At 30.3% G+C, this 230,686-nt stretch carries 218 protein-coding genes, 8 tRNA genes, 3 rRNA genes, 1 other RNA gene, 4 pseudogenes and 1 riboswitch (2 of these 235 cut by a window edge); of the genes and pseudogenes, 66 read left to right on the top strand and 168 right to left on the bottom strand.

Features of this window, described 5'->3' with window-relative positions; all coding sequences use genetic code 11:
• The 4 genes in view from CSPT_RS03175 to CSPT_RS03160 are tightly spaced (at most 32 nt apart) and all read left to right on the top strand, a layout consistent with a single transcriptional unit that may run on beyond the window.
• Positions 1 to 329 carry the end of an amino acid ABC transporter ATP-binding protein gene (locus tag CSPT_RS03175; protein WP_089182272.1) on the top strand. The gene continues 400 nt to the left of window position 1, outside the view, so only the last 329 of its 729 coding nucleotides appear in the window; its start codon lies beyond the left edge, outside the window; its stop codon occupies positions 327 to 329.
• A gap of 13 nt (positions 330 to 342) precedes the next feature.
• A complete protein-coding gene (locus CSPT_RS03170) occupies positions 343 to 1,071 on the top strand; it encodes a basic amino acid ABC transporter substrate-binding protein (protein WP_089182271.1) in 729 nt (242 codons plus the stop codon).
• A 32-nt stretch (positions 1,072 to 1,103) separates the two neighbouring features.
• Positions 1,104 to 1,718 carry a thiamine phosphate synthase gene (thiE, locus tag CSPT_RS03165; protein WP_089182270.1) on the top strand — a complete coding sequence of 205 codons (615 nt, stop codon included), beginning with the start codon at positions 1,104 to 1,106 and terminating at the stop codon, positions 1,716 to 1,718.
• Entirely contained in the window at positions 1,709 to 2,485 is a 777-nt protein-coding gene (locus CSPT_RS03160; protein ID WP_089182269.1) for an undecaprenyl-diphosphate phosphatase, read from the top strand. The genes thiE and CSPT_RS03160 overlap by 10 nt, the downstream gene beginning before the upstream one ends.
• On the opposite strand, the gene CSPT_RS03155 is transcribed toward CSPT_RS03160, so the two are convergent.
• From CSPT_RS03155 to CSPT_RS03100, 12 genes are all read right to left on the bottom strand, one after another.
• Positions 2,480 to 2,719, bottom strand: a complete 240-nt coding sequence (locus tag CSPT_RS03155; protein ID WP_143297550.1) for a hypothetical protein — start codon at positions 2,717 to 2,719, stop codon at positions 2,480 to 2,482. The two genes, CSPT_RS03160 and CSPT_RS03155, sit on opposite strands and share 6 nt — an antisense overlap.
• Complete coding sequence (locus tag CSPT_RS03150) at positions 2,694 to 2,960, bottom strand: hypothetical protein (protein WP_089182267.1); 267 nt, start codon at positions 2,958 to 2,960, stop codon at positions 2,694 to 2,696. The genes CSPT_RS03155 and CSPT_RS03150 overlap by 26 nt, the downstream gene beginning before the upstream one ends.
• A gap of 9 nt (positions 2,961 to 2,969) precedes the next feature.
• On the bottom strand, positions 2,970 to 6,032 hold the full coding sequence (locus CSPT_RS03145; RefSeq protein ID WP_089182266.1) for a cytochrome c biogenesis protein: 3,063 nt from the start codon (positions 6,030 to 6,032) through the stop codon (positions 2,970 to 2,972).
• A gap of 195 nt (positions 6,033 to 6,227) precedes the next feature.
• Positions 6,228 to 6,626: a hypothetical protein gene (locus CSPT_RS03140; protein WP_149051350.1), complete on the bottom strand. Its 399-nt coding sequence runs from the start codon at positions 6,624 to 6,626 to the stop codon at positions 6,228 to 6,230.
• A 13-nt stretch (positions 6,627 to 6,639) separates the two neighbouring features.
• Positions 6,640 to 7,302, bottom strand: a complete 663-nt coding sequence (locus CSPT_RS03135; RefSeq protein ID WP_089182264.1) for a hypothetical protein — start codon at positions 7,300 to 7,302, stop codon at positions 6,640 to 6,642.
• 51 nt (positions 7,303 to 7,353) lie between these two features.
• Complete coding sequence (locus CSPT_RS03130; protein ID WP_089183300.1) at positions 7,354 to 8,574, bottom strand: glucose-6-phosphate isomerase; 1,221 nt, start codon at positions 8,572 to 8,574, stop codon at positions 7,354 to 7,356.
• Entirely contained in the window at positions 8,561 to 9,391 is an 831-nt protein-coding gene (gene galU, locus CSPT_RS03125) for a UTP--glucose-1-phosphate uridylyltransferase GalU (protein WP_089182263.1), read from the bottom strand. The genes CSPT_RS03130 and galU overlap by 14 nt, the downstream gene beginning before the upstream one ends.
• A gap of 126 nt (positions 9,392 to 9,517) precedes the next feature.
• Positions 9,518 to 10,162: a ferritin family protein gene (locus CSPT_RS03120; protein ID WP_089182262.1), complete on the bottom strand. Its 645-nt coding sequence runs from the start codon at positions 10,160 to 10,162 to the stop codon at positions 9,518 to 9,520.
• A gap of 61 nt (positions 10,163 to 10,223) precedes the next feature.
• Positions 10,224 to 10,421 (bottom strand): hypothetical protein, encoded by a 198-nt coding sequence (locus CSPT_RS03115; RefSeq protein ID WP_089182261.1) that lies wholly within the window; start codon positions 10,419 to 10,421, stop codon positions 10,224 to 10,226.
• A gap of 89 nt (positions 10,422 to 10,510) precedes the next feature.
• A complete protein-coding gene (locus CSPT_RS03110; protein ID WP_089182260.1) occupies positions 10,511 to 11,233 on the bottom strand; it encodes an EI24 domain-containing protein in 723 nt (240 codons plus the stop codon).
• Positions 11,233 to 11,925 carry a dUTPase gene (gene dut, locus CSPT_RS03105; protein WP_089182259.1) on the bottom strand — a complete coding sequence of 231 codons (693 nt, stop codon included), beginning with the start codon at positions 11,923 to 11,925 and terminating at the stop codon, positions 11,233 to 11,235. The genes CSPT_RS03110 and dut overlap by 1 nt, the downstream gene beginning before the upstream one ends.
• Positions 11,926 to 11,987: 62 nt before the next feature.
• A complete protein-coding gene (locus CSPT_RS03100; protein WP_089182258.1) occupies positions 11,988 to 12,503 on the bottom strand; it encodes an ATP/GTP-binding protein in 516 nt (171 codons plus the stop codon).
• A 99-nt stretch (positions 12,504 to 12,602) separates the two neighbouring features.
• Between CSPT_RS03100 and CSPT_RS03095 the strand changes: the two genes are divergently transcribed.
• Complete coding sequence (locus tag CSPT_RS03095) at positions 12,603 to 13,007, top strand: pyridoxamine 5'-phosphate oxidase family protein (RefSeq protein ID WP_089182257.1); 405 nt, start codon at positions 12,603 to 12,605, stop codon at positions 13,005 to 13,007.
• A gap of 42 nt (positions 13,008 to 13,049) precedes the next feature.
• Here the strand turns inward: CSPT_RS03095 and CSPT_RS03090 are convergent, their stop codons facing one another.
• Positions 13,050 to 13,244 carry a hypothetical protein gene (locus CSPT_RS03090; RefSeq protein ID WP_089182256.1) on the bottom strand — a complete coding sequence of 65 codons (195 nt, stop codon included), beginning with the start codon at positions 13,242 to 13,244 and terminating at the stop codon, positions 13,050 to 13,052.
• Between the two features lie 134 nt (positions 13,245 to 13,378).
• Here CSPT_RS03090 and CSPT_RS03085 point away from each other — a divergent pair, with 134 nt between their 5' ends.
• From CSPT_RS03085 to CSPT_RS03050, 8 genes are read left to right on the top strand one after another with little or no spacing between them, the layout of a single operon-like run.
• Positions 13,379 to 13,837 carry a hypothetical protein gene (locus CSPT_RS03085; RefSeq protein ID WP_089182255.1) on the top strand — a complete coding sequence of 153 codons (459 nt, stop codon included), beginning with the start codon at positions 13,379 to 13,381 and terminating at the stop codon, positions 13,835 to 13,837.
• A gap of 11 nt (positions 13,838 to 13,848) precedes the next feature.
• The gene (locus tag CSPT_RS03080) at positions 13,849 to 14,580 is read left to right on the top strand and encodes a DUF2971 domain-containing protein (protein WP_089182254.1); all 732 of its coding nucleotides are present in this window, start codon (positions 13,849 to 13,851) and stop codon (positions 14,578 to 14,580) included.
• Positions 14,577 to 14,855: a hypothetical protein gene (locus CSPT_RS03075; protein WP_089182253.1), complete on the top strand. Its 279-nt coding sequence runs from the start codon at positions 14,577 to 14,579 to the stop codon at positions 14,853 to 14,855. The genes CSPT_RS03080 and CSPT_RS03075 overlap by 4 nt, the downstream gene beginning before the upstream one ends.
• 2 nt (positions 14,856 to 14,857) lie before the next feature.
• Entirely contained in the window at positions 14,858 to 15,247 is a 390-nt protein-coding gene (locus CSPT_RS03070; protein ID WP_089182252.1) for a hypothetical protein, read from the top strand.
• 19 nt (positions 15,248 to 15,266) lie between these two features.
• Positions 15,267 to 15,500 carry a hypothetical protein gene (locus CSPT_RS03065; protein ID WP_089182251.1) on the top strand — a complete coding sequence of 78 codons (234 nt, stop codon included), beginning with the start codon at positions 15,267 to 15,269 and terminating at the stop codon, positions 15,498 to 15,500.
• 25 nt (positions 15,501 to 15,525) lie between these two features.
• Positions 15,526 to 15,951, top strand: coding sequence for a hypothetical protein (locus CSPT_RS03060; RefSeq protein ID WP_089182250.1), 426 nt, complete (start codon positions 15,526 to 15,528; stop codon positions 15,949 to 15,951).
• A 30-nt stretch (positions 15,952 to 15,981) separates the two neighbouring features.
• Entirely contained in the window at positions 15,982 to 16,317 is a 336-nt protein-coding gene (locus tag CSPT_RS03055) for a hypothetical protein (RefSeq protein WP_089182249.1), read from the top strand.
• 8 nt (positions 16,318 to 16,325) lie between these two features.
• The gene (locus tag CSPT_RS03050; protein ID WP_089182248.1) at positions 16,326 to 16,883 is read left to right on the top strand and encodes a hypothetical protein; all 558 of its coding nucleotides are present in this window, start codon (positions 16,326 to 16,328) and stop codon (positions 16,881 to 16,883) included.
• Positions 16,884 to 17,107: 224 nt separating this feature from the next.
• On the opposite strand, the gene CSPT_RS03045 is transcribed toward CSPT_RS03050, so the two are convergent.
• The 11 genes from CSPT_RS03045 to mqnE all read right to left on the bottom strand — a co-directional run bounded on the left by CSPT_RS03045 (position 17,108) and on the right by mqnE (position 30,520).
• Positions 17,108 to 17,392 (bottom strand): ComEA family DNA-binding protein, encoded by a 285-nt coding sequence (locus CSPT_RS03045; protein ID WP_089182247.1) that lies wholly within the window; start codon positions 17,390 to 17,392, stop codon positions 17,108 to 17,110.
• A gap of 1,141 nt (positions 17,393 to 18,533) precedes the next feature.
• Positions 18,534 to 18,651 (bottom strand): 5S ribosomal RNA (rrf, locus tag CSPT_RS03040).
• Positions 18,652 to 19,238: 587 nt separating this feature from the next.
• Positions 19,239 to 22,130: ribosomal RNA gene (locus CSPT_RS03035) — 23S ribosomal RNA — on the bottom strand.
• Between the two features lie 764 nt (positions 22,131 to 22,894).
• Positions 22,895 to 22,971, bottom strand: a tRNA-Ile gene (locus CSPT_RS03030).
• Positions 22,972 to 23,011: 40 nt separating this feature from the next.
• Positions 23,012 to 23,087: transfer RNA gene (locus CSPT_RS03025), tRNA-Ala, on the bottom strand.
• A 414-nt stretch (positions 23,088 to 23,501) separates the two neighbouring features.
• A 16S ribosomal RNA gene (locus CSPT_RS03020) occupies positions 23,502 to 25,245 on the bottom strand.
• The 16S, 23S and 5S rRNA genes sit together here with 2 tRNA genes alongside, the layout of an rRNA operon.
• Before the next feature lie 471 nt (positions 25,246 to 25,716).
• A complete protein-coding gene (locus CSPT_RS03015; RefSeq protein ID WP_089182246.1) occupies positions 25,717 to 26,409 on the bottom strand; it encodes a prepilin-type N-terminal cleavage/methylation domain-containing protein in 693 nt (230 codons plus the stop codon).
• A gap of 38 nt (positions 26,410 to 26,447) precedes the next feature.
• On the bottom strand, positions 26,448 to 27,614 hold the full coding sequence (locus CSPT_RS03010; RefSeq protein ID WP_161492209.1) for an ArnT family glycosyltransferase: 1,167 nt from the start codon (positions 27,612 to 27,614) through the stop codon (positions 26,448 to 26,450).
• A 76-nt stretch (positions 27,615 to 27,690) separates the two neighbouring features.
• Positions 27,691 to 28,131, bottom strand: a complete 441-nt coding sequence (locus CSPT_RS03005) for a phosphoribosyltransferase (protein WP_089182244.1) — start codon at positions 28,129 to 28,131, stop codon at positions 27,691 to 27,693.
• A 10-nt stretch (positions 28,132 to 28,141) separates the two neighbouring features.
• On the bottom strand, positions 28,142 to 29,428 hold the full coding sequence (locus tag CSPT_RS03000; RefSeq protein ID WP_089182243.1) for an NCS2 family permease: 1,287 nt from the start codon (positions 29,426 to 29,428) through the stop codon (positions 28,142 to 28,144).
• Between the two features lie 15 nt (positions 29,429 to 29,443).
• Positions 29,444 to 30,520 (bottom strand): aminofutalosine synthase MqnE, encoded by a 1,077-nt coding sequence (gene mqnE / locus CSPT_RS02995; RefSeq protein WP_089182242.1) that lies wholly within the window; start codon positions 30,518 to 30,520, stop codon positions 29,444 to 29,446.
• A gap of 130 nt (positions 30,521 to 30,650) precedes the next feature.
• Here mqnE and glmS point away from each other — a divergent pair, with 130 nt between their 5' ends.
• The 3 genes and pseudogenes from glmS to CSPT_RS09455 all read left to right on the top strand — a co-directional run.
• Positions 30,651 to 32,465 carry a glutamine--fructose-6-phosphate transaminase (isomerizing) gene (gene glmS / locus CSPT_RS02990; protein WP_089182241.1) on the top strand — a complete coding sequence of 605 codons (1,815 nt, stop codon included), beginning with the start codon at positions 30,651 to 30,653 and terminating at the stop codon, positions 32,463 to 32,465.
• 154 nt (positions 32,466 to 32,619) lie between these two features.
• Entirely contained in the window at positions 32,620 to 33,174 is a 555-nt protein-coding gene (locus CSPT_RS02985; RefSeq protein ID WP_089182240.1) for a PDC sensor domain-containing protein, read from the top strand.
• Positions 33,175 to 34,114: 940 nt separating this feature from the next.
• Positions 34,115 to 34,603 (top strand): annotated as a pseudogene (locus CSPT_RS09455) (methyl-accepting chemotaxis protein); the annotation flags it as partial.
• Positions 34,604 to 34,692: 89 nt separating this feature from the next.
• On the opposite strand, the gene cysK reads toward CSPT_RS09455, so the two are convergent.
• The 6 genes from cysK to CSPT_RS02950 all read right to left on the bottom strand — a co-directional run bounded on the left by cysK (position 34,693) and on the right by CSPT_RS02950 (position 39,938).
• Positions 34,693 to 35,601: a cysteine synthase A gene (cysK, locus tag CSPT_RS02975; protein ID WP_089182238.1), complete on the bottom strand. Its 909-nt coding sequence runs from the start codon at positions 35,599 to 35,601 to the stop codon at positions 34,693 to 34,695.
• Positions 35,602 to 35,612: 11 nt separating this feature from the next.
• Entirely contained in the window at positions 35,613 to 36,026 is a 414-nt protein-coding gene (locus tag CSPT_RS02970) for an RrF2 family transcriptional regulator (protein ID WP_089182237.1), read from the bottom strand.
• The gene (locus tag CSPT_RS02965; protein WP_089182236.1) at positions 36,026 to 37,297 is read right to left on the bottom strand and encodes an O-acetylhomoserine aminocarboxypropyltransferase/cysteine synthase family protein; all 1,272 of its coding nucleotides are present in this window, start codon (positions 37,295 to 37,297) and stop codon (positions 36,026 to 36,028) included. Before CSPT_RS02965 ends, CSPT_RS02970 begins: the two co-directional genes overlap by 1 nt.
• A gap of 163 nt (positions 37,298 to 37,460) precedes the next feature.
• A complete protein-coding gene (recR, locus tag CSPT_RS02960) occupies positions 37,461 to 38,033 on the bottom strand; it encodes a recombination mediator RecR (protein ID WP_089182235.1) in 573 nt (190 codons plus the stop codon).
• On the bottom strand, positions 38,017 to 39,270 hold the full coding sequence (locus tag CSPT_RS02955; RefSeq protein ID WP_089182234.1) for an ArsS family sensor histidine kinase: 1,254 nt from the start codon (positions 39,268 to 39,270) through the stop codon (positions 38,017 to 38,019). The genes recR and CSPT_RS02955 overlap by 17 nt, the downstream gene beginning before the upstream one ends.
• Positions 39,267 to 39,938, bottom strand: a complete 672-nt coding sequence (locus CSPT_RS02950) for a response regulator transcription factor (RefSeq protein ID WP_089182233.1) — start codon at positions 39,936 to 39,938, stop codon at positions 39,267 to 39,269. Before CSPT_RS02950 ends, CSPT_RS02955 begins: the two co-directional genes overlap by 4 nt.
• A gap of 133 nt (positions 39,939 to 40,071) precedes the next feature.
• On the opposite strand from CSPT_RS02950, the gene dnaJ reads away from it, so the two are divergent.
• From dnaJ to CSPT_RS02935, 3 genes are read left to right on the top strand one after another with little or no spacing between them, the layout of a single operon-like run.
• Positions 40,072 to 41,187 (top strand): molecular chaperone DnaJ, encoded by a 1,116-nt coding sequence (dnaJ, locus tag CSPT_RS02945; RefSeq protein WP_089182232.1) that lies wholly within the window; start codon positions 40,072 to 40,074, stop codon positions 41,185 to 41,187.
• A gap of 12 nt (positions 41,188 to 41,199) precedes the next feature.
• Positions 41,200 to 41,805, top strand: coding sequence for a DedA family protein (locus tag CSPT_RS02940; protein ID WP_089182231.1), 606 nt, complete (start codon positions 41,200 to 41,202; stop codon positions 41,803 to 41,805).
• Complete coding sequence (locus tag CSPT_RS02935; protein WP_089182230.1) at positions 41,792 to 43,819, top strand: ATP-dependent helicase; 2,028 nt, start codon at positions 41,792 to 41,794, stop codon at positions 43,817 to 43,819. The genes CSPT_RS02940 and CSPT_RS02935 overlap by 14 nt, the downstream gene beginning before the upstream one ends.
• A 10-nt stretch (positions 43,820 to 43,829) precedes the next feature.
• On the opposite strand, the gene CSPT_RS02930 is transcribed toward CSPT_RS02935, so the two are convergent.
• The 5 genes from CSPT_RS02930 to htpG form a co-directional block, all read right to left on the bottom strand.
• Complete coding sequence (locus tag CSPT_RS02930) at positions 43,830 to 45,071, bottom strand: ArsS family sensor histidine kinase (RefSeq protein ID WP_089182229.1); 1,242 nt, start codon at positions 45,069 to 45,071, stop codon at positions 43,830 to 43,832.
• Positions 45,068 to 45,748: a response regulator transcription factor gene (locus CSPT_RS02925; RefSeq protein ID WP_089182228.1), complete on the bottom strand. Its 681-nt coding sequence runs from the start codon at positions 45,746 to 45,748 to the stop codon at positions 45,068 to 45,070. Before CSPT_RS02925 ends, CSPT_RS02930 begins: the two co-directional genes overlap by 4 nt.
• A gap of 79 nt (positions 45,749 to 45,827) precedes the next feature.
• Positions 45,828 to 46,874 (bottom strand): type II asparaginase, encoded by a 1,047-nt coding sequence (locus tag CSPT_RS02920; protein WP_089182227.1) that lies wholly within the window; start codon positions 46,872 to 46,874, stop codon positions 45,828 to 45,830.
• Between the two features lie 106 nt (positions 46,875 to 46,980).
• A complete protein-coding gene (locus CSPT_RS02915) occupies positions 46,981 to 47,700 on the bottom strand; it encodes a thioredoxin domain-containing protein (RefSeq protein ID WP_089182226.1) in 720 nt (239 codons plus the stop codon).
• Positions 47,701 to 47,753: 53 nt separating this feature from the next.
• On the bottom strand, positions 47,754 to 49,595 hold the full coding sequence (htpG, locus tag CSPT_RS02910) for a molecular chaperone HtpG (RefSeq protein WP_089182225.1): 1,842 nt from the start codon (positions 49,593 to 49,595) through the stop codon (positions 47,754 to 47,756).
• A gap of 193 nt (positions 49,596 to 49,788) precedes the next feature.
• On the opposite strand from htpG, the gene rseP reads away from it, so the two are divergent.
• From rseP to CSPT_RS02895, 3 genes are read left to right on the top strand one after another with little or no spacing between them, the layout of a single operon-like run.
• Positions 49,789 to 50,901, top strand: a complete 1,113-nt coding sequence (gene rseP / locus CSPT_RS02905; protein ID WP_089182224.1) for an RIP metalloprotease RseP — start codon at positions 49,789 to 49,791, stop codon at positions 50,899 to 50,901.
• Entirely contained in the window at positions 50,901 to 51,557 is a 657-nt protein-coding gene (locus CSPT_RS02900) for a YggS family pyridoxal phosphate-dependent enzyme (protein ID WP_089182223.1), read from the top strand. The genes rseP and CSPT_RS02900 overlap by 1 nt, the downstream gene beginning before the upstream one ends.
• On the top strand, positions 51,554 to 52,327 hold the full coding sequence (locus CSPT_RS02895; RefSeq protein ID WP_089182222.1) for a 3'(2'),5'-bisphosphate nucleotidase CysQ family protein: 774 nt from the start codon (positions 51,554 to 51,556) through the stop codon (positions 52,325 to 52,327). The genes CSPT_RS02900 and CSPT_RS02895 overlap by 4 nt, the downstream gene beginning before the upstream one ends.
• Here the strand turns inward: CSPT_RS02895 and CSPT_RS02890 are convergent.
• From CSPT_RS02890 to CSPT_RS02825, 14 genes and pseudogenes are all read right to left on the bottom strand, one after another.
• On the bottom strand, positions 52,320 to 54,068 hold the full coding sequence (locus CSPT_RS02890; protein WP_089182221.1) for a sodium:solute symporter family transporter: 1,749 nt from the start codon (positions 54,066 to 54,068) through the stop codon (positions 52,320 to 52,322). The two genes, CSPT_RS02895 and CSPT_RS02890, sit on opposite strands and share 8 nt — an antisense overlap.
• 27 nt (positions 54,069 to 54,095) lie before the next feature.
• Positions 54,096 to 57,548, bottom strand: a complete 3,453-nt coding sequence (locus CSPT_RS02885) for a bifunctional proline dehydrogenase/L-glutamate gamma-semialdehyde dehydrogenase (RefSeq protein ID WP_089182220.1) — start codon at positions 57,546 to 57,548, stop codon at positions 54,096 to 54,098.
• A gap of 95 nt (positions 57,549 to 57,643) precedes the next feature.
• Positions 57,644 to 59,446 (bottom strand): dynamin family protein, encoded by a 1,803-nt coding sequence (locus CSPT_RS02880; protein ID WP_089182219.1) that lies wholly within the window; start codon positions 59,444 to 59,446, stop codon positions 57,644 to 57,646.
• Positions 59,440 to 61,530: a dynamin family protein gene (locus CSPT_RS02875; protein ID WP_089182218.1), complete on the bottom strand. Its 2,091-nt coding sequence runs from the start codon at positions 61,528 to 61,530 to the stop codon at positions 59,440 to 59,442. The genes CSPT_RS02880 and CSPT_RS02875 overlap by 7 nt, the downstream gene beginning before the upstream one ends.
• A gap of 89 nt (positions 61,531 to 61,619) precedes the next feature.
• Complete coding sequence (locus tag CSPT_RS02870) at positions 61,620 to 62,339, bottom strand: fumarate reductase iron-sulfur subunit (RefSeq protein WP_089182217.1); 720 nt, start codon at positions 62,337 to 62,339, stop codon at positions 61,620 to 61,622.
• A complete protein-coding gene (locus CSPT_RS02865) occupies positions 62,332 to 64,320 on the bottom strand; it encodes a fumarate reductase flavoprotein subunit (RefSeq protein ID WP_089182216.1) in 1,989 nt (662 codons plus the stop codon). Before CSPT_RS02865 ends, CSPT_RS02870 begins: the two co-directional genes overlap by 8 nt.
• A gap of 24 nt (positions 64,321 to 64,344) precedes the next feature.
• Positions 64,345 to 65,052: pseudogene (locus tag CSPT_RS02860) on the bottom strand (fumarate reductase cytochrome b subunit); the annotation flags it as partial.
• 173 nt (positions 65,053 to 65,225) lie between these two features.
• Positions 65,226 to 66,419, bottom strand: a complete 1,194-nt coding sequence (locus CSPT_RS02855; RefSeq protein ID WP_089182214.1) for an MFS transporter — start codon at positions 66,417 to 66,419, stop codon at positions 65,226 to 65,228.
• A gap of 9 nt (positions 66,420 to 66,428) precedes the next feature.
• On the bottom strand, positions 66,429 to 67,250 hold the full coding sequence (gene lgt, locus CSPT_RS02850; protein ID WP_089182213.1) for a prolipoprotein diacylglyceryl transferase: 822 nt from the start codon (positions 67,248 to 67,250) through the stop codon (positions 66,429 to 66,431).
• Position 67,251: 1 nt separating this feature from the next.
• Complete coding sequence (locus CSPT_RS02845) at positions 67,252 to 67,794, bottom strand: hypothetical protein (RefSeq protein ID WP_089182212.1); 543 nt, start codon at positions 67,792 to 67,794, stop codon at positions 67,252 to 67,254.
• A gap of 63 nt (positions 67,795 to 67,857) precedes the next feature.
• Positions 67,858 to 69,030: a Y-family DNA polymerase gene (locus CSPT_RS02840; protein ID WP_089182211.1), complete on the bottom strand. Its 1,173-nt coding sequence runs from the start codon at positions 69,028 to 69,030 to the stop codon at positions 67,858 to 67,860.
• A gap of 8 nt (positions 69,031 to 69,038) precedes the next feature.
• Positions 69,039 to 71,204, bottom strand: coding sequence for a heavy metal translocating P-type ATPase (locus CSPT_RS02835; protein ID WP_089182210.1), 2,166 nt, complete (start codon positions 71,202 to 71,204; stop codon positions 69,039 to 69,041).
• A 1-nt stretch (position 71,205) separates the two neighbouring features.
• Positions 71,206 to 71,400 carry a cation transporter gene (locus CSPT_RS02830; protein WP_089182209.1) on the bottom strand — a complete coding sequence of 65 codons (195 nt, stop codon included), beginning with the start codon at positions 71,398 to 71,400 and terminating at the stop codon, positions 71,206 to 71,208.
• Positions 71,397 to 71,951 carry a GNAT family N-acetyltransferase gene (locus tag CSPT_RS02825; protein WP_089182208.1) on the bottom strand — a complete coding sequence of 185 codons (555 nt, stop codon included), beginning with the start codon at positions 71,949 to 71,951 and terminating at the stop codon, positions 71,397 to 71,399. The genes CSPT_RS02830 and CSPT_RS02825 overlap by 4 nt, the downstream gene beginning before the upstream one ends.
• A gap of 154 nt (positions 71,952 to 72,105) precedes the next feature.
• Between CSPT_RS02825 and aroQ the strand changes: the two genes are divergently transcribed.
• From aroQ to CSPT_RS02765, 12 genes are read left to right on the top strand one after another with little or no spacing between them, the layout of a single operon-like run.
• The gene (aroQ, locus tag CSPT_RS02820) at positions 72,106 to 72,585 is read left to right on the top strand and encodes a type II 3-dehydroquinate dehydratase (protein WP_089182207.1); all 480 of its coding nucleotides are present in this window, start codon (positions 72,106 to 72,108) and stop codon (positions 72,583 to 72,585) included.
• Positions 72,575 to 73,597 carry an aminopeptidase P family protein gene (locus tag CSPT_RS02815; protein WP_089182206.1) on the top strand — a complete coding sequence of 341 codons (1,023 nt, stop codon included), beginning with the start codon at positions 72,575 to 72,577 and terminating at the stop codon, positions 73,595 to 73,597. Before aroQ ends, CSPT_RS02815 begins: the two co-directional genes overlap by 11 nt.
• Positions 73,578 to 74,078 (top strand): 2-amino-4-hydroxy-6-hydroxymethyldihydropteridine diphosphokinase, encoded by a 501-nt coding sequence (gene folK / locus CSPT_RS02810; RefSeq protein WP_089182205.1) that lies wholly within the window; start codon positions 73,578 to 73,580, stop codon positions 74,076 to 74,078. Before CSPT_RS02815 ends, folK begins: the two co-directional genes overlap by 20 nt.
• Positions 74,079 to 74,089: 11 nt before the next feature.
• Positions 74,090 to 75,406 carry a flagellar biosynthesis GTPase FlhF gene (flhF, locus tag CSPT_RS02805; RefSeq protein ID WP_089182204.1) on the top strand — a complete coding sequence of 439 codons (1,317 nt, stop codon included), beginning with the start codon at positions 74,090 to 74,092 and terminating at the stop codon, positions 75,404 to 75,406.
• Positions 75,387 to 76,253, top strand: a complete 867-nt coding sequence (locus CSPT_RS02800) for a P-loop NTPase (protein ID WP_089182203.1) — start codon at positions 75,387 to 75,389, stop codon at positions 76,251 to 76,253. Before flhF ends, CSPT_RS02800 begins: the two co-directional genes overlap by 20 nt.
• A gap of 16 nt (positions 76,254 to 76,269) precedes the next feature.
• The gene (locus CSPT_RS02795; RefSeq protein ID WP_089182202.1) at positions 76,270 to 76,629 is read left to right on the top strand and encodes a hypothetical protein; all 360 of its coding nucleotides are present in this window, start codon (positions 76,270 to 76,272) and stop codon (positions 76,627 to 76,629) included.
• Positions 76,598 to 77,305: an RNA polymerase sigma factor FliA gene (locus CSPT_RS02790; RefSeq protein WP_089182201.1), complete on the top strand. Its 708-nt coding sequence runs from the start codon at positions 76,598 to 76,600 to the stop codon at positions 77,303 to 77,305. Before CSPT_RS02795 ends, CSPT_RS02790 begins: the two co-directional genes overlap by 32 nt.
• A complete protein-coding gene (gene fliM / locus CSPT_RS02785) occupies positions 77,306 to 78,415 on the top strand; it encodes a flagellar motor switch protein FliM (protein ID WP_089182200.1) in 1,110 nt (369 codons plus the stop codon).
• Positions 78,412 to 79,254, top strand: coding sequence for a flagellar motor switch protein FliY (fliY, locus tag CSPT_RS02780; RefSeq protein WP_089182199.1), 843 nt, complete (start codon positions 78,412 to 78,414; stop codon positions 79,252 to 79,254). The genes fliM and fliY overlap by 4 nt, the downstream gene beginning before the upstream one ends.
• Positions 79,251 to 79,850, top strand: coding sequence for an LOG family protein (locus CSPT_RS02775; RefSeq protein WP_089182198.1), 600 nt, complete (start codon positions 79,251 to 79,253; stop codon positions 79,848 to 79,850). The genes fliY and CSPT_RS02775 overlap by 4 nt, the downstream gene beginning before the upstream one ends.
• 48 nt (positions 79,851 to 79,898) lie before the next feature.
• Positions 79,899 to 80,915, top strand: a complete 1,017-nt coding sequence (gene mnmA / locus CSPT_RS02770) for a tRNA 2-thiouridine(34) synthase MnmA (protein ID WP_089182197.1) — start codon at positions 79,899 to 79,901, stop codon at positions 80,913 to 80,915.
• A gap of 52 nt (positions 80,916 to 80,967) precedes the next feature.
• On the top strand, positions 80,968 to 81,273 hold the full coding sequence (locus tag CSPT_RS02765) for a monooxygenase (protein ID WP_089182196.1): 306 nt from the start codon (positions 80,968 to 80,970) through the stop codon (positions 81,271 to 81,273).
• A gap of 36 nt (positions 81,274 to 81,309) precedes the next feature.
• Here CSPT_RS02765 and CSPT_RS02760 read toward each other — a convergent pair whose 3' ends face one another.
• Entirely contained in the window at positions 81,310 to 82,578 is a 1,269-nt protein-coding gene (locus CSPT_RS02760) for a malic enzyme-like NAD(P)-binding protein (RefSeq protein WP_089182195.1), read from the bottom strand.
• 163 nt (positions 82,579 to 82,741) lie between these two features.
• Between CSPT_RS02760 and rnpB the strand changes: the two genes are divergently transcribed.
• An RNA gene (gene rnpB, locus CSPT_RS02755) (RNase P RNA component class A) lies at positions 82,742 to 83,070 on the top strand.
• Here rnpB and CSPT_RS02750 read toward each other — a convergent pair.
• The 20 genes from CSPT_RS02750 to folD form a co-directional block, all read right to left on the bottom strand.
• Positions 83,058 to 83,750: a methyltransferase domain-containing protein gene (locus tag CSPT_RS02750; protein ID WP_089182194.1), complete on the bottom strand. Its 693-nt coding sequence runs from the start codon at positions 83,748 to 83,750 to the stop codon at positions 83,058 to 83,060. The genes rnpB and CSPT_RS02750 overlap by 13 nt on opposite strands.
• A complete protein-coding gene (locus tag CSPT_RS02745; RefSeq protein WP_089182193.1) occupies positions 83,740 to 84,393 on the bottom strand; it encodes a pimeloyl-ACP methyl esterase BioG family protein in 654 nt (217 codons plus the stop codon). Before CSPT_RS02745 ends, CSPT_RS02750 begins: the two co-directional genes overlap by 11 nt.
• Complete coding sequence (locus tag CSPT_RS02740) at positions 84,383 to 85,480, bottom strand: aminotransferase class I/II-fold pyridoxal phosphate-dependent enzyme (RefSeq protein ID WP_089182192.1); 1,098 nt, start codon at positions 85,478 to 85,480, stop codon at positions 84,383 to 84,385. Before CSPT_RS02740 ends, CSPT_RS02745 begins: the two co-directional genes overlap by 11 nt.
• A gap of 56 nt (positions 85,481 to 85,536) precedes the next feature.
• Positions 85,537 to 86,028, bottom strand: a complete 492-nt coding sequence (locus CSPT_RS02735) for a peptidylprolyl isomerase (protein WP_089182191.1) — start codon at positions 86,026 to 86,028, stop codon at positions 85,537 to 85,539.
• 3 nt (positions 86,029 to 86,031) lie between these two features.
• Positions 86,032 to 86,751, bottom strand: coding sequence for a YebC/PmpR family DNA-binding transcriptional regulator (locus tag CSPT_RS02730; protein WP_089182190.1), 720 nt, complete (start codon positions 86,749 to 86,751; stop codon positions 86,032 to 86,034).
• Positions 86,752 to 86,813: 62 nt separating this feature from the next.
• The gene (gene hypA, locus CSPT_RS02725) at positions 86,814 to 87,155 is read right to left on the bottom strand and encodes a hydrogenase maturation nickel metallochaperone HypA (RefSeq protein WP_089182189.1); all 342 of its coding nucleotides are present in this window, start codon (positions 87,153 to 87,155) and stop codon (positions 86,814 to 86,816) included.
• Positions 87,155 to 88,147, bottom strand: coding sequence for a hydrogenase expression/formation protein HypE (gene hypE / locus CSPT_RS02720; RefSeq protein ID WP_089182188.1), 993 nt, complete (start codon positions 88,145 to 88,147; stop codon positions 87,155 to 87,157). The genes hypA and hypE overlap by 1 nt, the downstream gene beginning before the upstream one ends.
• A 1-nt stretch (position 88,148) precedes the next feature.
• Positions 88,149 to 89,237 (bottom strand): hydrogenase formation protein HypD, encoded by a 1,089-nt coding sequence (gene hypD / locus CSPT_RS02715; RefSeq protein ID WP_089182187.1) that lies wholly within the window; start codon positions 89,235 to 89,237, stop codon positions 88,149 to 88,151.
• Between the two features lie 9 nt (positions 89,238 to 89,246).
• On the bottom strand, positions 89,247 to 89,528 hold the full coding sequence (locus CSPT_RS02710) for a HypC/HybG/HupF family hydrogenase formation chaperone (protein ID WP_089182186.1): 282 nt from the start codon (positions 89,526 to 89,528) through the stop codon (positions 89,247 to 89,249).
• Complete coding sequence (gene hypB, locus CSPT_RS02705; protein WP_089182185.1) at positions 89,528 to 90,322, bottom strand: hydrogenase nickel incorporation protein HypB; 795 nt, start codon at positions 90,320 to 90,322, stop codon at positions 89,528 to 89,530. The genes CSPT_RS02710 and hypB overlap by 1 nt, the downstream gene beginning before the upstream one ends.
• Positions 90,323 to 90,393: 71 nt before the next feature.
• Positions 90,394 to 91,626: a GGDEF domain-containing protein gene (locus tag CSPT_RS02700; protein WP_089182184.1), complete on the bottom strand. Its 1,233-nt coding sequence runs from the start codon at positions 91,624 to 91,626 to the stop codon at positions 90,394 to 90,396.
• 54 nt (positions 91,627 to 91,680) lie between these two features.
• Positions 91,681 to 92,286 carry a class I SAM-dependent methyltransferase gene (locus CSPT_RS02695; RefSeq protein WP_089182183.1) on the bottom strand — a complete coding sequence of 202 codons (606 nt, stop codon included), beginning with the start codon at positions 92,284 to 92,286 and terminating at the stop codon, positions 91,681 to 91,683.
• A gap of 2 nt (positions 92,287 to 92,288) precedes the next feature.
• A complete protein-coding gene (locus CSPT_RS02690) occupies positions 92,289 to 93,392 on the bottom strand; it encodes a restriction endonuclease subunit S (RefSeq protein ID WP_201261378.1) in 1,104 nt (367 codons plus the stop codon).
• Between the two features lie 59 nt (positions 93,393 to 93,451).
• Positions 93,452 to 95,491, bottom strand: coding sequence for an HsdM family class I SAM-dependent methyltransferase (locus CSPT_RS02685; RefSeq protein ID WP_089182181.1), 2,040 nt, complete (start codon positions 95,489 to 95,491; stop codon positions 93,452 to 93,454).
• Positions 95,492 to 95,504: 13 nt separating this feature from the next.
• Positions 95,505 to 97,307 carry an ATP-dependent DNA helicase RecG gene (gene recG / locus CSPT_RS02680; RefSeq protein WP_089182180.1) on the bottom strand — a complete coding sequence of 601 codons (1,803 nt, stop codon included), beginning with the start codon at positions 97,305 to 97,307 and terminating at the stop codon, positions 95,505 to 95,507.
• Complete coding sequence (locus CSPT_RS09235; protein ID WP_235610080.1) at positions 97,297 to 98,031, bottom strand: M16 family metallopeptidase; 735 nt, start codon at positions 98,029 to 98,031, stop codon at positions 97,297 to 97,299. Before CSPT_RS09235 ends, recG begins: the two co-directional genes overlap by 11 nt.
• A 14-nt stretch (positions 98,032 to 98,045) precedes the next feature.
• Positions 98,046 to 98,522, bottom strand: coding sequence for an insulinase family protein (locus tag CSPT_RS09230; protein ID WP_235610079.1), 477 nt, complete (start codon positions 98,520 to 98,522; stop codon positions 98,046 to 98,048).
• Between the two features lie 13 nt (positions 98,523 to 98,535).
• The gene (locus CSPT_RS02670) at positions 98,536 to 99,576 is read right to left on the bottom strand and encodes a dehypoxanthine futalosine cyclase (RefSeq protein WP_089183299.1); all 1,041 of its coding nucleotides are present in this window, start codon (positions 99,574 to 99,576) and stop codon (positions 98,536 to 98,538) included.
• Between the two features lie 45 nt (positions 99,577 to 99,621).
• Positions 99,622 to 100,467, bottom strand: a complete 846-nt coding sequence (gene lepB / locus CSPT_RS02665; protein WP_089182179.1) for a signal peptidase I — start codon at positions 100,465 to 100,467, stop codon at positions 99,622 to 99,624.
• A 1-nt stretch (position 100,468) separates the two neighbouring features.
• A complete protein-coding gene (gene folD / locus CSPT_RS02660) occupies positions 100,469 to 101,323 on the bottom strand; it encodes a bifunctional methylenetetrahydrofolate dehydrogenase/methenyltetrahydrofolate cyclohydrolase FolD (protein ID WP_089182178.1) in 855 nt (284 codons plus the stop codon).
• 81 nt (positions 101,324 to 101,404) lie between these two features.
• Between folD and CSPT_RS02655 the strand changes: the two genes are divergently transcribed.
• From CSPT_RS02655 to CSPT_RS02620, 8 genes are all read left to right on the top strand, one after another.
• Positions 101,405 to 101,788, top strand: coding sequence for a hypothetical protein (locus CSPT_RS02655; RefSeq protein WP_033916433.1), 384 nt, complete (start codon positions 101,405 to 101,407; stop codon positions 101,786 to 101,788).
• Complete coding sequence (gene hemL, locus CSPT_RS02650; RefSeq protein WP_089182177.1) at positions 101,778 to 103,055, top strand: glutamate-1-semialdehyde 2,1-aminomutase; 1,278 nt, start codon at positions 101,778 to 101,780, stop codon at positions 103,053 to 103,055. Before CSPT_RS02655 ends, hemL begins: the two co-directional genes overlap by 11 nt.
• 2 nt (positions 103,056 to 103,057) lie before the next feature.
• On the top strand, positions 103,058 to 103,336 hold the full coding sequence (locus CSPT_RS02645) for an AtpZ/AtpI family protein (protein ID WP_089182176.1): 279 nt from the start codon (positions 103,058 to 103,060) through the stop codon (positions 103,334 to 103,336).
• Positions 103,329 to 103,766, top strand: coding sequence for a hypothetical protein (locus tag CSPT_RS02640; RefSeq protein WP_089182175.1), 438 nt, complete (start codon positions 103,329 to 103,331; stop codon positions 103,764 to 103,766). Before CSPT_RS02645 ends, CSPT_RS02640 begins: the two co-directional genes overlap by 8 nt.
• Positions 103,767 to 103,784: 18 nt before the next feature.
• The gene (locus CSPT_RS02635; protein ID WP_089182174.1) at positions 103,785 to 105,791 is read left to right on the top strand and encodes a hypothetical protein; all 2,007 of its coding nucleotides are present in this window, start codon (positions 103,785 to 103,787) and stop codon (positions 105,789 to 105,791) included.
• Positions 105,792 to 106,055 (top strand): FlhB-like flagellar biosynthesis protein, encoded by a 264-nt coding sequence (locus CSPT_RS02630; protein WP_089182173.1) that lies wholly within the window; start codon positions 105,792 to 105,794, stop codon positions 106,053 to 106,055.
• A gap of 93 nt (positions 106,056 to 106,148) precedes the next feature.
• Positions 106,149 to 106,730, top strand: a complete 582-nt coding sequence (locus tag CSPT_RS02625) for a CheB methylesterase domain-containing protein (protein ID WP_089182172.1) — start codon at positions 106,149 to 106,151, stop codon at positions 106,728 to 106,730.
• Positions 106,723 to 107,520, top strand: coding sequence for a CheR family methyltransferase (locus CSPT_RS02620; protein ID WP_089182171.1), 798 nt, complete (start codon positions 106,723 to 106,725; stop codon positions 107,518 to 107,520). The genes CSPT_RS02625 and CSPT_RS02620 overlap by 8 nt, the downstream gene beginning before the upstream one ends.
• 77 nt (positions 107,521 to 107,597) lie before the next feature.
• Here CSPT_RS02620 and CSPT_RS02615 read toward each other — a convergent pair whose 3' ends face one another.
• The 14 genes from CSPT_RS02615 to CSPT_RS02550 all read right to left on the bottom strand — a co-directional run bounded on the left by CSPT_RS02615 (position 107,598) and on the right by CSPT_RS02550 (position 118,663).
• Positions 107,598 to 108,737 (bottom strand): PilZ domain-containing protein, encoded by a 1,140-nt coding sequence (locus CSPT_RS02615; protein ID WP_089182170.1) that lies wholly within the window; start codon positions 108,735 to 108,737, stop codon positions 107,598 to 107,600.
• 77 nt (positions 108,738 to 108,814) lie between these two features.
• Positions 108,815 to 108,891 (bottom strand) — tRNA-Ile (locus CSPT_RS02610).
• A gap of 77 nt (positions 108,892 to 108,968) precedes the next feature.
• On the bottom strand, positions 108,969 to 109,295 hold the full coding sequence (locus CSPT_RS02605) for a chaperone NapD (RefSeq protein WP_089182169.1): 327 nt from the start codon (positions 109,293 to 109,295) through the stop codon (positions 108,969 to 108,971).
• Positions 109,292 to 110,221: a WD40 repeat domain-containing protein gene (locus CSPT_RS02600; protein WP_089182168.1), complete on the bottom strand. Its 930-nt coding sequence runs from the start codon at positions 110,219 to 110,221 to the stop codon at positions 109,292 to 109,294. Before CSPT_RS02600 ends, CSPT_RS02605 begins: the two co-directional genes overlap by 4 nt.
• Positions 110,221 to 110,667: a 4Fe-4S dicluster domain-containing protein gene (locus tag CSPT_RS02595; protein ID WP_089182167.1), complete on the bottom strand. Its 447-nt coding sequence runs from the start codon at positions 110,665 to 110,667 to the stop codon at positions 110,221 to 110,223. Before CSPT_RS02595 ends, CSPT_RS02600 begins: the two co-directional genes overlap by 1 nt.
• Positions 110,668 to 110,670: 3 nt before the next feature.
• A complete protein-coding gene (locus tag CSPT_RS02590) occupies positions 110,671 to 111,183 on the bottom strand; it encodes a nitrate reductase cytochrome c-type subunit (protein ID WP_089187924.1) in 513 nt (170 codons plus the stop codon).
• Positions 111,184 to 111,972: a quinol dehydrogenase ferredoxin subunit NapH gene (gene napH, locus CSPT_RS02585; protein WP_089188762.1), complete on the bottom strand. Its 789-nt coding sequence runs from the start codon at positions 111,970 to 111,972 to the stop codon at positions 111,184 to 111,186. It lies immediately after the preceding gene.
• A complete protein-coding gene (gene napG, locus CSPT_RS02580; protein WP_089182166.1) occupies positions 111,972 to 112,724 on the bottom strand; it encodes a ferredoxin-type protein NapG in 753 nt (250 codons plus the stop codon). Before napG ends, napH begins: the two co-directional genes overlap by 1 nt.
• A 2-nt stretch (positions 112,725 to 112,726) precedes the next feature.
• Complete coding sequence (gene napA / locus CSPT_RS02575; protein WP_089182165.1) at positions 112,727 to 115,513, bottom strand: nitrate reductase catalytic subunit NapA; 2,787 nt, start codon at positions 115,511 to 115,513, stop codon at positions 112,727 to 112,729.
• A gap of 154 nt (positions 115,514 to 115,667) precedes the next feature.
• The gene (gene rplT, locus CSPT_RS02570; RefSeq protein WP_089182164.1) at positions 115,668 to 116,021 is read right to left on the bottom strand and encodes a 50S ribosomal protein L20; all 354 of its coding nucleotides are present in this window, start codon (positions 116,019 to 116,021) and stop codon (positions 115,668 to 115,670) included.
• Between the two features lie 83 nt (positions 116,022 to 116,104).
• Positions 116,105 to 116,299 (bottom strand): 50S ribosomal protein L35, encoded by a 195-nt coding sequence (gene rpmI, locus CSPT_RS02565; RefSeq protein WP_089182163.1) that lies wholly within the window; start codon positions 116,297 to 116,299, stop codon positions 116,105 to 116,107.
• Between the two features lie 66 nt (positions 116,300 to 116,365).
• Positions 116,366 to 117,535 (bottom strand): sensor histidine kinase, encoded by a 1,170-nt coding sequence (locus tag CSPT_RS02560; protein ID WP_089182162.1) that lies wholly within the window; start codon positions 117,533 to 117,535, stop codon positions 116,366 to 116,368.
• Positions 117,525 to 118,190, bottom strand: a complete 666-nt coding sequence (locus tag CSPT_RS02555) for a response regulator transcription factor (protein WP_089182161.1) — start codon at positions 118,188 to 118,190, stop codon at positions 117,525 to 117,527. Before CSPT_RS02555 ends, CSPT_RS02560 begins: the two co-directional genes overlap by 11 nt.
• Positions 118,190 to 118,663: a DUF1104 domain-containing protein gene (locus CSPT_RS02550; protein ID WP_089182160.1), complete on the bottom strand. Its 474-nt coding sequence runs from the start codon at positions 118,661 to 118,663 to the stop codon at positions 118,190 to 118,192. Before CSPT_RS02550 ends, CSPT_RS02555 begins: the two co-directional genes overlap by 1 nt.
• Before the next feature lie 246 nt (positions 118,664 to 118,909).
• Here CSPT_RS02550 and ispG point away from each other — a divergent pair, with 246 nt between their 5' ends.
• From ispG to CSPT_RS02535, 3 genes are read left to right on the top strand one after another with little or no spacing between them, the layout of a single operon-like run.
• Entirely contained in the window at positions 118,910 to 119,974 is a 1,065-nt protein-coding gene (ispG, locus tag CSPT_RS02545; RefSeq protein ID WP_089182159.1) for a flavodoxin-dependent (E)-4-hydroxy-3-methylbut-2-enyl-diphosphate synthase, read from the top strand.
• A 4-nt stretch (positions 119,975 to 119,978) separates the two neighbouring features.
• Positions 119,979 to 121,367: a replicative DNA helicase gene (locus tag CSPT_RS02540; RefSeq protein WP_374188430.1), complete on the top strand. Its 1,389-nt coding sequence runs from the start codon at positions 119,979 to 119,981 to the stop codon at positions 121,365 to 121,367.
• Between the two features lie 2 nt (positions 121,368 to 121,369).
• Entirely contained in the window at positions 121,370 to 122,626 is a 1,257-nt protein-coding gene (locus tag CSPT_RS02535; RefSeq protein WP_089182157.1) for a ComEC/Rec2 family competence protein, read from the top strand.
• Here CSPT_RS02535 and CSPT_RS02530 read toward each other — a convergent pair.
• On the bottom strand, positions 122,549 to 123,418 hold the full coding sequence (locus CSPT_RS02530; protein ID WP_374188417.1) for a YihY/virulence factor BrkB family protein: 870 nt from the start codon (positions 123,416 to 123,418) through the stop codon (positions 122,549 to 122,551). The genes CSPT_RS02535 and CSPT_RS02530 overlap by 78 nt on opposite strands.
• 95 nt (positions 123,419 to 123,513) lie before the next feature.
• Between CSPT_RS02530 and CSPT_RS02525 the strand changes: the two genes are divergently transcribed.
• Positions 123,514 to 123,933 (top strand): TOBE domain-containing protein, encoded by a 420-nt coding sequence (locus CSPT_RS02525; RefSeq protein ID WP_089182156.1) that lies wholly within the window; start codon positions 123,514 to 123,516, stop codon positions 123,931 to 123,933.
• A 28-nt stretch (positions 123,934 to 123,961) separates the two neighbouring features.
• Here the strand turns inward: CSPT_RS02525 and CSPT_RS02520 are convergent, their stop codons facing one another.
• Positions 123,962 to 125,422: an aldehyde dehydrogenase family protein gene (locus CSPT_RS02520; protein ID WP_089182155.1), complete on the bottom strand. Its 1,461-nt coding sequence runs from the start codon at positions 125,420 to 125,422 to the stop codon at positions 123,962 to 123,964.
• Between the two features lie 251 nt (positions 125,423 to 125,673).
• Positions 125,674 to 128,445, bottom strand: a complete 2,772-nt coding sequence (locus CSPT_RS02515) for a valine--tRNA ligase (RefSeq protein ID WP_089182154.1) — start codon at positions 128,443 to 128,445, stop codon at positions 125,674 to 125,676.
• A 247-nt stretch (positions 128,446 to 128,692) separates the two neighbouring features.
• Between CSPT_RS02515 and CSPT_RS02510 the strand changes: the two genes are divergently transcribed.
• Positions 128,693 to 128,968: a phasin family protein gene (locus CSPT_RS02510; protein WP_089182153.1), complete on the top strand. Its 276-nt coding sequence runs from the start codon at positions 128,693 to 128,695 to the stop codon at positions 128,966 to 128,968.
• A complete protein-coding gene (locus tag CSPT_RS02505; protein ID WP_089182152.1) occupies positions 128,952 to 130,484 on the top strand; it encodes an ABC1 kinase family protein in 1,533 nt (510 codons plus the stop codon). The genes CSPT_RS02510 and CSPT_RS02505 overlap by 17 nt, the downstream gene beginning before the upstream one ends.
• Here CSPT_RS02505 and rsfS read toward each other — a convergent pair.
• Both rsfS and nadD read right to left on the bottom strand, forming a co-directional pair.
• On the bottom strand, positions 130,481 to 130,816 hold the full coding sequence (gene rsfS, locus CSPT_RS02500; RefSeq protein WP_089182151.1) for a ribosome silencing factor: 336 nt from the start codon (positions 130,814 to 130,816) through the stop codon (positions 130,481 to 130,483). The genes CSPT_RS02505 and rsfS overlap by 4 nt on opposite strands.
• Positions 130,813 to 131,352 carry a nicotinate (nicotinamide) nucleotide adenylyltransferase gene (nadD, locus tag CSPT_RS02495; protein ID WP_089182150.1) on the bottom strand — a complete coding sequence of 180 codons (540 nt, stop codon included), beginning with the start codon at positions 131,350 to 131,352 and terminating at the stop codon, positions 130,813 to 130,815. The genes rsfS and nadD overlap by 4 nt, the downstream gene beginning before the upstream one ends.
• A 61-nt stretch (positions 131,353 to 131,413) precedes the next feature.
• Here nadD and gap point away from each other — a divergent pair, with 61 nt between their 5' ends.
• From gap to ccoS, 5 genes are all read left to right on the top strand, one after another.
• Positions 131,414 to 132,424: a type I glyceraldehyde-3-phosphate dehydrogenase gene (gene gap, locus CSPT_RS02490; RefSeq protein ID WP_089182149.1), complete on the top strand. Its 1,011-nt coding sequence runs from the start codon at positions 131,414 to 131,416 to the stop codon at positions 132,422 to 132,424.
• Positions 132,424 to 133,632, top strand: coding sequence for a phosphoglycerate kinase (locus CSPT_RS02485; protein WP_089182148.1), 1,209 nt, complete (start codon positions 132,424 to 132,426; stop codon positions 133,630 to 133,632). Before gap ends, CSPT_RS02485 begins: the two co-directional genes overlap by 1 nt.
• Positions 133,629 to 134,312, top strand: coding sequence for a triose-phosphate isomerase (locus tag CSPT_RS02480; RefSeq protein ID WP_089182147.1), 684 nt, complete (start codon positions 133,629 to 133,631; stop codon positions 134,310 to 134,312). Before CSPT_RS02485 ends, CSPT_RS02480 begins: the two co-directional genes overlap by 4 nt.
• A gap of 81 nt (positions 134,313 to 134,393) precedes the next feature.
• Complete coding sequence (locus CSPT_RS02475) at positions 134,394 to 136,787, top strand: heavy metal translocating P-type ATPase (protein ID WP_089182146.1); 2,394 nt, start codon at positions 134,394 to 134,396, stop codon at positions 136,785 to 136,787.
• Positions 136,784 to 137,017 (top strand): cbb3-type cytochrome oxidase assembly protein CcoS, encoded by a 234-nt coding sequence (ccoS, locus tag CSPT_RS02470; RefSeq protein WP_089182145.1) that lies wholly within the window; start codon positions 136,784 to 136,786, stop codon positions 137,015 to 137,017. The genes CSPT_RS02475 and ccoS overlap by 4 nt, the downstream gene beginning before the upstream one ends.
• Before the next feature lies 1 nt (position 137,018).
• Here the strand turns inward: ccoS and CSPT_RS02465 are convergent, their stop codons facing one another.
• The 15 genes from CSPT_RS02465 to CSPT_RS02400 form a co-directional block, all read right to left on the bottom strand.
• Entirely contained in the window at positions 137,019 to 137,336 is a 318-nt protein-coding gene (locus CSPT_RS02465) for a c-type cytochrome (protein ID WP_089182144.1), read from the bottom strand.
• 134 nt (positions 137,337 to 137,470) lie between these two features.
• Complete coding sequence (locus tag CSPT_RS02460) at positions 137,471 to 137,788, bottom strand: c-type cytochrome (protein ID WP_089182143.1); 318 nt, start codon at positions 137,786 to 137,788, stop codon at positions 137,471 to 137,473.
• A 97-nt stretch (positions 137,789 to 137,885) separates the two neighbouring features.
• Complete coding sequence (locus CSPT_RS02455; protein WP_181892285.1) at positions 137,886 to 138,938, bottom strand: YeiH family protein; 1,053 nt, start codon at positions 138,936 to 138,938, stop codon at positions 137,886 to 137,888.
• Between the two features lie 285 nt (positions 138,939 to 139,223).
• A complete protein-coding gene (locus CSPT_RS02450; RefSeq protein ID WP_089182142.1) occupies positions 139,224 to 140,105 on the bottom strand; it encodes a hypothetical protein in 882 nt (293 codons plus the stop codon).
• An 8-nt stretch (positions 140,106 to 140,113) separates the two neighbouring features.
• On the bottom strand, positions 140,114 to 140,830 hold the full coding sequence (locus CSPT_RS02445) for a disulfide bond formation protein B (protein WP_089182141.1): 717 nt from the start codon (positions 140,828 to 140,830) through the stop codon (positions 140,114 to 140,116).
• A gap of 9 nt (positions 140,831 to 140,839) precedes the next feature.
• Complete coding sequence (locus CSPT_RS09040; RefSeq protein WP_161492071.1) at positions 140,840 to 141,007, bottom strand: hypothetical protein; 168 nt, start codon at positions 141,005 to 141,007, stop codon at positions 140,840 to 140,842.
• Positions 141,008 to 141,078: 71 nt separating this feature from the next.
• The gene (gene argS / locus CSPT_RS02440; protein WP_089182140.1) at positions 141,079 to 142,674 is read right to left on the bottom strand and encodes an arginine--tRNA ligase; all 1,596 of its coding nucleotides are present in this window, start codon (positions 142,672 to 142,674) and stop codon (positions 141,079 to 141,081) included.
• 18 nt (positions 142,675 to 142,692) lie between these two features.
• Entirely contained in the window at positions 142,693 to 142,887 is a 195-nt protein-coding gene (gene tatA, locus CSPT_RS02435) for a twin-arginine translocase TatA/TatE family subunit (RefSeq protein WP_089182139.1), read from the bottom strand.
• 23 nt (positions 142,888 to 142,910) lie between these two features.
• The gene (gene gmk / locus CSPT_RS02430; protein ID WP_089182138.1) at positions 142,911 to 143,522 is read right to left on the bottom strand and encodes a guanylate kinase; all 612 of its coding nucleotides are present in this window, start codon (positions 143,520 to 143,522) and stop codon (positions 142,911 to 142,913) included.
• 2 nt (positions 143,523 to 143,524) lie between these two features.
• Positions 143,525 to 144,937 (bottom strand): hypothetical protein, encoded by a 1,413-nt coding sequence (locus CSPT_RS02425; protein WP_089182137.1) that lies wholly within the window; start codon positions 144,935 to 144,937, stop codon positions 143,525 to 143,527.
• A gap of 58 nt (positions 144,938 to 144,995) precedes the next feature.
• Positions 144,996 to 145,769 (bottom strand): flagellar biosynthetic protein FliR, encoded by a 774-nt coding sequence (gene fliR / locus CSPT_RS02420; RefSeq protein WP_089182136.1) that lies wholly within the window; start codon positions 145,767 to 145,769, stop codon positions 144,996 to 144,998.
• Positions 145,760 to 146,404: an ABC transporter ATP-binding protein gene (locus CSPT_RS02415; protein WP_089182135.1), complete on the bottom strand. Its 645-nt coding sequence runs from the start codon at positions 146,402 to 146,404 to the stop codon at positions 145,760 to 145,762. Before CSPT_RS02415 ends, fliR begins: the two co-directional genes overlap by 10 nt.
• 2 nt (positions 146,405 to 146,406) lie before the next feature.
• Complete coding sequence (tsf, locus tag CSPT_RS02410) at positions 146,407 to 147,465, bottom strand: translation elongation factor Ts (RefSeq protein WP_089182134.1); 1,059 nt, start codon at positions 147,463 to 147,465, stop codon at positions 146,407 to 146,409.
• The gene (rpsB, locus tag CSPT_RS02405; protein ID WP_089182133.1) at positions 147,465 to 148,256 is read right to left on the bottom strand and encodes a 30S ribosomal protein S2; all 792 of its coding nucleotides are present in this window, start codon (positions 148,254 to 148,256) and stop codon (positions 147,465 to 147,467) included. Before rpsB ends, tsf begins: the two co-directional genes overlap by 1 nt.
• A gap of 187 nt (positions 148,257 to 148,443) precedes the next feature.
• Positions 148,444 to 151,284 carry an FAD-binding and (Fe-S)-binding domain-containing protein gene (locus CSPT_RS02400; protein ID WP_089182132.1) on the bottom strand — a complete coding sequence of 947 codons (2,841 nt, stop codon included), beginning with the start codon at positions 151,282 to 151,284 and terminating at the stop codon, positions 148,444 to 148,446.
• A 151-nt stretch (positions 151,285 to 151,435) separates the two neighbouring features.
• Here CSPT_RS02400 and CSPT_RS02395 point away from each other — a divergent pair, with 151 nt between their 5' ends.
• On the top strand, positions 151,436 to 151,816 hold the full coding sequence (locus CSPT_RS02395) for an HIT family protein (RefSeq protein WP_089182131.1): 381 nt from the start codon (positions 151,436 to 151,438) through the stop codon (positions 151,814 to 151,816).
• Positions 151,800 to 152,654, top strand: coding sequence for a cache domain-containing protein (locus tag CSPT_RS02390; RefSeq protein ID WP_089182130.1), 855 nt, complete (start codon positions 151,800 to 151,802; stop codon positions 152,652 to 152,654). The genes CSPT_RS02395 and CSPT_RS02390 overlap by 17 nt, the downstream gene beginning before the upstream one ends.
• Before the next feature lies 1 nt (position 152,655).
• Here CSPT_RS02390 and CSPT_RS02385 read toward each other — a convergent pair whose 3' ends face one another.
• The 7 genes and pseudogenes from CSPT_RS02385 to CSPT_RS02355 form a co-directional block, all read right to left on the bottom strand.
• The gene (locus tag CSPT_RS02385) at positions 152,656 to 153,786 is read right to left on the bottom strand and encodes a sensor histidine kinase (RefSeq protein ID WP_235610078.1); all 1,131 of its coding nucleotides are present in this window, start codon (positions 153,784 to 153,786) and stop codon (positions 152,656 to 152,658) included.
• Positions 153,779 to 154,437: pseudogene (locus tag CSPT_RS02380) on the bottom strand (response regulator transcription factor). The gene CSPT_RS02385 and the pseudogene CSPT_RS02380 overlap by 8 nt, the downstream one beginning before the upstream one ends.
• 1 nt (position 154,438) lies before the next feature.
• Complete coding sequence (gene nrfD / locus CSPT_RS02375; protein ID WP_089182129.1) at positions 154,439 to 155,410, bottom strand: NrfD/PsrC family molybdoenzyme membrane anchor subunit; 972 nt, start codon at positions 155,408 to 155,410, stop codon at positions 154,439 to 154,441.
• Entirely contained in the window at positions 155,403 to 155,969 is a 567-nt protein-coding gene (locus tag CSPT_RS02370; RefSeq protein ID WP_089182128.1) for a 4Fe-4S dicluster domain-containing protein, read from the bottom strand. The genes nrfD (CSPT_RS02375) and CSPT_RS02370 overlap by 8 nt, the downstream gene beginning before the upstream one ends.
• Before the next feature lie 10 nt (positions 155,970 to 155,979).
• Entirely contained in the window at positions 155,980 to 158,259 is a 2,280-nt protein-coding gene (gene phsA / locus CSPT_RS02365) for a thiosulfate reductase PhsA (protein ID WP_089182127.1), read from the bottom strand.
• Positions 158,260 to 158,327: 68 nt separating this feature from the next.
• Positions 158,328 to 159,008: a response regulator transcription factor gene (locus CSPT_RS02360; RefSeq protein WP_235610077.1), complete on the bottom strand. Its 681-nt coding sequence runs from the start codon at positions 159,006 to 159,008 to the stop codon at positions 158,328 to 158,330.
• A gap of 1 nt (position 159,009) precedes the next feature.
• The gene (locus tag CSPT_RS02355; protein WP_089182126.1) at positions 159,010 to 160,686 is read right to left on the bottom strand and encodes a sensor histidine kinase; all 1,677 of its coding nucleotides are present in this window, start codon (positions 160,684 to 160,686) and stop codon (positions 159,010 to 159,012) included.
• Between the two features lie 130 nt (positions 160,687 to 160,816).
• Between CSPT_RS02355 and CSPT_RS02350 the strand changes: the two genes are divergently transcribed.
• The 3 genes from CSPT_RS02350 to CSPT_RS02340 all read left to right on the top strand — a co-directional run bounded on the left by CSPT_RS02350 (position 160,817) and on the right by CSPT_RS02340 (position 163,655).
• The gene (locus CSPT_RS02350) at positions 160,817 to 162,670 is read left to right on the top strand and encodes an aryl-sulfate sulfotransferase (RefSeq protein ID WP_089182125.1); all 1,854 of its coding nucleotides are present in this window, start codon (positions 160,817 to 160,819) and stop codon (positions 162,668 to 162,670) included.
• A 136-nt stretch (positions 162,671 to 162,806) separates the two neighbouring features.
• The gene (locus CSPT_RS02345) at positions 162,807 to 163,388 is read left to right on the top strand and encodes a DUF2179 domain-containing protein (protein ID WP_089182124.1); all 582 of its coding nucleotides are present in this window, start codon (positions 162,807 to 162,809) and stop codon (positions 163,386 to 163,388) included.
• A gap of 21 nt (positions 163,389 to 163,409) precedes the next feature.
• Complete coding sequence (locus CSPT_RS02340; protein ID WP_089182123.1) at positions 163,410 to 163,655, top strand: hypothetical protein; 246 nt, start codon at positions 163,410 to 163,412, stop codon at positions 163,653 to 163,655.
• Positions 163,656 to 163,671: 16 nt separating this feature from the next.
• On the opposite strand, the gene thiD is transcribed toward CSPT_RS02340, so the two are convergent.
• The 3 genes from thiD to CSPT_RS02325 form a co-directional block, all read right to left on the bottom strand.
• On the bottom strand, positions 163,672 to 164,460 hold the full coding sequence (gene thiD / locus CSPT_RS02335) for a bifunctional hydroxymethylpyrimidine kinase/phosphomethylpyrimidine kinase (RefSeq protein WP_089182122.1): 789 nt from the start codon (positions 164,458 to 164,460) through the stop codon (positions 163,672 to 163,674).
• Between the two features lie 521 nt (positions 164,461 to 164,981).
• Positions 164,982 to 165,227 (bottom strand): RNA-binding regulator, encoded by a 246-nt coding sequence (gene rbp, locus CSPT_RS02330; protein ID WP_033916490.1) that lies wholly within the window; start codon positions 165,225 to 165,227, stop codon positions 164,982 to 164,984.
• A 130-nt stretch (positions 165,228 to 165,357) separates the two neighbouring features.
• Complete coding sequence (locus tag CSPT_RS02325; RefSeq protein WP_089182121.1) at positions 165,358 to 165,900, bottom strand: DJ-1 family glyoxalase III; 543 nt, start codon at positions 165,898 to 165,900, stop codon at positions 165,358 to 165,360.
• A gap of 98 nt (positions 165,901 to 165,998) precedes the next feature.
• Here CSPT_RS02325 and CSPT_RS02320 point away from each other — a divergent pair, with 98 nt between their 5' ends.
• Positions 165,999 to 166,229 carry a SelT/SelW/SelH family (seleno)protein gene (locus CSPT_RS02320; protein WP_257789313.1) on the top strand — a complete coding sequence of 77 codons (231 nt, stop codon included), beginning with the start codon at positions 165,999 to 166,001 and terminating at the stop codon, positions 166,227 to 166,229.
• 51 nt (positions 166,230 to 166,280) lie between these two features.
• On the opposite strand, the gene efp is transcribed toward CSPT_RS02320, so the two are convergent.
• From efp to CSPT_RS02195, 25 genes are all read right to left on the bottom strand, one after another.
• A complete protein-coding gene (efp, locus tag CSPT_RS02315) occupies positions 166,281 to 166,847 on the bottom strand; it encodes an elongation factor P (RefSeq protein WP_089182119.1) in 567 nt (188 codons plus the stop codon).
• Positions 166,848 to 166,920: 73 nt separating this feature from the next.
• A complete protein-coding gene (gene rpoC / locus CSPT_RS02310; RefSeq protein WP_089182118.1) occupies positions 166,921 to 171,441 on the bottom strand; it encodes a DNA-directed RNA polymerase subunit beta' in 4,521 nt (1,506 codons plus the stop codon).
• Entirely contained in the window at positions 171,434 to 175,573 is a 4,140-nt protein-coding gene (gene rpoB, locus CSPT_RS02305) for a DNA-directed RNA polymerase subunit beta (protein ID WP_089182117.1), read from the bottom strand. The genes rpoC and rpoB overlap by 8 nt, the downstream gene beginning before the upstream one ends.
• A gap of 90 nt (positions 175,574 to 175,663) precedes the next feature.
• The gene (gene rplL, locus CSPT_RS02300) at positions 175,664 to 176,038 is read right to left on the bottom strand and encodes a 50S ribosomal protein L7/L12 (RefSeq protein ID WP_089182116.1); all 375 of its coding nucleotides are present in this window, start codon (positions 176,036 to 176,038) and stop codon (positions 175,664 to 175,666) included.
• 16 nt (positions 176,039 to 176,054) lie between these two features.
• A complete protein-coding gene (rplJ, locus tag CSPT_RS02295; RefSeq protein ID WP_089182115.1) occupies positions 176,055 to 176,540 on the bottom strand; it encodes a 50S ribosomal protein L10 in 486 nt (161 codons plus the stop codon).
• A 102-nt stretch (positions 176,541 to 176,642) separates the two neighbouring features.
• On the bottom strand, positions 176,643 to 177,344 hold the full coding sequence (gene rplA, locus CSPT_RS02290; protein ID WP_089182114.1) for a 50S ribosomal protein L1: 702 nt from the start codon (positions 177,342 to 177,344) through the stop codon (positions 176,643 to 176,645).
• Between the two features lie 62 nt (positions 177,345 to 177,406).
• Positions 177,407 to 177,832: a 50S ribosomal protein L11 gene (rplK, locus tag CSPT_RS02285; protein ID WP_089182113.1), complete on the bottom strand. Its 426-nt coding sequence runs from the start codon at positions 177,830 to 177,832 to the stop codon at positions 177,407 to 177,409.
• Positions 177,833 to 177,844: 12 nt separating this feature from the next.
• Positions 177,845 to 178,378: a transcription termination/antitermination protein NusG gene (gene nusG / locus CSPT_RS02280; RefSeq protein ID WP_181892297.1), complete on the bottom strand. Its 534-nt coding sequence runs from the start codon at positions 178,376 to 178,378 to the stop codon at positions 177,845 to 177,847.
• A 15-nt stretch (positions 178,379 to 178,393) separates the two neighbouring features.
• Positions 178,394 to 178,573: a preprotein translocase subunit SecE gene (gene secE, locus CSPT_RS02275; protein ID WP_033916500.1), complete on the bottom strand. Its 180-nt coding sequence runs from the start codon at positions 178,571 to 178,573 to the stop codon at positions 178,394 to 178,396.
• Positions 178,574 to 178,589: 16 nt separating this feature from the next.
• Positions 178,590 to 178,665, bottom strand: a tRNA-Trp gene (locus CSPT_RS02270).
• Between the two features lie 16 nt (positions 178,666 to 178,681).
• Complete coding sequence (rpmG, locus tag CSPT_RS02265; protein WP_033916501.1) at positions 178,682 to 178,849, bottom strand: 50S ribosomal protein L33; 168 nt, start codon at positions 178,847 to 178,849, stop codon at positions 178,682 to 178,684.
• A gap of 51 nt (positions 178,850 to 178,900) precedes the next feature.
• Positions 178,901 to 180,100 carry an elongation factor Tu gene (tuf, locus tag CSPT_RS02260; protein WP_033916502.1) on the bottom strand — a complete coding sequence of 400 codons (1,200 nt, stop codon included), beginning with the start codon at positions 180,098 to 180,100 and terminating at the stop codon, positions 178,901 to 178,903.
• A gap of 65 nt (positions 180,101 to 180,165) precedes the next feature.
• A tRNA-Thr gene (locus CSPT_RS02255) sits at positions 180,166 to 180,240 on the bottom strand.
• A gap of 119 nt (positions 180,241 to 180,359) precedes the next feature.
• A tRNA-Gly gene (locus tag CSPT_RS02250) sits at positions 180,360 to 180,436 on the bottom strand.
• 9 nt (positions 180,437 to 180,445) lie between these two features.
• Positions 180,446 to 180,530 (bottom strand) — tRNA-Tyr (locus tag CSPT_RS02245).
• Between the two features lie 45 nt (positions 180,531 to 180,575).
• Positions 180,576 to 180,651, bottom strand: a tRNA-Thr gene (locus tag CSPT_RS02240).
• A gap of 91 nt (positions 180,652 to 180,742) precedes the next feature.
• Positions 180,743 to 181,444, bottom strand: coding sequence for a carboxy-S-adenosyl-L-methionine synthase CmoA (gene cmoA, locus CSPT_RS02235; RefSeq protein ID WP_089182111.1), 702 nt, complete (start codon positions 181,442 to 181,444; stop codon positions 180,743 to 180,745).
• Between the two features lie 18 nt (positions 181,445 to 181,462).
• On the bottom strand, positions 181,463 to 182,296 hold the full coding sequence (locus tag CSPT_RS02230; RefSeq protein WP_089182110.1) for a bifunctional riboflavin kinase/FAD synthetase: 834 nt from the start codon (positions 182,294 to 182,296) through the stop codon (positions 181,463 to 181,465).
• Entirely contained in the window at positions 182,277 to 182,978 is a 702-nt protein-coding gene (gene tlyA, locus CSPT_RS02225; protein WP_089182109.1) for a 23S rRNA (cytidine-2'-O)-methyltransferase TlyA, read from the bottom strand. Before tlyA ends, CSPT_RS02230 begins: the two co-directional genes overlap by 20 nt.
• Positions 182,968 to 184,911, bottom strand: a complete 1,944-nt coding sequence (gene ligA / locus CSPT_RS02220; protein WP_089182108.1) for an NAD-dependent DNA ligase LigA — start codon at positions 184,909 to 184,911, stop codon at positions 182,968 to 182,970. Before ligA ends, tlyA begins: the two co-directional genes overlap by 11 nt.
• A 5-nt stretch (positions 184,912 to 184,916) precedes the next feature.
• Positions 184,917 to 186,053 (bottom strand): dihydropteroate synthase, encoded by a 1,137-nt coding sequence (gene folP / locus CSPT_RS02215; protein ID WP_089182107.1) that lies wholly within the window; start codon positions 186,051 to 186,053, stop codon positions 184,917 to 184,919.
• A gap of 10 nt (positions 186,054 to 186,063) precedes the next feature.
• Positions 186,064 to 186,675, bottom strand: coding sequence for a DNA polymerase III subunit delta' (locus tag CSPT_RS02210; RefSeq protein WP_089182106.1), 612 nt, complete (start codon positions 186,673 to 186,675; stop codon positions 186,064 to 186,066).
• Positions 186,676 to 187,224, bottom strand: coding sequence for a HobA family DNA replication regulator (locus tag CSPT_RS02205; protein ID WP_089182105.1), 549 nt, complete (start codon positions 187,222 to 187,224; stop codon positions 186,676 to 186,678). It lies immediately after the preceding gene.
• 3 nt (positions 187,225 to 187,227) lie between these two features.
• A complete protein-coding gene (locus tag CSPT_RS02200) occupies positions 187,228 to 188,427 on the bottom strand; it encodes an aspartate kinase (RefSeq protein WP_089182104.1) in 1,200 nt (399 codons plus the stop codon).
• A complete protein-coding gene (locus CSPT_RS02195; protein ID WP_089182103.1) occupies positions 188,427 to 188,894 on the bottom strand; it encodes an RNA pyrophosphohydrolase in 468 nt (155 codons plus the stop codon). The genes CSPT_RS02200 and CSPT_RS02195 overlap by 1 nt, the downstream gene beginning before the upstream one ends.
• Before the next feature lie 98 nt (positions 188,895 to 188,992).
• Between CSPT_RS02195 and hemW the strand changes: the two genes are divergently transcribed.
• Complete coding sequence (hemW, locus tag CSPT_RS02190; protein ID WP_089182102.1) at positions 188,993 to 190,042, top strand: radical SAM family heme chaperone HemW; 1,050 nt, start codon at positions 188,993 to 188,995, stop codon at positions 190,040 to 190,042.
• An 8-nt stretch (positions 190,043 to 190,050) separates the two neighbouring features.
• On the opposite strand, the gene rpsR is transcribed toward hemW, so the two are convergent.
• The 11 genes from rpsR to thiS all read right to left on the bottom strand — a co-directional run bounded on the left by rpsR (position 190,051) and on the right by thiS (position 198,544).
• Positions 190,051 to 190,311: a 30S ribosomal protein S18 gene (gene rpsR / locus CSPT_RS02185; protein ID WP_089182101.1), complete on the bottom strand. Its 261-nt coding sequence runs from the start codon at positions 190,309 to 190,311 to the stop codon at positions 190,051 to 190,053.
• 14 nt (positions 190,312 to 190,325) lie between these two features.
• Positions 190,326 to 190,904 carry a single-stranded DNA-binding protein gene (locus CSPT_RS02180; RefSeq protein WP_089182100.1) on the bottom strand — a complete coding sequence of 193 codons (579 nt, stop codon included), beginning with the start codon at positions 190,902 to 190,904 and terminating at the stop codon, positions 190,326 to 190,328.
• A gap of 9 nt (positions 190,905 to 190,913) precedes the next feature.
• Complete coding sequence (rpsF, locus tag CSPT_RS02175; RefSeq protein WP_089182099.1) at positions 190,914 to 191,342, bottom strand: 30S ribosomal protein S6; 429 nt, start codon at positions 191,340 to 191,342, stop codon at positions 190,914 to 190,916.
• Positions 191,343 to 191,438: 96 nt separating this feature from the next.
• A complete protein-coding gene (holA, locus tag CSPT_RS02170; RefSeq protein ID WP_089182098.1) occupies positions 191,439 to 192,431 on the bottom strand; it encodes a DNA polymerase III subunit delta in 993 nt (330 codons plus the stop codon).
• The gene (locus CSPT_RS02165; protein ID WP_089182097.1) at positions 192,424 to 194,346 is read right to left on the bottom strand and encodes an RNB domain-containing ribonuclease; all 1,923 of its coding nucleotides are present in this window, start codon (positions 194,344 to 194,346) and stop codon (positions 192,424 to 192,426) included. The genes holA and CSPT_RS02165 overlap by 8 nt, the downstream gene beginning before the upstream one ends.
• The gene (locus CSPT_RS02160; RefSeq protein WP_089182096.1) at positions 194,343 to 195,161 is read right to left on the bottom strand and encodes an HDOD domain-containing protein; all 819 of its coding nucleotides are present in this window, start codon (positions 195,159 to 195,161) and stop codon (positions 194,343 to 194,345) included. Before CSPT_RS02160 ends, CSPT_RS02165 begins: the two co-directional genes overlap by 4 nt.
• A 66-nt stretch (positions 195,162 to 195,227) precedes the next feature.
• On the bottom strand, positions 195,228 to 195,776 hold the full coding sequence (locus tag CSPT_RS02155) for a thiamine phosphate synthase (protein WP_089182095.1): 549 nt from the start codon (positions 195,774 to 195,776) through the stop codon (positions 195,228 to 195,230).
• Positions 195,773 to 196,936, bottom strand: coding sequence for a 2-iminoacetate synthase ThiH (gene thiH / locus CSPT_RS02150; protein ID WP_089182094.1), 1,164 nt, complete (start codon positions 196,934 to 196,936; stop codon positions 195,773 to 195,775). The genes CSPT_RS02155 and thiH overlap by 4 nt, the downstream gene beginning before the upstream one ends.
• Before the next feature lie 2 nt (positions 196,937 to 196,938).
• Positions 196,939 to 197,700, bottom strand: coding sequence for a thiazole synthase (locus CSPT_RS02145; protein ID WP_089182093.1), 762 nt, complete (start codon positions 197,698 to 197,700; stop codon positions 196,939 to 196,941).
• The gene (gene thiF / locus CSPT_RS02140) at positions 197,697 to 198,347 is read right to left on the bottom strand and encodes a sulfur carrier protein ThiS adenylyltransferase ThiF (protein WP_161492207.1); all 651 of its coding nucleotides are present in this window, start codon (positions 198,345 to 198,347) and stop codon (positions 197,697 to 197,699) included. Before thiF ends, CSPT_RS02145 begins: the two co-directional genes overlap by 4 nt.
• The gene (gene thiS / locus CSPT_RS02135) at positions 198,347 to 198,544 is read right to left on the bottom strand and encodes a sulfur carrier protein ThiS (protein ID WP_089182091.1); all 198 of its coding nucleotides are present in this window, start codon (positions 198,542 to 198,544) and stop codon (positions 198,347 to 198,349) included. The genes thiF and thiS overlap by 1 nt, the downstream gene beginning before the upstream one ends.
• Before the next feature lie 26 nt (positions 198,545 to 198,570).
• A riboswitch (TPP riboswitch) is annotated at positions 198,571 to 198,662 on the bottom strand.
• Between the two features lie 127 nt (positions 198,663 to 198,789).
• Between thiS and CSPT_RS02130 the strand changes: the two genes are divergently transcribed.
• From CSPT_RS02130 to CSPT_RS02120, 3 genes are read left to right on the top strand one after another with little or no spacing between them, the layout of a single operon-like run.
• Positions 198,790 to 200,469 carry a methyl-accepting chemotaxis protein gene (locus CSPT_RS02130; protein ID WP_089182090.1) on the top strand — a complete coding sequence of 560 codons (1,680 nt, stop codon included), beginning with the start codon at positions 198,790 to 198,792 and terminating at the stop codon, positions 200,467 to 200,469.
• Positions 200,470 to 200,507: 38 nt separating this feature from the next.
• Positions 200,508 to 201,068 (top strand): CheB methylesterase domain-containing protein, encoded by a 561-nt coding sequence (locus CSPT_RS02125; protein ID WP_089182089.1) that lies wholly within the window; start codon positions 200,508 to 200,510, stop codon positions 201,066 to 201,068.
• Complete coding sequence (locus CSPT_RS02120) at positions 201,058 to 201,888, top strand: CheR family methyltransferase (RefSeq protein WP_089182088.1); 831 nt, start codon at positions 201,058 to 201,060, stop codon at positions 201,886 to 201,888. The genes CSPT_RS02125 and CSPT_RS02120 overlap by 11 nt, the downstream gene beginning before the upstream one ends.
• A gap of 2 nt (positions 201,889 to 201,890) precedes the next feature.
• On the opposite strand, the gene CSPT_RS02115 is transcribed toward CSPT_RS02120, so the two are convergent.
• From CSPT_RS02115 to CSPT_RS02055, 13 genes and pseudogenes are all read right to left on the bottom strand, one after another.
• Positions 201,891 to 203,087, bottom strand: coding sequence for an MFS transporter (locus CSPT_RS02115; RefSeq protein ID WP_089182087.1), 1,197 nt, complete (start codon positions 203,085 to 203,087; stop codon positions 201,891 to 201,893).
• Between the two features lie 21 nt (positions 203,088 to 203,108).
• Positions 203,109 to 203,507, bottom strand: coding sequence for a copper resistance protein NlpE (locus CSPT_RS02110; protein WP_089182086.1), 399 nt, complete (start codon positions 203,505 to 203,507; stop codon positions 203,109 to 203,111).
• 271 nt (positions 203,508 to 203,778) lie between these two features.
• Positions 203,779 to 204,180 (bottom strand): annotated as a pseudogene (locus CSPT_RS09450) (methyl-accepting chemotaxis protein); the annotation flags it as partial.
• Positions 204,181 to 205,573: 1,393 nt separating this feature from the next.
• Positions 205,574 to 209,125 carry a pyruvate:ferredoxin (flavodoxin) oxidoreductase gene (gene nifJ, locus CSPT_RS02100; protein WP_089182084.1) on the bottom strand — a complete coding sequence of 1,184 codons (3,552 nt, stop codon included), beginning with the start codon at positions 209,123 to 209,125 and terminating at the stop codon, positions 205,574 to 205,576.
• A 124-nt stretch (positions 209,126 to 209,249) separates the two neighbouring features.
• Positions 209,250 to 209,894: an HAD family hydrolase gene (locus tag CSPT_RS02095; RefSeq protein WP_089183294.1), complete on the bottom strand. Its 645-nt coding sequence runs from the start codon at positions 209,892 to 209,894 to the stop codon at positions 209,250 to 209,252.
• 48 nt (positions 209,895 to 209,942) lie between these two features.
• On the bottom strand, positions 209,943 to 210,980 hold the full coding sequence (locus CSPT_RS02090; protein ID WP_089182083.1) for an OmpA family protein: 1,038 nt from the start codon (positions 210,978 to 210,980) through the stop codon (positions 209,943 to 209,945).
• A gap of 95 nt (positions 210,981 to 211,075) precedes the next feature.
• Positions 211,076 to 214,342, bottom strand: a complete 3,267-nt coding sequence (carB, locus tag CSPT_RS02085; RefSeq protein WP_089182082.1) for a carbamoyl-phosphate synthase large subunit — start codon at positions 214,340 to 214,342, stop codon at positions 211,076 to 211,078.
• The gene (gene mreC / locus CSPT_RS02080; protein ID WP_089182081.1) at positions 214,342 to 215,094 is read right to left on the bottom strand and encodes a rod shape-determining protein MreC; all 753 of its coding nucleotides are present in this window, start codon (positions 215,092 to 215,094) and stop codon (positions 214,342 to 214,344) included. Before mreC ends, carB begins: the two co-directional genes overlap by 1 nt.
• Complete coding sequence (locus CSPT_RS02075; protein WP_089182080.1) at positions 215,084 to 216,121, bottom strand: rod shape-determining protein; 1,038 nt, start codon at positions 216,119 to 216,121, stop codon at positions 215,084 to 215,086. Before CSPT_RS02075 ends, mreC begins: the two co-directional genes overlap by 11 nt.
• Before the next feature lie 9 nt (positions 216,122 to 216,130).
• Positions 216,131 to 217,366, bottom strand: a complete 1,236-nt coding sequence (gene clpX / locus CSPT_RS02070; RefSeq protein WP_089182079.1) for an ATP-dependent Clp protease ATP-binding subunit ClpX — start codon at positions 217,364 to 217,366, stop codon at positions 216,131 to 216,133.
• Positions 217,366 to 218,154 (bottom strand): acyl-ACP--UDP-N-acetylglucosamine O-acyltransferase, encoded by a 789-nt coding sequence (gene lpxA / locus CSPT_RS02065; RefSeq protein ID WP_089182078.1) that lies wholly within the window; start codon positions 218,152 to 218,154, stop codon positions 217,366 to 217,368. Before lpxA ends, clpX begins: the two co-directional genes overlap by 1 nt.
• A gap of 5 nt (positions 218,155 to 218,159) precedes the next feature.
• Positions 218,160 to 218,597: a 3-hydroxyacyl-ACP dehydratase FabZ gene (fabZ, locus tag CSPT_RS02060; protein WP_089182077.1), complete on the bottom strand. Its 438-nt coding sequence runs from the start codon at positions 218,595 to 218,597 to the stop codon at positions 218,160 to 218,162.
• A gap of 67 nt (positions 218,598 to 218,664) precedes the next feature.
• Positions 218,665 to 219,738 carry an epoxyqueuosine reductase QueH gene (locus CSPT_RS02055; protein WP_089182076.1) on the bottom strand — a complete coding sequence of 358 codons (1,074 nt, stop codon included), beginning with the start codon at positions 219,736 to 219,738 and terminating at the stop codon, positions 218,665 to 218,667.
• A 57-nt stretch (positions 219,739 to 219,795) separates the two neighbouring features.
• Between CSPT_RS02055 and CSPT_RS02050 the strand changes: the two genes are divergently transcribed.
• Complete coding sequence (locus CSPT_RS02050; protein ID WP_089182075.1) at positions 219,796 to 223,212, top strand: DUF748 domain-containing protein; 3,417 nt, start codon at positions 219,796 to 219,798, stop codon at positions 223,210 to 223,212.
• Between the two features lie 8 nt (positions 223,213 to 223,220).
• Complete coding sequence (locus tag CSPT_RS02045) at positions 223,221 to 223,889, top strand: MOSC domain-containing protein (protein WP_089182074.1); 669 nt, start codon at positions 223,221 to 223,223, stop codon at positions 223,887 to 223,889.
• On the opposite strand, the gene nhaA is transcribed toward CSPT_RS02045, so the two are convergent.
• From nhaA to CSPT_RS02020, 5 genes are all read right to left on the bottom strand, one after another.
• Positions 223,886 to 225,046, bottom strand: coding sequence for a Na+/H+ antiporter NhaA (gene nhaA / locus CSPT_RS02040; protein ID WP_089182073.1), 1,161 nt, complete (start codon positions 225,044 to 225,046; stop codon positions 223,886 to 223,888). The two genes, CSPT_RS02045 and nhaA, sit on opposite strands and share 4 nt — an antisense overlap.
• A gap of 120 nt (positions 225,047 to 225,166) precedes the next feature.
• Positions 225,167 to 228,136: a molybdopterin dinucleotide binding domain-containing protein gene (locus CSPT_RS02035; protein ID WP_089182072.1), complete on the bottom strand. Its 2,970-nt coding sequence runs from the start codon at positions 228,134 to 228,136 to the stop codon at positions 225,167 to 225,169.
• Entirely contained in the window at positions 228,133 to 229,296 is a 1,164-nt protein-coding gene (gene nrfD, locus CSPT_RS02030) for an NrfD/PsrC family molybdoenzyme membrane anchor subunit (protein ID WP_089182071.1), read from the bottom strand. The genes CSPT_RS02035 and nrfD (CSPT_RS02030) overlap by 4 nt, the downstream gene beginning before the upstream one ends.
• Entirely contained in the window at positions 229,289 to 230,089 is an 801-nt protein-coding gene (gene dsrO, locus CSPT_RS02025; RefSeq protein WP_089182070.1) for a sulfate reduction electron transfer complex DsrMKJOP subunit DsrO, read from the bottom strand. Before dsrO ends, nrfD (CSPT_RS02030) begins: the two co-directional genes overlap by 8 nt.
• A gap of 60 nt (positions 230,090 to 230,149) precedes the next feature.
• A protein-coding gene (locus CSPT_RS02020) for a sensor histidine kinase (RefSeq protein WP_089182069.1) crosses the window boundary here: on the bottom strand, positions 230,150 to 230,686 show its 3' portion. The gene runs 1,026 nt beyond the window's last position; only the last 537 of its 1,563 coding nucleotides appear in the window; its start codon lies off the right edge, out of view; its stop codon occupies positions 230,150 to 230,152.

Raw genomic sequence — 230,686 nt, 5'->3', positions numbered from 1 at the left:
CACACAAATTAAGCGGTGGACAAAAACAAAGAATTGCAATAGCAAGAAGCTTGGCAATGAATCCTGATGTTATTTTATTTGATGAACCAACTTCAGCACTTGATCCTGAAATGATAGGTGAAGTTTTACATATAATGCAAGAAGTTGCAAAAGAAGGATTAACAATGCTAGTTGTAACTCACGAAATGGGTTTTGCTAGAAATGTTGCAAATAGGATATTTTTTATGGAAGGTGGAATTATAGCAGTTGATGACACTCCCAAAAATGTTTTTGAAAATCCACAAAATGAAAGATTAAAAGAATTTTTAAATAAAATTTTAAACCATTAACAAAGGATAAAAAATGAAAAAGTTTTTTAAATGCTTATTAGCTAGTTTGTTTTTAGCTACATGTATAAATGCTAATGATATTTTAAAAGTTGGAACTAATGCTACATATCCTCCTTTTGAATACATAGATCAAAATTCAAAAATAACTGGTTTTGATATAGATTTAATCGATGAATTAAGCAAAAGGATTGGCTTTAAATATGAGATAGTAAATATGGGTTTTGATGCTTTAATACCTGCTTTAAAAAGCGGTAAAATAGATGCGATAGCTGCTGCTATGAGTGCAACTCCTCAAAGAATTAAAGCTGTAGATTTTACAAATCCTTATTACACAACAGAGAATTTATTTATAAAAAAATCATCTAATACTGCAATAAATTCAAAATATGATTTAAAAGGTAAAAAAATAGGAGTTCAACTTGGCACAGTTCAAGAAATAGCAGCTAGAGAAATCAAAGGCTCTAAAGTAGTTCCAACAAAAGATATTTTTAACTCAATAATGGCACTTAAAAATAACAAAGTAGACGCGGTTCTTGTTGATAGTTCTATAGGTTATGGATATTTAAACAAAAATGATGATTTGGCTGAATTTTTAAAAGAACCAGATGGTAGCGAGGGTTTTTCCATAGCATTTGATAAAAACAAACACACAGAGTTAATCAAAAAAATAAATGAAGAAGTTGATAAAATGAAACAAGATGGAACATATGAAAAACTTCTTAAACAGTATGAATTAAAATAAATTCAAGTATTTTCGTATTAAAAGAGCCCAAAGTGTCTGAGATTTATGCAATAACAGATGATATTTTAACTCCAGATGAAACTATAAAAAATCAAGTTTTAGAAATTTTACAAAATGGTGTAAAATTTATACAATATAGGAGTAAAAAAAGCATACAAAACGAAGAAATCATCAAAAATCTCATATCACTTTGCGAAGATTTTAATGCAAAGCTTATCATAAATGATAATGTAAATTTAACCAAAAAATTAAAAGCTCATGGCGTTCATATCGGAAAAGATGACGCCATGTTAAAAAATACAAAAGAGTTTTTAGGAAATGAGTTTATAATCGGAGTAAGTTGCTATAATGATATAAATTTAGCCATAAATGCCCAAAATATCGGTGCTGGCTATGTTGCATTTGGCGCTGCTTTTAAAAGCGCGACTAAACCAAATGCCTTGCTTAGCGGTATAGAAATTATTTCTCAGGCAAAAGAAAAAGTATCGCTACCAATTTGCATAATAGGAGGCATAAACCAAGGCAACATAGCAGATGTTGCAACAAAAAAGCCAGATATGATAGCAATGATAGAAGCTATCTATAAACCAAACTCAATAAAAGAAAATATAGCAAATTTAAGAAAGAAAATACATCAATGGACATAATAAGCACAATAATACTTGGCATAGTTGAGGGTTTAACTGAATTTTTGCCAGTTAGCTCAACAGGGCATTTAATATTAGCCTCAAAGCTTTTAAATTTACAACAAACTCCAACATTAACATGCTTTGAAGTTTCAATACAACTTGGTTCTATTTTAGCAGTAGTTTTTATATATTTTAGCAAATTAAAACAAGATATAAATATATGGATAAAATTAGCCATAGGTTTTGTTCCAACTGGTGCAATAGGTTTTTTACTTCATAAATACATCAAAGAGCTTTTTTCTCCAGATGTAGTAGCTTATATGCTTATATTTTGGGGCATTATTTTTATAATAGTTGAAATTTTTAACAAAAAAGAAAAAATAAAAACAACTACAACAACACTAGATGATGTAAGCTATAAACAATCTTTTTTAATAGGCTTATCACAATGCCTTGCTATGGTGCCTGGCACATCAAGAAGTGGCGCGACAATCATAACTGGACTTTTAGCTGGACTTGATAGAAAAACAGCTGCAACTTTTAGTTTTTTACTAGCAATACCAACAATGTTTGCTGCAACCATTTATGATTCTTATAAAAACAGAGCTATATTTATTGAAAATATGGATAATATTTTTATATTTTTATTAGGAGGCATTGTGGCTTTTGTAGTAGCAATACTTTCTATAAAAATATTTTTAAAATTTGTAAGTAAATTTGACTATATACCTTTTGGGATATATAGAATAGCAGTAGGACTAATATTTTTATTATTTATATTATAAATTTCCCAAATTATATCTTTTCTTGCGATATTCTATGCCTTTTTGCTCTTCTATCTCTATTCTAGCAGAGTGATGCGGATACAATTTCCTTAAAGTAATGCTCATATAAGCTATAAGTTTTGCATCAGCACTTCTATGGCTAGATACTAAAAAAACAAAAAGCATATATTTGTTTAGTTCTAATTCGTCTTCTTTTGGTATTTCAAAATTATTTATATAGTATTGCAAAGCCAAAAAAAAGATCATTTTTTCTTAAATTATCTTTTGATACAACTGTTATCATATCGTCTATATTTATAGTTTTATCTTTTTTATTTTTAAGAACTTTGTCTAATACATAATATTCATCTTTTTTAATGCTATTTTTGTCATTGTCATTATCAAAAAATGTTATATAAATAATGGCAATGACAAATAAGAATATAATTATAGAAAATATAACAATATAAATAATCGAGTTATTATCATTTTCCAATAACTATCCTTATAGTTTTTTAGCAAATTTAATACCCCTTGAAGCAATCAAGGTAATTATAATCATAACTGTAGCTATAATGCCAATAAAATTTGGAACTGGCACAGGATCTCCTGCTGCATAAGAGTGCATTCCGCTTAAATAAAAATTTACTCCAAAATATGTCATTATTATAGACCAATATGCAAAAGATGAAGCAACGCCAAAAGCATATTGATTGTTTAACTTAGGAATAAATCTTAAATGCAAAACAACCGCATAAACAATTATAGATATCAAAGCCCAAGTTTCTTTTGAATCCCAGCCCCAGTATCTTCCCCAGCTTTCGTTTGCCCAAACACCACCAAGAAAGTTTCCAAGAGTTAATAAACTTATACCAAATATCATAGACATCTCATTTATTCTTGTTGCCTCAAGAATATTTCTTGATATTTCTTTATTTTCTTTTTTACCTTGAAAACACATTAAAATCAGTGTAAATATACCAAGAAGAGCACAAAGTCCTAAAAATCCGTAACTAGCAGTAATTACAGAAACATGTATAGTTAACCAATATGAGTTCAAAACAGGAACTAGCGTTGTGATTTGTGGATCAAGCCAACTAAGATGAGCTACAAACAAAGTCACGCCAGTTAAAATAGATGTAAGAGCTATGGTAACTGGACTTCTTTTTGCAAATATCAGTCCAGATAAAGCCATCGCCCAAGCTACATATATAAGTGACTCATATGCATTTGACCAAGGAGCGTGTTGTGAAACATACCATCTCATACCAAGCCCGGCAGTAAGTGCTAAAAATAATACTAAATTTAAAAAATATACAAATCTAAAAGGATATAAAACATTTGTTTTTGGTCTTACCATTTTTATAAAAACTACAGCTAGTAAAATAAGCCCAGAAATTAGATAAAAAGGCGACAATCTATCAAATATATTGTATTTGTTTAAAAGTAACTCCATATCTATCTTTTTTTGATCTATAAGAATACTTGCACCATATTTTGATTGATATTCTTTTAATACATTAAGCGCATCATTTGCTTGCTTCCAATCACCAGAGGATTGCGCATCTATTATACTTCTAAAATAATTTTGTAAAATACTAGCAACTTGATTTGATTCTTCTTTAGGAAAACTCATAATAGCAGCCGCTGGAGAATACCAAGTATTATTTGGATCATCTATTTTTGGGAAAATTCTAAAAATTTCGCCCATAAACACCATATATAATATATTTACCCTTTCATCAACCTTTATCACATCTTTATCAAACATTCCGCGAGTTGCAGGATTTTTTCTATTTGTTAATTCAACTATTTTAGCTAACTTATAAGACATCTTTCCATCACTAATAGTAAAAAAATCACTAAATTTCGCATATTTTGCATTTTCATCAACACCAAGAAGCTTTTTTAACTCTTTATTTGAAATGGCAATCAAAGGAGCTTCTTGCCAATAATCGCTATTTAACATCATAGAAAGCATAACTTCTGTTGGACTCATACCATTAAAAGATGAGCTTCTATAAATCTTATTTAAAACTTCATAGCCCACAGTATCAAATGGCTTTATTCTACCATCCGCACTTTGAACAAGCAAAGATGATAATTCTTTTGCGTGATTTTTATCTATACTTGGAACATCAGAAGCTTTTAAATTTACCCCTGTAAATGCCAAAAATATAGCAAACATTAAAGAAAGAGTTTTAGTAGCTTCTGAATTTACTAAATTTGCAAGCTTTCTAAACCTACTATAAGGACTTATTAAATTTAAGAAAAAGCCAAGACCTAATAAAAAATAACCTATATAAGTGGGAATTTTACCTGGATCTTTATTTACAGATAGTATAGTCCCTCTTTCGTCCATATCATAAGAACTTTGAAAAAATCTATGACCATTAAAATCCAAAACATTATTCATATAAATCAAATAATCCATAATTTTATTTCCATTTTTATCAAAAATAGTAATATCACTAGAATAGCTCATAGGAGAATTTGAACCAGGGTATCTATCTAGCTTAAATGCATTTAGATGCATTACAAATGGCATAGTGTGCTTTAATGAACCAGCCTTGGTAACAAATTCAACACCGCCAACATGAGTAGAATAAACCTTTCCATTTGTAAATAAAGGAACATCTTGTTTTTCTCCGTTAAATTCAAGCTCCCCAATCATAGCATCGTTTCCGCCATCTACGCTAACAAGTTTTTTAGAAGCACTTTTAGAAAGAAATTTAGGAGCGAAATTTATACCAGAAACAGTATAAAGTCTCATAGTTTTAAATTCGTTTATAGAGTTAGCATCAAAGCTATCTTTTGCGTTTTCGCTCATTGTAAAATATGATATTTGCTCATTTGAAGTAAATAGCCATTTATCATCTTTTAATGTAAATTTAACAAACTTATCACTATTTGGTTCTTTATTGAATGCAAATTCAATTCCATCAATTATGTTTGAAGTATTATCTTCCAAAACAAGTTCATTTGAACTTCCATTTCCAGAAATTATTAAATTTATAACAGGTTTTCCATCTTTACTATCAGTAAAAGCAAAATCCGCACTGCGTATATAATCTTTATATTTATATGTGGCTTTTTTGCCATTTACATCTACGCTCATAGAAAAATCATTATCTCCTTTTAGAGATATATGTTTTTCTTCATTATCTTGGTATAAATTCTTTCCATCATCTGCAATCAACTGCAAATAAACAGCAGAAGTCCAAAGCTCATCGGTGCTTTCGCCATTTCTTATGTGAACAACACCCTCAAAGCCAAAATATCTAGTAATGCCAGCACCAATTAAAATAATTATAAATGAAAAATGAAAGAGAAAAGATGGCAATTTCTTAAGTGTAATAAGCTTGTATCTAAAAATATTATAAAGCAAATTTATGCCAAGTAAAAGTTGCAATAAAGCAAACCAAGTTGCTCCATAAACAGCCGACCAAGCAGTTGGAGTATCGTAATTATTTTCTATTATAGTAGCTGTTCCGCAAGATACAGCATAAATAAGAAGCATGGTTATCGCAGATCCCATACCTAAAAAACCAGATATGATTTTATTCATTATATATCCTTAAAATTTACAAATCAACTAAGGATAATAACATTTTTTATTAAATAAAATATAAAACTTGGTAGAAATAAAAAAGAAATTAGGGAAGATTAAATCTTCCCATAAAGAAAGGAGTTCTAGCTAAACTTCATTTATTGTTCTATTGCACATTGAAATGATACTATCTGAGGATAAACAAACGGCAACCTAAAAAGATATATTCTCACTTTCTGGCACAGGAATAATAATTTTTTTCGTAGAACGATTGCTTTTTTTAACAACAGGATGCCTTGAATTTGAAGCATTTATCAAATACATTTCAGAAATTCTATCGCCTTTTATAATAGCATACACTAAATCTTTTTCATTATAATAAATTTTTTTAGCATATGCAGTAGCACTTGGCAATTTATTATTCGTAGTATCTATGCCTATTATATTATATAGCCAACCTTTGTCTGTAAATTGCAAAGACTTGACATAACCTTTAATCATTTTTGTTTGAATTTGATTTTTTTGAACTTGTTTTTGGACGATTGGTTGCTTAGGCGGTTTTTGATCGTTTTGTCCAAAAAAGCTACTGCAACCAACCATAAATAATGCCAAAAAAATAGATAAACTAAGCTTGAATATCAAGAGAATTGCCTCCTAGAGCAGATATTTTTTCATCTATTTTTGCAAGAGCTTTTTGCATTGTTTCTTGTGATATATCTGGAAGTTTTCCACCCCACATTTGTTCTGCTTGCTCGAAACCTCTTAACATACCATCTTTACCTGCTTTTAATTTTTCCAAATCATTTCCTGCACCATTTATAACAAAATCAGCTATTCTCTCAGATGTTTTAGTTATTCCAAAAAAACCATCTTCGCTAACAAGTGCTTTTGCCTCATCTTGGCTTAAAGTATGGATTGGTTTGCCATTATATCCAATTTGAGACAAATCTATACCAGATAAAAGTCCTTTTACTTTATTTGTTGGATTTTGCAAAAAGCTTAAAAAATCGCCACTATTATCACTGCTTATGCCAAATGAAAAACTTTGAAAAGAAAAACTACCATTTGAAAAACTAAAAGTTTGTGCTTGAAACTGCATAAAATAAGCATTTGAAATGCCTTTTGCACCGATGGAGCTAAGCTCACTAAAATGTTTTTTCATCTCTTCTTGTTTTTCTAATTTATGTGAATTTTGCTCTTGTTTATCGACAAGTTTATTCTCTGGCTTATTTGTTAAATTTGTAGAAACATCTCTCATATATGAAGCATTTAAATCATTTATTTTCATATCCATTCTCCTTAATGTATTTTCATATAAATCGGCTATTTGTAAATTTATTTAACTAAGCGGTAAAAGCATTTTTTTAAGTATTCTTTTACCAACTTCAACGCCTGGCTGATCATAAGTATTAATTCCAAGCATAATTCCAGTCGCAGAAGTTAAAAGTTCAAAATAATAAAGCAAATACCCTATATGCCATTCATCTATTTTATCAACTTCAATCAAATCAATACTTATTCCTTCAGCGATTATAGCTTTTAAACTAGCTTCGCATTGCGTATTTAATACATCTTGCAAAGAGTATGAATTTACAAAATCACAATCTTGTAAAAAATCAAATTTAATATTTGCAATGTTAATATTTTGATCATGATTTAAAACTTTTATAAAAGTTACTGTTTTATCTTTTACGCCATCCATAATGAGTTGTAAAAAAGAGTGCTGATCCCTAGAGCCAACCAAACCAACCGGAGTAAGTCCTATGCGCTGATATCCCTTTTTCTTACCAAGTGATTCCGCCCAAAGCTGCACATACCAATCATTAAATTTATCAAATCTATCACAATAACTAAACAAAACATTTATAGTTGCGTTTTTATGCGTAGCATAGTGATATGCTTTTTGAAGTATTGTGTCATTTTGATCTTCTAAAAAATTTTTTTTACAAGCCTTAGCACCATCAAGCAAGGAAATAACATCAAAACCGCAAAAATACAATGGAACAAGACCTATCATACTAAGCACACTAAATCTTCCGCCAACATTTTTTGGTATATAAAAAACAGAAATATCATGTTTTTTTGCGAAATTTTCTAAAGGCGATCCCAAATCAGTTATAGCTGCAAAATTGCAACTAAAGTCTTTGACATTAAATTTTTCAACCACACATTTAAAAATAGAAATTGGCTCTATTGTAGTGCCAGACTTACTAGAAATTAAAAATAATGTTTCATTAAAGACTATATCTTTGGTTTTTTTATAGAATTCAAATGGATCTAAATTGTCTAAAAAAATAATTTTCTTTGAGCTTTTTAAATTTAGCATCTCATAAACGGTTTGCACGCCAAGCGAAGATCCACCTATCCCCATAAGAACTATTGTATTAAATTTACTAAATTTATCATCAAATTTTTTTAACACATTTATAGCTTCATAGCCAAGCTCTGGCAGATGATAATACCCTATCTCTCCGGCATTAAACTCATCATTCATTCTTTTTGAAAATTCATTAATATCTTCTAGGGGGGAAAATTTAAAATAAATTTTATTGTTTACCATATATGTTCTCATAAAAATAGTTTGTAGCTTCTACATAACCTTTTAAAGAACCGCAGTCAAATCTCTTGCCTTTAAATTTATACGCCAAAACCATTCCATTGTTTGCCTGTTTCAAAAGTGCATCAGTTATTTGAATCTCTCCATTTTTCCCAGGTTTTGTTTGCTCTATCATATCAAAAATATCTGGTGTTAAAATATATCTTCCAATTATCGCTAGATTGCTTGGTGCTTCTTGTGATGTTGGCTTTTCAACCATATTTGAAACCATTATCAAGTCATCTTCTATAAATTTACCATCTATAATACCATATTTATCAACTTCATCTTTCTCAACTTCCATAACTGCAACTATAGAACAGCGGTATTTTTCGTAAATCTTAACCATTTGAGATAACACGCCATCGCCATTTTCATTTATACATAAATCATCTGCTAAAATAACACCAAATGGCTCACTTTTGACGAGTGTTTTTCCTGTATATATCGCATCTCCAAGACCTTTCATATTTTCTTGTCTAGTAAAAGTAAAAGAACAAGCACTCATTAAATTTCGAATCTCTGTTAAAAGATGCTCTTTGCTTGTCCCAGCTATTTGATGCTCAAGCTCATAACTAATATCGAAATAATCCTCTAAAGCTCTTTTCCCTCTTCCTGTTACAAATGCCATATTATTCATATTTGCTTCAAGTGCTTCATCAACACCATAATGTATAAGTGGTTTTGTCAAAATAGGCAACATCTCTTTTGGAAGTGATTTTGTAGCTGGTAAAAATCTAGTTCCATAGCCAGCTGCTGGAAAAAGACAAGTTTGAATCATTTTAACTCCTTAGTATAATAAGAAATTATAATGAAATTTAGCAAATTTTTTAATTAAATTTAGTTAAAAAGTATTTTGTAGTAATAAATTTAAATTTAGAGTTTTTGGTGCATTTGCACCAAAAAACTATCCAAGAAATTCCCTTTTGAAGTATTCTTTTGGTGCCTTGCAAAGAGGACAGGCTCCTGGTGCTTTTTTTCCACGATGTACATGACCACAAACTTCACAAACCCAAACATCTTCTTCATCACTTTGGAAAAATCCATCAGCTTCTAGCATTTTTTTAAGTTCTAAATACTCTCTTTCATGCTCAACTTCAACTTTTGCAATAGCGTTAAAAAGTCTAGCTATATCTTTTTTGCCTTCATCTTCTGCTATTTTTGCAAAATCCGGATACATAGTTGTATGCTCATACCTCTCGCCATCAGCAGCGGATATAAGATTTTTATCCATTTTATCTAGTGGCAAACCTTGAATTTCATTATATTTTTTATATTCAGCTCTAGCGTGCCATTTTTCATTTTCTGCTGCTTCATAAAAATGTCTTGCTATAGCGTGATATCCAGCTTCTTTTGCTATATCGCCATACAAATCGTATTTATTTCTAGCCATTGATTCGCCAGCAAAAGCTTTCATTAAATTTACAGATGTTAAATCTTTTGTAACGAGTTCCATTTCTACGCCGCAACAGGTTAATGAACCTCCGCCAACTTCTTGTATTTCTATAACATTTCCACATTTTGGGCATCTATAAGTTTCATACTGTCTCATTAAGTCTCCTTTTAAATAAAATATATTTTATTATACTAAAATAACCTAAAAACATATTAATTTAATTAGACAAAAACTCTTGTTTTATTTCATCATTACTCTTTACAACAAGACCTGAGCCATGTATGACACTAGGCATACAAGATGTGCAAATATCTACTTTTTCGCCATTTTTAGTAGCCAAAATATAAACTATATCACTTTCTTTATCGCTTCTAATACCGCAAACATTGCATATAACTACGCCATTTTGTACCATTTAAATTCCTTTATATAAATTTTGCGTAATTTTAATATTTAAAATCAAATTTTTACATGATTTAAATCAATTTTTATAATAAAATATATTTAATTGTGTTTTTTATATATCAAATTTGAAAGAAAAATAACAAAAAATAGTTGTAAAAAAAGCCCTAAAAACGGCACTAAACTAACTATATAAAATACCAAACAAGATAATTTAAAGTCATTTCCACCATCTCTTAACCACAAAATCTCAAAATCATTTTTATTTAATGCATTTGAGCCTACATCTAGTAACATAAATTTATAATATAGATAAAAAAATGGAATATTTACAACAATAAGATTTATTAAAGGAATAAATAAAAATGGAATACTTATAAGTAAAAAAAGACAAACTTTAAGCAAAACAATCATCATTAATTTTAAAGATTTTAAAAAACTAATTTCTTCAAATCTATGATAATGATAGTATTTTTGATTCAAATGATTTGTAACGATAGGAGTAAGAAATCCAGCGACAATAAGTGCTATAACTATAGAAATAATAACTACAAAAAAAGCACCAAACATATAAAATATAAATATAATAACCCATTTTGTCAAAGCAAAAGCTAAAATGGAAGTTAAAAGTGGATATTGTGCCTCGTCAATGAAAGAAAAATCACCGCTTTCAGCACCATCGCTTAGCATACTAAAAAATTCTATGCCACCAAAAACCAAAAATCCACCGAGTATTAAAACTGAAACAATAAGTGGCAATATAGAAAGTAAAATAAATTTCTTAGTTAAAAACTCTCTTATGCTTATTTGAAAAATTTTAATCATTATGATTTTTGATACTCTTTTTCAAGGACGTTGTAAATTTCATCCTCTTCGATAATCCCACTATCTAATATAGCATTCATTATCTCGTTATCTTCTTTGCCATTCCAATATTTTTTATATTTTCCATCTTTATAACCATGTTCTTGTCTGAAACGATTTAAAACATTTTTGCCTATATAAAGCTTAAATAAAACATTTAAATTTACACCGCAACTAAGTGCTATTCTAAAATAATTTGTTAAAATATCTTCTAGTTTATAGCTAAATCCGCTACATTTATGAATCAAAGACTCTATATCATTTACTATTTCATAATCAGAATGTGAACCGCCTATATAAGATCCATTGCAAAATTTACTAAATCCGCTAACGCTTGATATATGCTCACTTAAAATATCTTTATCTCCAATACTATTGGATGTATAATATTCAAGCATCAAACTCATTATAAAATGCCAAATATCAACAACTTCTATTCTAGCGTTTTGCATATCAGCACTTTGAGAAATATTTTTCCAATGTTTCCAAGAAAAACTATTTATCAGCTCTGCACACTCCATATAAATGCATCTTTTCCAACTTATAAGTTTTCCATCTTTAGTATATCCACTCTCCCAGCCTTCGCCACAAGTTTGGTCGTTTAAACGCTGCTGCATATCAAGCATAGTTTTTAGCATTTTAATGTAATCCATATTATACAAATCTCCATTTTTTTATAAAATTATAACAATTAAATATGAATATTTATATAAATTTAAACATATAAACTAAAACTATCAAATCTTTGTAATAAATTTTCAAAAAGTTTATTTGCATTTTTTAGCATATTTTCATCAGCTTTATTTTGTTTTAGCAGCTTGTCAAATAGCTTTAAAACATTATCACTAACCATATTTTTATGATTTTCATTTTTTATTTCAGGCAGCATATTTTTAATCTCATTTGCTAAATTTGTATAATTCGAATTACCAAATTTTTCGCCATCTTTAACATTTTGCAAAAACTTTTCCATCATAGGCTTAATCTTGCTTAAAGCCTCATTAATCTCTTTTATATCATTTTGATCTATACCATTACCCTCATATTTAAAATTATATCCGTATTCATGAGTTAATGTAAACTCAGTGAGTCGAGAATTGCCGTCCTTAGAGCTTTTGAGATTCATAGACTTATTATCATACATAGATAAAGATATATTATCTCCTGAACTTGTTTTGAAATTAAAATCAAAATTATTCATTGATAGATTTGACATTTTATTGGTTTGCATTTAGAACTCCTTGCTATGTAAATCGTCAAAAGCTAGTTTTTATTAAGCAAATTTAGTACCAAAATTTGATAAATTTACAAAAAATATAAAGATAAAATGATGGATGAAAAAATAGTAAAATTTTTACATAAAATGCAACTACTCACGCTTGGCGTGATAATTGAAAATAAGCCCTATGCATGCAGTGCATTTTATGCCTATGATGAAAAAAATTATAGGATAATAATCGCCAGTAGCGAACAAACAGCACACATAAAAGCGATAAATTTAAATCAAAATGTATCAATATGTATAGCTCTAGATACAAAAATAATTGGAAAAATAAAAGGAATTCAAGCTTTAGGTATCATAAAAAAAACATCTGATGAAAATAAACAAATTTACTACAAAAAATTTCCTTATGCCATAGCCTACCCAAGCGATATGTATGAAATAAACTTAACTTGGATCAAATTTACAGACAACACACTTGGATTTGGCAAAAAACTCATTTGGCAAATTTAATAAAATAGAGATATTAAATTAAATAAATATACTAATGCAAAGCTATTGTTGCGGCAAAGCATCTTTGATGATATTTTTTACTTCACTCATAGCATCTTCATCTTTTTTAATAGCCTCTCTTAACATAAAACTAGCCTCAATTATAGCGTATAGTTCTGGCTTAGTGGTTCGCCACCTTTGAAGTGTTCTTGTGGTTATTCTTAAAATTCTTGCTTTGTCTCTTTGTGTATATTTCATAAATTTACCTTTTTTCAAGCAAATTTATCTTTTAAGCAATAAACAATTAACAACGATATTAAGTCGTAAATTTATAAAATATTTAGACTTTATTTCATATAATATAAGAAATAATTTTTAAAAAGGAGAAAATAATGAAAAAGAATATTTTATGCTTAACTTTAATTTGTAATATACTTATTTTAACAGGTTGTGCATATAGTGGCTATAAACAAGCAGGACATAACGGAAAATATTATTGGTTTAATGCCGATGATGACTGCTCACAATTCAAATACTATGGAAATAATCCTGATATTATACATTGTGTCGATAAAAACGGAAATTTAAATGGTATGGTAAAGCATCCTGCAACTGCAGAAGAATTGGCACAATATAGATATGAACAACAACAAGCACAACAAGGCTGGGAAAATTTAAATATGTCTATTCAAAATTTTAACAATAATTTAGCACGAACAAACGAGCAAATGCAACAATCTACTTACAATATGCAAATGTATAATCAAATGCAACAAATGAATAGAAGTCTAGATGGTATAAATCAAAGTTTGGATCCATATTATAATTTTAAATCAAGATATGCTTATTAAAAAGGATAAATATGTCAAATTTGTTTTATAAATACAGACCACTTGGAACTAAAAAATATTTTGAGAGAATTTTAGAAATTATTTGGAAAGAAGAGCTTCATGCTAGTAATTTTACAAGATTTAACGATATAAATGAGGGGCTTTATTATGTTAAAAATTTTGATAAAAAACAAGCTACAAATATTTATAAACAAAAATCAGGTAAAAATATCTGTTCTTTTAGTAGTAAAGATGAGATAAATTTTCAAGATGATATGCTAATGTGGGCACATTATGGAAATTCAAATATAGGAGTTAGAATAGAATTTGCATTAAAAAATCAAGAAAGTTTAGATATTAAACCTATTCGTTACGGCACACATTTAGCTTTTGAAGATATTGAAACTATAAGTTTGCAAGATATAGAGCAAATTTTAACAACAAAACATAAAATGTGGGAATATGAAAGAGAGTATAGAATATTTACTAAAAACAATAAAGTTGACATTGAAATCAAAAATATAGTTTTAGGACTAGGGCTTTATAATAATAAGTCAAGAGTAACTGGTGAACAGATGAAATTTGATATAAAATACAAGGCTGAAATTTTATCTATCGTATCCTTATCTAAACTTAAAAATATAGATGTCTATAAATATAAAATTTTCTATTATGATGAACAAAATTTTACCACTAATGCCTATTTAGAAAAAATAGAAAAAGTTGATGATATAGATTTTAATACTAAAGATAGAAATTTATGAAAAAATTTATACTAGTTTTATTTTTAGCTATAAATCTACAAGCTTATTATTGTTACGCTCCAACTCTACCTATTTGCTTACAAAGTTACGGAAGCTTTGATTATAGCTTTTGCAAAATTCAAACTGAAAATTACCTAAGGGAGCTCAATGATTATTATGATTGTATTTTAAAAGAAACTCAAAAAGAATTAGAAGAATTGGCTGAACAAATAAACAAGGCAAAGCAAAATGCTATTGAAGTATTTAACTGCAAAGCCAGTGGAAATTGTAGGTAAAAATGGAAGTTATTATATTTTCTGCATTAGGTATAGCTGTCTTTATTCATTGGTTATATTCATCAATGCCGCAAAATATCAAAAAAATAAGAACGACAAAATTAGATATGATTTTGGATGATTTAAAAGATGTTTTTAAAAGTGAAAAATTTAGCTCCTACGACAGCAATAAAGTAACAGAATTTTTTAAACTCATCAGCGATGAATTTGATAAGGCTAGTTTAGAAAGAGGCGAAAAACCTCTAAGTAATAATCAAAAATTAAAAATATTAGCAGAAATTTTAAATGTAGAGAAAATAGCTGGTTTGGATTTTGCATTAAAGCATCTAAAATATGAGCTAGATAGATTTAGAGAATTTGGGGTTAGAGAAGATAATAATGGTCTTTTCTAAAATATAAAAAAGGGAAAATATGAAATTTGTTGCTTTTATTTTAGCACTCGTTTTAGGGCTAATAATTTGGTTTTTTACATTTGGTTTTGTTTATGGCTTACTTATCGTATTTGTATTTAGTCAAGGAAGTTCTGGCGGTATGATACTAATGTTATTATTGGTTATGCTTCCAATATATTGGATAGTTAAAAAACTATATCTATTTTTCTTAAAGAAATTTGGATATGAGCAATTTGATTACAAAGATGAATAAAGAATAATTTTAAAGGAGTTTTATTATGACGCAATATTCAAAACAAGTTTTATCTGACCCAATTTTATTAAGAAAAAAATTAGAAATTTATTTAGGTAGTCCTGATAGTGTTGAAACATATGCAAAGGCTGCTGAGAAATTTTTTGATGGAGAAAAACTAGTAGCTAAAAGCACTTGGTCGTGGGGAGCATTTTTCTTGGTTTTTTTATTTTTTACTTATAGAAAATGCTATGCAAAAGCACTTGTGTCATTTATTTTTTGTTTGATACCTTTTATAAATTTTCTTATAGCTATTCTTTTTGCCTGCAGTGCAAAATATGAGGTCGTAAGTAGGTTTGTTAAAATTTTAGATAAAGAAAATGATGAAATATTAAAAATTGCTGGTGGAGTAAATTTAATAGGAGCCATTGCATTTTTAATTTTTATGTTTATATTATTTGGGTTATATTAGGATAATTATGTATTTATTAAGGCAAAATAGATGAAAAATACAATTATAATATTTTGTTTATTTGTGTCTATATTAAATGGATATGAAAAACAAACAGCTTGTTTGCAATATGAAAATCAAGGATATTGGTCAAAAAAATATAAGATAACTGGACTAGTTTATAGCGGATCTGAATTATATGGAATTTTACCATACCACAACATAGATATTTTAAAATATTATTTTGTTGTTTTTTGGAATAATAATGAAGCGTCAATAATAAAAATTAATAATTTATATACTGGCGGCGAAATACTTTATAATATGAATGGTATTGATCAAAATGGTATAAAATGGAAAATTTCTAATCAATATTTTTGCTATTAAGGAAATTCATGAAAAAAATTATCTTTTTTATAATATTAAATATTAATCTTTTTGCAATAGATGGATTTACTATTTATAATACTGCAAATATAGATAAAGCAAAAGGGCTTGATATGAGTATCCAAATTCCAAATTATTTAGAGCCTTATCAAACTTATCGTCCAAATGTAGCTATGAAATTTGTTGATAAAAATTCTCGCGATATGATTATGGTTTTGGTTTATAAAGATAAAGAATTTGAAGATATACTTATTGATGAAAGCAATTATTATGAAGCTTGCAAATATATGATTGATGAATTAAATTTAGCAAATATTAAAGCAAGTCTTATTGATTGTAGATTAATAAATATAGAAATATTTCCTGCTATAAATATGATTAGCAAAACAACTTTTAAAAGAGTAGATAAAACATTAACATCTTTTAGTAACGATGTAATGTTTTTTTACAAAGACTACTATATAAAAATTCAATCTTTTTATGGCTCAAAACAAAGATTGGATAATTTATCAAATTTATACTTTCAAGTGTTAAATTCTATTGTCATTAATGATTTATATAAGTAAAAATTTATCTAAAGAAAAGTAATGCTTTTAATTATTATTATAAATTTTTATTTATAATATATCATAACCCTAAACCCATCCCCACAACCATAAACATCATAAAGATGAGTTTTGCTTTAAAACAATCCCATTCTAATATAATATAATATTAGCAAAATTTAAAATTATAAATTTACAATAATCTCTTTATAATCATAAAAGCATTATAAAGAGATTATTAACCATTACTTATCCTTCTTCTCTTCTTTTTTATCTTTATCTTTATTAGCTTTATCTACACTCATACTATTTTTATTATCTTTATAAATCTTATCGCCTATACCTTTTACTTTTTTTATGTCTTCAATGCTATTAAATTTATTAGCTTTTCTATACTCTATGATAGCCTCTGCTTTAGACTCTCCAACACCTTTTAATGTCATAAGTTCATCTTTAGAAGCTGTATTTAAATCTATAGCTCCAAATACATATGTACAAACAAGTACCAATAATAAAAGTAACTTTTTCATATATTTTCCTTTAAATTTAGTATATTTTTTATCTTATATATAATTATTAATTAATAATATAAAAACATTACATTTATATTTTAAGTATTAAAATAAGTTATAGAGTAAAAAATAAAACTTAATAATAAATATAAAAATGACACTTCATAATTTCCACACTAAAAACATATAAAGAAATATAATACCACATCCCAACACACTACCAACTATAAATTTACACTATAAACAACAACACTAATTTTAAAATTTATTTTTATACAAACACCAAGATAAAATATATGTATGAAAAAGATTTTAATAAAAAGATAAAATAATCTAAATTTAAAAAGATATTTTATAAATGTTTTTGTAGGAGTAATCATACAAGATAAAATAATACATATAGTTTTATAATGACAAAGATATAAAACTTTAAACTTTACAATAAAGCACTAATAAAAATATATAAACTTAAAAGATTAAATTTATTTTAATTTATATTTTTATTAAAAACTATTGTTTTGTTTTGATGGGTATTTATGTGGTTTTTACTTGTAATTACTCTTATATAAACAAACTTTTATAAAAATACCTATAATTTTATTATATATTTAGACTAATTTATATGTAGATTTAAAAACGCATTAAATGGAATATATTCCTCATTTTAAATGTCGCTATATATTATGAATAAAAAAGATATATCACTAGCAAGATATTTTTATAGTGGTTCTTAAAAGATTAAATTTATACTAATTGATTTTACTAAAAATAACAACTATTTTATATCATATATTTAAATTTAATATATTAGTAATTAAATACTATAAATAAATTTATTATACAAGAATAATGCATTTATAAAAAATATCCAACCAACTATTTTATATCATATATTTAAATTTAATATATTAGTATTAAATACTATAAATAAATTTAAAGTTATAAATACTATAAAAGATAATTATAAATTTATAAATATTATATAATTTATAATTATTTATAATCAATAAAACAATCTTGAAACAAACAGTAATAAAAGTAAATTATATTTAATTTAAATACGAATTATCATATAAAGAAATATTAAATTCATTTAATCATTTTAATATAAATAAATGTGGATAAAATTAAGAAATATTTGTAGAATAATTATTAACACGCTTTGCAGCGACTTACTTTTCCACATCCCAGTAAGGGAGAGTATCATCAGCCATGATATGCTTAGCTTCTTGGTTCGAGATGGGGCAAGGCGTTTCCATATCTGTATAGCCACAAAGCAGTGTTAAATAAAAATACTTTCTCTTTTTAATTTATACTTACATCAAGCTCATAAAAAACTCATTCACATACGCTATAAAGTATGCTCATTTATTTTTATTATTCGCTTTCCTTATCTAAATTAAAAATAGTCGTATATAATATAGACTATTAAAGTATTCTTATTAAACACTGTTAAATAAATTGTTAAAAGTCTAAGTTTTAATATGTAAAACTTTTTACTTATTAAGGATTAAAAGATATTTCACTTCTATATCTTTCTAGTATAACTTGATTTGTGATTAGATGTAAGGCTTATAAAATGTTGATTAGTTTTAAGTGAGTTACCTTAATGGTAATGAATGCAAAAATCTAATCAAGCTTTTATACAATTGTTCTTACACTAAGCTAAATCATTATTAAATTTTATCCTTAACAAGGAAGTGATGCTTAATTTTAACTATTTATTTGTATAGTTATTATGTATTTTTGGAGGTATTTTTTCGCTAAACAAGGAAGACAAATAAGTTCAAGGGAGTTACCATAAAGGTAATGACCGCAGAACGATCTGACGCCGTTTAGTAGAAAAAAGACAAACAAAAATATTAAAGATAAGCAAACGAGCTATTAGTACTGGTCAGCTAAATGACTTACATCACTTACACATCCAGCCTATCAAACTTATAGTCTATAAGAGCTCTTAAAAGAAGATTCATCTTGGAGTTGGCTTCGAGCTTAGATGCTTTCAGCTCTTATCACATCCCAACTTAGCTACTGGGCGATGCTCTTGGCAGAACAACCCATACACCAGTGGTTGGTTCGACCCGGTCCTCTCGTACTAGGGTCAACTCTCCTCAATCTTCTTACGCCCACGGCAGATAGGGACCGAACTGTCTCACGACGTTCTGAACCCAGCTCGCGTACCGCTTTAAATGGCGAACAGCCATACCCTTGGGACCTGCTCCAGCCCCAGGATGCGATGAGCCGACATCGAGGTGCCAAACCTCCCCGTCGATGTGAGCTCTTGGGGGAGATCAGCCTGTTATCCCCGGGGTACCTTTTATCCTTTGAGCGATGGCCCTTCCACACAGAACCACCGGATCACTAAGACCGACTTTCGTCTCTGCTCGGCTTGTATGCCTCACAGTTAAGCTAGTTTATGCCTTTATACTCTACGAACGATTTCCAACCGTTCTGAACTAACCTTTGTAAGCCTCCGTTACATTTTGGGAGGCGACCGCCCCAGTCAAACTACCCACCAGACATTGTCCTACATGAGGATAACTCATGCTAGTTAGCTACCCAAATAAAAAAGAGTGGTATCTCAACAATGGCTCACCATAAACCAAAATCTATGGATCAAAGCCTCCCACCTATCCTGCGCATTTTTATCCAAGTAGCAGTGTCAAGCTATAGTAAAGGTCCACGGGGTCTTTCCGTCTTGCCGCGGGTAGGAGGAATTTTCACCTCCACTACAATTTCACTGGATCCCTCTTTGAGACAGCTCCCATCTCGTTACGCCATTCATGCAGGTCGATATTTAATCGACAAGGAATTTCGCTACCTTAGGACCGTTATAGTTACGGCCGCCGTTTACTCGGGCTTCGATCAAGAGCTTCGCTAATGCTAACCCCATCAATTAACCTTCGAGCACCGGGCAGGCGTCACACCCTATACATCCTCTTACGAGTTAGCAGAGTGCTGTGTTTTTGGTAAACAGTCGGGAGGGACTCTTTGTTGTAACCTCTAGGGCTTTAACACCCTGGTAGGCACACCTTATACCGAAGATACGGTGCTATTTTGCAGAGTTCCTTAAAGAGAGTTCTTCCACGCGCCTTAGAATACTCATCCCACCCACCTGTGTCGGTTTACGGTACGGGCTTTGATTACTAAACTTAGAAACTTTTCTTGGCTCGATAGCATCATGGGTTCTTACGCTACTCCGAAGAGTTTTGTAAGCCTTTAAGATTTCAGATAAAGAGTTACGGATTTGCCTATAACTCAACCTACATCCTTAGACTAACTATTCCATCAGTTAGCCCCACTAGCTTTAAGCGTCCTTCCATCGCACATAATCAAAGGTATTGGAATATTAACCAATTTTCCATCGCATACCCCTTTCGGACTTTGCTTAGGACCCGACTAACCCTACGATGACGAGCATCGCGTAGGAAACCTTGGGTTTACGGCGTTAATGATTCTCACATTAATTATCGCTACTCATGCCTGCATGCTCACTTGCATCCGCTCCAGCGCTCCTTACCGGTACACCTTCAACGCTGAATGCAACGCTCTCCTACCGCTTGATAAATCAAGCCTACGACTTCGGTACTTATTTTAGCCCCGTTATATTTTCCGCGCAAAATCACTAGACCAGTGAGCTATTACGCTATCTTTAAAGGATGGCTGCTTCTAAGCCAACCTCCTGGTTGTTTCAGTAACTTCACATCGTTTTCCACTTAAATAAGATTTGGGGACCTTAGTCGGTAGTCTGGGTTGTTCCCCTCTTGACGACGGATTTTATCACTCGCCGCCTGACTGCTGTGATTACACTATAAGTATTCGGAGTTTGATAGGGTTTGGTACATTGGTATACGCCCTAGCCCATTCAGTGCTCTACCCCTTATAGTTACGACACAACGCTATACCTCAATATATTTCGGAGAGAACCAGCTATCACGATGTTTGATTGGCCTTTCACCCCTATCCACAAGTCATCCCAAGACTTTTCAACGTCAGCGGGTTCGGTCCTCCGCCGGTTTTTACACCGGTTTCAACCTGCTCATGGATAGATCACATCGTTTCGGGTCTGCAGCATCTGACTAAACGCCCTATTAAGACTCGCTTTCGCTACGGCTCCGGGTTTCCTTAACCTTGCCAGACACCACAACTCGCAGGCTCATTATGCAAAAGGCAGTCCATCACACGTCATAAAGAATCGTGCTCTGAATGATTGTAAGCAAATGGTTTCAGGTTCTATTTCACTCTGATCACCTCAGTTCTTTTCACCTTTCCCTCACGGTACTTGTGCACTATCGGTCTAGTAGTAGTATTTAGGGTTGGAAAGTGGTCTTCCCAGATTCAGACAAGGTTTCACGTGCCTCGCCCTACTCAGGATACTGCTAAGTAAAAAGATGATTTCGTATACGGGAGTATCACCCTCTATGCTCAATCTTTCCAGATTGTTTTACTATCATGTTTTAGTCTTTTATGCAGTCCTACAACCCCACTAGTAAACTAGTGGTTTGCCCTCTTACGCGTTCGCTCGCCGCTACTAGCGTAATCTCTTTTGATTTCTTTTCCTGTGGGTACTAAGATGTTTCAATTCCCCACGTTCGCTCCATATAGGTAGTGTATATCACTATACACTGGGTTGCCCCATTCGGAAATCTATGGATCAAAGCTTCTTGACAGCTCCCCATAGCTTATCGCAGTCTAGTACGTCCTTCATCGCCTCTACCAGCCAAGGCATCCACCATTTGCTCTTAGTAGCTTACCTTTTTATTACTTTGACTTCGAAGAGCAACAAAGCTGCTCTTTACGAAAGGAAGTGTAAACACTCCCTTGACCCACCTAAAGTTATAAAGATTTATTAAAAGCTACGCTTTAAATAAATCATAAATTAAGGTGTATTCGCAAATAATTTTATTAATAATTTATGTTTTATTGCTCTTGCAAAGTATTTTTAGAATTTTGTTTTTATATTCTAATTTGCATCACTTCCTTGTTAAAGATAAAATAGTTATATTAATACTTTTCTACTTTTTGTAAAAAGATTTAAATTTGATTTTATAGTTAATATCTTAATTTAAAACTTTATCTATTAATTAAATAGCAAAGCTTAAATTTAATTATTTTACAATGTTTAATTATATATGATTTAAGACGGAAAGAGATTAATAATATATAAAGATAAGTTTTAACTCTTTATATACCGTGACATAATCTTTAAACTTTTAAATTTAGATAACAGATAAATCTAAAAGCTTGCTTTTTTGTAATCAATATAATTAAAGCTTTAACAAGGTCCTGTAAAATTGTTTTATTTTATTAAAACTTGTTTGTGACTTTTAACAATGGTAAATTAAATAACATTTAGATTATAAAATCTAAAATAAACTTACTTGATAAAAACCATAATGTTTTAGCTAATGACTTATGTATTTAAGCTCTTAACTAAAAGTAAGCTTAGTTTAAATTTATATTTATTATGATAAACATTTTTATTACAACAATGCACTAAAAAATTAATTAATGATATAATGGTGGGCCTAATAAGACTTGAACTTATGACCTCACCCTTATCAGGGGTGCACTCTAACCAGCTGAGCTATAGGCCCTTTACGGATAACGGATATTTGATTAATTATGTTATCTGAATGGTGGAGAATAGCGGGATCGAACCGCTGACCTCCTGCGTGCAAAGCAGGCGCTCTCCCAGCTGAGCTAATTCCCCGTCTTTATATATATTATTATGCAAATAAACTAAATTGCACGCAGTATGCTTACTGGTTCGCTCTGCTCACAACAGTAATCACTTAAAAAGCAAAGCAGTTTGCTTTTTATTGTGCAAAGCCCACACTCTCCCAGCTGAGCTAATTCCCCAATACATATTATGCAAAACTGAGAATAGATAACGGAATAAAGCTCACATATTCTGTTTTAGATAGCTTTAAACAATAAAATAAATTATTCTTTTATTTTTTATTTAAGTAAAATCTAAATTATATAATTTCTTTTTAGCACTATATATCTTTATTAACATCAATCTCTGAAAACTAAACAAGGATGATTGAGTAGATTAGTTTATATACTAATCTAAAATTTTCCTTTGATGAATATTTTGTGAGAAATATTCATTGTACTCTAGAAAGGAGGTGATCCAACCGCAGGTTCTCCTACGGTTACCTTGTTACGACTTCACCCCAGTCGCTGATTCCACTGTGGACCATAACCAATTTGGTATTTGGGCTTCGAGTGAAATCAACTCCCATGGTGTGACGGGCGGTGAGTACAAGACCCGGGAACGTATTCACCGTAGCATGGCTGATCTACGATTACTAGCGATTCCGGCTTCATGGAGTCGAGTTGCAGACTCCAATCCGAACTGGGACATATTTTATAGATTTGCTCCATCTCGCGATATTGCGTCTTATTGTATATGCCATTGTAGCACGTGTGTCGCCCCGGACATAAGGGCCATGATGACTTGACGTCGTCCACACCTTCCTCCTCCTTACGAAGGCAGTCTGTTTAGAGTGCTCAGCCTAACTGTTAGCAACTAAACACGTGGGTTGCGCTCGTTGCGGGACTTAACCCAACATCTCACGACACGAGCTGACGACAGCCGTGCAGCACCTGTCTTAACATTTCTGCAAGCAGACACTCTTCTATCTCTAGATGATTTGTTAGATATCAAGTCCGGGTAAGGTTCTTCGCGTATCTTCGAATTAAACCACATGCTCCACCGCTTGTGCGGGTCCCCGTCTATTCCTTTGAGTTTTAATCTTGCGACCGTACTCCCCAGGCGGTATACTTAATCCGTTAGGTGGATTACTGCCATGACTAGCACAGCAACAACCAGTATACATCGTTTAGGGCGTGGACTACCAGGGTATCTAATCCTGTTTGCTCCCCACGCTTTCACGCATTAGTGTCAGTTAAGTTCTAGCAGATCGCCTTCGCAATAAGTATTCCTCTTGATATCTACGGATTTTACCCCTACACCAAGAATTCCATCTGCCTCTCCCTTACTCTAGATAGATAGTTTCCCAAGCAGTTTAGTAGTTAAGCTACTAGATTTCACAAGAGACTTATCTATCCACCTACGCGTCCTTTACGCCCAGTGATTCCGAGTAACGCTTGCACCCTCCGTATTACCGCGGCTGCTGGCACGGAGTTAGCCGGTGCTTATTCCTTTGGTACCGTCATTATTCTTCCCAAAGAAAAGGAGTTTACGCTCCGAAAAGTGTCATCCTCCACGCGGCGTTGCTGCTTCAGGGTTTCCCCCATTGAGCAATATTCCCTACTGCTGCCTCCCGTAGGAGTCTGGACCGTGTCTCAGTTCCAGTGTGACTGATCATCCTCTCAGACCAGTTATGCGTCATAGCCTTGGTAAGCCATTACCTTACCAACTAGCTGATACAATATAGCCTCATCCCATAGCGAAAGCTCTTAATAATATATATTAAGATATTTCTAAATGACTATTAAAAATATTAGTAATAATTTATATTTAGATTTAAAAATTAAGTCTTTTGTATTTTTAAATGCTATAAAAATTTATTAAATCTAACTGCTTTGCTTTTTTTTCGCTTTATTAATATAAAGCTTCAAAAAAGCTTATTGTTATATTTATAACTTTTTATTTATAAATTATCTTTGATATATATTATTAAGAGCTACATTTCCCAATTAAACTTATGTATAATTGGAGTATGAGGTATTAGCACTCATTTCTAAGTGTTGTTCCTCTCTATGGGGCAGATTAGCTATACATTACTCACCCGTGCGCCACTAATCCATCCTAGCAAGCTAGGACTTCATCGTTCGACTTGCATGTATTAGGCACGCCGCCAGCGTTCACTCTGAGCCAGGATCAAACTCTCCATATTTACTTCGCAGATTAGCAAAGCTAATCTTTGCGACAGGGAGTGTAAACACTCCCTTGACCCACCTAAAGTTATAAAGATTTATTAAAAGCTACGCTTTAAATAAATCATAAAATTAAGGTTTAATTAAACCTAACAACTTTAAGTAAATCACTAACTATAACTATGAAGTTTTAATCTAAAAACTTTTTATTTTTTAATAATTTGATTTTTAATCTTTATTATTAATAATTATATTTTTTACTACTTTTTACTTTCCAAAGAAAGCCTAAAAGTAGATGGCTCAATCGATCACTTGTTTAGATTTCAAAGATTGACTAAAAATGTTTAACAATATTAATTTAAAAAACACACTTAACAACAAAAAAAGATCTTTTAGGATTAAAAGGTTTTTCTGTGAAGCGGAAATTGAATTGTATAGAAATATTGCTTAAAGGGAGCTGAAATGGGGGGGGTTATTAAAGATGATAAAAATTATTTTTTATCATTGCAAATTTTATCAGAATACTTTTCCACATCTCCTATATCTATATCTGATGGTAAAATAAAAGCATAACCCGTTTCATTACACACAGTAATTGATTTATTTTTACCGCTATTATCAATTAATGTAATAATGCAAGGTTCTTTTAATATTTTATCAGTAGAATTTGTAGAATTTTTGACTGCACTATATGGTCTTCCTATTTCATCAAAAACTATTCTAGTAGCACCTTTTAATCTTTTAAATTTTATATCTTTTATATCAAAAAATTTACCAATTCTTAAATTTTTACTTACTCTTTCGTCGTAAAATTCAATTGCACCACTATATCCTCCGGTAAGCAATTTTTTAGGATTTGCAAAATCTTGTGCAATCTCTTTTAAATTTGGAAATCCGCTTTTTTTGCCTATATAATCTGAAAAAACTGTGTAAGAGTATCCATCTCCAGTTTCTTTTGTATTAGCAAAAAATATCTGCCATCTTGCTTTATACCAAGTTTCATCATCTGGTTTAAATTTATTATCCAACATTGCAAGTTGTTGTGTATAACGAATATGTGAAAGAATTTGATCAGCTGCTTCTTGCAGATTATCTCTTTGGAATCTTGGAATTGCAACAATAGCAATTATTCCAACTACAACTATAACCATTACAAGTTCAATCAAAGAAAAAGCTTTTTTCATATTATTTATATCCAAATTTATTTTTCAATATTATAGCATTATTTTTCTTTAATAACATTATACTGCGATATCAAAGTATTTACTTTATATAGTTTAAATTTAGAAATAATCTCATCATTTTTAGAAGTATATTTTTTCTCTTCAAGGAAAATATTAGATTTTTTATCATTATTTATGCCATAAAATTTAAGCCTTAATGCCATTTTATAATCTTTGATATATAAATTTTCAAATTTATTTTCTTTTAAAAAGATTGATAACTCCTTTGCTATATGATAATTATAAGCAAAATGTTTTTGGGGTTTATCTCTAAAGCTCATTGCATATAAAACAGGATTTAAAACTATAAGCATACTAAAAAAAAGTAGAGAAAAAAGAACAAAAGTTGTAAAAATTTTGTATTTTACTCTAAATTGAGGAAGTCTCGCTCTGTATGAATTAAAAAAAACTCTTATCATAAGCGGAAGTGCGATAATGCTAAATGGCAAAAAATCTTCTAAATAAAGTTTTTGCCTTATAGAAAACAAAGCACAAACCACAAAAGAACCAGCACTTACAAACCAAACTATATTTTTATCCTCTTCTTTTTTTATAGCTATTCTATAAATCGTATATATAAAATACAAAAACAAAAAAGGCGAAAAAACTGCAGCAAAAATTCCTATCGTATCTAGTAAATATCCTTTTGGTTTTCCATCTATTTCAAAGCCAAAAAAAGATATAGAAACTATAAAACAAAAAAGTGCTACAAATGAAATTCTTCTATGTTTTATATAGATACCAAACATCAAGACGCATACATAAAAAAGCATAAATGAATTTGATAAAAACGCACAAATAAACATTGAAATATAAAAAGATTTTAAAAAATTATTTTGATATAAATATATCATAAAAAGCGTTAGCAAAAGAACTAATCCAGCTTCATTTACTAAAATGGCACTAGCTAAAATTCCAGGTAAAAATATAAATAAAATCACGCAAACATATCTATCATTTTTTCTTTTCAGTATATGTTTTGAAATTTTATAAAACAATATCAGTGATAAAAAATGAAAAATTAAAAATGGAAGTCTTAAAGCATAATCATTTTGTCCAAAAATTTTACAACTAAATCTCACAATATACGACAATAAAGAATTTTCTACATAAAAAATTTTCGCCTCATCATAACTAATACTCAAATTTGAAACACAATAAAACAAAATAAATAAATCTAAAAAACATATAAAAAAAAGTATATAAAATGGAGTTTTATCTATTTGTTTAGTCATTTTAGTATTAAATTTTTATATCCCAAAAAAACTCAACCCATTCGTTTGCTTCTTTAACCGTAAAATCCGGAAGCAAAAGTGCTTTTGATTTATAGTAAATTGTTGCTATTTTTATCTCTAAATGTGGATAAATTTCAAGTAATCTTTTTTTTACAGCTACCATACTTTCGCCACTATCTATAATGTCTTCAGATATCAAAACTCTTTTAAATTTACTTAAATCAGGGATATTAAAAATTTCAATGGTATCTAATTTCGTCTTACCATCATAGTGCACCGAATTTAAGGCAAATAAATTTCTATTTTCTAAAGCAACAGAAAGCGAGTGTCCTAGCGTCATACCGCCTCTTGCTATGGCTAAAATAACCTCTGGATCAAATTCGTTTCTGATCTTTCTTGCCATAACTGGCACATCTTTTGCAAATTCTTCATATGTATAATAAAGCATAAAAAATCCTTTAATAAACTAAAAAAGCTATCAAGCTTATGAGAGATAGGGTAATAATACCTAAATTTATATCTTCAAATTCTTTTTTTATAAGTTTTATGAAAAGATATACCAAAAATCCACACGCTAATCCGTTTGTAATAGAATAAGTAAGCGGCATAAGCATAACTATCAAAAACGAAGTCACGCTTGTTGCTTGATCTTTAAAATTAATCCTACCAAGTTCACTAAACATTAAAATTCCAACCATTACCAAAACAGGATATATTGCATTTGCAGGAATTGACTTAAAAAATGGAAGCATAAAAAGCGTTAATATGAAAAATAGTCCAGTAAATACAGCACATAAACCGGTTCTACCGCCAGCTTCAACACCACTTGCACTCTCTGCAAAAGCTGTTATAGTTGAAAGTCCAAAACAAGAGCCAACTACAGCCATTCCAGAATCTGCTTGAAGTGTTTTTTCTAACTTTACTAATCCATCTTTATTGTCAAAAATTCCAGCCCTATTTCCAACACCAGAAAGTGTTCCAAGAGAATCAAAAAGATGTGTGATAAAAAATGTGATTATAACAGGAACTAAAGATAACTTTAAAGCACCTATGATATCAAGCTCTAAAAAAATTGGAGATACTGATGAGGGCATAGAAAAAATAGTATTTGGAGCTTCATTAAAACCAAAAATCCAAGCTACTATAGAAGTTGCAATAACAGCAAGTATAAACCCGCCCTTTATTTTAAAAGCCCAAGATGCTATAACAAAAAATAGCCCAATCACTCCTAAAATCACATTTTTATCACTAAAATTTCCCAAAGCCACAAGAGTTTCTGAATTTGAGCTTATAAAACCCATTTGTTTCAAGCCAATAAATGCTATAAATGCACCAATTCCCGCACTTATTGCTCTTCTTAAATCCATAGGAATGCTTTTTAAAATCCAGATACGAAAATTCGTAAAAGATAGTATAAAAAATATAAAAGCAGATATAAAAACTATACCAAGTGAAGTTTGCCAACTGGCTTTTCCGGCTAACACTATGCCAAATGCAAAGTAAGCATTTAAGCCCATTCCAACACTCATAGCTATTGGCGTGTTTGCCCAAAGTCCATTTACTATAGTAGCTATCATTGTTAAAAGTGCAGTTGCAGTTAATACAACATCCACTGGCATTCCGGCTTTACTCATTATGATTGCGTTTACAGGGACGATATAAACCATTGTAAGAAATGTGGTAAGTCCAGCATTAAGCTCTTGTTTTATAGATGTATTGTTTTCTTTTAATTTAAAAAAATTCATTTTATTTTCCAAAATTTAATATGTTTTAAGTTCATTATATAAACTATCGCGCTCAACAGGAATTAAATTTGATGATTTTATAAGATCTATAAAATCTTTTATACTCTCTCCATTTTTACTATTTGCACCTGCACTACTTTGGATACTTTCTTTTTCTATAGTTCCATCTAAATCATCGCAACCAAATTCTTGAGCCACCATAGCAAGTTTTAAACTCATCGTAGCCCAGTAAGCTTTTATGTGTTTTATATTGTCTAGCAAAATTCTACTAATGGCAACTGTTTTTAAAATTTCTTGAGCACCAAGATAATCATCAATTTTAAGATAGTTATTTTCTCTTTGATAAACAAGTGGTATAAATGCGTTAAAACCGCCTTTTTCGTTTTTTAATGCTTCATCTTGTAAATCTCTAATACGAAAAATATGATCTATTCTATGTTTTCTTTCTTCTATGTGACCAAAAAGCATAGTTGCATTGCTTTCTCTGCCTTTTTTGTGCCATAATTTATGTACTTTTAACCAGTCTTGTGAGCTAACTTTTGTTTTACATATTTTTTTTCTAACTTCTTCATCAAAAATTTCAGCTCCGCCACCAGGCATAGAATCAACGCCATATTCTATCATCTTATCTAGCACTTCTTCGTAACTAAATCCATATTTTCTATGCAAATAATCAACCTCTGCAGCAGTCATTGCTTTAACATGCAAAAATGGATATTTTTCTTTTATTTTTTTAAAAATTTCCAAATACCATTGCCATGAAACATTTGGATTGTGAGCCGAAACTATGTGAATTTCTTTAGTGCCTCTACAAACAGTTTCATCAACTATTTTCATTATTTCTTCGTGCGTCATTGTGTAAGCATATTCGTTTTTTCTATGCGAAGAAAATGCACAAAATTGACAAACATCTGCACATAAATTTGTAGGATTTATGTGTCTATTTGCATTAAAATACACTTTTTTGCCATTGATTTTTTGCCTAATATCATTTGCAATACAGCCTAACTCGAAAAGATCCATTTCGTAAAGCGATAAAGCTTCATCAAAATTTAATCTTTTACCGTCTTTTATCTTGCCTATTAAATTCATACTAATATATCTATCCTTGGTATTTTCATTAACAAAACTGATTTATAATTATATGATTTTTAACTTAAAATAAAGTTTTTAAATTTCAAAAACTTAAGTATAATAACAAAAAAATATTTAAAGGAAAAATATGTGCGGAATTGTAGGCTACATTGGCGAAAAAGAAAAAAAAGACATCATCTTAAATGGTCTTAGCGAACTAGAATACAGAGGATACGATAGTGCTGGAATGGTAGTTATGGATGATAATGAAATAAATTATTTTAAAGCAGTTGGTAAGCTTGAAAATTTAAAACACAAAACTAAGGATTATGAAAGTAAAGGATTTGGAGTTGCGATAGGTCATACGCGTTGGGCAACTCATGGCAAACCAACCGAAATCAATGCTCATCCACATTTAGGAGAATTTAGCTTTGTTATACATAATGGTATTATAGAAAATTATAAAGAATTAAAAGAAGAATTAGAAGAAAAAGGTGTTAAATTTCTTAGCCAAACAGATACTGAAGTCATAGTCCATCTTTTCGAACAATTTACTAAAACCAAAAACTCAAATTTTGAAGCTTTTAAGAGCACTATAAAAAAACTAAAAGGATCTTTTGCAATACTTCTTATCACGAAATCAGCTCCTGATACTATATTTTTTGCAAAAAATGCTGTTCCTTTAATCGTAGGAAAAAATAGTAGCTCAAAAGAGCTATTTTTCGCATCATCTGATGCACCGCTAATCACACTAGCAACAGATGCTATGTATCTTGAAGATATGATGTATGGATATGCAAAATATGGCGAAGTTAATATATACAAAGATGAAAAAGAGATTTCAAAAAACTTTATAGCTCTTCCAAAGGATAAAGCTTATGCCCAAAAAGAGGGTTATAGGTTTTTTATGGAAAAAGAAATTTTTGAACAAGCTGTGGTTGTGAGTGAAACTTTAATGGGAAGAGTAAAAAATGGAAAAATCACATTAGATGAGTTAAATCCAGCCATTTTTGAAAATATAGATGAAATTACGATTTGTGCTTGCGGCACAAGCTATCATGCTGGTTTGGTTGCAAGTTATCTTTTTGAAAGAATAGCAAAAATTCGCACAAAAGTAGAATATGCAAGTGAATTTAGATATAAAAATCCTTTACTAAATCCAAAATCTCTATTTGTAGTTATATCTCAAAGCGGGGAAACAGCAGACACTCTAGAAGCCCTAAAAATGGCAAAAGAAGCTGGATTAAAAATTCTAGCCATTTGCAATGTCGATAATAGCTCCATAGTAAGAGCTGCTGATGGTGTGATTCTAACAAGAGCCGGTATAGAAAAAGGGGTGGCAAGTACAAAGGCTTTTGCAACACAAGTTATAGTTCTATGGATGTGTATTTTATACATTGCAAAGCAAAAAAATGCAATTAATGATGAAATTTACAATAACGAAGTGAAAGCACTTATGCATATACCACAAGTTTTAAACATAAAAGACAATTTACAAGATAAAATTTATAGACTAGCAAAAAGATATCTAAAAGGGCATGGATTTTTCTTTATCGGAAGAGATGTATTTTATCCACTTGCGCTTGAAGGGGCTTTAAAACTAAAAGAAATAAGCTATCTACACGCCGAGGGTTATCCCGCAGGAGAGATGAAACATGGTCCTATAGCACTAGCAGATGATGGTTTAACGGTAGTTGCCCTTATGCCACAAAATATACTTTATGAAAAAACAAAAAGCAATGTTGAAGAACTTGCCGCAAGAGACGCCACCATACTTGCTATAAGCCCTTTAGAATTTGATTTAAGTGATGATTTTATCAAAACATCAAATCAAGAACACATTATGTGTGAGTTTTTTGAAATGATGATAATACTACAAATTTTAGCTCTTCAAATTTCAATAAGACTCGGAAATGATGTTGATATGCCAAGAAATTTAGCAAAAAGCGTTACAGTAGAATAATATCAAAAATAGCAAATATATAAATAGAGATTTATTTATATTTTGCAAATAAAAAATTAACAATAAAATTACTTACATTAAATATAATACTATTGACAACGGGGGGTATAATGATATAATGCGAACCTATATTTATACTTTTAGTGAGGTACGCATGTTTCGTAAAATTTCAAATAAACTATCTTTAATAGTTCTAGGACTTCTTACTATATCTTTTATTATATTTTCTGTAGTTGTTTATAATAATACCAAAAAAAATATAATAACTATGGCTGAGTCCTCAAAATTGTCAAGCTCTCATTCAGCAAATGCATTTACAAATGAGTTTTTTGCAGAAGTCATATATGGCGTAGAAAAACTGGCTTTATATGCAAAAAATCACCCAAATGAGCTTCTATCAGATAGAGCGACATTTGCAAATAAAATAGCAGATATGTCAAATTTATCCTATATTTCTAGCTTTATTATAGGTTATGGGGATAATGGCGATAATTATAATATAGTTGTAAACGACGATAAAGCATCCGAGGTTGAATATATACCTAATTATGCACAAAGTCAGGATTGGTATCAAGAAGCTATAAAACAAGGAAAAACATTTTTTATGCTGCCTTACTACTCTTCGAGTTTAAAAGCAATGTCTTTAAAAATAGTCAAACCAGTAATTATAGATGGTAAATCTGTAGCTGTTGTTGGTGGCAGATGTTGAGGTAGATGAGTTAAATGAGGCTTATGGGAGAATGAAAGATAGCCCTACAGCTCTTATAAATATTATTGATTTAAATTTTAATGAATTGGTTTATGATCCGGATAAATCTAAAATGATGTCTAAATCAGATGCAGTAAAAACATATGTCAAAACACTTATAGATGATTACAATACTAACGGCAATAAAGCAACCGAACTAACTACTTCAACTGGAGATACAAGAATTGCTAGTTGTGAAAAATATGAACCAGCTAACTGGTTAGTTTGCTCAGTAAATTCTATGAGCGATTATGATACTATGCTTAACTCAGCTTTAAGTTCTCAAGTGATATTATCTATTGTTTTTATAGTTGTTATAGTTTCTATCTTAATTTTTACAATAACAAGAGCCTTAAAACCAATCTCCATCATCCAATCAGGTCTAAACAATGTATTTAAATTTATAAATCATGAATCAAAAGATGCTAATACAATAAATGTAAAAACTAAAGATGAATTTGGAGCTATGGCAAAAGCTATTAATGAAAACATAGAAAAAACTAAAAAGAATTTATCTGATGAAGAGATATTTATCAAGCAAGCTGATACATTTGTAGATAAGATAAAAGAAGGAGACTTCTTAGCATCATTTGAAGCAAATAGTAGTAATCCTGCTTTAAATACTCTAAAAGAAGCATTTATAGAGTTACAAGAAACATTAAACTCACTTATAGCAGATGATGGAAATAATATATTAGCTTTATTAAAATCTTTTCAAAACAAAGACTTTAGTGCTCACATAGATGACAATGGTGTTATAGCAAAAGGTGTAAATACATTAGGAGCTGAGATAAGCAGTATGCTTAAACAAAATCTATCTCAAGCAGAAAGCTTACAACAAAAATCAGATCTATTATCTAAAGCAGTAGATCAAATAACAGCTTCAGCTAAAAAACAAGCTAGTTCACTTGAAGAAAGTGCAGCTGCTGTTGAAGAGATGAGTAGTTCAATGAACTCAATTAATCAAAAAACAACAGAAGTTATAGCTCAAAGTGAAGAGATTAAAAATGTTATAACTATTATAAAAGATATATCAGAGCAAACTAACCTTCTAGCACTTAATGCTGCTATAGAAGCAGCAAGAGCTGGAGAAGCAGGAAGAGGATTTGCTGTTGTTGCTGATGAAGTTAGAAAACTAGCAGAAAAAACTGGTAAGTCATTAACTGAAATAGAAGCTAATGTAAATGTTTTAACTCAATCAATAAATGAGATGAGTGAAAGTATTAGAGAACAAACTGAAGCAATATCTATGATAAATAACTCTGTAGCTGATGTAGATGCTTTAACAAAAGAAAATGTTAATATTGCTAATAATACATTTACTATCACAAAAGAACTTGATACTATGTCTAAAGATATAGTTGATAGTGTAAGGAAGAATAAGTTTTAATTATAAATTTAGATGTTAGAGAAAACTCTAACATCTAAGTGTGTTTGTTGAATTTAGCCAACCTAGTAAAATTAAGTTGGCTTAAAAATTTATTTAAAAAGATCCGTTGAAAGATACCTTTCTCCAGTATCATTTAACATAGTTATGATTGTTTTTCCTTTGTTTTCTTTTGCGATTTGTGAAGACACAAAAACATTTGCACCACTTGAAATACCTACTAATAATCCATCTTTAGTAGCAAGCATTTTTGCTGTATCAAAAGCATCTTTATTGCTAACACCAACAAATTCATTAACTACATCTTGATTTAAATTTTTTGGTATGAAATTTGCGCCAATTCCTTGTATTTTATGACTTCCTGCATATCCTTTTGTAAGCAAAGGAGAGTCTTCTGGCTCAACCCCTATAACTTTTAAATTTGGGATATTTTGTTTTAAAATTTCAGCAGTTCCGCTTAGCGTTCCACCAGTGCCAAAAGATGCTACAAAAAAATCTATTTTACCATCTGTATCTCGCAAAATTTCCATTGCTGTGGTTTTTTTATGTGCTTCGCGATTTGAGAGATTTTCAAACTGCATAGGTATAAAAGAATTTGAAATTTCACTTGCTAGTTTATTTGCTTCATCAACTGCACCTTTCATACCAAATTTAGGATCAGTTAAAACTATTTTTGCTCCAAATGCCGATAAAAGCTTTTGTCTTTCTATACTCATAGAACTTGGCATAGTAAGTATCATTTTAAGATTATAATGAGCAGCCAACATCGCCAAAGCAACACCGGTATTTCCACTAGTTGGTTCTATAATTGTAGTTTTTTCGTTTATTAATCCTTTATCCATTGCATCTTTTAGCATAAAAAAGGCTGCTCTATCTTTTACGGAGTGGCTTGGATTTAAAAACTCACACTTTGCCAAAATAGTCGCATCTTTTGAAAAACTATTTATTTTAACAATAGGAGTGTTTCCTATAAGTTCAGTTACATCATTTGCTATATTCATATTTTTCCCTTTTATATTATAAAATTTAAATACTCTTTACTTTTATCTTCAAAATCATTTAGTTTAGAAAGTGGCATATCAAATATACCTTTAAATTTAACTTCGCAATCTTCTAAAAAATGTGCAATAACGCTATTTTTTGTCTCTATATTACTAATCATGAAATTTGTTTCAAGAGCACTAAATACATCCAAAAAATTTATCTCATCAGGAGATTTTGCCATAAAATATCCACCATTTTTACCCTTTATACTAGAAATAATTCCAGCATTTCTAAGAGAATTTAAAATTTGTTCAAAATAGTTTTTAGAAATACCAGTTTTATCAGATATTTCTTTTATTGTTATTGGAGAAACCTCACTAGCTTTCATTATCTCAAAAAGTGCCAAAAGACCATAAATTCCTTTAGTTGATAAAACAGCCATTATTTAAGTGCTTCACTTAAATCATTTATAAGATCATTTTCATCTTCTAATCCAACACTAAGCCTTATAAGACCTTGTGAAATTCCTGCACTTTTTAGCTCATCTTCGTTAAGCTGAGAATGCGTTGTGCTTGCAGGATGAGTTATTATGGATTTGCTATCTCCTATATTTACAACAACTTTAAAAAGTTTTGTTGAGTTTAAAATTTTTTTAGCAAACTCAAAATCTCCAACATCAAAACTCAATAAACCGCTTGCAAGACCATTTTTAAGGTATTTTTGCGCTCTTTCATAAGTATTACAACTTTTTAATCCTGGATAATTAACGCTTTTAACTTTTGGGTGTTTTTCAAGCCAAGAAGCTATCTTTAAAGCACTATTTGAATGCTGCTTTATGCGTAAATCCAAAGTTTCTAAGCCTTGAAGCAATATCCATGAATTAAAAGGAGCTAGGGTCGCACCTATATCTCTTAACAATGCAAGGCGTATTCTTAGCGTAAAAATAGGAAAAGAAGATGATAACTCACTATAAACAAGCCCATGATAACTATCATCTGGCTCATTAAAATGTGCATATCTTGGATTTGATTTTATATATTCATTTAAACCTTTTCTTTCTATTATGACTCCAGCTATCGCACTTCCTTGTCCATTTATATATTTACTGGCACTATGAATTACAACATCAAAACCATACTCAAACGGATTAAAAAGTATCGGTGTAGCGACGGTATTATCAGCTATTGTTATTATTTTATACTTTTTAGCAACTTGTGCTATTTTCTCTAAATTTGGTATGGCAATTTGTGGATTTGAAAGAGATTCAAAGAAAATTGCCTTAGTTTTATCATCTATTAACGACTCTAAATTTTCAGCACTATTAGAATCAAAAACCCTAGCTTCTATGCCAAATCTTTTCATTGTGTGTTTAAAAAGAGAAACAGATCCGCCATAAATTTTATTTGATATTATGACATTTTCACCAGCACAAGCTAAATTTGCAACAGCAAAAAAAGCAGCAGCTTGTCCGCTTGAAACCGCAATAGCTGACGCTCCTCCTTCTAAGGCTACCATTTTTGCTTCAAATATATCTGTAGTTGGATTTGTCAAACGAGTATATATCTGACCTAAACTTTTTAGACTAAATCTATTAGCTGCTTCTTCAGCAGAGCCGAAATCATAAGCAGTTGTTTGATGTATTGGAACATTTACGCTTCCATAACCTTCTTTTGAATCATAACCAAATTGTGTTGCAACTGTACTTTTTTCCATAACATACCTTTTAGTTTAAAAATTAAAATAAGTATATCCGAAAAAAATTATAATGTCAAGTAAATTTATATATTTAATATATAATTATATATCGCTATATTTATGGTATTAAAAAATATTTTTTATATATAAATTTCATAAAATATATTTAATTACTAATAAATTAAATACTGGTTCTTCCTTCAATTGCTTTAAGCAAAGAAAGCATATCAACATTTTCTAAACTAACTCCAGTTGGTATGCCTTGGGCAATTTTTGTAAATTTAAGATCAAAATTTGATAATTTATCTTCTAAAAACATTATAAGTGCATCACTATTTATGCTTGGAGTAAAAGCAAAAATCAACTCTTTGGAGCTATTTTTTTCTATACATTTTTTTAAATTTAAAATATTTTCTTCGTTAATATCATCTAAAACAAAATAAAGTCCATCATAAATACCATTTTGTTCAAACACTAAAATATCTTTTGGATTTTCAACAACACAAAGCAAATCGCTATTTCTATCATCATCTGCACAAATATCACAAATTTCATTTTCGCTCAAACCATTGCATATAGAACATCTTCTAAGTTTTCTAGAAGCATCTTCTATGCGGTGAGCCAAAGATAGTCCGGCTGAAATATCCTTAATGCTTACAAAATAAGCATATCTTAGTGCAGATTTTTTGCCAACCCCGGGAAGTTTTTCAAAAGCTTCCACGAGTTCATTAAATTTCTCAAGCCCTTTTTTCACTAGAAGCTTCTTTGCTAAACCATATTATAAACTCATGATATCCATCTTTATATCTGTAATCAAACTTAAATTTATGCATCTGACAAATATGATCAACTATATAAAGACCAAGTCCCATTCCACTTACTTTACTATCTTTTTCTCTTATAAATGCTTGTTTATAATAATCAAAAGTATTATCAAGAGGATCGCCAAGATTTTTAACACTTAGCATATTTTCATCATAATAAAGTTCTGATTTGCCATTTTTAGAATATTTTAATGAATTGTCAAGAAGATTTTTTATCGCCAAAGATAAAAGTTGAAAATCAGCTTTTAATATAGGATTTTGCTTGGTATTTATATTTATTTTATTTTCAAAATTATCAAGCATCAATATATCAAGTGCTTGATCTACTATCTCGCTAATATGGTATTTTGAATAATTAAATGAGTAGCTTTTAGAAAGAAGTTGTTCAACTTTTGCAAACTCATTTATCAGCATTTCAAGTCTTTCAAAAATATTAGAAAGTCTTTTCTTTTGCACCTCATCATCAAGCAGTTCGCAAACTATCCTGCCCTTTCCAATAGGCGTTTTAAGTTCATGCATAATAGCTCGTAAAAAAAGTTGTCTTGAGCGAATAAGCTCCCTTATCTTTATAACAGCTTTTCCAAATTCTCTTCCAAGCTCGGCTATTTCATCGTTTGAATTACTCTCAAAGCAGACTATATCAAGGTTACCTGTGGCAAAATTTTTAATATTTCTATTTAATTTTTTTAGTGGAGCCAAATTTTTCATAACAGATATATAAAGTGAGATCAAAAGAGTAGCACTTAGTATAAATCCTATCCATAATGAATCACTAATCTTATCATCATCTATATTTTGTAAAAGTATATTAAAAGATGGATTTTTAAGATACAAGTATAGATTATCTCCATACGATATAGACTCAAAAACTCCAAGCTCTGTCGGGACTACAAAAAGCTGAGTTTTTGAGTTTAGTATAGAATCATTAAGTTTTTTATCATCAACATATTTTAAACCAAAATTTTTAAAATACGCACCAAAATCATCTGGGACATTTCCTCTTGAGTATAAAACAGTTAGATAATTTATAGCACTTATTTGTCTATCTTTTGTTTTTTCTATAAAAATATTTTTTTGCATATCAGAAAATGTCAAAAATAACAAACAAACAACAGAAAATGCTATACAAAAAATAATAGTTATTTTTGTACTAATTGAGCGAATCATCCTACTAACTTATATCCTATACCGCGAACAGAAAATATGTGTTTTGGTGATTTTGAACTATCGCCAATCTTATTTCTAAGTCTACCTATGATGACATCTAAACTTTTAGAATCTTTATCTTTTAAACTTTTGCAATTATATACAAGTTGTTCTCTTGATACTGAAAAACTATGTTGTTTTATAAGATATGCTAGAATTTCAAACTCTGCTGGTGTTAAAGTAAGCGGTTGTCCGTGAAATAAAATTTCATGCCTTAACTCATCAACTTTAAACACAGAATCGCTTTCTTGCTCAGTAAGTTCTGCTGATTTTTTATATCTTCTAATAAGGCTCATTATCCTTGCATGCATCTCTTTTGGATCATATGGTTTTGGAAGATAATCATCCGCACCTATTTGAAGCCCTATAACTTTGTCACTTAAATCACTTCTAGCAGAAGAAATAATTATAGGAATATCATATTTTTCTCTTATCTCTTTGCAAACTTCCAAACCATCCATACCAGGTAAAGTTAAATCCAATATAAGCAAATCATAGTTTTTAACACCAGCGCTTAGACCTAAATACGGGTCATCGTAATTTGTAATTTGTATATTAAATTTTGCCAAATATTCAGATAAAATTTGAGCAAATTCAGTATCATCTTCTATCATTAATACATTTATCATTATCTATCCTTTTTAGTAATTTTGTGTGATTATAACAAATTTTTTCTAATACTTTAATTTAATTTTTGATACAATTATAATTTTTTAAACAAACAAAATATTATCAATCATATAAATTTAATTAGGACGGTGTATGGAAGAAGATTATTATGAAATTTTAGGTATTAGTAAATCTGCTAGCGGAGACGAGATAAAAAGCGCATTTAGGAAACTTGCCCTAAAATACCATCCAGATAGAAATCAAGGCGACAAAGAAGCCGAAGAAAAATTTAAAAAGATAAATGAAGCATATCAAGTTTTAAGCGACAACGAAAAACGCTCTATGTATGATAGATATGGAAAAAGCGGATTAAATGGAATGGGCGGAGGTTTTGGCGGATTTGAAGATTTTGATTTAGGAGATATATTTAGCTCATTTTTTGGTGGCGGTTTTAGTGGAAGTGCAAGAAGCCGTAAAAAAAATATAGATAATTACGAGCTAGATATAGAAATTCCAGTTACATTAACATTTAAAGAAGCTGTTTTTGGAGTAAAAAAAGAAATAAACTATAAGATAAAAATACCTTGTGAAGTCTGTAATGGAACTGGTGCAAAAGATGGCAAAAAAACCGTATGTTCGCATTGTCACGGAACCGGAAAAATATCACAAAGACAAGGTTTTATGAGCTTTATTCAAACTTGCCCATATTGCAACGGAACAGGAGAGGTAGTAAAAGACAAATGCGGTGCATGTAATGGTAAAGGCTACGAGGAAGAATCAACATCTACAACCATAAATATACCAGCAGGCGTTGATAATGGAACAAAAATAAGAGTAAGTTCTAAGGGAAATCTCTCGGCAAGTGGAGTTAGCGGGGATATGTATATTAGAATTTCAGTAAAAGAAGATAAATACTTCATTAGACACAATGATGATATCTATATAGAAGTTCCAGTATTTTTCACTCAAGCTGTTCTTGGTGCAACGCTTAGCATACCAAATTTAAAAGATGAAAAACTAGAATTAAGACTGCCAATAGGAGCACACGATAAACAACAATTTGTATTTGATAATGAAGGTGTAGTAAATTTAAGAGATGGATCAAAAGGAAGATTGATAGCTCAAATTTCTATGAAAATGCCTAAAAAATTGTCTCTTGAACAAATAGACTTACTAGAAAAATTAGAAGCAACTTTTGATGTAAAAAGCGAACATGATAGCAACGGCGAAGATAGTATCTTAGATAAGATAAAAAACTGGTTTAAATAAGAAAGATTAGTTTTGCAAGATATAATAAATTTCATAGTTCAAACCGTCGGTGCTTGGGGATATGCTGGTATATTTTTTATGATGTTTTTGGAAAGCTCTTTTTTTCCTTTTCCAAGTGAAGTTGTTATGATACCTGCTGGATATCTTGCACAAAAAGGAGAGATGAGCTTTTTTATAGCTTTTTTTATAGGAGTTGCTGGATCACTAGCTGGAGCAATTTTTAACTACTACTTATGTTACTTTTTTGGAAGAAATTTGATAATAAAATACGGAAAATACATAGGAATAAACGAAGAAAAAATGCAAAAATTTGAAGCATTTTTTAATAAACACGGAGAAGTTTCTACTTTTACTTGCAGATTAATCCCTGGAATTAGGCAATACATAAGCCTTCCTGCTGGACTAGCAAAAATGAATATGTTTAGATTTTGCCTATACACAACCCTTGGAGCAGCTATTTGGGTTTTTATACTTATGGTTTTGGGGTATTATGTTGGAGAAAATGAAGAACTTATAAAAGAGTATTTACATATCATAACAATCATGCTTTTAGTAGCCGTTGCTATAATAATCGGCATTTATTTTTACATAATAAAAAGAAAAAATGCCTCTAAGTAAGTTAAACAAAGAGCAATATGCCGCAGCAACTGCCCCAAGTGGAAATTCCCTAATAATAGCAAGTGCAGGAACAGGAAAAACTTCAACCATCGTTGCAAGAATAGCCCATCTTTTAAATTTAGGCATAAAACCTGAGAAAATTTTGCTTTTAACATTTACAAACAAAGCCTCAAAAGAGATGATAGAAAGGTTAAATAAATATTTTAATAAAAGCATTACATCAAAAATACTTGCAGGAACTTTTCACAGCGTTTCATATAATCTTTTAAAGTCTCTTGATAAAAATATCGTATTAAAACAACCAAATGAACTAAAAATACTATTAAAAAGCATTGTTGATAGACGCAAATTTGACCATATAAGCGACACAAAACCATATAGCGGTGCGTATTTATATGATGTATATTCACTATATCAAAACAAAGTCCTAGATGATGATTTTTGCCAGTGGTTTTGCAAAAATTACGAAGATCAATCTGTATATGCTGAAATTTATGAAGATATATTAAAAGAATTTGAAGATGAAAAAAAGAAATTTGGATATGTTGATTTTAACGATTTATTAATAAAATTTAGAAATGAACTAAAAAAGGGGGCTAAGATATATTTTGAAGAAGTTTTGGTCGATGAGTATCAAGACACAAATACACTTCAAAGCTCACTAATAGATGCAATAAACAAAAAAAGTCTTTTTTGTGTTGGGGATTTTGATCAAAGCATTTATGCGTTTAATGGAGCAAATATTGAGATAATAGGTGGTTTTAAAGATAACTACAAAAATGCACAAATTTACACGCTAAATACAAATTACCGCTCAAGCTCATCGATACTTTCCCTAGCAAATAAAGTAATATCAAATAATCCACGCCTTTATGAAAAACACCTAAGCGTAAGCAGAGATGGTAAATTTAAACCCCCTACTTTGCTAGTTTATGAAGAGCTTTTTGCACAATATAGCAATATTGCCGAGATTATTTGCAATAGTAAATTTTCTCATGAAAATATAGCTATAATTTTTAGAAATAACTCGAGTGCAGATGGACTGGAAGTTGCACTAAAAGAGCGTGGAATAAAATCAAAAAGAAAAGGTGGCATTAGCTTTTTTGAAAGCAAAGAGATAAAAGCTCTAATTGATATCATCTCCATTTTTGTAAATCCAAAAGATGTTATGGCTTTTATAAATCTTTTTGAGTATGCAAAAGGCGTAGGAAATGCATATAGCAAAAAAATATTTGACACTTTGTTAAAACTAGGTCATGGAAGTGTAGTAAATGGTCTTTTAAATCCGGATACTAATGTAAATTTAAAAACTGGGAAAATTCAAAACAAACAGCTTGGACTTTTTGATGATGTGGATGAATATAGCGATAAATCAAAATTTAGTAAATTTAATTTTGATGATAAATTTATAAATAACCCAATCTTAGATGATGCAAAAATGAGCGAAAGCGGTGCTGTATTTTTATATGAGTTAAGACAATGTTTTATCGATTTACATAACTCAAATAATGCTTTTACGGCTATAAACACAATCATAAAATCAAAAATTTACTCTATCATAGTTGAGTTGTTATCAACAAAAAGAGCAACACTAAAAAACGGAAGTATAGATAAAGAGCTAAAAGATAATGCAAAAAGTAAAATTTACTCAAAAACAGAAGTTTTAGTTGAGCTTTCAAAAACATATACAAGTATCGATAAACTTTATAATTTCATAACCCTTGGATCAAAAGAAATGAGCGAAGGAGAAGGTGTAAATTTGTTAACTATACACGCAAGTAAAGGGCTTGAGTTTAATCTTGTTTTTGTAGTTGATTTGGCACAAAATCGGTTTCCAAATTTAAAACTTATGAATATGAGTGGTAGTTTAGAAGAAGAAAGAAGACTATTTTATGTAGCAGTAACTAGGGCTAGAGACGAACTTTACTTAAGTTATGCTAAATTTGATAAAATTCGTAAAATCGAATACAAACCAAGCCAATTCCTAATAGAAGCTGGAATGATTAGACAATAATATTTTAAATTTAATCCACTAACAATTTATCAAAATCATAAAAGTAGAAAATATTCATATTATTTTTGTATTTATAGCCAAGTTTTATTCCATGAGCTTTTAGTATGCTATCTACTATGTATAACCCCAAACCAAAGCTTTTTGTGGCATTATTACCTTGCGTAAATGCTTCTAAATAATATTCTATGGAATTATCAAGCGGTTTTCCATCATTGCAAAATTTAATAGTATTTTTATTAACAATTATATTTACATGCTTATTTGTTGAATACTTTATGGCATTATCTATCATATTTTTTATAGCGGTGGTAATAAGCTTAAAATCAACATTTATAGTTATATCATCTAGTATATTAAGAGTATAATTTTCTTTATCAATCATTGCCATATCGATAGCTTCATCCATTATATCATCTATCTTAAATGAATTTAAGTTACCTATACTTGAAGTAGATGCAGCTCTTTCAACAGCAGCAAATTCATTTATCAAATTTTCTAACTTTTCAAACACATTTATAAGTCTTTCTTGATACTTATCCTTTTGTATCATTTCAGCAGTAATCCTGCCTTTTGTGATAGGCGTTTTTAACTCATGCATAATATTTCTTAAAAAAAGTTGCCTTGATGAGTTTAATTTTTTTATCTGCATAACAGCCATATAAAAAGCATCGGCAACCTCGGAAATTTCATCATTTCCAGTTTTGACATTTTTTATGTCAAGATCGCCTTTTGCAAATTTATCTATCTGTCTTTTTAGTTTTCTTAAAGGTTTAATTTTTCTTAAAATAAAAGCATAAGCTATCAAAAGTATAAGTATAACAGCTCCTAAAATCAGCTTTACTATCAAATATCTATAAGGCTGGTAATCATCATCTTGCAATAAAAAAGTTTTATCATTTACAATGATTTTTAAAAAATTTCTCTTTTCATATACTAAAATCGCAGCAGTCCCTAGATCTCCTGAAATTTCTTGCAAAACATTTGCATTTTTTATGATATTATCTACTAATTTTTGATCTTCTATCATAGGCATATCTATATTTGACATCTGTTTTTCATAATCTTGTTTAGAAATCATATTATTAAGATAAAAAATTGTTACTCTTGTAACATAAGAATATTTATTATTAAGTTCTCTTGTATAATTTTGCTTATCATAGTTTATAAGCCATAAAAACAACACAAATATACAAATTATCGATAAAACATAAATAAAAGTAATAGCGTAAAATATAGAAGAGCGATTTTTCATTGAACCAACTTATAACCAATACCTCTAACAGAATGGATATATTTTGGCTCTTTATGACTATCTCCAAGTTTTGTTCTTATCCTACCGATTATAACATTTATACTTTTATTTGTTGAATCTTCATTTATAGCATCGCAGTTATAAACAAGCTCTTCTCTTGTTATAGCTCCGCCCTCTTTTTTTATAAGATACGCTAAAATATCATACTCTGCATTCGTAAGATCAAGCTCTTTTCCTTTAAAAAGTATAACATGCTCAAATTCTTTTAAAACGATATCTTTATTTATATTTTCTTTTGCATTTTCTTGTAAATTTACACTTTGTCTTCTTAAATGACTTTTTATTCTAGCGCACAATTCTTGTGGATTATACGGCTTTGGTAAATAATCATCTGCTCCATTTTCTAAGGCTACAACTTTATCTGTGATATCGTGCCTAGCACTTGAGATAATGATGGGAATATTATGATTTTTTCTGATATCTTTGCAAACATCAAGTCCGTCAATTCCAGGTAAAGTTAAGTCCAAAATAAGAAGGTCAAATTTAGATATATTTAGTGTTGATATGCCAAGATACGGATCGTCTATCGTTACAACTTCCATATCATACTGAGCTAGATACTCTGTTAAAATTTCAGCTAACTCTAAATCATCTTCAATCATAAGTATTTTTATCATTATCAACCCTTTTTTTGATATGAATTATATCAAAATTGGATTAATAACTGTTTATAAGGGCGAATTTTCGCCCTTAATTTTAGTAGATTTTAAACATCTCTTGTATTTTATTTACATCGTTTGTTTTTGTTAATGCAAGCATTAAAAGAACTCTAGATTTTTGCGGATTTAAGCTATCGGCTGTAACAAAACCTAATTTCTTATCGTCAACTTCCGCACCAACACTTGTTGAGCCAGAACCAACCCTAGAACTTCTTACAACTACAACTCCTTGTTTTGCTGCATTTGCTAGAGCATCTTGAACACTTGTTGAAGGATTTCCATTTCCCATACCTGCTAAAACTATACCTTTTGCACCATTTTTAACAGCTAAATTTATAAAATCAGCACTATCATTTGCATAAGCATAAACGATCTCTACTTTTGGTAATTTATCTAATTTTGATACATCAAATTCGCTATCAACGCTGTGTTTTCTAGCAGGAGTCAAAAGATAATCAACTATACCATAATTTACTGAGCCTATTTTACCAGAGTTTGGAGATTTGAATGTAGCAACATTTGTAGTATTTGTTTTTGTTACTTCCCTTGCAGCATGAATCTCATCATTCATAGCAACCAAAGCACCTTTATTCATACTAGCTTTATCCATAGCAACATTTACAGCATTATAGATATTTAATGGACCATCAGCACTTAGTGAAGTTCCTGATCTCATAGCGCCAACAAAAACAACAGGTTTTTTGCTCTTCAAAGTTAAACTTAAAAAGTATGAAGTTGCTTCCATAGTATCAGTTCCGTGCGTAATAACAATACCATCAACATCATTTCTTTTCAATAATTCATTTACTCTTTTTGAAAGCTTTAGCCAAATTTCGTTATTCATATCTTGAGAGCCTATATTTGAAATTTGCTCACCTTTTATATTTGCTATTTCATTTATCTGAGGAACTGCAGCTATTAGTTTATCAACTGTAACAGTTCCTGATTTATAATTACCAGATAGTGCACTATCACCACCCCCTGCTATAGTTCCGCCCGTGGCAAGTATGTAAATTGTAGGTTTTGCAAAAACCATAGAAGCTCCTAAGCACACAACAAGTGCGGCAACTTTAAGTAATTTCATATATTACACTCCTAAAAATTAAGATATTATTAGTAATTAAAACTAATTTTCGAGCATAATTATAACATAAAATTTAAATTTCAAATTTAATTTTAAAAATTTATTTTTATTTATCTATCTCAAACATAAAAGGCACGCTCTTTACAAGTCCTTTTGAGAAAATTTTCTTAGCATCAAAAAATACTTTTTGCACCTGTTCATCACTAGCCATATCATCAGTTACAGCAGTATTTGTATCATAATATTTGCTTATTAAATCTATAAAAGCTTTTTGGTTTGATGGATCAATACTTTTTGATCTCTCAAGCATAATAGCTGACTTTATAAAAGCACTTTTTCCATGAACTGGTGCAAAAATAATCTTTAAATTTGCATTTCTAAGGTATTTTACAAGTCTATCCATCTCTTTTTTGCAATACGGACACTCCGGATCTGTTATCATATAAATTGTTTTTTTATTATCTTTATAAAAAGAATTTATACTTATAAATCTATCTTGCGGGATAGTTTTTAGTATCTCAAAAACTTCTTTTTGAACTTTATCTTCTATAAATTCAACCTTTTGATCGTAAAGCTTTTTATCATTTTTATCTTTTAAAAAAGCATTTTTTACATAAAAGAAATTTTTACCACTATCATCGCTTATTATGATATCTTTTTGATTGCTAGTTTTATCCATCAAAACTACTAAATTTGATTTAGGTATAGAATTTAGCTTGTCAACAGAAACTACATCGTAAGTTGGAAAAAGATTTTTTAAATTTTTTTCTAATTCGCCACCATTTAAAATCACGCTTAAACATAAAATAAAAAATATGTTTTTCATAATAGCCCTCATAAATTTAATTATAAGGGCTATTTTAGCATAATTTGAGTTTTTTATAAAGCTTTTAGTATTACTTTTGAAAGTATTTTAGCAAATTCATTTGGATTTGTTATATTCATACCTTCACTAATCTTAGCCATATTTAAAAGTAAATTTGAGATATCATTTATCATGATTTGATTTTCTTTAAGTTTTAAAAATATTTCATGATTTGGATTTATTTCAAGTATAGGTTTTATTTCAGGCACATTTTGTCCCATCTGTTTTAACATCTGTTGTGTTGCAAAATCTGGGTCATTTTTATCATAAACCAAACAAGCTGGAGAATCTTTAAGCCTTGAAGTTACTTTTACATCTTTAATTTCATCTTTTAAACATTCTTTTAATTTTACTACAAGTTCTGCGTATTTACTCTCATCAATCTTCTCATCTAAACTAACCTCATCATCAGCATTTTGCACAGGTTTTATAGGTGTTTTATCATATTCGTACACCATTGGCATAACAATGCTATCTATCTCATCATCACAAATCAATACTTCTATATTTTTTTCATTAAATGCTTCAAGAAGTGGTGAGTTTTTAAGCATTTTCTCATCTTTGCCTGTTATGAAATATATAGATTTTTGATCTTTTTTCATAGCGTCTTTGTATTCTTTAAGCGTGATATATCCATCTCTTGAGCTTGATTTAAACAGAGTTAAATTTAATATATCGTCTTTGTTTGCACCAAATCCATATAACCCTTCTTTTAAAACTTTACCAAAAAGTTTATAAAATTTAATGTATTTTTCTCTATCATTTTTAAGAAGTTTTTCTAACTCGCTATAAATTTTCTTAACACTTGCTTCTTTTACGCTTCTCATTATAATGTTATCTTGTAAAATTTCTCGACTTACATTTAAAGGCAAATCTTCAACATCGATTATACCTTTTACAAATCTTAAATGTGTAGGTAAAAGCTCTTTTTCATCATCTGTTATAAAAACTCTTTTTACATATAATTTTACGCCACTTTGATAATCAACTCTAAAAAGATCAAAAGGCTCAACACTTGGAACATAAAATAGCGTTGTGTATTCTATCTTGCCTTCTGCTTTTGTATGAATATACATAAGTGGATCTGTGCTATCGTGAGAAATTTGTTTATAAAACTCATTATAATCTTCTTCTTTTAATGAACTTTTGCTCATTTGCCAAAGAGCACTAGCTTTGTTTATTTGAGTATTTTTGCTCTCATAATGCCCTTCTTTTTCGCCATCTTTTGGTGCTATCCATTCCTCTTTGTCCATAAAAATAGGATAAGGAATGTGATTTGAGTATTTCTTTATAATACCCTCTAATCTATATGTTTCTAAAAACTCATCATCATTTAAATATAGTTTTATAGATGTTCCATGCGTTTCTTTTGAAGCTTTTTTTATCTCATAATTTTTAGCGTCACTACTCCATTCATAAGCTTCATCATTTAATGCTTTTTTGCTAGTTACTTCTATTTTAGAAGCCACCATAAAAGCTGAGTAAAAGCCTACACCAAACTGGCCTATGAGATTTGAATCTTTTTTAGCATCACCGCTTATTTGACTTAAAAAACCTTTAGTTCCACTTCTTGCAATGGTTCCAAGATTATTTATAAGTTCATTTTCATCCATTCCTATACCATTATCACTTATGATTAGAGTTTTTGCCTCTTTATCTACAGAAATTTCTATCTTTGGAGTGTAATTAAGAGATTTATATTTATCGTCTGTTAAAGTTAGATAATTTAACTTATCTAGAGCGTCGCTTGCATTTGATATAAGCTCTCTTAAAAATATCTCTTTGTTTGAATAAAGAGAGTGAATCATCAAATTTAAAAGATCATTTACTTCTGTTTGAAATTCGTGTTTTGACATTTGTATTCCTTTGAAATTTTTAGCAGATTATACCAAAGATTGACAAAAATTGCAATATAATGAGAAAATATAGTTAGAAAACTTGATAGTAATTATATCAATTTAAAAAATATTTATTTAATTTTTGCCAGTTAATGCTAAATTTATTAAAAAATGATAAATTTATATATTATTTTTTAGTAGGATATAAACTTTGAAAAGCATACTTTTTACACTAACTATTTTATTATTAGGTTTTTGGCATTATGGGGCTAATTTCTTAGCAACTATACTAATAATCTCATTTTTGATATTTTTTCATGAGCTTGGGCATTTTTTAGCAGCAAAAAAGCTTGGTGTTCATATAAATGTTTTTAGTATAGGCTTTGGAGAAAAGATATTTTCAAAAAAAATCAAAGACACTACTTATTGTATAAGTGCAATACCTCTTGGTGGGTATGTGCAATTAAAAGGTCAAGATGATACAAATCCAAACATAAGAAGCGATGATCCAGATAGCTATAACTCTCTTTCGCCGCTTGGGCGAATTTTCATACTGGCTGCAGGTCCGTTTTTTAACATATTTTTGGCATTCTTACTATACATAGCATTAGGACATATAGGTGTGCAAAAATTAGCTCCGGTTGTAGGTAGTGTGCTTGAAAACTCGTCAGCACTTAGTGCAAATATACAAAAAGGCGATAAAATTTTAGCCATAGATGGCATAGAAGTTAAAGAGTGGAACGATATTAGCAAACTGGTTACACCAAATCCTATGCATATAAATATACAAAGAAATGGTATTATTTTAGATGTTTTACTAACACCAAAGATAGGCAAAACCTATACTATATTTAAAGAAGAAATTCAAAAACCTCTAATTGGCATTTCTCCAAGTGGCGAACTTACTACACTTTATCACACTGGTTTAAGCTCAATAAGTTACGCACTAGATGAAACCCTGCAAGCATCAAAGCTTATTTTTCTTAGCCTAGAAAAACTTATAGTTGGCGTTGTGCCAATTAAAGAGTTAGGCGGCATAGTTGCAATGAGTGATATTACTTCAAAAGCTGCTAGCATTAGCCTTTCGGCACTGCTTATAATCACGGCTTTGATATCTGTAAATTTAGGCATATTAAATCTTTTTCCAATCCCGGCACTTGATGGTGGACATATACTTTTTAATGCTTATGAACTTATATTTAAAAAACCAGTTTCGCAAAAAGTATTTTCAATGCTAACTTATGGCGGGATGGCTTTTTTGTTTGCCCTTATGGCATTTACAATCATGAATGATATTTTTCGTTTAGCGGGAGGTTATAACTAATGAATTACCAAGAAATTTTAGAAAAAATTCAAAATACAAAAGATAAATTTAGCCAACATAACGAAATAAAATTAATAGCAGTAAGCAAATATGTAACATCAAATGAAATTATAAATTTATATAATCAAGGTCAAATTGAATTTGGCGAAAACAAAGTTCAAGATTTAAACAAAAAGATGAGTGAACTTCAAAACTATGATATCAAATGGCATTTTATAGGCTCGCTTCAAAGCAATAAAATAAATCAACTCATTTCGCTACGCCCTACACTCTGGCAAAGTTGCAATTCGCTTGAACTTGCAAAAAAAGTTGATAAAAGATTAGATTACAAACTAGATACACTTCTTGAGATAAATGTAGCAAACGAAGATACTAAAAGCGGAATTGATACAAATAAAGCACTCGAAGAATATTTGCAAATTCAACAAGAATGTAAAAATCTAAATATGTGCGGTGTTATGAGTATAGGTGCAAATAGCGATGATGTAAATTTAGTAAGAAAAAGTTTTGAAGATACATATAAAATTTATGAAAAACTAAAATCAAACGGAGCTAAAATTTGCTCTATGGGAATGAGTAGCGATTTTGAACTAGCTATAAAATGTGGCTCAAATATGCTAAGACTTGGAACAATACTTTTTAAAGATATGAGATGAAAAGTGAATTAAATTTAGCCATAAAAGCAGCAAAACTAGCCTCACAAAAAATTATGTGGTACAGAAAAAATGGATTTAGTAAATATAAAAAAACAGATGGAAGTATAGTAACTGATGCAGATATTGCGGCAAATGAGATTATAGTAAAAATGCTAGAACAAACAGGTATTGGCATATGTTCTGAAGAGATTGATAATGCAGATAAAAATAGCGACACTTTTTGGTTAATTGATCCTCTTGATGGCACATCTCATTTTGTAAAAGGCGAAAATGAGTTTTGTATATTAATAGCACTTATAAAAAACAATAGACCCATCTTAGGCATAATTTATTTGCCAATGTATGATAATTTTATGAGTTGTGATGGGAAAGAAGTTTATATAAATGATGAAAAATTAAATAAATTTAGAGTTGATATATCTCCAAATATTATGCTTTTAGGTAGCCAAAAAGAGCGTATAACAACAATGAAACAAGATATCATAGATAAATTTAAAACAGAAATCATTCATATTGGCTCTGGCATTAAGTTTTATAAACTTGCACTTGGAAATGCCGGAATTTTTTTGAGAAATAGAATTTCGCATTCTTGGGATATCGCGGTAGGCGATTTGATGGTAAATGCAAGTGGCGGCATAATGGTAAATTCAAAAAATGGGGAATTTTTGAAATATAACACACCAAAATTAAAAAATGAACCATATATAGCACTAAGCAGAGAAAATGCCCATAATATCGAGCATTTTCTAAAACTTTTAAAAACTATTTAATATTTTCCATCATAGTATCAAAAGCTTTTTTAGTTCCTTCTCTTGCTGGTTGAGTTAAACTAACAAGGACTATAACCACACTAGCTGCTAAAAATCCGGGGATTATCTCATAAAGAGGTAAATTTAAAGCTTCAGATAAGTAATTTTTCCATACAACCACAACCACAGCCCCAGTAATCATACCAAATATCGCACCAAGCCTTGTCATTCTTCTCCAAAACAAAGAAAACACTATAACACTACCAAAACTTGCACCAAATCCAGCCCAAGCATAAGAAACTATATTTAAGATACTTGAGTTTTTATCAAAAGATATGATAAAAGCAATTAGCGAAACTAGCAAAACTCCGCCTCTACTTAGTATCATCACTTGTTTTTCAGATGCATCTTTTTTAAATACTCTTCTATAAAAATCTTCTGCTATTGTTGAACTTGACACCAAAAGTTGAGAACTTGCGGTGCTCATAATAGCAGCTAAAATAGCACTTAAAAGCACTCCAGCTACCCATGGATTAAAAAGAAGTTGGCTCATTACGATAAATATTTTTTCTGGATCTTGCAAACTAAGGTTAAATTTATTTATATAAGCAATTCCCAAAAGCCCCATTGCACAAGTTGCAAATAAACTAATAAACATCCAAGAAATACCAACACTTGTTGCTACTTTTATATCTTTTACTGAGCGAATTGACATAAATCTAACCGATATATGAGGTTGACCAAAATATCCAAGCCCCCAAGCAAAAGCTGAAATTATGCTAATTATAGAAACACCATCAAACAAAGTAAGTCTATTTTGTGTAATTTTTTGTTTTTTTAATAAATTTAAAAGATTTTTCAAAGCAACTTTATCGTTTGAATTTACTGCATTATCTAAATTTTGTATAAACTCTTTTACATCGATATTTTTACCTTTATTTACTATTTGCATATCTTTTGCATTTAAAAATGCTGATTTTATATCATCTATATCTTGTTTTATGGTATTTATATCGCCATTTTCCATTTTTTGTATAATTTGAGGTATGTTTTTTTGATATAGTGCTATTTGAGTTCTAGAATCATCTGAATTTTTTATGTATTTTATAGCTTCACCAAAACCGCCTATTTGATAAAGCATTACAATAGCTACAACAACCAAGGCACCCATCATCAAAAGTCCTTGCACAAGATCTGTCCAGCAAACAGCCTTATATCCGCCAAAAAATGTATAAACAACTATAATGACCGTTCCTGTTATCAATGCGTTATAATACTCAAGACCAAATGTTGCTTCAAAAAGTTTTGCCCCTCCAACTAATCCACTTGATATATAAATTGTAAAAAATATAAGTATAACAATAGCACATATAACTCTTAAAATATGGCTATCATCACTAAATCTAGTCTCAAAATAATCAGGAATAGTAATAGAATTATCAATCACACTAGTATAAATCCTTAGCCTTTTTGCTACAAACATCCAGTTTAATGTAGCACCAACAGTTAATCCTATGGCTATATTTGCTTCTATTAAACCACCTGCATATAAAGCCCCTGGCAACCCCATCAAAAGCCAACCGCTCATATCGCTAGCTCCAGCACTAAGTGCTGAAACTACCGGACCCATAGAGCGACTTCCTAAAAAATAATCCTCTGCTGTTTTATTTTGATTATAAAAATAAAAACCTATTGCTAACATTCCCAAAGAATATATAACAAAAGTTACAGCTATTGGTAAGCTTATGTCTACTGATTCCATATTGTTCCTTTTTTGTTTATTTTATGCTCATTTGAAATCTAGTGCTCTAGCACCTAAATTTCCATATCTATGAAACGACACGCTTGTTGATTTTTCATTATAATAATACAGCAACTCAAAGCGACCATTTAAAAGAGGTTTATTTCTTATAATAATCTTTGCCAAAGCACTTGCTTTTTTATAAATTTCATTACAATCTCCATGATATCTAATTCGTTCATAATCTTTAAAATCAGCCTCTTTGACAAACTCTATTCCAAAAATATCTTTATATTGTTTTATAAATTTGATATCTTCATTTTCATCTTTATAGCTTATAGCTGTTTTTACGCCAGAAACCTTGGCAGCAATTAAAACAAGAAGTATATCTTTTAAGCTATCTTTTTCATCAACTATATATAAAAGCGATTTTATCTTTTTATAAGCAAATAAATTATCCTCTCCCCTTACAGAAATATACTCTTTTTCTTTACTAAACTCATTTTCATAGTGATAAACATAGCTTTTTGCGGCATTTAATGTATCTTTATCTATATTTAAAGATGCAAGAGCAGTTGTAAATTCATTTTCTTTTAAATTTACATCTACTTCATCTTGCGATATATCCAAAAACTGAGTTATATAGTTATAAATTCCAACCTTCCTACCATATCCTACGGCAGATTTTTTAACACCGCCAAAAGGTTGGCGAAGAACTATCGCTCCTGTTGTTGGCTTATTTATATAGATATTTCCAACTTCAATATTTTCTTTATAATACTCCCACTCTTTTTCATCAAGGCTTTCTAACGCTCCTGTTAAACCATAGCCAGTTGAGTTTGCTATATCTATGGCATCTTTTAAATCATTTGCCCTCATAACGGTTAAAACAGGTGTGAAAAGCTCACTCATATGAGTAAAATCTCCTTTTTTTGTGCCATATTTTATGCAAGGCTTCATTATAAACTCATTATTGTTTATAAACTCAGGCTTTAACGCCCATGATTCATAATCTTTTAATTCGCTTAAAGCTTTTTTAACTTTATCGCTCGGCTTATCTGCCAGTGTGCCAATTTTATTTTTAAACTCAAATGGATCTCCAGTAGCCATTGAAGAAGCTGCATCAACCAAAGTATTTTTAAAATTCTCATCATCATAAACCTCATCTTCAAGTATAAGAAATGATGTAGCTGAGCATTTTTGTCCAGAGTTTGAAAAAGCTGAGTGGATTATATTTTTTATAGCACTATCTCTATCTGCTGCTTTTGTTACGATAGTTGCATTTTTACCGCCAGTTTCAGCACTCAAAACAATTTTAGGATTTTCTTTTAAGATATTATAAGCTGTATCTTCGCCACCAGTTAATACACAAAATTTAACCAAATCATCTTTTAACAAACACTCGCTTACCATTTTACCTTTTGTTGGTAAGTATATAAGTGCGTCTTTTGGAATGCCGGCTTCCCAAAACATCTTACAAATTTCATATCCGGTTACGCTACTTAATGAAGATGGCTTAAATATCACTCTATTTCCAGCAGCAAGTGGTCCAACTATCGTTCCAACAGGAATTCCTATAGGAAAATTCCAAGGAGATATCGTTACACTAATGCCTTTTGGTTTAAATTTAGTTTTTGGATTTTGCTTTTGAAGAACTCTAAGAGAGTGTGGATAAAATTCTATAAAATCTATCGCTTCGCTTATCTCAGGGTCAATTTCTCCAAAAGTTTTTCCAACTTCAAGAGCTGCTATACCTAAAAGCTCGCCTCTTTTTGCTCTAAAAATTTCAGCTGCTTTGCTTAAAATTTGATATATTTCCTCAAAACTAAGCTCACTATATTTAGAGTTTTTAGCCATATCTAAAGCCTCAGATATACCTTGCTTACTGGCTAAACCTATCTTTGCTATGAGTTTATCGTTAATTTTATTTCTTACTTCCAAAATCTCATCACTATGCAAAGCTTTATTTCCCATAGCAGATATCTCTACTGCGTCTAAATTTGTATATTTTTCTTTTATCAAATTTGCTAATTTTCTATTATTTTGCAAAACAAAATCAGTATCTGATTCATTAACAAAAATATCAGTTTTAGATATTTCACTTTTTATCACAGGCTCTAATCTATTTTGTTTTCTTCTAGGGGTATTATCTAATGCTTCAATACCTTTAAGAGAATTTAAAAATATCTCTTTTTGAATTTCCCAGTTTTCATCGCCAACTTTAAGATCAAAAAAGTATCTCATGAAATTATCTTTGGCTGTATTTTCATCAAGTCTTCTCACAAGATAAGCTATGGCATTATTAAAATGCTCTTTATCACAAATCGGTGCGTATAATATAAGCTCATGAAGTTTGCTAAGCTCAAAACTTGTTTGCAAACTCATACCCTCTAACATCTCAAAAGTAAAACTATCAAGAGCATTTGATTGAGATATGAGAGTATAAGCGTGAGCTATTTCAAATATATTATGGCTTGCAATACCGATATTTATATATTTATAACGCTCATTTTCTAGTATAAAATAAAGCATTTTTTTGTAATTCGAATCAGTATCTACTTTTTTATCAAATGTAGGAAGAGCCCAGCCTTTTTGAGACGCAACAGTTTCTTCTGCTTCCATATTTGCACCTTTTACAAAGCGAATTTTTATAGGCTTACCGCCATTTTCAACTCTTTGTTTTGAAAACTCAAAAAGATCTTGTAGATATTTAAAACTATCTGGAATGTAGGCTTGTAAAACAATACCCGCTTGATAATCTGGATATTTTGATATAGCCTCTTTAAAAGCCTCTGAAGTTAGCTCAAGATCTCTATACTCCTCCATATCCAAGTTTATAAATTTAGACATATTTTGTCTCTTTTGCTCACTAATGGCCAATTCGTATAAATGCGATAATCTTTTTACTATCTCTTTTTTAGAATAATCAAAATCAATAATGTTTATTTGAGAAAATATGGTTGTTATTTTTATAGAAATATAACTTATAAAATCAGATTTTATCGCCTCTTCATACTTTTTAATTCTAAAAGCAGCCTCTCCTTCTCCCAAAACTTCTTCGCCGATAAGATTTACATTTAAAGTGATATTTTCCCTTCTTCTGTTTTCTATATGCGGTTTTAAAACGCTACTATTTGCATCTAAAACCATATCTTTTGTATCTTGCCTTATATGATCTATAAAAAATGGCACACTTATACTAGGCACTAACTTTCCAAAATTTAAAAAAGCAAACAATAAAAATTTCTCATAAGGACTAAAAAAGTCAGCAACTCCGTATTTATCAAAAGTTTTCTTTATCAAATCAAAACATTTTGATGAATCTTTTGATCTAAAACTTCTATCAAGAAGTTCAATTAGCATAACTTTATTTTTGGGATTTACAAGTAGTTTTTTCATTTTTTCATGAAAAGATTTCTCTTTTTGACTTATGCTGCTATTTACTTTATTTTGAAGTTCTTCTGCTAATTTTAAAGAATTTAAAACAACATCTTGTTTCATATTTTTTTCCTTTTAAACTAAATTTTAAAAAATATAGCAAAAGGAATTTTAAAAATATTATAAGTTTTTATATTAATATTTTTTTAAAAGTAAGCTTATAATATAGATTTTAAGCCATTTAGATAGTTAATATTATCTAAATTCTTATTTTTTAGTGAATTTATGTAATCTAAATTTTTATTACTAATGATTACAAATTTACTCATCAAATCATCTACATTCTTTTTTATAAAAGTTTTGTTTCCTATAAAATCATTTTCAAACTCAAAATAGTTCAAATTTATCAAAATTCTAGATAAAATTTCCTCTTTTTTTGGATAATAAAGACTAAAAGTAACTGGGTCGCTCTCGTAATCAGAGATAAATCTTTGAATTTTATCAGATAAAAACCAAACGCTTTGTTTTATGGCACTCTCATAATTTGTAGCTATTTTTATGGTGATTTTATCGAAAAATAGATCGTTTTTTTCATTAAATTCAAAAACAGCTTTTTGATAATCATTAAAAAACAACGATACAACTTCACTTGCAAATTTTCTTATATAAGCAAATTCTACATCTGAGTGCAAATTATGGTTTTTTCTTATGCTTTCAAATTCCCCTTTATACATCAGTATCTCATTTTTAAACTCATCAAGCAAAATATCGATATCAGCTTTTATTTTCTCATGAAAAGAGTTTAGTTTCAGTCTAAATTTTTTAAAAATTTTACTTAGCTTATCGTCTGAATATATAAGAGAAGATAAGACTTTATCGCTATTTAAAGTTGGGGCTGTATAGACAATTTTTCTAATTTTTGAGCCAATTATATTTTTTTCTTCTACAAAATAAGCTCTTTTTTCATCTTCTATATAAGTTGAAATTTCATCACTTACTAGGTTTGCAATATCTTTTACTTGTGCATAAAAACTCATAAATTCTTTTAAATAGTCTATTAAAAGTGTCTGTATTTTTTTATCAAAATTAAATAAAAAATTATCCAAAATAGATGAAAGTTTTTCATAAATTTTAATAAAATACCCATACTGATCTTGTAAATTTACATTGATTAGCTCAAGTTCGTTTTTTATAAAGCACTCTTTTTTATTTACGATATCTTTACTCAAAAACTCTTTTACTTCTACAAAACCGGAGTTCTCTTCATTTTTTAACTCCATTTTTGACGATATTGCTAAAATTGTATCAAATACTTTGCCATAAACGGATTTTGAGTGTATTAATACATTTTCTATCTCTTCTTTTGTTAGTTTATCCTTTTGATTTAGCAAACAAATAGAGTTTTTTCTTAAATTTTGCGGTATGAGATTTAGTTCTTCAAGCTCACTCTTTCTGCCGGCATTATCAATCAAAGTTATCCATATAATAGCTCCAACTTTATTTAAAATATCCATTGTCTCGCTAGTATCTGCATCGCTTATAGAATTAAGTCCGGGTGTATCGACAAAAGTAATGTATTTTAAAATTTCACTATTTGAGTAAATGCTTAAAAACTTCACATCCCTCATCTCTTTTCTTTGATCTACAAATTCTCCTAAAATACTTACGTCCATATACTCTTCTCTATTATCATTATATGTTGCTTTTAACATAGGAAAAGAGTTGTATTTTATAAAAGTTGGCTTTGCAGTTACTGGCACAACCCCCGTTGGTAAAATGTCAAACCCAAGAAGTGCATTTAAAAAAGTGGATTTTCCGCTACTAAACTGACCTATTACAGCTATTTGCATAGGCTCATACAAAAGTACATTAAGAGAGTTTAGCCTCAAACAAAGCTCAGAACTTGGGTGCAGTTTTGGCTCAAGCAAATGTGCTTTATAATTTTTAAATTTCCCTTCAAAATCACTTTTAAAACTTAGAATATAACGCTGTTTATACTCTTTTATAAATTCTTCTAACACCCGTTTATCCTTGTGCTAAGCATATTTATCAAATCAAGATTTTGCTTTATTTTTTGCATATCATAAAGCGAATTTTTAGATGTATTATTTATGTTAGAAATTCTATCTTTTAATAATAAAATTTTTTCTTCTAGAAAATTTTTTTTGATATTTATAGCATTTTCAAAATATATCTTAAAATCTTTTGTATAGTTATCAATGAGTTTTAATAAAGATTTTTTTATATCCAAAAAAGATAAAAACTCATCAAAAAGATTTTGGATATCATTTTGCATATTTGAACTTTTTGTTTTTATTATGCTTGAAAGCTTCGAATTTAATAAAATATAATCAGGCTTTCTAAAGTTCTCATCAAGATAATTTTTTATATCAAAAAAGCCTATTTTACTATCATCAAAAGAGTTTATTTTAAGTGAAATTTGCTTAGAAATATTTTCCATATCTTTTGATACATTAAATTTAATATCTCTAAAAAGATCTAAAAGTAAATCATCAAACCCGCCTTTTACTATGTTAAAAATACGATCAAAATCCACTTTTTTTCTATTTTTATTTGCGTATTGTATATCGCTTATAACTCTATCTTTTAAAATAATTGAAATATTTTTTATGTGCGAAAATGCTGATAAATTTGAATAATCAAGCTTTTTAAGATTTTTATTTAATAGTAAATTTACCTGATTTATATCATTTTTTAATATATCTGTTTCTTGCTCTAGTTGCAAAATTTCCTCACTAAATTTAGCATCATCACAACTCATCATACTAAACTCACGCTCAAGTTCATCTTTTATATATGAGATTACATTATTTAGCTCTTTTTTATAATTAGATAAAATCATATTTGATTTTAAGCTTTTTTCTCCAAAAAGCATTGTATAAAGATAATTTTTTATATCTTCTATACCATTTTTGTTTATACCATTAATGGCGAAAAATTTGATATTATTTACCAAAGACAGATCATAACCATCATCTTGGAGTTCTTTTGTAACACTATCTTTTGTATATTTTATAACATCATTTAACTCATATTTGTCAAGCAAATCAATATGAGTTAAAACTATCATAAAATTATTTGCTTTGCCATAAGCCAAAAAGTTTTTTATAAAGCTAATATCTTTTTTTGTAACGCTTTGAGCTGCATTCATAAGATGAATCACAAAATCACTCTCATGCATAAATTTCTTAGTTAGCTCCTCTCTAAGCACTATAGCATCATCAAGACCAGGAGTATCTACTATACAAATACCATCTTTTAAAATATCAGCACAAACCCCGATCTCTACCATCTTTACAAATTTACTAATATTTTCTTTCGCGGTTGTATAATTTTTAAGCTCATCAATACTAACACACAAATCTTGCCTTGCTTGAGCATTCTCAAACCCTAGCTCTTTTAACTCATTTTCATTCCAAAATTTAACTTTTGCATAAGACTCATTAGAAAATTTTAAAAAACTAAGATTAGCAGTTTCTGGTATATTTGCTGTTCCTAAAACATTAAAATCCAGCAAAGAATTTAGCATAGTGGATTTTCCGGCATTTATAATACCAGTTACTGATATAAAAAATTGTGCTTGGTTTGCATTTTTAAAAGCATTTTCAAGTAAATTTATCAAATTTTTGTTTTTAGTAATGTTTTTCATCTCATAAAAACATTCATTTAAAACGCTAATATTATTATGAAAAATATCGCTTTTTTGCGTAAATTTAAATATATTTTCATCATTTATAAGTTTTAATGATTTTAAAAAATGAGTAATCTTATCTAAATAATCTATACTTATAATGCCGTTTTCATAGAGCTGTTTTAAATTTAAAATAACTTCACTTCTTGATATTTTTAAATTTTTTATAGAATTTATGATACCTATTTGTGCAAATTGAATATCATAAAGATTTGTTTTTAAATTTGAATTTTTTAAAATTGCACAAAAAGACTTTAAAGAAAGATATCTATCGTAATTTCCATCACTGCAAGATAAAAGCACAGCACTATCTTTTGAATTAAAACCAAGCTCTACTGAGTTATCTATATAAAGCTTATTTATCCCCCAAATTTCGCTTAAAAAAGCATCCATAAATTTCCCTGTCAATATAAATGTGATTATTTTATCAAAAGATAGTAAGAATATAACTTAAGCAAGGATAAATCCTTGCTTAAAAGTAGTTATTTTACGCTAGCTAGTTTTCTTCTCATATAAGCTATTTTGCTTTGAAGAGGAAGGTGTTTAGGGCAGTTATCTTCACATCCAAGTAAAGACATACAACCAAAAATACCATTATCATCGCCAACTAATTCATAAAAATCCTCATCAGTTCTTTCATCTAAAGGATCTAGTTTAAATCTTGCAATCCTATTTAATCCAACAGCACCTATAAAATCTTCTCTCATTATCGCAGTTCCGCAACTTGCAACACAAATTCCACACTCTACACATCTATCTAATTCAAATGTCTCTTGTGCGGCTGCTGGATCAACTTTTTCTTCCATCTTTGAGATATCAGTTGTCTTGCTTGAATGCACCCAACTCTCAACTCTTTTATTCATAGCAGCCATCCATTCGCCAGTATTTACACTCAAATCTTTTATGAGTTTAAACGCAGGCATTGGCATAAGCTCTATAATGCCATCTGGATAGTCTTTTGTAAGAGTTCTACAAGCAAGTTTAGGAACACCATTTACAACCATTCCACAACTTCCACAAATTCCAGCTCTACATACAAAGTCAAAACTAAGATCAGGATCAAATTTCTCTCTTATTACATTTAAGGCTACATATAGTGTCATTCCACTTGTTTCTTCAAGCTCATATGTAGCAAAATGAGGTTTTGAAATTTTACTAAGTGGATTGTATTTAAATGCTTTTATGGTTATTTTTCTACTCATTGCCAACTCCTACTCTTTGGTTTGGTTGTTTAAATTTAGGTTGAAGTTCATAATGCATTAATGCTTCTTGAATTTCTTGACGAGATTTGCCTTGTGCTTGCATATCTTCACGAATTTTATCAACTTGTGCTTGTCTTTGTTCGCTAAGTGGATTTTCTATGATATTTCCTTTTGCACCATAGCCTCTAAATGCTGGCGGCATCTCCATTTTCATAATATCTAGATCTTCATAACTTATAGTTGGCATTGTATCGCCTTCTTTCCAAGTTGCTAGAGTTCTTTTTAGCCAATTTAAATCATCTCTTTTTGGATAATCTTCTCTATAATGTGCTCCTCTACTTTCTGTTCTAAGAAGTGCACCATATGCAACACAAAGAGCAAGTTTTATCATCTTTGGAGTTCTGTAAGCATCTTCAAGTTCTGGATTTCCAAATTTTTCTTTATTTTTTACATTTATATCTAAAGATTGTTTATAAAGCTCTTCAAGCTCATTTACAGCCTTTTGTAAGCCTTCGCCTGTTCTAAAAATAGCAACATGTTCCCACATTATATCTTTCATTTTATTTTTTATCTCATAAACACCATACTTGCCATTTTTACTTAAAAGCTCATTTATATAATTTTCTTCTTTTGTTACAAAAGATTGAACAAACTCTGTATTTATATCTATTTCATGACTTTTACAAAAATCAGCAAAATAATCCCCCACTATCATTCCAGCTACAACTGTTTCTGAAACTGAGTTTCCGCCAAGTCTATTAAATCCGTGCATATCCCAACAAGCTGCTTCACCTGCACTAAATAGACCTTTTAAAGTTTGACTCTCTCCTGTTGGTTTTACTCTAATTCCACCCATTGAATAATGCTGCATTGGTAAAACAGGTGCCCAACCTTTTGGACCTTCATCAGCTGGATCAATGCCATTAAAAATTTGACAAATTTCTTGAACATCTCTTAAATTTGTCTCAATATGAGCTCTACCAAGAATGCTTATATCAAGCCATAAATGCTCTCCGTAAGGACTTTTTACACCTTTACCATTTCTAATATGTTCCATCATCCTTCTTGAAACAACATCTCTACTTGCTAATTCTTTTTTCTCAGGCTCATAATCAGGCATAAAGCGATACCCATCAACATCTCTTAATATACCACCATCTCCACGACATCCTTCAGTTAGCAAAATTCCGCTTGGAACAATAGGAGTTGGGTGAAATTGAACGGCCTCCATATTTCCAAGTTGCGCTATACCTGTTTCAAGAGCTATTGCAGCCCCTATCCCCTCACAATTTACAGCATTTGTTGTATGTTTATAAATTCTGCCATATCCACCTGTTGCTATAAGTGTTCCACGAGCCACATAAGCTTCTATTCTGCCATCTATAAGATCTCTTACTATAGCACCATAACAGCGATTATCTTTGTGTATTAAAGCAATAGCTTCTTTCCTATCTCTTATATCAACATTATGTTTTACACACTCATTTGCAACACCAAATAACATTGTATGACCTGTTGCATCAGCCGTATAACATGTTCTCCATTTTTTTGTTCCACCAAAATCTCTTGAATGGATAAGTCCATGAACTTCATCTTTTTCTTCAATAGTAGTTTTTTGTGCATTTATAACAGCACTTCTTTTTCCTTTTGTGATTCTTGTCCAAGGAACACCCCAACTAGCAAGTTCACGAATAGCTTTTGGAGCTGTTTGACAAAACATTCTAGCAACTTCTTGATCGCATCCCCAGTCGCTTCCCTTTACAGTATCAGCAAAATGCACATCTTCATTATCGCCTTCACTCATTTTAGAATTTCCTAAACTTGCTTGCATGCCGCCTTGTGCAGCAGCTGAGTGAGATCTTCTAACAGGACATAAACTTAAAACTATAGTACTATTGCCTTTATCAGCTGCTGCAACTGCTGCCCTAAGCCCAGCAAGTCCACCGCCAATAACCAACGCATCACAATATATTATTTTCATTTAACCAACCTTAAATTACATTCTTTCAAAACCAAGTTTCATAAAAGCAAGAAGTGATAAAATACCCAAAACTAAAAAGAAAATACTAATAATCCATTTTGCTTTTTTAAGTTTTTTTCTACTCTCTTTTGCATTTTTACCCTCAAACCAACCCCATTTTACACATAGTCTGTATAAACCAATAGACCCATGAAGCTCAACTGCAAAAAGTAAAACCGCATAAAAAGCCCACATAAAATGGCTTGCAACACGTATAGCAGAACCTCCATCAGCGATTTTGTCTGAATTTGTGATAATTATAATTAAATGTGCCGAGCCAAGGAAAAACATTACAAAACCAGTCACTGCTTGAACTAACCAAAGAGTTGTATCGCTGTGTTTCATACGAGACATATGAGCACGATATGCTTCCCATTGTCTAAAATTTATAGGCATTTTTCTCATTCCAAGTGCCGCATGAATAAAGAAAATAACCAAAACACAAGCTGCTAAAAAAGATGTAACATAGCTCATTGCCGAACTATCATACAAAAATCTAGCCTCTAAAATATGCACAACTGAGCTGTAAAACTCCTCGCTTACTAAAATCGTAGCAACAAAACACATATGAAGCCACATAAAAAGCCCTAAAACTAGACCTGTGCCACTTTGCAACAAATCTAATTTTGCAGGAACTCGACTTTTTTTACCATCTATAGATTTTCCAAGAAAACCCTCTATACGGCTCACCATACAGAACTCCTTTAATATTAAGTATTTAAATTATTAATTATATATCAGCTAGGCTTATTTGATGCTGAAAATATTAATAAAAATATTAATAAAAAATATAAGTTTATTTATTAAAGGAATTTTTAATAAATAAACTTATTATATTATTAAAATATATTAATAAATAGTAATTATTAATGCAAAATCTCGCTTGGATGATGAGACATAAATTTACTTCTACGCTCTTTTGGCACAACATCAACAAAATACGCAACCAAAAACAAAACTATTAATCCGACCAAATATACAAAAATAAAACCATTTTCATTAAATTTTTGCATAAAATATCCAATAATAATAGGTCCCAAAAGTGATCCAATTGAGTAATTTAGTAACAAAGTTGCACTGATTTTAGCTGCTTCGCCTTTACTACCCAAAACATCATTTGCCCTAGCAACACTAAGAGCATAAAGACAAAATATACCAAATCCTATGAAGAAAACAGAAAATTTATAAAATAATATATTTTTACTAAACAAAAACATAGCTAAAATGGATATAAAAGGTATCACACAAGCTAACATAATTGAAAATTTTCGTCCAAATTTATCTGAAAAATATCCAAAAAATAGATGCCCAAAAAAGCCACCAGCCATAGCAACAAGTAGAAATAATGAAGCATCTCTTATATCGCCTCCTGCTGATAATATAAAAACACCTGCCATAGAAAAAAATCCATTTATCAAAATACCGCCTATAAAACTTGTTACTAAGGCTAATGGAACTAAGCTAAAAATATTTGGTATAAAAATTTTCTTTTTTGGAGGAAGTTGCGGTTCTTTTATCCGAATTATATTTAAAGGAATTGATCCAATCATTATAAAAAGCGCTGAGAGAACAAAAACTTGAGATGAGCCAAGTCCCAAAGATAATAAAAGCATACCAAATGATGAAGATATATAATATATTGCTGTATAAAAACTAAAAACTCTTGAGCGAATTTCATTTCTTGATCTAGCATTTATCCAACTTTCTACAACCATACATATACTATAATATGAAAAACCAAGCATAAATCTAAGCACAGCCCATAAAATTATATTATTAGCAATGTTGTGTAGTATTGCAGATATAGCAAACAATGCAGTAAATACAGCATAAGACCTAATATAACCATAAATACTAATAAATTTATAACCAAATATAGAACTAAAAATAGCTCCAAGAAAAAAGCAAGATGTGATAATGCCTATATGAAAATCATCTATATTTATATTTTTTAACATCATACCAGCTGAATTTAAAGCTAGTGAATTTCCAACAAATATAAAAATTATAGCAACAAAAAGTGCTGTTAAAATTCTTATAGTTCTTTTTGGACTTATCACATATCTCCTTTATGTATGATTTTTATAAGTTTTATTTTTTAGATATAAATATACAAATATTCCAAGAAAAAGCATTAAAAAAGATAAAATTTGCCCCATACTAAGACCTAGAAATACTTCTCCTATTTGCACATCTGGTTGTCTAAAAATCTCACTAACAAAACGCATTATAGAATATAAAATAACATATAATGAAATAAGCTCTCCATCAAATTTTTTATATTTTCTATAAATAAAAAGTATGATAAATACTAAAATTCCTTCTAAAAATGCTTCATAAAGCTGACTAGGATGTCTTAAAACACCATTAACATTTATCGCCCAAGAAACATCAGTAACAACACCTACTAACTCTTTGTTTAAAAAATTTCCAACTCTTCCAAAAATATACCCCAAAGGGATACAAATAGCGACCAAATCTAGCAATTTCCAACTATTTTGATTATATTTTTTACAAAACCAAAATGTAGCTATAATAAATCCAATCACAGCTCCATGATAACTCATTCCACTAATTCCTACAAATTTTCCATTATAAAAAGGGTTGAAAATTTCCCAAGGATGAGTTAGATAAAACATTTGAGCGTTTGAATAAATAAAAACAAAACCCAGTCTTGCTCCTAAGATGACGCCAATTTCAACCCATATAAAGTAATTATCTAATGTTTTATCACTAAAACCAAGATTATCTTTTTTTACAAAATACTTTGCAGCCCAAAGTGCAACTAAAAGAGCTAAAACATACATTATCCCGTACCAATGAACATTTAGTCCAAAAATACTAAATGCCACTGGATCAAATTTAGAATATATTTCGCTCCACCAGTTCATTTTAAGCCTTTAAGCCAAGAGAAGTTTTTAAAAGATGGCAAAAATCGGCTAAAAAATATCCCATAGCTTTATAATAATTACTATTAGCATTTTTTTGCAGATGCAAAGATAGTTCCCTTGCTGGATGAATAAAATACTCACTTAAATAATATCCCAAAAGAGTGTGAGATTTTTCGTCTTTATCTTGTTTTAAAATGGCTGATAAAAGTGCAAGTATATTTGACATATGCGAGCTATTTAGTTCATCAAAAGGTTTTTTAAATTTAATATTTTTAAAAAATTCATCAACTTTTTTTTCATCATTAAATTTAAAATACGCAGTATCAAAACTATCCTTTAAGCTTTCAAAATCTTTTTTTATCATTTCTAGACTCTCATTTTCAACTGCTTTTTTCCAGCACTCATGGCCTTTGACATTATCAACATTATCATTTTTTACTATCCAATTTTTTGACATTTTAGAAAAATGCTCTTTGTCTATAACATTTCTAAAATTTGTAGCAAAAATCACGCATATTACAGAGTATAGTTCAGCAACTTTCATATCATTCCTTAAATTTTTTAAAACTAGTATCGTATCAAAATTTAGTTTAATCTATATTGATAACTAAATTTCACTTGCTTTTTTTATTTTATCTATTCCAAATTTAGACCAAATTTTGCTAAAAGTTTTATCTAAATTTTTTTGTTTTATATCATCATCATAACTAAATAGCGTTGAACAAAACTCTAAATTTGAAGAAAAATTTGATAAATTTATGCCTATATAAATTATGTTTTCAAAACTATATTTATCTATCTTAGTAAAAAGTTCATTGATAATACTGCTTAACAAATCTATACAAAAAGGCTTATTTGGAGTATATCTTTTAGAAAACTCGTATCTATTTTTATATCTTATCTTTAACTCATAGCTCATAGGGTTTAAATCATTTTTAAGCACTTCAAAGCCTAAATGTCTGCACATAATGGAAATTTTACGCCTAATTTCATCTCTATTTAATGTTGGATTAAATGTTCTACCAAAACCTATACTTTTTGCATTTCTTTGATTTGATATTTTATCATCATTTATGCCACAAATTCTATTATAAATTTTGATACCATTTTTACCCATTTTTTCAAAAATAGCCTTACTTTCCAAAGCTTGAGAAATGGTTTTTATACAGTGAGCATATAAAAATTTCTGAGTGCTTTTTCCAATGCCAGGAAACTTAGCGATATTTACATCTTTAAGCTCTTCTTTTAAATTTTTTATATCTAAAAATTTTATACCAAATGGCTTTTTTAAATCAGTTGCAAGTTTGGCTAAAAATTTACCTTCACAAAGCCCAATACTACAAGGAAGTTTAAATTTATCAAGTATATTTTGTTGCAAAAACTTAGCAAATCCAATATAATCATCTTGATATTTTGTACCTTTTAAATTTAAAAAGAACTCATCTATGCTAAATTGCTCTATTTCTGGCGTAAAAGTATAAAGAAAATTATAAATTTGACTAGAAATTGTTTTATTAAGTTTCATATCGTTTGGAATTAATTTTAACTTCGGACATAACTTCAAAGCCTCATTTACGCTCATAGCAGAATGTATGCCAAATTTTCTAGCTTCATAACTTGAGCTTAAAATCACGCCTTTGTTTGAATTTGCTATCATTTCATCGCCAAATATATTACTTGATTTATCGCCAATTACAGCAACTATTTGTCCATTTAAACTGCTATCTTTTATCCTAGCAACTGATACAAAAAAACAATCAAGATCAATATGTAAAATCATATTTTATTTTAAAATTTTATAAACCTAAGCTTTATGGAATTTAGCACTACACTTACAGAACTTATACTCATAGCTATAGCTCCATACATTGGCATTAAAATAAATCCAAATGGATACAAAACTCCAGCTGCTATAGGTATGCAAATAGCATTATAAATAAAAGCCCAAAATAAATTTTGCTTTATAGTTTTCATTGTTTCTTTAGTTAATTTTATAAAAGCCAAAATTGATTTTAAATCGCTATTTACAACAACTATATCGCCGCTTTCTTTTACTATATCACTTCCACTACTCATAGCAACCGAGATATCAGCACTTTTTAAAGAAGGTGCATCGTTTATACCATCACCAACAAAAAGCACTTTACCTTTTTGTTTAAGTTTTTCAACAAAATCATATTTATCTTGTGGTAAGAGTTCTGCATGAACTTCTTGTATGTCTATTTGATTTGCTATATATTTTGCCACATTTAAACTATCGCCTGTTAGCATAATAGGAGTTATACCCATTTTCTTAAGCTCTAAAATCAGCTCTTTTGCTCCATCTTTTAGACTATCACTTAAAACCAAATATCCACTAAAATTTGAATTATAAGCAACCATAACAACACCAAAACCATCGTTTGTTATTTTATTTATCTCTTCTAAAATATCATCTCTTATATAAACACTATTTTCTTGCATTAAAGCAAGATTTCCTATCATTACATTTATATTGCCTTGTGATGCGATAATTCCTTTTCCAGGTATATTTTTATGCTCACCGTTAAATTTAGTAGCACACATACAATTATTTTTTGCATACTCTACAATTGCTTTTGATATTGGGTGTTCGCTTCTTTCTTCTATACCGGCAACAAAAGATAAAATTTGATCGCTTAAAAAAGATTTTTTAACACTAATTTCTCCTTTGCTGAGCGTTCCAGTTTTATCAAAAACACCAAATTTAATATCTTGCATATTTTCTAAAACTTCAGGATTTTTTATCAAAATTCCTCTCTTTGCACCAGCTCCAAGAGCACAAACTATGGCTATTGGCGTAGCCAAACCAAGAGCACAAGGACAAGATATGATAAGTACGCTAGCTGCTAGTATAAGACCCAAAGATAAATCTTTATTTAGCGACCAAAAAATCAAAGTAAAAATAGCAATCAAAATAACACTAGGAACAAAGATATTTGCTACCTTATCAGCAAGTCTTGCTATTGGCATTTTTTTACTACTTGCTTCGCTCATTAAATTTAAAATTTGATAAAGCATAGTATCACTTTGTTCTTTTGCAACCTCGATAGTCATATAACCGTCTAAATTTACACATCCAGCATATACATTATCGCCTTTTGAATGATACACAGGTAAGCTTTCACCGCTTAAAAATGATTTATCAATATCGCCGCCACCCTCTATGATAACGCCATCGCAAGGGATATTAAAACCACTTTTTACTATTACTATATCGCCTTTTTTAAGTTCATCGGCATTAACTTCTTCAAGTTGAGCTCCTTTTGAAACTTTTAATGCTTTTTTGGGTGCTAAATCCATTAAATTTTTTAAATAATCGCTAGCTTTTAGCTTAGATCTTTCTTCTAAAAATTTTCCAAGTGTTACAAAAGTTATTATCATTGTACTGCTACTAAAATACAGATATCTTAAATTTTGAGGTATAAAATCAGGCACGACAACGACAAACAAAGAGTATAGATAAGCCACCATAACACCAAGAGATATTAAAACATTCATATCAAAATTTAAATTTTGAAGAGATTTTTTTGCGTGAATAAAAAAATGCCCGCCGCAGTAAAAAACCACAACGCTACTTAATGTTAACATAATTAAATTTAGCCACAAATTTGGTACTAAAAACATCTCAATAAACATTATCACACACGATAAAATAGCAGATATAACAAATTTAAAAAGCATATTTTTTATGTGTAATTTTCTATAATGCTCGAGTTCTTGATAATTTTTTACAACGCCAAATCCAAGAGATTTTATCTTTTTAATCACATCTTCTAAAACATCACTACTATCTAAAACAAACTCACCACTTGAGTTTGCAAAACTAACATTTGCGGATTTAACTCCCTTAATTTTTTTGACACTTTTTTCTATGCCGGATGAACAATTAACGCAGTTCATTCCGCTTATGTTAAGTCTTATTTTTTGAGACATATCAAATTTCCTTTATTATAGGAAATCCTATATCTTTTAATGTTTCAAAAAGAAGTTTTTCCTTATTTTTTACATCTAAAACAATGGTTTTATTTTCAACATCAACCTCAACTTCTCCAAAATCATCCCTTAATGCATTTTTTACTAAATTTGCACAATTATTGCATTTAACATTTTCTAACTCAAATTTTCTCATTTTATATCCTTTAACATATGAAAATATCTGCCTCCTGCTATATCTACAACGCAGTTTTGATAAAATCCCAAAGATTCGTAAAAACTTTTAGTTTTTGGTTTTAAAATATCTACAACTAGTGAGCACTTTTTTATATCTAGTTTTTTTGCCTCTAAAAAAGCGTGTTCAAACATTTTTGTAGCAATCCCTCTTTTTCTAAATTTCTCATTTACAGCAATAGTATCTATATAATACTCATTTTCAAAGCACTCTTTGTCTATTTTATGGTTTTTATTTATCATTTTTAATCTTGATATTATAGGTTCTAAAAGTTTATCTCTTAAATTTGAATCATAAACACACATTGCACCTACGACTAAACCATTAATCTCATAAACAAAAACATTTTCAAAACTATATAAATTTTGTTTACTGACAAAAAACTCTCTTAAAACACTCTTTGCTTTTTCTTTATTTTCTTCCCCTGTTAGAACAGAACTTATATTCTCAAGAGCTAAGTCTATAAGATCAATAGCCACTAAAGCATCGGAAATTTTGGCACTTCTAACCATTGAAAACAAACCTTAAGTATTAATTCTAAAAAGATTATAATAAATTTTGTTAAATTTATAATTACGAATTTATTAACAATACATATAAGACTATGAGTAAATTTAGAAAGAAATTGATATAATTTATAAAAATTTAATTTTATAAGGAAGTGTAATGCCAAAAATAACAGTTATTCAAGGTCCAAATATCAATATGCTCGGAAAAAGAGATCAAAATTTATATGGCGTAATGAGTATGGATGATATTCATAAACAAATGAAAATCGTAGCAGATCAAGCAAATGTTGAAATAGAGTTTTTTCAAAGCAATTTAGAGGGCGAAATCGTTGATAAAATTCAAGAATGCTACGGAGATAGCGATGGTATAATCATAAATCCAGCCGCATACTCTCATACATCAATAGCCATAAGAGATGCCATAGAAGCAGTTAGATTGCCAGCAATTGAAGTTCATATAACAAATATTTATAAAAGAGATGATTTTAGACAAAAAAGTATGATTAGCCCAGTAAGTGCGGGATGTATCGTAGGTTTTGGACCACTTGGTTATCATCTTGCAATGGTAGCAATGTTACAAAGATTTGAACAAATAAAGGCTTACGAAGAGGCTCAAAAACAACAAAATGAGCAGTAATTTCATACTAAAAAACGAAAATGCAATTTTTTACGAGTGCGGATATAGTTGCGACAATGCACTATATCTTAGCCTAAAAGATGAGTGCTTTTTCATAACAGATGCAAGATATAGCATAGAAGCAAGAGAAAATATAAAAAATGCCGCCGTAATAGAATCAAATTCTCTTATAAAAGATGCAAAAAAACTTATAAAAAAATTTAACATTAAAAAGATAAGTTTTGACCCATTAAGCTTTAGCGTTAGTGAATTTAAAAATCTATCTTCATCTTTAAACTTAAACTTTAAATCATCTCCAAATTTTTCTCAAAAAAAGAGGGAGATAAAATCTCAGCGTGAGATAAATTTACTAAAAGAAGCTGCAAAACTTGGCGAAAAATGCTTTGATGATTTAGCTAAATTTATAAATGAAAGCAAAAATTTAAGCGAAGAAGAGATAAATTTCAACGCACAGATGATATTTAGACAAAATGGAGCATTAAATCTCAGTTTTGAACCAATCACAGCAATAAATGCAAATGCTGCAAAAGCCCATGCTTTACCAACCAAAACAAAGCTAAAAAATGGTGATTTGCTATTAGTTGATGGGGGAATAAAATTTAAAAGATACTGCTCTGATAGAACCAGAACCGCATTTTTTGATAATAAACTAAATTTCTCAAAAGATCAAATTTATAAAAACCAAAAACATCAAGAAATTTACGATATAGTAAAAGAAGCACAATATCAAGCCATAAAAGCCATAAAGCCTGGAATTTTAGCTTGTGAAGTAGATAGTATTGCAAGAGATTTTATAGCAAAAAATGGCTATGGAAAAGAATTTTTTCACTCAACAGGGCACGGCGTGGGGCTTGACATACACGAATTACCAATAATTAGTCCAAAAAGCAAAACAAAATTAAAAGAAGGTATGGTTTTTAGCGTTGAGCCTGGAATTTACCTAGAAAACGAGTTTGGAGTTAGAATAGAAGATGTAGTAGTGGTAACAAAAAATGGATGTGAAATACTCTAAAAACGGCTTTTTTGAAATAAAAGACGCTATAAAATTTATAAAAAGTGATTTTTTTCCTTTTTATAGAAAAATAAAAAACTACAAATATAGCATTATATTGGGGCTTGGAGGAAATGTAGGAAAAGTTAAACAAAGATTTGATAAAATATTTCAAATTTTATCAAAAGACAGGCGTTTTTACATAGCACAGAGTTCGCCAATTGTTTTAAATAAGGCATTTGGTTTTACAAAGCAAGATGATTTTTTAAATGCAGTTTTATTTTTACAAACAAATTTACATCCAAAAGAAGTTTTAAAAATAATGCTAAATTTAGAACTTAGATTTAAAAGAAAAAGACCTTTTAAAAACGCGCCTAGAACGATAGATTTGGATATTTTATATACAAATATAAAAATAAAAAACAAAAGGCTCATAGTGCCGCATCCTGGCGTAAATGAGCGAATAAGTGTCATTTTGCCACTTGGTTTAATGAGATTATAAAAGGAGATTTTTTGGCTACTAAGTTTCATACATTTACTGGCAATAGTCCTATAGAAGCATTAAGAAAAGCTCAAGAAAAATGTGGTGATAAAGCTATGCTTGTTACAACCAAACAAATTCAACCAAAAACTTTAAACAAAGAAGCTTTGTTTGAAATTTTAGTCAGTGTTGAAGAAGACGAAATACCAGAAAAACCAATGCAACCGCATAAAAAACAAAATCCTTATTTAAACCAAACAAATGCAAAATCAAATTTTATTTCAACTGCACAAACTGCCAAAAAGTCGTCTGATGATGTGCTTTTAAATATATCACAAGCAACGCAAAATATAAAAAATGTAACTACAAACACAAATGATATTAAATCTGTAAATAATGAGAATTATAATAAACAAATAGATAATGTCTCAAAAAAAGTAAATGATATAAACAATAAAATCACAATGATAGCCGATATGTTTTGGGATGAAAGAGCGCCATCTAGAAATAATCTTATAATACCGCCTGAATTTTCTGGCATTTACAAAGCAGCAAGTAAAAGCGGAATGAAAGATGAACATCTAGAATCAATTATGAAAGCTACGATAGAATGTATGCCAACGAACATAAAAACAAATCCAACTGCTGTAAAAAATTTCTTTTACACATTTTTAAGAAAAATGTTGCCTTGCAGAGTTAATCAAAGACATGACTTAAAAAAACAAAAAATTATGATGTTAGTAGGTCCAACTGGTGTTGGAAAAACTACTACTTTAGCAAAACTTGCAGCACGCTTTGCATATATTGGAGATGTAAGATACAAAACCGGGATTATAACACTTGATACATATAGAATTGGTGCAGTTGAGCAACTTTTTCAATATGCAAAATTGATGAAACTGCCTATTTTAGATGTTATTCAAATACAAGATTTTAAAAATGCTATAAAAAATTTAAGACAATGCGATGTTATTTTGATAGACACAATTGGAAGCAGTCAGTATGACAAAGAAAAACTTAACAAACTTGATAGTTTTTTGAAAAATAGCGATGCAGATATAGATGTAACGCTAGTTATGTCTGCTGGATCTAAAGTTGAAGATATGCTAGAAATTTATGATAATTTCTCTTTTTTGCATATTGATACTATGATTATTACTAAATTTGATGAGACAAAAGTATTTGGAAATGTATTTTCTTTGGTTTATGAAACAAAAACTCCTGTTAGTTATTTTTCTATCGGACAAGAAGTTCCAGATGATTTGATGGAAGCTAGGAGCGAATTTTTAATAGAATGTGTTTTAGAAGGCTTTAATAAAAAGGATTCTGATGATAAATCAAGCAAATAAACTTCAAAACCTTGTTTCAAAAGAGCAAAAAAAACAAAAAACAACGCATTTTATAGCCATAACAAGCGGAAAAGGCGGTGTTGGAAAAAGCACTATAAGTGCAAATTTAGGAAATATCCTTGCAAATAATGGCTATAAAGTTGGGCTTTTTGATGCTGATATTGGACTAGCAAATTTAGATGTTATTCTTAATGTTAAAATGAATAAAAATTTATTAAATGTCTTAAAAGGCGAATGCTCTCTAAGTGATATCATAATTCCAGTTAAAAAAAATTTGATTTTAATCCCTGGAGATAGTGGCGATGAGATACTAAAATACAATGATCATTTTTTATATGATAGATTTTTAGGCGAAGTTAGTGATCTTGATTATCTTGATTTTTTGATTATCGATACAGGTGCGGGCATAGGAGATCACATACAAGTTTTTTTACAAGCAAGCGATGAGGTTATAGTTGTAACAGTTCCAGATCCCGCAGCTATTACAGATGCTTATGCAACCATAAAAGTAACATCAAAAATAAAAAATGATCTTTTGATGATAATAAATATGGCAAAAGATGAAAAAGAAGCTATTAAAATATTTGAAAATATACAAAAAGTAGCACTAAATAACATTGCAAATTTAAATCTTTCTATGCTTGGATATATTCAAAATGACAAAAATGTAGCAAAAAGCATAAAACAAAGAACTTTATTTACTCAAGATGTGCCATTTGGAGTTTCTAGTAGTGAAATCAAACAGATGGCATCTAAGCTTCTTTATAGATTGGAACGAAAAGTGCTTGTAGATGATGGCAGGAGAAGCATTAGTAATTTTTTTAAACAACTAATGGATCAATTTTAACTAAGGAAAGTTTATTTTGAAAGCCGATAATTTTATAGCCTTTTTTACAGCTTGTGGATTTTTTATAGGAGTTATGTTTGTAATTATAAAAATACAAGACCCCGTAGAAATAGTTGTATATACACTGCTTATTACATTTTTCTTTTATTTAGTGATACATTTAGCTATAATGAACTATATAAAAGTTAGCAAACAAACATTTAATATTTTTTTCAATAAAGAAAAACATGAAGAGATAAATGAAAGACTAATAGCAGAACTATCTATGAGAGAAAGAAAAATGGAAAATATTTTGTCTAAATTATCATCCCAAAAGTTAAAAGCTAAAACATTGGATAAAAAACATGGCAGAAAAGCAGCAAAAAAAGCAGCATAATGCTTATGCAAACGCCATAAAACAAGAGCAAGATTCACTTGTTTTACAATACATGCCAGCACTTAGATCAATGGCGTTTAGACTAAAAGAAAGACTTCCTGCTAGTATAGATGTAAATGATTTAATAAGCATTGGTGCTACACAAATGATAAAAATGTCTAGAAAGTATGATAAAAGCCAAAATGACTCATTTTGGGGATATTGCCAAAAAAGAGTATATGGCTCAATGCTAGACTATCTTAGATCACTTGATACTGTAAGCAGATCAAACAGAAAACTCATAAAACAAGTAGAAATAGAAATAGATAATTATTTTAACAAACACGAACAAGAGCCAGATGATGCGTATTTAGCCAAAGTTTTAAATGAAAGCGAAGATAAAATAAGAGAAGCAAGAATGGCAAGCAGCATATGCTCAGTAATGCCGATAGATGACCATCTTATAAACACTGAACAAGAAAGTACAGAAGATAGAGTTATTAGAGATGATTTACTTGAAAAAATAGAAGAAGTTTTGGCAACTTTTGAAAAAAGAGATCAACTTATAGTTCAGTTGTATTATTATGAAGAGTTATCTTTAGCTGAGATTAGTGAAATTTTAAACATTTCTCAATCACGAATTTCTCAAATTCATAAAAAGTTAATAAATAAAATAAAAGAAAGATTTGGAGCCTAGATGGCTGATATACTAACACAAGAAGAAATTGATGCACTACTTGAAGTAGTGGACGAAGATACAGATGAAAATATAGATACGCCTCGTAAAAAAGAAGAGCAAGAAGAACGAGAAATCATTATATATGATTTTAAAAGACCAAATAGAGTTAGCAAAGAACAACTTCGTGCCATAAAAGGTATTCATGACAAACTAGCTAGAAATTTAGCCTCTCAAATTTCTAGCATAATGAGAAGCATTGTAGAAATAAGGCTTCACTCAGTTGATCAAATGACTTATGGAGAGTTTTTAATGTCCCTACCAAGTCCAACAAGCTTTAATGTTTTTTCTATAAAACCGCTTGATGGAAATTGCGTTTTAGAGATAAATCCAAGCATCGCATTTCCTATGATAGATAGACTTCTTGGCGGAAATGGAGAGGGCTTTGAAGAAAATAGAGAATTAACAGAGATAGAAATAAATTTACTAGATGCAATTCTTCGTATAATAATGCAAAGACTTAGAGAATCTTGGAGCTTAATAACAGACATCTACCCAAACATAGAAACCAAAGAAAGCTCTCCAAATGTAGTGCAAATAGTATCGCAAAATGAGATTGTCATTATGCTTGTTATGGAGATAATTATAGGAAACTCAAGCGGAATGATAAACATATGCTATCCTGTTATATATTTAGAGCCTATTTTATCGCGTCTTGCAAGCAGAGATGTAATGCTTGGTGAAACTTCTGCTAAAAAAAGTAGAAACAAAGAGTTAAAAACACTGGTTGGTAGAGCTGAAGTTATTTATGAAGCAATATTAGGTAAAGCTATGATAAGTGTTAATGAGTTTTTAAATTTAGAAGTTGGAGATATACTAAGACTAGATAGACCAGCTGATGATAAAGCTATAGTAACAATAGACAAAAAAGATGTTTTTTTAGCACAAATCGGGCTTCACAGATTTAGAAAAACCATAAAAATAGAACAGCTCATAAAAACAGATAAAGATGAGATAAAATCCATCTTAGAAGAGTTTGAAGAAGAAAGAAAAGCAAAAGCACTAGCTTTTCAAAATGAGCAAGAAAACGATGAAAACGAAGAGTATATGGAAGAAGAGGATGATATATGATAGAACAATTTTTAAATTTTTTTACCAAAGAAGTAGTTGCAACCATAGAAGGACTTACAGGAAAACAAGCTGTATTTTCAAATAAAACCGAAGATAATGCTAATGAGCAAACCACAATAAAACCACCAGTAGTAGTTGCTACCATAAATGTTAGCGGTGCAACTACGGCAAAACTTCTACTTTTATCAACTCCTGTTTTTATGACAGCCATTGGCGAATGGATGATGGGAGAAGAAGAGATAACAAACACATCTTCTCTTGGTGCAGATGAGATAGATGCAGCAAAAGAAGTATTTTCAAATATATTAGGGGCATTTTCTACTACACTTGGAGCACAAAAAGATCTTCCAAAACTAAATTTTGAAGTATCAAAAGTAGTATTTTTAGATGAAAACCAAGCACTTGATCTAAGTTCGTATGAAAAATCATATATATATGAAGTTAAAATAGACGCTTTAGACGAACATTTTGGTCTTGTAAGCGATCTTGTTTTAAACAAGCTTCTTAATCCGGCTTCTCAAAAATCACATCAAGAAAAATCAGAATCTTCAGCTAAATCATCATTTACAAGCGATGAGATGAGAAATATAAATCTTATTATGGATGTTAGACTTCCAATAAGAGTGAGAATTGGGTCAAAAAAAATGCTTTTAAAAGATGTTTTAAGTATGGATATAGGCTCAGTTATAGAACTAAATCAACTAGCAAATGATCCACTTGAAATTCTAATAGGCGATAAGCCAATAGCTCTTGGAGAAGTTGTTATAATAGATGGAAATTTTGGCATACAAATAACTGAAATAGGAACAAAAAAAGAGAGGTTAGAACAACTTAGATGATAGAAAATATATTTAGCGAGATTGCTTTACTAGATGGTATTTTTGAAAAAGAAAACAGATATATAACTTTTTTTGGCTCAGCAAGATTACAAAATGATAATATTTATTGTAAAAAAGCCTACGAATTAGCAAAAAAACTAGCAAATAAGGGTTTTTCTATAGTAACAGGAGGCGGAGATGGTATTATGCAAGCTGCAAATAAAGGTGCTTATGATGCTGGAAAAAATAGCATTGGTATAAATATACAACTCCCGTTTGAACAAAATTCAAATCCATATATAAATAAAGGCACAAAACTAAAAAATTTATCACTTAGAAAATATGCTCTCATAGAACACTCAAAAGCATTTGTAGTCTTTCCGGGAGGTTTTGGAACACTAGATGAGTTGTTTGAAATTTTGTGCTTAGTTCAAACAAAATTTAGAGAAGACAATAAGATATATCTTATTGGTATAGATTTTTGGTCAAAACTAGATGAATTTATAAGAGATACTTTAGTTGAAAATATGACTATTACGCCAAATGATATAAACTTATATACCATAGAAGATGATATAGATATAGTATTTAACTATATTATAAATTCAGCAAAATAAAATATAAATTTAAATACAATTCCCCTTAATCATAAAATAAGGAATATCATGAAAATTATGATGGCAATGAGCGGAGGAATAGATTCTTCGTATAGTGCAAAGCTTTTAAAAGACTGCGGACATGAGGTCATTGGTTGTTATATGTTACTTCACAACAAACCAGGATATCATGAGGAAAATATACAAAAAGTTAAAGAAGTTGGCAAATTTCTTGACATACAAACAGAAATTTTAGATTTGCAAGATGTTTTTAAAAAAGAAGTTTATAATCCATTTGTACAAATTTATAAAGACGGCAAAACGCCAAATCCATGTGCCCTTTGTAACAAACAGATAAAACTAGGATCGCTTCTTGAGTATGCACAGAGTTTAGGATGCGATAAACTTGCTACGGGACATTATGTCAGGATAGAAGATAATCTTTTAAAAGTTGCAAAAGATTTAAGCAAAGATCAAAGCTATTTCCTTGCAAACATAGACCCAAAAGCCTTGAAGTATATGCTTTTTCCACTTGGAAATATGTTTAAAAAAGATATAAAAGAAGAAGCATCAAAAATAGAAATTTTAAACAACATTGCAACAAGTAAAGAAAGTAGCGAAATATGTTTTGTTGAAAAAACATACATTGATGTTTTAAAAGAGCACTTCAACACGGAAATCCCAGGAATCGTAAAAGATAAATTTGGAAATAAAATCGGGACACACAAAGGATATATGCATTATACCATAGGAAAAAGAAGCGGTTTTAGAATAGATGGTGCACATGATCCACATTATGTTATAAAAATAGATTCAAAAAATAATGAAATCATAGTTGGAAACAAGGAAGATTTATCGCAAAATAAATTTGAAACTACAAATTTCAATGCATTTGTAAATTTAAAAGAATTTACAGCAGGTGTTAAAATAAGATATAGAAGTCCAAAAATAAATGGAAATGTTAAGATGGCCCAAAATGGTGCTATGATAGAACTTGATGAGCCGGCATATGGTATAGCAAGTGGACAACTTGCAGTATTTTATGATGATAAAGATAGAGTTTTGGGAAGTGGGTTTATAAAATAAATTTATAAATTTGAGCTATATTATCTATCATAAAAACTAAAAAGGATAAAAAATGGTTATTTTGCAAATTACTTTTGATTATAGTGGCGGATATGGTGAGAAAATGTATGAAGAGTGCAAAGACTTAGCACAAAGCATAACAATGGAAAAAGGATTTTTATGGAAAATATGGACAGAAAATAGTAAAAAAAATATAGCTGGCGGAATTTATGCATTTGATAATGAACAAAACGCACAAAATTACACCAATATGCATATAAAAAGGCTTGAAAACTTCAAAGTTGCTAAAAATTTCAAATACGAAATTCTAAACACAAATGAAAAACTATCCAAAATAACACATTTTGAAATACAATAACAATTTAAAGCAACTTAAATCAAAGTTGCTTTAAATTTATAAATGTTTTTCTAAAAAGTTGATTCTTAATGACTCTAAATACTCTTTTTCATCAAAATTATTAATACCAGCAACACCATCATTAAATGCAGCCTTAGCAACCTCTGGTGCAACAGCAAAAAGCACTCTTTTATCAAAAGGATTTGGTATGATATAATCTTTTCCAAAAGTTAAATTTGGATTTTTAGTTAAATCTAAAATTTCCTTACTTACAGGTTCTCTTGCAAGCATTGCAAGAGCTTTTGCTGCAGCCATTTTCATATTTGGCGTTATTTTTCTTGCATGCACATCAAGAGCACCTCTAAAAATATATGGGAAGCCTAAAACATTATTTATTTGGTTTGGAAAATCGCTTCTTCCAGTGCCAATCATAGCATCATCTCTAACTTCCATTATCTCGTGAGGAAAAATTTCAGGAACAGGATTTGCAAGTGCAAATATTATAGGATTTTTTGCCATAGATTTAACCATATCTTTACTAACGACACCACCTTTGCTAAGTCCTAAAAACATATCAGCACCATTCATAGCATCTTGTAAAGTTCTAAGATCCGTGTGAATTGCAAATTCCTTTTTTTGCTCATTTAAATCATTTCTACCATCATGAATAACACCCTTTGAATCAAGCATTATTATATTTTGTACACCGAGTTCTTTATACATTTTTGCACAAGCTATGCCAGATGCACCACTTCCATTTACGACAACTCGTATATTTTTGATATCTTTTTTTGAAATTTCAAGTGCATTTATAAGACCTGCGGTTGTTATCATTGCAGTTCCGTGTTGATCATCGTGCATTATAGGGATATTAACTGCTTTTTGAAGCTCTCTTTCTATTTCAAAACACTCAGGTGCTTTTATATCTTCTAAATTTATACCGCCAAATCCAACTGAGATGGCTTTACAAATTTCAACTATTTTTTTAGGATCTCTTTCGTTTATTTCTATATCAAAAGCATCAACATTTGCAAATTTTTTAAATAAAACAGCCTTTCCTTCCATTACTGGCTTACTTGCTGCTGCACCTATATCTCCAAGTCCTAAAACTGCTGTTCCATTGCTTATTACAGCTACTAAATTTGATTTTGATGTATATTTATAAACTAAATTTTCATCTCTTTGAATCTCTTTGCAAGGCTCAGCAACACCAGGGCTATAAGCAAGAGAGAGATCTTTTGAATTTACGCAAGGTTTTGTAACACTAATAGCTACCTTTCCACCTAAATGATACTCTAAAGCCTGATTTTGTAAAGTTTTTTCCATAATCTAAATTATTCCTTTTTTATGATTATCATAATATACTATCACTTTTTAGTAAAAAACAGCTTATAATTATATCATTCTTTAAAAAACTCACATTTTATTTTACCAAAAGTAACAATAAAACGATAAAATATTATTAAGTTCATTTTTGATAAAATTACATTTGGCATGATAAACGGTCGCTTTGGCATCTCACACCAAAGAGGAAAGTCCGAGCTGCTATAAGACATGGTTCCATCTAACAGATGGCTAAGGAAACTTAAGGGATAGTGCAACAGAAAGCAAACTTCCGCATTTGCGGTAAAGGTGAAACGGTAAGGTAAGAGCTTACCAGCATTATTGGTAACAATGATGGCTTTGTAAACCCAACCTGCAGCAAGAAGGGATGGTTTTGGTCTTATATTAAAACCCTTCGCTTGAGCTAAATTGCGAAATTTAGCCTAGATAAATGACCGTTCTAGACAGAACTCGGCTTATCGTCATGCCTTTTTGCATACTACATTTATAAATTTATAACTCAATGAAAAATCATTTTCAAAGTGATTTTCTAATGCTAAAATGCTACTTTTAGTAAGCTTAAAATTTCCATTTATATTATTAACACCAGTTTGTTTTAAATGATTTAAAAGCTCTTTTAAGTTATTAAATTTAGCAATATATTCATCGTTTATAAAGTTTAAAATTTTAAAATCTGACAATAATGATAAAATTTCTTTGTCTGTTTTATAATTAAGCCCCTGTTTTGTAAAACTGCTTAACTCATAAAGTGTTCCGTTTATAAACATACAAAAAGCAAATATACCGCCACTGTTTAGAGATAGATAAATTTTATCTATGAGTTTTTCAAACTCGCCTCTTTTATCAAACCATTGAAAAACTGAACTTGATACAATCAAATCTAAATTTGAAGGCATTTTAATATCTCTAATATCGCCTATTTGTGTTGAAAAATTTCCATTCATAAAATCACTTTTATAAATATCATTTAAAATAATATCTTTAAAATCCAACTCTTTTAAAATAAATTTTGTTAAAACCCCACAACCACAGCCTATCTCATATATATTTTTATAATATAATGAATGTTTTTTTAGCTCATTTATAAGCTTTTTTGCTGCAAATTTTTGAGCATATGCAAAATCTTCATAATTTTTTGCTGTTTTAAATTTCAAAAATTTCTCCAAAATTTTTGAAATAAAAAAATGGAAAATGCGGAGCGTTTATAAACTTTTTTTCGCAAGTTAAATTTGTATAAGCAGTAGTTGGAAATATAAAATCTCTTTTTGAAATGATGGTTTTATCGATATTTAAACTATCTTTTATTTTATTATTTTGTTGCGAAAAAATATAAATTTGTTCTAGTTCATTTTTAGGATTTTTGCCAAATTCAAAATCAACTTTGTCTAAATCTTTTAAAAAACAAAGTCTTTTAAAGTTTTCAAAATCAAACTCATCTATACTTTTTTTAAACAAATTCTTTGGTATGCCTCGCTCATCATCTATACCATAAATAGTTCCATTTATTGCTACTTTTTTTATTAAATTTATATCATTAAATTTATCACTTTGAAAAACTAAATTTGCAGCCCAAACTCCCATAGACCAAGCTATAAGATATATATGTTTGTATTGTAAAATATCTTGCAATATATCAAAATTTAAATTTGAATAGTCATAAACCACACACAAATCAAACTCTTTTTTTTGAGTATTTGCAATTAATACATTTAAGCATTGTGGTAAAAACGAATATCCTAAAAAAATCAATATAAGTTTTTTATTTTTGGCATTATTTTTTATAAATTTAACTTGCATACAAAATCTCTTTTAGCATTTTAAGTTCGCTTTTTTCTACATCACCACGAAGAGATATCCTTAAGCGAGATGTATTTGGTGCTACTGTAGGCGGACGAATAGCTGGTATAAAATATCCATTTTGGATAAGTTTTTTTGAAAGCTCAAGCGTTTTTGAGTTTTCATAGGTTAAAAATGGCTGTATATGACTACCGTTTAGCCCAAGATAAGCTATATTTTGTTCTAAATTTTGTCTTGTTAAACTAAAATCTTTTGAAAGTATAAAATTAGTCCAAGCTACACAAATGCTCGGAATTGCCGTAGAAAAAATAAGGCTTCTAGCTGAGTTAACAAAAATATCTTTATAAAAAGCATTTGATAAAATCACCGCACCGCTACTTCCTATGCCCTTTCCAAGCGTTACAAGTAAAAAGTCAATATCTTTATCAAGTCCGAGTTTATGTGCATTTCCAAGCTCATTTCTAACAAAAAATGAGTGTGCCTCGTCTATATAAAGTTTTACATTTTTATACTCTTTTTTAAGCTCACACAAATGCCTAATATCGGCACTATCGCCATCCATACTAAAAACAGACTCACTTAAAATTATCATTTCATCAAATTTAGAATAATTTTTTAAAAGCAAATCATTTAGCATTTCATAATTATTGTGCTCATATCTTTTAAATTTTGCTTTTGAAATTTTTAGTGCATCAATCATACTTGCGTGAATTAGTTTATCGCATAAAAATAGCGTTTGTTTGCCATTTAAAGCAGAAATACAACTTAAATTTGCACAATATCCGGTGTTAAAAATTGTAGCTTTTTTCCCACAAAATCTTTGCTCAAAATAACTCTCTAGTTTGTTAAATTCATCACTAGATGTATAAACAAGCCTACTTGCACCACTTCCAAAAAAGTAGTCTTTATTTTTAGAAATTTCTAAAAATTCATCTCTTAAGGTCTTGTTTGTAGCAATTCCTAGATAATCATTTGAACCTAAATTTAAGAGCTTCTTGCCATCAAGATATATAAATTTACAAACAGATTGTGAATGTTTTAACTCTCTAAAATTATCATTATTTTTTGCATATTCTATATCAAACATATCTTATTTGTGTTACACTTTAAAATAAATTTATGGGGTATAAACCCCAAAATGTTTTATAAATTTTCTTTGATTTGTATAGTTTTTATAGTATCGTTTGCTTTTATAGAATCTAGCACTTTTTTACTCTCTTCGTCAGTTAAGTCGCCAAAAACTGTGTGGATACCATCAAGATGGGGTTGCTTACTATGGCAGATAAAAAACTGACTTCCACCAGTATCTTTCCCGGCATGAGCCATAGAAAGAGTGCCTCTTTGATGTTTGTGTGTTTGATTATCACATTCGCATTTTATTCTCCAGCCAGGTCCGCCTGTGCCAGTTCCGTTAGGGCAACCGCCTTGTATAACGAAATTTGGTATAACTCTATGAAAAGTAAGATTATCATAAAAACCGCTATTTGCAAGGTTTGCAAAATTTGTAACCGTTTGCGGTGCTTCATCCCCGTAAAGCTTAACTTTCATATCGCCTTTATTTGTAGAAATCACGGCAAATTTACATTTTTCTAATTCATCTTTATTGATATCATAAATTTTTAATTCTTCTCTCATTTTTTACTCCAAATTTGTATAAACAGCTTGAACATCATCGTCATCTTCAAGCTTATCAATAAGTTTTTCTATGTCCTCATACTGCTCATCGCTTATCTCAATAGGCGTATTTGGCACGAACCGCAAAGAACCTTTTTTCATTTCCAAACCAAGTTTTTCTATGCCCTCACTAAGAGTCCCAAAACTCTCATAATCTCCATAAATTACCAAAATTTCACTATCTTCTTCTTTTACAAGCTTAATATCACTCATTCCATAATCAATCAATTCAAGCTCAAGTTCTTCTATGTCTTTATTTGGCTTTACAACCTCAAAAACAGACTTTCTACTAAACATAAAATTTAAACTTCCGCTTGGTAAAAACTCTCCGCCATTTTTATTGAAAATTGCTTTTACATTTGCAACAGTTCTTGTTGGATTATCTGTAGCACACTCAACTATTACAAGCCCGCCGTGAGGCATTTTGCCATCATAATGAATTGTTTTTATTTCGCTGCTATCTTTTCCATTTGCTCTTTTTATAGCAGCATCTATGTTGTCTTTAGGCATATTTTGAGCTTTTGCAGTTGCGATAGCAGTTCTTAGTTTTGGATTCATATCAGGATCCAAGCCACCCTCTTTTGCAGCAACAGTTATAGCTTTACCGAGCTTAGGAAAAAGTTTACTCATCTTATCCCATCTAGCTTCTTTTGAAGCACGCCTATATTCAAACGCTCTTCCCATAAAAATTCCTTAAATTTATAAAATTAAAATGTAATTATATCAAATTTGAGATTATGCTCTACTTACTCCATTTCAAGTCGCATAAGATACATATCTTCGCCATCTATCACATCAAGCTTATTTGAGCCACACTTTGGACAAATGAAGTTATTTTCATCAAGCTCAGTATCAAAACCACACTCTTTACAATGAATCACTACATTTTGAATATGTATTATAAGCTCTGCATTTTCACAAACAGTCCCGGCTTTAAAAACATCAAAACAGCTCTTCAAATAATGAGCCTCAACGCCACTTAATCTGCCTATTTTAAGCTCTAATTTTAACACCTTTGTAGCGTTATTTTTTTTTAGATTATCCTCACAAAGCTTTACAAGATCTGCTACTATAGAAAGTTCGTGCATTAACAAATCCTTGGTAAAAGTTCGCCTTTTGGAAGCTCTAAAAATCGCTGCGATTTATAGGCATTTTGTAAAATTACTCTTGGTTTTTTAGCCTTAGTAACTTCGCCTATACAAGCTGCATTTTCATCAAAACTTTTTAAAATTTCCAAAGCTTTTTTTTCATTTTTCTCATCAACTGCTAACACGAAAGTCCCTTCATTTGCTAACTCATATGCTTCAAAACCTAAAAGTTCGCAAATTCCCATAACTTCATCTTTTATTTTTATATCTTCTTCATATATTAAAATTTCATTTTTACTAAAATTTGCCCATTCGTTTAACACTGCACTAAGTCCGCCACGAGTAGCATCTCTCATGCATTGTATGCCTATATTTGCCTCAATTAAAGCCAAAACAACATTTTTAAGACATTTACAATCACTTTGAAGTGAGCTTTTAAAACCTATGTCATCTCTAGCTTCAAGTATAACAGCTCCGTGTCTTCCTATATCTCCGCTAAGTAAAATCTTGGCTTTAGGTTTTAAATTTTTTGTTTCAATGGGCTTTAATATGATTTTACCAATTCCACTTGTATTGATAAAAATTTTATCGCATTTTCCTTTTTCAACTACTTTTGTATCACCACAAACTATTTTTATACCATTTTTACTGGCTATATCGTGCATTGATGTTAAAATTTCTTTTAGCTCTTCTATCTTTAAGCCCTCTTCTATTATCAAAGAACAGCTTATATACATTGGATTTGCACCAACCATACTAAGATCATTTGCGGTTCCACAAACAGCAATTTTTCCTATATCTCCGCCACGAAAAAAAATCGGTGTTACAACAAAAGAATCTGTTGTAAAAGCTAATTTGCCATTCATTTCTAAAATAGCAGCATCATTTGCTTCACGCAAAATTTCATTATCAAAAATACCAAATATAGTCTCATTTATAAGACTATTCATCTCTTCGCCGCCACCACCATGACTTAAAAGAATTTCTTGCAAACTAACTCCTCTTTTGATATTTATAGTAAGCCGCACAAGCACCTTCGCTTGAGACCATACATGAGCCTATAGGATTTTGTGGATTACAAGCTTTAGCAAAAACTTTGCAATCATATGGTTTTGCCCTACCACGAAGTATCTCTCCGCACATACACGCCCTGCTTTCGCCCTTGCTTTCTACACTACAATCAAAAACTTTCTTAGCATTTATCTTATCAAAATCGCTTTTTAAATCATATCCGCTTGATTTTATAATCCCAAGACCACGCCAATTAAAATCACAAATTTCAAAATATTTATTTATAAGTTCTTTTGCTTTTAAATTTCCATCTTCTTTGACAACTCTTTTATACTGATTATAAACCTCATAACTGCCATTTTCGTGTTGCATTACTAAATTTAAAATGCTATCCATCATATCAAGCGGTTCAAATCCGCTTACTGCAATTGGAGTTTTATACTCATTTGCTAAACTTTCATAAATTTTTGATCCAGTTATCACACTTACATGGCTTGGTCCTAAAAATGCATCTATATGAACATTTTCATCATTCATTATAGCTCTAATTGGTGCTGGAACCGTAACATGATTGATATGAAAAAACAGATTTTTTAAGTCAAGTTCTATGGTTTTTTGTATCACAACTGCACTCATTGGTGTTGTTGTCTCAAAGCCAATAGCAAAAAATATAACTATTTTATCCTTGTTTTCTAATGCTATTTTTATAACATCTAAAGGCGTATATAAGGATCTTATATCGTGCCCTTTTGCACGAAGTTTTTGTAGTGATGTGTTACTTCCTGGAACTCTTAGCATATCAGCAAGTGTGCAAAATATAGTATTTGGCATAGAAGCAAGTTTGATAGCTTCATCTATACTTCTTTTTGGCATAACGCACACTGGACAACCAGGTCCGTGAATGAAATTTATATTTTCTCCAACCAAATCATTAAGTCCAAATTTCATCAAGCTATGCGTATGTCCGCCGCAAATTTCCATTATATTAAGCGGCTTTTTGCTATGTTTTTTTATGAGCTCACTTAATGCTAAAATAAGCTCTTTGTCTCTAAATTCAGATATTAAATCCATTTGATTTCTTTAAGAATTTTTGCTAAGAAGTCCCATATCGCCTTCAAATTCGTCTATGGTGCCATCTTTCATCATCTTAGCTATTTCTTCGTATGCTTTTAAGCTTTCGATTGCGTAAGCTGTGTCTATTTTTTCCATAGCAAAACCAACATGAATTAACACATAATCCCCAACACTAACAGGCTCACTTATAAGATCTAAACTCACACCCCTTTCTACGCCCAAAGTTTCAACTATAGCATAGTTGTTCTCATCTATACTTTTAACTTTAGATGGGATACTTAAACACATTATCTAAGCTCCATTTTCATTTTTAAATAGTTAATCCACTTATCAAAACCATCGCCAGTTTTACTATCTAAAACTATTATATCAGCTCTTGGATTTAGTTTTCTAAGCTCGGCTGTAACATCTTTTATATCAAACTCAAAATGCTCTATCAAAGATGATTTTGTAATAACCACAAGATCGGCTGTTCTAAACATAACGGGATATTTAGCAACTTTATCACTTCCTTCTGGAGTGCTTAATAAAACTATATTTAAATGAGCTCCTACATCATAACTTGCAGGGCAAACCAAATTTCCAACATTTTCAATGAAAACCAATTTTACATCATTTAAATCAAGATGATGAAGACCATCGTGAACCATAAATGCGTCCAAATGACAGCTTTGTCCAGTTGTTATCTGATAAGCTCTGGCACCAGCTTTTAAAATTCTATCTGCATCGCGGTTTGTCTCTAAATCCCCTTCTAATACCGCTATATTTAAATCCATTTTTTTTATAGTGTTTTCTAAAAGCGTAGTTTTACCGGCACCTGGGCTACTCATTAAATTTATACATAAGATACCACTTTCATCAAAATGCTTTCTTATATGAGCTGCCTCACTATCATTTTGAGATAAAATTTTAGTTATAACCTCAACCGTTTTTGTATCATTTAAAGCGGGGTGTGAGTACTCGTGTATAGCATTTTCTCCTTCTTTATGCATATGCTCGTGAGAGTGAGTATGAGAATGAGTTACGCCATCGCTGTGTGTATGTTCGTGAGAATGTAGGCTACAACCACAATCTTTGCACATTTTTTACTCCTTATAATTTATTTAAAGATTATACTATTTTGATTTAAAAGCATACTTAATTTAAAAAACTACTATTTTTCAACAAAGGTTGCCCTATGTTTTCCAAAATCTTTTGATATATAAAGCCCACGATCTGCTCTTTCTAACATAGTTTCAAAAGTATCTCCATCTTTATATTTTGTATATCCAACACTGAAATTTACAACTAATTTTTCTTCTATTCCATTTTTATTTACAGCATAAACAAAATCGTATTTTTGATTCATTACTCTATCTATAATATCTTTTATAAACTCATCACTAGCCCCGCAAATACTTATCAAAAACTCATCTCCTCCATATCTTGATACGATGTCTATTTTTCTTACGGTATTTACTATTTTCTTTGCAGTAAATATTATGATATCATCTCCAACACTATGACCGTATTTGTCATTAAAGCCTTTGAAATTATCAATGTCTAAAAAAATCAAATATAAATTATCTTTATTTCTTTGAACCCTATTTATCTCTCTTGTGAAAATATCTATAAATACAAATCTATTATAAACCCCGGTTAGTCTATCTGAATTTGAAACTTTTTGGAATCTATAATAAACTAATTTTACATAATTTATAAGTGCTATGACTATTATAGACATCAAAATAGATATCATAGCCGCCATTATTATAGTTAATATAAATATATTTCTAGTTTTTTGCATAATTTCTTGATATTTTTCTATGCTTACATCTATACCAATAGCTGCAATAAATGTCTGATTTTCATCATACACAGGAGCTATTGCTGAAAGAAATGTACCATAGTTATCTGTCTCAAAATCTTTATTTACATATACTTTACCAGATTCAACCAATTCGAACCAATTATCAGAGTTGTCTGTTTCTACAAGCTCTTTCATTATTTTAGCAGGTGAAGCAATAGGATCTTTAGCGATTGCATTTTGTGCATTTGCAACATCTAAAACATAATACTTTTTACCATCTCTTTCTACAACTGTGTATATATCATAAACTTCTCTATAAAGAGCAAAAAAATCAAACAAAGGGGCTGTGACTTTTTGATAATTATCGCTTGAAGCATTTTGCTCATCTTCTACAATCTTGTGTAAATTTGGATTTACACTAAAAGAAAGTGCGTATGCTGCCATTCCAAGATGGTGCCTAAATTCCTCATATTCCAAGCTATTTCGTTTTTCATAAGTATAAATAATTGGTATAGAAATTATTATAAAAAATATAAAAAAACATACAATACCAACATGTTTTGGTTTATTTAAAAATATATTAGAAATTCTTTCCATAACCTACCAATAAAAATTTTATAATAAATGGCTTGTATTGTATCATATTTTCAACTATTTTTGTGAAATAATGCAAAGTTTCTCACTTTTATTCATATTAAAACTCTGTATGTTTTTATAACCTACTTCTTTTAAAATATTGATTAATTCATCTTTTGTAAGTTGATTTTTTAAATGCACTTCTTTACTCCACTCTTTTAAAACCTCTTTTGTGCTTCCTTCAACAAAAATTAAAAATTTTCCGCCATCTTTTAAAACTCTTTTTATCTCTAAAAAATCATTTTTTATATCAGGCCAAAAATATATCGTCTCAAACGCACAAACAATATCAAAAAAAATATCTTTAAATTTCAAATTTGAAACACTCTGTTCATCTATAAAAACTCTTTTTTGTTCTATAAGATGGGAATTAATTTCACTTGCAACATCTACACTAGTGCTAGAATAATCCACTCCATAGATAACACTATCGTTAAATTTAGTAGCTAAATTTGATATATTTTTTCCGCCACCACAACCAACATCTAATATATTTAAATTTCTACCAAACTCTAAATTTGATATAGCCCAAGTTGCACCCTCATTATGCATCTCGTTCATTCTAAGAAGCGTTTCTTTGCCCTCTTCCCCTTTTGGAAACCTGCAATTATCTTTATTCATTTTTATCCTTTATTACAAACTATCTTTTTAGTAACTTCTATCTTTTCATCCGCATACAAAACGACATATTTTATAACTAACTTTTGAACTGCGATTATGAAATTTTCCATAAATTTAAAATCAATCTCGCCATTTTTGGTTGGCAAGGATATAAATTTATTTTTTACAACATTCCAGCCACCAAGTTTATTTTTATAAGAATATTTAGGTAAATCTGTAACTTTATTAATGCAAGTAACTATAAATAAATATTGCTGTGATAATAATACAAAATTTTTATCTATCCAATCAATACCATAGGCATCAGATAAAACTGTGAATTCCCTAGATTGAAAATATGCCCTATAAATGTCACTATTTGAAGGTATAGAAATTACATTTTTAAGAACAGTTGCATTTTCTTTTGGTGCATAATAATTTAATCCTTGATTTTGAAAACTAGAAGTTAAACAAGGCAAGATATATCTATCAGTTGGAATATTAGGTAAATCTTTAGCTTTGTATGGTAGCTTTTTTGTTGATAGCCTATTAAATAAATCACCGATTTTAAATTCTTTCCACTCTAAATTTTCAAATTCTTTTAAAGCATTTTGTTCATCAGTTGTAAGCTTATAATCTTTCAAATTTGTCACGAGTAGATACGCCTCAAGCTCCGCTATACGCTCCGCCTCAAGCTCAGCTATAAAATTTTCCATAAATTCAAAATCAATCTCGCTTTTTAAATTTATAGGAAGTTTTATTATGTGATTTTTTATATCATCCAATTTATAACCACTTTGCTGATAATCATATAAAGAAACAAACTTCTGTATATTTGATACAAAAAAATATGCAATTTTATCATTCCATTTTTTTATTAAAATTTTAGGCGATAATTTATTTATATTTTGAGAACAATAATATGGCTCTTTTTGAAATTTTACATATTTATAATTTCCTATCACTGTGGCTGTTATTGTAAAAGGTTCGTTTGGTTCAAAGTCTCTTTTTGCTATTTTTCCTTGTATTCCATTGTTTTCAAAAGTTCTACCAACGAAATTTATACCCTTATCTATAAAATCAATAGCATTGCTATCTAATGATTTAGTTCCTACAACTTCAAACAAATCCCCAATCCTAAACTCGCCCCACTTAACATTTTGTAGTTTTTCGTTAAGTGGGGAATCTATTTTCCCAGGCTATCATCTCCATTTTTAAGCAAATTTGATACTTCCCACGCGAGATAATCACTTACTGTTTTTTTAAAGTCGTTTAAATTTGGTTTTGTATCAATTGGGGCTGATTTATTCCAATCGCAGCCGTTATTTGGGTCTATCGTTGTTTCGTAATACTCATTTTCAGTGAAAATTTTAAGCTTACTTTTACCAAAGCGAACTAAATTTACAAGCTCAGTGTAGCGTTCTTTTGCGTTATTTGTATCTTTTAAATTTATACTTGCTTTTTTGCGATTACTTCTTGTGTAGCCGTCATTTGAAAAGTCTATAAATTTAACGATTTCATCCTTGTGATGAGGCTCACCAACTCTAAAAACATAGATATTTGTTTGCACGCTTGATTTACCGATAAATAAATCTATTGGCATTTTAATACTTGCTATTAAAGTAGAGTGCTTTAAAATTTCTATATTATACTCTTTTGCTTTGCCACTTCCAGCTGAATTTTGGATGATGATAGCAGCGTAACCTTTACTCATCATAGACAAGGCTTTTTGAACAAAAACCATCCCATTTCCAGCAGCAGAATATGGAGGATTTAGCACAAAAGCCGTGGCTGGAAATTTCTCTTCAGTTTTACCAAAACCATATTTGCCATCAAAATTTAAAAGTGAGTCTTGATTTAGGATATTTGAGCTACCATCCCCCATCATTATCATATTTAAAATCGCAAGCATATAGATACTTGATAAAACTTCAAGTCCGAGAAGTTGGTTTGCTTTTATGTTAAGTTCTTTTTGTCTTAATTCATCAGGGGATGAAATTTTATTTTTCGCATCATCTAGCATCTCATTCATAGCAGCAACCAAAAGTCCCGCTGAGCCTGTTGCAAAGTCCCAAACATAGCTATCCTTATCAACTCTTGCAAGTTTTACAAGAAGTTTTGCTACATATGAGGGCGTTAAAACTACATCGTTTAATTTATCTTGAGTAAACCCGAGCCACGAATACATTTCGTTAAAAAGTTTTCCCGTAAAATCAGTCGTAAGCCCGATTTTATAATAAATACCTAAATCATCAACAATCTTTGTAAAAACTCTTTTAAGCTGACTTTCGTCGTTTATCGGACGGTTTATATTTTCAGTTAAAAGAGTGTTTGAAAGGGTTCTAACTATCATCTCTTGCTTTGAAACTGGGAGATTTTTATGACTTAAAAAAGCCTCTATTTTACGGATAATAATTTCACCGTCAGTGCTACCTTTTTCAGTAGATGACTTTAGCTCATCTTTTTCAAGTGGGCTAACTTTGCTAGGAATTCCTAAAGTTGCCATTATCGAAGCAGCTACTAAATAGACTCTATCGTTTTCGCTTAAACCTTTTTCATCTCTATAAATATCGTTATTTAGCTTTGTTAGGCTTGTTTGAATTTCTTGTTCTTTTTTGGCTTTGATTTTCTCAAGTTCATCAGGGCTTAAAGATAGAGATTTAACTTTTTTAATAAAATCGTTAAAATTTTCTTTTTTTAAAAATGATAAATCTGTGTATTTAGCAACTTCTTGCCCCACGCCTAAGTTTTTCTTTGAAACATAATAAACTGCGATTTGTATCTGAGTCTTTTCAAACTCATCATCATATCCTGTAACGCCAATGGCTATGACATCGGTATAGCTTGTATAGTGCAAGATAGCATTTGCGTAATGCACCGCTCCATTTAGTGCATATGAATTGATATTTTTATAATTTGGTTCGTTTTTTGCGGTTAGATTTTCTACTTGATTATTTGCATCTAGTTTGATTAATTTATCTTTGTAGCCTTTGTATTCTATCAAGATAGGATAATAATATAAATTTTTATCTTGCAAAAGAATTTTTACATCTGGGCGGTTTCCACCTTTGCCACCATTTTTTGAAGCGTATTCATTTAAGGCTTTATCAATTTCTGTATTTAAGCTACCTTGTTCTAGCTTATAATCTAAATTATATTGTTTTAGCCAACCATTTACTATATCAGCAACTTTTGGTTCAACTGATTGATATCTTGACTTTGCCAATTTTTTCTCCTTATTAAATTTTATTTAATCTTTTTTGTGCCATTTGTGCCAAATTTTCATCCATATCATAATACTCAAAAGTCGCACCGTGTTGAATGGTTCCATCTAGTATATCGCCGCTTTGACGGTTTTTAAGATCAATATTTGCTACCTTAAAACCATCTAGCGTTTGGCTAAATTCTTTTAATCTAGGCGGAATATTTTTTAACTTTGTATATAAATAGCACCAACCATCACCCCCATTTCTACCAACTCTTCCACGAAGCTGATGAAGCGAAGCAAGACCAAGTTTTTCAGCTGCTACTATGACAATAATGCTAAGTTTTGGTAACGATATACCAACTTCAACCACGGTTGTAGTAAGCAAAAGTGAGCCTTTATCTCTAAAATCTAGCAAAATTTGTTCTTTATCCTTGTCTTTTCCGTGCGTCATATATACATTTTTAAAATTTTTAAACCAAAAATCCTTTGCTTCATCTATACTTTGATAATTACTAACTTCACTTTTTTCTACAAGCGGATAAACCACAATAGCCTGTTTTCCAAGATTTATTTCTTTTTTAATATGATTAATAAGATTTTTAAAACCATTATTTTGAATCACAAAAGTATGAATATGTTTTTCATATGGTAAAGTTTTTAAAAAACTAAAATTTACAAGAGAAGATTGAATCAAACTAAGCGTTCTTGGTATCGGTGTTGCACTAAATTGCAAAAAATGCGCCCTAAACCTACCATCGCTTGTCAAAAGATTGATTTTTTGCCTTTGATTTGAACCAAACCTATGCTGTTCATCTACCATAACAAGAGAGGTTTTTGGAAGTTCTTGATACAATAAAACATGCGTTCCTATAATCAAATTTACGCCATTAAAATTTAAGTTTTTATCACCGCTTTTAACAAGCATTACATTCATAAAACTTGGTAGTAATTTTTTTGCTTCGCTGTAAATTTGCTCAGCTAAAATACTTGTTGGTGCCATTAAAATAGCATTTTGTGGATACATCATAAGAGCAGCTCCAAGCATCACAAGAGTTTTGCCGCTTCCAACATCGCCCATTATAACTCGTTTTGATGCTTTTGCTAAAAGAAAATCGTTTTTTATATCATCTAGTGCATTTAACTGATCTTTTGTTGGCTTAAATGGTAAAGTTTTTAACCATGAGCTTATATCAAAAATATCAATTTTTTTAGCCATAAAATCAGTTTTTTTGGTGCTTAATTTTTTCATATAATTATAAATTTCAACAAATTTAATAGTAGTAAAAATTTCTTTGTGTTCTTTTAAATTTGATAGAATTTCTATGCTTTGTGAATTGTTTTTATGTAAATTTAATAGCAAATTTGCTTCATTTTCGTTTAAACCTTGGGAGAGTAAATTTTCATAAGTTATGTATTTGTGTATCAAATTTGCAATATATTGATCTTTTATGTCTCTTTTAAAATGTGGCAAAATCTCGCCTATTTTTGTAACAATTTTTGGATTTACAAATTGCCAAGAGCCATAAGCAAACGAGGATTTTGCATGTATAAACATTTTTTTACCGCTTTTAAATGCAGCAAAATGCCATTTTCTAGCATTAAAAATTATGATTTTTACATCACATTGCCAAGTTATACAAAATGCGGTTATTTGAAGAATATTAAGTTTTCTAGTTTGATATTTGATTTCTATTTCTACTACATTTTCGCCATCATTAGGGCTATTTTTTACGCTTAAATCATCATACTTTTTTGGTAAAAGCAAAGCAAGATCAAGTAAGCTAGTTACTCCTATTTTTTCTAAATTTGATCTATCTTTTATATCAAATTTCATTACTTATTATGCTAAAACTTAACTTTGTTATCTCATCATGAGATGAAATGTAGTCGTTTAAATCTTTGAGTTTTAAGTTAGCAATTTTCTTTAAATTTTCATCAAAAAATCCTTCTTTTTGTCCTAAATAATACTCACTTTGAGCTACGCTTAATCTTTTTGATAAAGTTTCTTTTCTAAGCGGCTCACTTCCAAGAAGAAAGTTTTTTGCCATATCAAGTTCTTTTTTACTAACGCCATTTTTTACAAATTCATCAAACTCCTTTTTTACAACGCTTAATGCTTCGTCTTTACTCTCATTTTTGGTTTGTAAATATCCCCAAATTTGTTTATGGGAAAGATTTAAAGAATTTCTAGCATAAGCACTATATGCAAGCCCTCTTTTTACGCGTATTTCTTCCATAAGCCTACTTCCAAAGCCACTACTTCCTAAGATAAAAGTAGCCACATTTGCGAGATAATACTCATCTATATTGACATTATATGGCGAACCAAAATATATATAAGCTTGTTTGCTATCTTTTTGTTTTTGTTTTACAATCTCTTTGCTTGAAGTTTCAAATTTTGGCAATACCCTAGGAATTCCTGCATGTAGAGAATTTAACATATCTTTTAACATATGCTCCTCAAAATCTACATCACCTCCTAAAACTATAAACAAATTTGAAAGATCTAAATTTTCTTTTAAAAATGTTGAAATTTCATCCTTTGTTATGGTATTCAAACTATCTTCATACCCTAAATCAGGATGTGATAAATACTGCCTTCATATAAAATTTTATTTAATTCTGTCTTTGCTAAATAATCAAAATCGCTATTTAAATTTAAAATTTCACTTGAAGTTATAATTTTTAGTTTTTCTATGGTATTTTTATCTAAATTTGGATCACTTAAAAGCTCTTTTATCGCTTTAAGTCCAAATTCAAAATGCTCTTTAAGCAAATCTAAACTTATACTCAATGTCTCAAATCCACAACCCACATAAAGACTAATTGCTCTCATATCAAGTTTTTTGTAAAACTCACTAACTCCGTCTTTTTTAGTTCCTTCGTTCATAATTTTTTCACAAAATTTAGCAAGTCCAAAATTATTATTATTTTGTATGCTGCCAGCAACTCTAAAAACAAGCTGCATACTAATTATAGGCAAAGAGCTATCTTTTTCGTAAATAACAGGAATTTTTATGCCTTTTATCTCTATAAATTTTCTTTCCACCTAAAATACTCCATCATTTATAAATTTCTAAAATATCATAGTTTGTATTGCGTTTCGCAGGCGTTTCTCCAACATCTTTTATGATATCGATAAGCTCTTGCGTATTCATTTTAAATGTTGCACCAGCTGCGTTTACGACATTTTCTTCCATCATTGTTGAGCCCATATCGTTTGCACCAAATTTAAGTGCGAGTTGTCCGACATATTTTCCTTGCGTTACCCAGCTACTTTGTATATTTTTAAAATTATCCAAAAATAGCCTTGCAGCAGCAACCAAGCGGAGATATTTATTTGGTGATTGCTTAATAATATCAGGGTATTCTTGTATCAGTTTTGTATTGCCGCTTTGAAAACTCCACAAGATAAAAGCTCTAAACCCGCCCGTTTCATCTTGCAAATCCCTTATCATTTCCCAGTGCTCAACTATCTCTTTTGTTGTTTCGAGCGTACCAAACATCTGTGTTGCAGTAGTTTTCATGTTTATTTTATGTGCACTTTTATGGACATTTAACCAAGTTTTTGCATCTATCTTTTTTGGAGCTATAATGTTTCTTACTCTTTCACTTAAAATTTCAGCCCCAGCACCTGGAATGCTATAAAGACCTTTGTTTTGAAGTCTTTTTAGAACTTCGTCGATGGAAATTTTACTAACTTTTGCTATGTAATCTATCTCTATAGCAGAAAAGCCATGGATGTCTATATTTGGATATTTTTTATGAATATGCTCAACTAAATCCTCATACCATTCTATTTTAAGCTTTGGATGAACACCACCTTGGAAAAGTATCTCTGTTCCGCCAATTTCTATAAGCTCATCTATCTTTTTATCTATCTCATCATAACTTAGTATATAAGCATCTTCGTCATTTACTTTTCTGCAAAAAGCACAGAATTTACAATCCACAAAGCAGATATTTGTATAATTTATATTTCTATCTATGACAAAAGTCGTTATGCCTTTTGGATGTAACTCTTTTTTACGCTCATTTGCCTTTTTGCCAAGTTCATTTAAAGGCATATTTTCTATCATCCAAACAGCTTCATCAACACTCATTCTATTTTTCAATTTAACACCTTTTTAAATTTATATCAAAACTCATCACGGTTGATCATAAATATATCTAGTATCATTTTCAACCGTATCTATAAATCTACCAATTCTCTCCCATCTAATCTTATACTCACTATCCCACGAAAAATATATAAACCAAGGCTTTCCAACGATAAATTTATAAGGCACACTACCCCAAAATCTACTATCATAAGAGTTATCTCTATTATCGCCTATCATAAAAAACTCACCAGTTGGAACTTTGAAATAAAAAGCATTTACATTAGCATTGTAAAAATTATCTCTTTTTGGCAACTCTTTTACAAATGTAGGCATCATCGCAACTTTATCACCTTTTTGCATAACAGCAAGCATTGTTAAAAACAGATCTTTTCCATCTGTATAGTGGATACCCTTTTTATCATAAGGCTCTTTTACAAAAAGTTTATCATTTAAGGTTACAAATTCTCTGCCTTTAAAAGTTTTTTTCATATACTCATCGCCCTCATTTGCTCTTAGATAAAATGCCTTACCATCAAATATAACCTCATCATCGCCAGTTGCAAAATTTCTTTTTACATAGTGAATTTTTTCATCCTCTGGAAATCTAAAAACAACTATATCGCCTCTTTTGGGCTTATCTCCACTTATTATATGACCATCTCCATCAAAATCAGGAAGCACAGGCAGCTCAATCCAAGGAATGTGTGGAGTTGGTATACCATAGCTATATTTTTTTACAAAAAGATGATCGCCTATTAAAAGTGTATTTTTCATAGAGCCACTTGGTATTACAAAAGCCTGTGCTATAAAAAATATAATAAGCAAGACTATTATAATAGTTCCAGTCCAGCTGCTTGAAAAATTATATGCTTTGGAAAAAAATCTTTTCATTTTATTTTGCTTTATTTAGTCTATTTTGAGCTGATTTTATAGTATTGTTAAGTAGCATTGCTATTGTCATCGGCCCAACTCCACCAGGAACTGGAGTTATAAAAGAGCACTTTTCTTTAACATTTTCAAAATCAACATCTCCAACCAAAGTTCCATTATCAAGTCTATTTATACCAACATCTATAACAACAGCACCGTCTTTTACCATATCGCTTGTTAAAAAGTGTGGTTTTCCAATGGCAACTACTAGTATATCAGCCTGTTTTGTAAGTAAGCTTAAATCTTTTGTTTTGCTATGAGTTGCGATAACTGTAGCATTTGCATTTAAAAGTAAATTTATCATTGGTTTTCCAACTATATTGCTTCTTCCTATAACACAAGCTAGTTTTCCAGTTAAATCAATGCCATATTCACTAAACATTCTCATAATTCCAAGTGGCGTACAAGGCACAAAACCATCTATACCGCTAACTAAATTTCCAGTATTTATCGCATGAAATCCATCAACATCTTTAAATGGCGATATGGATTTTATAACTTTTTGTTCGCTTATATGTTTTGGAAGCGGGAGTTGAACTAAAATACCATCAATACTATCATCTAAATTTAAAACATCTATAAGTGCAAGAAGCTCATTTTCAGATGTATTTTCAGGAAGTCTATGCATTATAGAGCGTATTTCACAAGCATTGCAAGCTTTTTCCTTTGAGTTCACATAGGTTTGAGAAGCTTTGTCTTCACCTACTAAAATCACAGCAAGAGCTGGTTGAATTCCTGAATTTTTTAACCTAATAGCTTCTTGTTTTACTTCAGATTTTACCTTAGCACTAAGTGCTTTTCCATCTAAAATTGTCATATTTTTCTCCAGGTATTTATGCTTTTTTTATCACAAAAATTGTATCATAGCTAAATTTTTATTTAAAAAGAGTAAATTTATATGAAATTTATAGTTTTTTTGAGTATATTTGTATCAAATTTGTTTTGTGCCGATTTTATCACAAAAGATGAATATGCAAAGATGTTATATCAAAATCCAAGGGGAATTTCTTGTGCAAAATGTCACGGAAAAGATGCCAAAGGAAGCGTTATAGCAAGATACAAAGATATAAAGACAAAAAAAATTGATGGCGAGATTTTTAAAGAAGAAGTAAGCAAAACACTAGAAGCTCCAGATATAACAAATCTTGATTTTGAAAGATTTAAAAATGCAGTAGTGGATTCAAAAGGCGTTATGCCTACATATTTTCTTACAATTGATGAGATAAAAAGTTTATATTATTATGTTAATAAAAACCAACAAAAGGAAAAAAATGACAAATAAATCAGCATTTGACGCAGCAAAAAAACTAATTCCAGGCGGAGTTGATTCTCCTGTTAGAGCATTTAAAAGCGTTGGCACTACACCTCCATTTATAGATCACGCAAAAGGTTGTTATATTTATGATATAGAGGGAAACAAATACATAGATTTTGTCCAAAGTTGGGGACCTTTGATATTTGGACATTGCGATAAAGACATACAAGAAGCCATTATAAAAAGCGTAAAAAAGGGTGTGAGTTTTGGAGCACCAACACTTAGTGAAACAAATTTAGCCAAACTTATACTTGATGAGTTTAAATTTATTGATAAAATACGCTTTGTAAATAGTGGCACAGAAGCTACAATGAGTGCAATAAGAGCCGCTAGAGGATATAGTAAAAAAGATGGTTTAATCAAATTTGAGGGTTGTTATCACGGACATAGCGACGCACTTCTCATCAAAGCTGGAAGCGGTGCTACTACATACGCAAATGCAAGCAGTAGCGGAGTTCCACAAGATATAGTAAAAAACACATATCTAGCCATATACAACGATATTAAAAGCGTAAAAGATATATTTGAGGCAAACAAAGATAAGATTGGAGTTGTTATAATTGAAGCAATAGCTGGAAATATGGGCTTAGTTCCTGCTAAAAAAGAGTTTTTGTCGCAACTACGAGAGCTTTGTGATAAGCACGGAGCTGTTTTAATCTTAGATGAAGTAATGAGTGGATATAGAGCCAGCAAAAGAGGTAGTTTTGATTTTCATGATATAAAAGCCGATATGATAACTTTTGGTAAAGTTATAGGTGGAGGAATGAGCGCAGCAGCATTTGGCGGTAAAAAAGAGATAATGGACTGCTTAAGCCCAGATGGCGCTGTATATCAAGCTGGAACACTAAGTGGAAATCCAGTTGCAATGAGTGCTGGAATTGCTGCGCTTAAAAAAATCAACAATGACAAAAATTTATATAAAAAACTAAGCTCTCTTAGTCAAATGCTAATGGATGGATTTAGTAGTGCAGCCAAAAAGAACAATATCCCGCTACAAACACAAACAAGAGGCTCTATGTTTGGATATTTTTTTAGCAATAAAAAAGTTGAAAATTATGAAGATGCGCTAAAAAGCGATACATTAGCATTTGCTAAATTTCATACAAATATGCTAAAACAAGGCATTTATCTTGCGCCAAGTCAGTTTGAAACAGGTTTTGTATGCGATGCAATGGATGAAAAAATCATTAAAAAAGCTATAAAAGCTGCAAATAAAGCTTTTAGGGAAATTTGAAAATGTCAAAAACAAACGAAATTATAAAAGGTGCAAACGCGCTAAGCCTTGGCATATCGATGGTTGTTGCTGTATTTTTGGGTATAGGGCTTGGGTATTTGCTTAAAAAATTTACTGGAATTGGATTTTTATTTTGGATAGGTGTTGGTTTTGGAATAATTGCGGCTATTTTAAATGTGTATAAAGCGTATAAAACTCAATTATCGTCATTAGATGAACTAAAAAATGATCCAAAATACAAAAACCTAAAATACGAAGAAGATAAAGAAGATGATGAATAAAAATAGTGAGTTTAAAAAACTATTTTACATATATTTTATACTTGATTTTACATTGATAGTATGCTCTATTTTTGTGGGTTTAAATTTCTTTTTAAACTCACAAATATCTTTTTTATGTTCTTTAATAATATTATCTTTAAATATTTATGTATACAAAAAAAGGGTATTTAAAGATAGTTTGTATGGCGATGATTTAAACTTAAATCAAGAAAAACCAAAAAAAATAGTATTTCAAAAAATCACAACTTTTTTATCGCCATTTAAAATATTTGGTTACATTTTGTTAATAGCTGGATTTTTCTTTTTAAGAAATAGCGGTAGACTTGAGATAATTCCATTTTTACTAGGCATTTTGCTTATGCCAGTAGGCATAATAATATTTGCTTTTAGACTAAAACTATACGACAATTTAGCCGATAATACTCATTAAATGACAAAAAGGTAAAAATTGGAATCTGCAATAAATAGCAATATAAATAGTGGAATTGGAAGCGAGGTTTTAAAAAACACACAAAAACCTGTTCAAAAAAATGATGGTAAAACAAATTCTTCAGTTCAAAATTTATTAGAAAAAAAAGATCTTTTTAAAAAACCAGATATTGCTACAAACATTGCTATAAATGAAGAAAAAACATCAGCAACTCTTGAAAAACTTGTAAATAAACTTTTAGATGCAATAAAATCTAGTTCAAATTTACTTATAAAAAACACACAAATAACAAATAGTGCTAAATCCTTACAAGTTGCCCCAAATTTATCAAAGGATTTAGCACAACTTACAAAAGTTTTAGATGCTTTAAGTGAAAATTTGCCAGAATTAAAAGAGCTAAATACAAAACTAAAAGAATTCTTAAAGCCTATAGAAAATATCAAAACAACACCCCTAAAAACTCAAATTCAAAAATCAGGCATAATGCTAGAAGCTGCTATAAAAGATGCTTTAAATAAAGAAAATATACCAAAAAACATAACCAAACTAATAAATAAAATGAAAAGAGTAAGTTCTGATACACTCATAAAAGAATTTACAAAACTAGCACAAAATGAGACTTTAAACACAAAAGAATCTTTTAATGAATTAAAAAAAGTTTTAGATGAAGTAAATATTTCTGCTAAAAAAATGATAGATAACCCGCAAAACAAAGAGCTTAAAACCATAACCAATATAGCTTCAAAACTTGAAAATATAGTTAAATTTTTAAATAAAATAAACTCAAAAATTATACTTACGCAAGTTGTCGATGAAAAGGCAAATTTAATCAAAAACAGTAGTAATCAAAATATAGTCAATAATAATGCAAATCCAGTGCAAAATCTGGCAAATCAGCAAATAAACGATAAAATACAAAATAATACAAATTCACAACAAAATGAATTGCAAAATCTTAAAACAAATATCGCAGCAGATAAAATCATAGATGAAATTCCAACAAAACAAAACACTCCAAAATCGCCATTAGAAACTTTGATGCAAAATACACCAAATGCTAAACAACTATCGGCACAAGAAAAACTTCTTTCGCAAGATAATATAAAGCAATTTACTCGTAGTATAAATAAAGTTATAAATGATTTAAAAACCGAACTAAACACTATAGCGATGCCTAAAAATGAGCAAATTTCCCAACTTCAAAAAGAGATAAAAACACTAATAAATAACATTCAAAACTCCTTAAATACGATAAATTCAAGCGGACAAGCAATAATTGAAAATTTTAAACAAAGCATAGCAACAGACAATCTTATATCAAAAAGTGAAAATTTCACACTTCAAGACAAATTAAGTGCTGCTGCAAATAAACTAAATAAAATTTTAAAATTAACAAATAGAGAATTTAGTGATTCAAAAATTACATTTAATGAAACTAAAAGTTTGTTAAAAATATTTAATGTCGCACAAAAAGAGTTAGAAAACATTACTCCAAAAAATAGAGCTGAAGCTATGTCAAATTTAAATGACGATATGAAAAATACTTTATTAAAAATAAGCAAAAGCACTGAAAATAGCTCACTTCCCAATGCAAACCAAGCAAATAATATCACAAATAAACTTCTTGCTCAAATAGACATTCATCAACTAGCATCATTTGCAACAAATAGCCTTCAAACTTATGTACCTTATGTTTGGGATTTAGTAGATGGTGGAAATATCGCATTTAAACAAGGTAAAAAAAATAAATATTACTGCAAAATAGATTTAAATTTTAAAGATCATGGTTTACTAAATGTAATGCTAGCTCTTTCAAAAGATAGATTTTTAGAGATATCAATAGCAGCACAAAGTGAAAATTTTAAAAACTTAATACTTGAAAATTCAAAAGAATTAAAAGTAGCCATAATAAATGCAGGTTTAAATATAACAAATTTTACATTAAAAACTATGCCTAAAAATAGTCTTTTAAATGCTTATGAATTTTCTAGTATGTTTGATCTTGGTTTTGACAAAAGAGCATAAATGGCAAAGATAAAAAAAGCTGTAGCGTTAGGATATAATCGCGAAAAAGACAATGCACCAAAAGTTTTAGCAACTGGTAAAGGCGAAATTGCAACAAAAATTATAAATTTAGCAAAAGAACACAAAATTCCAATAAAAGAAGATACTGATTTGGTTGAACTTTTAAGCAAAGTTGATATAAATCAAGAAATACCTCAAAATTTATATAAAGCAGTAGCTGAAATATTTAGCTTCTTATACAAAATAACAAATAAAAATAAGTAGTGCGTATTTTTTACTTATTTGTAAATAAACATATATTATGGCATAATAAAAAATTATTAGATTAAATTACGAATAAACATAAAAAGAGATTAAATGGCACAAAAAATTGTTTTAATAGGATCTTCAACTGGCGGACCTGGTCATCTAAAAAAGCTACTTTTAGATGTAGATATAAATAACTGCACTATAATTATAGCTCAACACATGAGTTTAAATTTTATGGATACTTTTATACAACAAATAAAAGATTTTTTTAAAAGTGAAACATTGATAAATAGAATAGATAAAAAAGTATTTATAAAAAGCGGAGTTTATGTTTGTACTCAAAACTCTATAATATTACCAACACAGCCGCTTTGCATAGCACCATACAATGGAGATATCAAAACAACTTATAACCCAAATGTCGATATGCTTTTTTCCTCAGCCGCAAAAATAACAAAATTAGCCGATATAATGGCTATACTTCTTACAGGAATCGGGGATGACGGTGCAAAAGGACTTTTTGAGTTATATAAAGCAAAAGCACAATGTGTAGCTGAAAATGAAGAAAGTGCTATAGTTTATGGTATGCCAAAAAGAGCAAAAGAGCTAAATCCTCAACTATTAACACTTAATTTAGCAAATATCAAATTAAAATTAGAAAGTTTTTTAAAGGAAAATAACAATGAATGAAAAACAATCTTTGCAGGATAATCAAAAATTTGATAGCCTTTTAGATGTCATTAAACAATTCACTGGCTCAGAACTCATAGATAAAAAAGATATCACAAAAAAAAGATTAAGCGATTTTGCTATTTCTAAACACATAAACTCTTTTGAACAACTAACAAATAAAATCATAGTAGATAGGACAATAAGACAAGAGGTTATAAATTTAATAACAGTAAATGAAACATATTTTTACAGAGAAGTTCATCAGCTAGAATCAGGCATACATTATTGCAAAAAAAGTGATTGGCAAATGCATATACTTTGCGCCCCTTGCTCAAGCGGAGAGGAAGTTTATTCGCTTGGAATGATAGCTTATTCGCTTGGATTAGACAAATCAATGATTAGTATAACAGGTGTTGATATAAACTCGCAAGCGATATCAAAAGCAAATGCCGCAGAGTATCAAGAAAGAGCTTTGCAAAAACTCGCTCTTTCTCAAAAAAATATATTTTTTGATAAAAAAGATGATTGCACTTATAAAATAAAAAAACACCTTATGCCAAGAATAAATTTCAAAGTTATGAATGTTTTTGATCATAATTTTGAAAAAATGGGTAAATTTGACATAATTTACTCAAGAAATATGCTTATATATTTTAATGATGAATTTAGGCTAAAAACAATCGAAGCTTTTTGGAAACTTTTAAATCAAGGCGGAAGATTATATGTAGGACATGCAGATACTGTGCCTTTTACAGATGTATTTAAAAAACGAAGCGAACTTGGAATTTATTTTTATGAAAAAGTCTAAATTTAAATCATTTTGATTTAAAAATAAAAGGAGATTTTGCTTTAAAATAACAAAATCTTCTTTATCAAATCTAATTTTTATTGATATAAACTCAACTTATTTTCAAGTTCTTTTAATGTCTCTTTTTCTCTTTGTCTAGAAAATTCAACAATCTTATTTATACCAAATTGATTTTTATCAACTATTTCAAAACAATATCTCATAGATCCTTGATAATTAAGTGCTACAACGAGTTTAAAGTTTAAATTTAAATCAAATTCTTCTGAATTTTGAGGCATTACCAAAGTAAATTTAGCATTTATAATCTGCGAGTTTTTAAATCCAGCATTTTCTGAGCTAACTACACCCATTCCACCTTCTGATATATCATAAAGCTTTCCAACCAAACTAATACCATCTTCACTACTTAGCGTAACTTTTGTAAATTTATTTGGATGAACTCTTGGAAATCTTCTATCTTTTGCAGGCATCTTTGCTTGTCTAGAAAAATTACCAAGCAATACAGTTGAGTTTTTTATATCAATTGATATAATATTTGCTTTTAGATGTTGTGGTAAATTTTCATCTTGAATTATGTAGGCATTACCCTCTTCTTTCATAGCTAAAATTTGCATAAGATTTACTCTACAAATCACTCTTTCGTTTTCTACATTTACTATACTTCCATCACATTCAACTTTAACACCATCGTATAAATTTAAAAAATGCAGTTTATTTGAGCTATTTTTTACTCTCACTAAACTATCTATGATATTTTCAAATAAAGAAAATCCGCTACTACTTTGTATATTTAGTGTAGTTTTTTGTCTATTTGTAGTTTGCCTTTGTTCATATAACGCTAGTAAATCATCATAAATTTTGTTTGTGATATTAAATAAATGCAATATGGCTATATATAAATTATTTCTTTTAGATGACAAAATTTCTCTAGAAAAAATATAATTTAACCTTAAAAACATAGCAGATAAAAAATATTTCTCAAAATTTATGTCTTCAAACATTACTTTAAGACTCAAACGCAATGAATTAACATCTAATTTTTCACTGCTTATAGATAAAAAAACGGCATTGCAAAAGTCTTGTAAATCATAAGTATCCACAATTCCTTTTTTATATTCATTACACTTATCTTTTGCATAATTTTGAAAATCGTTTTTAAGTGAATTTAATATACTTAAACAATTTTCTCTTATAAATTCTTGATCTTCGTAAAGCATATAAGTTCCTTTACTTTATAAATTTAGCAATCATTATAGCATTATTATTTGAAATTTTAGTAAAATATTATAAAAAGTGGTGGGTTCAGTAGGACTCGAACCTACGACCATCCGGTTATGAGCCGGATGCTCTAACCAACTGAGCTATGAACCCAATTAAATGAAGTAAAATTGTGATTATATACAATATAAGCTTTAAATTAGATAAAATTATTACTTATGATGACAAAATTAGATATTTTTATACAAATCGCCGCTATATTTTATATTTTTTGCGTCTATCTCATCATTTAAAAAACTATCAATTAAACTTTGGCTTAAATCCTCTTTTATATCTTCTTGATACGAATATACCATAGATACACTATTAACATATTTTAAATGCTCTATACTTTTAAATTTTTTTAGCTCATCATCTAAATTTAAAGCTGTAATTAAAACAACTATCTTATCATCATTTGATGCAACAATTTCACATCCTTTTAAATCACTAATCATCTTTTTTACTTGCTGTGTAAAATTTTCCTTTACATTTACAACAACGCTTGATATATTCATCTAAACCTCCAAAATAAAATCTCATTACCATATCCTGATGCAATCAAAGTTGAATCATCTATAAAAATAATGCTATTTATAGTATTCATAGAAGTTTGCAAAGTTGTGATTTTTTGCATACTTAGAGTATCTCTTATGGTTATATCACTATTTTCACCATCCATATAAGCAAATACCTTGCCGCTACTACTTATGCCAACGCAATAAACCAAAAAACTACTAGTAACAAAATTCATTTTTAAATCTTTAATCACGACTATATTTTTATCCGCACTTCCAGTTACTACAACCGAATTTCCACAATCTATAGAATACACACTATCTTTATGTGCATTAAATTTATTTACAATCTCTTTTTTTTGTGTATCAAAAACATAAATAGTGCCGCCCTCATCAGCAACATAAAGCATTTTTTTATCTTTGCTAAGCGTTATATCGCCCAAAGCTGCAGTTGAAAATTTAAAAGAAAAAATAACTTTGGAACTATTTATATCAAAATAATAAATTTCATTACTAATTGACGCAAGCAGTGCTGTATTTTCATCTAAAAAGAGTGCTTTTTTTATTGACTCGTTTTTCAAATTTATAGTATTTAATCCACTTTTTTTATATAAACTAATTGCTTTTTTGCCAAAATCTTCTTCATGCAAAATCATTACTTTATCTTTAAAAGTATCTATACTAAAAGTTTTTGCTGGGATTTCATCGCTAAAATATGTTTTAATATAAGGAAGTTTTATGGGTTCTAACATTTTGCTTAAATTTATATCATAAACCTCAACGCTTGAATTATCAGTTGCTATGAAAAGCAAATTTCTATCTAAATTCATACTCATTGCATTTGATGAAAGTTCTATCTTATCGTAAGGCTCAATGCCATAAGAAAGTGTTAAAAAAATCAAAAAAAGAATTACATTTTTTATCATCATAAATCCTTTTTAGCAACTAAATTTATGGATTTTACAAAACAACTTCCCACACACTCGCCACATCCTATACAATTTTGATGTACAACTGGTCTAAAAACTCCAAAATATTCTATGGCTTTATATTTGCAAACATCTAAACAATTATAACATACTGTATCATTCCAAGCTAGGCATGAATTTACATTTATTTTTGCAAAAGCGTTTATATATTTAGTATTTTCAGTGCTTAAAACAGAATTTACACAAACATCGGCACACTTCGCACAAAAATTGCAGCCATAATCATTTACGATAAACTCTACCCTCGTTTCATTAAATTTAAGCAAATTTCGCTCACAAGCTAAAACACAAGGCGCATTGCAACCAATGCAATCAAATTTACCGCTAAAATACGGGGGATTAACAGGTTTTTTACTTCCTGTTAATCTAAAAATTACGCCCATATCTTACTTAACGCCTTCGTTTAAAATATCTAATAAATTTGATTTATTTACGCTATCTTTTGATCTAAAATCGGCTTTAAATTTATTTTCAACCAAAGGCTTTGCATTTGCTTGCGGAACATGGCAAGTTAAACAAAAATATCTCTCATCGTCAAGCTTTCCACCAAGATCTTTTGCTGTTCTTAAACTTACAAGATGAGATTTTGGAACAGATGTAGCATTTACACTAGTTGCAACCTCTGGCATATGGCAAGTTAAGCACATATTTAAATCAGCAGTTATAGGAATTTGTCCTTCTAAATCATGAGAAATAAGCGGTGGTGCATTTTCAAATGATCTTTTATATTTTGTAGAAAGTCCTGCCGGCTCTTTTGTCCAATCAATCGGGGCTAATTTTATATCTTCAGTAGCAATGTTTTGTCTTAATCCAAGATCAGAACTTGAAATAACACCACCATTTTTACTACAACCAATGAACAGTGCAATTATTATTAAAAATATTGCAAATTTTTTCATCTATTTTCTCCTTAAACTTCTTATATCGAATTTTAGTGAGTTATGCTTGCAAATGTCTATACATTTACCGCAACTTATACACTCACTAGATACATAACCATTTTCTTTTCCTACCATATTTAAAACATGTTTTTCAGGACATACGCTTTTGCAATCCATACATTTTGAGCAATCTTTCATATCGTAATGAACTCTAATGAGAGAAAATTTACTGATTATTGCATAAAATGCACCAAGAGGGCAAATGTGCGAACAAATTCCTCTATCGCTTATATATAACTCAAAAATAAAAATAGCTAATATCCAAAGTATTACACTTAAATCCAAAAATATAATTCCTCTTTGTACAATACCAATATAGCTAATATTTTCAAAAGCCGGCACTCCTAGTAAAAAACTTAAAACAAAAGATAAAATCAGCAAAAAATATCTTAAATTTTTTGATAAATTTAAAACTTTTGTATCTTTGTTTATGCCGAATTTTTGTTTGATAAAATACGCAAAAGAGGTTATCAAATTTACAGGACAAACCCAAGAACAAAACACTCTTGGAGCGATAAGCGAATATACACAAAATATCACAAAAGCTCCAATTATAGCGTTTAAACTTATACTAAAACTAGCTAGATAAATTTGAAGCACTGCAAATGGATCACTTAATGGGATAGTGTTAAACAGCACAGATGAACTTAAATCGCCTTTTAAAACATTAAGTCCATAAAAATTTCCAACAATAAAAACAATCAAAATAATAATTTGAGATATTTTAGAAATAAAGCCGTATTTTATCATTGTAAATTCTCGCTATTTAAGTAATCAAGTGTTTCTTTTTTATCTAAATAAATTTTAGTATCAGCGTCTTTTAGCTTTTTATCAGCCCCTTCAATCCAGCCTTTTACATAATTATCATTACTTTTTCCAATAACAAATTCTCTAGGAATTACACTTATAGAAGCTTTTTTGGTTATACAGGCTCTTTCGCATTTTCCACATCCGGTACAATAAGTGCTATCTATAACAGGTAATAAAAACGCATGTTTGCTTGTTCTTTCATTGTGTTTATAATCCAAAAACAAAGCCTTATCCATAACAGGACAAGCTCTATAACAAATATCGCATTGAATTCCCCAGTAAGCAACACAGGTTTTATCATCTACTATAGCAACGCCCATTTTGGATTTTTTGATATCAAGTTTGCCATTAGTTTTTAACAAATTTATATCTAAAGCACCTGTTGGACAAATTTCAGCACAAGGTATATCCTCACACATATAACATGGTATGTTTCTTGGCATAAAAAAAGGTGTTCCAATGGCGGCACTATGATTGATACTAGCTAGCTTTAGAGTATTATATGGACAGGCTTTAACACAAAGACCGCATTTTATACACTTTGATATAAAATTTTGCTCTTTAAGTGCACCAGGTGGTCGTAAAAAAACCTTACTATCTCCTTTTGCTCCAACACTCCAAATAAAACCGCCACAAAGTAGCAAACTTGCTATCTTAAAACCCTTTTTTAAAGCCTCTCTTCTTTGCATTTTTACGCTTTATAAATTTTTACTGCACATTTTTTAAAGTCAGTTTGGTTTGAAAGAGGACAGGTTGCATCTAAACAAACTTTATTTATATACACTTTTTCATCAAACCAAGGCACATATACAAGACCGACTGGGGGCTTATTTCTACCTCTAAAATCAACTTTTGCTTTAACTTTTCCACGACGAGACTCAATCCAAACTACATCATTTTGAGAAACCCCTAGTTTTGAGCCATCAAGCTCATTCATATAACAAAGTGCCTCTGGAACAGCTCTATAAAGCTCTGGAACTCTCATAGTCATAGTTCCACTATGCCAATGCTCTAAAACCCTGCCCGTGCTTAACCAAAATGGATATTCATTATTTGGAGTTTCTGGTGGATCCATATAAGGACGGAAGAAAATTTTAGCTTTATTTGCTAAAGGAAATTTCTGCTCGCCACTTGTTACGCCTCTTAAATCGCCATTTGGCAAACTTGCTTTTGCATTACCATAAAATGCAAATTCATCATTAGGAGCCGAAAGTTTAGCATAAGGATCGTATTTTGTATTAAATCTCCACTGCGTTTCTTTGCCATTTACAACAGGCCATCTTAGACCTCTAACTTTATGATATGTATCAAAATCCGCTAAATCATGACCATGGCCTATACCAAATTTACGATACTCTTCCCAAAGATATTTTTGCACAAAAAATCCATATCCCTCAAATTCTTTATCATCGCTTCCTACAACTTTTCTATCATCGCCTTTAACTTCAGTATTGTCAAAACCTTCCATTATAATATCATTTATAGGGAATTTTTTGGCCTCATCATTAGCAAAAAGCACATCAAAAAGAGTATCATCTTCTTTATAACCCATAGAAATGGCCTCTGATAAAACATTAGGTAAAGTTAGTTTATCATCTATCTTTTTTTCGCCCCAAACTTCTTTTAGTTTAAAACGCTTAGAAAACTCTAACATCTGCCAAGTATCGCTCATTGCATTTCCAACTGGAATTACTTGTTGTTTCCAGTGCTGTGTTCTACGCTCAGCATTCCCATAAGCACCCCATTTTTCATATATCATAGCACTTGGAAGTATCAAATCTGCTACTTTTGCAGAAATTCCGGGATATGCATCACTTACAACTATAAAATTATCCATTTCCCTAGCTGCTTTTATCCAGTGATTTGCATTTGCGGTATTTTGCCAAGGATTATTTACTTGCACCCATGCAAATTTAATCTTTCCGTCTTCTAAATCACGCATAATTTGCATAAAATGTGAACCATTTTTTGGATTTATTGTACCAGCTGGAAGTTTCCAAATTTTCTCTGTTATCTCTCTGTGTTTTGGATTAGCAACAACCATATCAGCAGGAAGTCTGTGTGAAAAAGTACCAACCTCTCTAGCGGTTCCACACGCACTTGGTTGTCCTGTTAAAGAAAATGCACCATTTCCCGGTTTTGCTTGTTTGCCAAGTAAAAAATGCACCATATAGCTTTGTTCATTTACCCAAGTTCCTCTTGTGTGTTGATTAAAGCCCATTGTCCAAAAGCTTACAACTTTTCTATTTTGCTCTATATAAAGATCTGCAAGAGATTTTAGCTTACCTTTAAACTGCTCTATATCTTCATTTGCATCGCCTTTTGCTAAATTTGCAACAAAATCAAGCGTATAAGGTTCAAGTGCTTTTTTAAACTCATCAAAACTTATTTGCCAATGATTGCCAGCTTTTGTGGCATTTGAGTTTTCCATTTCATCGCCACTTTTCATACCAAGATAAGCTAAAGTTACGCCCTCGGCATCGCTTAAAATTTTTGATTTTTGTTTAGCAGTAGTGTCAAGTTCACTTGGCTGATATTTAGCATATTTTATATCTTTTCTCATACCATAGCCAATATTTACAGGTCCTGTTGTAAATACGCAATGTTTATCAATGAAATTTTTATCTATCATTTCAGGATAGTTATAAACTATCTCTCTTGCTATGTAGTTCCAAATAGCAAGATCTGTTTGAGGTCTAAAAATGATTTCGATATCGGCTAAATTTGAAGTTCTTGTTGAAAATGTAGATAAATTTACAACTTTTACTTTTTGCGGATTGCTTAGTTTTCTATCACTTACTCTACTCCATAAAATCGGATGCATTTCAGCCATATTTGCGCCCCAAGTTACGATAGTATCGGTTAGTTCTATATCGTCATAACAGCCGCTTGGCTCATCAATACCAAATGTTTGCATAAAACCAACAACAGCACTTGCCATACAATGTCTCGCATTTGGATCAATGTTGTTACTTCTAAATCCACCTTTTATCAGTTTTGCAGCCGCATATCCTTCTTGGATTGTGTATTGACCACTTCCAAAAACACCAATGCCAGTTGGACCAAGCTCATTATAAGCTTTTTTAAACTGCTTTTCCATCTCATCAAAAGCTCTTTTCCAACTAACTTCTTTAAATTTACCATTTTTATCAAACTCATCATTTGAATTTACTCTTAAAAGTGGGTTTTGAAGTCTATCGGCTCCATACATAATCTTAGCATTAAAATAACCTTTTATGCAGTTTAGCCCGCGATTAACCGGTGCAGCAGGATCGCCTTTTACTGCAACTATTTTGCCATCTTTTGTAGCAACCATTATGCCACATCCAGTTCCACAAAAACGGCATACCGATTTATCCCAACGCCAGCCATTTTCGGCACTATTTGCATCAGCCAAAACAGAACTAGGAATTGCTATCCCAGCACTACTGCAAGCCGCCGCACTAGCCGCACTCTTTATAAAGCTACGTCTATCCATCAAAGCTCCTTTAAAATATTATACGACTACATTATACAAAATAATATTGTAATTTGTGTTGAGATAAATCAATAAAATTTAATTTTCTATAATAGATAAATTTTTAAGTAAAATAAAGATTAATGAAAAAAGGCGAGAGAGCTCTCGCCTAAGCTTAAAGAGCAGCCTTAGCTTGTTTTACAACTGCACTAAATGCAGCTGCATCATTCATAGCCATATCTGCTAAAATTTTTCTATCAAGTTGTATGCCTGATTTTCTAAGTCCATTCATAAATTTAGAATAACTAATATCATTTAGTCTGCAAGCTGCATTTATTCTAACTATCCACAATCTTCTAAAATCGCGTTTTTTTGCTCTTCTATCTCTATAAGCATAACACAAACTTCTTTCTAATTGCTCTTTTGCTTTTCTAAAATGTTTGTGTCTTGCACTATAAAAACCTCTTGCTAGTTTTAAAACTTTTTTATGGCGTCTTCTTCTAACTACGCCTGTTTTTACTCTTGCCATGTTTATTTCCTTTCACAAAATGGCGCCCAATGGGTCTTTCCCTTTTTAAAGGGGAGTTTGAATGATTTAAATCAAAACCTTAATTATGCTTTGCAAAGCATTTTTTTAACTGCGGTTACATTTGTAGAATCAACATAACCAGGAGCTCTTAAGTTCCTTTTGCGTTTTTGAGACATTTTGGTCAAGATATGACTTCTAAAAGCTGAGCCTCTTTTTATCTTGTTTTTACCAACTTTAAAACGCTTAGCAGCACCACGAATAGATTTCATTTTTGGCATACTAATCCTTTAAAAAATTTGTAAAGAAAAAAGATTGTATCTAAAATTTGCTTTAAATAAATTGAATTAAGCAAATTTAACACTAAAAGTAGTGATTTTATTTGAGCTTTCACATCTTACGATAAAATTTAACTCATCTGCAAATTTTTTAACCAAGCTTAGCCCTATTCCAAAGCCACCACGATTTTGATTAAATCTTGTAAATTTATCATAAATTTTTTCTAAATTTTCCTTGCTTATCTCTTCGCCAAAATTTGTTATACTAAAACCATTGTTATCCAAATTTACACTGATTATACTATCTTTACTAGCATATTTTATAGCATTGTTTAATATATTATCAAATATCATTTTAAATTTATTTTCATCCGTTTTAAGTAAAACTTCTTTTAAATTTTGTTCTATTTTTAGAGAGTTTTGCTCTGCCATAACTTCAAAATAATCTATGCGATTTTTTATAATTTCTTTTAAATTTAACTCTTTTGGTTCATTTTTTGGCGATTTTAATGTTAAAAAAACAAGATAATTATATAAATTTGAAAGTGTTTTCGAAGCTATTTTGATATTATTAAGATATTTTTTAGGATCTGTTTGAAACATCTCTATACTCATTAATATCACACAAAGCGGCGTGTTTATCTCGTGCGTTGTATCTTTTATAAATGAATTAAGTTTTTCTATATGAAGCAAAAGCGGCTTAAATGATAGTTTGATGATAAAATACGAAATAAGCAGAAAAATGAAAAACATACACAAAAAACCAATGCCAAGTTTTATGATAAATAATGACATAAGCTTAGCATATTTCTGAGTTTTTAAAGTTATAGTAAATGATTTTGGGTTATGCATAGGCATGGGCCTTAATCTATAAAAAAACTCGGTTTTCATATAAGTAACATCGTCTAAAAAATATATTTTATACTTTTCATTTTGTAAATTATCATCTTGCAAATTAGGAATATCAAATTCTTTTAATATAAAGTTATTTTCAATGTTATCATGTATATTTGCATTTATTTCATGCTCTTTTAAAGTCTCTAAAATATCATTTAAATTTAAATCCATTCTAATGGCACTAAAAATCTCATTTGTGTGATTTCTTAGTTCTAAATTTGCTTCTTTGATTATTTCTGAGTAGTAAAATTTATATAAAAAAATACAAAATATAGATAAAAACGCAGTGCTTGTAATCATATAAAGCAAAAAAATAGGCAAAAAATGTTTTTTATGAGACATAAATATAGCCTATTTTTGATTTTGAAATTATCTTTTCATCTCCTAAAATTTTGCGTAAATTTCTTATATAAACTCTCAAACTCATCTCACTTGGAATCTCATCATAATCCCACAAAGCTTCGTAAATTTGTTCTCTTGAAAGAATTTTGTTTTGATTTTTTAAAAAAAGTGCTAAAAGTTCATTTTCTTTTTTGCTAAGTCCGGCATCTTTTTTGCCATTAAAAAGCGTTTTTGATGATATATCATAACTTAGTTCATTACCTAAATTTAAAACTTTATTTGAATTATGAAAAAACTCTCTTTTTAGTAAATTTTGCACCCTTAAAAGTAGTTCTTTGAGTTCAAAAGGCTTTTTTATATAATCATCACAACCAACCTTAAAACCGATATTTAAATCTTCTATTGTATTTAAAGAAGTTGTAAAAATACAAGGCGTGTTTTTGCCATTTTTTCTAAGCTCTTCTAAAAGATTAAAACCACTCCCACCTATTATTTTGACATCAAATATCCACAAATCAAAACTCTTTTCATAAGCCAAGCTTAAGCCATTATCATAATTTGCAACAGTTGTTATCTCATAACCATTTGCTTCAAGATACGAACTCATCATATCTTGAAGCATAAGCTCATCTTCTATTATTAAAATTTTACTCATTAGTGATTATGCTGCATGTGATTATCCATCATATCTTTACTCATGCCGCTGCCATTTTTCATACCTTTGCCCATACCTGAACCATTCATCATACCACATCCGCCTTTTGACATACCTGCATTTGAAATATATTTTTTACAAATAGCAAAATCAAAATCCGCCTTTTGAGATGAACTAAGTGTATTTATACGCTCACTTAATTTTTTATGAAAATCATCTCTAAAAGCTTGTCTGTCAGCAGGATTTTTACTCATCATCTCGGCTTTCATAATATTATGAAAACTTTGACACATTTTTGAAATTTCATTATAGTTATTATTTGCTCTTTTTCTTATCTCAAAAGCAGCGTCAGCTAAGCTTGATGTATCAGAGCTATTGATACCTGAGATTATCTCGCTTCCCATTTTATCACTCAAATCTGCACCAAATAGCATTGTAGCTAAAACCAAACTAGTAAATAAAACTTTTTTCATTTTGCTCTCCTTAAAATATATTTGATGTAATTGTATAAAAAAGTTGTTAAGTGATTGTGAATTATCTATCTAATACAAAATAAACTTTGTTAATACAATTATTTATTTCATTGACTTAAATAAATTTGTCAATATAAAAAAAATTTTCAAATTTATATATTACTATAATATAAACTTATAAAGCTTAAATTTAACCGATTTTTTATACAATATTTCTTAATTTTTACAAAGAAAGCTTATAAATTTATGCAAAGATATAAAACAAAAAAAATATTTGTTGGAGATGTTGCAGTTGGTGGAGATGCTCCTATTTCTGTGCAGTCTATGACATTTTCAAAGACAAAAGATATCGCTGCTACACTTGAGCAGATAAATAGACTATACTTCGCAGGAGCAAACATAGTGCGTTGTGCTGTGTTAGATCACGAAGACGCAAAAGCACTTAAAGAGATAAAAAAACAAAGTCCATTGCCTATAGTTTCTGATATACACTTTAACTACCGCCTTGCGTTAGAGGTTGCTCCTTTTGTGGATGCTGTGCGTATAAATCCTGGAAATATAGGCGGAAAAGAGAGAATAAAAGCCGTAGTTGATGCGTGCAAAGAAAGAAAAATACCTATAAGAATAGGCGTAAATTGGGGCTCTTTAGAAAAGCAGTTTGAAGAAAAATACGGAAGAAATGTTGAGGCTATGATAGAATCTGGACTATATAACATAAAGTTATTAGAAGATTTTGATTTTAATGATATTGCAATATCATTAAAAAGCTCAGACACAGTTCAAACAGTCGCAGCTTATAGAAAATTAAGACCGCTTGTAGATTATCCATTCCATCTTGGTGTAACAGAAGCTGGAACCAAATTTCACGCAACCATAAAAAGTGCTATGGCTCTTGGCTCACTTTTAATGGAAGGTATCGGGGATACAATGCGTGTTTCTATAACTGGCGAACTTGAAGAGGAGATAAAAGTAGCAAAAGCTATACTTCAAGATAGTGGCAGGCAACAAAGCGGTATAAATATAATCTCTTGTCCAACTTGTGGGCGTTTGCAAAGCGATTTAGTAAGTGTTGTAAAAATGGTAGAAGAAAAAACAGCACACATAAAAGAACCTTTAAATGTCTCAGTGATGGGATGTGTTGTAAATGCACTTGGTGAAGCAAAAGGAGCCGATGTAGCGATAGCTTTTGGAAAAGATGGCGGACTTGTGATAAGACATGGTGAAATAGTAGCAAAAATGCCACAAGATAAAATTCTTGATAAATTTTTAGATGAATTAAACGATGAGATAAAGATAAGAAATGGCAAATGAAATAATAAACTCAAATCTCTTTGACATAAGTATGGAAAGAGCTATTTTAAAAAGTATAATATATAATAACGATATGTTTTCAGAGGTTTATGACATTATAAAACCAGGGGATTTTTATCTAAAAAGTCATAGCGATGTGTTTAAATCTATGATAATTTGTATGAATGAAAACTTACCGATAGATACTTCTTTTCTTAAGAAAAAACTAGGAAATGACTATGATGAACAAACTTTAGTAGAAATTTTAGCAACAAATAGCATAATTGATATAAAACCATATGCAAAAGAGCTAAAAGATAAATCAATAAAACGCTCATTAGTAAAACTTGCACACAAAATACCACAAAAAGTTAGCGAAGATATAAATTCTCTTGATATGGTTGATAATATTAGTAAAGATTTATATGAGTTAGTTGATGAAAATAAAGACGCCAGGATAAAAGAAAGTCCTGAAATAGTCTCAGAAGTTGCAAGTTATTTAAGAGAGCAAAAAGACAAAGATGATAGAGATATAGTTGGCATAGATACAGGTTTTAGAGAATTAAACGAGATGACAAAAGGCTTTAAAAAGGGCGAACTTATCATAATAGCAGGTCGTCCTGGTATGGGTAAAACAACTCTTGTTTTAAATTTAATGTTAAATGTTGCATATAATGGTGGTGGGGTCGTTATGTTTTCACTTGAAATGGATGCAATGCAGGTAATGCTTAGAATGATGAGTTCAAAAACCTCTATACCATTGCAAGATCTTTTAAGTGCAAAACTAAACGATGATCAGTGGAGTAGGATTAGCGATGCATCACAAGCTCTTAGCGAAAAGAAAATCTTTATTCACGATGGCGGATATGTAAATATCCATCAAGTTCGCTCTCAACTTCGCAAACTAAAAGCAGCCCATGGCGAAATTTCTTTATGCGTTATAGACTACATAGGACTTATGACAAGTTCTAGCTCATTTAACGAAAGACATTTACAGGTTGCTGAAATTTCAAGAGGATTAAAACTACTAGCAAGAGAACTTGATATGCCAATAATCGCACTTTCACAACTAAACAGAAGCTTAGAAGCAAGAAATGATAAAACGCCAATGCTTAGCGATTTAAGAGAAAGTGGTGCTATAGAGCAAGATGCTGACTTAATCTTATTTGTTTATAGAGAAGAAATTTATCTTGAAAAAGAAGAAAAAGAAAGAGAGAAAAAAGCCAAGCTTGAAGGTAAAGAATATCAAAGAAATTTCATACCAAACAAATTAGAAGAAGATGCTGAAATAATCGTAGGCAAAAACAGAAATGGTCCAACAGGTAGAGTAAATGTGATATTTCACAAAGAATACTCAAGATTTGTCGATAAAAACTACATGGGACCTAGCGAAATTTCAACTTTTGAAGAGTAGTTTTGAGTACTATTTCTCTTTTTCAAAAAAGAAGAGAAATAGCCATTTTTTCATTTGTTTGCATATTTATTTTTATAGCAAATGTTACTTTTAGTTATACTGAGTTTATAAATTTAAAATCCAAAGATAAAATTTTTACAAATGGTCAAATTTTAGCCTCATACTTAAAAACAAATAACAAAAATAGAACTTATAGAGTTTTAAAGATTAAAACAGATTATGGCAAAATTTACACAACTATAAATAAAAACAGCACTATAAAATCAAATGATATGCTACATTTTGGATTTTATACAAAAAATATCAAATTTAAAGACTATTTAAAAGGCACGTTTTACGCACCAAGTTTTGCAAGAAAAATCACTAGCGTATCAAATAATATCTCAACAAAACTCTCAAATTTAATTAAATCACAACATAGTAATGAAAAAATGGGTGAATTTTACTCAGCACTATTTTTAGCAACACCTATTAGCAAAGAATTAAGAGAAGATGTGTATTTTTGGGGAATTTCGCATCTTGTTGCCATAAGTGGATACCACGCTGGCATAATATTTTCTTTTTCATTTATAATATTTTTACCAATTTATAAATTTTTTCAAAATAGGCATTTTCCATATAGAAATTCCAAATTTGACATAAGCATAGCAGTTTTTACACTGCTTTGTTTTTATCTTTATTTAATTAATTTTGTGCCGTCATTTTTTAGATCTGTTTTAATGGGGTTAATAGGCTTTTATTTTATAAGTAGAAATTTAAAAATCTTTAATTTTCAAACACTATTTCTAACAGCTATGATAGCTATTTGCATATTTCCATCGTTAATTTTTTCAATCGGCTTTTATTTTTCTATGCTTGGAGTTTTTTACATATATCTTTACATAAATCACTTTTATCATAAATTTCCACTTTGGATAAATTTGATATTTCTAAACATATGGACATTTTTAGCTATGGTTATACCGGTATTATACTTTTTTCCACTACTAAGCTTTCAGCAACTCTTCGTAGTGCCGCTAACTGCAATTTTTGGAGTTTTTTATCCATTAAGTGTATTTGCTCATTTATGTGGTTATGGGGATTTTTTAGATTTTGTTTTAATAAATTTTTCTTCTATCAGGCTTGAATACACTATGGTAAAAATACAATCTTGGCAATTTTATGCCCTAAATTTACTCTCATTAATCGCCATTAGATACAAATTCGTCGCTGTTTTTGTCGTTTTGTTCGGAATTTTGCCATTTTTTACTCTTATCTAAATCATCTAAAATCTTGCAAATTCTAACGCCATATAAAAATATTATCCACGAAAGATATATCCACACAAAGAAAAACAAAAGCACAGAAAATGACCCATATATGCTAAGATAAGTTTTATTATAAACCGCATATGCAACAAAACCTATCTTAGATATATCCCAAGCAAGACTGGCTAAAAATGAAGCTATGATTATGTTTTTTATATCTATTTTTTTGTTTATTGATATAGTATAAGTAACGCAAAATATCGCCCAAATGATTATATATGGAAGTATAGCAAGTATGTTTATCCAATCAGTTAGATAGTTTGAGTCTAAAATACTTTGTATTTTATTTGATAGAAAAAAAGAAGCCCCAAGTCCAAGTGGAGCTAAGGTTATAAGCGTCCAATACGAACTAACATTTCTCCAAAATCCTCTACTTTTTGCACCTGTTATTTTATTTATAATATACTCATAATCACTAAAAAACATAATAGATGTAAAAATTATCGCACCAAATCCAATAAAACCAAGACTTGAAGAGTTTTTTAAAAACTGCTCTACATAGGTTGAAACCGTATCTTGATGAGTTGGTAAAAGCGAAGAAAAAACAAAATTTTTTATCTTTATATAATACTCATCAAAACTTGGAAGTTGTGTAAAAATACTAAAAGAGATAAGCAAAACAGGTATGATAGAAAGAAGCGTATGAAAGCTAAGACTTGCCGAAAAATGCATCAAATCTTCGTCATATACAAGATTTGCGGTTTTATATATTTTATCATAAATATTTTTTAATTTTTGTCTCAAACGATACCTTTTTATTTGATAATTTTATGTTAGCTAAGTTTGTTTTAAAATAATATAAATGATATAATAAACTTAAATTTAAATAAGGAGTAAAAATGAAAATAGGTGCAAGAAATCAAATCAAAACACAAATTACCGAGATAAAAACAGGAAGTGTTAATTCTCTCATAAGTGCAAAATCATCTTGCGGTAAAGTTTTCAAGGCAACAGTTACGGTTGAATCTGAAAAAAATCTAGACTTAAAAGTTGGAAAAGAGGCTTATTTTATATTTAAGGCAATAAATGTAATCATTTCAAAAGATAACTCTTTGAAATTTAGTGCAACAAATCAAATAACTGGAAAAGTAAAAGATATCGAACTAGGCGATGTAATGTCTAAAATCACAATAAATTCAGATGGCTTAGAAATTTCATCAGTCATAACAAAAGAATCCACTCAAAGCTTAAATTTAAAACAAGGCGACAGCGTTACAGCTATGATAAAAGCTACAAATATAATCGTTGGCGTAAAATAACATATCGCCACAAAAAGTGGCGATAATCTTAATAAAATCCGCTTATTTTTCCTGTTAAATCTATCATAATATTTTTCATTTGAGTATAGTGCTCTAAAATGACTTTATGAGTTTCTCTTCCAATGCCTGAGTTTTTATATCCGCCAAATGGAGAACCAGCTGGAATTTGATTGTAACAATTTACCCAAACACGACCAGTTTCCATAGCTCTTGCGGTATTTAGTGCTTTTGTGATATCGTTTGTAAACACACCGCCACCTAAACCATACTCACTATCATTTACCATTTTTATAAGCTCATCATAGTTTTTAAATTTAATCACAACGCCAACAGGACCAAAAATCTCCTCTCTTGCAACTCTCATATCATTTGTTACATTTGTTAGTAAAGTTGGCTCCACAAAGCTTTTGCCGCAATTTGCGTTTTTTCCGCCAACTGCTACAGTTGCACCTTCTTTTTTACCAATCTCAACATAATCTAAAATTTTTTTAGCTTGATTTTCATTTATCTGTGAGCCCATTTGAGTATTTGGATCTAGTGGATCTCCAACTTTTATAGCTTTAAATTTTTCAACCAAAGCATCTACAAATTTATCATAAATTGCTTCTTCTACAAAAATTCTACTTCCCGCACAACAAACCTGACCTTGATTAAACAAAATTCCCATCTGCACACCATCAAGTGCTTTTTCCCAGCTTGCATCAGCATATATGATATTTGCACTTTTGCCGCCAAGTTCAAGTGTAGCTGGTATAAGTTTTTCTGCAGCCGCTAAAGCTATATCTCTACCTATCTCGGTTGAACCAGTAAATGCAAGTTTATCTAAACCTGGATGATTTTTTAGATACTCTCCTGCTTTTGAGCCTTTTCCAGTAACAACATTTACAACACCTTTTGGCAAAACATCTTTTATAAGCCTCATTAACTCTAAAACACTCAAACTTGTCTCAGATGATGGTTTAAACACGCTTGTATCTCCAGCGGCTATAACAGGAGCCAACTTCCAAGCAGCCATTAAAAATGGAAAATTCCACGGAACTATCTGACCGACCACGCCAATTGGCTCTCTTAAAACTATAGAAAGCTGTTTTTCATCCAAAACATTTGAACTTCCCTCTTCGCCTTGTATAACACCAGCAAAATACCTAAAATGCTCCGCAGCATAAGGTATATCAACATTTAGCGTTTCTCGTATAGGTTTTCCATTTTCCATACTTTCAACTTCTGCTAAAAATTTAGCATTCTCATCTATAATTTCAGCTATTTTATTTAGTATTTTGCTTCGCTCAGTTACTGTGCTATGTCTAAATTTATCAAATGCTTTTCTAGCTGCCTTGTAAGCTTTATCTACATCATCTTTACTTGCATCTGCAATGCTTGCTATTTTTTTACCGTTTGCAGGATTGTAAGTGTCGATTGTAGCTGAATTTTCAGCTTTTACAAACTCTCCATCTATAAACAAACCATAATTTTCTTGTAACTTAGACATATTTTCTCCTTTAAATTTTATTTTGTATTTTTATTATAGATTGCATAAATAAACAAGTAAATAATTAATTGATAATAAAAATCATATTAAATTTAATTGAAATTGTTATAAGATACTTTATACAAATTATGCGATTTTAGGATATAAATTGCATTAGTTTTATAAATTCTAGATAGCTTTTTAGACTTATTTGACACTAAAAACCATCTAGAATTATATTAAATTGTGTAACTTTTGGTAACTATAAATAATTAAGCAAAATTTGAAAGCTCACTTAAAACTTTTTCAAGCTGAGTTTTAGCGTTTTGCAAACCTGCTTTATTTGTTTCTATAACTGAAGCTGGAGCGTTTGCTATAAATTTTTCGTTTCCAAGCATATTTTCTAGCTTTGCAATCTCTTTTTCAAGTTTGGTTTTTTGAGCGTTAAGGCGTTTTATAAACTCGCTTGTATCAACTCCACTTAGCGGCACAAATGTGCTTAAATTCCCGCTTACATCAGTAATAGAATTTTCTATCTTAGAATCTGTAAATTTAACATCTTCACATTTTGATAAAAGTTTTATAAATTTTATAGCGTCATTTAAATCAATATCGCTATTTAACTTTACATAAGCAAGTGGAATCTTTGAATTTCCTAAATCAATCACAGCTTTTGCACGGCGAATTGAAATAACAGCTTCTATTAAAATACTAAAAAGTTTTTCTATCTCTTCATCATTTTTTGAAATTTTAGGATAGTTTGAGAGCATTATAGACTTAGAATTTTCTAAATTTGAACCACTTAGTTCGTGGTATAAATACTCACTTAAAAACGGCATAAATGGGCTAAGTAGCTTCATAGCTTCTTTAAAAATCGCTCCAAGTTCTACAACGCTTTCTTTTTCAGCCTTACTTAACTCAATGCCCCAGTCGCAAAACTCATCCCATAAAAATTTATACAAGGTATTTGCAGCATCGTTAAATCTATAAGTATCTAAATTTGTGCGAACTTCATTTACACAAACTTTAAATCTGCTATGCAAATACAAACCAAGTTTAGTTTTTATCTCACACTCATTTAAATCAGGGAATTTAGGAGCATTCATTAGTAAATATTTATGAGCGTTATAAAGTTTGTTTGTAAAATTTCTAACTAGTACCATTTTTTCTTCGCTAAGCCTGATATCACGCCCTTGAACGCAAAGAAGTGCGAGCGTAAAGCGTAAAATATCAGCACTATACTCATCTATTTTAACAAGCGGATCTATAACATTTCCGCTACTTTTACTCATTTTTGAGCCATCAGCAGTTTTAACTAAAGCGTGTAAATAGATATCTTTAAATGGTAATTTTTCCAAAGCGTTTTGGCTTTGAAACATCATCCTTGCAACCCAGAAAAAGAGTATATCAAAGCCAGTTATAAGCATAGTGTTTGGATAAAACTCATTTAAATCATTTTCAAACCACTTCTCATCTTTATACGCTTCGCCATTTCCCCAGCCAAGAGTTGAAAACGGCCAAATCCCGCTGCTAAACCAAGTATCAAGCACATCAGGGTCTTGATGAAAGTGGTTTTTGCCACATTTTGGACAACATTTTGGCATATCTTCTTCGCTAGCCCACTCATAACCACATTCATCGCAGTAAAATACAGGGATTTGATGACCCCACCAAAGCTGCCTTGAAATGCACCAGTCTTTTAGCTCTCTCATCCACGCATTAAAGCTATTTATCCAATGACTTGGGAAAAACTCTGCCTTGCCATCATTTACAGCCTTTATAGCCTCTTTTGCGATATCGCTTTTAACAAACCACTGCTTTGAAATGTAAGGCTCAACGACATTTTTACAGCGGTAACAATACCCAACTTGATTTGTATAATCTTCTATTTTTTCAATATTTCCTAAACTGCTAAGTTTTTCAACAACCTTATCTCTTGCTTCAAGTCGCTCTAAGCCCTTAAATTCGCCACATTCATCGTTTAAAATTCCTTTTTCATCAAATATAGTAATAAATTCTAAGCCGTGGCGATTTCCTACTTCATAGTCGTTTTGATCATGAGCTGGAGTTACCTTTACAACGCCTGTTCCAAAGCTCATATCTACATAATCATCAGCTATTATCTCAACTTCGCGGTTAATGATAGGTAAAATCACCTTTTTGCCTATCAAATGCTTGTAACGCTCATCGTTTGGATTTACCATGATGGCGGTGTCGCCAAAGAATGTTTCAGGTCTAGTTGTAGCAACTATAACATAACGGCTCGTCTCGCACGCCATCTTTGAAAAATTCTCACTTGAACTGCACTGCGAAGCACCATTAGTACATCTCGTTTGTTCTTCGCTCGAATTTTCCAAATTTAGTGCACGATACTTTGCCTTATTAATTTGTTTCTCTTTGGCTGAATTTGTTAAATTCTCATCTGCTAAATAATATCTTAAATAATAAAGCTTTCCAGCATTTTCTTTATGCTCAACTTCCACATCACTTAATGCACCATCATGCGTGCACCAATTTACCATATAATTTCCACGAACTATCAGTCCAGCGTTGTATAAATTTACAAAAGCTTTTTTTACAGCACTTTTTAAGCCATCATCCATTGTAAAACGAAGTCTTGACCAAGCTGGTGTGATACCTAATTTTCTCATTTGCTTTAAGATAGTTCCGCCGCTTTGTTCTTTCCATTTCCACACTTCATCAAGGAATTTTTCACGCCCAAGCTCTTCTTTTGTAATGCCTTTTGCAAGAAGACGCTTTTCAACTACATTTTGAGTTGCGATTCCTGCGTGATCCATTCCTGGTTGATAGAGCGTTTTATAGCCATCCATTCTTTTATAACGAGTTATTATATCTTGAAGCGTAAAAGTTAATGCGTGTCCGATATGAAGCACTCCTGTAACATTTGGTGGTGGCATCATTATGCAAAATGTCTTATCATCTTCTTGAATACTTTTGTTTCCATCTATCTCAAAATATCCGCGTTCTTCACAAATTTTATAAAATTTATCTTCAATATCTTTTGGGTTGTAAAAATCTGCCACTTGTTATCCTTAAAAATTATTAGTCTTAAATTTTACCTAAAATATTTTGATAAAATGATTAACGCAAATAATCCACTAAATTTTTATTAATTTATAATTTTATCAAAACAAAAAACAAGTTTTTACCATCTTTTGCAACCAAATATCAACGCCATTTTTTTAAAATTCATAGTATTTATATTTTAAAAATTTAGTTATTGCTTTTATGATATAATCGGTATTATAAATTAAAATTTAGGAGCAAATTATGCTAAAAGATATACTTTACATAGGGCTTGGCGGCTTTTTAGCAACAAAAGATAAAATTCAAAAAGAACTAGATGCTTTGGAACAAAAAGGTAAATTAAGCAAAGAAGACAGCAAAGCTTTTCTAAAAAGTCTATACGAAAAAGGAGAAGATGAGCACGAAAGACATATGCAAATTTTAAAAGATATTTTAAAAGACATTATAAAAGATTTAAATTTAGCAACAAAAGATGACATTGAAAAATTAGAAAAAAAGATAGATGATAAAATTTTATAATCCATTAAGAATTTGGAAAATTTTTCGCTTATTACTCACATTTTTTCTTTTAATTAGAAAGAAAAAGTCTTTTTTCCTAGTTAAACCCTTAAAAGCAAATCAAATTTCAACACACATAAATTCGCTTGGTGCAAGTTTTATAAAACTAGCCCAAGTTCTAGCAACTAGAAGTGATTTTTTCTCTCCAAAATATTTAGAAGAGTTAAAAAAGATTCACGATTCGCTTCCTCCAATGAGCGAGAGTGATTTTAAAAAAATATATAAAGATGATATTTTTACTAAATTTAACAAAACCCCTATAGCATCAGCCTCCATAGGACAAGTTCACGAAGCTTATCTTAAAGATGGCACAAAAGTTGCAGTAAAAATAAGAAGATATAACATAAAAAAGATGGTAGTTTGCGATATTAAGATTATTTATTTTTTAAGCCATATATTTTCTCCACTCTTTTCTCATTACACAAAACATTCTATAGAAGCGGTAATATCTGAATTTTCATCGACTATATTAAGAGAAATTAGTATGAGCGAAGAACTTAAAAATTTAGAAAAATTTTCACAAATTTATAAAAATTGTAATATTAAATTTCCAAAAGCATATAAAGAATATTGCAACGACGATATGCTAACAATGAGTTACGAAGAAGGTTTTAGGTTTGATGATATACAAAATATAAAAAAACACAACATAAATATAAATAAGGTTATAAACGATTTAGTTATGTTTTATGTCGAGCAAATGCTTATAAATGGATATTTTCATGCTGATCCCCACCCTGGAAATGTGCTTATAAATAAAAATTCCGAGATAATATTGCTTGATTACGGTATGGTAAAAATGGTTCCAAATGATACAAGACTTGCCATCATATCTTTGCTAAAAGCAGCAAATGAAGGGGATTATATCAAATACATAGCAGCTTCAAAAAAACTTGGGATAAGTGCTTACGAAACGCCAGATATTTTATTGGCTGAATTTGTTGAAAGAATTTTTGAAATCTTTTCCAATAACGCTTTAAGTAGTTCAAATATGCAAGATTTGGCAAATGAAGTAATGCAAAGCACTAGGAAATTTCCATTTAAATTTCCAATGGAAGCAATTTATATTTTAAGAGTAAGTGCTATCATAGAAGGTCTTGGAACAAGTTATATAGAAAATTTTAATGGTATTAAGGATATTTTGCCAATTTTAGTTAAAAATATACCAAGAGCTTATAACAAAAAGTATACATTTGTTGAGTTTGCAATGGATGAGATAGAAGACATTCCACAAACTATAAACAACGCAAAAAATAGCCTACAAAAGCTAAACTATGGGGAACTTGAAATAAACATATCAAAACAGCAACTAAGCTATTTTAAAAAAGCTATAAATGAAACAATAAATTCCATTTTAATAGGATTTATTTTTATAATTACGGCATTTTTCTTAATTATTTTTGATAAAAGCTATGCTTTAATTGCGACTGTATTTTTGATTTTAGGATTTATAAAATTGCTTTATAGAAAGTCTTAAACAATCTTTTCTTTCATTTCTTTAATCTGTTCTAAAAGCTCTTCTATATTGTATTTTGCCCTATAAGCTGGATCAAAAAGGTGAATTACCATATCTCCTAGATCTATAACACTCCATTCATCTGAAATTTCAACATTTAAAAACTCTTCTTTAAGCGGCTTTAACTTATTTTTTAACTCATCAATGAGAGCCAAAGAATGTTTAGCACCTAGTGTTGTAGCTATGATTACATAATCTACAAAATACTCATCTTTGCTCATATCAAAAAACTGAATTTCTTCAGCCTTTTTTTCGTCTAAAATTTTGATTATATTTTCTATTCTTTGATTCATCTCTTTCCTTGGTAAAATTTAATAACTTCATCTTTGATAATTTCAGGTATTTTATCATCTTCAAGATTTGTTCTAATTTGTGAAGATGAAATATTAACATTTATATCAAATTTTTTCAACTCATTAGGTATATCGATGTGATCTCTTGAGGCTATTATAAATGTTACCATTTTGCATAACTCATCAAAATGATGCCATTTTTCTAGAGTTGATAAATGATCAGCTCCAATTATGAGATAAAAAGTATTTATATCGTAAATTTTATACATATATTTTACGCTTTGTATAGTTGGAACTGGTCTATTTTGATTTATCTCAAAATCACTTATTATAACTTTTGGTAAATTTCCCCAAAGCTTCTTAGCCCACTCATATCTAAGTTTAGGAGGGGCGTTAAACTCATTTTTAAAAGCACTTATAAAAGTTGGCATTATTATAAACTTATCAATATCAAGCGTTTGCAAAGCCATTTTTACAATGCTGTCGTGTCCAAAATGCGGCGGATCAAAACTACCACCAAAAAAAGCTATATTCATTTAACCTTTTTTAACCTTATTTTTTGTAAAATTTACGCTATTATAACCAAAAAGGAACAAAATGTCAGTAAAAATTGCTATAAATGGTTTTGGAAGGATTGGCAGATGTGCTGCAAGGATAGCTTTAAGTAGAGACGATGTCGAACTTGTAGCCATAAACGATACAGCCGCTTCTAGAGATATTACAAGATATTTACTTCAATACGACACAGTCCATAGAGAATTTAATAAATCAGTAGAAGTTATAGATGATCACACAATATCAGTTGATGGCAAAAAAATCCAAGTTTATTCAACGCGCGATCCAAAAGAACTGGATTTTAAAAGCTATGGAGTAGATGCGGTTTTAGAATGCACTGGGGCTTTTTTAACACAAGAAAAATGTCAAGTTTATATAGATAATGGGATAAATTTAGTTGTTATGTCAGCACCTGCAAAAGATGATACTCCAACTTTTGTAATGGGAGTAAATGAGGAAAAATATGCCGATGAAAAAATCATTTCAAATGCAAGTTGCACAACAAACTGCTTAGCGCCGATTGCAAAAGTTATAGATGAGAAATTTGGAATAGTAAAAGGCTTGATGACGACAGCTCACGCTTATACAGCAAGTCAAAATTTACTAGATGTAAAGGGGAAAGATTATAGAAAAAGCAGAGCCGCTGCAACAAATATCATCCCAACTACAACAGGTGCTGCAAAAGCAATCTCCTTAGTTTTACCAAATTTAAAAGGAAAAATGCATGGTCTTGCACTAAGAGTGCCAGTTCCAAATGTTTCTATGGTTGATTTAAGCGTATTGCTTTCTAAAAAAGTTACAGCAGATGACGTAAATGCAGCTTTTGAAGAGTATGCAAAAGGACCTATGAAAGGAATTTTGTTAATTGATAAAGATAACAGAGTTTCAAGCGATTTTACAACTTGTCCGTATTCAAGCATACTTGCAAAAGATTTAACACAAATTATAGATGGAGATATGCTAAAAGTGATGGCTTGGTATGATAATGAATGGGGATACTCACAAAGACTTATAGATTTGGCAATTTATGCTACAAAAAAAGGAAATAAATAATGGAAGATTTGCTTTCTATAAAAGATTTAAAATTAAAAAAAGGTAGCAGCGTTTTTATAAGATGTGATTTTAACACCCCAATGGATGAGTTTTTCAATATCACAGATGATAGACGAATTCGCTCAGCTCTGCCAACTATAAAATACTGCTTAGATGAAGGTTGTAAAATAGTTTTAGCAAGTCATTTAGGGCGACCCAAAAATGGATATGAAGAAAAATTCTCACTAGAACCTGTTGCAAAAAGACTATCAACTCTTATGAAAAAAGATATCGTTTTTGCAAAAGACATAATAGGAAATGATGCAAAAGAAAAATTTGAAAATTTAAAAGATGGCGAAATTCTTCTTCTTGAAAATTTACGCTTTGAAAAAGGCGAAACAAAAAATGATGAAAATTTAGCAAAAGAGCTTTCTAAATTTGGAGAATTTTTTATAAATGATGCATTTGGAGTTTGTCATAGAGCCCATTGTAGCGTTGAGGCTATAACTAAATTTTATGATGATGAGCACAAGGCTGCAGGATTTTTGCTGATAAAAGAGATAACTTTTGCACAAAATCTCATCAAAAAACCAGCTCGTCCTTTTGTTGCTGTAGTTGGCGGAAGTAAAGTTAGCGGAAAACTACAAGCACTTACAAACCTACTTCCTCGCATCGATAAGCTAATAATAGGCGGTGGAATGGCTTTTACTTTTCTAAAAGCAATAGGTTATAATATAGGAAATTCTCTCTTAGAAGAAGATTTGATAGAAGAATCGCTAAAAATATTAAGAAAAGGCAAAGAACTTGGCGTAAAAATTTATCTTCCAATCGACACCATAGCAGCACCAATTTGTTCTCAAGATACAGTTATGAAATATGTTACAACACAAGAAATTCCATCTGGTTGGATGGGGCTTGATATAGGACCAGCAAGTGTTGTACTTTTTAGAGAAGCACTAGAAGATGCCCAAACTATATGGTGGAATGGACCAATGGGCGTATTTGAGATAGATAAATTTGCTAAAGGAAGTTTAAGGATAAGTCACGCAATAGCAGAAAGCCACGCTACAACCGTCGTTGGTGGCGGAGATACAGCTGATGTTGTAGAGCGTTCTGGAAATGCAGACGAAATAACATTTATCTCAACTGGCGGTGGAGCGAGTTTGGAGTTGATAGAAGGTAAAGAACTTCCTGGAGTAAAACCGCTTAGAAAAAAGGATGAAGATTGATATATGCCGCAAATTTCAAATGTAATCATACAAGAGAAAGTTTTTATAACTATGCCAATGAGCTAAATGATATCATAATAAATTCGAAAATAGATGATGAAATAATGGTTTTTCCAACCTCATCATCATTTTTAAAAAATGAAAATTTACATTTCACACAAGGCGCACAAAATTTTTATCCTTGCGAAAATGGTGCTTATACAGGAGAAATAGGCAAAGAACAGCTTGATGAATTTGGCATAAATACGGTTTTGATAGGACATTCAGAAAGACGCACAATACTAAAAGAAGATGAAAGTTTATTAAAAGATAAATTTAATTTTGCTATGAAAAATAAATTTAAAATAATTTATTGTATAGGCGAAAGTTTAGAAATTTACGAAGATAAAAAAACCGAAAAATTTTTAGAAAAACAACTAAGTAGCATTGATTTAAACTATTCAAATTTAATAATAGCTTATGAGCCAGTTTGGGCGATAGGAAGCGGTAAAATACCAAGTATAAGCGATATAAAAAATATACTTGATTTTATATCTACAAACACAAAAGCTCCTTTGCTTTATGGTGGAAGCGTAAAAAAAGAAAATATAAAGAGTATTTTAGATGTAAAAAACTGCGGCGGTGTTTTAGTTGGCGGTGCGAGCTTAAAAATACAAACTTTTTGCGAGTTATTCATATAACTCGCCAATCTATCTTTTTAATCAAATTTAAAAACCAAATTTACTATAATAATAAAAAATTAACATTTTAAAGAAAATTTTATGAGTCAACAAAAATGCGAACACTGCAAACTTAAATTTGATACAAATTCTATGATAAGCGATGAAAATGGACTTAAATTTTGCTGCAATGGTTGTAAAAATGTTTATCATATCTTAAATGAGTCTGGTTTTGGTGAGTTTTACGATAGACTTGGTAAAAATACGCTTCAACCTGTAACACAGAGCACAACAATTGCTGATAGTATAGATTATATATATAAAAACTATGTTACAAAAACAGATGATGGCTTTGATGAAATTTACATAATAATAGAAGGAATTCACTGCCTTGCTTGTATTTGGCTAAATGAAAAAATACTTTTTAATACAAAAGGGGTTATAGAAGCTGACATAAACGCTACTACAAACAAAGCTAAAATCGTCTGGGATAGTAATGAAATTTCGCTAAAAGAGATATTTGAAAAAATTAAACTAATCGGCTACAATCCAACGCCATATGATGCAACTCGTGCGGAAATAAGGGCAAACTCACTAAGAAGAGAATTTTATGCAAAACTTCTAGTTGGAATTTTTGGCATTATGAATATTATGTGGATTGCTATAGCAAATTATGCCGGATATTTTAGCGGCATAGATAAAGATATAAAAAGCGTATTAGCATTTGGGGAATTTACACTTGCTACGCTTGTGCTGTTTTATACTGGAAGCGTGTTTTTCAAAGGTGCCATAATGGCTTTAAAAACCAAAATGCCAAATATGGATCTGCTTGTAGCAAGTGGGGCAAGTATAGCTTATGTTTATTCTATATATGCTATGTTTTCAAGAGTCGGCGAGACATATTTTGACTCTGTTGCAATGATAATCACATTTGTTTTTATAGGAAAATATTTAGAAATTTTAAGTCAAAAAAGAGCCACAGATACTCTTGATTCTCTAAGTTCTTTTATGGTCTCGGGCATCTTTGTGTTGCAAGATGGAAAAAGTGTGGAAAAAAACATAAACGAGATAAAAAAAGGCGAAATTATCATACTAAATAGCGGACAAAAGGTTTTAATCGATGGCGTTGTATTAAGCGGTGAAGGAAGTTTTGATTATTCAAGTTTAAGCGGAGAAAGTATTCCTGTGTATAAAACAAAAGACGATGAAATAACAAGTGGAGCGATATGTTTAAATGGCAGTTTAACTTACGAAGCTAAAAATGAATTTAAAAACTCTACTTTATCAAAAATCATAAATTTACTTCAAAACGCTACTTCTAAAAAACCAATAATTCAAAATATCGCAAATGCCATATCATCTAAATTTTCTCTTGCAATTTTGATTTTAGGGGCTATAAGTTTTATTTTTTGGTATGCAAAAACTGGAAATTTTTCCATATCTATGCTTATTTTTATATCTGTTATTATCATAGCTTGTCCTTGTGCGATAGCGCTTGCTACACCGATTTCATCGATAGTTGGATTAAATGTGGCTTTAAAAAAGGGTATTCTTTTTAAAGAAGCTAAATTTATAGAAGATTTATCAAAATGCGATACGGTTATTTTTGATAAAACAGGAACACTTACAAAAGCAAAACTTAGCGTTAGCAAAGCTGAAATTTATGAAGAGTTTGACATAAACTTACTTTATTCACTTGTTTTAGCCTCAAACCACCCAATAAGCATTACCATAAAAGAGTATATAAAAAATAGTTATGAAAATTTACACATATTAAAACTTAGTGAGATAAAAGATATAACAGCAAAAGGAATGAGTGCTAAATTTGAAAATAAAATAATTTATGGTGGAAGCTACAATCTTATGAAAGAACTTGGCTTTGATTGTCAAAAAAGTAATTTTAGTAACTACTTTTTTGTTTTAAATAATAAAATAGTAGCTAAATTTGAACTAAAAGATGAAATCAAAGATAATGCATATGAACTTATAAAATCATTAAAAGAAAATGGTCTAAAAACGATAATGCTAAGTGGGGATAATGAAAATGTGGTAAAAGAAGTAGCACGAAATTTAAAAATACAAGAGTATAAAAGCGAACTTTTACCTATACAAAAAGCACAATTTATAGAAAATTTAAATAAAAAAGGTCACAGCGTTGCGATGGTAGGAGACGGCATAAACGACGCATTGGCACTAAGTTATGCAAGAGTTTCTATATGTGTTGGAAATGGGGCTGATATAAGCTTGGAAAAAAGCGATATAGTTTTACTTGGAAATGAAATACTAAATTTAAAAAATGCTTTTTTAATAGCCAAACGCACATATAAAATAATCAAGCAAAATCTTATCTTCTCACTAATATACAACTCTCTTACCATTCCCCTTGCAATGTGTGGATATATAATACCGCTATTTGCAGCACTATCGATGTCTTTTAGCTCTATAATAGTTGTGTTAAATGCACTTCGCATAAAAAGTATAAAGGAGATAAAATGAGTGTAGAAATAATAGCTTTAATGCTAAGTGTGTCAATATTGCTTGGTCTTATAGCCTTAGGGGCTTTGCTTTGGGCTTTAAAAAATAGACAATTTGACGATCATGATAAATTTTTAAGAGCAACTCAAAATGATGGAGAAGACGCACTAAACGATGCGTATAATATGGAAATAAAGAAAAAAGAAGCTTTGAAAAAAAAGTCGGAAAGCAAGAGCTTCCCGATGGATTAAATTATTTCAATGTTGAAATATAATCATTTACTGCTTTCATATCTTCTTCAGATAGTGAAGACATTTGAAGTTTCATAACAGCACCCATATTAAATTTACCTTTACCGCCATTTACTGTTCCGGCTTTATAAGCTTTCATATCTTCAAGTCTTGTTGCAGGATCAACTTGTGTAAGTACTGGAACTTTATTTAGATAGCTTTTTTCAGCTTTAGCACCATGACATGCTATACATTTTTTATAAATAGTAGCACCATCAGCTGCAAAAATTGAGCCGGCGGTAAAACATGCTAACATACTAGCTATAACTAACTTTTTCATTTTATATCCTTTATTTGATTTAGTTTTAAAATTATAATTAAATTTAGTAAATTTATGATTAATTAAATTGATATTATAAATATTAAAAACATAAGTAAAAAAATCAGGAAGCAAGAGCTTCCCGATAGATTAGATTATTTCAATGTTGAAATATAATCATTTACCGCTTTCATATCCTCTTCAGATAAAGTAGCCATTTGACCTTTCATAACAAGACCCATGCCAAATAGTCCTTTACCATCACCTATTGTGCCAGCTTTATAACCTTTCATATTTTCAAGTCTTTTTTCTGGCTCAATTGTTGTTAAAACAGGAACTTTGTTTAGATAGCTTTTTTCAGCTTTAGTACCATGGCAAACTGCGCATTTTTTAAAAATAGTAGCACCATCAGCCCCAAAAACTGATCCAGCGGTAAAACATGCTAACATAGTAGCGATAACTAATTTTTTCATTTTTATATCCTTGTGTTTGATTTAGCAACAAAATTATAATTAAATTGCATAAACCTATAATTAATTAAAATAATAATATTTTTATTTAACATTAATTTTATATAAAATATTTTACAGATAAATATCCAAAAGCCAAAAGCCAAATAGCTATTATTATCGCTTGTAAAAACGGCTTAAATCCAGCATTTTTTAACACATCTTTTCTCATTGTAAAGCCAAGCGCACACATAGCAACACTTAATAAAAATGTATCAAAAAGCTCTATGTAAGGCAGTGTAAATTTAGGGAAAAAACTAATTGAGCCGACACCAACAGCAACTAAAAACCATAATGCAAAATACGGCACAGAAGATTTTAAATTTCTCTTTTCTTTTTCATCGCCAAATGATAAAAATCCTATCATTATCAAAAATGGCACAAGCATTAAAACTCTAAGCATTTTTATGATAACAGAATTATTTGCACCTTCACCTCCAACAGCAGCTCCAGCTGCGACAGCATGAGCTACCTCATGCAAAGTTCCACCCATCAAAACTCCCATATGTGAAGCATCTAAATCAAATACACCCATTTTAAATAAAATAGGATAAGCAAACATTCCAATAGTTCCAAAAACAACAACTGTGCAAATCGCAACTCCAACATGCTCGCTTTTACCTTTTATAACACTATTTGTCGCTAAAACCGCAGCAGCACCGCAAATAGAACTTCCAGATGCTATCAATGCTGATAATTTTTTTTCTATTCCCAAAGCTCTGCCTATAAAATATCCGATAAAAAATGTCAAAAAAACCACACAAGCAGCCAAAATAACACCTTTTGCACCAACATAAATAATATCATCTATAGTTATTCTAAATCCATAAAATATAATTCCAAGTCTTAAAATCTGCTTTGTGCTAACAGCAATCACGCCAGTTCTAACAAGAAGTGATGTGAGATTTCTCGCTATATTTCCAAAAAAAGCTCCAAGTATAATTGCGATTATAAGAGGGCTTAATCCAAGTGTAGAAAATGGTTGCATTTTCGATAAACCAAAAGAGCATAGCGTCAAAACAACGAGCAAAATATAAGCTCTATTTTTTCGTTTTTTAAAAATTTTCTCGTGGGCTATCTGTTTTTTAGATGCTTTGTTGCTATTTTTATACATATTTATCCTTTTAAAAAGCGTGATTATAACAAAATATATTTTAATTGAATAATTATATTTTTTATTATAAAAAAATTAAAAGAAATCAATAAGTAAAAATAGCTGTTAAAACATTTGGAATATTTTTGAAATTTGTAAAAAAGTATCAAAATAACATTTTTTATATCTCAAAAATATACTATTTAAAAAATTAATAATATAATTTAAAAACAACTTGAAAACACTTAATGCTGTGTAAAATTATTAAAGTTATAAACAATGTGAATTTATCACATTGTTTATAACTTACTCAGCCTTAAAAGTATATATAAAATTCTTGCCACTTTCTCTCGAAGCTATGTAAAATATGCCATCTTTAATTGCAAGAGCTGTAGCGTCTTTAACATCTTTAAACACATATACATCAACTATCGTTCTTGTACGAGAATCAAGTTTTAAAATGCTTGAATACTGAATAGATAACAAATATACAAACTCACCATTTGCATCCATTCCAGTTATGTAGTAATCGTTCAAATTTCTTTGATCTTTGATTTTTAAATTCTCACCAAATGTCGGTATAAACTCACTTGAAAGCATATTATCTTCTTCACTAAAACTTGCGATACTCCAATACTCCTTAATATCATCAGGTACAGTAGCTATAAAAAATTCTTTATAAAAATCACTATAATCCCATGATAAAATATATTGTTGTTTTGCACGTATTGTGTAATATCTGTCTTTGAAATCAAGCGTGAAATTTTCATATCCTTTTAAAAGATAACGCCACGCCAAATTTATTTCTTCTTTGCTCTTATTTGTATCATGTTTAAAAAACGCATAAGTTTTGTTATAGCTCATAATTCCAATAGAATCTTTAAAATACGCAGCTGAAACACCATCTTCAAACTGAATAATCCAATCTTTTGTATTTTTTAAATAACTTTTTTCCTTTTTTAAATTTTCATCTAGTGTTAAAAGCTCTAAATCTTTAGTTGCAATTAAAAATTCTCCATTTTGATAATCAAGCCCTAAAACAGGCGATTTTGTTGTTAAATTTAGCTCAAATTTATCAATTGCACTAAGTTGTTTTACATTTTCAACCGCACCTTTATTAAAATCTAACTCAAAATTATGTGCAAAAAGTGTTACACAAAGGGCTAAAATAAAATTTATAATTTTCATAGTATCTCCTAGTTAGGTAAATATGGTAATTTCGGATTCCAATCATTTCTGTAATCAATTTCTGTCTCATACCAATGATCTAGTTCCCAAAACCACTTCGATACATCAAAGGTCATCCTTGAAGGTGTTGCAGATGCGTTAAATGGTGGCAAACCAGCAGTTACAAGTGCTTGAACCAAGTTAAAAGCCATAACTACAACAAATACAATAATTGCAATTTTACCAAGTAAAAATTCAGGCAAAATTTTGCCATATTCGCCTTTTTCACTTTTATGAATAATACTTCCAACATTTCTTCCAAGCAATAAAATCAAACCTAAAAATACAAATACAAAAAAATGCACTACTACAACCCAAAACTGAGTATGAGCACCTAAAATTTCAAGACCAAAGCCTTGTTTAATATCCAAATATCCGCCGTATGTACCATCTAAACTATAATGCACTAATCCATCATACAATCCTAAGCATGTTAAAAATAAAATACTAGCTAAGTATTTAATTTTAAAACCATAACGAATAACTAAAAGTGCAACAAAAGAAATAGCAACCATACAAAATCTCTCATGCCAACACATAATGCATGGACTATCGCCCATTCCAAAACCCAAAATAATGCATGCAATTCCAACTGGAAGTGCTACTAAAAGTAACGCAGCAAGTGCAAAAAGATTGAAAAACAATTTTTCGTCATCGCCCCAAGCGATATTTTGATTTGTATTCATTGCACCCTCCTAAAAATTACCCATTGGTAAAATTGTAAATTTATTTACATATGCCATCATAAAAATCAGTATAAAAATTCCAAGATACGCAAAACAAAAAACCAACTTTTGTTTATGTGGTTTTAGCCAAATATATATGCCTGCCAATAAAAACATCAATACCATTAAAAATTCCATAGTATCTCCCTTAAACAAACTTTATAAATTTACAAAATTATAATTTAATTTTAATAAAAAAATAATAAATCCTAGTGCTCCATCTTATCTTTTGCTTTTATACCCATTAATGATAATCCAGTTTTAATGCAAAGTGCAACAACTCCAAAAAGTTTTAGAAGCTCATTTTCATTTTCGCTACCAACAACCCTATTATCATTATAAAATTTATGAAAGCTTGATGATAAAGCATATAGATAATCACTAAGCTTTTGTACCTGCCTTGAGCTAAAAGCATCTTCTAAAACTTCATTTAAAAGAAGTGCTTCAAAAAGTAAATTTTTACAATCCTCACTTAAATTTGAAAAATCAGCATCTATAACATCATTTAAATTTTTGTTAGCTTTACCAAAAACTTGATTTATCCTTGCATGAGCATAATTTATATAAAAAATAGGGTTTGAACTATCTTGTTTTTTAAGACTATCAATGTCAAATTCTAGCTGTGTGTCGTTTTTCTTGCTAACAAAAATAAATCTCAACGCATCAGAACCCAACTCTTGCGTAACCTCGCTCATAAGTACAACATTTCCGGATCTTTTACTCATCTTGTAAGGCTTTGAATCTTTAAGCAAACTTACCATTTGCATTAAAATAACTTCTAGTTTATTTTCGTCATAACCCAAAAAATGAATGGCTGATTGCATTCTTTTTATATAACCATGATGATCAGCGCCCCAGATATTTATACATCTATCAAAACCGCGTTCAAATTTATCATTATGATAGACTATATCTCCGGCTAGATATGTTGGACGACCATCTTCTCTGATGACAACTCTATCCATCTCATCGCCAAGTTCGCTTGATTTTATCCAAACTTTTTCATCTTTTTCATACATACCGCCAGTTTTTTGCAGTTTTTGTATAGTTAAATCAAGTTTATCATAAAAACCTCTCTCACTAACCCAGTTTTGTATAGAGATATTTGCATCGCTTAAATCTTTTTTAATTATTTTTAAAACTTCATCTTTTGCCCATAAACATAGTTTTTCAAAGTAATTTTCATCATAAAAAATTTCTTTGCCAAAAAGCTCATTTGCCTTTAATGCAAGTTCGTTTATATACTCGCCTCTATAAAATTTTTCAGGATAACTTACTTTTTCGTTAAATAAATTATCTTTTGCATATAAAATAATAGAAGTACCAAGAAGATCTATTTGATTTCCAGCATCATTTATATAATACTCTGTAGTGATATCATAACCCACATGAGATCCAATTCTATATAGAGTATCTCCATAAACAGCACCCCTAACATGACCTATATGAAGCGGTCCGGTTGGATTTGCACTAATGTATTCTATAAGTATTTTCTCATCTTTTTTGTCACTTTTACCAAAATCACTACTATGATTTAATGCATTTAAAGCAAGTAAATTTAAAAAATTATTTGATAATTTAAAATTCAAATATCCATTTACTGCCGTAATTTCACTAAAAATATCGCTATTAACAAATTTCTTAGCTAATTCTTCGGCTATAATTTTTGGAGACTTTTTCATCTCTTTTGCCAACGAAAATGCAACAGGACTAGCATAATGTGCTAAATTTCTATCCTTAGGTTTTTCTAAAACTACATCAAAACCTAAGATATTTTTTATCTCTTTTAAAACAATATTTTTCAAAAATTTTCCTAAATTTTATTATGCTTTTTTATCTTCTAATTCATCTTTATCTTTTGTTTTAGATGCAACATCCTCATCGTCTTCTAACTCTTTTTTAAATGTTTTAATTCCCTTACCAACACCCTTTGCAAGTTCTGGTATCTTTTTTGCTCCAAAAAGCAAAACTATAATAATTAAAACTATAACCCAGTGGCTAATACTTGAAAATCCCATTTTTTACCCTTTAATTAAATTTTTTAAGATTCTAACCAATTATTTATGCTTTCGCGTAAATTTATGTTAGAGCTTTTTATACGCATACAATTTAAAATAGAACGCAAATTTTTATATGACTGCTCTAAATCATCATTTATAAAGAAATAATCATATTCTAAAATATGCTCCATCTCTCCGACAGCATTAAAAATCCTCTGTTCTATAATATCATCACTATCTGTACCTCTATTTTGAAGTCTTTTTTTAAGCTCTTTTTGATCTTTTGTTGTTATAAATAAAGATGTTGTAATATCTGCAAATTTCGACATTACTATTTTAAAACCTTGAACATCTATATCAAAAATAACGATTTTATCTTGCTCTAATGCTTCTTTAACAGGCTTTAATGAAGTTCCATAATAATTTTTATGAACTTTAGCCCACTCCAAAAAATCGCCATTTTCTATACCTTGCTTAAATTCATCTTGAGATATGTAATGATAATTTACACCATTTTTCTCACCATCTCTGATATCTCTTGTTGTAGAGGATATAGAAAAATAAATCCCATCTTCTTCTTTTAGCAATCTTTCTAAAAGTGTGCTTTTACCGCTACCGCTAGGACCAGAAATAACTAAAATTTGCCCAGCCAACTTTACTTATCCTCAAAAGTTATATTTATATTTATTTTCATATTTTTCAACGCTTCTCTAATGCTGCTTTGACTCAAAGTTGAATTAATCTCATCGCTAATTTTGTTGGCAATATCCTTCTTTAAAGAATCATTTTTTATATCAAGCTCATCGTGAATATTTAAATTGGTATCTTCGTTTATATTTTCATCATTATTTTCAACATTATCCACAACTTCTTCATTTAGTGCTACTTTCATAGCTTTTTCTGTAATTTCGTTTATATCCTGTATATCTTCATTAGATAATTGCTCTATATTTTTATCTTCAACCTTGTCTTCAAAAGTAGCTTCTTCGCTATCAAATTCAGGTGCCTCGTCTTCTTGTAAATTTATATCTTCTTCATATGCATTCTCACTTAAAGAATCATCTTCAATCAAATCTTCTTTAAAATTATCTTGTAAATCATCTTGTTGTTCATCTAAATTTTCACCAACTTCTTCATTTTCATCAACAAGACCACTATCTAAATTCACATCATCTTTTAAAGAATCTTCTTCCAAATTTGTCTCTACGACATCTTCTTGTAAATCATCTTGCCCTAAAACTTCATCTAAGCTTTTTTCAAAATCATCTTGATTTTCTTCATTTGTTTGAATAGCTTCATCTTCTAAATTCTCAGTAGGTATCTCTTCTTTTAACTGACTTGCCATATCATCTTGTAAATTTTGCTCATCACTACTTTCATCACCCATATTATCTATCTCATCTATAATGCTAGTAATTTCGTCTATGTCATCTACATTATCTGTATTGATATCTGAAATTTCTTTTTCCAAACTTTCTTTAAAATCATCTACGCTTTGATTTTCTTGCGTATCGCATACCTCTGATATATCTTCATTTTCAAATAATTCGCCATGTTCTTCTTTTGTATTGTCTAAATTTTCTATATCTAATTTTTCATCAATATCTTTATTTGCGATATCTTCATTTTTAATGTTATCTTCGTCTATACTTAAATTATCTTTTAAGTCATTTTCTAAACTACTAGACATTTCTATATCATTCATAACATCTTCAAAATCAGCGAATTTGATATCATCGTCTTCTTTTGGCTCTACATCAGCAAAAGAATTTTGTGAAAAAGACTCAATAATTTCTATAAATCTAGTTGGCAAGAAAGGTTTTTCTAAAATTTCGCCACCTTCTGGTATATTTTCTAAATTTTTAGGCACCAAAAAAACAGTATGATTTGCAAGCGATGTTAAGCTAGAATCAAAGCCATCTATTTCGCTATCTACCACAAGAATATCTACATTAGAAGTAATCTCATCCCTAGAAGCAACTTCTTGAAAATCATATCCAAGTTTATTTACGCTTAAGCTAATAAGTCTTGAAACAGCGGGGTTATTATTTAACAAAACAACTTTCATTAATTTCTCCTTTGAAAACCAACTGCTTTATTTTATGATAAATTTGATTATTAATTGCTTAGCTAAAAAATAAATTTGGTAAATTATTCATAGCAGCTAGTAAAAGTTTTTTAAAAACTTCCATAATTATACCAAGAATTGCTATTAAAACCACATATGCCATACAAATTTTTATAGGATATCCAACTATCAAAAGATTAAATTGCGGCATAGTTTTCATAAGCATTCCAAATATAAAATCAGCCATAAGCGAAAATGCTAATACTGGAAAAGCTATAATAAAACCAAACATAAATAAATTTACCACACTTTTTGATACATATGTTAAAAGCTCTGGATTTGGATAAAAGCTGCCAAGTGGTATAAAATCAAGCGAGTTTGAAAAAAACATTATCACAACATGATGACAATCCAAAAGTAAAAAAAGTATAAGTGCTATAAAATTTAATATATTTGAAATAATAGGCGTATTTATACCACTTTGCGGATCTATAACATTTGCCATAGTTAAGCCCATAACAAAGGCGATTTGCTCTCCTGCAAGTTGCAAGGCTGCAAATACAAGATACAAAATTATACCAGCACAAAGTCCAAAAAGTGCCTCGCTAAGAATTTCAAAAACTAGATAATTCATATAACCATCATTAAAATTTACTATCTTAGCCATAGGGAAAAACAAAATTGTAAATAAAAGCGAAAGAGAAGTTTTTATTACAAAAGGAATTTGAGTATGTGAAAAAAATGGGAAAAACAAAAACAAAGCACTCATTCTAACAAAAAGTAGCATAAATGTTAAAGTATTTTGGTTAGATATAAAATTTACTAACTCCATTTTTGTAGTTGTCTGTTTTCAAGACGATAAATTTGTGAGCATTTTGAAGCCAAAAGCTCATCATGTGTAACTAGGATAAGTCCGCCTTTTTTTTCTTTTACATAATCAAATAAAACACTCATAACTTCTTTTGAAGTAGCTTTATCTAAATTTCCAGTTGGCTCATCAGCAAAAATTATCTTAGGTTCTTTATTTAAAACCCTCGCAATGCTAACCCTTTGCTGCTGTCCGCCACTTAACTCTGTAGCTTTTTGGTTTAAAACATTAGAAATTTGCAATTTTTCACATAAGTCTTTATCTAATTTTTTGTTATTTAAAACAGAAGCAAGCTCTATATTTTCCAAAGCACTAAAACCTTTAAAAAGATAATGTGATTGAAATATTATACCAAAATCATTTCTTCTTATATCAAGTTTTTGTTTGTCATTTAGAGTGTATATTGATCTATTTTTATAAATTACTTCGCCAGTTTTTGGCTTTAAAAGAGTTGATAATGCATGTAAAAGAGTGGATTTACCGCAGCCACTAATACCAAGTATAGCTATAGTATCACACTCGTTTAAATTTAAATTTACATTTTCAAAGAGCGGGTAATCATACTCGCAAGATAAATTCTCCGCTCTTAAAAGTTCCATTTTTAGCCTATTTGAGCTGCTACCTCAGCTGCAAAGTCTTCGCTTTTTTTCTCTAAACCCTCACCAACTTCAAATCTAACATAGTTTGTTATAGTGATTTTACCGCCAAGCTCTTTGCTTTTTTCGTTTATTACTTGCTCTATAGTCTTTTTATCATCCATTACAAAAAATTGTCCAAGAAGTGTAAGTCTTTGATCTAAAATAGTATTATCAGCAACAAATCTATCTATTTTACCTGGAATTATGTGATCCCAAATTTTTTCAGGTTTTCCTTCTGCTTTTAATTCAGCTTTTATATCTTCTGTAGCTTTTTTCATAACTTCATCACTTAATTGCAATCTACTTGCAAAATGAGGTATATGATGAAGCGGTTTTCCAAGTCTTGATAACTCTTCATTATCTTTTTCAAGTTCAGCTTTTAGTGCGATAAATTCTTTTTCAACAAAATCTTTATCCAAATCTTTATAGCTTATAACTTGAGGTTTCATAGCGGCTGCATGCATACAAAGTTGTCTTAAAAAATCAGCAACTTTTGATTTATCAGCACCTTCGCAAGTTGCACCTATTATAACAGCTACTCTATTATTTGAATGGATATAACCATTTAAAACACCATTGCTTTGTTCAACAGTAGCAAATCTTCTAACAACGATATTTTCGCCTATTGTTGCTATTTGAGTTTTTAAATTTTCATCAAATTTAACACCATTTATCATACTAGCATTTAACTCATCTGTTGTTTTTATAGATTTGTCTTGTATATGTTGTGCTGTATTTTCTACTAATGAGATAAATTGTGCATTTTTTGCAACAAAATCTGTTTCTGAATTTATCTCAACAACAGTAGCTTTTGTTAGTTCTTTGTTTATAGCGATACTAACAAGACCTTCACTTGCTAATCTATCAGCTTTTTTTGCAGCTTTTCCAAGACCTTTTTCTCTTAGATAATCAACTGCTTTTTCCATATCTCCATTTGTTTCAACAAGTGCTTTTTTGCACTCCATCATTCCAGCTCCAGTACTTTCACGAAGCTCTTTTACCATAGCTGAGCTTATTTGCATTACTCTTCCTCCGCTTCTTCAAAATCTTCTTCACTCATAGCTTCGTCAAGAATCTCATCTTTTTCTTCTTTAGTTACAGGATCTTTCTCATCTTGCACGCTCTCATCTTGATCTCTTAAAGCTTTACCTTCGTTTATTGCCTCTGCAAATTCCGCACAAAATAGTTGAATAGAACGAATCGCATCATCATTTCCAGGAATCGGATAATCCACAACATCTGGATCACAGTTTGTATCAATTGGTGCAACAACAGGAATTCCAAGTCTATTTGCTTCTGTTACTGCTATTTTTTCTTTTACAGTATCAATAACAAAAAACATATCAGGAAGAGTTTTCATATTTCTAATACCACCTAGAGTGTCTATTAATTTCTCTTTTTTGCGGCGTAGCATTAAAGCTTCTTTTTTTGTAAGAAGGTTTATAGAGCCATCTTCTTCCATTTTTTCTATAACATCTAATTTTCTTATTGATTGGCGAATTGTATCAAAGTTTGTCATCATACCGCCAAGCCATCTATGATTTACATAAGGCATACCACATTTTTCAGCATACTCTTTTATAGCTAAACCTGATTGTTTTTTTGTTCCAACAAAAAGTATAGTTTTGCCCTCAGCTGCTGCGTCTCTAACGATATTGTATGTATATCTGAAATATCTAATAGTTTTTTGTAAATCTATTATATAAATACCTTTTCTCTCACCAAAAATGAATTTTTTCATCTTTGGATTCCATCTTCTAGTTTGGTGACCAAAATGAACACCACATTCTAGTAAATCTCTCATTGTAACCATGAGTTGTCTCCTTATGCGAAAAATCGCGAAATTTAGTTTTTCCTCCACACCCCTTAACAAGTTGCCATTTTAAAATTTAAAAGGCAGTTTGCAACCAAATTTAGGAATGGATGTGTGTGAAATGAAACTTAAATTATAGCGGAGTTTTATTTAAACTACGCTAAATTTAAGTTTATATTAAATAGTTTTAATGCTTTTTACTAGAACATCTATCTAGCAAATAAGCTATACTTTGAAAAGATATATCGCTTTGGGAATTTAGCCCTACTTCACAACTAGAGCTAGAACTAACGCCTATTGTAGCTGCTTTAAATTTTATCTCTTTGGATAAATTTTTTGTAGCACTTAAATTTAACTCTGGTGTGAAAAATCCTTTATCTCCAGCAAATCCACAACACGCAAAACTTTCTATATCAAAAACGCTATTTGAACACATTTTGGCAAGTTTTTCTATGTAATCAGATTTACCACTTTTTTTCAGTTCACACTGCTTATGAACAATTATGGTTTCATCTATTTTTTTGATATCTAAATTTGAAGATATTTTATATAAAAATTCACTTATGTCAAGAATTTTTAAAGAGCTATTTTGTTTAGCAGCCATTTTTAGCGTATGATAAAAACACGCAGAATGATCTATAACTATATCGTATTTACCGCCATTACTAGCTTTTAAAAGAATATCTAAAAATTTATCTTGATTTTGCTTTTGTATACTATCGTAATTTACAAAACCCATACCACAGCAAAGTCTGTCTAAATCTTGTGGATAAATCACATTTACATTAGCTTTTTTGCATAAACTTTCAAAAACTTCTTGTAAAGCCCTAGTATCACGCATTTTTTTGTTTGGTGCAAAGCCTCTGTTTATACAGGTTGTAAAATACACAACGCTAGTTTGATTTTGTGATGAAATTTGGCTTTTTAGCTCATAAGTATTTGCTCTTGGCATAACGCTTGGTGCATAAGGAAACATAGGAATTTTTGAGTGGATTGCTGAAGTAATTTTAGATATATTTTTTTCTCCTATTACTTTACTAGCAAGTTCATCTGTTTTTAGTGCAAATTTCGCTATTTTCACTGTTTTATCTATGTTGTTATAAATTTTATTTGCTAAATTTAGTGTTTTATCACTAGCTGCTTTTCTTAAACTAAGTGCTATTTTTGCTGTATCTATGCTAAGAGGACACAAATCTTCGCACATAGAACAAGCTGCACAAGTTTCGGCACCATAATACTCAAAACCTTTTTTTAACTCATCTGAAAGTTTGATATCGCCATCTTCTAATGCCCTTTGCTGCTCTCTTAAAACTCCTATCCTTTGCCTAGGCGTTAAAGTGATATTTTTTGACGGGCAATTTCTCTCACAAGCCCCACATTCCATACAAAGATTAAACAAATCATCAATTTGCGACATTACCTTCATATTTTTCTTATAAATTTGCGGATCATCTGTTATGATAACATCTGGATTTAGCAAAAATTCCTTATCAAAAAGCTCTTTGACTTTTTTATTTATCTCATAAGCTTTCTTACCCCATTCAACCTCAACAAATGGTGCAACCATCCGTCCAGTACCATGTTCTGCTTTTATACTTCCACCCATATTTGCTGTCTCATAAGCCATATCTTTTACTAAATTTGAAAAATTTTCATATTCATTTTTATCACTTAAATCAGGTGTTATGACAAAATGCAAATTTCCACTTAATGCATGACCAAATATCACTCCGTTATTTTCAAATCCGTATCTTTTAAAAAGATTTTTTAGCATAATCACGCCATCGCAAAATTTATCTATTTCAAAGCAAACATCTTCAACTATAACAACGCTTTTTGACTTTCTGGCTCCAGCTGCAATCGGCAAAATTCCCTTTCTTATAGCCCACCAGCTGTTGTATTCGTTTGGATCCTTTGAAATCAGAGTTGGCATGCAAACAGGTATATCTTTAAGGGTTTGTTTTATAACTTTTAAATTTCTATCAACAATCTTTTCATCACTGCTTTGAGTTTGTAAAAGTAAGCAAGTTGCACCCTCTTTTACATTTTTTAAAAACTCAGGAACATTACTAAGATTTGCTACACTTTTTAAACAAGCATAATCCATCATCTCGGCTGCAACTACCTCTTTTTTATCAAGCGGATTTATAGCAACCACTGCCCTGCTTGCATCTTCTAGCGTTTCAAAAAACATCAAAGCACAACCTTTAAACTTAGGATCATCAACGCAGTTATATGTAACTTCGCTCACAAAACCCAAAGTTCCTTCGCTTCCTATGAAAATATGGTTTATAATATCCCTGATATCACTAAAATCAACAAAAGAATTTATACTATAACCTGTTGTATTTTTAATCTTAAATTTCTTTTCGATTAGTTTTTTAAGCTCATCATCTTTATAAATTTCATTTCTAATATCCAAAAGACCATTAACTAAATCTTTATGAGTATTTAAAAATTTACTAAAACTAACCTCATCTGATGTATCAAGCAAAGTTCCATCCATCAAAATCACTCTTAGCGAATCAATCGTTTGATATGAGTTTTGATAAACACCACAGCACATTCCACTTGCGTTATTGTTTAAAATACCGCCAATTAATGCAGTTGCTATAGTTGCAGGGTCTGGACCGATTTTTTTACCATATGGCTGCAAATATTTATTAGCATCGCTTCCGATAACACCGCATTGAAGAGTGATTTTATCTGCATTTTTTAAAATTTTATAATCTTTCCAACCATCATTTGCTATGATTAAAACACTATCGCTACAGCATTGTCCTGATAAAGAACTTCCAGCTGCTTTAAATGTTATAGGAGTTTTGCATTTCTTTGCAAGATGGATTAATTCTATAACCTCAGTTTCATTTGCTACTTTTACAACAACTTGAGGTATATATCTGTAACAAGACGCGTCTATTCCATAAGCATATCTAAGCAAATAACTATTAAAAACTCTATCTTTTGCTATCTTTTTAGCTTTTTGGATAAACTCTTCGTAGTTTGCCTCTTTCCACTTTAGTTCCATAAAAACCCTCCTTATTTTGTAATTTATATATATTTTATATACTTTACGCTTAGTTATAGTTTTGAAATTACAATTAATATAAAATTTAAGCTATATCCTTAAAATGCTAAATTTATGATATAATGGATTTTAAATTTAGCAAGGAAATGCCGTGATTTACGAAAATGATTTGATATATGTTGAACAAGAAGTTAATGAGATTCCGTGGGTAAAAATTTTCACAAAAAAAGAGTATAAAGAAATTAGTGATTGTGAAGAATTTACACAAAAAGCTATTTTTAAAGCTGCAATTTGTGTTGAAAAAACTATGATTAGTTTTTACAATCCAGATAAGATAAATATGGCTAGTTTTGCAAACTATTTACCAAGAGTGCATTTACATGTTATGGCTAGATTTAAAAATGACAGCTATTTTCCAGAGTGTATGTGGGGTAAAAAACAAAGAGATGCTAAGTTAAATTTACCAAGCTTTGATAAATTTAGTGAGCTTTTAAACAAAAATTTAAAGGAATGTTTTGAAAAAGACTCTTAAAAAATTTATACTAATAGTTGCTGTTATTTTAGTGATTATACTTGGAGTACTTTTTTATAAATTTAAAATAAGCGAAAAAGAGTTTATGGTAAAACAATATTTTGATATAAACTCAGAAATTTTACTAAGCACCATAAAAGAAGATAACATTAATGCAATGACACTTTCTTTGATACTTTCGCAAAATGAAGATATAAAAAAATGTCTTTTGTCTCAAGATAGGCATTTTTGCTATACAACATTAAATAACTATATAGATATATTAAGCAAAATTCCACTATATCAAAACATTATGCTTCACACGCATACAAGCGAATTAAAAAGCTTGGTAAGAAGTTGGAATTATGATAAATTTGGCGATGATTTGACTAAATTTAGACACACGCTTTTAGAGGTAAAAAACTCTAAAAAATCAGTTTATGGCATAGAAGCTGGGAGATGTGGAGTTTTTATAAGGGGAATTTCTCCAATTTCGTATGATAGTAAATTTTTAGGAAGCTTGGAAGTTATGCTTGATTTTAACCATTTAGATACAATAGCTAAAAGAAGAGGATATGATATATTTGTGCTTGTTGATCAAAAGTATTTTTCAGAATGCTTTCAAAGAAACTCACTTGTTAAAAATTACGCCATTTTAAATGAAAGCAGTGCAAATTTAAACATACTAACCACGCTAAAAAAATTTGATTTTGAAAATGAAGAGTTTGCAAAAATAAACTCAAATTATTTTTACAAAATAGAACTTTATGATATAAAAAACAACAAAATAGGCTTTATTATACTTCACTTTAATAATGATAAAGTAGAAAATAGCATATCAAAATTAATGCGATACTAAACTAGATATTATCTAGTATTTTATCCATATAAATGGGTATTTTATAGCTAAAAGTGCTTCCTTTTCCGTAAATAGAATTTACTTCATATTTTATGGAATACTTTTTACATATTGATGAGATGATGTTTAAACCTAATCCGAAACCACCCTGAGAATAATCTTCTCTTGTGTAGCGTTTCCAAATTTCGTTTGTATCTTTTATGCCGCGACCAAAATCCTCAACACTAAAAAGTATAAAATCATCATCTTTTTTAGTTAAATTTATAAAAATTTTACTATTTTCTTTAGAATACTTTATAGCGTTTGAAAGGTTGTTATCCACAAGTCTTGTAGCCTCAATCTCGCTCATAAAAATTTCTAAATTTTTTTCAATATTAGTTAATATTTTAATATTTTTAACATTTGCTATAGTGCTTATAAACTTAACCCTAGAGAGCAAAAAATATGAAAAATTTATCTTTATTTTAGGAAGATTAGTATAAGAATTTTTTATAAAAAACTCAACATCTTCGTAAGTTACTTTCATCTCTTTTAATGCCGATTTTATGCGATGTGTGTGTTTATCTTTGTATCCAAGCATTTCTAAATTTATAGTTGCTATGCCAAGCGGAGTTTTTAATTCATGCATAGCGTCGTTAAAAAACATACTCATAAGTTTTTTTTGTTCTTGATATGGTTTTGAAATACTTTCATAGCTTACATACATAAGTGCAAATACAACAACTATCGTTATTATAGCCATTAAAGTTGCTAAAAATATAAATTTAGTATAATCTAGCTTTTTAGCAACCACCAAAAACAACAAATCCCCATCATCAACAAATGATGTTTTATAATACAAATACCCATCGCTTTTTAAAATTTGAAAATCTCTATTTTTAGGTGCTATAGAAAGCTTGGAGTATAAAACATTATCATCTTTATCGTAAATGCCAAATTCATATATAAGTGTGCTTTTGTTTTGTATATTTTTGATATCATGTATTATCTCTTTGCTTTTGTAGATTAAATTTAAAATCTCTGTATTTTCATCTTTTTTAGAACTTAAATTTACTATTTGTATTCCTTGAAAAATAAATAGTAGCGTTATACAAATAGCAACAATTATAGGTATATTTAACCTTTTAAGCATTTATTTTGTATCCAAATCCTCTTGAAGATACTATAAAATCATCATAAGTTTTTTGTCTAATTTTACTAATATGAACTCTTATATCTGCACTATCTACATTTTTATCTTCCCAAATTTCATCTATAATTTCAGCTATACTTACAAATGAACCTATTTTGCTTAATAAATATTCTATTATAGATATCTCTTTGTTTGTTAAAACTATATCTTGATTTTTAAATTTAATAACTTTTAAAATAGTATCATATTCATAGTTATTTGCAAGTTTTATGATATTTTTGTCATCTTTATTATAATATTTCTCATAAGCTCATTAACTCTAAATTTAAGCTCAGCTAACTCAAATGGCTTTTTTAGATACTCATTGCAACCAAGTTCATAGCCGTAGGATAAATCCTCTATGCTGGTTAAAGATGTCATTATCATTATAGGAGTTTGTAAATTTAAGCTTTTTGCATATTTTATAACTTCATGTCCTGAAATTTCAGGAACTTTTATATCTAAGATTAAAAGATGATAGCTTGAAGCAGCTATCTTGTCGCACGCTTCAAGCCCATCACTAGCCTCATCAACTTCGTATCCAAGAGTTTCTAAATACTCTTTTATGCTAAGTCTATAAGCATAGTTATCTTCAAGTAATAATATCTTTATATCATACTCCTGTAAATAGTTGTCCTGCATAAACTATATAATATCTTAAAGCAATCACACCAACTAACACAACAACAGAATTTAAGATTATAAATCCTGGTTTATAAGCGTGATTTTTAAGAGCAGTAGCCGCAATAACAATAGGCATCAAAAGACCAATTCCTACAACAGCTATCCAAAATAATTTACCATAATACGGATCGCTAAGAGCTTGAGCGGCTGCAACTGCACTTTGTCCGCCTTGAAAATTCATTCCTATAAATAAAATGAAAAGCAAAGGAAGCTCAAAAAGTATAGCACGCAAATCCAAAACTAAAAGGTATTTTATGCTATCTTTGTTTAATGAACCTTTAAAAAATGCCATACCTATAAGTATGTTTGCAGCAATTCCGCTTGAAAATCCAGAAACTAAAAACAAAATAGGTAAAATAGGAGTATTCCAAAGTGGAATTTTACTAATAGCACTAAGCAAAAACCCTGTATACATTCCCACACAAATTGCAAGTATCAATAAAATATACTCTACTAATTTTGATATACTAGCAAAACTTCTAATTATTCTTGGTATAAAGCTAAATACCGATAAAACACTACTTTTTTCAATGCTATCTTCAAAAATAATAAAAGCAAAAAGCACACTAAGTGGCGTATAAACAAGCAAAAACAATACACCAAGACTCATAACAGAACCAAAATTATAAGATATAAGCAACCAGTAAAAACTAAGCGGTTTACCAAGATCAAATATGAGTAGCAAAAGACCGATTATTATAGTAACGGGCGCTGTTATTGCACCAGCTTTTACCATAGCATCCCAAATAGAAGAGGTATTATCCGAATGTTTGTTCCATTTTACAAGAAGTGCAACTATCGTACAACCCGCACTAAGACCAGCTAAAAAAAGATACACAGCAATTGGCCAAGGCCAGTAAATAGCACCATATTGTGCCATATCTCCCCACATATTATTCATGATATCCCCCTCTTGTATTTTTTATATATCCCAAAGACGGCTTTGTTCCTTTGTGAGCTTTAGGATAAATTACAGCATTTGTAGCCATTGCTTTACTTACTTCGCTATTTTTATCATTTGAATCGCCAAATATAAGTGCATTTGTAGGACAAACTGTCACGCAAGCTGGTTCAAGCCCTTTTGCAAGTCTTGTTTCATAGCAAAATGTGCATTTTCCTATAACTTTACTAACTGGATCAACAAATCTTGCATCATAAGGACAGGCTAAAACGCAGTATTTACAGCTAACACAAGTTCTTGGATCAACCAAAGTTATACCATCTTCGGTTTTAAAACTAGCTCCTGTTGGACAAACATCCACGCACGGACTTTCTTCACACATAACACAGCTTTGTCTTTCAAAATTTGTTTGTAAATTTGGAAATACACCTTTCATATTTGCGTGTACTTGAAGCCTATAAACACCATCACTTACTTTGTTTTCATTTCTACATGCAACAGAACAAGCTTGACATCCTATGCATAAATTTTCATCGTGTATCATTACATATTTTTTCATTTTATCCACCTTACAACTTTACAATATCAACGCCAACATTTGTAACCATTGTGCCACAAACATTTCCGTCAGCTGGATTTAAAATCTTACTTTGATTAGTTCCATCACCATAAGTTCTTTTCAACTCTTTACTAATATGTCCAAAGCCATGATAAACAAAAAGCGTATCTTCTCTTATCCCCTCAGTTACAAAAACGGTTCCTTTTTCTTCTCCAAAGCTATTTTTTAGCATAATCTTATCGCCGGTTTTTAGATCTTTTTTATTTGCCGTTTTTGTATTTATCCAAATTGGAGCATCTTTCATCATATCATTTAAAATTTTGATATTTTGAGTATGTCCGTTTGTATGAATAGGTGTTTTACCGCTCATTAAACAAAGCTCATGTCCATCAAAAACATCCATATTGTTGGTATTAAGACAGCCTTCTCCTGGGAGCTTTTCTTCAACTTGCAACGAAAATAGCTCTATCTTTCCGCTTGGAGTTTTAAATTTCATTTGCGAACTCATCTCACCATTTTCATCAACAAATTTAGCTGCATTTGGATATTTTTCTACAAATTTAGAAACATAACTTGCCTCTCTATAATAAACTTGTGGAACTTTCCACGAAATATAGCCATCTTTTATTAAAGTTTCTAAAAGTTTTGCATCGCCTTTTGCTTGAATCATTCTAAACTCATTTATATCATTGTATTTATAAAGACCATCAATGTTCATAATTTTAGCAAGCTTTCTAAATATCTCATATCCGCTTAAAGTGCCGTTTATTGGCTCAATTGCTTTATTTCTCATATAATATCCAGGTGCAGTGCCTGATTTATCTTGTATGCTTTCATCTCTTTCAAGATATGTCGCTTCTGGGAATACAACATCAGCATATTGGCTAAAATCGCTCATATAAATATCAATTGACATTACAAAATCAAGTTCATTTATAGCTTTTATAACATCTTGCGTTCCAGCAACATTTATAAGATGATTAAACCTGGTATTTACCCAACCCTTTATAGGATATGGTTTTTTATTTAAAATAACAGGAGCTATATCCATCAAAACACCATGTTTTCTAGGAATAAAAAAGTGTTTGCTACCATCTTCTCCACAACCATCTATTCTAGGTGATTTTGGAACTTTAAACTCGCTGTTTGGATTTGATAAAACAGGAAATAAATCTTCTCCGCAAAGCTCATTAAATTTCTTAGCATTTTTGCCAAAAAATAACCCGCCTTTTTTCTCAAAATTTCCCATCAAAGCATTTGCGATAGCTATAGCTCTTGTTCTTTGATATTCTGCTCTTGTTGTAGTGGTTTTATGTCCCCAGTCAATGATAACTTGCGGTGCTTTTGAATAAATTTCATTTGCAATTCTCTCAACACTCTCAGCACTTATGCCTGTTATTCCCTCTTGCCATTTTGGAGTAGAGTTGGCTACACTTTTTGCAACCTCATCAAATCCTATTGTATAATTCTCAATAAATTTTTTATCATATTTTTCATCTCTTATCCACACATGAATAAGTGCCATTACAAATGCCAAATCAGTTCCCGGTTTTACAGGCAGCCACTCATCAGCCTTAGATGCAACCACACTAAATCTTGGTTCTAAAACTAAAAGCTTAGTATCTTTTTTATCTGCAAAAGCCATGAGTTTTTTAGTATCTGAAATGTTAATACCTTCAAATAAATTATGACCAAAATTTACAATATATTTTGCATTTTTAAAATCTCTTTTTGGCGATGTTCCAAATGTGTGCGGAATAGCTATTTTTTCAGTAATCGGACAGCAAGACCAATGTGAAAAAATATTTGGACTTCCATAACTACAGGCAAAATTTGTCATTTGCCCATGACTTTCTCCGCTTTTTGAAGTAAAAACTACACTTTGTGGACCGTATTTTTCCTTGATTTCATTAAGTTTATCAGCTGCAAATTTAAGTGCTTCATCATAACTAACCTCTTTCCATTTGCCCTCGCCTCTTTTGCCAACTCGAATTAACGGCTTAACAAGTCTATCTTTATCATAAAGCTGATTAACTCCTGCTCCGCCTCTTGCACAAACTGCTGTTTTATTTGATGAAAATTTTGGATTTCCTGTTATAAAGGTACATTTACCCTCTTCAACTCTTACATCAACAGGACAGCGAGATGAACACATTTCGCAAATGCTTTTTACACTTTTACTTACGCCAGTACCATCAACTATATCTTTTGCACTAGCTCCTAAATTTAGCTCAAAAGCTGCTAATGTCCCAATGCCTGCTGTGCCTTTTAGAAAACTTCTTCTATCCATTTTGCACTCCTTTTTTATTGGTATGGAGTAATGTTAGACAATCATCGTAAAATTAATGTAAAATAAATTTAGCTTTTTAAAATATATCCGATTGATGAAATGTTTTCTAATTTTATATCAACAAGTTGTGATTTTATACGCTTTATAGACATTTGAAGAGCCTTTTTACTAAAATTTTCATCATTATAAACATAACTTTCTATAAGTTCATAACTAACAACATTGTTTAAGTTATATAAAAATAGCCAGAAAATTTTATGATTATTTTGCGATAAAAACACCAGCTCATCATCAAGATAGATATTTTCATTACTATAATCAACGCTTACTCTTTTGCTAATTTGCTTTTTCTCGCTTTTGATGTTTGAAAGAGCGATTATAAGCGAACTTTGTATAGTAAGCATATTTAATGGCTTTCTGATAAAATTTAAAGCACCGTGTTTTATGCTATTTAAGAAATTTTGATCGCTATCATATGATGTCATCACTATGAAATTTTGACTTGGTTTTATAGATAAGATTATTTTAATCATCTCAAATCCATTTAAATTTGACATATGCAAATCTGTTAAAATCATATCTATTTGATTTTTTTTAAAAATTTCAAGTCCTTCTAAGCCATCGCGAGCCAAAAATAGCTTTTTACAATATGGCTTTAAGCCCAATTCTAACATACTTAAAGCAGTTTCATCATCTTCAACAATCATTATAGTAAAATTTTCAAGAAGTTTTAATGTAGAAAGTTGCAAATTAGCTCCTTAAATTTATTGGTATACTTAAAGTAAATTTTGTTGGGTTTCGTGAAGAAACAAGCTGTAAATCGCCTTTTAGTTTTTGCACACAAATAGTTTTTGAAAAATATAATCCAAGACCAAAACCTAACTTTTTGTTTGTCGTTTTATCCTCGCTAAAAATTTTTTCACTAAGCTTTTCATCGATTCCATCAGCAAAATCACTCACGCTAATCTCAACAAAATTATCTACTTGATTTATCTGTATGTAAATTTGACGAATAGATACTTTTTGTGAGCTTATTATCGCATCTTTTGAATTTTGGATTAAAACCAATAAAATTTGTTGAATAAAATTTTCAATACTAACAACTTTTATGTCATTTTTAGATTCAAATTTAATCGTAATATTGTGATGAGAAAGTTCGCAATGAGTCGCAAAAATCAATGATTTTATGGATTCATTAATCCAAAATTCGCTTATTGCATCATCATTAGAATAAAAATTGCGAAAAATACTTATAGACTTATCTATCAATTCAATCTGTTTAAAGCATAAATCTAAATTTGACTTCAACATATCGTCATTTAAATTGTGATTTTGACGAAAAAATTCTGTATTTGAAAGTATTAAACTAAGTGAATTTATGGGCTGTTTTAATTGATGATTTATGCTTGTAACAAGCGTGCCTATTTCATTTAATCTAGATTTTCTAGCTAGCAAAATTTCCATTTGATTTTTCTTAATAACAAATTTTTGAATAATAAACTCATATCCCAAATTTAATACAAGCATAAAAAATATAAAAAATATAAACAACACAATGCTGTGTTCAAATATGGTTTTAAAATTTTGTTTTAAAAAATTTTCATTATTTACACCAACGCCTATTTTCCAATCAAATCTATCTATTGTGCTTAAATTTATTACATCATTATTTATTTTGATAGTTGTTTCATTATTATCTAATTTTGAGCAAGTTTGTGAAATTCCAGCTATTAAATTTTCATTATCTAATTTAGTAAGAATTTCGCCACTTTCATCAACAATAAAATAATAAAAATGCTCAGGCGGCTTAATTTTTTTGATTTTATCAAATAAACTTTTCGTTCCAAGAATTCCACATACCACACCTTTAAATTTATCTTGATCGATAATAGGTGTGCAAATATTTATAGTTCGTTCTTTTAAAATCGCATGTTGTGTTTTGTTGTTTATAGTTGTTTTCATCATAGATTTTGTTTTTACATACCAATCAAGCGTTCTTGCATTATTTATATTTGCAACAGAATTTAGACTTTTGTTATGCTCTAAATCAAAAATTTTATCAGAATTTACAAAAAAATATTTATCATCAACATAGATGTGAATGAAGTCAAAATTTGGCGATGATTGAAGAAAATTTTTGTTAAATTTTATAATTTTATTTTCATCTTGATAGATTTGATTATTTTGCAAATACACAGTAGCTGCTTCTAAACTTTTTATCTGCTCTTCTATCCAAAGAGAGATGCCATATTCTAATCTTTGGGTTGTTAAAATACGATTTTGTTCTATTTTTTGATAAACATCTTTTTTTATGTTTAGAAAAGTTACTATTAGCAAAAACATAAAAACAAGAGAAAAAATAGCCATTGTATGATATATTTTATAATTATCTATATTTAAAATTAAATTTTTAATAAATTTTTTCATAAAAATCTCCAATAAATAATTTTAGCAGTTTTTTATAAAATCTTACTTTAAGTAAATATTAATATTCGTGTTGCAATTTTGTTAATTAAAATTATTAATATAACACAAATATTATAAAAGGAGATGCAATATGAAATCAAAGATTTCTTTATCAATCTTAGTTGCAGGATTGTTAGTATGTATAACACCTGCTGATATTTACGCAGCTGGCGGAGCAAGTGGTCCAAAAACATATAATGCTGTTGGCAAAATAGGTGCAGTTGTGATGAATCCTTATGGAACAGCACCGCTTACTGCTATAATTAATGATGGCGGATATCACATAAAAGACGCCAAAGTTACGGTTAAGGGCAAAGGTAGTAAAGGCATTGATATACAATATAATGTATCAGATACAAAACTTATGCAATATGCAGGAATTCCTATTTTTGGGCTTTATCCAGATTTTATAAATACAGTTGAAGTTAGTTACACAAGATTTGAGCCGGGCGGTAAAAATGCAAAATCTCAAAAAATCAACGAAACATACTCTATTTATGCACCACCGATTACAACTTATGGCTCAGGAACTGCACAAAAAAACTTTTTACCAAAAGCTGAAGTTATAGTCCCTGCTTCACCTAAAGTTAAAAACAATTTATATCTAATGAATCATTTAAGTTCAATTTTGCCAAATGCTAGTCAAGTTGTTTGGAACCATCCTGCTGGAGGTGCCTTAGAATGGGATTATGAAAGTTATGTATGGATGATTGATACAAATGGTGACATTAGGTGGCAACTTGATGTAAGCAAATTTAGAGACCCTTATGATATAAGAAAAAAAGGCAATATGATGGGCTTTGATCAAACATCAGATGGAAATTTACTCTGGGGCATGGGTCAAACTTACAAAAAATATGACTTAATGGGTCGTAAAGTTTTTGATAGAATGCTTCCTCGTTCATACATTGATTTTTCACACCATGCAGAAGAAACAAGTAAAGGCACATATTTATTGCGTGTTGCTGATTCAGATATGAAACGCAAAGACGGCAAAAATGTAAGAACTGTTAGAGATGTGATAGTTGAACTTGATAAAGAAGGAAATGTTATAGATGAATGGAATTTAAGTGAAATTTTAGATCCGTATAGAGATAACAATATCCTAGCAATGGATCAAGGTGCAGTTTGCTTGAATGTAGATGCTAGTAAAGCTGGACAAACAGTCTCAAAAGAAGAGTTAGAGAGCGACAATATGCCATTTGGCGATGTTGCAGGTGTTGGACCTGGCAGAAACTGGGCTCATGTAAATAGCGTTAATTACGATCCATACGATGATAGTATCATTATTTCAAGTCGTCACCAAAGTGCTGTAATAAAAATAGGTAGAGATAAAAAAATAAAATGGATTTTAAGCTCTCCTGAGGGATGGAGCGATGAATATAAAAAATATATTCTAACCCCAATTGACGAAAAAGGCAAAAAGATAGTTTGTGAAGCACAAGGCTCACATTGCCCTGGATATTTAAGCGAAAAAGGTGGATTTGACTACTCATGGACACAGCATACTGCTTATGTCATACCAGAAAAATCAAAAGGTCATCTAAGACATATAAGCACTTTTGATAACGGAGATAGCCGCGGAATGGAGCAACCTGCAATGGTTAGTATGAAATACAGCCGTGCAGTTGAATACGAAGTTGATGAAAAAAATATGACCGTTAAACAAGTTTGGGAATTTGGTAAAGAAAGAGGACTTGAATGGTATAGCCCAATAACCTCGGTAACAGAATATATACCTAAAACAGATACTATGATGGTTTATAGTGCTACTGCTGGAATGGGGGATTTAGTTGCATTTAGAAATGGCACGGCAGAACTTGCTCCATATCTTCATGAGTTTAAATATGGCACAAAAACACCAGAATTAGAAATCAAAATGGTTGGTGGAAATATAATCGGTTATAGAGCATTAGTAATTGATTATAAAAAACCTTTTAACTAACAAAATTTAGCACTATCTTCAAGGTAGTGCTAAAAATTTAATTTTCTTTTGATATAACTACTCAAAATTATCCGATATAATTATTTGTAAACTTTTTGTTTATTTGGTAAAATCATAAAAAACTAAAAGGTGTTATATGAGTGAATTTTTACAAAGTGATTTTTTTAGATATATTGGGATACCTATTTTGATATGCTTGGCAAGAATTATAGATGTTACTCTTGGAACTGTAAGAATTATCCTTGTTTCAAAAGGTAAAAAGATAATAGCACCTATTTTAGGATTTTTTGAAATTTTAATATGGCTTATAGCAATCACTCAAGTTATGGCACACCTTGATGGATGGCAAAACTATATAGCGTATGCCCTTGGTTTTGCACTTGGAAATCTTTTTGGCATACTGCTTGAAGAAAAATTAGCACTAGGGCATGTCGTAGTTAGGATAATACCAAAAATAAAAGCAGTAAATTTAGCAAAAATGCTAAGAAATAGCGGATATAGTGTAAGTATGATAAATGCAAACGGAAATGATGGCGATATCAATATTCTTTTTGTTGTTATAAAACGCTGCGAAATAGACAATATACTTCCTTTAATAAAAGAAAATAACCCTTGGGCGTTTTATACTATAGAGGATTTAAGATATGCAAACTTAAATATGATAAATGTTCCGGTAAATCAAAGCACTATAAAAGAATTTTCTAAAAATAGTATTTAAAATAATTTAAAAGGAGTTTGTATGACACAAGAAGAAAAGTTAGATTCCATAGAAAAATCACTAAATGAACTAAAAGAATTAAGCAAGAAAAAAGATGCTCAGATAGAAGAACTTATAAAACAAAGAAATAAACTAAGGCAAAATAAAGAAGCTTATATAGCCAAAACTTATGTTTATGGCATTTTGATTCTTATTGCACTAGGATTAATAATTTATATATTATACGAAATTATGAATAAGGTAAATTTCGGCATTTGTGATGTCTAAATTTACCTTATTGTTTTTATATATGGTTTTTATAAAAATGATCTATAGGATTACAACCTGAGCCTATCATAGCAGGATGAGAGATAGCACCGGTTATGTATTCTTTTGCTTTTTTACAAGCATTTTTTACGCTTTCACCATTTGCCAAATTTGCAGCAATAGCACTTGAGAGAGAACATCCTGTTCCGTGAGTATGATTTGAGTTTATTCTAGGTGTTTTTAATAATTCAAAATCTTTTCCATCATAGAAAACATCCAAAGAAATGCCATTTACATCACCAGCTTTTAGATAAATATTTTTTGCACCAAATTTAGTTAAATTTATACAAGCATCTTTAAAATCATCTTCGCTAGTAAGTTTGGTTTGTAAAATTTGCTGTGCTTCATATAAATTTGGAGTTATTACATAAGATATTGGAAAAAGCTCACTTACAAGAGTTTTTTGAGAATTTTCTTCTAACCAAATATCTCCGTTTTTGCAACTCATAACAGGATCAAGTACAACAGGCGGTAAATTTGGAATGCTTTTTAGAGTATTTGCAACTGTTTTTATGATCTCAACACTTGGAACTACGCCTATTTTTATAGCATCTATTCTTATATCATCAAAAATTCTTTTTATGCCATCTTCTATCATTTTAGTATCGATTAATTGCATACCAAAAAGACCTTGTGTGTTTTGAGCTGTAGTAGCAGTTACAACCCCCATAGCAAAAACATCATGGGCTATAAAAACCTTTAAATCAGCTATAATGCCAGCACCGCCACTTGGATCAACACCAGCTATACTAAGAACATTTTTCATATATTAAATCCTTGTTTTAATTAAAATTATGATTTTATCAATTTTATGCTTTTGAAATATTTAATATACTTGTTAAATTTAACCAGCTCATTTTAAATAATATAAACTAAAAAAGATACTATGAGCAAAATCAAAGTCCCGAAAGATAGCTACTAGGCAGCACAAACCCAGAGAAGTTTTGAAAACTTTAAAACAAGGTGTTAAAAGTTACTGCCTTAGCTAATCAGAGCTTTTGCTATATTAAAAAAGCTACTGCATTTGAAAGCATTAGCAGTTTCATTTTAAATACAAAATATCTATACGAAAAAACTATAAACACAATTTGCACTATAATTACAAAAAGATGGAAATTTAAACACCAATAAAAGGATTTAAAGGGTGATTAATACATCACAAAATTTATCATAAAATCATCAAAATTTAGATATAAATGCTTTTAAAATTTGAGAGACTAAGCCACAAATTTTTATAAAAATGTGTCTTAATAATACTTGCTAAAAGGAGTCAAACAACTCCTTTTGTTAATCTTTTGGTCTAGCCTCATTAACTCTGAGTTTTCTACCACCTACTTCTGTATCATTTAGAGCTTCGATAGCTTTTGAGCCTTCACTTACATTTTCCATTTCAACAAACCCAAATCCTTTTGAGCGATTTGTTTCTCTATCTTTTACTATTTTTGCACGACTTACTGATCCATAAGCCTCAAAAGTAGACCTTAGCTCTGCTTCTGTCATACGATATGACAAATTACCAACATAAATATTCACTGAACACATTCCTTGCTTTATTTTCCAAATTAAATTTGGATAAAGCATTATATCAAAAATATACATATTTTGAGTAAGATTTTAAAAAATATTTAACAAATTTTAAATTTTGTTACAATTTAAGTAAAATTTACTCAAAAAGCAATCCATTTTTAACATCTAAATATACTTTTTCACCTTTTAGTTCTCTTAGAATTTCTAATCCGAATTCCATAGCTGTTGCAGGACCGCAAGAAGTCATTATATTGTGATCGCGAACTACATTTTGATTTGATATATAACCACTTTTATTCACATTTTTCTCAAAACCAGGATAGCAAGTGTATGAGTTTTTAATTAAATCAAATTTAGCAAGCACAAATGGTGCAGCACAAATAGCACCGATATGTTTATTGTTCGCATCAAAAGATTGCAATATTTCGCAAAGCTTATTACTATTTGCAAGATTATCTGCTCCTGGTAAACCACCTGGCAAAATAGCCATTTCATACTCGCTTACAAGCAAATCATCTAATACAATATCTGCATACACAGTAATGTTATGAGCCCCAGTAACTTTTCTTCTATCTAATCCCACGCTAACACAATCAATACCACCTCTTTTTAAAATATCTATAATGCTAACAGCTTCAATTTCTTCAAAACCTGTTGCTAAGATAATCGCTACTTTCATAAAAACTCCTTTATATGATTTTAGTAATTATACAATGTTATAATAAATTTAAATTTACTTACTATAATGCACTTTTATTTTAAAATAAAGGTTAAAAGATGGATATAAAGATTACTTATTGTAATTCTTGATCTTATAGACCACAAGCTTCCCGTGTGGAAGAAGAAATAAAAAGCGTCTATAATGATGCAAAGATAGAACTTGTAGCAGGTAGTGGCGGTAACTTCATAATTGAAGTAGATGGAAAGATTATATTTTCAAAAAGAGATATGGATGAGCCTAGATTTCCTAATGATGGAGAAATTTTAAAGCTTATTGATATGATTTAAATTTAAAAACTTGTATCTGTTTTAAATTTAAAACAGATACAAAATAAAAAATTATTTATTTGCTCTTTCTATATATTCGCCTCTAACCGTATCAACACGGATAACTTCGCCTTCTAATACATGAAAAGGAATTTGCACAACTGCACCAGTTTCAAGTGTGGCTGGTTTTTTATTGCTTCCTTGTGTATCGCCACGGAAATTTGGAGCAGTTTCTACTATCTTTAACTCAACAACCTGAGGAACTTCAAGTCCGATTGCTTTACCATTATGAAACAAAACATCAACCATCATACCATCAAGCATCCATTTTTTGTTCTCTCCAACCTCTTCATCGCTAATTGCGATTTGTTCGTAAGTAGTAGTATCCATAAACTGACAAAACTCACCATCATCATAAAGATATTGCATTTGCTTATCTTCTAAATTTGGAGTTTCACATTTATCGCCTGCATGAAAAGTTTTTTCTAAAACTCTACCATCTATATATGATTTTATTTTAACTCTAACAAAAGCCGCTCCTTTGCCAGGTTTTACATGTTGATACTCTACAATTTTATAAGGAACACCTTCTAATTCTATCTTTAGTCCCTTTTTTAAATCTCCCATAGAATATGCCATTTATTTTCTCCTTTTTAATGAGTATAAATTTATAAATTAAACAAAGGAAAGAAAATTTCTCTCCTTTTTTGTGCTACTCTTTATCTTTTGGATATATAAGTTTTAATTTCTTATCTTGATGAAAACCTGTTCCAACAGGAATCATACGACCGATAATAACATTTTCTTTTAAATCTTCTAAATAATCAAATTTACCAGCGATACTGGCTTCTGTTAAAACCTTAGTTGTTTCTTGGAATGAAGCAGCCGATATAACACTATCACTTCCAATAGCTGCTCTTGTAACACTAAGAAGCACTGGCTCTGCTAGAGCAGGCTCGCCACCTATTTTCATAATTCTAGCATTTTCCTCGCGGAATTTTCTTTTGCTTATTAAATCACCAACTATGAAATTTGTATCTCCACTATCTACAATCTTAACCTGTCTTAGCATTTGTGAAACTATGATTTCTATATGCTTATCAGCTATTGCAACACCTTGAGAGCGATAAACTTGTTGAATTTCACTAATCAAATAATAATGAAGTGCTTTTTCACCCAATATTTTAAGTACATCGTGGCTACTTATAACACCATCTGTAATCTTTTCTCCAGCATGAACAAACTCACCATCTCTAACTTGAATTTTTCTATCTTTATCTACAAGATATTGATGAGTTCTACCATCTGTGCCCTCTATAATGATTTTCTCTTTTGATCTAAGAGGTTTATCAAATCTTATTACACCATCAATATCTGCAATAATTGCAGCGTTTTTAGGTCTTCTTGCCTCAAAAAGCTCACTAACTCTAGGAAGACCTCCTGTGATATCTTCAGATTTTGCTATAGCTTTAGGTGTTTTTGCAAGCGTGTCTGCTTGTTTTACAATTGTGCCCTCATCAACAAAAATAGCCGTTTTTGGCTCAAGCGGGTATTTAAGCATTTTACCATCAGCTGTTGTAACAATTATGGTTGGTTTTATACCACTTGGCAAATACTCATTTATTACAAGACGGGTTTGCCCTGTTGTTTCATCGTATTGTGCTGTAACACTTCTATCTGCTTCAATTTGTTCAAAAGATACCTTACCATCAGCTTCTGATATAACAGGATTTGAATATGGATCCCATTGAGCTATAACTGTTTTTTCTTCTTTTTTAGGTTTAGCTATGATACTTTTTACATCCACAGTAGAGCTATCATCAAATTCTATTATAGACTCTCTTGGTATATAATGTCTTATAGCTTCCCTATCATCTTCATCTGCAACAACAACAAAAAGACCTTTTTCATTTACAAGATGCCCTTTTTTAATATCTTTTTTTCTTTGCAAATAATCGCCATTTAAAATATAAAATTTAAGTATACCGCTAGCACCAGAAACAATCTTTTGTGTTACAGGCTCACCATCTTTAACCATAAGTTCACTTGCATAAGGAATACGATTAGGTATGTTATAGCCCTCTTTTATAACCTCAACTATACTCTCATTTTCTTTTACGCTATCGCCTGGTTTGTATGATATATAAAATTTACCCTCAACTTTTCCACTAACACCGGCAAGTTCATTTGGTTTGGCAATATCTTGTTTTCTAAGAGTATATTTTACCTCTTCTTTTTTGCCTTTTAAAATAATACTAATATCATCATGAGCCATATCAATATCTATAACACCATCAAATGCCGCTTTTATTTTAGGTTCAACCAAAAGAACGGCAGCATTTCTTCTGTTTGCAACAATTTGTTTTTTATTGTTTTCATAAGTCTGAACATTATAATATCTTATAAAGCCTTCTTTACTAGCTTCAATTTTTCTAGCTTGTTGCCCAGCTGAAGCAGTTCCACCGATATGGAATGTTCTTAGTGTAAGCTGAGTTCCTGGTTCGCCAATTGATTGAGCTGATATAATACCAACTGCTTCGCCAGGTTTTACAAGTTTGCCTTCAGCAAGATTTATACCATAACATTTAGCACATACACCTTTTTTAGCTTTGCATGTTACAGGAGTTCTAATGCTTACTGATTTTATACCAGCATCAACTATCTCTCTTGCTTTTTCTTCATCTATAAGAGTTCCTTCGCTAAACAAAATCTCATTTGTTATAGGATCTATAACATCAGCACTTACAACTCTTCCTAAAATTCTCTCTTCTAGACTTTCTATTAATTCGCCATTTTCTGTAATCTCAGTTATTTCTACGCCTTCGTGAGTTCCACAATCATGCATAGTTACTTTTACATTTTGACCAACATCTATAAGTTTTCTTGTAAGATAACCAGCATTTGCAGTTTTTAACGCAGTATCAGCAAGACCTTTTCTAGCACCATGAGTTGAGATAAAATACTCTAAAACATTTAGTCCTTCACGGAAATTTGAGATAATAGGTGTTTCAATAATACTTCCATCTGGCTTTGTCATAAGACCACGCATACCAGCAAGCTGTCTAATTTGAGCTGTACTACCTCTAGCACCGCTATCTGCCATCATATAAATAGAGTTAAAGCCATTTTTATCTTCTTTAACTAGTTTCATCATCTCACTTGCGACTTTATTACTAGCATCGGTCCATATATCAACTATTTTATTATATCTTTCAGAATCTGTTAATAGTCCTGCACCATATTGATTTTGTATCTCTTTAACTTGATTTTTGGCATCTTGAATATATTTTTCTTTACTGTGTGGAACAATGATATCATCAACTGATATCGAAATTCCAGCTTTTGTTGCATATCTAAAACCAAGATCTTTAAGAGCATCAAGAAAACTTGCACTTACTTCAAATCCACCATTTTTATATACATAATCAACTAAATTTGCAATATCTTTCTTTTTCATAATTTTGTTCCACATATCATCTGGAACAAAATCAGGAATGATTGATTTTATAATGAGTCTTCCAGCTGTTGTAAATATAGTCTTGCCATCTATGATAGTTTTTAATTTTGCATGATGATCAAGGTAGCCATATTCAACAGCAAGTCTCACTTCATCAACATTTCCAAAAATTTTATTCTCTCCAAGTGCACCATCTTTAATCAAAGAAAGATAATAAATTCCTAAAACCATATCTTGCGATGGAACGGCAACGGCTTTACCACTTGCAGGAAGCAAAATATTCATAGAACTTAACATCATTATCTTGCATTCTGCAATAGCTTCTTGAGAAAGCGGCACATGTATCGCCATTTGGTCACCATCAAAGTCAGCATTAAATGCAGAACAAACTAATGGATGAAGTTTAATAGCCTTACCATCTACAAGAACTGGATGAAATGCCTGAATAGAAAGTTTATGAAGCGTAGGAGCACGGTTTAACATAACAGGGTGATCTTTAACAACCTCTTCTAAACATTCCCAAACTTCATTATTTTTATCATCTATCATTTTTTTAGCTTGTTTAACCGTTGTAGCATAACCCTTTTCTTGAAGCCTTGCTATGAGATGTGGTTTAAACAACTCTAAAGCCATAGTTTTAGGCAAACCGCATTGATCCATCCTTAAATGCGGGCCAACAACAATAACGCTACGACCTGAAAAATCAACTCTTTTTCCAAGAAGATTTTGTCTAAAACGACCTTGTTTACCCTTGATAATCTCACTTAGAGATTTAAGAGGACGCTTATTTGCTCCTTTTACAGCATTTGCTCTTCTGCCATTATCAAAAAGTGCATCAACAGCTTCTTGAAGCATTCTTTTTTCATTTCTAACAATAATCTCAGGAGCATCAAGTTCCATAAGTCTTTTTAAACGGCTATTTCTATTTATTACTCTTCTATAAAGATCATTTACATCAGAAACTGCAAATTTACCACCATCTAAACCAACTAGAGGTCTAAGATCTGGCGGAAGAACAGGCAAATTAGTTATCATCATCCACTCAGGACGATTTCCGCTTTCTAAAAATGACTCTATAACTTTAAGTCTTTTTACTAAAGTTTTTTTCTTAGCTTCTGAGTTAGTAGATGCATACTCTTCTTTTAAATTATTATGAATATCTATTAAATCCAAACTACTTAAAAGATCTCTAATAACCTCTCCGCCCATTCTAGCTTTAAAACCGCTATCTGAGTATCTATCGAGTAAAGATTGATATTGCTCTTCATTTAATACATGATATTGCTCTACTTTTTTTGTATTTTCATTATCATAATACGCATCACCTGGAGTTTCTACTATATATGCCTCATAGTAAAGCACTCTTTCTAAATCTTTCATTTTTATGCCAAGCAAAGTTCCTATTCTACTTGGAAGAGAATTTACATACCAAATGTGAGCAACCGGAGTAACAAGTTCAATATGTCCCATTCTAGATCTTCTAACTTTAGATGTAGTTACTTCAACACCACATTTTTCACATTTAATGCCTTTATAACGCATTTTTTTATACTTACCACAAAGACATTCATAATCTCTTACTGGACCAAAAATTTTAGCACAAAAAAGACCGTCTCTTTCTGGTTTTAGTGTTCGGTAGTTTATAGTTTCTGGTTTTTTAACTTCGCCATGACTCCAAGATTTTATCTTTTCAGGACTTGCAAGCATAAGTTGAAATGCTTTAAAATCCTTTGGTCTATCTTCTTCTTTAATATCTATAGGTCTTAACTCACTCATCTTCATCTACCTCATCAAAAATTTCAACATCAAGTGCTAATGACTTAAGTTCATTTGTCAAAACAAAAAATGTTTCAGGTATACCTGTAACTGGGACATTTTCTCCTCTTGTTATAGCCTTATAAGCCTCTAATCTTCCATCAACATCATCAGATTTTATAGTTAGCATTTCTCTTAGAGTATAAGCAGCACCATAAGCCTCTAATGCCCAAACTTCCATCTCTCCAAATCTTTGTCCACCAAATAATGCTTTACCGCCAACTGGTTGTTGAGTAACAAGAGAGTATGGACCAGTGCTTCTTGCGTGAACTTTTTCATCAACAAGATGGTGAAGTTTAAGATAATACATACAACCTACATGAACTCTTTCGTTTATTTTACTTCCGGTTCTTCCATCATAAAGTATAGTCTTACCATCAGAATCAATACCAGCCATTTCAAAAAGTTTTGCAAAATCATCTACATTTACGCCATCAAATATATGAGTTGCAAATTTAACACCTTTTGACCAATCTCTTGCATATTTAAGAAGATCTTCATCGCTCATATCTTTTAGAAGTTTTTTAGCATCTGCCAATTTTGATAAAGATGCAATTTCAATCATTCTTTTTCTTAAGTCTTTTAGCCACTCACCTGTTTTTTCTTCTAAAATTTTATCTATTTGCTCACCAAGTTTCCATCCAACCAAGCCTAAATGGCATTCTAAAATTTGACCTATATTCATACGACTTGGAACACCAAGCGGATTTAATACTATATCAACTGGTCTGCCGTTTGGAAGATAAGGCATATCAACTTCTGGAACTATATTTGAAACAATACCTTTATTTCCGTGGCGTCCTGCCATTTTATCACCAACTTTAAGCTTTCTTTTTGTAGCAATATAAACTTTTACAAGCTTAACAACTCCGCTTGGCAAAATATCATCTTTTTCTAAAATTTCAAGCTTTTCGTCATGATCTTCTTTAAATTTCTTTTTCTCATTTTGAAAATAATTTTTTAAATCATCGTACTGCTTTTGTATATTTTTAGCAAAGCTTTTTACAAAAGAATTAAGAGTAAATCTATTCATAGATTCTAAAACATCTACAGGAACAAAAGAGCCTTTTTTATACTCAATATCTCCAATAACTTGATCTTGATTTAAAGGTTTTTTAGAAAGCAAACTTGTAACTTTTAACATCTCTTCTCTATCAAGCATCAAAAGTCTGTCATGGTGCTCTTTTTCCAATACAGATTTTTCATCTTCATATGCTTTTAAAGTTCTATTGTCTTTTTCATAACCTTTTTTAGTAAATATCTTAACATCTACTACAACGCCTTCCATAGAAGCACCAGCATAAAGCGATTTATTAACAACATGTCCGGCTTTTTCGCCAAATATAGCTCTTAATAATCTCTCTTCAGGAGTTGGTTTAACTTCTCCTTTTGGACTAACTTTACCAACTAAAATCATACCAGGAGTTACTTGAGTTCCTATTTTTACAATACCGCTTTCATCAAGATGAATTAAATCCTCTTCTTTTACATTTGGTATATCTTTTGTTATCTCTTCAACGCCATCTTTTAGTTCTCTAGCTTCTATCTCTTTTTCATAAATATGAACACTCGTAAATGCATCTTTTCTAATCATACCTTCGCTCATAACAACGGCATCTTCATAGTTATATCCATTCCAAGGCATAAAAGCTATAAGTGCATTTTTTCCTAAAGCAAGCTCACCTTTTTCCATACTAGGACCATCAGCAATTATTTGATTTGCTTCAACAAACTCACCTTTTTTTACTATAGGATATTCTCCAAAAGTTGTATTTTGGTTAGTTCTTAAATTTTTTTCTAAAGAATAATGATCAATGTAAGGACCATCTTCATCTTCGCCTAAAATAAATATATTTTTACTATCAACTTTTTCTACTATACCAGAACGCTTAGCTTTTATAGACTCCCAAGAATCTCTTGCAATAATTGCTTCCATTCCAGTTCCAACAAGAGGAGCCGTAGTTTTTAGTAGAGGAACAGCTTGACGCTGCATGTTTGAACCCATAAGTGCACGGTTAGCATCATCATGTTCTAAGAATGGAATAAGCGAAGCGGCTACACCAGCAATCATTCCAGAACAAAGGTCTATTAAACTTACTTCTTCTCTTTTAGCAAGAATAGTCTCTCCATCTTTTCTAACTTCCAAAATTTCATCTAAAATATTTCCTTTATCATCAAGTTTTGCTGATGCAGGAGCTATAACAAGTCCTTCTTCTTGAGTTGCAGTAAGATAAACTATATCATTAGTGACTTTTCCATCTACAACTTTTCTATAAGGTGCTTCAACAAAACCAAGGTCATTTACTTTTGCATAAGTAGAAAGTGTATTTATAAGACCGATATTTTGACCTTCTGGAGTTTCGATAGGACAAATTCTTCCATAATGAGTTGGATGAACATCTCTAACTTCAAATCCGGCTCTTTCTTTTACTAAACCGCCCTCGCCAAGTGCAGAAAGTCTTCTTTTGTGTGTAACTTCACTAAGTGGGTTTGTTTGATCCATAAACTGACTAAGCTGTCCGCTTGTAAAAAACTCAAGCAAAGTTGTGCTTATGGTTTTTGGATTAATTAAATCATAAGGCATAATTTCTTCTATATTGCCACTGATTGCCGTAAATTTATCTCTTATAGCTTTTTGCATTTTAACAAAACCTAGATGAATCTCATTTGCCAAAAGCTCTCCAATAGATCTAATTCGTCTATTTCCTAAGTGATCTCTATCGTCTATGTAACCTTGACCATTTTTAACTTTTATAAGATATTTTGCAGTTTTTATGATATCTTCACTTGTTAAAACTGTGATATATTCAGGTGCATCCAATCCAAGCTTATGATTCATTTTCATTCGACCTACTTTTGTTAGGTCATATCTTTCAGGATTAAAGAAAAGATCATGCATAAAAGCTTTTGCAGCTTCTTTTACAACAGGCTCTCCTGGCCTCATAACTTTATAGATTCTTATAGCAGAAAGGTCATTTTCATCTTCAATACCTTCTGTTTGCTTTAATAACTTAAGAGTCTCAGCATCTTGAATGAAGGAATTAATTATAGAGTTATCAACTCCACTTGCTCTATCATTTGCTATTTGAATACTTGTTTGTGTTTCAAGAATTTTGGCTAATTTATTTTCATCAAGTTGAGAAAGTATATCATATATAACTTCTCCACTCTGGCTATCAATAATAGGAGATGAAAGATATCTATCTATCAAAATATCAGCTGGATATTCTACCATCTTTAAACCATCTTCAAGCATTTTTTCAGCTTTTTTCTTTGTAAGACGCTTACCAGCACTATGAACAACATTACATTTTTCATCTTTTATATCGTATTCAACTCTATTTAAATAATCATTTGGATCAAAATCTGTTAGAAATTTATTGTTTTTAATATAAATTGTTTTTATAGGATAAAAAAGTTTTATAATATCATGTTTTGTGTATCCTAAAGCCCTAAAAAGTATAGTAATTGGAACTTTTCTTCTTTTATTTATCCTAACATATAATACATCTTTTGCATCATATTCAAAATATAACCAACTGCCTCTATCTGGTATAATTTGTGCAGTATAAATAAGTTTATTTACAACAGTTGGACTTTCTTCTTCTTTAAAAATAACGCCTGGGCTTCTATGAAGTTGATTTACAACAACCCTTTCAACGCCATTTATTATAAATGATATTCTATCTGTCATAAGAGGAATATCATGGATATAAATATCTTGTTCTTTTATATCTTTTATACCGATTTTCTCACCGGTTTTTTCATCTTTTTCGTGTAATATAAGTCTAATTTTCATTTTGAGATTTACACAATATGTAAGACCTCTTTGAATGCACTCTTTAACTGTATATTTTGGTTTGCCAAGCTCACTACCAACATACTCTAATGTGAGTCTATTTTGTGGATCGTGAATTGGAAATATCGATTTAAAAACTTTTTCAAGACCGCTACCAGCAGTTTTTGCATTTAAATCTAAGAAATAACTAAAACTTGTTTTTTGTAATTTTAATAAATTTGGAACATCAATCTCACTAGCTATATCAGAATAATTAACTCTAAGACGATTTCCAGAGCGTAAGCTGTTTAACATGCGACTACCTCTTGGTATTTATTTGAAAGAAAAGCATTTAGCCAAAAATTGGCATCGTATTTTGGAAGGGAAACAAATCCCTTCCACATATTATTTAAGTTCAACCTTAGCACCAGCTTCTTCAAGCTGTTTTTTAGCCTCTTCAGCATCAGCCTTGCTGATACCTTCTTTAATTGTTGAAGGAGTATTTTCTGTTGCATCTTTAGCCTCTTTAAGTCCAAGACCAGTAAGAGCTCTAACAACTTTAATAACATTAATTTTTTTATCGCCAGCGTCTGTTAAGATAACATCAAATTCAGTTTTCTCTTCAGCTGCTGCTGCACCACCTGCTGCTGCACCACCTGCCATAACAACTGGAGCTGCGCTAACACCAAATTTCTCTTCAAATTCTTTTACAAGCTCTGAAAGCTCAAGAACTGAAAGACCTGAAATAAACTCTAAAACATCTTCTTTAGTAACTGCCATTTTATTCTCCTAAATTTTATGCACTTTCTTGTGCTTTTTTCTCTTTAAGTGCATTTAGTCCTATAACAAAATTTTGTAAAGGCGCATTCCACACTTGTAAAAGCATAGCAATAAGCTCATCGCGGCTTGGCATTTTAGATAGAGCCACAACTTTCTCAACGCTAGCAACTTCATTTTCAATATAAGCTGTTTTAATCTTGAAAAGATTATTTGTTTCTTCAAATTTAGCAACAACTTTTGTAACTGCAAGTTGATCTTTTCCCCAAACAAAAATGTTTGTATCTCTAAAATCTAAAGCTTCTATACCAGCTTTTTTAAGAGCAACTTTTGCAAGTGTATTTTTTATAACTTGAACATTAACTTCTTTTTCTTTGGCACTTGCACGCAAAATTTCAAGTTGTTTAACACTCAAACCTTTGAAGTCACATACAACAATAGCTTCAGATGATGAAAATTCTTCTTGTAATTCTGAAACTAATTTTGCTTTTTCGCTTCTTATCATTTTAACTCCTTTCCGACCAGCAATTTCAAGCAGAGAGGGATAAACCCAATTAAGCTTACAGAGCCTCGGCTATCTCTAATCTAAGATATAATTATTAAAAAATTATTTTAAATCCATAACTTCTTGAGTATCAAGAACAACAGAAGGACTCATTGTAAGTGATAAAGAAGCATTTTTAACATATCTACCTTTAGCAGTTGATGGTTTATGCTTGTTTATAGCTTTTATAAAAGTTGAAATATTGTCATTAAGTTGTTCCACACTAAAACTAGCCTTACCTACACCTGCATGTATATTTCCCTGTTTATCAACACGGAAATTTACTTGTCCGCTCTTTGCATTATTTACAGCAGATGCTACATCCATTGTAACTGTGCCTGTTTTTGGATTTGGCATTAGACCTTTTGGTCCAAGTATTCTACCAACTTTACCGACCAATCCCATTAAATTTGGCGTTGCTATCAAAACATCAAAATTCATAATACCTTTTTGGATATCTTCAATCAACTCATCGCTTCCAACTATATCTGCACCAGCCTTAGTTGCCTCATCTGCTTTTGCATCTTTTGCTATAACAGCTACACGAACTTTTTTTCCAGTTCCAGCAGGAAGAACAACTGATCCTCTAACCATTTGATCAGCATGTCTTGGATCTACATTTAATTTTAAAGCAATCTCAACTGTCTCATCAAATTTAGCAGATGATAGTCCTTTTACAGTTTGAATACCTTCACTTAAACTATATGTTTTATTAGAATCAACTTTTTTTAATAATTCATTAAATCTTTTAGTAACTTTTGCCATTATTTTTCTCCGCATTTATAAAAGTGCTTCCGCCTTATTTAAAACCTTGGCGGTAAAAAGGTTTATTCTACTACTTGAACACCCATAGAACGAGCTGAGCCTGCAACAATCTTAGCAGCCTGTTCTTTATCATTAGTATTTAAATCAGCAATTTTTTTGTCAACTATATCTAAAATTTGTGCTTTAGTAATCTTTGCAACCTTATTTTTAAGTGGATTATCAGAACCTTTAGATATACCTACTGCTTTTTTTATAAGATCTGTAACAGGTGGTTGTTTGGTTATAAAAGTAAAACTTTTATCTGCATAAACAGTTATAACAACTGGTATATTAAATCCAGCCATATCTTTTGTTCTTTCGTTAAAAGCTTTACAAAACTCCATTATATTTACACCTTGTTGTCCAAGAGCTGGTCCAACAGGTGGGCTTGGATTAGCCTTTGTAGCGGCAATTTGTAATTTAATTTCGCCTACAACTTTCTTAGCCATAAACTTTTCTCCTTATATTATCTTCTCAACTTGTGAATATAAAATTTCAACTGGTGTACTTCTACCAAATATAGAAACATTAAGTTTTAACTTGCCATGAACCATATCATACTCTTCTACAATACCTATAAAATTAGCAAATGGTCCTTCTTTGATGCGAACATTTTCACCCTCATCAAATGATATTTTAGGTTTAGGTGCTGCTCTTTTATTGGTTTTTTCTAAAATAGTAGCAATATCTTTATCGCCTAGTGGCGTTGGTTTCATAGCTTCACCAATAAATCTTCCAACTTTTGGAAGTGATTGTATCGCATGCCATAAAGCAGTATCAAGATCTAAACAAGCAAAGCAATAACCAGGGTAAAGAGTTTTTTCTTGTATCTTTTCTTTACCATTTTTGAATTCTAAAACATCTTCAGTTGGAACTAAAATATCTCTTAATTTTTCTTCTATATTTCTAACTTTTACCAAATTTTCAATAGCTCTTTTAACAGCCATCTCGCTGCCAGCATAAGTTTGAATAGCATACCATTTATGTCCCATTATAAATCCTACACTTTATTATACTAGTTTTGAAATACTAAAAGACATAATCAGGTCAACCAAAGCTAAAAATAGAGATATTACAGTAACCACTATAACAACAGTGATAAATGCATTTCTCATTTGCTCTTTTGTAGGAAATATAACTTTTCCTAACTCAGCTTTTGACATATTAAAATAACTTATTAACTTTTCCATATATAACCTTATCAAATGGCAGGGCAGGAGGGATTCGAACCCCCAACCATCGGATTTGGAATCCGGCGCTCTACCGTTGGAGCTACTGCCCTAAATGGCTTTCGCCCACTATTTTAGTTTTATCTCTTTGTGAATAGTATGTTTTTTTAATCTTGGACAATATTTTTTTAATTCTAACTTTTCTGTAGTTGTCTTTGTGTTTTTGTATGTTGAGTAATTTATATCTCCACACTCAGAACATTTTAAACCTACTTTAACTCTACTAGAATTTGCCATATTAATATTCCTTCAATACAAAATGACAGGGTAAATGCCCTGTCTAAAAATTTATTCTATTATTTTTGAAACAACACCTGAACCGATTGTATGACCGCCTTCACGAATCGCAAATCTAGTTCCTTGCTCAAGAGCAATTGGGTTTATAAGTTCAACTGTAAGTTTTACATTATCACCAGGCATAACCATCTCTGTTCCCTCAGGAAGAGATATAGAACCTGTTACATCTGTTGTTCTAACATAAAATTGTGGTCTATAGTTACTAAAGAAAGGAGTATGTCTACCACCTTCATCTTTTGTAAGAATATAAACTTCGCCTTCAAATTTCTTGTGAGGAGTGATTGATTTTGGTTTACATAAAACCATACCTCTTTCAACATCTTCTTTTTTTGTACCTCTTAACAAGATACCAACATTATCTCCAGCTTCACCTTGATCTAGCTCTTTTCTAAACATTTCAACACCAGTAACTGTTGTTGTTTGAGTAGGTCTAATACCAACTATCTCAATAGTCTCGCCAACTTTTACTACACCTTTTTCAATTCTACCTGTTACAACTGTACCACGACCAGAAATTGAGAAGATATCTTCGATTGGCATAAGGAAATCTTTATCTGTATCTCTTGTTGGAGTTGGGATATAGCTATCAACAGCATCCATAAGTTTCATAATTTTAGCAGACCATTCACCCTCTGTTCCAGCTTTTGCTTCTTCTAAAGCTTTAAGAGCAGAACCTATTACGATTGGAGTATCATCTCCAGGGAAATCATATTCATTTAATAAATCTCTAACCTCAACTTCAACCAACTCTATAAGCTCAGCATCATCAACCATATCTTCTTTATTTAAGAAAACAACTATGTATGGAACACCAACTTGTCTTGATAGTAGAATATGCTCTCTAGTCTGTGGCATTGGACCATCTGCAGCTGAACATACAAGAATAGCACCATCCATTTGCGCAGCACCAGTAATCATGTTTTTAACATAGTCAGCGTGACCAGGGCAGTCAACATGCGCATAGTGGCGTTTTTCTGTTTCATACTCTATGTGTGATGTAGCAATAGTAATACCACGCTCTTTTTCTTCAGGCGCATTATCAATATTGTCATAATCTTTAAGCTCAGCAAGACCTCTTCTTGATAGAACCGCAGATATAGCAGCTGTTAAAGTAGTTTTACCATGATCAACGTGACCAATAGTACCAATGTTTACGTGTGGCTTGTTACGTGTAAATTTTTCTTTAGCCATTTCTTCCTCCGTCTTATGATATATTTTTTTAATATCAAGTTTGTGTATATAAGCAATACTTAGCGTGGAGCTCATAGCGGGACTTGAACCCGCGACCTCTTCCTTACCAAGGAAGTGCTCTACCTCTGAGCCATATGAGCACTTTAAGTGTCAAGGCAAAGCAGAGTTTCGCTTCTTATTCACAAACAACTATAATGGAAACCATGGCTAGTAAACTGTTTTAAGATATCTACAGCTCCCAGTTTTAGGTATCCAAAAGTGGAGCGGGAAACGGGGCTCGAACCCGCGACCCTCAGCTTGGAAGGCTGATGCTCTAGCCAACTGAGCTACTCCCGCATGTAGCAATGGTGGTGAGACGTGGATTCGAACCACGGAAGACATAGTCAGCAGATTTACAGTCTGCCCTCGTTGGCCTCTTGAGTATCTCACCTCAAAATATTGCTTTTATTGTCTGGTCAAACACTGTTACACAAAATGGAGCTGGTGAACGGACTTGAACCGCCGACCTACTGCTTACAAGGCAGTAGCTCTACCAACTGAGCTACACCAGCATCCTTAAATCGTGAAAGCAAATTATATCTTAAAAAATAATCTATGTCAATACTTTGTAACAAAAATATATAAAAAACATAAAAATTTTTGTTAAAAAGCTAAAAAAACTGCAAAATTTGCCCACTTAAATATACATTCAATATTTTTAAATCCAGCATTTTTTACCATTTGATAATTTTCTTCTTGAGTATATGGAATCAAAACATTTTCCAATGCTTCTCTTTTTTGAGATATTTCAAATTTACTATATCCTTGTTTTTCTTTATAATCTTCATAAATTTCTATAATATTTTTTGTAAATTTTTTATCTTCAAAAACAAGTTTTTCGGAAAATAACAATACCCCATCATCGTTTAAATTGTTATAAAGTTTTTTTATAAACTCATCTCTTTTTATAGGTCTGATAAATTGCAAAGTATAATTTAAAATAAACGCATCACTTTTTACAAACTCACAATCAAGTATGTCGCACTCTTTAAACACTATTTTTGCACCATATGCTATGGACTTATTTTTAGCTATTTCAAGCATTTTTGGGGCATTGTCGTATCCGTAGAAAATCAAATCTTTTCTTAAATCATATAATTTTAATAAAGTTGAAGCAGTCGAACAACCAAGATCACAAACTACGGCATTTTCTTTTAGTATTTTTGATAAAATATCCACACTTAAGCTTTGAGAAATTTCATAATACGGAACAGAGCGGGATATCATATCATCAAAAACCGTTGCTACGCTTTCATCAAATTCGAACTGTTTTGAAATTGGTTTTTTAAAAATATTGTCTTTCATCTATAATCTTTGTTTAATTTAGTATTGTCTGAAATTTTCAAGCATTATTTTAGCTTTTTGTATATCTATACTTATCTGTTTTTTTAATTCACAAAAAGAGCTAAATTTAGCGTTACCTCTTATATAATCTACAAAATATAGCTCGACAAAATCTACTTTTTCATCAATATTTTCATCTATAATGTGCGTTTCTACTGCAAAATTATTATCACTAGAAACTCTATTGCCTATAAAAGTTACACAATCATAATATTTTTTATTTATTCTTACTCTTGAGGCATAAACACCATCTTTTGGTAAGATATAATCTTTTATATATAAATTTAAAGTAGGATAAATTTCTTTTTTGCCAATGCCTTGACCTTTTATAACATTACCCTCAATACAATACTCTCTACCTAAAAATTTATTTGCTTCATAAATTTTTCCATCTTTTAAAAATTTTTTTATATTTGAGCTATGAACACCGATTCCATCTATTTTAAATTCATCAACAACTATAGTTTCTCCACTAAAAAAATTTTTTAAATCAATCGTATCACAAGCTCTATTTTTACCAAATCTAAAATCACAGCCTACGACTATTGTTTTTAAATTTACAAAATCATTGCAAAGTGCGTTTATAAACTCATCCCCGCTCATATTTTTTATTAGCTCAAAATCATAATAAAAGCATGGGAATTTAGAGTATTGTGATCTTTTTGCACCAGGAGTTAAACACTTCTTATACATCTGTATAACAAGCAAAGCGCCTTTTTTGGTAAGTTTTTTTAAAAGTTCTTTATGACCTTTATGAATTCCATCAAAAGTTCCAATCGCAATAGAATCTATATCAAATTTGTCTAAATGCATAAAAATACTCTTTATTTCCGTTTTTTCCACTTATATTGCACTCTTTTGTTAAAATAATTTCAAGTCCTAAATTTATACAAAATAACTCAAAATCTCTTCTAGCAAATATTATAGCTTTTTGATCCGTTACAACGCCTTTTTTATTTCTTTTTGCAAAAATTCCCACTTCAAATTGCGGTTTAAAAAGCGTTATTATGATACCTTCTGTTAAATTTTTTAAATTTTGCATTATATTTTTAAGCGATATAAAAGACACGTCGCAAGTTGTGATATCAAATTTAACCTCGCTTTTAAAATCCCTAATGTCTGTGTTTTCCATAACTACAACTCTGCTATCATTTCTTAAATTTTTATCAAGCTGCATTGTACCCACATCAAGAGCAGTTACGCTTTTTACACCATTTTGAAGCAAAATTTCTACAAACCCACCAGTTGAACTTCCTACATCAAGCGCATTCATAGAATTAAAATTTAAATTAAGTTCTTTTAAAAATGGCTTTAATTTTAAAGCTCCTCTTGATACAAAAATTTGTTCATTTAGTGATATTTCCCCGCTAATTACATTAGCACTTGGAGAATTTGATAATTTACCATCTAAAAAAACTTTATCTTCTTTTATTAAATTTAACGCTTTATTTCTACTGATACTTAGCTTATTTGCGACAAATTGATCAAATCTCACAAAGTTTCTCGTATTCGTCTTCATTTATCGTTTTTAGGCCAAGATTAACTGCTTTATCAAACTTACTTCCAGCTTCATCTCCATATAAAACATAATCAGTTTTTTTAGAAACTGAGTTTGTAACTTTTGCACCAAAACTTTCAAGTTCTCTTTTAAAATCATCTCTAGGTTTACTTAAAGTTCCAGTTATAACTATAGTTTTTCCAGTAAATGCATTATTTATAATGCCCTGCTCTTTTGTAATTGGAGTTATAAAACTGAGTAAATTTTCTATTTTTTGTCTGTTTATAGATATAAACTGAATATAACTCTTTGCCATTATTTCGCCAAAACCATCTAAACTAAGCAGATCATTATAACTCAAATTTAACCAATCATTAGAATATGTCTTGGCTATCTTTTTAGCAGCTACAATGCCAATATGTTCTATCCCAAGAGAAGTTATAAAACGTTCAAGTTCTCTTGTTTTGCTATCTTCTATCGCATTTAAAAGATTTGTTATCTTTTTATCTTTAAATCCATCTAAATCCCTAAAATCCTCATCTTTAAGTGTGTAGATATCTGAAATAGAGTTGATTTTACCACTATTTACAAGAAGTTCAACTATAGCATCTCCAAGACCATCTATATCCATACAAGTTTTAGATGCAAAATATATAATAGAATTTATAACTCTAGCCCTACAATCAATATTTTGACATTTGATAAACACACCCTCATCAAGCAGTTTTGAAGAGCACACAGGACAAAACTCAGGTCTATAAATTTTACTTTGCGAACCATCTCTCCTGTCTTTAAAAACATTTGTAATTTTTGGTATCACATCGCCACTTCTTATAATATTTACAAAATCATTCTTCATAAGCCCTAAACGCTCAATCTCATCAAAGTTATGAAGAGTTGCAGATTTTACATTTGCCCCATCTATATTCACAGGCTCTAAAACCCCAACAGGAGTTATAACACCGCTTCTTCCAACTTGCAAAGTAACATCTAAAAGCTTGGTAACTTTTTCTATGGCTGGGAATTTATAAGCAACCATAAATTTTGGAAACTTAACAGTATATCCAAGCTCTGTGCATTTTTGCAAATCATCAACTCTTATAACCATACCATCCATCATGATAGGCTTTTTATCTCTATTTAAAACAAGATTATTATAAGCGTCTTGTATCTCATCTGCATTTTTACATACTTTTAAAAAATCATCTTGCACGAAACCAAGAGAGCGTATAAATGCCATAATCTCACTATGCTTTTGAAATTTTAATGAATTATTCCCAACACCCCAAGGCAAAAACATAAGTTTTCTACTGGCAGTTACTTTACTATCAAGCTGTCTTAAGCTTCCTGCGGCTGCATTTCTTGGATTTGAAAATAAAGGCTGTGAATTTTTTGCTCTTTCATCATTTATAAGATCAAAATCACTCTTTTTTATAACAACTTCTCCGCGTATTTCTATGCTTTCTTTATAGTCAATTTTAAGCGGAATTGAAGTTATAGTTTTTGCATTTAAAGTTACATTTTCTCCAATCAAGCCATCGCCTCTTGTTGTAGCCTTAACCAAAATTCCATCTTCATATAATAAATTTAAACTAGCACCATCAAATTTAGGCTCAACATAAAAATCGTTGTTAAATTTCAAACCCCTATTTATCCAAGCAATAAGCTCGTCATTATTAAAAATATCTTCCATTGACCACATTGGTGCTATGTGGGCTGATTTTTCAAACTTTTCACTTATAGCTCCACCTACTCTTAATGTAGGAGAATAAGCTAAAATCTCATCTTCATGAGCGTTTTCATACTCAAGCACTTCATGGTACAGCTTATCATACTCATCATCTGTTGCGATTGGATTATCTAATGTATAATAAGCTTTTGCCCATAAATTTAGCGTTTCTACAGCATTTTTGTATTGATTTTTATCCATTTTATTTACCACAAAGATAATTCATTCATAACTTTATGCATTTTAAACATTTGAACATGCTCTTTAACATCATGTGTTCTTATGATAGTTGCTCCGTTTTCAAACGCTTTTAAATGCAAATACAAACTTCCTGAAAGTCTATCTTTAATTTCACTTTTAGAATAATAATTTATCACACTTTTTCTGCTCGCTCCTACAAAAAGTGGATATCCAAAATGTAAAAAATGCTCTAAATGCTTTATAAGAAGCATATTATCACTAGCACTTTTTCCAAATCCAATACCAACATCTAAAACAAGTTTTTTAGCACCATAATTTAAACATTCTTCTATCTTATTTTCAAAAAATTTATCCATATCGTTCATCAAATCATCATATTTTGGATCTTCTTGCATATTTTTAGGATTTCCTTGCATATGCATCAAACAATACTCTACATCATACTTCGCCGCAAGTTTGCATAAAGTCGTATCTCCAGTTATGTCGTTTATCATTTTAAATCCGTGATCTAAGCAAAACTCCAAACAATAAGGATCAAAGCTATCTAAACTAAATTTAGCCTTTTCATATAATTTTAATCTATAAATATCTTTTATAGTTTTTTCTATCCTTGCAAACTCTTCTTTAGAGCCACAATACTCACTTCCAGGTCTTGAGCTAACACCGCCTATATCGATATAAGTAGCACCATCGTTTATAAATTGCTCTATTCTAGCAATAGATGTTTCACTGCTTACTCTACTAGCTTCATTAAAGCTATCTTTGTTTATATTTACAACTCCCATTATATCTGGTTTGGTTGGCTTTATAAATTTATATTTTAAAAAAACTGATAATTTTTTAAGTTCAAAGTCTTGGATAGCTTCTTTTTTTACCAACTCTTCTATCTGTTTATCATTTGCTATAAGTAAAGCTGTACTAAGTCCATTTCCTAGTATTGTCGTGTGATTACACACAAGCTCAGCACCTATACTCAGTGCGTCTTGTTTTAAGATATTTGCAGCTGGGGCTTTAATATTTTTAATCAAAAACAAATTTAAATTTGCCTTTTTTTTCATCTTTTGGATACCGATTTTATATGGCTTTATTATTTTACAAATTTCTTCAAAATTTGTATTATTGTCTATTTTATAAATTTCCATAATATATCCTTTATTTTTTATATATCATTAGCAAAAGTGGGGTTAAAATAGTATGTGGTTTTGCATTTAATGTGATTAGTGTGGATAACTTATAAAAGTATTCAAGTTCATTTGCAGAAAAATTTATACCCTGTATAAATGCTGCATATAAAATATCATCAAAAAGCTTTAAAAGTTCGTTTTTATCGAGTTTATCTGATCTTTGTAAAGCTGATTTTTCATCTATAAATTCTACAATTTCTTTTAACTCAAGTTTTTTTAAATTTAAACCTATCTCACTTCTTTGAATTTTTTTCAATCTATTTTTTATAACAAGGCGAGATTTGATCGTAGGAAGAAGCAAACTTTTAGAAGTTGTTACAATGCAAAAAAATATATTCTTAGGTGGCTCTTCTAAAATTTTTAAAAGTGCATTTTGAGCCTCAATTCTATAGCTTTTCGCCATTATGACAATGAGCTTTTCGCTAACTTCGGCTATATAGCTTTCTTTTATGATATCTCTTGCGTCCTCTACTAAAAATTCATCAACTTCAAAAAATCTAATATCATTTATATCATAATTTGCTAAAATTTCATTTTTTATACTTTCAAAATCATTGCTTATTATGATCTCGCTTTGCATTTAAAAACTTACCTTTGCAGTAACTGCCGCCTCTACACTCTTATCAAAAAGACTATAAAGAGATAAAAATTTACTATCTATATTTTCATCTTTTGAGTTTAAAGAAAAACCATTTTGAGATTGTTCATCAAGTAACCACATATAACTATCATCACGACCTTTAGCAACTTGAGCTCTTTTATTTGAACTACTTCCTATGTAAAAATATATAAATCCGTTTGGAAAAGTTATCTCTAAAAGATCATCAAGTAATGCCATTTCATCTTTTGAGCTAATATCATCTAAATTTGGATAAATTGACTTTAGCGAAAAAAATGGTAAAAGCGGTCTAGGTGATGCACTAATTGAACGCCTATTTATATTTGTTAAAAAATAACTCAAAAACCACTCTCTTTGCTCATCGCAAATTAACAAAAAAACTCTACCATCAAGTAAAAACTTAAGTCTTGAAGAAAGAAGAGGAGACCACTCTTCTCTTCTTTCTTCCATCCAACTCATGGAACCCTCAGCTCTTATGGCTTGCAAAGTCCATTTAAAAAAATCCATCATATATTATTTATCCAGTTTATAAGCATCATGCAAAGCTCTAACAGCTAATTCACCATATTTTTCGTGAACTATCATAGATACTTTTATCTCGCTTGTAGAAATCATTTGTATATTTATGCCTTCTTTGGCAAGTGTGCTAAAGGCTAATGCAGCCACCCCGCTATGACTTTTCATACCAACACCAACTATAGAAACTTTTACTATTTCGCTATTGCATACTATTTTACTTGCAGGTGCAGTTTGACTCATAACTTCTTTTGCCAACTCAAGTTCATTTTGTGGGATAGTAAAGCCTATATTTGCAGTTCCATCAACACCGACATTTTGAATTATCATATCAACATTGATATCTTTTTTTGCCAAAGCAGAAAAAATTTCAGCCGCAATTCCAGGTTTATCAACAACTCCTCTTATTGTTACTCTAGCTTGATTTTTATCAAGTGCTATACCGCTAACTAATACTGCCTCCATATTATTCTCTCCTGTTATAAGTGTTCCTTCATTTTCATTAAAACTATTTCTAGTTACCAAATTTACATTTAATTTTTTTGCAAGTTCAACTGATCTATTTTGTAAAACTTTTGCACCAAGACTTGCAAGCTCTAGCATCTCATCATAACTTATTTTATCTAGTTTTTTAGCTTTTGGTTCAATCCTTGGATCTGTTGTATAAACACCATCTACATCTGTATAAATTTCACACAAGTCAGCATCCATTGCACCAGCTATAGCAACGGCACTAAGATCACTTCCACCGCGACCAAGAGTAGTTACATCTCCATTTTCATTAACTCCTTGAAAACCTGCTACTACCACTATCTTTCCAGCATCAAGTTCATTTTTCATTCTCCTTGTATCTATAGAATGAATTCTTGCCTTAGTGTGAAGATTATCAGTTAAAATTCCAGCCTGCCTTCCACTAAGCGTTATGGCTTCATACCCCTTTGATACAAGAGCTATGCTAAGTAATGCACTTGTAACTCTCTCTCCTGCACTTAAAAGCTGATCCATTTCTCTGCCTTGAGGTCTTTTTGTAAAAAATTCAGCATACTCAATAAGTTTATTTGTAACACCACTCATAGCTGAAACAACAATAACTAAAGAGTGTCCTTCGTTTTTGTATTTTATGACTCTTTTGGCAACTTCATCTATACGCTCAAGCGTTCCCATGCTTGTTCCACCATATTTTTGAACAATTAACATTAAATGAATCCTTCCTTTTTAAAATACTGTATCACTTTACCATAAATCGGTCTTTTAAAGTGTTTTATATAATCAAAAATTTTATCTACAGGCACAAATTTATGATCTACAAATTCTGGATGTTTAGTATTTGTATTTATATTTTGTAGAGATCTTAAACGAACCAAAAAGTACTTTTGAGTTTGACCATCAAAGGGATACATCTTTGCACAGACATGTCCTGGAAAGTCATAACTAAGCCAATCTGGATATTCTCCAATTATCTCTATATTATTTGTACCAATTTCTTCTTTTAATTCCCTAAAAAGAGCTGTTTTAGCGCTCTCGCCATCATCGATTCCACCTTGTGGAAACTGCCAAATATTTTCCATATCATTTCTTTTTGCTATGAAAATATTACACTTAAAAGGATAAGATGGAGAAAGAATCACCGCAGCAACATTTGGTCTATACTTTTTTTCTGCCATAACTCCAACTTGTTTTATCAATTTGATTAAATTTTAGCGAAAAATAGATTAAATTTTAGTTATTTGGTTATAATAAAAATAAACTTTTGGAAAATAATTTGCTACTTTATATACATATTCCGTTTTGTGAAAAAAAATGCCCTTATTGTTCTTTCGGCTCAAGCGTTTCTTATAACAACGATACAATAAAAGCGTATTTTGATGCTATAAAAAGAGAATTTGAACACACTATAACTAGCTTAAAAGATATAAAAATACAAACTATTTTTATAGGTGGCGGGACACCAAGCGTGGTTAATAGTAAGCATTATGAAAAACTTTTTAAAATAGTTGAAAAATATTTAGATACAAGTGCCGAAATAACAGTTGAAGCAAACCCAAACTCAGCTACATTTAATTGGCTAGAAGATATGAAAAGCTATGGGGTAAACAGAGTAAGTTTTGGAGCTCAAAGTTTTATAGAAAAAAAACTTAAATTTTTAGGGCGAATTCATAGCTCAAAAGATATATTTAATGCCATAAACAATGCGAATAAAGCAGGTTTTGAAAATATAAATATAGACTTAATGTATGGCAGCAAAGAAGATAATAAAAATTCACTTTGCGTAGAGCTTGAAAATTTAAAAAAATTAAATATAACGCATGTTAGTGCATATTCTTTAACACTAGAAGAAAATACACCTTTTTATAAAAAGATAGATTATGCAAAAGATGATGAAAATTTGGCTAAATTTTTTATAGAAGGAATTACAAATTTAGGTTTCAAACAATACGAAATATCAAATTTTGGCAATATTTGCAAACACAATCTTGGATACTGGAAATTAAAAAATTATATTGGGCTTGGTGCATTTTCGGTAGGATGCATAGATACTAAAAGATATTTTAATCAAAAAAATATAAATGAATACATACAAAATCCAACAAAAAAAATAGTAGAAAATTTATCACCCGAAGATATAAAATTTGAAAAAATATTTCTAGGTTTGCGAAGTATTGTGGGTGTAAATAAAAGTATATTAAATGAAAAAGAGGTTAAAAACGCAGAATTTTTAGTTGAAAACCAAAAACTTGAGTTAAAAAACGAAATTTTTTATAATAAAAATTATCTTTTGTCAGATGAGTTAGCTCTTTATATAAAGAGCTAACAATGGTATTAAAGACCTTCAAAAGGATTTGCAACTACATCATCCCTATCAACTATATAAGGTATGATAGCTGCTTGTCTAGCTCTTTTTATAGCCTTTTCAACCATCTCTTGATATCTTTTAGATGTACCTGTTAAGCGTCTTGGCATAATTTTAAAACGCTCTGAAAGGCAATATTTTAATAATGCTGTATCTTTATAATCGATAAACTCAATTTTTGCTTCTGTATATTTGCAATATTTTTTAGAATATTTTCTTTTTTCTGCCATTGTATTTTCCTTGATTAAAATGGTATTTCATCATCGCCGCTGTCAAATTTATCAGAATCGACATCGATTTCTTGGATTTTTTCTTCAAAATCATCGTAATAATTATCTTGAGGTTTAGACTGAGCCCTATTAGTTGTTTGAGAAAAACCTTGTGAATAGCTATTTTGACTTTGTCTATTTTGATTGTTATAATTTTGCGAATAACCACCATTTTGATAATTTTGGTTACCATAATTTTGAGAATATCCACCACCTTGCTGGTTGTTATTTCCACCGCCTAGCATCTCCATATTTTCTACTACTATGCTATGCTTACTTCTATTTTGTCCGTTATTATCCGTCCACTGATCGAATTTAAGTCTACCTTCAACAAGTAGTTTAGAACCTTTAGATAGATATTGATTGGCAATTTCTGCAGTTCTTCCGAAAAAAGATATATCAACAAAGCATGTTTCTTCTCTTTTCTCACCACCTTGAGTGCTATATTTTCTAGTTACTGCAATGGCACTATTGCCTATCGCAGAACCGCTAGTAGAGTAGCGAAGTTCTATATCTCTAGTTAAATTACCTACCAAAACTACTTTGTTAAACATAACTTATCCTTAATTTTCTTCTTTTGGTTCTTGTTCCTGGTTTTCTTTTGGTTCTTTTGGGGTTCTTGGTTCTTTTTGAGATCTCTCTTTTTTAGCAATTTCGCTAAATTTGATACCTTTACTTAACTTTTCCCATGCAGAAATTTCTAATTTATTTTCATATTTAACTGTTAAAAATCTTATAATTTCTTCAGTTATTCTAAGATTTCTTACAAGTTCGGCTATTAGATTAGCTGGTGCTTTAAAATAGATTACAAAATAATTGCCACGATCATATTTTTTTATGGTATAAGCAAGTTTTCTTGTTCCCATTTCGATTACTGAAGCGATTTCGCCACCATTTTTTGTTATAACTTCTTTTACGAAGTCAAGCTTTGCTTTTGCTTCATCTTCTGTAAGCGTAGGCTTTAAGATGAACAAAACCTCATAATGTCTCATTTTTTCTCCTTGTGGATATTATAGCTCACAACTTTTTTGTTGTGGGCAAGGGATTTTTGTCTATTTAGACAAGCTATTATTATATACTAAATTTACTTAATTTTTGCTGTTTATATAAATTATCTCTTGAAACTTAATCAAAGAAGATAAAAGAAAATATTTTTTTTCTAAATTTGAATCAGTTTTTAGTTCGAATTCTACACCATTTAAAAACATAAAAAGTTCTTTGAATGTATTTAAGCTTAATTTTAAAGCCTGTGTTTGTAAAAATTTAGCTATATTCGGAGGGGGTGCGTAACCAATAGCAGCTTTTATATCAAAAGTTCCATTGCTTTTTACATAAGAATGTATTTTAAAAAGTCTAAAAAGAGAAAGATAAATAGAATTTAAAAACGATATTTCATTAAAATTTGCACTCTCAAAGCATAAAAAAAAGTCATCTTTAAAATCTTTTAACTCTATTAATTTATTAAAAATTTCATCAAAACTTACAGGACTTAAACCAAAAACTAAATCCTTAACCATCTGTTCGTCTATCTTTTTTCCTAAATTTGATAATTTATTTAGCTCTGTTGCACTAAGATATAAATTTTCATTATGGATACTATAAATTTGATAAAGTGCCGAAGTTGTTATATCAAGATGAAGTTTTTGGGCTTTTTTTGCAAGCAAAGACACAGCTTCATTTGGGTTGCTAGGTGCAAAAAATCTAACAAAATTTTGACCAAAAACCTTTGTGCTTTCAAGTGCGATTTTCATATCGCCCTCATAAAACTCAAATAAAAATTTACAATCACTATTTTTTTTGCAAGCATTTACCAAAACTTCAAGCTCTTTTTTTGGTATTTTGCTATCTCTTTTTATATGCAAAACAGAATTTGAACTAAATAAATTTGGCTCTAAAAGAACAGATTTTGCCACATTAAAATCATATTCGTCATAGTAAATTTGCGTACTTTCATCTTTGCCATATAATTCTAAAATCTCTGCACTATACTCATCTATTTGATAATCATCGCTACCAAAAACTAAAAAATAGTTTGGAAATTTTGAAGAGTTTAAGAGAGTTTCGAATTCTTTTTTATACATTTAATTTTTCAACTACTTTACCGATAATTTTTGTTGATGCTATATCAACTTCAGTGATTTTTACCATAACTTTTTGTAACAAATCGCAACTATAATTATTTATATAAATTCTCGCACCTTTTATCTCATCATCAAGTTTTGCAACGCAAATTTTATCATTTGAGCTTATATAACATTTAAAAACCTCGCCTATCTTATCCTTAGCCCATCTTGCAAATTTCCTATCCATAAAATCAAATGCTACTTTATCGGCTTCTCTTTCAAGTTCATTTAAAGCTAAACATGTATCTTCTATATTTAAAAGAAGGTAGTTAAATTTTTTATGATCATTGTTTGCGTTTGCTTTTAAAAGGCGGTGCAAAATTAGATCTGTATATCTTCTTATCGGACTTGTAAAATGAGAATATTCTTTAAATCCTAAACCAAAATGCCCGTAACATTCATGTGAATACTCTGCCCTTTTTTGTGCTTTTATGATAAGCTTATCAACCTCTTCTCTTATTCCCATTTCACTGCTTTTGGCTTGAATTTTTGCAATTAATTTAACTAAATCGCTTTCATAACTAAAATTAAGCCCAAAAATACTTAAATCATCCAATAATTTGTGTATTTTTTTGATATCAGCAACTCCGTGATTTCTAAAAATTCCTTTTTTAATCCTTTTTGCAGCAGCCTTGTTTGCAAGCAGCATACAATCTTCTATAAGTGAGTGTGATGGAGTTTCGTTTTCAAAAGGAGTTGATTTTAAAGCAAAATTATCATCTAAAATCATTCTAAGATCTTTACTTCTAAAATCAAATCCATTTTTTAATCTATTTTCTTTTAATTTTTTAGTAACTTCAAAAAGTGGCAAAAGCCACGATGAAATCTCACTTTCTTTTGCTTTTTTACTTTCTAAAATTTCATCAACTTCATCATAATTATAACGCCTTTTTGAATTTATAATAGCTTCAAAAAGTTCTTCTTTTTTAGCATTTAAATTTTCATCTAAAGTTATTTTAAAACAATACGCAAGTCTATCCTCATTTGGCTTAAGAGAACAGATATTTTCACTTAAACTTCTTGGTAACATCGGAATAGCAATATGTGGAAAATATATGGAAAAACCGCGTTCTTTTGCCTCTTTGTCTATTGGGGTATAAGGCTCAACATAATGACTTACATCGGCAATTGCTATGTAAATTTGATTATTTATTTTATCAAAATATATTGCATCATCAAAATCTTTTGCATCAATTGGATCTATAGTGCAAAATGGCAAATGAGTAAGATCCACTCTGTCTTGATAAAAATTTTTATCAACTTTATTGCCCCAGCTAAGAGCTTGTGTTTGGCAGATATCTGGGAAATCTTTGTGTTTATTATAAAGTGCCAAAGATATGTCCATATCACAACTTGGATCGTTTATATTTCCTATAACATCAACAATCTCGTTTGTGATGTTATCTATCTTTAAAAGTGTTCCAAGCGGCAATTCTTTGAGTGATTTTTGAGAAGCCTTAAGCTGCGATGAGAGCATAGTTGCTATATTTACACCAAGTATTGTTCCACCAAAAGATTTTGTATACACAACGCTTGTTTTGATTTTTGCTTTTAAAATCATAGAAACTTTGGCTTTTAGTTTCTTGCCTTTCATAAGCTTAGCTACTACTATATCGCCAATATGAGCTCCGTTTAAATCCCTAGATTCTACTATTATATCTTTTTTTATTTTTTCATCATAAGTTTTTATATATCCGGTTTGGTTACTAGAAATATCTAGTCTTCCTATAACAAAACCATTATTTTGATAGTATCTGTTTTTGTGTAGAGTTACAACATTTAAATTTTCTAAATTTCTTAAAATTTCCCTATGAGCTAGGGAAACTTCACTTTCTTTAACGCCGCTAAGTAGTTTTTTTAAAAAACTTTTCACTTCTCTTTTACTTTTTGTGCAGCTTGTAAAAATACTTCTTTATCTAAACTAGCTTTTTTAAGCATAGGAAGTGTGTATTTTTCCATATATTCATCTTCTAGTTGATAAAAGACATTAACAGCACTTTTTACTATCTGAACTGCAACACAATAATCCTTTATATAAACCGGTGCATTCATAGGATTATTTGAATGAAAAATAACATCAACAAGCTCTTTTTCTAAATTCCACTGCTCAAATATACTAGCAGTTACAGCTTCGTTTGTTGTATCAAAAAATTCTTCTTCTAATTTTGACAAATCTTCTATGGACTTTATATTTTTTATAGCATCTTTAAATTTATCGCCAAGATCTTGTTCTATAAGCTCATTTGCCAAAACTATTTTTCCTATCTCCATTAAAAACGAAGCAGGAGAAAGTATATCTAACATACTATTATCTACTTTTTTATACCAAGCCAGCATAAGAGCATTTTGCATAGAAGATATGATAAGAAATTTTTCCTCACCCATATTGTATGGCGATAAATTTATATTAAAACTCTTTCTAACAGCACTAGATAGTGCAAAACCTTTAATAGTAGCCATACCAAAAAGCGAAATAGCACGACTAACATCATTTATCTCTCTGCTAAATCCATAAAGTGGCGAGTTTGCTGAACGCAAAATATTTGCAGTAAGCATAGGGTCATTTTTTACAACTTGAGAAAGATCAGCCATTGAACTATTAGCGTCATTACAAACTGCTTGAATTTTCACAACAGTATCGCTAAGAGGCGGAAGTGCTTTTATTTTAGTATATATAGTATCATTCATTGTATTTCTACCTAATTAAAAATTGCTATATTTTATCATAAATAGTATTAAATTTCAAAGAACTTATTAATTCATAAACTCTCTCATCATACAAACACCTTTTATTTTTATATCTTTAAATTTTGATATATTTTGCAAATTTATACCGCCAATTGCATAAATATCTAAATTTGTAAGATTAGTTAAATTTTTTAATTTTTCTAAACCAACACCTATTTTACCAGGATGGGAATTTGTTTCAAAAATATTTCCATAAGTAAGAGATGAAGCTCCATTTTTGATAGCAAAATTTAACTGCTCTTTATTGTGTATGCTAACATTTATATCGTTAAAATTTAACAGTAAATTTTTATCTATATTTTTAAAACATTCAAAACTAAAATGTATGCTTTTTAAGCCCTTTGTAATGGCATAATTTGCAAAATTATGCGTTATAAATTCTACTTTATTTTGCCCACAGATATCTAATATCTCATCGCCGTATTTTTCATAATACAGCTCATTTTCTCGTAAAATAATGGCGTTAATTCTATTTATAACGCCACTTTTTAAAATATCAATTATGCTTTTTTTACTCAAAGTCGATTTTGTAACAAAAACTATTTTTAAACTCATGAAATATAATCATAGTCCTTAAATACAGGTTGCAAACCAAGTTTTATAACATCATCATAAACCTCTTTGACACTTCTATTATCAGAAATTTCAAATTGCTCATCGCCTACATTTTCACTATTTTTATCATTATTGCTATGCGTTCCTATGCCAACGCTTACTCCGGCTGAAACTTTATTTGCCGCTATTTGCATTGCTCCGTTTCTAAATTTAGCATTTTCTCTAGTCGAAATGGTAATTGAAGCAAAAGGTAAAAAAAGTCTATAAGCACAGATTATTTGAAGAAGTCTTTTTTCATCTACATCGTGCGGATTTATGCGGTGATTTGAGCCTGTTGGGCGAAGGCGTGGAACAGATATAGCAATATTTGCATGTGGGTATTTTTTTTGTATCAAGCTAGCGTGAAGAGCTGTTGAAAAAGCATCTTTTTTATAATCATCAAGTCCTAAAAGTGCACCAAATCCAACGCCTCTCATACCGCCCATTAATGCTCTTTCTTGAGAGTTAAATCTATAAGGAAAAACTCTTTTGTTTCCAGCAAGATGAATTTTTTCATATTTTATTGTGCTATAAGTTTCATTAAAAATAGTTACAAAATCAACACCATTTTCATGTAAAATTTTATAATCAGCACTATTCATCGGATAAACTTCAACTCCAACGGTTGAGAAATATTTCTTAGCAAGTTTTGCAGTTTTTGCTATGTATTCAACGCTTGAATAATTCTCACTTTCTCCAGTTAAAAGCAAAATTTCATTAAGTTTTGTTTTTACTATATTTCTTAACTCTTCTTCTATGGATTTTTCATCAAGATGAAGCCTTTTTATGTCGTTATTACAACCAAAACCACAATATACACAGTGATTATCGCAGTAATTCGAAACATAAAGTGGCGTAAAAAACTGAATCGAGTTACCAAAATTTGCCCTTGTTACAGCTTGAGCTTTTTTAGCTATCTCTTCAAGGCATTCAAGTGCAATTTCGCTTAGTAAAATTTGTAAATCTTTATCATTGATTTTATCTTTTTGTAAAACATTTCTAACATCATTTAAATCTACATTATCGCAATTAAACTCATCTCTTGCTTTTAAAACTTTATCCATAATCTCATGGCTAATTTGTTCCATTCCTTGAAGATATTGCATATGATTACTTCTCATTTTTACTCCAAAAATCCAGTTAAAGGAGAACTTGCATCGGCAGTTTTTCTAACTCTACCAAGCCCAGAAAGATACGCCATTCTTCCAGCTTCTATGGCAAATTTAAATGCTTTTGCCATTTTATTTATATCGCCAGCTGTTGCGATTGCAGTATTTATCATCACTGCGTCAGCTCCCATTTGCATAACTTCACAAGCTTGAGCAGGAGAGCCAATACCAGCATCGACTATAATTGGCGTATCGATCTCATCTATTAAAATTTCTATAAATTCTTTTGTCAAAAGTCCGCGATTTGAACCAATTGGCGAACCAAGCGGCATAATCGCACCAGCCCCAGCATTTACTAAATCTCTTGCAACATTTAAATCAGGATACATATAAGCAAGTGGTACAAAACCTTCATTTGCTAGTTTTTCAGTAGCTTTTATAGTCTCATAGTTATCAGGAAGCAAATATTTACTATCTCTAATAACTTCTATCTTTATAAACTCTCCACATCCAATTTCCCTTGAAAGCCTAGCTATCCTAACTGCTTCATCTGCAGTTCTTGCACCGCTTGTATTTGGCAAAATCTTTACATTTTTAGGAATGAAATCCAGTATATTTGCTACTCCACCTTCATTTGCCCTTCTTAATGCAAGTGTTACAATCTCCGCCCCGGCGTCATTTATAGCACTTTTTATAAGCTCTAAGCTAAATTTACCGCTTCCTAAAATAAATCTTGAGCTAAATTCCTTATTTCCAAGTTTTAAAATATCTTTCATAACTTACCTTTTAATATCAAATTTAAAACTACATTCGCACAAAGTGCCGCACACATACAAACCTTGGGCGACATTACACCATATTCATATATATCATCATCGCTAAAATCCCCACAAACAAAAAGTCTATTTCCAAAACTTTTTACGCCAAATTCATCTCTTATCTTGTATCCTGCCAAACCCGAACTTGCAACCACAAATTTATCATCATAATTTGATAAAATTTCATCAACAAGCATAGATTTTGCATTTTCATCATCAAACGCCTCACACACTATCTCATCATTTCTAAAAATTTCACTAGCATTTGATGAAGTGATTTTTATGTTTTGGCAAACAACATTTATGAAAGGATTTATGGCTAAAATATGCTCTTTTAAAGCCTCAACTTTTAGTTTTCCAACATCTTTTAGACAGAAATTTTGTCTATTTAAATTTACAAGTTCTACGCTATCAAAATCTATAATATGAATGTTTCCAACTCCAACTCTAGCTAAATTAAGGGCTAAATTTGAACCAATTCCACCAGCTCCAGCTATGCCAATTCTGGCATTTTTAAGCAAATTTATAGAATTTGGCGAATTTCTTTTTGAAATTTCATAATAAAATTTATCTTTATCTTTTAAAAACTCATTTAAATTATCCATCATCCGCCTCTAACAAAACTTACAATTTCTACTTTATCACCATCTTTTAAGATAGTAGTTTGAAATTTGCTTTTTGGAAGTATTTCGCCGTTTAGCTCTACTGCGATATGTTTTATGTCGTAATTTTTTTGTTTTAGCATTTTTTCAATGCTAAAATTTATAAACTCGCTACTTAAAATCCCGTTTATACTAAGCATTTGTATATCCTTAAATTTTAAGCACCAAAAGAAGTGAAGCATTCTCCCTACGCTGGTATTATCCATATTCAGGTATTTAGGGTTTATTTCTCAGCTTTAAGCTCCCCTGATGCGTTTTTGCATTTTAACAAATTTAGTATTTATATAAAATAAATATTTTATAACAAATATTTATTTTAGAAATATTTGTTATAATTACTTTTAAATTAAAAATTATTAAATTAAAAAGAGTAGAGGAGTTAAAGATGAAAATATCTTTAAAAATAGCTATAGCTATAATCTCATCATTATTGTTTTTATTTGCAGCACTTATTTTTGAAAAAATAAGCGTGGATAATAAAATCATAAAATTTACAGAACAACAAGTAAGAAATTCCATTGCTCAAGAAAAACAAGCTGGTATAATGCAACAGCTAGATTCTGTAAAAACAATTGCGGAATCCATAGCTGAAGTTTACATAGAAGCTGAGGAGCCTATAGAAGAAACCAAACAAGATATTTTAGCATATATCAGTAGTGCTAGATACGGTGTTAATAAAAATGGAACTTTTATAGTATTAGATGCAAAAGGAACAACTATCGTAAATCCAAATCACCCAGATTTAATCGGTAAAAATATGATTGAAAACACTGATGATAATGGAGTTAAATTTAATCAAGAAATTTTTAGTAATATTGAAAATAGAAATTTCTATGTTAAAATAACTATCGATGGGCAAGAATATATGCAGTCTGGAATGAAAATTTCCATAGCAGATGCTCAGTGGATAATAATGGCTAGAGCACCAATTACAGCGACAAAACAAAATATAGAAAAATTTTTAAATTTATTAGAAGAAAATAACAATTCAAGTGCCAAAACATTTATAAGCATAGCAATAGTTATAATTATTATTTCTATAATTGCTGCTTTAATATATGCAAAAATTTCTATAATAACGCCTCTTAATAAGTTAATACATAGAGCACAAAATCTATCAAGCGGAGATGGGGATCTTACCGTAAAATTAGATGATAGCGGAAAAGATGAGATAGCTATGGCAAGCAAAGCTATAAATACGTTTATAGAAAAAGTTAGAAAACTTATAAGTGACGCCAAAAACCTCTCAAGCGAAAATTCATCAATCGCAAACGAACTTAGCTCATCTTCACTTCAAACAGGAAAAAGAGTTGAAGATTCAACAGCTATAGTTTCAAAAGTAAGTAGCAACTGCAGTGATATAAACTCAAACATGAAAGATTCTATAGAAGAAGCAAAAACAGGTAAGAAAAATCTTCAAGAAGCAATTACTTATGTAAATGAAGCAAATAAAGCTATGATAAATTTAAATGCCAAAATATCTACTAGTGCTCAAACAGAAAGCGAAATGGCTAATAAAATAAATCAACTTGCAAAAGAAGCAGATCAAGTAAAAGAGGTTTTAGATGTTATAAACGAGATAGCAGATCAAACAAACCTACTTGCATTGAATGCTGCAATAGAAGCTGCACGTGCAGGAGAACATGGTAGAGGATTTGCTGTTGTTGCTGATGAAGTTAGAAACTTAGCGGAAAAAACTCAATCAAGCTTAGTTGAGATAAATGCCACTATAAACATTATAGTTCAATCAATAAATGATTCAAGCGAACAGATGAATATCAATGCAAAAGAGATAAATAACCTTACAAATGTAGCCTCAGAAGTTGAAGAGACTATAAAGGATATGAATAAGGTTATAGGTAATGCTATAAAGATTTCAGATGCTACAGTTGATGATTATATAGATACAGGCAAAAGCATAAATACTATAGTAAAAGATATAGAAGAGATAAATTTAATCTCTAAAGAAAATGCAAGAAGTGTTGAAGAAATAGCTGGGGCTGCAGAACATCTAAATAAAATGACAGATCAGCTAAATGCAAAATTAGGTGAATTTAGAACTTGATTTTAGATGTGGGCTTTAATTAATCTAAGTGAAGATTTATGCTTAGAAATAAACTTGTTTTAATAGGTGCTTCAACAGGCGGTCCAGGGCATTTAAAAAAACTTTTATGCGACATAAAGATAAATAGTAACATAATAGTTATAGCCCAACATATGGATAGTATGTTTATACCATCTTTTTGCAATCAACTAGCAAAAGAGTGTCATATAAATGTAGAATGTATAGAAAATAAAATAAAGCTGGAAAATAAATTTTATATATGCAAACATAACACCCAAATATCAAAAGATTTGATAGCTTCTGTTCATAGTGACATTAAAGCACCATACTCTCCAAATGTAGATATGCTTTTTTCCTCTGCTGCAAATTTATGCGAAAATATAGAAATTATGGCGATACTTCTTACAGGAATTGGCGATGATGGAGCAAGTGGTCTTTTAAAACTTTATGAAAATAGAGCAAAATGTATAGCAGAAAATGAAGAAAGTGCGATTATTTTTGGTATGCCAAAAAGAGCCAAAGAAATTAATCCAAACTTAAAAACTATGAACTTAAATGATATAAGAAAAGAATTAGAAAGGTTTTTATATGTTTTTTAGAAGAAAGAAAAAAGAAGAATCAAATTTACAAGAAACAAATAAGAAAGATTTAATCATAGATACTAGGAATTTTGATAAATTTATAAGCATTATTCAAGATATATGCGGCGCTGATTTAAAACCAAAATATAATACCATATTTGAAAGACTTGAAATTTTTGCTAAAAATAGACAAATACCTAGTTTTGATAAGATTATAGATTTGATGAAGACAGATTCAAATTTAAAACAAGATATATTAAATCTCATAACGGTAAATGAAACATATTTTTATAGAGAATTACCGCAGCTAAAAGAAGTTATAAACTACGCAAAAACACTTAATAATCCTAAAATACTTTGTGCACCATGTTCAAGCGGCGATGAAGTTTATTCTTTATGTATGTTAGCTGTTGAAAATAATCTTAGAAATGTTAGCTTACTTGGGATAGATATAAACTCAGAGGCGATAAATGAGTGTATAGAAGGAAGATACAACGAAAGGCACCTACACAGATTAAACAGTGAACAAAAAAATAAATTTTTCATAAATAAAAACGGCATGTTTGAAATCAAAAAAAATATTTTGCCCAAATATGAATTTAAAATAGTAAATATATTTGATGATGAGATGCTAAAAATAGGAACTTTTGACATTATTCTTTCAAGAAATATGATGATATATTTCGATGATGAATTCAAACTAAAATGCGTTAAAATTCTACATAAATTACTTAATCAAAATGGAAGACTTTATGCAGGTCATGCAGATCTCATACCAGATACAGAAATTTATCAAAAAGTATATGAAAGCGGAGTTTCTTACTATAAAAAAATATAAATTTATTTTATAGTATAAAATTTATTTACCAAATAATAATAAATTCCACCTATAAAAAATATGCTTCCCATTATTATAGTTATAGTTTGCAAACTAAATGAAGCTTTAAACATAAATCCAACAAACATCGAAAACATAGCACTTACTAACAAAATTACCATATCATTATAAGCTATTACTCTACCATAAAATTGCTCATCGCAATTTCTTTGAACAAGAGTATAAGTATAACTCCAAAGAGTAGATGTAAAAAATCCAGCAGTCAGTAATCCAATAAAGCCTAGATAAAAATTAAACTGCAAAAAAGCCCATATAATTATCCCAATTCCTTGACCAAAATACATATACATGATTGTTTTATTGTTTGTAAATTTGCTTAGCAATGTTGGACCCATTATCAAAGATAATGCTCTTATGGCATTCATAAATCCTATTATAAGCGGTATTGATAGGATATGTGCATACTCATAATCAGCAAGCAAAGCTATAAGAGCTTCGTATGAAGTAATACCAACAAAACTATGAAGTAGTATAAGATGCATAATGAGTTTGTTATTTTTTATATAAATAATGCCATTTTTAAACATTATAAATACTGGCTTTATAACTGTTGTATCTACACTAGGCAAGACAAGTTTATACAAAAAATAAAAACTTATTATGTATAAAACAATATCAAGCATAAAAGCACTTTTTACACCAAAAAAATATATGTAAACACCAGCACCAGCCATACCGGCTGTATAACAACCTGCCCATATAATAGAGTGAATTTCGTTTGCTAATTTTAATGTCTGATTTTTTAAAATTTTAGGAAGTATGCTCATTTCTACTTGAAAATATATTCCGCCAACACCCATTCTAACAAATATAATTACAAGAAGCAACCAAAGCATATCAAGAGAATCTATAAAAAGCAACATAATTATAGTGATAGTTTCTATAATCATCATAGTAACAAGCATAGGTTTTGGACTAAATTTATCAACTAAAATACCGCTAAATGGGGCTAAGATAACACATGGTATATATGCCATAGCAGCACATAACGAAATAGCCCAAATAGGAGCATTTAAATTTATAAGCATAGTAAAGATGCCTGTGTGAGAAAACCAGGCACCAAAATAACACACAATCTGAACAGCACACAGAAGTCTAAAATTTCTGTGTGTTCTTAAAAGAGCCAAATATTTTTTCATAAAAAATATTTATAAAATTTATTATTTCCTATATGGTTTAAATATATAGAATTTTTCAAGAGGTCCTGTTGTTAATTTTTTATCAGAATCCAACATTCTTAAATTTTGTCCATCAATTTTGTAGTAATTTTTTTCTTTAAATTCATTGGTTGTGGTAATAATGTCATTTTCTATACTATAAGTTCCTTTATCTGTAAATTTTCCATCTTTTTCACCCAAATAATTACTTTGTAAAACATAAGTATTATCATTTTTTAATGTTAAATTTTGCTCTATTCCACTACAACTAGCGCAAGGTAGTGTTGCAGTATAAGAGCCATAAATTTGACCCGCACTTTTTTCAACATTTTGACTACTCAAAGAGCAACCAAACAGCATAGCAGAGCATATAGCCGCAAACATAAAATTTTTTATATTCATATATAACCTTTTAATAAATTTATGAATGTAAATTATACTACCAAAAGCATTAATTACTGATAAACAAAAACAAAGTATTTAAAATGCAGTTTATTTCCAAATTTCAAATTCTAAAATTCTATATGTCATATTTATCACAACCATAAGTGAAACTAGAGTAGCTGGAGTTGATTTTGAAAAATTGTATAAGAAATTAAAAAAAGCTTTTAGTGATTTAAATTTAGTATAAACACTTAGATGTTAGAGTTTTCTCTAACATCTAAATTTATAATTAAAACTTATTCTTCCTTACACTATCAACTATATCTTTAGACATAGTATCAAGTTCTTTTGTGATAGTAAATGTATTATTAGCAATATTAACATTTTCTTTTGTTAAAGCATCTACATCAGCTACAGAGTTATTTATCATAGATATTGCTTCAGTTTGTTCTCTAATACTTTCACTCATCTCATTTATTGATTGAGTTAAAACATTTACATTAGCTTCTATTTCAGTTAATGACTTACCAGTTTTTTCTGCTAGTTTTCTAACTTCATCAGCAACAACAGCAAATCCTCTTCCTGCTTCTCCAGCTCTTGCTGCTTCTATAGCAGCATTAAGTGCTAGAAGGTTAGTTTGCTCTGATATATCTTTTATAATAGTTATAACATTTTTAATCTCTTCACTTTGAGCTATAACTTCTGTTGTTTTTTGATTAATTGAGTTCATTGAACTACTCATCTCTTCAACAGCAGCTGCACTTTCTTCAAGTGAACTAGCTTGTTTTTTAGCTGAAGCTGTTATTTGATCTACTGCTTTAGATAATAGATCTGATTTTTGTTGTAAGCTTTCTGCTTGAGATAGATTTTGTTTAAGCATATTTGATATTTCATTGCCTAGATTATTAACATTCTTAGACATAATTCCATTATCATTTAATTTAGCTGTGAAATCTTTATTTGCATAAGAGTTTAATAAATCTAATAAATCATGTGCATTTGAAGCAATTCTTTCTTTTAATACAACTTGAAGTTCTTTAAATGTATTTTTTAGTTCATTTAAAGCAGGATTACTACTATTTGCTTCAAATGATGCTAAGAAGTCTCCTTCTTTTATCTTATCTACAAATGTATCAGCTTGCTTGATAAATATCTCTTCATCAGATAAATTCTTTTTAGTTTTTTCTATGTTTTCATTAATAGCTTTTGCCATAGCTCCAAATTCATCTTTAGTTTTTACATTTATTGTATTAGCATCTTTTGTTTCGTGATTGATAAATTTAAATACATTGTTTAGACCTGATTGGATGGTATTTATAGTTTTTTCCAAATATCTTTCTGATATATATAGTAAAATAGCTGTTACTATAAAAATAAAAGATAAGCATATTCCTATATAAAAAGATATATTGTGTTGATTTTTGGTAAATTCAACCTTTTGTATTTCGCTTTTTTTATTTAAATCTTTAACAAGATTACCTAATTTATCTTTATAATCTCTCCATAATTTTGTATTTGATTTGATATCATTTATTTCTATTGGACTATTTAACTTTCTTTTTTCTAAAAGCTTTGATACATCATCTACAAATTGTTTATATTCAACCTCAAAGTTATTTTCTATCTTAATATCTTGGTTAAGTTTGATTAAATTTTGAAGTGCTTTTTCTAAATTTTGAAGTGCTTTTTCATCCTTAAAATCTATGTAAATATTTCTAAGTGCTTGTTCTATTTGCAATCCTTCTGAATAGGAATTTTGAATCAAATCTTTTTGTTTTGAAGCAGAATTCAAATGCAAAAATTTATGTTGATTTTGAGATAGCATATATTCTGTTAAAATAAAGCAAAGTATAAGTTGTCCAAGTATTATTGTTGCAATAAGTATAGTTTTTGCTTTTATTGATTTCATTTTTAATCCCTTAATATAAAATAGTCACAAGATTATACCCTATCCCCTCCTTGTTGTCAATAAATTTATATATAAAAATAGTAAATTATATAATTTCGTAATGATTTTGTAATTTTTAAAAGCTATTAAAAAGAATGTTTTTATTTTTAAGAGAGCAAAAGCTCTCTTAAACTTATTAAATTTCGTTGCTAAAATCTGCTTCAGATAAACGTTTTAGTTGTCTATATCTTCTCTTTGCATCTTGAAGATTTTTTTCTAGAAGTTCTTCAGCATGTTCCGGATTTAACTTGCTAAGTGCGTTATATCTTACCTCTGATAATAAGAAATTTTTATATGAATCCCACTCAGGTTCTTTTGCTGATAGTTTTAAAGGATTTTTTCCTTCTTTTGCTAATCTTGGATCAAAAGTGTAAGTAGGCCAATAACCACATTTTGTAGCAAGTTCAGCTTGATTTCCGCTATGGCTCAAACCACCTTTTATACCATGAGCTATACAAGGAGAATAGCATATAATCAGACTTGGTCCATCATAATCTTCGGCTTCTATGATAGCTTTTATAGTTTGAGCTTGTGAAGCATTTGAGTTTATTTGAGCAACAAAAATATTGCCATAGGTCATAGCGATTTGACCAAGATCTTTTTTCTGAACCGCTTTTCCGCTAGATGTAAATTGTGCAATAGATCCAGATCTTGATGATTTTGAGCTTTGACCGCCAGTATTTGAATAAACTTCGGTATCTAAAACCAAAATATTTACATTTTCTCCACTTGCTAAAACATGGTCAAGTCCACCATATCCAATATCATAAGCCCAACCATCTCCACCAAATATCCATTGAGATTTTTTAGCAAGATAGTGTTTAAGCTCTAAAAGTTCTTCAACGCCTTGTATATTTTTATTTTGCTCTAAAATAGGAATTAATCTATCTCGTACTTCAAGAGATTTTGAAGAAGATTGTTTGTTTTCTATCCAATCTTTATAAAGAGCACTTAGAGAATTTGGTGCTTTATCTATTGTATCTAGCATAATATTTTCTATTCTATGGCGTATAGTCTCAGTTGCTATTTTCATACCTAAACCAAACTCTGCATTATCCTCAAACAAAGAGTTACCCCAAGCAACACCATTTCCATCTTTATTTTTGCGATAAGGCATAGATGGAGCAGAACCGCCATATATTGAACTACATCCAGTCGCATTTGCAACTATCATTCTATCGCCAAATAATCTTGTTACTAGTGTTATATAAGGAGTTTCTCCACACCCTGGACATGCACCATGAAATTCAAAATATGGCTCTGCAAATCCAACACCTTTTACATTTTCTTTGCCTGTTAAATCATCTTTATAAGTTACATTTTTAAATAGATAATCAGCATTTTCTTGTTCGCCTTTTTCTATTTGATCTTCAAGAGGAACCATAACAAGTGATTTTTCTTTACTTGGACAATTTTGAGCACAAAGTTCACAACCAGTACAATCAAGTGGGCTAACTTGAATTTTGTATTTATAATCTTTGATATCTTTACCTTTTGCATCTATTGCATGCTCTTTTACGCCGTTAGGAGCAGATGCCATCTCTTTATCATCAACCAAAAATGCTCTTATAACAGCGTGTGGGCAAACAAACACACATTGATTACATTGAATACAATTTTCTTCTATCCATTTTGGAACCATTACACCAACACCGCGTTTTTCATACTGTGTTGTTCCAGCTTCAAAGCTTCCATCTTCGTGTCCTAAAAATGCAGAAACTGGTAAGCTATCGCCTCTGGCAGCGTTCATAGGCTTAACTATATTTTCTACAAAATCACTTCCTATATACTTATCTGTTTGTGCAACTTGCTTGTCATCTAAATTTGCCCAAGCTGGATCAACTGTAACTTTTATTAATTTGTCAGCACCGTTTTCTATGGCTTTATAGTTCATTTCTACTATCTTATCACCTTTTTTGCCATAGGTTTTCTTAGCAAATTCTTTCATCAATCTTTGAGCATCTTCAAAAGGTATAATATCTGTAAGTTTAAAAAACGCTGATTGCATAATTGTATTTGTGCGGTTTCCAAGACCTATATCATGAGCTAATTTTGTAGCATTTAGTATATAAAAATTAACATTTCTTTGAGCTAAAATTTTCTTAACTTTGTTAGGAATTTTTTCAACTGTTTCTTTCTCATCCCAAATAGAGTTAAGTAAAAATGTTCCATTTTCTCTTATACCATCAATAACGTCGTAAATTTCAAGATACGCGGCAACAGAACATGCAACAAAATGAGGATTTGAAACAAGGTAAGTTGAACGAATAGGTTTTTTACCAAATCTTAAGTGACTTCTTGTATAACCACCTGATTTTTTACTATCATATGCAAAATATGCTTGAGCATAAAGATCTGTATTATCGCCAATAATTTTAATAGAGTTTTTATTTGCACCAACTGTTCCATCAGCACCAAGTCCATAAAATAAACACTCTTTTGCTTCCTGATCTCCAAGTGAAATTTTAGCTCCAACCTCTAAAGAAAGATGAGTAACATCATCATTTATACCAACTGTAAAGCCATTTTTAGGATTGTTTGATTTTAAATTTTCATAAACTGCGATTATTTGTGCAGGATCAACATCTTTTGAGCTAAGTCCGTATCTTCCTCCTATTATCAAAGGAGCGTTTTCTTTGCCATAAAATGCAGCTTTTATATCTAAATATAATGGCTCTCCCAAACTTCCCGGTTCTTTTGTTCTATCTAAAACAGATATTTTTTTAACGCTTTTTGGCATAACATCAAATAGATATTTTACGCTAAATGGTCTATATAAATGAACTTTGATAAGACCAACTTTTTCACCTTTTTCCATAAGATAATCTACAACTTCTTCTATAGCTTGATTTACAGATCCCATTGCAACTATTATGTGTTCAGCTTCTGGATGACCATAATAATTAAATGGTTTATAATCTCTACCGGTAATTTTTGAAATTTCTTTTAAATATTCAGCAACAATGTCTGGAAGTGCGTCATAATATCTATTTGGAAGCTCTCTTGTTTGGAAATAGATATCATCATTTTGAGCTGTTCCTCTTGTTTTTGGATGCTCTGGATTTAATGAGTTATGTCTAAATTCTTTTATAGCCTCATAATCAAGAAGTTTATCAAACTCTGCATAATCCATAACTTCTACTTTTTGTATCTCGTGGCTTGTTCTAAATCCATCAAAGAAATGCAAAAATGGAACTTTTCCTTTTATAGCAGCTAAGTGGGCAACACCACCTATATCCATAACCTCTTGAACGCTATCACTTGCAAGCATAGCAAAACCAGTTTGTCTACATGCATAAATATCTTGGTGATCTCCAAAAATAGATAAAGCTTGAGACGCTAAAGATCTAGCTGCAACATGTATAACACCAGGTAAGAGTTGTCCTGCTATTTTATACATATTTGGTATTTTAAGAAGCAATCCTTGTGAAGCAGTATAAGTTGTTGTTAATGCACCAACTTGCAAACTTCCATGAACACTTCCTGCAGCCCCTGCTTCGCTTTGCATCTCTATAACTTTAACTGGCATACCAAAAAGATTTTTTTTGCCTTGAGCTGCCCACATATCAACATGATCAGCCATTGGAGAACTTGGAGTTATCGGATAAATTCCAGCAACTTCTGTAAACGCATAAGAAACATAAGCAGCAGCTTCGTTTCCATCCATAGTTTTCATAATTTTACTCATTATGTGACTCCTTAATAAATTAATTATAAATCAATAATAATTAGCTTGATTATACTAAAAAATTATTAAAAAAACACAATATTTAAAAATTATACTAAAAAATTATTATAATACTAAAAATAAGTTAGTCTTCTTTTGTAAATAAAACAGCATCAATTGGCAAATCATAACAGTAATCACAATATTTATAAAGCTCATCTTTGCTACCATAACCACATGTAAGACCTATAGAAATTACATTTGCAGCTTTTGCAGCTTTTGCATCAAGGATAGTATCGCCTATCATATACACTTTATTTGTTTTTAAATTTATAGCGTTGATTGCCTTTAGTATAGGTTCTGAATCAGGCTTTGGGTTAATAACATCATCTCTGCCAATGACTACATCAAAATATTTATCAATCTCAAGATGTTTAAGTAATATTTTAGAATATAGTGAAGTTTTTGTAGTAACAATACCTAGTTTTGCAAATGAACTAGCAAGTTCTACAGCTTGTCTTGCACTATCTATAAGAGAAGTTTTTTCTAAATAAATATTTTTATACTCTTCTTTGTATGAATGTATATATTTATGAATTTCATTTATTGGAGCACCTAATCTTTCAAACATTATATCAAGAGGATATCCTATTAATGAATTTAAATGCACATAGTCAAGTTTTAACAAATCTCCGTTGTCTTTAAAAGCTTTTGTAAAACCATCATGTATAGCACCTATGGAATCTATTAAAGTTCCATCCATATCAAAAAGTATAATTTTATTATTCATATAAAAAGTAGTGTGTAGCACAAATGTGCTACACGAAAAATAAGTTAATTATTTTGTTTGTATAAATCTGAATTTAGCATCAGTGCGTCTATTTTGAGCACGACCTGCTTTTGTTGCGTTATCTGCAATTGGTTTTGTCTCGCCATAAGCTTCTGTAGAAATTCTGTTCTTGTCGATGCCAAGATCAACCAAAGCTTTAGCAACCGCATCAGCTCTTCTTTGTGATAACTTCATGTTATACTCAGCAGCACCTGTACTATCAGTATGTCCTTCAAGAATAACTTTATAATCAGGCTTATCATTTAATGTATTAGCTACTTCTTTGATTTTTTCCATATAAGCAGGAGTTATTTTTGAGCTATCAAATGCAAAGTTTATATCCATAGTAAGACGAATAACTTTTTCGCAACCATATTCATCAACAACTACACCTGCTGGAGTACCAGGGCATCTATCAACATCATTTGGAACACCATCATTATCATCATCTAATACCGGAGTTGGCTCTACAACTGGAGCTGGAGCTACTACAGCTGCTGGAGCTGCTTTAGGAGCTCTTTCGCCAAAGTTAGCAGCAAAACCTAGTGTATAGAACATATTGTGATTTGCATGCTCAAATGTTATAGCATCTCTTACTTCTGTTTTTAGTGCAAAATTATCTGTTATGAAATATTTAAGACCTAAACCGTATTGACCAAATCCACCATCATCTATATCAGCAAATTCGCCACCACCAAATTCTGTTCTATAATCTTCATATCCAGCACCAAGTAAACCATAAACTTTGAAATTATCACTAAAGCTGTAAATATCTTTAACAACATTAACAAAATATCTCATAACATCAGTATCGCCAGCATTTTTAACACTAACATCTGATGAGCGATCTAAACCTATTTCAATTTGATTAATCCAAGCATCTTCAAGGTTTTTAGCAATTCTTAAACCATAAGTAAAGTGGTTTTGTGTACCTATATTACCTTCACTTAAAACTCCGCCTACTGTTGGGGTAAATTCCCAATGATAATCTGCGTCACTAGCAAATAAAGCTGTAGCAACAGTTAATGCAATAGCAATTTTCTTCATAAATCTTTCCTTTCTCTTTTTGAATTAAAAAGCTAGATGTTATTTTAACACTTTTTTTTAAAAAAGTCTATATAAATTATAAATAAAATACTAACTTATATCTTTTTATTTAACCATTCTTGCAAGCTTTTAACCTCATAAGCGCTTCCATCTTGCAAACTAAGTATAGAATTAGCAGCAGCTTTTGCGGCACGCATGGTTGTAAAATATGGTATTTTAAATCTTAAAACAGATTGTCTAATTTTAGCAGCATCGCTTGTTACAGATTTAGAATCGCTTGTATTTATAACCAAAGAGATATCTCCATTTTTCAACCTATCTTCTATATTTGGCCTACCTTCACTTATTTTGTAAACAAATTCACACTCAACACCAGCATCATTTAAACATTTATAAGTACCGCTTGTTGCTATTATTTTAAAACCTAAATTTATAAACTTTTTTGCTAAATTTATAGCTTCTGGTTTATCATTATCAGTTAGTGTTAAAAATACACTTCCGCTTGTAGGCAAAATATTGCCAGCAGCAATTTGAGATTTTATAAAGCTTTTTTGAAAATTTGAGCTAATTCCCATAACTTCGCCAGTACTTTTCATCTCAGGACCCAAAATAAGATCACTTCCGCTAAGTTTATTAAATGGAAAAACAGATTCTTTTACACAAGTATGATTTTTAATCTTTGGTTTTAGTATGCCATTTTCGCTAAATAATACACCAAATTTATCATAAAATTTAAGCGCCTCTTTTAAATTTCCTTGCCACATAACTCTTGAAGCAACTTTTGCCATAGGAATTCCAGTAGCTTTACTTACAAAAGGCACCGTTCTACTAGCTCTAGGATTTACTTCTATTATATATAGTTCGTTTTCATAAATGGCAAATTGTATATTCATAAGACCTACAACGCCTAATGATAAAGCTATTTTTTTAGTTTGTTCTTCTATAGTATTTATCATCTCATCACTAAGATTCATTGGCGGTAAAATACTAGCACTATCGCCACTATGAATTCCAGCTTCTTCTATATGCTCCATTATCGCACCGATATAAACATCAATGCCATCACTTATCGCATCAACATCAAGCTCTAGTGCATCTTGTAAGAACTTATCTATCAAAACAGGAGAATGATTACTTACACTTACAGCTTCATCCATATATGTAAGCAACTCTTCTTCATTATAAACCCTTCTCATAGCTCTACCGCCAAGCACATAGCTTGGTCTAACTAACACAGGATAACCTATCTTAGATGCTTTTAATATAGCCTCTTTTTGAGATGTTGCAGTATCATTATCTGGTTGTTTGACGCCTATATCCTTTATAAACTCACTAAATTTCTTTCTATCTTCTGCTATATCTATAACCCTGGCACTTGTTCCTATGATTTTAGCCCCAATTGCATGTAAGCGTTTTGAAAATTTAAGTGGAGTTTGCCCTCCAAAATGAACTATAACTCCATCTGGTTTTTCTCTTTGTATAACATTTCTTAAATGCTCAAAATCAATTGGCTCAAAATATAAAATATCGCTTGTATCATAATCTGTACTAACTGTTTCTGGATTACAGTTATACATAATGGTTTTAATACCCATATCTTTAAGTGCATAACTTGCATGCACGCAACAATAATCAAACTCTATTCCTTGACCTATTCTATTTGGCCCACCACCAATGATAAGGACTTTTTTATCACAGCTACCCACTTTTAATTTTGGTAAATTTGGAGTAATGCTTGTTGATGAGTATAGATATGGTGTTAAAGCTTTAAACTCGCCGGCACAAGTATCAACTTCACTATATTCTATATCTATATTTTGGTTACTTCTAACATAGTAAATATCATTTTGAGTAAGCTCTAAATCATCTTTTAAATTTATAAGATAAGCTATCATTTTATCACTAAAGCCATATGTTTTTGCTTTTCTTAAAAGAGTAGGATTGTTTAAGATATCCATATCTATACACTTTTCAAATTGAACTATTTCATAAATTTGAGTTAAAAACCATTTATCTATTTTTGTGTATTCATAAACATCTTCTATATCAAAACCATCTCTATAAGCTTGTGCAACATACAAAATTCTCTCTTCATGGGCATTTCTAAGACCATAAATAAGGTCATTTTTGTTTAAATTTATATGATTAAATCCAAAATATCCTCTTTCCATACTACAAAGGGATTTTTGAATACTCTCTTTAAAAGTTCTTCCAATAGCCATAACTTCACCAACTGACTTCATTGCAGTTCCAAGATAAGGATTTGAACCTGGGAATTTTTCAAATGTAAAACGAGGTATCTTAGTAACAATATAATCAATAACTGGCTCAAAACTAGCTGCAGTTCCGGTAATATCGTTTTTTATCTCATCAAGAGTAAAGCCTACTGCAAGCATTGTAGCAACTTTAGCTATAGGATATCCAGTTGCTTTACTAGCAAGTGCTGATGATCTAGAAACTCTGGGATTCATTTCAATTACGGTCATTCTGCCATTTTTTGGATTTATAGCAAATTGCACATTGCTTCCACCAGTATCAACGCCTATTTCTCTTAAAATTGCAAAACTTGCATCACGCATATTTTGATACTCTTTATCTGTTAGAGTTAAAGCTGGGGCAACAGTTATACTATCTCCGGTATGAACACCCATTGGATCAAAATTTTCTATGGAGCAAACTATGATACAATTATCATTTTTATCTCTGATAACCTCCATTTCGTATTCTTTCCAACCAAGCAAACTCTCTTCGATTAAAATTTCATGTATAGGGCTTGCATCAAGACCAGCATTTGCGAGCTCTTTAAATTCGTCAATATTATAAGCAACGCCGCTTCCTCCGCCACCCAGAGTATAACTGGCTCTTATAATAAGCGGGAAACCGATATCATTTGCTACGCTTATAGCCTCTTCATATGTATATGCGTAATTACTCTTTGGCAAATCCATGCCTATTTTTATCATAGCTTTTTTAAAAGCTACTCTATCTTCGCCTTTTTTTATAGCTTCTGGATTTGCTCCAAGAAATTTAACATTTTCAAGAAGATTGTTTTCATAAAGTTCCATAGCAGCATTTAACGCAACTTGTCCGCCCATTGTAGGCAAAATCGCGTCAATATTTTCTTTTTTTATAATCCTAGAAATGCTTTCTTTTGTAATTGGCTCTATATATGTAGCGTCAGCAAAATCCGGATCTGTCATAATAGTAGCAGGATTTGAGTTTATAAGAACAACTCTATATCCTAGCTCCTTTAGAGTTTTTACGGCCTGAGTTCCGCTATAATCAAATTCACAAGCTTGACCTATAACGATAGGTCCGCTACCTATAAGTAAAATATTTTTTATATCTGTTCTTTTTGGCATTAATTCTCCTTATTTACTACATATAGATATGATGGAACAGAAATTTCTATATAAGGCTTAACTACAACGCTTTTATACAAATCTCCCTCTATTACTTTTTCAACTTTTCCAACCGGAACTCCACTAAAAAATATACCATCAAGCCCGCTTGTAAATACCTCATCACCAACATTTGGATTAAGCCATTGAGGTATAAAATTTACAACTATATTTTTAAAATTTCCAGATGCAACACCTGGGATTTTATTTGCTCCAACATAAACAGAAAAAATACTTTTTGGATCATATTGCAAAAGTCCCATCGGCAACTTATCTTTTGAAACAACTATTCCAGCAGTTTTTCCTTGATAAATAAGTCCATAAATTTTACTATCATTATAGTCATTAAACTCTAGCCAAATTTTATTATAATCACCGATAGAAACATACCCCAAAGCTTTAACTAGCTTGATATCTGGAGCATAAATGCTTGAGTTTTTATCCACTAAAATAGAATTTAATTTATCTGCAAATGTAGAGAGTAAATTTGCAGCTTTTTCAAGTTCTTTGTTTTGTTCCATCAAGCTTTTTATCTCGTTAGCTTGTCTAAAGTGTCTGTTTATGCTATTTTTTATATATGTTAAACCATTATAATATATATTTACAAAAAAATTATTTGTATCAACGACTAATTCTCTTGCATTTTCACTTCTATAAAGTGATATTGCAATGAAAATTAGTATTAAAAATATAAGTTTAAATTTATTCTTCATTTATAAGCTGCTGCAAAAGACTTATCTCTTCAAGAACTTTCCCAGTTCCTTTTGCAACCGCTAAAAGTGGTTCATCTGCTACATATACAGGAAGTTTTACAATATCTGCTAAATATTTATCAAGTCCTCTAATAAGTGCTCCACCGCCCGTTAAAACAACACCATTTTCTACTATATCACCAGCTAAATCAGGTGGCATCATCTCAAGAACTGTTTTTAAGGCATCTGCTATCTCTTTTAATGGCTCACGCATAGCCTCTCTTACATCTTCGCTAGTTAGCTCAACTCTACTTAATAAGCCACTTATCTGATCTCTACCTTTTATACCCATAGATAACTCTTTTGGGAGTTGTATGGCTGAGCCTATTTTTATTTTAATCTCTTCGCCAGTTCTTTCGCCTATTAAAAGATTGTATTTTTCTTTTACATAGTTAACTATGCTTGAGTCTATCTTATCTCCGGCTGTTCTTATAGATTTACTTATAACTAAACCACCAAGCGATACAACGCCTATTTCAGTTGTTCCGCCGCCTATATCAACTATCAAACTACCTTGCGGCTCTCTTACTGGAAGTCCTGCACCAATGGCAGCAGCCATAGGCTCTTCTATCAAAAACACTTCTCTAGCACCAGCGCTTAGTGCGCTTTCTCTAACAGCTTTTCTCTCAACCTGAGTAAGCCCATAAGGAATAGATATTATAATTCTTGGTCTTAAAAAACTTTTTCTTTTATGCGTTTTTTCTATAAAATAACGAATCATCTTTTCAGTCATATCAAAGTCAGCTATAACGCCATCTCTCATAGGACGAATTGCCTCTATGTCTCCAGGGGTTTTGCCAACCATTTCTTTTGCCTCATGACCTACTGCTAAAATTTTTTGTTTTCCGTATTTTTCAAATTGAACTGCAACAACAGATGGCTCATCTATAATTATACCTTTATCTTTTACTAAAACAAGCGTATTTGCTGTTCCTAAATCGATTCCCATATCACTAGAAAAAAATCCAATAAATTGATCTAAAATCATTCCTTACCTTTATGCTGTTAATTTATTATGTTTTACAAAAATAGGTTTTGCACCATCGTTTACAACTTCTTTTGTTATGATTACATCATAGTTTTTAAGCTCAGGAAGATCAAACATAATATCAGTCATCATCTCTTCCATTATGCTTCTTAAACCTCTTGCGCCAGTTTTTCTTTTAAGTGCCAAAGAAGCTATAGCCTTTAGGGCTTCATCATCTATTTTTAAATTTACCTCATCTATTGCAAAAAGCTTTTGATACTGCTTAACTATGGCATTTTTTGGCTCTTTTAAAATCCTAACCATATCGTCTTGTGAAATATCATTTAGCGTAGCAACCACATGAAGTCTTCCTATAAGCTCTGGTATCAATCCATAATGAACCAAATCATCCGGCTCAACAAAACTTAATAATTTCTCTTTTTCACTCTTACTTCTCTTATCTTGACCAAAACCTAAAACATTTTTACCAAGTCTTTTTTCTATAATATCACTAAGTCCGTCAAATGCACCCGCACAAACAAATAAAATATTTGTAGTATCAATCTGTATAAATTCTTGGTTTGGATGTTTTCTACCACCCTTTGGTGGAATATTTACAACACTTCCTTCAATTATTTTAAGAAGTGCTTGTTGAACGCCCTCTCCGCTAACATCACGCGTAATTGATCTATTTTCGCTCATTCTTGAAATTTTATCTATCTCATCAACAAAAACTATGCCATGCTCTGCTTTTTTTACATCTCCATTTGCAACTTGAAGAAGCCTTGTAAGTATGTTTTCAACATCTTCTCCCACATAACCAGCCTCTGTTAGGCTAGTCGCATCGCAAATTGCTATTGGAACATCTAAAAATCTAGCTAAAGTCTGAGCCATCAATGTCTTACCACTGCCGGTTGAGCCTAAAAGCAAAATGTTTGATTTTGAAATTTCAGTGTCATCTTCTATGTTTGATTGTTTAAAAATTCTTTTATAGTGATTATAAACACCAACGCTAAATATCACTTTGGCTCTATCTTGACCTATGACATACTCATCTAGCACAGCCTTTAGCTCTTTTGGTGTTAGATTATCATAAATTTCTTTTTTATCTTCATTTTTTTGATCATTTTCGCCATTTATTCCATTTAACATATTATAAGATGCGGTTATACAATATTCGCAAATAAAAGAGTTTCCGTCTATGCTTGTAAGAAGTCTTCTATCTGCTGATTCTTCTTTGTTGCAAAAGCTACATTTTCTAGCCATTAATCTTTTCCTTTTTGTAGAGGAATTCCTCTTGTTGTATTTAATATAAAATCGCACATTTTAAGAACATGCTTATTATCGGTTTTTTCTTTTAGCTCTTTGGCTTGGTCTTTTAAACCATTGCTACTTTTAAAAAGAAATTTAAAAGCCTGATTGATTATCTCAACTTGTTCTTTATCGAACCTTCTTCTTATTCCAACTAAATTTAAGCCTCTTATATAAGCTCTGTTACCCTCAGCCAAACAAAATGGCACTATATCTTGAGAAAGCGCCGAAGCTCCTGCTATCATACAGCTTTCGCCAATTTTTACAAACTGATGAACCGGTGTCAATCCGCCAATTACGGCATAATCGCCCATCTCGACATGACCTGCTAAAGTTGCGTTATTTGCCATAATAATGTTGTTTCCAATAACGCAATCATGTGCTATATGACAATAAGCCATTATGAAAGCATTATCGCCTATCCTAGTAAAACCATCGCCCTTATGAGAACCAGAGCTTATTGTGCAAAATTCATGAATTGTAGCATTTTTGCCTATTATAAGTCCTGTTTTTTCGCCAACTTCAAAGCTCATATCTTGGGGTATTTCGCCAACTATAGCATAGCTAAATACTTTTCCGCCATCTCCAATAGTAGTATCGCCAATGATTCTTGCACCCTGTTTAATAATACAACCATTTCCTATCTTAGAATCTTTGCTTATAAAAGCATTAGCTTCAACTATAACATCATCTCCTAGTATAGCTCCATCTTCTATTATCGCTCTAGGATCTATTTTATTCATCTTTTCTACTTATCCATTATCATTGCTTGAAGCTCTGCTTCGGCTACCAAAATATCATCCACAAAGGCTTCGCCTTTTAAAATCCAAATTTTACCTCTATGCTTTAACGCTGATAATTTATATACTATAGTGTCGCCTGGTTTTATAGGACGACGAAATTTAGCCTTGTCTATACTCATAAAATATACGACTTTATCCGACAAATCTTCATCAGGCATACTTTTAAAAGCCAAAACCCCGCCAGCTTGTGCCATTCCTTCTATTATCATAACTCCTGGATATATAGGATGAGAAGGAAAATGCCCTTGAAAAATTTGCTCTCCTATGGTTACATTTTTTATCGCTACAATGCTCTCGTTTGGAACAATATCTATAACCCTATCTATAAGCAAAAACGGATATCTGTGTGGTAAAATTTTCTGGATTTCTACTATGTCTATCATTAGCTTCCTTACTTACATAAATAACTAAGAATTGTAACTAAATAATGCTAAAATTTAGCTAATAAGTTTAATTAAATTTTGCTATTTTATGCCTTATGTCTTCATAAAGTAAGCATTTTGCATATATTTGAACTTTTGCATTTTTTATCTCATCAACCACTATAATTGGGCTTAAACTATACTCTTTGCAAATATATTTTCTAAGCATCAACTCTTTTTTTATACTTGGTGGATTATAAATAATTTCTCTAACTTTTTTATAATTTGTTTTTAAAATTTTATTAAAAAATTTCAATGATATAAATTTGATTTCGTCTTTGCAAAATGCAGTATTTTTATCATTTTTCAAATTTAAATTAACACTTTCTTTTCTAAATTTACTCAAATATAAAAAGTAGCTATCAACAACTTTATCATCAAATTTTACATATGCATTTAGCAATCTATAATTTAAAAATCTATCTTTTATGATTTCAAATTTAATATTTTTATCTTTTAAACGATGAACTTTTTTATATAAATTTAACTTTTCTTCTATGGAATTTGGTAGATTTTGATTTCCGATATCACTTATCATTTCGCTCATAAAAAGATTTTGCTGATCTCTTTGTTTTTTTAGAGCAAAAATGCAACCGCAGTAATTTTGTGCATACAAATTATCACTTTTTGCTAGGCTCATTTGCTCGCTGGTTCCACCATTTTTCCTATAATCTGGTGCTATAAATTTAATCTTAAATTTATCACAAATTTTCTCTAAAGAAGTGTTAAGTTGCATAAGAGATTTTTTAGGACTCATAAGAAGTGTTGTAGTGATTGTATTTTCGCCAAGCTCCAAGGCTTTTTGCGCTGTATTTTCTAGCCTAAAATCAAAACAAAACTCACATCTTTTGCCTTTTTCAGGCTCATTTGCCATATATTTTGCACCATCAAGCCAAGAGCTTAAATCATACTCGCCTTTTATAAGCTTAATTCCAAGAGTTTTACAGCTATGTTTTACATCTTTAAAACGCAATAAATACTCACTATATGGATGTATATTTGGATCGTAAAAATAACCTGTAATTTTCTCATTTGGATAATCTTTTTTCAATCTTTTTAAAAAATAATGACTATCAACAGAACAGCATATATGAACTAACATTCATCTACCTTTTTTTGTTATAATTATATACACAAATTTTATAAAAAGGCTTAATATATGAGTAAAAATAAAAAAATTTCTATAGTTATTTTATGCTTTATTGGTTTTATTTTTATCATTTATACACTATTTGGATTTTTAGGAATTCCTTATATTTTAAAAAACAGCATTCCATCATCTTTAAAAAAACAAGGAATAGAACTAAATATAAAAGATGCCAAATTTAACCCTTTTACATACGATTTAAACATAAGCGAAATTTATATAAGCACTTTTGAAAAAATCTTTAGTGCAAAAAAAATAGACCTTGATATAGACATCTTAAAAATTTTTAAAAAAACTATACATCTAAATACTATAAAACTTGATACCCCGGATATAAACATTTTAAAAGACACAAATGGAACTTTTAACTTTGCTGCTTTTTTACCAAAAGATGAAAAAGATGAAAATGTTGGCAAAACTTCTTCATTTAATTTTATTTTAAATCGTCTAGAAATATCAAATGGTAAATTTAGTTATAGCGATAACTCCCTAGATAAGCCTTTTAATATCAGCTTAGATGATATAAACTATAAAATTTCAAATATCAATATGGCAGATGAAAACATGGGTCATCATACGCTTGATTCCATATCAAATTTAGCAAAAAATATCTCTATAGATAGCGGCATAAAGATAAAACCGCTTACATTTCATGGAAATATAAAAGTTCAAGATCTTGAGCTTAATCCAGTTTGGTTATCTTTCTTAGAAAATATGCCATTAAAACTAAAAAGCGGAAAGCTAAGCACGCAGATAAACTACAACATTATTTTTGATAAAGATAAAATGTATTTTTTGATAGATAACTCAAATTTAACATTAAATGACATTTTGGTTTTAGATAAAAACGACTCTATATCGCTTGGGGAGCTAAATATACCAAATATCAACATAGTTTCTAACATAAAACCATACGATGTATCAACTATGATAAATTTTGAAAATTTAAATTTATTAAATTTAAATCATAGTAAAATCGGACATATAGACGCACTAAATTTAATACAAAATAATTTAAATATCGCTCTAAAAGATAAAAATACAATTTTAGACATTAACTCATCAAAGATAGCCAGCAAAAATATATCTTTTAACAAAGATTTAGCTTTATCTAGCGATGATCTAAATGCCTCGAATATCTCTTTTATGTTGCAAAATATGGATGGAAATTTATCCATAGATACAAATTTAGCAAAACTTGATATCAAAAACTCACAATTTAACATAGATAAAATGAAAGCCAGTTTAAATGACGCAACACTAACAAATGCAAATTTTACTCTAAAAGATAAAAATATCACATTTAAAAATGACACATTAAATACAGCTGATTTTTCATTTTTTATAAACAAAGAAAAACTTCTTAACAATCAATCATCAAATCTTAGCAATCTTACTTATACATTTAACAATCAATCATCAATCATAAATGCTGATAGTTACGAACTTTCTAAAACTACTGCTTATAGTAAAAATTCTAAATTTTCTTCATTTGAAAAACTAAATTTAAAAGATATAATTTTTGATATAAATGATTTGAATTTAAAAATAAATACTATAAATTTAGATACTTTTGATTTTAAAACAGACATAAATAAAAACGGAAAAATAAGCGTAATAGAAAATTTACCATCTATGCAATCCACAAATAAGACTTCTAAAAACAATAAAAAACAGCAAAATAGCCATAAAAAGGCTTTTTCTTACTCTATAAACCAGATAAATATAAATAACTCCAAAGCAAATATAAATAACATTATGGATGATTTTAATGTAGTTCATAAATTTGATGATATAGATATAAAAATAAAAAATTTTACTTCAAATTATGCAAAACCTTTCGGTATTTCTTTAAGCTCTAATTCAAAAGATATCTCTTTAAAAACATCAGGCGAAGTATCTATAAATCCATTTAAAACAAATTTAAATATAGACTTATCGCATAGAAATTTGCCATACTATATGCCTTATGCAAAAGAATTTATGGATGCAAAACTTCAAGATGCAAAGATGAGTTTTAAAAGTAAGTTTAAATTTGATAAAACACCACAAATACAAGGAAATCTTGAGTTAAAAGATGTTTCTTTGTTAAATCAAGAAGATTTTGGTATTTTTTATATAAAACAATTTTACATAAAAAATATTCAATACAATACTAACTCACTAAATTTAGATGACATAACTCTACAAGAGCCGTATTTGAATGTTTATATCGATAAAAATAAACAGGTAAATTTATCAAAGATTATCAAAAAAGATGAATCAAAAAATGATAAGCAAGACAAAAAAGAAGATCAAAACAACAGCAAATTTGCGATATCTATAAACAAAATAAAACTAGAAAATGGCACACTTGATTTTAGTGATTATTCATTATTTACACCTTTTGTAACTAAAATTTCAAATTTACAAAGCATAGCTTCATCTATAAGAAACGATAAAATCAGCCATATCAACCTAAAAGGAACCGTTGGTGCAAGTGGATATAGTTCCATAGAAATACGAACAAAACCATTTGATCCAAAAGATTACACCAAAGTAAATATGACTTTTAAAGATATTAATTTGCCTGATGCCACTCCATATAGTGGCGAGTTTGTTGGATATGAGATAGATAGCGGAAGACTTAATCTAAGTTTAGTATATGATATAAATAATTCTGTAATGCTTTCTGAAAATATCATAAATATCGACGCACTAGAACTTGGAAAGAAAGTCCAAAGTGATCAAGCTGTAAATTTACCACTCAAACTCGCAATATCCATACTAAAAGATTCAAATAATCAAATAACAGTAAGTCTGCCTATAACTGGCGATTTATCAAATCCAAAATTTAGCTATGGCGGCATTGTTTTACAAGCAATAATGCAACTCTTTACAGATATAATCACAAGTCCTTTTAAATTTTTAACATCGACTCTTGGGATAAAAGGTGAGCATATGGATACGATTGATTTTAAACCAGGAAATGATAATCTAATAAGCTCAGAAAAAGCAAAAATTCCAAATTTTGCTCAAATAATAGAACAAAAAGATGGCATAAATATAACGATAACTCCGGCTTATAATAAAAAATTAGACGAAAATGAATTTCAAAAAAATAAATTTGAATCCGATATATCAAGATATATGATGAAAGATGGATTATCATACAAAGATGCCCTTGAAAAGCTTAGGATTCGCTTCTTTCCAAATAAAAATTTTCCTTCTTTGCAAGAGACAACAAATGCTATAATTGCAACATATGATATAAAGCAAAAATACTTTGATGAAGTTGCGATAAACAGAGCACAAAATATCAAAAATGCTCTTATAAAAGCAGGAATTCCTAAAGACAGGATAGAAATTTTAAAAACAAATCCTAATGGAAAAATAAAACAAAATTTATATATAAGCGTAGAAATGGGAATTGTAAGAAAAGAAAAATAAAGGAGAGAATTTTGGTTTATTCTTTACAAATCGGAAATATAAAAAAATACAGCGATGAAAATAGAAAAGAATTTAGCAGTGCTTTGATAAAAAATATTTATCAACATAGAATAACAATAGATATAAATGGCGTAAACAAGGATTGTATCTCAGATACAAAAAACCATGGCGGGACTAATAAAGCTGTATTTGCAAACGCTCTTAGTAATTATAAAATTTGGAATGATTTTTTAGGGAAAAAGCTAAATATAGGTGATATGGGAGAAAATATCACTATGAAAAATCTTGATGAAAATAGTGTTTTTATAGGAGATATTCACTACATAGGATCTTGTATTTTGCAAGTTTCCCAGCCAAGAAAACCTTGTGCCAAGCTTTATAAAATACACAAAAATAGAAATTTTACTAAATTTATATTTAGCTCTGGACTAAGTGGCTGGTATTATAAGGTTTTAAAAAGCGGCGAATGTTTGCTTGGAGATGAAGTAAAAGTTGAGCAAATTGAAAAAACTAGATTAAGCATAATGGATTTAAATAAACTATTTTTCGCACCAAAAGAAAATATAAAGCTTTTTGATAAACTAAAAAATCTAAATACTATCGAAAACAACTGGGTAAAAACTATACAAAAACGCTTAGATTATAGTTATGATAACTCATACATGAAAGAGCTTTAAGCTCTTTTGCCAAGTATGAAAGCAACTATTCCAGATAAAAATGAACCACACAGTATGGCTAGTTTTTCTGTGCCACTATAAAGTTTTAAAGCTTGTTCATCATATGCAAGATTGCTTATAAAAAGGCTCATTGTAAAACCTATACCGCAAAGTATAGCAACTATATAAATATGTTTATAATTTGCACCATCAGGCAAATTTCCAAAGCCTAATTTTACAGACAAAAATGTAAACAAAAATATACCAATTTGCTTTCCTATAAAAAGACCAAAAAAGATCCCCATAGGAACTGTGCTAAAGATTTGATTAATCTCAATTTGACTTAAAACAACGCCTGCATTTACAAAAGCAAAAAGTGGTAAAACTATATAATTGACAGGAAATTTAAGAGCGTGTTCCATATCAGAAACTATAGGCTGTTTCTTTTTAGAATAAAGAGGAATACTAAAAGCTATCAATACCCCAGCTAAAGTTGCATGGATACCTGAATTTAATATACAAAACCACAAAAATATACCTAAAACTATATAATAAATTTTATTGTCTACATTCTTTTTATTCATTAAAATCATAATTAAAAATATAAACAATCCAAATGATAAATACATAAAATTAATATTATGTGTATAAAATATAGCAATAACTAAAATTGCAAAAAGATCATCAACAATAGCAAGTGTTAAAAGAAATATCCTAAGCGAACTTGGTAGATTTTTAGATAGTAAAGCAAATATTCCAATAGCAAAAGCAATGTCAGTAGCCATTGGTATAGCCCAACCTTTGATAGCAGTACTATCGCCTAAGTTTATGAGTATAAAAATCAACGCTGGAAATATTACTCCTCCTATGGCTGCAAACACAGGAACTAAAACTTTTTTAAACTCACTTAATGCGCCTTCTAAAATCTCTTTTTTAAGCTCTAATCCAACCATAAAAAAGAAAATAGCCATAAGAGCATCATTTATCCAAAAATGTATATTTTCATCTATATGTCCATCTCTAACAACGCCAATTGAAAACTTAAAATGAACAAAAGAATCATAAAAATCACTTAAAATTGGCGTATTTGCAAAAATTAAAGCTAAAATAGTAGCAAGAAAAAGAACTCCTGCTGCTAAAGCATCTGATGAGTTTAGCTTGTTTATAATATCTCTCATAAATCCCCTTTAATATATTTAAAAAGTATATTTAAAAGAGGTAAATAAAATTAAAATAACTAAGTAAAAATATTATAATATACTAACAATATATCTATATATTGTTAGTTATTTTTAAATTTATACTTTTTTGATAGTTACTGGTATAGCTTGTCTTGCATTTGAGCCAATCATAAAATCACAAAGTGTATGATATTTGCCTTTTGATAAATCTCTAAGACCTAGTTTATTGATATTTATACCAGTTTTTCTAAAAGCAAATCCTTTTATCAACTTACCATCTATATAAATATCGTTAGCACCCTCGCCATCTCTTCCAACACCATGAGATATAGCTATTGCTTTGGGATGAATGCCTTGTTTTACCTTAGCAATGTAAGCTAATGTGTTTGATGATGAGCTAATCTCTACTGTATCGCCATCTTTTATGCCCAAATTTTTGGCTGTTTTGGTATTTATCTCTATAAAATTTGTATAAAAGATTCTTTTTAAATTTGAGCTAGCTGTCGTAGGAGAAGAAAAAACAGCTGGCTTATAACTAAAAGCAAGAAGTGAGTTGTTTAAATTAAATTCTTTTCCATCTGTATATCTTGGTGCATAAAATTTAGGTGAGCCGCTAAATTTTTCACCTGTTAAAGAATTTGTAAAATTTGCCACATCTTCATTATAAATAGCTATTGGTGTATCATAAATTTTATTTATATACTCGTCTTCATAAGATTTACTTTTATCCTCAAATCTTCCGCCCCTAGCCATAGCATAAGCTACTTTTCTCCAATTCTCGCCACAAACTTCTTCTAATTTGTCTTTATACATAGTCTCTAATCCACTTAGTTTTAACTCTTCATCACTTATTTGAGGGGCTGGATTTTTGCCATCAAGAACAACATTTTCAAACACTCTTAGATAATAATCTTGCGGTCTATCAAGACTAAATTTAGAACCATCATTTCCATATATTGCATCTTTACCAAAACCAGGAAGATTTAAAGCTTTTCCAAGTTCTATTACAAAACTATCCATCGTGATAGGCTCACCATTTGCAAATTTATCATTTTTACTCTCAATAATCGGATATCTAAAATTAGAAGCCTTAGTTTGCGATGCACCCCAAGGACTAACAACACCCCAAGTTTCATACATTACACTATCTGGAACGATATAATCAGCAAAAATTGAGCTTTCATTTATAAACGGATCAATTGCTATGAAAAGAGGTATGCCTTTTTTTGGATCTTTTAAAGCCTCTTTAATGCTCTCACTACCGCTTTGTGCATAAATGAAATTTGCATTCCAGCTTATAAGACAATCAAGACTATAAGGGTAAGAGTTTGCAGAATTTGCTACAAAATCTTGTTGATTTGCATTAGTCAGTGGGTACCACATACCTTTTGCTGGATATGGATTTTGCTTTGCCTCAATCTTTCTTTTATATTCACTAGTTTTTTCATAAGCAAATTTTGACTTATCAATCCTAACACCACTTGGTTTTACCTTGCCCTCATAGGCTGTAAAGTTATATTTTGCACCATTTATATCTTTAAAGCCACCTCCTCCCATGCTTACGCCACCTTTATAATTGAGATTACCAACCAAAGCACCAAGCATCATAATCGCATAAGTAGTATAAAATCCGGTAGTATGCATTGTCCCACCATGACAATCAGTTGCAACAGCTCTACCATGGCTTGTAAATTCTATGCTCAAACTTATAATATCTTCTACACTAACACCACAAATTTTAGAGTACTCATCCAAACTCTTTTCATTTGCATTGTTTTTAAGCTCAACAAATGATGTTTTTAAATTTTCATCTTCATACGATATTTGACCAGCTTTACTTAAATTTGCACTAATAATGCTTTTACTTTCTTTATCAAATACCATAAAATTTCCATCATCATCACGCAAAAATTTACCAGTTTTTTTATCTATTAGATGGCTTGCGTTAGTAAAACTATGCTCGTTTAATTCGTTCATTCTTTCTTTGCTTGGAATTTCAAGATAATCAATGTTGTAGCGATTATTTTCTATGATATATCTAATCATTGCCATTACAAATGCAAGATCACTTCCCGGTAAAATCGGAACCCATTTTGAACTGCTAGAAACTGCGATATTATCACTATTTGTAAGAGTTGGGGTAATGGTTACATATTTTAAGTCGCCATTTGTGCGGCTTTTAGCTAAAAGATGAGCTTGTCTTTTAAATGGATTTCCTGCTTGAGATGGTGCAGTTGCGATATTTAGTATAAATTTACAATTCTCAAAATCTGGTTTTACATGGGGATAATTTTTAAAATTATTCAAATACGCAGCCTCTCCCGCTCTCATAGAAAGCCCACATGTTCCAGTGTGTCCTGCAAAATTTATAGTGCCAAAACTTTGCATAAATCTTTGCTGTATAAATTTTTGTCTTCCCTCATCACCTGTGCCAAATATGGCAAGTTTATTTACCATTTTGCCAAATTCTGGATTTTCATCATCTATATTTTGCTCTAAATTTCTAATCTCTTTTAAACCTTTTACATGACCTTCGCCAAATAAATCTCCACCATTAACAATCTCTTTTATAAGCTCCTCTGGGCTTATTTTAACCCACTTATTTTCGCCTCTTTTTCCAGCTCTTTTTAAAGGAGTTGTAACTCTAAATTTATCATCAATCTTATCAAAAACTATATTTCCCCTAGCACAAACTGTTGAACGATTTACATTTTTTGTATCGCTTGTAAATTTAAAACTATCTTGCAAACTTGTCTTATAATCAAGCCACGGATCGCTTGAAAGAAGGCTGTAAGGATTACCAAAAATACGCTTTATCTTGCCATTTTTATCAATCTTAACTCGCACACTACAATGAGTAGTACAGCCATTACAAACACTTGGAAAAACTTTAAAATCTTCATTTATAGCCATTTTTCCATCTTTAAAAGAAATTTCTGTCTTTGGTGCATCACCATAAATTGCATCATCGGCATTTTGTCCTTTCGAACTAAGCGTAACAAGTGATGAGAGTGCTTCATTGTATCCCTCAACGCTTAATGCACCAGTTGCGGCAGCAGTGCCTAATAAAAAATCTCTTCTTTTCATTTGTTATCCTTTTTATAATATCTATTCATTTCTTTATCCCAAGGAAAAATAGCCATCACGATACACAATAAACATATAAATAGTCCCCAGTTTGAAGCAACTGCGATAATGCTATCTTGTCCGCTGATGTGTGGGGTGTATTCTAAAAAGCTGCCGCTAGTTTTTGGCATACTCTCTCCACCAATAACTGTATTCCATCTAAAAAGCCAAACGCCAGCAGCACAAATTACACCAGCGATAATGCAAACTAGTAAATTTGTCCTTAATTTTGGTAAAAAACCTACAACCATAGGAAAAACCAAACACAAAACATACTCAATCCATAAAACCTCATTAAAATGCAGCGAGAAAAACTCAGTTATGATGTATTTTTCGCCATCATTAAATGGCATAGCAAAAGTTAGCCAAAAAAATCTAATCGCCAAATCAATTACTATAAACCAAGACAAAAGCCACATTAATCTAGAAATCATATCCTTATCTACTTGTTTAAAATCAGTAAAAAATCTTTGAAATATAGGTAAGATAACTATCATAAGACCTGTTCCTGAAACCATAGCAGAAGCAAGAAAAAGGATTGGCATAAGTGGAGTATGCCAAAGCGGAATAGAATGCACAACTCCTAAAATATACCCAGTATATCCATGCACACAAAGAGCAAGTGGAATTCCCACAACACCAAGTATAAAGCCGATTTTATGATCCTTATTCTTTTGAGTATCATTTAGCTGCGTTCTACCAAGACATGCTAATTTATATATAAATTTCCCACTTTGCTCATAGTTTTTTGCAAAAAATTCTCTATATAAGATAAGCGCTTCAAATAGTATCAAAATAGGATATACCAAAAGCAATAAAACGCCCCACTTCATCGGAGATGTAGTAAAATTTTCCCATCCATATAAAAAGAAATTAAAAAGTCTTCCGGGTTGCTTTAAATCGTCTATTAAATTCATAGGTGCTGCCGCTAATAGCACAAAAGCAAGTAGTAGTGCAAAACCGGCTATTGGCTTATACTCTTTTTTGCCAAAGACATGGGCAAAACTAGATAGTATAAAAGCCGCAGCAGAACTTCCTGTAAACCAAAAATAATTTGGTATATCAATACCCCAAGGTCTATATACTGTGATTGTATGAAGAGTATTTATGGTATCAAACATTTTTCGCTCCTTTATAACTTGTACTCCACTCTTTTACCTTATAGCCATCCATTTTTTTAGCAAGATCTTCAAGTGGAGAATTTGAGATAGTTGGAAATGAAATATTATCATCAAGACCGATATAAAAAACCTGTGGTTTGGTACCACTTGCAGGATTTAGCGTAGAAGTTGGGTTTTGAGAAATAATCTTATAAATTTCTGAATCTTTATCGTTTAAATCGCCAAAGATACGGGCTCCACCAACGCAAGTTTCAACACAAGCAGGAAGTAAGCCATTATCAACTCTATGAGCACAAAATGTGCATTTATCGGCAACTTGTGTTTTGTTATTGATAAATCTTTTATCATAAGGACAGGCATTTATGCAATATCCACACCCCCAACAAATTTCATTATCTACAACTACAATCCCATCTTCTCTTTTAAATGTTGCACCAGTTGGGCAAACACTTACGCAGCTAGGATTATCACAATGATTACATAGTTGTGGTAAAAATATTTTTCTCACATCCGGAAAAACGCCCCTTTCATACTCATTAACCCAAGTTCTGTAGTTATCCTTTGGGACTTCATTTTCTACGATACAAGCACTCGTACAAGCTTGACATCCAACGCATTTTCTAAGGTCAATAAGCATAGAATAGTGCTTTTTACCATCTCCTGTGTATCTAAGCTCATCATTATCTCTTCCAGGATTTTTTAGGCTAAATCCATGAGCATAATTTACAAAAAATGAGGAAGCAAATAAAACAGATGAGTATTTTAAAAAATTTCGTCTTTGATTTTTTTGCATGTTTAACTCCTAAAATAAACAAGCAAATATTATAAAAAAGTAGTGAGAAAATAGAAAGTTTTAGATATTTATCTCAAATTTAGCACCATTATGTAAATTTACGGCATTTAATTCGCCGCCAAATTTCTTTTCAATAATCATTTTTGACATATAAAGCCCTATGCCAGTGCCATTTTTCTTATCTTTTGTGCTAAAATAAGGCTCAAAAATTTTCTCTAATGGCTCAGTTTTTATGCCACCGCCATTATCAATAATGATGATTTTAAGCCTTTTATCTTCTTTTAAAACCAAAATTTCAATTTTTTTATGTTCTATTTTATTTTCAACCAAAATATCTTTTGCATTTGTTAGTAAATTTAACAATACCTGTATAAATTCCCTAGGATAGCCATATATAAAATACTCATATTTGTGAGTAAATGCAATCTCTATGTCATTTTTAGAGATAGTTGAGCTCATAAATTTCAAAGCTTCTTTTACACAAAAATTTACACTAAAGTTTTCTTTTTCTTTATCTTTTACAAAAAAATATCTAAAATCATCTATAGTTTTTGCCATAAAATTTGTGATATTTTCACTTTTATCAAGCTCTTTTTG

It is taken from the genome of Campylobacter sputorum subsp. sputorum, assembly GCF_008245005.1.
Lineage (GTDB): Bacteria > Campylobacterota > Campylobacteria > Campylobacterales > Campylobacteraceae > Campylobacter_F > Campylobacter_F sputorum.
This window is presented reverse-complemented; position numbering and strand designations above follow the sequence as displayed.

Coding starts and splice junctions, on each gene's coding strand:
- CSPT_RS03045 (WP_089182247.1), bottom strand. CDS start 17,392: ATGAAAAAGTTACTTTTATTATTGGTACTTGTTTGTACATATGTATTT.
- efp (WP_089182119.1), bottom strand. CDS start 166,847: ATGGCATATTCTATGGGAGATTTAAAAAAGGGACTAAAGATAGAATTA.
- rpmG (WP_033916501.1), bottom strand. CDS start 178,849: ATGGCAAATTCTAGTAGAGTTAAAGTAGGTTTAAAATGTTCTGAGTGT.
- CSPT_RS02120 (WP_089182088.1), top strand. CDS start 201,058: ATGTTTTTTAGAAGAAAGAAAAAAGAAGAATCAAATTTACAAGAAACA.
- CSPT_RS02745 (WP_089182193.1), bottom strand. CDS start 84,393: ATGCAAGTTAAATTTATAAAAAATAATGCCAAAAATAAAAAACTTATA.
- CSPT_RS03050 (WP_089182248.1), top strand. CDS start 16,326: ATGAAAAAAATTATCTTTTTTATAATATTAAATATTAATCTTTTTGCA.
- mnmA (WP_089182197.1), top strand. CDS start 79,899: ATGAAAATTATGATGGCAATGAGCGGAGGAATAGATTCTTCGTATAGT.
- hypA (WP_089182189.1), bottom strand. CDS start 87,155: ATGCACGAACTTTCTATAGTAGCAGATCTTGTAAAGCTTTGTGAGGAT.
- dnaJ (WP_089182232.1), top strand. CDS start 40,072: ATGGAAGAAGATTATTATGAAATTTTAGGTATTAGTAAATCTGCTAGC.
- CSPT_RS02760 (WP_089182195.1), bottom strand. CDS start 82,578: ATGGAAAAAACTTTACAAAATCAGGCTTTAGAGTATCATTTAGGTGGA.
- CSPT_RS02355 (WP_089182126.1), bottom strand. CDS start 160,686: ATGAAAAAATTTATTAAAAATTTAATTTTAAATATAGATAATTATAAA.
- rpoC (WP_089182118.1), bottom strand. CDS start 171,441: ATGAGTGAGTTAAGACCTATAGATATTAAAGAAGAAGATAGACCAAAG.
- folD (WP_089182178.1), bottom strand. CDS start 101,323: ATGACAATTTTAGATGGAAAAGCACTTAGTGCTAAGGTAAAATCTGAA.
- CSPT_RS02195 (WP_089182103.1), bottom strand. CDS start 188,894: ATGGCAGAAAAAAAGTATAGACCAAATGTTGCTGCGGTGATTCTTTCT.
- CSPT_RS02485 (WP_089182148.1), top strand. CDS start 132,424: ATGGAAGATTTGCTTTCTATAAAAGATTTAAAATTAAAAAAAGGTAGC.
- CSPT_RS02890 (WP_089182221.1), bottom strand. CDS start 54,068: ATGGAATCAGTAGACATAAGCTTACCAATAGCTGTAACTTTTGTTATA.
- CSPT_RS02340 (WP_089182123.1), top strand. CDS start 163,410: ATGACACAAGAAGAAAAGTTAGATTCCATAGAAAAATCACTAAATGAA.
- CSPT_RS03070 (WP_089182252.1), top strand. CDS start 14,858: ATGGAAGTTATTATATTTTCTGCATTAGGTATAGCTGTCTTTATTCAT.
- nhaA (WP_089182073.1), bottom strand. CDS start 225,046: ATGAGAGATATTATAAACAAGCTAAACTCATCAGATGCTTTAGCAGCA.
- thiF (WP_161492207.1), bottom strand. CDS start 198,347: ATGGATAATTTAAATGAGTTTTTAAAAGATAAAGATAAATTTTATTAT.
- mreC (WP_089182081.1), bottom strand. CDS start 215,094: ATGAAGAATAAATTTAAACTTATATTTTTAATACTAATTTTCATTGCA.
- tatA (WP_089182139.1), bottom strand. CDS start 142,887: ATGGGATTTTCAAGTATTAGCCACTGGGTTATAGTTTTAATTATTATA.
- CSPT_RS03085 (WP_089182255.1), top strand. CDS start 13,379: ATGAAAAAGAATATTTTATGCTTAACTTTAATTTGTAATATACTTATT.
- lpxA (WP_089182078.1), bottom strand. CDS start 218,154: ATGAATAAAATAGATCCTAGAGCGATAATAGAAGATGGAGCTATACTA.
- CSPT_RS03100 (WP_089182258.1), bottom strand. CDS start 12,503: ATGCAAACCAATAAAATGTCAAATCTATCAATGAATAATTTTGATTTT.
- nadD (WP_089182150.1), bottom strand. CDS start 131,352: ATGAATATAGCTTTTTTTGGTGGTAGTTTTGATCCGCCGCATTTTGGA.
- CSPT_RS02450 (WP_089182142.1), bottom strand. CDS start 140,105: ATGAAAATTATAAATTTTATTTTAGCCCTTTGTGTAACACTTTTTGCA.
- CSPT_RS02955 (WP_089182234.1), bottom strand. CDS start 39,270: ATGATTCGCTCAATTAGTACAAAAATAACTATTATTTTTTGTATAGCA.
- fliM (WP_089182200.1), top strand. CDS start 77,306: ATGGCTGATATACTAACACAAGAAGAAATTGATGCACTACTTGAAGTA.
- CSPT_RS03065 (WP_089182251.1), top strand. CDS start 15,267: ATGAAATTTGTTGCTTTTATTTTAGCACTCGTTTTAGGGCTAATAATT.
- CSPT_RS02885 (WP_089182220.1), bottom strand. CDS start 57,548: ATGAAACAAGATGTTGTTTTAAATTCTTTAAAATTAGCAGAAGAACTT.
- CSPT_RS02670 (WP_089183299.1), bottom strand. CDS start 99,576: ATGAGTGTTGATGAAGCTGTTTGGATGATAGAAAATATGCCTTTAAAT.
- CSPT_RS02525 (WP_089182156.1), top strand. CDS start 123,514: ATGAAAATAGGTGCAAGAAATCAAATCAAAACACAAATTACCGAGATA.
- CSPT_RS02655 (WP_033916433.1), top strand. CDS start 101,405: ATGAAATTTATAGTTTTTTTGAGTATATTTGTATCAAATTTGTTTTGT.
- CSPT_RS02775 (WP_089182198.1), top strand. CDS start 79,251: ATGATAGAAAATATATTTAGCGAGATTGCTTTACTAGATGGTATTTTT.
- rsfS (WP_089182151.1), bottom strand. CDS start 130,816: ATGAATCAAAGAATAGAAAATATAATCAAAATTTTAGACGAAAAAAAG.
- thiS (WP_089182091.1), bottom strand. CDS start 198,544: ATGCTTAGTATAAACGGGATTTTAAGTAGCGAGTTTATAAATTTTAGC.
- CSPT_RS02640 (WP_089182175.1), top strand. CDS start 103,329: ATGAATAAAAATAGTGAGTTTAAAAAACTATTTTACATATATTTTATA.
- nifJ (WP_089182084.1), bottom strand. CDS start 209,125: ATGAGTAAAATTATGAAAACTATGGATGGAAACGAAGCTGCTGCTTAT.
- rplA (WP_089182114.1), bottom strand. CDS start 177,344: ATGGCAAAAGTTACTAAAAGATTTAATGAATTATTAAAAAAAGTTGAT.
- fliY (WP_089182199.1), top strand. CDS start 78,412: ATGATAGAACAATTTTTAAATTTTTTTACCAAAGAAGTAGTTGCAACC.
- napA (WP_089182165.1), bottom strand. CDS start 115,513: ATGGATAGACGTAGCTTTATAAAGAGTGCGGCTAGTGCGGCGGCTTGC.
- CSPT_RS03115 (WP_089182261.1), bottom strand. CDS start 10,421: ATGGTACAAAATGGCGTAGTTATATGCAATGTTTGCGGTATTAGAAGC.
- CSPT_RS02475 (WP_089182146.1), top strand. CDS start 134,394: ATGAGTCAACAAAAATGCGAACACTGCAAACTTAAATTTGATACAAAT.
- tuf (WP_033916502.1), bottom strand. CDS start 180,100: ATGGCTAAAGAAAAATTTACACGTAACAAGCCACACGTAAACATTGGT.
- CSPT_RS02985 (WP_089182240.1), top strand. CDS start 32,620: ATGTTTCGTAAAATTTCAAATAAACTATCTTTAATAGTTCTAGGACTT.
- CSPT_RS02595 (WP_089182167.1), bottom strand. CDS start 110,667: ATGGGCGTAATTTTTAGATTAACAGGAAGTAAAAAACCTGTTAATCCC.
- CSPT_RS02730 (WP_089182190.1), bottom strand. CDS start 86,751: ATGGGAAGAGCGTTTGAATATAGGCGTGCTTCAAAAGAAGCTAGATGG.
- folK (WP_089182205.1), top strand. CDS start 73,578: ATGGATGTGAAATACTCTAAAAACGGCTTTTTTGAAATAAAAGACGCT.
- hypD (WP_089182187.1), bottom strand. CDS start 89,237: ATGGATTTAATATCTGAATTTAGAGACAAAGAGCTTATTTTAGCATTA.
- CSPT_RS02325 (WP_089182121.1), bottom strand. CDS start 165,900: ATGAAAGTAGCGATTATCTTAGCAACAGGTTTTGAAGAAATTGAAGCT.
- CSPT_RS03000 (WP_089182243.1), bottom strand. CDS start 29,428: ATGAATTTTTTTAAATTAAAAGAAAACAATACATCTATAAAACAAGAG.
- cmoA (WP_089182111.1), bottom strand. CDS start 181,444: ATGAAAGACAATATTTTTAAAAAACCAATTTCAAAACAGTTCGAATTT.
- aroQ (WP_089182207.1), top strand. CDS start 72,106: ATGCCAAAAATAACAGTTATTCAAGGTCCAAATATCAATATGCTCGGA.
- CSPT_RS02615 (WP_089182170.1), bottom strand. CDS start 108,737: ATGCTTTACGAAGATCAAGAATTTATAAGAGAAAATTGTTTAAGTATA.
- CSPT_RS09040 (WP_161492071.1), bottom strand. CDS start 141,007: ATGGAATTTTTAATGGTATTGATGTTTTTATTGGCAGGCATATATATT.
- CSPT_RS02625 (WP_089182172.1), top strand. CDS start 106,149: ATGGCACAAAAAATTGTTTTAATAGGATCTTCAACTGGCGGACCTGGT.
- lepB (WP_089182179.1), bottom strand. CDS start 100,467: ATGAAAAGATTTTTTTCCAAAGCATATAATTTTTCAAGCAGCTGGACT.
- CSPT_RS02460 (WP_089182143.1), bottom strand. CDS start 137,788: ATGAAAAAATTAGTTATCGCTACTATGTTAGCATGTTTTACCGCTGGA.
- CSPT_RS02870 (WP_089182217.1), bottom strand. CDS start 62,339: ATGAGTAGAAAAATAACCATAAAAGCATTTAAATACAATCCACTTAGT.
- CSPT_RS02865 (WP_089182216.1), bottom strand. CDS start 64,320: ATGAAAATAATATATTGTGATGCGTTGGTTATTGGCGGTGGACTTGCT.
- CSPT_RS02465 (WP_089182144.1), bottom strand. CDS start 137,336: ATGAAAAAGTTAGTTATAGCTAGTATGTTAGCATGTTTTACCGCCGGC.
- thiD (WP_089182122.1), bottom strand. CDS start 164,460: ATGAAAAATGTTCTTAGTATAGCTGGTGTTGATCCAAGTGGCGGTGCT.
- CSPT_RS02075 (WP_089182080.1), bottom strand. CDS start 216,121: ATGATTTTAGATCAATTTATTGGATTTTTTTCTAGTGATATGGGAATC.
- holA (WP_089182098.1), bottom strand. CDS start 192,431: ATGTATAAAAAAGAATTCGAAACTCTCTTAAACTCTTCAAAATTTCCA.
- CSPT_RS03145 (WP_089182266.1), bottom strand. CDS start 6,032: ATGAATAAAATCATATCTGGTTTTTTAGGTATGGGATCTGCGATAACC.
- CSPT_RS02110 (WP_089182086.1), bottom strand. CDS start 203,507: ATGAATATAAAAAATTTTATGTTTGCGGCTATATGCTCTGCTATGCTG.
- CSPT_RS02555 (WP_089182161.1), bottom strand. CDS start 118,190: ATGAGTAAAATTTTAATAATAGAAGATGAGCTTATGCTTCAAGATATG.
- CSPT_RS02050 (WP_089182075.1), top strand. CDS start 219,796: ATGAGTAAAAATAAAAAAATTTCTATAGTTATTTTATGCTTTATTGGT.
- thiH (WP_089182094.1), bottom strand. CDS start 196,936: ATGAGAAGTAATCATATGCAATATCTTCAAGGAATGGAACAAATTAGC.
- CSPT_RS02385 (WP_235610078.1), bottom strand. CDS start 153,786: ATGCTTAAAAGGTTAAATATACCTATAATTGTTGCTATTTGTATAACG.
- CSPT_RS02895 (WP_089182222.1), top strand. CDS start 51,554: ATGAAAAGTGAATTAAATTTAGCCATAAAAGCAGCAAAACTAGCCTCA.
- CSPT_RS02620 (WP_089182171.1), top strand. CDS start 106,723: ATGAATGAAAAACAATCTTTGCAGGATAATCAAAAATTTGATAGCCTT.
- CSPT_RS02710 (WP_089182186.1), bottom strand. CDS start 89,528: ATGTGTTTAAGTATCCCATCTAAAGTTAAAAGTATAGATGAGAACAAC.
- CSPT_RS02920 (WP_089182227.1), bottom strand. CDS start 46,874: ATGAAATTACTTAAAGTTGCCGCACTTGTTGTGTGCTTAGGAGCTTCT.
- CSPT_RS02590 (WP_089187924.1), bottom strand. CDS start 111,183: ATGAAAAAATTTGCAATATTTTTAATAATAATTGCACTGTTCATTGGT.
- nrfD (WP_089182129.1), bottom strand. CDS start 155,410: ATGAATAATATGTGGGGAGATATGGCACAATATGGTGCTATTTACTGG.
- ligA (WP_089182108.1), bottom strand. CDS start 184,911: ATGGATAAAAATCAATACAAAAATGCTGTAGAAACGCTAAATTTATGG.
- fliR (WP_089182136.1), bottom strand. CDS start 145,769: ATGGAGTTAGTAAATTTTATATCTAACCAAAATACTTTAACATTTATG.
- CSPT_RS02400 (WP_089182132.1), bottom strand. CDS start 151,284: ATGGAACTAAAGTGGAAAGAGGCAAACTACGAAGAGTTTATCCAAAAA.
- CSPT_RS02875 (WP_089182218.1), bottom strand. CDS start 61,530: ATGGATGCTTTTTTAAGCGAAATTTGGGGGATAAATAAGCTTTATATA.
- CSPT_RS02970 (WP_089182237.1), bottom strand. CDS start 36,026: ATGGCTGTTTTATCAACTAAAGGAATTTATGGTCTTTTGGCACTTTTT.
- CSPT_RS02035 (WP_089182072.1), bottom strand. CDS start 228,136: ATGAAAAGAAGAGATTTTTTATTAGGCACTGCTGCCGCAACTGGTGCA.
- ispG (WP_089182159.1), top strand. CDS start 118,910: ATGCAAAGATATAAAACAAAAAAAATATTTGTTGGAGATGTTGCAGTT.
- CSPT_RS02630 (WP_089182173.1), top strand. CDS start 105,792: ATGGCAAAGATAAAAAAAGCTGTAGCGTTAGGATATAATCGCGAAAAA.
- CSPT_RS02145 (WP_089182093.1), bottom strand. CDS start 197,700: ATGAAAGATATTTTAAAACTTGGAAATAAGGAATTTAGCTCAAGATTT.
- rpoB (WP_089182117.1), bottom strand. CDS start 175,573: ATGTTAAACAGCTTACGCTCTGGAAATCGTCTTAGAGTTAATTATTCT.
- CSPT_RS02095 (WP_089183294.1), bottom strand. CDS start 209,894: ATGAATAATAAAATTATACTTTTTGATATGGATGGAACTTTAATAGAT.
- CSPT_RS02600 (WP_089182168.1), bottom strand. CDS start 110,221: ATGATAAAAAATGTAATTCTTTTTTTGATTTTTTTAACACTTTCTTAT.
- CSPT_RS02370 (WP_089182128.1), bottom strand. CDS start 155,969: ATGAAAAAATATGTAATGATACACGATGAAAATTTATGCATAGGATGT.
- CSPT_RS02790 (WP_089182201.1), top strand. CDS start 76,598: ATGGCAGAAAAGCAGCAAAAAAAGCAGCATAATGCTTATGCAAACGCC.
- hemL (WP_089182177.1), top strand. CDS start 101,778: ATGACAAATAAATCAGCATTTGACGCAGCAAAAAAACTAATTCCAGGC.
- CSPT_RS03120 (WP_089182262.1), bottom strand. CDS start 10,162: ATGAGACAGTATGAAACTTATAGATGCCCAAAATGTGGAAATGTTATA.
- CSPT_RS02350 (WP_089182125.1), top strand. CDS start 160,817: ATGAAATCAAAGATTTCTTTATCAATCTTAGTTGCAGGATTGTTAGTA.
- CSPT_RS02930 (WP_089182229.1), bottom strand. CDS start 45,071: ATGAAAAATCGCTCTTCTATATTTTACGCTATTACTTTTATTTATGTT.
- CSPT_RS02130 (WP_089182090.1), top strand. CDS start 198,790: ATGAAAATATCTTTAAAAATAGCTATAGCTATAATCTCATCATTATTG.
- CSPT_RS03075 (WP_089182253.1), top strand. CDS start 14,577: ATGAAAAAATTTATACTAGTTTTATTTTTAGCTATAAATCTACAAGCT.
- CSPT_RS02935 (WP_089182230.1), top strand. CDS start 41,792: ATGCCTCTAAGTAAGTTAAACAAAGAGCAATATGCCGCAGCAACTGCC.
- CSPT_RS02180 (WP_089182100.1), bottom strand. CDS start 190,904: ATGTTTAACAAAGTAGTTTTGGTAGGTAATTTAACTAGAGATATAGAA.
- nrfD (WP_089182071.1), bottom strand. CDS start 229,296: ATGTTTGATACCATAAATACTCTTCATACAATCACAGTATATAGACCT.
- CSPT_RS02345 (WP_089182124.1), top strand. CDS start 162,807: ATGAGTGAATTTTTACAAAGTGATTTTTTTAGATATATTGGGATACCT.
- CSPT_RS03170 (WP_089182271.1), top strand. CDS start 343: ATGAAAAAGTTTTTTAAATGCTTATTAGCTAGTTTGTTTTTAGCTACA.
- CSPT_RS02510 (WP_089182153.1), top strand. CDS start 128,693: ATGCTAAAAGATATACTTTACATAGGGCTTGGCGGCTTTTTAGCAACA.
- CSPT_RS02455 (WP_181892285.1), bottom strand. CDS start 138,938: ATGTATAAAAATAGCAACAAAGCATCTAAAAAACAGATAGCCCACGAG.
- CSPT_RS02645 (WP_089182176.1), top strand. CDS start 103,058: ATGTCAAAAACAAACGAAATTATAAAAGGTGCAAACGCGCTAAGCCTT.
- CSPT_RS02840 (WP_089182211.1), bottom strand. CDS start 69,030: ATGATTTTACATATTGATCTTGATTGTTTTTTTGTATCAGTTGCTAGG.
- cysK (WP_089182238.1), bottom strand. CDS start 35,601: ATGAATATAGCAAATGATGTAACTGAACTTATAGGAAACACTCCTATT.
- CSPT_RS02210 (WP_089182106.1), bottom strand. CDS start 186,675: ATGCAAAGCGAGATCATAATAAGCAATGATTTTGAAAGTATAAAAAAT.
- CSPT_RS03080 (WP_089182254.1), top strand. CDS start 13,849: ATGTCAAATTTGTTTTATAAATACAGACCACTTGGAACTAAAAAATAT.
- mqnE (WP_089182242.1), bottom strand. CDS start 30,520: ATGAATTTAATAGGCAAGATAAAAGACGGTAAAAGATTAAATTTTGAT.
- CSPT_RS02425 (WP_089182137.1), bottom strand. CDS start 144,937: ATGAAAGTTGTTTTGTTAAATAATAACCCCGCTGTTTCAAGACTTATT.
- rplJ (WP_089182115.1), bottom strand. CDS start 176,540: ATGATAAGAAGCGAAAAAGCAAAATTAGTTTCAGAATTACAAGAAGAA.
- rpsB (WP_089182133.1), bottom strand. CDS start 148,256: ATGGTTACAATGAGAGATTTACTAGAATGTGGTGTTCATTTTGGTCAC.
- CSPT_RS03135 (WP_089182264.1), bottom strand. CDS start 7,302: ATGAAAATAAATGATTTAAATGCTTCATATATGAGAGATGTTTCTACA.
- ccoS (WP_089182145.1), top strand. CDS start 136,784: ATGAGTGTAGAAATAATAGCTTTAATGCTAAGTGTGTCAATATTGCTT.
- CSPT_RS02845 (WP_089182212.1), bottom strand. CDS start 67,794: ATGAAAGTTGCTGAACTATACTCTGTAATATGCGTGATTTTTGCTACA.
- CSPT_RS02505 (WP_089182152.1), top strand. CDS start 128,952: ATGATAAAATTTTATAATCCATTAAGAATTTGGAAAATTTTTCGCTTA.
- CSPT_RS02550 (WP_089182160.1), bottom strand. CDS start 118,663: ATGAAAAAAGTTTTATTTACTAGTTTGGTTTTAGCTACAATGCTATTT.
- CSPT_RS02605 (WP_089182169.1), bottom strand. CDS start 109,295: ATGAATATATCAAGCGTTGTTGTAAATGTAAAGGAAAATTTTACACAG.
- CSPT_RS02765 (WP_089182196.1), top strand. CDS start 80,968: ATGGTTATTTTGCAAATTACTTTTGATTATAGTGGCGGATATGGTGAG.
- CSPT_RS02115 (WP_089182087.1), bottom strand. CDS start 203,087: ATGAAAAAATATTTGGCTCTTTTAAGAACACACAGAAATTTTAGACTT.
- CSPT_RS03060 (WP_089182250.1), top strand. CDS start 15,526: ATGACGCAATATTCAAAACAAGTTTTATCTGACCCAATTTTATTAAGA.
- CSPT_RS02155 (WP_089182095.1), bottom strand. CDS start 195,776: ATGAGTTTAAAAATAGTTTTTGTTACAAAATCGACTTTGAGTAAAAAA.
- tsf (WP_089182134.1), bottom strand. CDS start 147,465: ATGCAAATAAGCTCAGCTATGGTAAAAGAGCTTCGTGAAAGTACTGGA.
- folP (WP_089182107.1), bottom strand. CDS start 186,053: ATGGAAATTTATAAAATAGACAATAATACAAATTTTGAAGAAATTTGT.
- CSPT_RS02800 (WP_089182203.1), top strand. CDS start 75,387: ATGATAAATCAAGCAAATAAACTTCAAAACCTTGTTTCAAAAGAGCAA.
- CSPT_RS03055 (WP_089182249.1), top strand. CDS start 15,982: ATGAAAAATACAATTATAATATTTTGTTTATTTGTGTCTATATTAAAT.
- CSPT_RS02090 (WP_089182083.1), bottom strand. CDS start 210,980: ATGAAGAAAATTGCTATTGCATTAACTGTTGCTACAGCTTTATTTGCT.
- CSPT_RS02560 (WP_089182162.1), bottom strand. CDS start 117,535: ATGTCTCATAAAAAACATTTTTTGCCTATTTTTTTGCTTTATATGATT.
- lgt (WP_089182213.1), bottom strand. CDS start 67,250: ATGAACTGGTGGAGCGAAATATATTCTAAATTTGATCCAGTGGCATTT.
- napG (WP_089182166.1), bottom strand. CDS start 112,724: ATGCAAAGAAGAGAGGCTTTAAAAAAGGGTTTTAAGATAGCAAGTTTG.
- rpmI (WP_089182163.1), bottom strand. CDS start 116,299: ATGCCAAAAATGAAATCTATTCGTGGTGCTGCTAAGCGTTTTAAAGTT.
- dut (WP_089182259.1), bottom strand. CDS start 11,925: ATGGATTACATTAAAATGCTAAAAACTATGCTTGATATGCAGCAGCGT.
- rpsF (WP_089182099.1), bottom strand. CDS start 191,342: ATGAGACATTATGAGGTTTTGTTCATCTTAAAGCCTACGCTTACAGAA.
- CSPT_RS02915 (WP_089182226.1), bottom strand. CDS start 47,700: ATGAAAAACATATTTTTTATTTTATGTTTAAGCGTGATTTTAAATGGT.
- CSPT_RS02125 (WP_089182089.1), top strand. CDS start 200,508: ATGCTTAGAAATAAACTTGTTTTAATAGGTGCTTCAACAGGCGGTCCA.
- CSPT_RS03110 (WP_089182260.1), bottom strand. CDS start 11,233: ATGATTAAAATTTTTCAAATAAGCATAAGAGAGTTTTTAACTAAGAAA.
- rpsR (WP_089182101.1), bottom strand. CDS start 190,311: ATGGCAGAAAAAAGAAAATATTCTAAAAAATATTGCAAATATACAGAA.
- rplL (WP_089182116.1), bottom strand. CDS start 176,038: ATGGCAGTTACTAAAGAAGATGTTTTAGAGTTTATTTCAGGTCTTTCA.
- phsA (WP_089182127.1), bottom strand. CDS start 158,259: ATGGATAGAAGAAGTTTTCTAAAAGGCACAGCAGGCATTGGGACATTA.
- CSPT_RS03090 (WP_089182256.1), bottom strand. CDS start 13,244: ATGAAATATACACAAAGAGACAAAGCAAGAATTTTAAGAATAACCACA.
- CSPT_RS02230 (WP_089182110.1), bottom strand. CDS start 182,296: ATGCATTTAGACAAATTTGATATAGATTCTATTGCGATTGGAACTTTT.
- CSPT_RS03160 (WP_089182269.1), top strand. CDS start 1,709: ATGGACATAATAAGCACAATAATACTTGGCATAGTTGAGGGTTTAACT.
- CSPT_RS03130 (WP_089183300.1), bottom strand. CDS start 8,574: ATGGTAAACAATAAAATTTATTTTAAATTTTCCCCCCTAGAAGATATT.
- rplT (WP_089182164.1), bottom strand. CDS start 116,021: ATGGCAAGAGTAAAAACAGGCGTAGTTAGAAGAAGACGCCATAAAAAA.
- fabZ (WP_089182077.1), bottom strand. CDS start 218,597: ATGATAGACATAGTAGAAATCCAGAAAATTTTACCACACAGATATCCG.
- CSPT_RS02740 (WP_089182192.1), bottom strand. CDS start 85,480: ATGTTTGATATAGAATATGCAAAAAATAATGATAATTTTAGAGAGTTA.
- CSPT_RS02695 (WP_089182183.1), bottom strand. CDS start 92,286: ATGAATAAAGATAATTGCAGGTTTCCAAAAGGGGAAGAGGGCAAAGAA.
- CSPT_RS02900 (WP_089182223.1), top strand. CDS start 50,901: ATGAATTACCAAGAAATTTTAGAAAAAATTCAAAATACAAAAGATAAA.
- CSPT_RS02835 (WP_089182210.1), bottom strand. CDS start 71,204: ATGTCTCAAAAAATAAGACTTAACATAAGCGGAATGAACTGCGTTAAT.
- clpX (WP_089182079.1), bottom strand. CDS start 217,366: ATGGCTAGAAAATGTAGCTTTTGCAACAAAGAAGAATCAGCAGATAGA.
- CSPT_RS02200 (WP_089182104.1), bottom strand. CDS start 188,427: ATGTTAATTGTTCAAAAATATGGTGGAACAAGCATGGGAACGCTTGAG.
- htpG (WP_089182225.1), bottom strand. CDS start 49,595: ATGTCAAAACACGAATTTCAAACAGAAGTAAATGATCTTTTAAATTTG.
- CSPT_RS03015 (WP_089182246.1), bottom strand. CDS start 26,409: ATGAAAAAAGCTTTTTCTTTGATTGAACTTGTAATGGTTATAGTTGTA.
- secE (WP_033916500.1), bottom strand. CDS start 178,573: ATGGAAAAGTTAATAAGTTATTTTAATATGTCAAAAGCTGAGTTAGGA.
- dsrO (WP_089182070.1), bottom strand. CDS start 230,089: ATGCAAAAAAATCAAAGACGAAATTTTTTAAAATACTCATCTGTTTTA.
- carB (WP_089182082.1), bottom strand. CDS start 214,342: ATGCCAAAAAGAACAGATATAAAAAATATTTTACTTATAGGTAGCGGA.
- CSPT_RS02520 (WP_089182155.1), bottom strand. CDS start 125,422: ATGTCTAAGTTACAAGAAAATTATGGTTTGTTTATAGATGGAGAGTTT.
- CSPT_RS02830 (WP_089182209.1), bottom strand. CDS start 71,400: ATGAGAAAATTTGAGTTAGAAAATGTTAAATGCAATAATTGTGCAAAT.
- glmS (WP_089182241.1), top strand. CDS start 30,651: ATGTGCGGAATTGTAGGCTACATTGGCGAAAAAGAAAAAAAAGACATC.
- CSPT_RS02160 (WP_089182096.1), bottom strand. CDS start 195,161: ATGAATGATACTATATATACTAAAATAAAAGCACTTCCGCCTCTTAGC.
- CSPT_RS03095 (WP_089182257.1), top strand. CDS start 12,603: ATGGATGAAAAAATAGTAAAATTTTTACATAAAATGCAACTACTCACG.
- CSPT_RS02415 (WP_089182135.1), bottom strand. CDS start 146,404: ATGGAACTTTTAAGAGCGGAGAATTTATCTTGCGAGTATGATTACCCG.
- rplK (WP_089182113.1), bottom strand. CDS start 177,832: ATGGCTAAGAAAGTTGTAGGCGAAATTAAATTACAAATTGCCGCTACA.
- CSPT_RS02055 (WP_089182076.1), bottom strand. CDS start 219,738: ATGTTAGTTCATATATGCTGTTCTGTTGATAGTCATTATTTTTTAAAA.
- CSPT_RS02445 (WP_089182141.1), bottom strand. CDS start 140,830: ATGAATACAAATCAAAATATCGCTTGGGGCGATGACGAAAAATTGTTT.
- CSPT_RS02700 (WP_089182184.1), bottom strand. CDS start 91,626: ATGGAAAGAATTTCTAATATATTTTTAAATAAACCAAAACATGTTGGT.
- galU (WP_089182263.1), bottom strand. CDS start 9,391: ATGATTCAAACTTGTCTTTTTCCAGCAGCTGGCTATGGAACTAGATTT.
- CSPT_RS02205 (WP_089182105.1), bottom strand. CDS start 187,224: ATGATGGATTTTTTTAAATGGACTTTGCAAGCCATAAGAGCTGAGGGT.
- CSPT_RS02735 (WP_089182191.1), bottom strand. CDS start 86,028: ATGAGAGAAGAATTAAAAATTTATGATATCAATAAAGATGAATTAGAA.
- hypB (WP_089182185.1), bottom strand. CDS start 90,322: ATGTGCAAAGATTGTGGTTGTAGCCTACATTCTCACGAACATACACAC.
- CSPT_RS02950 (WP_089182233.1), bottom strand. CDS start 39,938: ATGATAAATGTATTAATGATAGAAGATGATACTGAATTTGCTCAAATT.
- CSPT_RS02925 (WP_089182228.1), bottom strand. CDS start 45,748: ATGATAAAAATACTTATGATTGAAGATGATTTAGAGTTAGCTGAAATT.
- CSPT_RS02815 (WP_089182206.1), top strand. CDS start 72,575: ATGAGCAGTAATTTCATACTAAAAAACGAAAATGCAATTTTTTACGAG.
- recG (WP_089182180.1), bottom strand. CDS start 97,307: ATGAAATTTGATATAAAAGATAGATCAAATTTAGAAAAAATAGGAGTA.
- CSPT_RS02965 (WP_089182236.1), bottom strand. CDS start 37,297: ATGGAAAAAAGTACAGTTGCAACACAATTTGGTTATGATTCAAAAGAA.
- CSPT_RS02825 (WP_089182208.1), bottom strand. CDS start 71,951: ATGGTTAGAAGTGCCAAAATTTCCGATGCTTTAGTGGCTATTGATCTT.
- CSPT_RS03005 (WP_089182244.1), bottom strand. CDS start 28,131: ATGCTTTATTATACATATGAAGAATTTGCAAAAGATGTGCCAGTTATG.
- gap (WP_089182149.1), top strand. CDS start 131,414: ATGTCAGTAAAAATTGCTATAAATGGTTTTGGAAGGATTGGCAGATGT.